General features: G+C 71.7%; 211 protein-coding genes, 4 tRNA genes, 2 pseudogenes and 2 riboswitches (2 of these 219 running past the window's edge). Of the genes and pseudogenes, 157 read left to right on the top strand and 60 right to left on the bottom strand.

The window, feature by feature from the left end; translation table 11 throughout:
- The 5 genes from ACIRG6_RS13205 to ACIRG6_RS13185 all read left to right on the top strand — a co-directional run.
- Positions 1-1,951, top strand: partial view of an NADH-quinone oxidoreductase subunit 5 family protein gene (locus tag ACIRG6_RS13205; RefSeq protein WP_365023877.1) — the 3' portion only. 44 nt of this gene lie to the left of the window's left edge; 1,951 of the gene's 1,995 nt are visible here — the last part of the coding sequence; its start codon lies off the left edge, out of view; it ends in the stop codon at positions 1,949-1,951.
- A gap of 6 nt (positions 1,952-1,957) precedes the next feature.
- Positions 1,958-3,532 carry a complex I subunit 4 family protein gene (locus tag ACIRG6_RS13200; RefSeq protein ID WP_403322468.1) on the top strand — a complete coding sequence of 525 codons (1,575 nt, stop codon included), beginning with the start codon at positions 1,958-1,960 and terminating at the stop codon, positions 3,530-3,532.
- A complete protein-coding gene (locus ACIRG6_RS13195) occupies positions 3,529-5,064 on the top strand; it encodes an NADH-quinone oxidoreductase subunit N (RefSeq protein WP_364818570.1) in 1,536 nt (511 codons plus the stop codon). Before ACIRG6_RS13200 ends, ACIRG6_RS13195 begins: the two co-directional genes overlap by 4 nt.
- Positions 5,065-5,327: 263 nt before the next feature.
- Positions 5,328-6,191 (top strand): zinc metalloprotease HtpX, encoded by an 864-nt coding sequence (gene htpX, locus ACIRG6_RS13190; protein WP_364676238.1) that lies wholly within the window; start codon positions 5,328-5,330, stop codon positions 6,189-6,191.
- Entirely contained in the window at positions 6,188-6,604 is a 417-nt protein-coding gene (locus tag ACIRG6_RS13185; protein ID WP_318213971.1) for a YccF domain-containing protein, read from the top strand. Before htpX ends, ACIRG6_RS13185 begins: the two co-directional genes overlap by 4 nt.
- Before the next feature lie 288 nt (positions 6,605-6,892).
- On the opposite strand, the gene ACIRG6_RS13180 is transcribed toward ACIRG6_RS13185, so the two are convergent.
- Entirely contained in the window at positions 6,893-8,140 is a 1,248-nt protein-coding gene (locus ACIRG6_RS13180; protein WP_364676241.1) for an APC family permease, read from the bottom strand.
- Positions 8,141-8,280: 140 nt separating this feature from the next.
- On the opposite strand from ACIRG6_RS13180, the gene ACIRG6_RS13175 reads away from it, so the two are divergent.
- Positions 8,281-8,547, top strand: coding sequence for a GlsB/YeaQ/YmgE family stress response membrane protein (locus ACIRG6_RS13175; protein WP_225636269.1), 267 nt, complete (start codon positions 8,281-8,283; stop codon positions 8,545-8,547).
- A 117-nt stretch (positions 8,548-8,664) separates the two neighbouring features.
- Here ACIRG6_RS13175 and ACIRG6_RS13170 read toward each other — a convergent pair whose 3' ends face one another.
- Positions 8,665-9,153 (bottom strand): YajQ family cyclic di-GMP-binding protein, encoded by a 489-nt coding sequence (locus ACIRG6_RS13170; protein WP_189229184.1) that lies wholly within the window; start codon positions 9,151-9,153, stop codon positions 8,665-8,667.
- 236 nt (positions 9,154-9,389) lie between these two features.
- Here ACIRG6_RS13170 and ACIRG6_RS13165 point away from each other — a divergent pair.
- A tRNA-Tyr gene (locus tag ACIRG6_RS13165) sits at positions 9,390-9,471 on the top strand.
- Between the two features lie 81 nt (positions 9,472-9,552).
- Here the strand turns inward: ACIRG6_RS13165 and ACIRG6_RS13160 are convergent.
- Positions 9,553-9,987, bottom strand: coding sequence for an ester cyclase (locus ACIRG6_RS13160; protein WP_350722112.1), 435 nt, complete (start codon positions 9,985-9,987; stop codon positions 9,553-9,555).
- Positions 9,988-10,342: 355 nt separating this feature from the next.
- Here ACIRG6_RS13160 and ACIRG6_RS13155 point away from each other — a divergent pair, with 355 nt between their 5' ends.
- A complete protein-coding gene (locus tag ACIRG6_RS13155) occupies positions 10,343-10,555 on the top strand; it encodes a hypothetical protein (RefSeq protein WP_239765432.1) in 213 nt (70 codons plus the stop codon).
- 7 nt (positions 10,556-10,562) lie between these two features.
- Here the strand turns inward: ACIRG6_RS13155 and ACIRG6_RS13150 are convergent, their stop codons facing one another.
- A complete protein-coding gene (locus tag ACIRG6_RS13150) occupies positions 10,563-11,219 on the bottom strand; it encodes an NAD(P)H-binding protein (RefSeq protein ID WP_364818578.1) in 657 nt (218 codons plus the stop codon).
- 159 nt (positions 11,220-11,378) lie between these two features.
- Complete coding sequence (locus ACIRG6_RS13145; protein WP_403322464.1) at positions 11,379-12,671, bottom strand: amidohydrolase family protein; 1,293 nt, start codon at positions 12,669-12,671, stop codon at positions 11,379-11,381.
- Positions 12,672-12,953: 282 nt separating this feature from the next.
- On the opposite strand from ACIRG6_RS13145, the gene ACIRG6_RS13140 reads away from it, so the two are divergent.
- The 8 genes from ACIRG6_RS13140 to ACIRG6_RS13105 all read left to right on the top strand — a co-directional run bounded on the left by ACIRG6_RS13140 (position 12,954) and on the right by ACIRG6_RS13105 (position 17,889).
- Positions 12,954-13,026 (top strand) — tRNA-Thr (locus tag ACIRG6_RS13140).
- Positions 13,027-13,072: 46 nt separating this feature from the next.
- Positions 13,073-13,145 (top strand) — tRNA-Met (locus ACIRG6_RS13135).
- Positions 13,146-13,234: 89 nt separating this feature from the next.
- Positions 13,235-13,399 carry a 50S ribosomal protein L33 gene (gene rpmG, locus ACIRG6_RS13130; RefSeq protein WP_003948671.1) on the top strand — a complete coding sequence of 55 codons (165 nt, stop codon included), beginning with the start codon at positions 13,235-13,237 and terminating at the stop codon, positions 13,397-13,399.
- Between the two features lie 118 nt (positions 13,400-13,517).
- Positions 13,518-13,970, top strand: a complete 453-nt coding sequence (locus ACIRG6_RS13125; RefSeq protein ID WP_364676304.1) for a MaoC family dehydratase N-terminal domain-containing protein — start codon at positions 13,518-13,520, stop codon at positions 13,968-13,970.
- A gap of 8 nt (positions 13,971-13,978) precedes the next feature.
- On the top strand, positions 13,979-14,431 hold the full coding sequence (locus tag ACIRG6_RS13120) for a MaoC family dehydratase (RefSeq protein WP_350722121.1): 453 nt from the start codon (positions 13,979-13,981) through the stop codon (positions 14,429-14,431).
- Positions 14,432-14,556: 125 nt separating this feature from the next.
- Positions 14,557-15,144 carry a TetR/AcrR family transcriptional regulator gene (locus ACIRG6_RS13115; protein WP_364676307.1) on the top strand — a complete coding sequence of 196 codons (588 nt, stop codon included), beginning with the start codon at positions 14,557-14,559 and terminating at the stop codon, positions 15,142-15,144.
- 104 nt (positions 15,145-15,248) lie between these two features.
- Positions 15,249-16,718: an MFS transporter gene (locus tag ACIRG6_RS13110; protein ID WP_365023883.1), complete on the top strand. Its 1,470-nt coding sequence runs from the start codon at positions 15,249-15,251 to the stop codon at positions 16,716-16,718.
- Between the two features lie 115 nt (positions 16,719-16,833).
- Positions 16,834-17,889 carry a UDP-N-acetylmuramate dehydrogenase gene (locus ACIRG6_RS13105; protein WP_364818588.1) on the top strand — a complete coding sequence of 352 codons (1,056 nt, stop codon included), beginning with the start codon at positions 16,834-16,836 and terminating at the stop codon, positions 17,887-17,889.
- Positions 17,890-18,190: 301 nt separating this feature from the next.
- On the opposite strand, the gene ACIRG6_RS13100 is transcribed toward ACIRG6_RS13105, so the two are convergent.
- Complete coding sequence (locus ACIRG6_RS13100; protein WP_364818592.1) at positions 18,191-18,823, bottom strand: NAD(P)-dependent oxidoreductase; 633 nt, start codon at positions 18,821-18,823, stop codon at positions 18,191-18,193.
- Positions 18,824-18,928: 105 nt separating this feature from the next.
- Between ACIRG6_RS13100 and ACIRG6_RS13095 the strand changes: the two genes are divergently transcribed.
- Entirely contained in the window at positions 18,929-19,543 is a 615-nt protein-coding gene (locus tag ACIRG6_RS13095; protein WP_364676318.1) for a TetR/AcrR family transcriptional regulator, read from the top strand.
- A 30-nt stretch (positions 19,544-19,573) separates the two neighbouring features.
- Complete coding sequence (locus tag ACIRG6_RS13090; protein WP_365020454.1) at positions 19,574-20,242, top strand: hypothetical protein; 669 nt, start codon at positions 19,574-19,576, stop codon at positions 20,240-20,242.
- Here ACIRG6_RS13090 and ACIRG6_RS13085 read toward each other — a convergent pair.
- Both ACIRG6_RS13085 and ACIRG6_RS13080 read right to left on the bottom strand, forming a co-directional pair.
- A complete protein-coding gene (locus ACIRG6_RS13085) occupies positions 20,223-21,263 on the bottom strand; it encodes an adenosine deaminase (protein WP_239765442.1) in 1,041 nt (346 codons plus the stop codon). The genes ACIRG6_RS13090 and ACIRG6_RS13085 overlap by 20 nt on opposite strands.
- A gap of 128 nt (positions 21,264-21,391) precedes the next feature.
- A complete protein-coding gene (locus tag ACIRG6_RS13080) occupies positions 21,392-22,618 on the bottom strand; it encodes a pyridoxal phosphate-dependent aminotransferase (protein WP_239765443.1) in 1,227 nt (408 codons plus the stop codon).
- A gap of 270 nt (positions 22,619-22,888) precedes the next feature.
- On the opposite strand from ACIRG6_RS13080, the gene ACIRG6_RS13075 reads away from it, so the two are divergent.
- From ACIRG6_RS13075 to ACIRG6_RS13025, 11 genes are all read left to right on the top strand, one after another.
- Positions 22,889-22,961: transfer RNA gene (locus ACIRG6_RS13075), tRNA-Trp, on the top strand.
- Between the two features lie 108 nt (positions 22,962-23,069).
- Positions 23,070-23,357 carry a preprotein translocase subunit SecE gene (gene secE, locus ACIRG6_RS13070; protein ID WP_189229172.1) on the top strand — a complete coding sequence of 96 codons (288 nt, stop codon included), beginning with the start codon at positions 23,070-23,072 and terminating at the stop codon, positions 23,355-23,357.
- A 78-nt stretch (positions 23,358-23,435) separates the two neighbouring features.
- Complete coding sequence (nusG, locus tag ACIRG6_RS13065) at positions 23,436-24,311, top strand: transcription termination/antitermination protein NusG (protein ID WP_403322459.1); 876 nt, start codon at positions 23,436-23,438, stop codon at positions 24,309-24,311.
- Positions 24,312-24,481: 170 nt separating this feature from the next.
- On the top strand, positions 24,482-24,916 hold the full coding sequence (gene rplK, locus ACIRG6_RS13060) for a 50S ribosomal protein L11 (RefSeq protein WP_006130605.1): 435 nt from the start codon (positions 24,482-24,484) through the stop codon (positions 24,914-24,916).
- A gap of 108 nt (positions 24,917-25,024) precedes the next feature.
- Positions 25,025-25,750, top strand: a complete 726-nt coding sequence (gene rplA, locus ACIRG6_RS13055) for a 50S ribosomal protein L1 (protein ID WP_062664059.1) — start codon at positions 25,025-25,027, stop codon at positions 25,748-25,750.
- Positions 25,751-25,894: 144 nt separating this feature from the next.
- Positions 25,895-26,683 (top strand): hypothetical protein, encoded by a 789-nt coding sequence (locus tag ACIRG6_RS13050; RefSeq protein WP_403322457.1) that lies wholly within the window; start codon positions 25,895-25,897, stop codon positions 26,681-26,683.
- A 98-nt stretch (positions 26,684-26,781) separates the two neighbouring features.
- Positions 26,782-27,630: a LolA-like protein gene (locus tag ACIRG6_RS13045; protein WP_403322506.1), complete on the top strand. Its 849-nt coding sequence runs from the start codon at positions 26,782-26,784 to the stop codon at positions 27,628-27,630.
- Positions 27,631-27,931: 301 nt separating this feature from the next.
- Positions 27,932-28,462: a 50S ribosomal protein L10 gene (rplJ, locus tag ACIRG6_RS13040; protein ID WP_003974311.1), complete on the top strand. Its 531-nt coding sequence runs from the start codon at positions 27,932-27,934 to the stop codon at positions 28,460-28,462.
- Between the two features lie 114 nt (positions 28,463-28,576).
- Positions 28,577-28,960 carry a 50S ribosomal protein L7/L12 gene (gene rplL, locus ACIRG6_RS13035; RefSeq protein ID WP_189229168.1) on the top strand — a complete coding sequence of 128 codons (384 nt, stop codon included), beginning with the start codon at positions 28,577-28,579 and terminating at the stop codon, positions 28,958-28,960.
- 580 nt (positions 28,961-29,540) lie between these two features.
- Positions 29,541-33,026, top strand: coding sequence for a DNA-directed RNA polymerase subunit beta (rpoB, locus tag ACIRG6_RS13030; protein ID WP_239765447.1), 3,486 nt, complete (start codon positions 29,541-29,543; stop codon positions 33,024-33,026).
- A gap of 97 nt (positions 33,027-33,123) precedes the next feature.
- Positions 33,124-37,023, top strand: a complete 3,900-nt coding sequence (locus tag ACIRG6_RS13025; protein WP_189229166.1) for a DNA-directed RNA polymerase subunit beta' — start codon at positions 33,124-33,126, stop codon at positions 37,021-37,023.
- A 102-nt stretch (positions 37,024-37,125) separates the two neighbouring features.
- On the opposite strand, the gene ACIRG6_RS13020 is transcribed toward ACIRG6_RS13025, so the two are convergent.
- Positions 37,126-38,478 (bottom strand): glycosyltransferase family 39 protein, encoded by a 1,353-nt coding sequence (locus ACIRG6_RS13020; protein ID WP_403322454.1) that lies wholly within the window; start codon positions 38,476-38,478, stop codon positions 37,126-37,128.
- A gap of 150 nt (positions 38,479-38,628) precedes the next feature.
- On the opposite strand from ACIRG6_RS13020, the gene ACIRG6_RS13015 reads away from it, so the two are divergent.
- The 6 genes from ACIRG6_RS13015 to ACIRG6_RS12990 all read left to right on the top strand — a co-directional run bounded on the left by ACIRG6_RS13015 (position 38,629) and on the right by ACIRG6_RS12990 (position 45,734).
- Positions 38,629-39,621 (top strand): glycosyltransferase family 2 protein, encoded by a 993-nt coding sequence (locus tag ACIRG6_RS13015; protein ID WP_403322504.1) that lies wholly within the window; start codon positions 38,629-38,631, stop codon positions 39,619-39,621.
- A 320-nt stretch (positions 39,622-39,941) separates the two neighbouring features.
- Positions 39,942-40,313, top strand: coding sequence for a 30S ribosomal protein S12 (gene rpsL / locus ACIRG6_RS13010; protein ID WP_003948652.1), 372 nt, complete (start codon positions 39,942-39,944; stop codon positions 40,311-40,313).
- 2 nt (positions 40,314-40,315) lie between these two features.
- A complete protein-coding gene (gene rpsG / locus ACIRG6_RS13005) occupies positions 40,316-40,786 on the top strand; it encodes a 30S ribosomal protein S7 (protein WP_003992340.1) in 471 nt (156 codons plus the stop codon).
- A gap of 39 nt (positions 40,787-40,825) precedes the next feature.
- Complete coding sequence (fusA, locus tag ACIRG6_RS13000; protein WP_225636253.1) at positions 40,826-42,952, top strand: elongation factor G; 2,127 nt, start codon at positions 40,826-40,828, stop codon at positions 42,950-42,952.
- A gap of 172 nt (positions 42,953-43,124) precedes the next feature.
- Positions 43,125-44,318 carry an elongation factor Tu gene (gene tuf, locus ACIRG6_RS12995; RefSeq protein WP_161166423.1) on the top strand — a complete coding sequence of 398 codons (1,194 nt, stop codon included), beginning with the start codon at positions 43,125-43,127 and terminating at the stop codon, positions 44,316-44,318.
- Positions 44,319-44,531: 213 nt separating this feature from the next.
- Positions 44,532-45,734 (top strand): hypothetical protein, encoded by a 1,203-nt coding sequence (locus ACIRG6_RS12990; RefSeq protein ID WP_403322451.1) that lies wholly within the window; start codon positions 44,532-44,534, stop codon positions 45,732-45,734.
- Between the two features lie 76 nt (positions 45,735-45,810).
- Here ACIRG6_RS12990 and ACIRG6_RS12985 read toward each other — a convergent pair whose 3' ends face one another.
- From ACIRG6_RS12985 to ACIRG6_RS12970, 4 genes are all read right to left on the bottom strand, one after another.
- On the bottom strand, positions 45,811-47,205 hold the full coding sequence (locus ACIRG6_RS12985; protein WP_364676343.1) for an alpha-lytic protease prodomain-containing protein: 1,395 nt from the start codon (positions 47,203-47,205) through the stop codon (positions 45,811-45,813).
- A 120-nt stretch (positions 47,206-47,325) separates the two neighbouring features.
- A complete protein-coding gene (locus ACIRG6_RS12980; protein WP_364676345.1) occupies positions 47,326-48,288 on the bottom strand; it encodes a LysR family transcriptional regulator in 963 nt (320 codons plus the stop codon).
- Between the two features lie 134 nt (positions 48,289-48,422).
- Positions 48,423-50,201 (bottom strand): NlpC/P60 family protein, encoded by a 1,779-nt coding sequence (locus tag ACIRG6_RS12975; RefSeq protein ID WP_403322449.1) that lies wholly within the window; start codon positions 50,199-50,201, stop codon positions 48,423-48,425.
- Between the two features lie 60 nt (positions 50,202-50,261).
- Positions 50,262-51,236, bottom strand: a complete 975-nt coding sequence (locus tag ACIRG6_RS12970; protein ID WP_403322448.1) for a helix-turn-helix transcriptional regulator — start codon at positions 51,234-51,236, stop codon at positions 50,262-50,264.
- Between the two features lie 74 nt (positions 51,237-51,310).
- On the opposite strand from ACIRG6_RS12970, the gene ACIRG6_RS12965 reads away from it, so the two are divergent.
- Positions 51,311-51,700: a VOC family protein gene (locus ACIRG6_RS12965; RefSeq protein ID WP_364676353.1), complete on the top strand. Its 390-nt coding sequence runs from the start codon at positions 51,311-51,313 to the stop codon at positions 51,698-51,700.
- Positions 51,701-51,724: 24 nt separating this feature from the next.
- Here ACIRG6_RS12965 and ACIRG6_RS12960 read toward each other — a convergent pair whose 3' ends face one another.
- A complete protein-coding gene (locus ACIRG6_RS12960; protein WP_364676355.1) occupies positions 51,725-52,156 on the bottom strand; it encodes an ATP-binding protein in 432 nt (143 codons plus the stop codon).
- Between the two features lie 156 nt (positions 52,157-52,312).
- Between ACIRG6_RS12960 and ACIRG6_RS12955 the strand changes: the two genes are divergently transcribed.
- Both ACIRG6_RS12955 and ACIRG6_RS12950 read left to right on the top strand, forming a co-directional pair.
- The gene (locus tag ACIRG6_RS12955) at positions 52,313-53,161 is read left to right on the top strand and encodes a helix-turn-helix domain-containing protein (protein ID WP_364676358.1); all 849 of its coding nucleotides are present in this window, start codon (positions 52,313-52,315) and stop codon (positions 53,159-53,161) included.
- A complete protein-coding gene (locus ACIRG6_RS12950; protein WP_364676360.1) occupies positions 53,158-53,367 on the top strand; it encodes a DUF397 domain-containing protein in 210 nt (69 codons plus the stop codon). Before ACIRG6_RS12955 ends, ACIRG6_RS12950 begins: the two co-directional genes overlap by 4 nt.
- Here ACIRG6_RS12950 and ACIRG6_RS12945 read toward each other — a convergent pair.
- Positions 53,318-54,220 (bottom strand): helix-turn-helix transcriptional regulator, encoded by a 903-nt coding sequence (locus tag ACIRG6_RS12945; RefSeq protein WP_364676363.1) that lies wholly within the window; start codon positions 54,218-54,220, stop codon positions 53,318-53,320. The genes ACIRG6_RS12950 and ACIRG6_RS12945 overlap by 50 nt on opposite strands.
- A gap of 77 nt (positions 54,221-54,297) precedes the next feature.
- Between ACIRG6_RS12945 and ACIRG6_RS12940 the strand changes: the two genes are divergently transcribed.
- Both ACIRG6_RS12940 and ACIRG6_RS12935 read left to right on the top strand, forming a co-directional pair.
- Positions 54,298-55,062 carry an SDR family oxidoreductase gene (locus ACIRG6_RS12940; protein ID WP_364818620.1) on the top strand — a complete coding sequence of 255 codons (765 nt, stop codon included), beginning with the start codon at positions 54,298-54,300 and terminating at the stop codon, positions 55,060-55,062.
- A 1-nt stretch (position 55,063) separates the two neighbouring features.
- Positions 55,064-55,273: a 4-oxalocrotonate tautomerase family protein gene (locus ACIRG6_RS12935; RefSeq protein WP_318214025.1), complete on the top strand. Its 210-nt coding sequence runs from the start codon at positions 55,064-55,066 to the stop codon at positions 55,271-55,273.
- A 15-nt stretch (positions 55,274-55,288) separates the two neighbouring features.
- On the opposite strand, the gene ACIRG6_RS12930 is transcribed toward ACIRG6_RS12935, so the two are convergent.
- Genes ACIRG6_RS12930 through ACIRG6_RS12920 form a run of 3 tightly spaced genes read right to left on the bottom strand, consistent with a single transcriptional unit; the run spans position 55,289 to position 58,376 of the window.
- Positions 55,289-55,861 (bottom strand): hypothetical protein, encoded by a 573-nt coding sequence (locus tag ACIRG6_RS12930; protein WP_403322443.1) that lies wholly within the window; start codon positions 55,859-55,861, stop codon positions 55,289-55,291.
- Positions 55,858-57,924, bottom strand: a complete 2,067-nt coding sequence (locus ACIRG6_RS12925; protein WP_403322442.1) for a hypothetical protein — start codon at positions 57,922-57,924, stop codon at positions 55,858-55,860. Before ACIRG6_RS12925 ends, ACIRG6_RS12930 begins: the two co-directional genes overlap by 4 nt.
- Positions 57,924-58,376, bottom strand: coding sequence for a hypothetical protein (locus ACIRG6_RS12920; protein ID WP_391983336.1), 453 nt, complete (start codon positions 58,374-58,376; stop codon positions 57,924-57,926). Before ACIRG6_RS12920 ends, ACIRG6_RS12925 begins: the two co-directional genes overlap by 1 nt.
- Before the next feature lie 447 nt (positions 58,377-58,823).
- Between ACIRG6_RS12920 and gdhA the strand changes: the two genes are divergently transcribed.
- The 37 genes from gdhA to truA all read left to right on the top strand — a co-directional run bounded on the left by gdhA (position 58,824) and on the right by truA (position 84,198).
- Positions 58,824-60,182 (top strand): NADP-specific glutamate dehydrogenase, encoded by a 1,359-nt coding sequence (gene gdhA, locus ACIRG6_RS12915; protein WP_225636241.1) that lies wholly within the window; start codon positions 58,824-58,826, stop codon positions 60,180-60,182.
- Positions 60,183-60,332: 150 nt separating this feature from the next.
- Positions 60,333-61,508: an acyltransferase family protein gene (locus ACIRG6_RS12910; RefSeq protein WP_403322440.1), complete on the top strand. Its 1,176-nt coding sequence runs from the start codon at positions 60,333-60,335 to the stop codon at positions 61,506-61,508.
- Positions 61,509-61,768: 260 nt separating this feature from the next.
- Entirely contained in the window at positions 61,769-62,149 is a 381-nt protein-coding gene (locus ACIRG6_RS12905) for a hypothetical protein (RefSeq protein WP_403322438.1), read from the top strand.
- 25 nt (positions 62,150-62,174) lie between these two features.
- Positions 62,175-64,244, top strand: a complete 2,070-nt coding sequence (locus ACIRG6_RS12900) for a hypothetical protein (protein ID WP_403322435.1) — start codon at positions 62,175-62,177, stop codon at positions 64,242-64,244.
- A complete protein-coding gene (locus tag ACIRG6_RS12895; protein WP_403322433.1) occupies positions 64,241-64,789 on the top strand; it encodes a hypothetical protein in 549 nt (182 codons plus the stop codon). The genes ACIRG6_RS12900 and ACIRG6_RS12895 overlap by 4 nt, the downstream gene beginning before the upstream one ends.
- Positions 64,790-65,220: 431 nt before the next feature.
- On the top strand, positions 65,221-65,529 hold the full coding sequence (gene rpsJ, locus ACIRG6_RS12890; RefSeq protein WP_003948644.1) for a 30S ribosomal protein S10: 309 nt from the start codon (positions 65,221-65,223) through the stop codon (positions 65,527-65,529).
- A gap of 16 nt (positions 65,530-65,545) precedes the next feature.
- On the top strand, positions 65,546-66,190 hold the full coding sequence (rplC, locus tag ACIRG6_RS12885) for a 50S ribosomal protein L3 (RefSeq protein WP_037858413.1): 645 nt from the start codon (positions 65,546-65,548) through the stop codon (positions 66,188-66,190).
- Positions 66,191-66,198: 8 nt separating this feature from the next.
- Complete coding sequence (gene rplD / locus ACIRG6_RS12880; protein ID WP_189229141.1) at positions 66,199-66,855, top strand: 50S ribosomal protein L4; 657 nt, start codon at positions 66,199-66,201, stop codon at positions 66,853-66,855.
- Positions 66,855-67,274 (top strand): 50S ribosomal protein L23, encoded by a 420-nt coding sequence (rplW, locus tag ACIRG6_RS12875; RefSeq protein ID WP_007443985.1) that lies wholly within the window; start codon positions 66,855-66,857, stop codon positions 67,272-67,274. The genes rplD and rplW overlap by 1 nt, the downstream gene beginning before the upstream one ends.
- A 40-nt stretch (positions 67,275-67,314) precedes the next feature.
- Positions 67,315-68,151: a 50S ribosomal protein L2 gene (gene rplB / locus ACIRG6_RS12870; protein WP_003974264.1), complete on the top strand. Its 837-nt coding sequence runs from the start codon at positions 67,315-67,317 to the stop codon at positions 68,149-68,151.
- A gap of 12 nt (positions 68,152-68,163) precedes the next feature.
- Positions 68,164-68,445: a 30S ribosomal protein S19 gene (gene rpsS, locus ACIRG6_RS12865; RefSeq protein ID WP_003948639.1), complete on the top strand. Its 282-nt coding sequence runs from the start codon at positions 68,164-68,166 to the stop codon at positions 68,443-68,445.
- A gap of 44 nt (positions 68,446-68,489) precedes the next feature.
- A complete protein-coding gene (gene rplV / locus ACIRG6_RS12860) occupies positions 68,490-68,837 on the top strand; it encodes a 50S ribosomal protein L22 (protein ID WP_019329637.1) in 348 nt (115 codons plus the stop codon).
- On the top strand, positions 68,837-69,670 hold the full coding sequence (gene rpsC / locus ACIRG6_RS12855; RefSeq protein ID WP_189229140.1) for a 30S ribosomal protein S3: 834 nt from the start codon (positions 68,837-68,839) through the stop codon (positions 69,668-69,670). The genes rplV and rpsC overlap by 1 nt, the downstream gene beginning before the upstream one ends.
- Positions 69,671-69,675: 5 nt before the next feature.
- A complete protein-coding gene (rplP, locus tag ACIRG6_RS12850) occupies positions 69,676-70,095 on the top strand; it encodes a 50S ribosomal protein L16 (protein ID WP_009190136.1) in 420 nt (139 codons plus the stop codon).
- Positions 70,095-70,319, top strand: a complete 225-nt coding sequence (rpmC, locus tag ACIRG6_RS12845) for a 50S ribosomal protein L29 (RefSeq protein WP_005481220.1) — start codon at positions 70,095-70,097, stop codon at positions 70,317-70,319. The genes rplP and rpmC overlap by 1 nt, the downstream gene beginning before the upstream one ends.
- A complete protein-coding gene (rpsQ, locus tag ACIRG6_RS12840; protein ID WP_161163021.1) occupies positions 70,319-70,603 on the top strand; it encodes a 30S ribosomal protein S17 in 285 nt (94 codons plus the stop codon). The genes rpmC and rpsQ overlap by 1 nt, the downstream gene beginning before the upstream one ends.
- Positions 70,604-70,698: 95 nt before the next feature.
- Positions 70,699-71,067, top strand: coding sequence for a 50S ribosomal protein L14 (rplN, locus tag ACIRG6_RS12835; RefSeq protein ID WP_030831680.1), 369 nt, complete (start codon positions 70,699-70,701; stop codon positions 71,065-71,067).
- Positions 71,068-71,069: 2 nt separating this feature from the next.
- A complete protein-coding gene (rplX, locus tag ACIRG6_RS12830) occupies positions 71,070-71,393 on the top strand; it encodes a 50S ribosomal protein L24 (protein WP_003992365.1) in 324 nt (107 codons plus the stop codon).
- Positions 71,393-71,950, top strand: coding sequence for a 50S ribosomal protein L5 (gene rplE / locus ACIRG6_RS12825; RefSeq protein WP_019329632.1), 558 nt, complete (start codon positions 71,393-71,395; stop codon positions 71,948-71,950). Before rplX ends, rplE begins: the two co-directional genes overlap by 1 nt.
- Before the next feature lie 5 nt (positions 71,951-71,955).
- Positions 71,956-72,141: a type Z 30S ribosomal protein S14 gene (locus ACIRG6_RS12820; RefSeq protein WP_003948630.1), complete on the top strand. Its 186-nt coding sequence runs from the start codon at positions 71,956-71,958 to the stop codon at positions 72,139-72,141.
- A 209-nt stretch (positions 72,142-72,350) separates the two neighbouring features.
- Positions 72,351-72,749, top strand: a complete 399-nt coding sequence (gene rpsH / locus ACIRG6_RS12815; protein ID WP_007384075.1) for a 30S ribosomal protein S8 — start codon at positions 72,351-72,353, stop codon at positions 72,747-72,749.
- Between the two features lie 24 nt (positions 72,750-72,773).
- Entirely contained in the window at positions 72,774-73,313 is a 540-nt protein-coding gene (gene rplF, locus ACIRG6_RS12810; protein ID WP_189229138.1) for a 50S ribosomal protein L6, read from the top strand.
- A 3-nt stretch (positions 73,314-73,316) separates the two neighbouring features.
- A complete protein-coding gene (rplR, locus tag ACIRG6_RS12805) occupies positions 73,317-73,700 on the top strand; it encodes a 50S ribosomal protein L18 (RefSeq protein WP_121748663.1) in 384 nt (127 codons plus the stop codon).
- A gap of 41 nt (positions 73,701-73,741) precedes the next feature.
- Entirely contained in the window at positions 73,742-74,347 is a 606-nt protein-coding gene (rpsE, locus tag ACIRG6_RS12800; protein WP_019753099.1) for a 30S ribosomal protein S5, read from the top strand.
- 2 nt (positions 74,348-74,349) lie between these two features.
- Positions 74,350-74,532: a 50S ribosomal protein L30 gene (gene rpmD, locus ACIRG6_RS12795; protein WP_003974250.1), complete on the top strand. Its 183-nt coding sequence runs from the start codon at positions 74,350-74,352 to the stop codon at positions 74,530-74,532.
- A 2-nt stretch (positions 74,533-74,534) separates the two neighbouring features.
- Complete coding sequence (gene rplO / locus ACIRG6_RS12790; RefSeq protein WP_023547373.1) at positions 74,535-74,990, top strand: 50S ribosomal protein L15; 456 nt, start codon at positions 74,535-74,537, stop codon at positions 74,988-74,990.
- Positions 74,991-75,229: 239 nt separating this feature from the next.
- The gene (gene secY / locus ACIRG6_RS12785; protein ID WP_239765473.1) at positions 75,230-76,543 is read left to right on the top strand and encodes a preprotein translocase subunit SecY; all 1,314 of its coding nucleotides are present in this window, start codon (positions 75,230-75,232) and stop codon (positions 76,541-76,543) included.
- A complete protein-coding gene (locus tag ACIRG6_RS12780) occupies positions 76,543-77,196 on the top strand; it encodes an adenylate kinase (RefSeq protein WP_225636228.1) in 654 nt (217 codons plus the stop codon). Before secY ends, ACIRG6_RS12780 begins: the two co-directional genes overlap by 1 nt.
- A 172-nt stretch (positions 77,197-77,368) precedes the next feature.
- On the top strand, positions 77,369-78,205 hold the full coding sequence (gene map, locus ACIRG6_RS12775) for a type I methionyl aminopeptidase (protein ID WP_318214033.1): 837 nt from the start codon (positions 77,369-77,371) through the stop codon (positions 78,203-78,205).
- 149 nt (positions 78,206-78,354) lie between these two features.
- Positions 78,355-78,576, top strand: a complete 222-nt coding sequence (infA, locus tag ACIRG6_RS12770) for a translation initiation factor IF-1 (RefSeq protein WP_003948620.1) — start codon at positions 78,355-78,357, stop codon at positions 78,574-78,576.
- Positions 78,577-78,643: 67 nt separating this feature from the next.
- Complete coding sequence (rpmJ, locus tag ACIRG6_RS12765; RefSeq protein WP_003974245.1) at positions 78,644-78,757, top strand: 50S ribosomal protein L36; 114 nt, start codon at positions 78,644-78,646, stop codon at positions 78,755-78,757.
- Positions 78,758-78,945: 188 nt separating this feature from the next.
- Entirely contained in the window at positions 78,946-79,326 is a 381-nt protein-coding gene (rpsM, locus tag ACIRG6_RS12760; RefSeq protein ID WP_004984507.1) for a 30S ribosomal protein S13, read from the top strand.
- A gap of 66 nt (positions 79,327-79,392) precedes the next feature.
- Entirely contained in the window at positions 79,393-79,797 is a 405-nt protein-coding gene (gene rpsK / locus ACIRG6_RS12755) for a 30S ribosomal protein S11 (RefSeq protein WP_003956432.1), read from the top strand.
- A 217-nt stretch (positions 79,798-80,014) separates the two neighbouring features.
- Positions 80,015-81,037 (top strand): DNA-directed RNA polymerase subunit alpha, encoded by a 1,023-nt coding sequence (locus ACIRG6_RS12750; RefSeq protein WP_003966937.1) that lies wholly within the window; start codon positions 80,015-80,017, stop codon positions 81,035-81,037.
- Positions 81,038-81,230: 193 nt separating this feature from the next.
- Positions 81,231-81,725, top strand: coding sequence for a 50S ribosomal protein L17 (gene rplQ / locus ACIRG6_RS12745; protein WP_403322425.1), 495 nt, complete (start codon positions 81,231-81,233; stop codon positions 81,723-81,725).
- Positions 81,726-81,863: 138 nt separating this feature from the next.
- Complete coding sequence (locus ACIRG6_RS12740) at positions 81,864-83,273, top strand: hypothetical protein (protein ID WP_403322424.1); 1,410 nt, start codon at positions 81,864-81,866, stop codon at positions 83,271-83,273.
- Between the two features lie 70 nt (positions 83,274-83,343).
- Complete coding sequence (gene truA / locus ACIRG6_RS12735) at positions 83,344-84,198, top strand: tRNA pseudouridine(38-40) synthase TruA (RefSeq protein ID WP_403322421.1); 855 nt, start codon at positions 83,344-83,346, stop codon at positions 84,196-84,198.
- Between the two features lie 4 nt (positions 84,199-84,202).
- Here the strand turns inward: truA and ACIRG6_RS12730 are convergent, their stop codons facing one another.
- Positions 84,203-85,087, bottom strand: coding sequence for a hypothetical protein (locus ACIRG6_RS12730; RefSeq protein WP_403322419.1), 885 nt, complete (start codon positions 85,085-85,087; stop codon positions 84,203-84,205).
- Between the two features lie 74 nt (positions 85,088-85,161).
- On the opposite strand from ACIRG6_RS12730, the gene ACIRG6_RS12725 reads away from it, so the two are divergent.
- From ACIRG6_RS12725 to glmM, 4 genes are all read left to right on the top strand, one after another.
- Positions 85,162-86,367 (top strand): glycosyltransferase family 87 protein, encoded by a 1,206-nt coding sequence (locus ACIRG6_RS12725; protein ID WP_403322417.1) that lies wholly within the window; start codon positions 85,162-85,164, stop codon positions 86,365-86,367.
- Positions 86,368-86,574: 207 nt separating this feature from the next.
- On the top strand, positions 86,575-87,018 hold the full coding sequence (rplM, locus tag ACIRG6_RS12720; protein WP_055632362.1) for a 50S ribosomal protein L13: 444 nt from the start codon (positions 86,575-86,577) through the stop codon (positions 87,016-87,018).
- A gap of 42 nt (positions 87,019-87,060) precedes the next feature.
- Positions 87,061-87,573: a 30S ribosomal protein S9 gene (rpsI, locus tag ACIRG6_RS12715; RefSeq protein WP_077796742.1), complete on the top strand. Its 513-nt coding sequence runs from the start codon at positions 87,061-87,063 to the stop codon at positions 87,571-87,573.
- A gap of 247 nt (positions 87,574-87,820) precedes the next feature.
- Complete coding sequence (glmM, locus tag ACIRG6_RS12710) at positions 87,821-89,179, top strand: phosphoglucosamine mutase (protein WP_239765480.1); 1,359 nt, start codon at positions 87,821-87,823, stop codon at positions 89,177-89,179.
- 124 nt (positions 89,180-89,303) lie between these two features.
- Here glmM and ACIRG6_RS12705 read toward each other — a convergent pair whose 3' ends face one another.
- Positions 89,304-90,254, bottom strand: a complete 951-nt coding sequence (locus tag ACIRG6_RS12705; protein WP_364676413.1) for a DUF389 domain-containing protein — start codon at positions 90,252-90,254, stop codon at positions 89,304-89,306.
- A 32-nt stretch (positions 90,255-90,286) separates the two neighbouring features.
- Entirely contained in the window at positions 90,287-91,255 is a 969-nt protein-coding gene (coaA, locus tag ACIRG6_RS12700; protein WP_318214039.1) for a type I pantothenate kinase, read from the bottom strand.
- 232 nt (positions 91,256-91,487) lie between these two features.
- Here coaA and ACIRG6_RS12695 point away from each other — a divergent pair, with 232 nt between their 5' ends.
- The 11 genes and pseudogenes from ACIRG6_RS12695 to ACIRG6_RS12645 all read left to right on the top strand — a co-directional run bounded on the left by ACIRG6_RS12695 (position 91,488) and on the right by ACIRG6_RS12645 (position 102,304).
- Positions 91,488-92,267: a hypothetical protein gene (locus tag ACIRG6_RS12695; protein ID WP_318214040.1), complete on the top strand. Its 780-nt coding sequence runs from the start codon at positions 91,488-91,490 to the stop codon at positions 92,265-92,267.
- Between the two features lie 110 nt (positions 92,268-92,377).
- On the top strand, positions 92,378-94,225 hold the full coding sequence (gene glmS / locus ACIRG6_RS12690) for a glutamine--fructose-6-phosphate transaminase (isomerizing) (RefSeq protein WP_364676416.1): 1,848 nt from the start codon (positions 92,378-92,380) through the stop codon (positions 94,223-94,225).
- Between the two features lie 169 nt (positions 94,226-94,394).
- On the top strand, positions 94,395-95,591 hold the full coding sequence (locus ACIRG6_RS12685) for an acyltransferase family protein (protein WP_318214042.1): 1,197 nt from the start codon (positions 94,395-94,397) through the stop codon (positions 95,589-95,591).
- A 34-nt stretch (positions 95,592-95,625) separates the two neighbouring features.
- On the top strand, positions 95,626-95,997 hold the full coding sequence (locus tag ACIRG6_RS12680; RefSeq protein WP_364676418.1) for a holo-ACP synthase: 372 nt from the start codon (positions 95,626-95,628) through the stop codon (positions 95,995-95,997).
- A 43-nt stretch (positions 95,998-96,040) separates the two neighbouring features.
- Positions 96,041-96,757, top strand: coding sequence for a formylglycine-generating enzyme family protein (locus ACIRG6_RS12675; RefSeq protein WP_403322413.1), 717 nt, complete (start codon positions 96,041-96,043; stop codon positions 96,755-96,757).
- Positions 96,758-96,789: 32 nt separating this feature from the next.
- Positions 96,790-97,104: pseudogene (locus tag ACIRG6_RS12670) on the top strand (MarR family transcriptional regulator); the annotation flags it as partial.
- Between the two features lie 31 nt (positions 97,105-97,135).
- Positions 97,136-98,602 (top strand): NAD(P)H-hydrate dehydratase, encoded by a 1,467-nt coding sequence (locus ACIRG6_RS12665; protein WP_364676424.1) that lies wholly within the window; start codon positions 97,136-97,138, stop codon positions 98,600-98,602.
- Between the two features lie 297 nt (positions 98,603-98,899).
- Positions 98,900-100,066 (top strand): alanine racemase, encoded by a 1,167-nt coding sequence (gene alr, locus ACIRG6_RS12660; protein WP_318214045.1) that lies wholly within the window; start codon positions 98,900-98,902, stop codon positions 100,064-100,066.
- Between the two features lie 136 nt (positions 100,067-100,202).
- Positions 100,203-101,520 (top strand): annotated as a pseudogene (locus tag ACIRG6_RS12655) (alpha/beta fold hydrolase); the annotation flags it as partial.
- The gene (tsaE, locus tag ACIRG6_RS12650) at positions 101,489-102,013 is read left to right on the top strand and encodes a tRNA (adenosine(37)-N6)-threonylcarbamoyltransferase complex ATPase subunit type 1 TsaE (protein WP_189229119.1); all 525 of its coding nucleotides are present in this window, start codon (positions 101,489-101,491) and stop codon (positions 102,011-102,013) included. The pseudogene ACIRG6_RS12655 and the gene tsaE, both read left to right, overlap by 32 nt.
- Positions 102,014-102,148: 135 nt before the next feature.
- Positions 102,149-102,304, top strand: coding sequence for a hypothetical protein (locus ACIRG6_RS12645; RefSeq protein WP_350714738.1), 156 nt, complete (start codon positions 102,149-102,151; stop codon positions 102,302-102,304).
- A gap of 76 nt (positions 102,305-102,380) precedes the next feature.
- On the opposite strand, the gene ACIRG6_RS12640 is transcribed toward ACIRG6_RS12645, so the two are convergent.
- A complete protein-coding gene (locus ACIRG6_RS12640) occupies positions 102,381-102,935 on the bottom strand; it encodes a hypothetical protein (RefSeq protein ID WP_364676428.1) in 555 nt (184 codons plus the stop codon).
- Positions 102,936-103,089: 154 nt separating this feature from the next.
- Between ACIRG6_RS12640 and tsaB the strand changes: the two genes are divergently transcribed.
- Genes tsaB through ACIRG6_RS12620 form a run of 4 tightly spaced genes read left to right on the top strand, consistent with a single transcriptional unit; the run spans position 103,090 to position 105,614 of the window.
- The gene (gene tsaB, locus ACIRG6_RS12635; RefSeq protein WP_189229116.1) at positions 103,090-103,743 is read left to right on the top strand and encodes a tRNA (adenosine(37)-N6)-threonylcarbamoyltransferase complex dimerization subunit type 1 TsaB; all 654 of its coding nucleotides are present in this window, start codon (positions 103,090-103,092) and stop codon (positions 103,741-103,743) included.
- A gap of 41 nt (positions 103,744-103,784) precedes the next feature.
- Positions 103,785-104,270, top strand: coding sequence for a ribosomal protein S18-alanine N-acetyltransferase (gene rimI / locus ACIRG6_RS12630; RefSeq protein ID WP_364676687.1), 486 nt, complete (start codon positions 103,785-103,787; stop codon positions 104,268-104,270).
- Positions 104,263-105,360, top strand: a complete 1,098-nt coding sequence (tsaD, locus tag ACIRG6_RS12625) for a tRNA (adenosine(37)-N6)-threonylcarbamoyltransferase complex transferase subunit TsaD (RefSeq protein ID WP_318214049.1) — start codon at positions 104,263-104,265, stop codon at positions 105,358-105,360. Before rimI ends, tsaD begins: the two co-directional genes overlap by 8 nt.
- The gene (locus ACIRG6_RS12620; protein WP_364676432.1) at positions 105,357-105,614 is read left to right on the top strand and encodes a hypothetical protein; all 258 of its coding nucleotides are present in this window, start codon (positions 105,357-105,359) and stop codon (positions 105,612-105,614) included. Before tsaD ends, ACIRG6_RS12620 begins: the two co-directional genes overlap by 4 nt.
- 18 nt (positions 105,615-105,632) lie before the next feature.
- Here the strand turns inward: ACIRG6_RS12620 and ACIRG6_RS12615 are convergent, their stop codons facing one another.
- Positions 105,633-107,954 (bottom strand): beta-xylosidase/alpha-l-arabinosidase, encoded by a 2,322-nt coding sequence (locus ACIRG6_RS12615; RefSeq protein ID WP_403322408.1) that lies wholly within the window; start codon positions 107,952-107,954, stop codon positions 105,633-105,635.
- Positions 107,955-108,110: 156 nt separating this feature from the next.
- On the opposite strand from ACIRG6_RS12615, the gene ACIRG6_RS12610 reads away from it, so the two are divergent.
- From ACIRG6_RS12610 to ACIRG6_RS12595, 4 genes are all read left to right on the top strand, one after another.
- A complete protein-coding gene (locus ACIRG6_RS12610) occupies positions 108,111-109,163 on the top strand; it encodes a LacI family DNA-binding transcriptional regulator (RefSeq protein ID WP_364676438.1) in 1,053 nt (350 codons plus the stop codon).
- 173 nt (positions 109,164-109,336) lie between these two features.
- Positions 109,337-110,365 (top strand): LCP family protein, encoded by a 1,029-nt coding sequence (locus tag ACIRG6_RS12605; protein WP_403322405.1) that lies wholly within the window; start codon positions 109,337-109,339, stop codon positions 110,363-110,365.
- A gap of 167 nt (positions 110,366-110,532) precedes the next feature.
- On the top strand, positions 110,533-110,889 hold the full coding sequence (locus ACIRG6_RS12600) for a YciI family protein (protein WP_239765496.1): 357 nt from the start codon (positions 110,533-110,535) through the stop codon (positions 110,887-110,889).
- Between the two features lie 34 nt (positions 110,890-110,923).
- Entirely contained in the window at positions 110,924-112,219 is a 1,296-nt protein-coding gene (locus ACIRG6_RS12595; protein ID WP_403322403.1) for an RNA polymerase sigma factor, read from the top strand.
- A gap of 88 nt (positions 112,220-112,307) precedes the next feature.
- Here ACIRG6_RS12595 and ACIRG6_RS12590 read toward each other — a convergent pair whose 3' ends face one another.
- Positions 112,308-113,567 (bottom strand): THUMP-like domain-containing protein, encoded by a 1,260-nt coding sequence (locus tag ACIRG6_RS12590; RefSeq protein WP_450152405.1) that lies wholly within the window; start codon positions 113,565-113,567, stop codon positions 112,308-112,310.
- Positions 113,568-113,657: 90 nt separating this feature from the next.
- Here ACIRG6_RS12590 and ACIRG6_RS12585 point away from each other — a divergent pair, with 90 nt between their 5' ends.
- The 4 genes from ACIRG6_RS12585 to groL all read left to right on the top strand — a co-directional run bounded on the left by ACIRG6_RS12585 (position 113,658) and on the right by groL (position 117,710).
- Positions 113,658-114,608, top strand: a complete 951-nt coding sequence (locus ACIRG6_RS12585; RefSeq protein ID WP_403322401.1) for a polysaccharide deacetylase family protein — start codon at positions 113,658-113,660, stop codon at positions 114,606-114,608.
- Positions 114,605-115,339 (top strand): polysaccharide deacetylase family protein, encoded by a 735-nt coding sequence (locus ACIRG6_RS12580; protein ID WP_365020432.1) that lies wholly within the window; start codon positions 114,605-114,607, stop codon positions 115,337-115,339. The genes ACIRG6_RS12585 and ACIRG6_RS12580 overlap by 4 nt, the downstream gene beginning before the upstream one ends.
- Positions 115,340-115,657: 318 nt before the next feature.
- Positions 115,658-115,966: a co-chaperone GroES gene (gene groES, locus ACIRG6_RS12575; protein WP_010986397.1), complete on the top strand. Its 309-nt coding sequence runs from the start codon at positions 115,658-115,660 to the stop codon at positions 115,964-115,966.
- 118 nt (positions 115,967-116,084) lie between these two features.
- On the top strand, positions 116,085-117,710 hold the full coding sequence (groL, locus tag ACIRG6_RS12570) for a chaperonin GroEL (RefSeq protein WP_364676452.1): 1,626 nt from the start codon (positions 116,085-116,087) through the stop codon (positions 117,708-117,710).
- A gap of 165 nt (positions 117,711-117,875) precedes the next feature.
- Here groL and ACIRG6_RS12565 read toward each other — a convergent pair whose 3' ends face one another.
- Together ACIRG6_RS12565 and ACIRG6_RS12560 are read right to left on the bottom strand one after the other, a co-directional pair.
- The gene (locus ACIRG6_RS12565) at positions 117,876-118,649 is read right to left on the bottom strand and encodes an SDR family NAD(P)-dependent oxidoreductase (RefSeq protein ID WP_364676455.1); all 774 of its coding nucleotides are present in this window, start codon (positions 118,647-118,649) and stop codon (positions 117,876-117,878) included.
- Between the two features lie 96 nt (positions 118,650-118,745).
- On the bottom strand, positions 118,746-119,414 hold the full coding sequence (locus tag ACIRG6_RS12560; protein ID WP_364818689.1) for an MOSC domain-containing protein: 669 nt from the start codon (positions 119,412-119,414) through the stop codon (positions 118,746-118,748).
- Between the two features lie 80 nt (positions 119,415-119,494).
- Here ACIRG6_RS12560 and ACIRG6_RS12555 point away from each other — a divergent pair, with 80 nt between their 5' ends.
- On the top strand, positions 119,495-120,415 hold the full coding sequence (locus ACIRG6_RS12555; RefSeq protein ID WP_239765501.1) for a LysR family transcriptional regulator: 921 nt from the start codon (positions 119,495-119,497) through the stop codon (positions 120,413-120,415).
- A gap of 116 nt (positions 120,416-120,531) precedes the next feature.
- Here the strand turns inward: ACIRG6_RS12555 and ACIRG6_RS12550 are convergent, their stop codons facing one another.
- Positions 120,532-120,876, bottom strand: a complete 345-nt coding sequence (locus ACIRG6_RS12550; protein ID WP_161163903.1) for a WhiB family transcriptional regulator — start codon at positions 120,874-120,876, stop codon at positions 120,532-120,534.
- A gap of 380 nt (positions 120,877-121,256) precedes the next feature.
- On the opposite strand from ACIRG6_RS12550, the gene ACIRG6_RS12545 reads away from it, so the two are divergent.
- From ACIRG6_RS12545 to ACIRG6_RS12530, 4 genes are all read left to right on the top strand, one after another.
- Positions 121,257-121,868 (top strand): response regulator transcription factor, encoded by a 612-nt coding sequence (locus ACIRG6_RS12545; RefSeq protein WP_003948568.1) that lies wholly within the window; start codon positions 121,257-121,259, stop codon positions 121,866-121,868.
- 280 nt (positions 121,869-122,148) lie between these two features.
- Positions 122,149-122,736, top strand: coding sequence for a sigma-70 family RNA polymerase sigma factor (locus ACIRG6_RS12540; protein WP_019329587.1), 588 nt, complete (start codon positions 122,149-122,151; stop codon positions 122,734-122,736).
- 139 nt (positions 122,737-122,875) lie between these two features.
- Positions 122,876-124,381, top strand: a complete 1,506-nt coding sequence (gene guaB, locus ACIRG6_RS12535) for an IMP dehydrogenase (protein WP_364818690.1) — start codon at positions 122,876-122,878, stop codon at positions 124,379-124,381.
- 118 nt (positions 124,382-124,499) lie between these two features.
- Positions 124,500-125,624 carry a GuaB3 family IMP dehydrogenase-related protein gene (locus tag ACIRG6_RS12530; RefSeq protein ID WP_318214081.1) on the top strand — a complete coding sequence of 375 codons (1,125 nt, stop codon included), beginning with the start codon at positions 124,500-124,502 and terminating at the stop codon, positions 125,622-125,624.
- Positions 125,625-125,693: 69 nt separating this feature from the next.
- Here the strand turns inward: ACIRG6_RS12530 and ACIRG6_RS12525 are convergent, their stop codons facing one another.
- Positions 125,694-126,902, bottom strand: a complete 1,209-nt coding sequence (locus tag ACIRG6_RS12525; RefSeq protein ID WP_364676467.1) for a nucleotide sugar dehydrogenase — start codon at positions 126,900-126,902, stop codon at positions 125,694-125,696.
- Positions 126,903-127,186: 284 nt separating this feature from the next.
- Between ACIRG6_RS12525 and ACIRG6_RS12520 the strand changes: the two genes are divergently transcribed.
- From ACIRG6_RS12520 to ACIRG6_RS12485, 8 genes are all read left to right on the top strand, one after another.
- Positions 127,187-128,893, top strand: coding sequence for a glycerol-3-phosphate dehydrogenase/oxidase (locus ACIRG6_RS12520; RefSeq protein WP_239765504.1), 1,707 nt, complete (start codon positions 127,187-127,189; stop codon positions 128,891-128,893).
- Between the two features lie 205 nt (positions 128,894-129,098).
- Complete coding sequence (locus ACIRG6_RS12515) at positions 129,099-131,105, top strand: serine/threonine-protein kinase (protein WP_403322502.1); 2,007 nt, start codon at positions 129,099-129,101, stop codon at positions 131,103-131,105.
- Positions 131,106-131,272: 167 nt separating this feature from the next.
- Complete coding sequence (locus tag ACIRG6_RS12510) at positions 131,273-134,023, top strand: protein kinase (protein WP_403322396.1); 2,751 nt, start codon at positions 131,273-131,275, stop codon at positions 134,021-134,023.
- 158 nt (positions 134,024-134,181) lie between these two features.
- Positions 134,182-135,876 (top strand): serine/threonine-protein kinase, encoded by a 1,695-nt coding sequence (locus ACIRG6_RS12505; RefSeq protein WP_403322394.1) that lies wholly within the window; start codon positions 134,182-134,184, stop codon positions 135,874-135,876.
- A 108-nt stretch (positions 135,877-135,984) separates the two neighbouring features.
- Positions 135,985-137,148 carry a serine/threonine-protein kinase gene (locus ACIRG6_RS12500; protein ID WP_403322500.1) on the top strand — a complete coding sequence of 388 codons (1,164 nt, stop codon included), beginning with the start codon at positions 135,985-135,987 and terminating at the stop codon, positions 137,146-137,148.
- 87 nt (positions 137,149-137,235) lie between these two features.
- Positions 137,236-138,897, top strand: a complete 1,662-nt coding sequence (locus ACIRG6_RS12495; RefSeq protein WP_403322392.1) for a serine/threonine-protein kinase — start codon at positions 137,236-137,238, stop codon at positions 138,895-138,897.
- 129 nt (positions 138,898-139,026) lie between these two features.
- On the top strand, positions 139,027-140,640 hold the full coding sequence (locus ACIRG6_RS12490; protein WP_403322389.1) for a succinic semialdehyde dehydrogenase: 1,614 nt from the start codon (positions 139,027-139,029) through the stop codon (positions 140,638-140,640).
- 99 nt (positions 140,641-140,739) lie between these two features.
- Positions 140,740-142,530, top strand: a complete 1,791-nt coding sequence (locus tag ACIRG6_RS12485) for a GMC oxidoreductase (protein ID WP_403322387.1) — start codon at positions 140,740-140,742, stop codon at positions 142,528-142,530.
- Positions 142,531-142,618: 88 nt separating this feature from the next.
- Here ACIRG6_RS12485 and ACIRG6_RS12480 read toward each other — a convergent pair whose 3' ends face one another.
- A complete protein-coding gene (locus ACIRG6_RS12480) occupies positions 142,619-143,587 on the bottom strand; it encodes an LAETG motif-containing sortase-dependent surface protein (protein ID WP_403322386.1) in 969 nt (322 codons plus the stop codon).
- A 611-nt stretch (positions 143,588-144,198) separates the two neighbouring features.
- The gene (locus tag ACIRG6_RS12475; protein ID WP_189229089.1) at positions 144,199-144,486 is read right to left on the bottom strand and encodes a chorismate mutase; all 288 of its coding nucleotides are present in this window, start codon (positions 144,484-144,486) and stop codon (positions 144,199-144,201) included.
- 347 nt (positions 144,487-144,833) lie between these two features.
- On the opposite strand from ACIRG6_RS12475, the gene guaA reads away from it, so the two are divergent.
- Positions 144,834-146,414, top strand: coding sequence for a glutamine-hydrolyzing GMP synthase (guaA, locus tag ACIRG6_RS12470; RefSeq protein WP_318214089.1), 1,581 nt, complete (start codon positions 144,834-144,836; stop codon positions 146,412-146,414).
- A 10-nt stretch (positions 146,415-146,424) separates the two neighbouring features.
- On the opposite strand, the gene ACIRG6_RS12465 is transcribed toward guaA, so the two are convergent.
- Positions 146,425-146,913 carry a pyridoxamine 5'-phosphate oxidase family protein gene (locus ACIRG6_RS12465; protein WP_365020413.1) on the bottom strand — a complete coding sequence of 163 codons (489 nt, stop codon included), beginning with the start codon at positions 146,911-146,913 and terminating at the stop codon, positions 146,425-146,427.
- An 85-nt stretch (positions 146,914-146,998) separates the two neighbouring features.
- On the bottom strand, positions 146,999-147,934 hold the full coding sequence (locus ACIRG6_RS12460) for a DUF4429 domain-containing protein (RefSeq protein ID WP_403322383.1): 936 nt from the start codon (positions 147,932-147,934) through the stop codon (positions 146,999-147,001).
- A gap of 193 nt (positions 147,935-148,127) precedes the next feature.
- On the opposite strand from ACIRG6_RS12460, the gene ACIRG6_RS12455 reads away from it, so the two are divergent.
- Together ACIRG6_RS12455 and ACIRG6_RS12450 are read left to right on the top strand one after the other, a co-directional pair.
- Positions 148,128-149,423, top strand: coding sequence for a hypothetical protein (locus ACIRG6_RS12455; RefSeq protein ID WP_318214092.1), 1,296 nt, complete (start codon positions 148,128-148,130; stop codon positions 149,421-149,423).
- Positions 149,424-149,578: 155 nt separating this feature from the next.
- The gene (locus ACIRG6_RS12450; protein WP_364676491.1) at positions 149,579-150,109 is read left to right on the top strand and encodes a DoxX family membrane protein; all 531 of its coding nucleotides are present in this window, start codon (positions 149,579-149,581) and stop codon (positions 150,107-150,109) included.
- Between the two features lie 63 nt (positions 150,110-150,172).
- Here the strand turns inward: ACIRG6_RS12450 and ACIRG6_RS12445 are convergent, their stop codons facing one another.
- Positions 150,173-150,364 (bottom strand): hypothetical protein, encoded by a 192-nt coding sequence (locus ACIRG6_RS12445; protein WP_239765514.1) that lies wholly within the window; start codon positions 150,362-150,364, stop codon positions 150,173-150,175.
- Positions 150,351-151,766 (bottom strand): PspC domain-containing protein, encoded by a 1,416-nt coding sequence (locus ACIRG6_RS12440; protein ID WP_403322380.1) that lies wholly within the window; start codon positions 151,764-151,766, stop codon positions 150,351-150,353. Before ACIRG6_RS12440 ends, ACIRG6_RS12445 begins: the two co-directional genes overlap by 14 nt.
- Positions 151,767-151,946: 180 nt before the next feature.
- Here ACIRG6_RS12440 and ACIRG6_RS12435 point away from each other — a divergent pair, with 180 nt between their 5' ends.
- Positions 151,947-153,239: a PspC domain-containing protein gene (locus tag ACIRG6_RS12435; protein WP_239765516.1), complete on the top strand. Its 1,293-nt coding sequence runs from the start codon at positions 151,947-151,949 to the stop codon at positions 153,237-153,239.
- Positions 153,236-153,955 (top strand): LuxR C-terminal-related transcriptional regulator, encoded by a 720-nt coding sequence (locus tag ACIRG6_RS12430; protein WP_225637711.1) that lies wholly within the window; start codon positions 153,236-153,238, stop codon positions 153,953-153,955. Before ACIRG6_RS12435 ends, ACIRG6_RS12430 begins: the two co-directional genes overlap by 4 nt.
- Before the next feature lie 31 nt (positions 153,956-153,986).
- Here ACIRG6_RS12430 and ACIRG6_RS12425 read toward each other — a convergent pair whose 3' ends face one another.
- On the bottom strand, positions 153,987-155,528 hold the full coding sequence (locus ACIRG6_RS12425) for a pectate lyase family protein (protein ID WP_403322377.1): 1,542 nt from the start codon (positions 155,526-155,528) through the stop codon (positions 153,987-153,989).
- Positions 155,529-155,838: 310 nt separating this feature from the next.
- The gene (locus tag ACIRG6_RS12420; protein ID WP_403322374.1) at positions 155,839-156,888 is read right to left on the bottom strand and encodes a C40 family peptidase; all 1,050 of its coding nucleotides are present in this window, start codon (positions 156,886-156,888) and stop codon (positions 155,839-155,841) included.
- Positions 156,889-157,203: 315 nt separating this feature from the next.
- Between ACIRG6_RS12420 and ACIRG6_RS12415 the strand changes: the two genes are divergently transcribed.
- Positions 157,204-157,557, top strand: coding sequence for a hypothetical protein (locus tag ACIRG6_RS12415; protein WP_318214098.1), 354 nt, complete (start codon positions 157,204-157,206; stop codon positions 157,555-157,557).
- Here the strand turns inward: ACIRG6_RS12415 and ACIRG6_RS12410 are convergent.
- Positions 157,535-158,545, bottom strand: a complete 1,011-nt coding sequence (locus ACIRG6_RS12410) for a tellurite resistance/C4-dicarboxylate transporter family protein (protein ID WP_364676506.1) — start codon at positions 158,543-158,545, stop codon at positions 157,535-157,537. The two genes, ACIRG6_RS12415 and ACIRG6_RS12410, sit on opposite strands and share 23 nt — an antisense overlap.
- 26 nt (positions 158,546-158,571) lie before the next feature.
- Positions 158,572-159,768, bottom strand: coding sequence for a C40 family peptidase (locus ACIRG6_RS12405; protein WP_403322371.1), 1,197 nt, complete (start codon positions 159,766-159,768; stop codon positions 158,572-158,574).
- A gap of 8 nt (positions 159,769-159,776) precedes the next feature.
- A riboswitch (cyclic di-AMP (ydaO/yuaA leader) is annotated at positions 159,777-159,949 on the bottom strand.
- A gap of 230 nt (positions 159,950-160,179) precedes the next feature.
- Here ACIRG6_RS12405 and pcrA point away from each other — a divergent pair.
- On the top strand, positions 160,180-162,669 hold the full coding sequence (gene pcrA, locus ACIRG6_RS12400) for a DNA helicase PcrA (protein ID WP_403322368.1): 2,490 nt from the start codon (positions 160,180-160,182) through the stop codon (positions 162,667-162,669).
- A 77-nt stretch (positions 162,670-162,746) separates the two neighbouring features.
- Here the strand turns inward: pcrA and ACIRG6_RS12395 are convergent, their stop codons facing one another.
- Both ACIRG6_RS12395 and ACIRG6_RS12390 read right to left on the bottom strand, forming a co-directional pair.
- Positions 162,747-164,360 (bottom strand): peptidoglycan DD-metalloendopeptidase family protein, encoded by a 1,614-nt coding sequence (locus tag ACIRG6_RS12395; protein WP_403322366.1) that lies wholly within the window; start codon positions 164,358-164,360, stop codon positions 162,747-162,749.
- A gap of 272 nt (positions 164,361-164,632) precedes the next feature.
- On the bottom strand, positions 164,633-165,637 hold the full coding sequence (locus ACIRG6_RS12390) for an esterase/lipase family protein (RefSeq protein WP_434092333.1): 1,005 nt from the start codon (positions 165,635-165,637) through the stop codon (positions 164,633-164,635).
- Positions 165,638-166,133: 496 nt separating this feature from the next.
- Between ACIRG6_RS12390 and ACIRG6_RS12385 the strand changes: the two genes are divergently transcribed.
- Entirely contained in the window at positions 166,134-166,550 is a 417-nt protein-coding gene (locus ACIRG6_RS12385) for a cobalamin B12-binding domain-containing protein (RefSeq protein ID WP_189229072.1), read from the top strand.
- Positions 166,551-167,057: 507 nt separating this feature from the next.
- Here the strand turns inward: ACIRG6_RS12385 and ACIRG6_RS12380 are convergent.
- Together ACIRG6_RS12380 and ACIRG6_RS12375 are read right to left on the bottom strand one after the other, a co-directional pair.
- Positions 167,058-168,677 (bottom strand): DUF5691 domain-containing protein, encoded by a 1,620-nt coding sequence (locus ACIRG6_RS12380; protein WP_364676519.1) that lies wholly within the window; start codon positions 168,675-168,677, stop codon positions 167,058-167,060.
- Positions 168,678-168,700: 23 nt separating this feature from the next.
- Complete coding sequence (locus ACIRG6_RS12375; protein WP_403322362.1) at positions 168,701-170,056, bottom strand: SWIM zinc finger family protein; 1,356 nt, start codon at positions 170,054-170,056, stop codon at positions 168,701-168,703.
- Between the two features lie 143 nt (positions 170,057-170,199).
- Here ACIRG6_RS12375 and ACIRG6_RS12370 point away from each other — a divergent pair, with 143 nt between their 5' ends.
- From ACIRG6_RS12370 to sucD, 7 genes are all read left to right on the top strand, one after another.
- Positions 170,200-171,333 (top strand): ATP-binding protein, encoded by a 1,134-nt coding sequence (locus ACIRG6_RS12370; protein ID WP_403322361.1) that lies wholly within the window; start codon positions 170,200-170,202, stop codon positions 171,331-171,333.
- A gap of 96 nt (positions 171,334-171,429) precedes the next feature.
- On the top strand, positions 171,430-173,841 hold the full coding sequence (locus ACIRG6_RS12365) for a DUF5682 family protein (protein WP_364676528.1): 2,412 nt from the start codon (positions 171,430-171,432) through the stop codon (positions 173,839-173,841).
- Positions 173,838-175,007, top strand: a complete 1,170-nt coding sequence (locus ACIRG6_RS12360; protein ID WP_403322358.1) for a vWA domain-containing protein — start codon at positions 173,838-173,840, stop codon at positions 175,005-175,007. The genes ACIRG6_RS12365 and ACIRG6_RS12360 overlap by 4 nt, the downstream gene beginning before the upstream one ends.
- A 142-nt stretch (positions 175,008-175,149) precedes the next feature.
- A complete protein-coding gene (locus ACIRG6_RS12355) occupies positions 175,150-176,124 on the top strand; it encodes a hypothetical protein (protein WP_403322355.1) in 975 nt (324 codons plus the stop codon).
- 229 nt (positions 176,125-176,353) lie between these two features.
- Complete coding sequence (locus tag ACIRG6_RS12350) at positions 176,354-177,436, top strand: hypothetical protein (protein ID WP_403322353.1); 1,083 nt, start codon at positions 176,354-176,356, stop codon at positions 177,434-177,436.
- Positions 177,437-177,997: 561 nt separating this feature from the next.
- Positions 177,998-179,179: an ADP-forming succinate--CoA ligase subunit beta gene (sucC, locus tag ACIRG6_RS12345; RefSeq protein ID WP_189229064.1), complete on the top strand. Its 1,182-nt coding sequence runs from the start codon at positions 177,998-178,000 to the stop codon at positions 179,177-179,179.
- Positions 179,180-179,207: 28 nt separating this feature from the next.
- A complete protein-coding gene (sucD, locus tag ACIRG6_RS12340) occupies positions 179,208-180,092 on the top strand; it encodes a succinate--CoA ligase subunit alpha (protein ID WP_225637734.1) in 885 nt (294 codons plus the stop codon).
- Positions 180,093-180,167: 75 nt separating this feature from the next.
- Here sucD and ACIRG6_RS12335 read toward each other — a convergent pair whose 3' ends face one another.
- Positions 180,168-181,274, bottom strand: coding sequence for a helix-turn-helix domain-containing protein (locus tag ACIRG6_RS12335; protein WP_403322350.1), 1,107 nt, complete (start codon positions 181,272-181,274; stop codon positions 180,168-180,170).
- A gap of 96 nt (positions 181,275-181,370) precedes the next feature.
- Between ACIRG6_RS12335 and ACIRG6_RS12330 the strand changes: the two genes are divergently transcribed.
- Positions 181,371-183,014 carry a cell division protein PerM gene (locus tag ACIRG6_RS12330; protein WP_403322348.1) on the top strand — a complete coding sequence of 548 codons (1,644 nt, stop codon included), beginning with the start codon at positions 181,371-181,373 and terminating at the stop codon, positions 183,012-183,014.
- 145 nt (positions 183,015-183,159) lie between these two features.
- Here the strand turns inward: ACIRG6_RS12330 and ACIRG6_RS12325 are convergent, their stop codons facing one another.
- Positions 183,160-183,948, bottom strand: a complete 789-nt coding sequence (locus ACIRG6_RS12325; protein ID WP_403322346.1) for a hypothetical protein — start codon at positions 183,946-183,948, stop codon at positions 183,160-183,162.
- A gap of 307 nt (positions 183,949-184,255) precedes the next feature.
- On the opposite strand from ACIRG6_RS12325, the gene purN reads away from it, so the two are divergent.
- Both purN and purH read left to right on the top strand, forming a co-directional pair.
- A complete protein-coding gene (purN, locus tag ACIRG6_RS12320; RefSeq protein ID WP_318214113.1) occupies positions 184,256-184,894 on the top strand; it encodes a phosphoribosylglycinamide formyltransferase in 639 nt (212 codons plus the stop codon).
- Positions 184,891-186,462, top strand: a complete 1,572-nt coding sequence (gene purH, locus ACIRG6_RS12315; protein ID WP_350714036.1) for a bifunctional phosphoribosylaminoimidazolecarboxamide formyltransferase/IMP cyclohydrolase — start codon at positions 184,891-184,893, stop codon at positions 186,460-186,462. Before purN ends, purH begins: the two co-directional genes overlap by 4 nt.
- A 120-nt stretch (positions 186,463-186,582) precedes the next feature.
- Here purH and ACIRG6_RS12310 read toward each other — a convergent pair whose 3' ends face one another.
- From ACIRG6_RS12310 to ACIRG6_RS12300, 3 genes are all read right to left on the bottom strand, one after another.
- A complete protein-coding gene (locus ACIRG6_RS12310; protein ID WP_403322342.1) occupies positions 186,583-188,163 on the bottom strand; it encodes a protein kinase domain-containing protein in 1,581 nt (526 codons plus the stop codon).
- Positions 188,160-188,912 (bottom strand): FHA domain-containing protein, encoded by a 753-nt coding sequence (locus ACIRG6_RS12305; RefSeq protein WP_403322340.1) that lies wholly within the window; start codon positions 188,910-188,912, stop codon positions 188,160-188,162. The genes ACIRG6_RS12310 and ACIRG6_RS12305 overlap by 4 nt, the downstream gene beginning before the upstream one ends.
- A 130-nt stretch (positions 188,913-189,042) precedes the next feature.
- Entirely contained in the window at positions 189,043-189,630 is a 588-nt protein-coding gene (locus tag ACIRG6_RS12300) for a single stranded DNA-binding domain-containing protein (RefSeq protein WP_318214117.1), read from the bottom strand.
- 292 nt (positions 189,631-189,922) lie between these two features.
- Here ACIRG6_RS12300 and ACIRG6_RS12295 point away from each other — a divergent pair, with 292 nt between their 5' ends.
- The 10 genes from ACIRG6_RS12295 (at position 189,923) to ACIRG6_RS12250 (ending at position 203,633) form a co-directional block, all read left to right on the top strand.
- On the top strand, positions 189,923-190,777 hold the full coding sequence (locus ACIRG6_RS12295) for a bifunctional methylenetetrahydrofolate dehydrogenase/methenyltetrahydrofolate cyclohydrolase (protein ID WP_403322338.1): 855 nt from the start codon (positions 189,923-189,925) through the stop codon (positions 190,775-190,777).
- 13 nt (positions 190,778-190,790) lie between these two features.
- Positions 190,791-191,288 carry a DUF3017 domain-containing protein gene (locus tag ACIRG6_RS12290; RefSeq protein WP_364676551.1) on the top strand — a complete coding sequence of 166 codons (498 nt, stop codon included), beginning with the start codon at positions 190,791-190,793 and terminating at the stop codon, positions 191,286-191,288.
- 561 nt (positions 191,289-191,849) lie between these two features.
- The gene (locus ACIRG6_RS12285; protein WP_403322336.1) at positions 191,850-193,133 is read left to right on the top strand and encodes an XRE family transcriptional regulator; all 1,284 of its coding nucleotides are present in this window, start codon (positions 191,850-191,852) and stop codon (positions 193,131-193,133) included.
- Between the two features lie 507 nt (positions 193,134-193,640).
- Positions 193,641-194,630 carry a malate dehydrogenase gene (locus ACIRG6_RS12280; protein ID WP_403322334.1) on the top strand — a complete coding sequence of 330 codons (990 nt, stop codon included), beginning with the start codon at positions 193,641-193,643 and terminating at the stop codon, positions 194,628-194,630.
- 742 nt (positions 194,631-195,372) lie between these two features.
- The gene (locus ACIRG6_RS12275) at positions 195,373-196,227 is read left to right on the top strand and encodes a hypothetical protein (protein ID WP_403322332.1); all 855 of its coding nucleotides are present in this window, start codon (positions 195,373-195,375) and stop codon (positions 196,225-196,227) included.
- A gap of 177 nt (positions 196,228-196,404) precedes the next feature.
- The gene (locus tag ACIRG6_RS12270; RefSeq protein WP_403322330.1) at positions 196,405-197,934 is read left to right on the top strand and encodes an aldehyde dehydrogenase family protein; all 1,530 of its coding nucleotides are present in this window, start codon (positions 196,405-196,407) and stop codon (positions 197,932-197,934) included.
- Positions 197,935-197,982: 48 nt separating this feature from the next.
- Positions 197,983-199,515: a GMC family oxidoreductase gene (locus tag ACIRG6_RS12265; RefSeq protein WP_364676563.1), complete on the top strand. Its 1,533-nt coding sequence runs from the start codon at positions 197,983-197,985 to the stop codon at positions 199,513-199,515.
- Positions 199,512-200,738: a quaternary amine ABC transporter ATP-binding protein gene (locus ACIRG6_RS12260; protein ID WP_403322328.1), complete on the top strand. Its 1,227-nt coding sequence runs from the start codon at positions 199,512-199,514 to the stop codon at positions 200,736-200,738. Before ACIRG6_RS12265 ends, ACIRG6_RS12260 begins: the two co-directional genes overlap by 4 nt.
- On the top strand, positions 200,738-202,681 hold the full coding sequence (locus tag ACIRG6_RS12255) for an ABC transporter permease (RefSeq protein ID WP_403322325.1): 1,944 nt from the start codon (positions 200,738-200,740) through the stop codon (positions 202,679-202,681). Before ACIRG6_RS12260 ends, ACIRG6_RS12255 begins: the two co-directional genes overlap by 1 nt.
- 1 nt (position 202,682) lies before the next feature.
- The gene (locus tag ACIRG6_RS12250) at positions 202,683-203,633 is read left to right on the top strand and encodes an ABC transporter substrate-binding protein (protein ID WP_403322322.1); all 951 of its coding nucleotides are present in this window, start codon (positions 202,683-202,685) and stop codon (positions 203,631-203,633) included.
- Positions 203,634-203,636: 3 nt separating this feature from the next.
- Here ACIRG6_RS12250 and ACIRG6_RS12245 read toward each other — a convergent pair whose 3' ends face one another.
- Genes ACIRG6_RS12245 through ACIRG6_RS12235 form a run of 3 tightly spaced genes read right to left on the bottom strand, consistent with a single transcriptional unit; the run spans position 203,637 to position 205,305 of the window.
- Complete coding sequence (locus ACIRG6_RS12245; protein ID WP_364676570.1) at positions 203,637-204,356, bottom strand: isocitrate lyase/PEP mutase family protein; 720 nt, start codon at positions 204,354-204,356, stop codon at positions 203,637-203,639.
- Positions 204,353-204,799 (bottom strand): carboxymuconolactone decarboxylase family protein, encoded by a 447-nt coding sequence (locus ACIRG6_RS12240; RefSeq protein WP_364676572.1) that lies wholly within the window; start codon positions 204,797-204,799, stop codon positions 204,353-204,355. The genes ACIRG6_RS12245 and ACIRG6_RS12240 overlap by 4 nt, the downstream gene beginning before the upstream one ends.
- Positions 204,796-205,305, bottom strand: coding sequence for a carboxymuconolactone decarboxylase family protein (locus ACIRG6_RS12235; RefSeq protein WP_403322318.1), 510 nt, complete (start codon positions 205,303-205,305; stop codon positions 204,796-204,798). Before ACIRG6_RS12235 ends, ACIRG6_RS12240 begins: the two co-directional genes overlap by 4 nt.
- A gap of 46 nt (positions 205,306-205,351) precedes the next feature.
- On the opposite strand from ACIRG6_RS12235, the gene pdxR reads away from it, so the two are divergent.
- From pdxR to ACIRG6_RS12205, 6 genes are all read left to right on the top strand, one after another.
- Positions 205,352-206,737, top strand: a complete 1,386-nt coding sequence (gene pdxR, locus ACIRG6_RS12230) for a MocR-like pyridoxine biosynthesis transcription factor PdxR (protein ID WP_403322316.1) — start codon at positions 205,352-205,354, stop codon at positions 206,735-206,737.
- A 78-nt stretch (positions 206,738-206,815) separates the two neighbouring features.
- Entirely contained in the window at positions 206,816-207,166 is a 351-nt protein-coding gene (locus ACIRG6_RS12225; RefSeq protein ID WP_239765551.1) for a hypothetical protein, read from the top strand.
- 6 nt (positions 207,167-207,172) lie between these two features.
- Complete coding sequence (locus ACIRG6_RS12220; RefSeq protein ID WP_364676579.1) at positions 207,173-208,357, top strand: glutathionylspermidine synthase family protein; 1,185 nt, start codon at positions 207,173-207,175, stop codon at positions 208,355-208,357.
- Between the two features lie 146 nt (positions 208,358-208,503).
- Positions 208,504-208,590: riboswitch (ZMP/ZTP riboswitch) on the top strand.
- A 29-nt stretch (positions 208,591-208,619) separates the two neighbouring features.
- Complete coding sequence (locus tag ACIRG6_RS12215) at positions 208,620-210,071, top strand: glycine hydroxymethyltransferase (RefSeq protein ID WP_364676581.1); 1,452 nt, start codon at positions 208,620-208,622, stop codon at positions 210,069-210,071.
- Between the two features lie 158 nt (positions 210,072-210,229).
- Entirely contained in the window at positions 210,230-211,240 is a 1,011-nt protein-coding gene (trpS, locus tag ACIRG6_RS12210; RefSeq protein WP_239765554.1) for a tryptophan--tRNA ligase, read from the top strand.
- 174 nt (positions 211,241-211,414) lie between these two features.
- Positions 211,415-211,993, top strand: coding sequence for a 2'-5' RNA ligase family protein (locus ACIRG6_RS12205; protein WP_364676584.1), 579 nt, complete (start codon positions 211,415-211,417; stop codon positions 211,991-211,993).
- 11 nt (positions 211,994-212,004) lie between these two features.
- Here the strand turns inward: ACIRG6_RS12205 and ACIRG6_RS12200 are convergent, their stop codons facing one another.
- Positions 212,005-212,760, bottom strand: a complete 756-nt coding sequence (locus ACIRG6_RS12200; RefSeq protein ID WP_318214133.1) for a decaprenylphospho-beta-D-erythro-pentofuranosid-2-ulose 2-reductase — start codon at positions 212,758-212,760, stop codon at positions 212,005-212,007.
- A 17-nt stretch (positions 212,761-212,777) separates the two neighbouring features.
- Positions 212,778-214,145 carry an FAD-binding protein gene (locus tag ACIRG6_RS12195; RefSeq protein ID WP_365020046.1) on the bottom strand — a complete coding sequence of 456 codons (1,368 nt, stop codon included), beginning with the start codon at positions 214,143-214,145 and terminating at the stop codon, positions 212,778-212,780.
- Between the two features lie 133 nt (positions 214,146-214,278).
- Between ACIRG6_RS12195 and ACIRG6_RS12190 the strand changes: the two genes are divergently transcribed.
- From ACIRG6_RS12190 to ACIRG6_RS12175, 4 genes are read left to right on the top strand one after another with little or no spacing between them, the layout of a single operon-like run.
- Positions 214,279-214,785: a phosphatase PAP2 family protein gene (locus tag ACIRG6_RS12190; RefSeq protein WP_364676589.1), complete on the top strand. Its 507-nt coding sequence runs from the start codon at positions 214,279-214,281 to the stop codon at positions 214,783-214,785.
- Positions 214,782-215,732, top strand: a complete 951-nt coding sequence (locus tag ACIRG6_RS12185; RefSeq protein ID WP_403322311.1) for a decaprenyl-phosphate phosphoribosyltransferase — start codon at positions 214,782-214,784, stop codon at positions 215,730-215,732. The genes ACIRG6_RS12190 and ACIRG6_RS12185 overlap by 4 nt, the downstream gene beginning before the upstream one ends.
- Entirely contained in the window at positions 215,726-216,196 is a 471-nt protein-coding gene (locus ACIRG6_RS12180) for a GtrA family protein (protein WP_364676592.1), read from the top strand. Before ACIRG6_RS12185 ends, ACIRG6_RS12180 begins: the two co-directional genes overlap by 7 nt.
- Positions 216,184-217,092, top strand: coding sequence for a YihY/virulence factor BrkB family protein (locus ACIRG6_RS12175; protein ID WP_364676594.1), 909 nt, complete (start codon positions 216,184-216,186; stop codon positions 217,090-217,092). Before ACIRG6_RS12180 ends, ACIRG6_RS12175 begins: the two co-directional genes overlap by 13 nt.
- Here ACIRG6_RS12175 and ACIRG6_RS12170 read toward each other — a convergent pair.
- Entirely contained in the window at positions 217,040-218,326 is a 1,287-nt protein-coding gene (locus ACIRG6_RS12170) for a D-alanyl-D-alanine carboxypeptidase family protein (RefSeq protein ID WP_365020053.1), read from the bottom strand. The two genes, ACIRG6_RS12175 and ACIRG6_RS12170, sit on opposite strands and share 53 nt — an antisense overlap.
- A 91-nt stretch (positions 218,327-218,417) precedes the next feature.
- On the opposite strand from ACIRG6_RS12170, the gene ACIRG6_RS12165 reads away from it, so the two are divergent.
- A complete protein-coding gene (locus tag ACIRG6_RS12165) occupies positions 218,418-218,657 on the top strand; it encodes an SCO4848 family membrane protein (RefSeq protein ID WP_239765563.1) in 240 nt (79 codons plus the stop codon).
- 35 nt (positions 218,658-218,692) lie between these two features.
- Positions 218,693-219,991, top strand: a complete 1,299-nt coding sequence (locus tag ACIRG6_RS12160; protein ID WP_364676597.1) for a metallophosphoesterase — start codon at positions 218,693-218,695, stop codon at positions 219,989-219,991.
- On the opposite strand, the gene ACIRG6_RS12155 is transcribed toward ACIRG6_RS12160, so the two are convergent.
- The 7 genes from ACIRG6_RS12155 to sdhA form a co-directional block, all read right to left on the bottom strand.
- A complete protein-coding gene (locus ACIRG6_RS12155) occupies positions 219,982-220,728 on the bottom strand; it encodes a TetR/AcrR family transcriptional regulator (protein WP_239765565.1) in 747 nt (248 codons plus the stop codon). The genes ACIRG6_RS12160 and ACIRG6_RS12155 overlap by 10 nt on opposite strands.
- An 11-nt stretch (positions 220,729-220,739) precedes the next feature.
- Positions 220,740-221,225, bottom strand: coding sequence for a thiol-disulfide oxidoreductase DCC family protein (locus ACIRG6_RS12150; RefSeq protein ID WP_350714097.1), 486 nt, complete (start codon positions 221,223-221,225; stop codon positions 220,740-220,742).
- Positions 221,226-221,229: 4 nt separating this feature from the next.
- On the bottom strand, positions 221,230-221,637 hold the full coding sequence (locus ACIRG6_RS12145) for a hypothetical protein (RefSeq protein ID WP_403322307.1): 408 nt from the start codon (positions 221,635-221,637) through the stop codon (positions 221,230-221,232).
- A 109-nt stretch (positions 221,638-221,746) separates the two neighbouring features.
- A complete protein-coding gene (locus ACIRG6_RS12140) occupies positions 221,747-222,157 on the bottom strand; it encodes a VOC family protein (RefSeq protein ID WP_364676599.1) in 411 nt (136 codons plus the stop codon).
- 41 nt (positions 222,158-222,198) lie between these two features.
- Positions 222,199-222,819, bottom strand: a complete 621-nt coding sequence (locus ACIRG6_RS12135; protein ID WP_364818758.1) for a Uma2 family endonuclease — start codon at positions 222,817-222,819, stop codon at positions 222,199-222,201.
- Positions 222,820-222,982: 163 nt separating this feature from the next.
- Complete coding sequence (locus ACIRG6_RS12130; protein ID WP_239765570.1) at positions 222,983-223,756, bottom strand: succinate dehydrogenase iron-sulfur subunit; 774 nt, start codon at positions 223,754-223,756, stop codon at positions 222,983-222,985.
- A protein-coding gene (gene sdhA, locus ACIRG6_RS12125) for a succinate dehydrogenase flavoprotein subunit (protein ID WP_364818760.1) crosses the window boundary here: on the bottom strand, positions 223,756-225,247 show its 3' portion. It continues 263 nt past the right edge of the window; only the last 1,492 of its 1,755 coding nucleotides appear in the window; its start codon lies beyond the right edge, outside the window; it ends in the stop codon at positions 223,756-223,758. The genes ACIRG6_RS12130 and sdhA overlap by 1 nt, the downstream gene beginning before the upstream one ends.

Raw genomic sequence — 225,247 nt, 5'->3', positions numbered from 1 at the left:
CCTGGGGGCGGCCGCCGGCCTGCTCCTCGGCCGCACCGCACCCGGCTTCGTCCGCCCGCTCGCCGTCCTGCCCACGCTGGCGGCCCTGGTCCTCGCCGTCCTGGTCGCCGCGCGCCAGGGCGGCGGCCAGGCCCTCGACGCCGCCACGGAACTGACGCCCACCGGCTCGGTCCCCATCGACCTCGCCCTGCACATCGACGGCTTCGCCGCCCTCGTGGCCGTCCTGGTCGGCTGCGTCGCCACCTGCGTACAGCTCTACTCGACGGGCTACCTGCGCGACGACCCGCGCTACCCCTCGTACGCCGCGCTCGTCTCCCTGTTCACCTCCGCCATGTTCCTCGTCGTCTACTCCGGCGACCTGATGGTGCTGCTGGTCGGCTGGGAGGTCATGGGCATCTGCTCGTACTTCCTGGTCGGCCACTACTGGGAGACCCCGGAGGCGCGTGCCGCTTCCCTCAAGGCCTTCCTGGTGACCAAGCTCGGTGACGTCCCCTTCCTCATCGGCCTGCTCGCGCTGGCCACCGAGACCGGCTCCTTCCGCATCACCAAGATCCTCGGTGCGGTGGCCGGCGGCTCGATCGACCATCCGACCCTGATCGCCCTGCTGCTCCTGGCCGGTGTGGCGGGCAAGTCGGCGCAGTTCCCGCTGCACACCTGGCTCCCCGACGCGATGGCGGGCCCCACCCCCGTCTCCGCCCTCATCCACGCCGCGACGATGGTCGCCGCCGGTGTCTACTTCATCGCCCGGCTCCTTCCGCTCTTCGAGGCCTCTCAGGCCGCGATGGTCGTCCTCGCCGTCATGGCCGCCGTCACGATGGTCGGCTCGGCGCTCGCCGCGCTCGCCCAGGACGACATCAAGCGCGTCCTCGCCTACTCGACCATCGGCCAGCTCGGCTACATGACCGGCGCGCTCGCCGCCGGCGACCGCGGCGCCGCCGTCTTCCACCTGCTCACGCACGGCGCCTTCAAGGCGCTGCTGTTCCTCGCCGCCGGCGTGATCATCCACGCCGCCGGCACCAACTCGCTGGCCGCCATGTCCCGCATGCGCGACCTGCGCGCCCGCGTCCCGGACGCCTACTGGACGATGACCGTGGCGCTGCTCGCGCTCGCCGCGATCCCCCCGTTCAGCGGATTCTTCTCCAAGGAGTCCGTCCTCGTCGCCGCCGAGCACGTCGCCACCGGCCACACCGAGCACGCACCCGGCGCCGCGGGCTGGACCGTGCTGATCGCCGGCCTGATCACGGCCCTGCTCACCGCCGCCTACGCGACACGCCTGTGGCTGCTGGCCTTCCGCGGCCGGGGCGCCGAAGCCCCCGACCACGGCAGGCAACCGTTGGTCATGAACGCCGTGCTCTGGGTGCTCGCCATCCCCTCCCTCGCCCTCGGCGGGCTCGCCTTCCGCCTGCTGCCCGACTGGTTCGACGGCACCGGCCTGACCCCGACCCTCACCACGTCCGTGCTCGGCACCGGTGTGGCCCTGGTCGGCGGCATCGTCACCTACGCGGCCTGGCGGCACACCACCGCGCTCGCCGCCCCCGTCCCGCTGGGCGCGGTCGCGGCCCACCCCGATGCCGACGCCGGCCAGGTCGAGGCCGAGGCCATCGCCAGCCACACGCCCGCCTACGGCAACGTGGCCTCCGCACCCGACCCGTCCGACCCCGGACGGCTGCTGCTCGGTCCGCTGCACCGCCACGCGGCCGTCGGCTTCCACCTGGACGCCGTGTACACGGCCCTCTTCGTCCGCCCGGTCCAGGCCGGCGCCAGCCTCGTCCGGTTCCTCGACCGCGAGGTCGTCGACACCTACGTACGCGGGGCGGGCACCCTGCCCCGCTGGCTCGGGGCCGCCGTACGCCGTGCCCAGACCGGCAATGTGCAGACCTATGTGAGCGCGCTGCTCGCCGGCACCGTCGTCCTCGCGGTCGCCGCCGTCCTCGTCGCCACGGGAGCGTGAGCAGGCGTGATCGATATCAACGAGTCCGTGATGCAGTTCCTTCTGGCGTTCGTCGTCGTCGGCCCGCTCCTGGGCGCCGCCGCGGCTCTCCTGCCGGCCCCGCCCGGACTGAAGGGGAAGTCACCCGAGCAGGCGGTCCTGCGGCACGGCGTCACCGTGACCGGCGCCGTCCTCCTCGCCGCGATCGTCCTCGTGCTCGGCTTCGACCACGGCCATCCGTCGAAGATGCAGGCCAGTACGGACATCAGCTGGATCCCCGCACTCGACGTGCGCATCCACCTGGGCATCGACGGCATTTCCCTCCCCCTGCTGGTCCTGACCGCGCTGCTGACCTTCCTGTGCGCGCTCTACTCGTACTTCAACCTGCCCGCGGGCCCGAGCCCGAAGGCCTTCGTCGCGCTGCTGCTCGTCCTCGAGTCCGGCACCCTCGCCACCTTCGCCGTCCTCGACCTGATCCTTTTCTTCCTCGCCTTCGAGATGGTCCTCGTCCCCATGTACTTCCTCATCGCCCGCTGGGGCGGCGAGGGACGGGCCCAGGCCGCCTGGAAGTTCATCCTCTACACGCTGCTCGGCTCCGTCGTCATGCTGCTCGGCCTGCTCCTGATCGGACTCAGGGCGGGCACCTTCGACATGGTGGCACTCGCCACTGACAACGGCCGGTCGCTGACCACATCCGTGCAGGTCACCGCCGTTCTGGCGATCGGGATCGGGCTCGCGGTGAAGACGCCGATGTGGCCGCTGCACAGCTGGCTGCCCGACGCCCACACCGCCGCCCCGACCGTCGGCTCGGTGCTGCTGGCCGGCGTCCTGCTGAAGATGGGCACGTACGGCTTCGTCCGCATCCTCCTCCCGGTCGCCCCGGACGGTTTCCGTACCTTCGCGCCCTACCTCGCCGCCTTCGCCGTCGTCGGGATCATCTACGGCTCCCTGGCCTGTCTGGCCCTCGCCAAGCGGGGCGCGAAGGGCGACCTCAAGCGCCTCATCGCCTACTCCTCCGTCGGCCACATGGGCTTCGTGCTGCTCGGCATCGCGACCATGACCCCGACCGGCGTCAACGGCGCCCTGTTCGCCAACATCGCCCACGGCCTCATCACCGGCCTGCTCTTCTTCTTGGTCGGCGCCCTGAAGGACCGCACCAGCACCACCGACCTCGACACCCTCGCCGAGGAGTCCGGCGCCGCCCTGTACGGCAAGGCGCCCCGCCTCGGCGGCCTGCTCGCCTTCGCCGCGGTCGCCTCGCTCGGCCTGCCGGGCCTGGCCGGGTTCTGGGGAGAGATGCTGGCCCTGTTCGGTGCCTTCGACCCCCACGCCGACCTCAGCCGCCCCGCCTTCCTCACCTTCATGGCGATCGCCGCGTTCGGCACCCTGCTGACCGCCGCGTACATGCTGATCGTGGTCCGCCGCGTCTGCATGGGCGCCGTCCCGCAGGAATCCCCGAAGCTCACCGACGTACGCACGTACGAGTTCGCCGCCTGGACCCCGCTCGTCGCCCTCACCGTCGTCGCCGGACTGTGGCCCAAGACCCTGCTCGGTCTGACCGACCCGGCCGTGCAGCAGCTCCTCTCAGGAGGCACCCGATGAGCTCCCTGGCCCAGCCACTGGCCGAGCCCCTGGCGCAGAACCTCGTCCAGTCCGTGGACTGGCTCGCCATCGCGCCGCCCACCATCGCGGCAGTCGTCGGGCTCGCCGTCCTCGTCGCCGACCTGTTCGTCGCGGACGCCCGCAAGGCGCTGCTCGGCTGGGTCGCGGTCGCCGGACTCGCCGCCTCCGCGCTCATGCTGCTGCCCCTCACGGGCGACGACCGCTCCACGTTCTGCCTCACCGGCGACGCGGACGTGTGCAGCTACACCGCGGACACCTTCACCCTCGCCATCCAGTTCCTGGTCCTCGGCGGCGCACTCCTGGCCGCCCTGCTCTCGGTCACCGCCGTGAAGGACGCCGACCGGGGACTGCCCGAGGGCGAGTTCTGGTTCCTGCTGCTCTCCTCGGCGGCCGGCGCCGCCCTCCTGCCCGCCTCCCGCGACCTCGCGACCCTCGTCGTCGCCCTGGAGGTCGCCTCCCTGCCCGCCTTCGCCCTGGTCGGCCTCCGGCACGGCGACCGGCGCTCCTCCGAGGCCGCGCTGAAGTTCTTCCTGTCCTCGGTCACCGCGACCGCGGTCAGCCTCATGGGCATCAGCTTCGTGTACGCCTCCACCGGCACCCTGTACCTCACCCAGGTGGCCGACCGCGTCCAGCACGTCGACGGGCAGCTCACCACGCTCACCCAGACCGGCGTCGTCCTCACCCTCGTCGGCTTCGCCTTCAAGACGGCCGCCGTGCCCTTCCACTTCTGGGTGCCCGACACCTACGTGGGCGCGCCGCTCCCGATCGCCGCCTACCTGTCCGTCGTCGGCAAGGCGGTCGGCTTCTCCGGCCTGATCCTCGTCACGGTCGTCGCCCTCCCGTCCTACGCCGACGCCTGGGGTCCGGCCCTCGCGGTCCTGGCCGCGCTCACCATGACCGTCGGCAACGTCGGAGCCCTGCGCCAGCAGGCCACGCGCGCGTACAGCGCGGTACGCCTGCTCGCCTGGTCGTCCGTCGGTCAGGCCGGCTACCTCCTGGTGCCGATCGCCGCCGCCGGGTACTCCGACGACCCCGAACGGTCGATCGGATCCACCGTCGCCTACGCCCTCATGTACGCCGCCGTGAACCTCGGCGCCTTCGCGGTGGCCGCACTGGTGGGCCGTACCAGGGCCCTCAACCGCGTCGCCGACTACCGCGGCCTGTACGCGACCAATCCGCTGACCGCCCTGCTCCTGGCGTTCTTCCTGCTCTGCCTCGCCGGGCTGCCCCCCGGCATCATCGGCCTCTTCGCCAAGGTCACCGTCTTCTCCGCGGCCGTCGACGCGGGCCTCGGCTGGCTGGCCGTCGTCATGGCCGCCAACGTCGTCATCGCGCTGTTCTACTACCTCCAGTGGACGGCCCTGCTGTTCCGCGCGCCCGAGGGCGAGGCCGTGCGGCACCGCCTCCCCGCCCCGCTCACGGCCGCGATCACCGCCACCGCCGTCCTCGCCGTCGCCCTGTCCGGAGCGCCCCAGCTGATCCTCCGCTTCGCCGGTACCGGGCTCTTCTGAGCGGCAGCCGCGTATCGGCACGCGCGCGTGGGGCACTCGACTCCCACGCGCGCGTGCCGCATGCCGGGCCGTCACCCGTACGGACCACGCGCGTAGCCGTGCCCGCCGGGGAACTGGCGGCCGTCGCCTGGCGTTGACCAGTACGGAAGGGTCCACTGGACGTGACATCACGACACCAGGGGCATCGGAGACCAGGAAGCAACCACAGCGAGCGAGACCAGCAAGCAAAGGGTTCCCCTGCTGCACGACTTGGAGGGCGTACCGTGCACCGCCGGCACAACGGGCTCAGGACCGCAGTACTCCTCGGGGGACTGTCCGCGCTCATCATCCTCATCGGCAGCTTCTTCGGCCGAGCGGGTCTCGTCGTCGCCGTCCTCGTCGCCCTGGGCACGAACGCGTACGCCTACTGGAACAGCGACAAACTGGCCCTGCGTGCCATGCGCGCCCGCCCGGTGAGCGAGTTCGAGGCCCCGGCGCTGTACCGCATGGTCCGGGACCTCTCCACCCAGGCCCGCCAGCCCATGCCCCGGCTGTACATCTCCCCGACGGAGGCCCCGAACGCCTTCGCGACCGGCCGCAATCCGCGCAACGCCGCCGTGTGCTGCACGGAGGGCATCCTGCGCCTGCTCGACGAGCGCGAGCTGCGCGGGGTGATCGGCCACGAGCTCAGTCACGTCTACAACCGCGACATCCTGATCTCGTCGGTCGCCGGCGCCCTGGCCTCCGTGATCATGTTCCTGGTCAACTTCGCCTGGCTGATCCCGGTCGGGCGGTCGAACGACGACGACGGTCCCGGCCTCCTGGGCATGCTGCTCATCATGATCCTCGGCCCGCTCGCCGCCAGCGTCATCCAACTGGCGATCAGCCGTTCCAGGGAGTACGAGGCCGACGCGTCCGGGGCCCAGCTCACCGGCGATCCGCTGGCCCTCGCGGGGGCGCTGCGCAAGCTCGACGCCGGTACCAAACAACTGCCGCTGCCGCCGGAGCCCCGGATCGAGACGGCCAGCCACATGATGATCGCCAACCCGTTCCGCCCGGGACAGGGGCTGTCGAAGATGTTCTCCACCCACCCGCCGATGGCGGAGCGAATCGCCCGGCTCGAGAAGATGGCAGGTGGTCAGCAATGAAGACCATCCTCAACGTCATATGGCTCGTCCTCAGCGGCTTCTGGCTGTTTCTCGGCTACCTGGCCGCGGGCGTGCTGCTCTGCATCACCATCATCGGCATCCCGTTCGGTATCGCGGCGTTCCGCATCGGCGTCTACGCCCTGTGGCCCTTCGGGTACACGGCGGTCGAACGCCGCGACGCGGGAGCGGCCTCCTGCATCGGCAATGTGCTGTGGCTGGTCCTCGCCGGCTGGTGGCTGGCCATCGGCCACATCGTCACCGGCATCGCCCTGTGCGTCACGATCATCGGTATCCCGCTCGGCATCGCCAACTTCAAGCTGATCCCGGTCTCGCTGCTCCCGCTGGGACGCGAGATCGTGCGCACGGACCAGCCGTTCACGGCCACCGCCGGCACCCAGAGGAACGGCTGGTAGACCCGGAAACGGCCGGGTGACGCCGCCGTTTCTCCACAACCACGAGGTTGTCCACAGGTCCGAGCGAAGGCCGGCTGCGGCTCGCATCATGAACCCATGACCGAGAACGAGCAGTTGCCGGCCCGAGCGAGGGTAAAGGCCCGCAACACCCACCCGCTGGACCGGAATTCCCTTCCCCGAGCCCGCCGACAGGGCGACGCCGAGGCGAACCAAGGGCGGGACACGGACCCGTATGCCCACACCCCCGCGCCTACGGCGAGAAGGTCCATGCCGGACCGCGACGACGGCTCACCGCGGAGCCGGCCGCCCCCGCACCGCGTACGCCACCACACCCACGGCCAGCACCCCCACACCCACGATCACCGAGACCACCGGCAGGGAGAACGCCAGCACCACGCACCCGACCAACCCCAGCGCCGGCACGAGGCGCGCCGCCGGCGGCACCGAGTCCAGCGTCCAGGCCGACGCGTTGGCCACCGCGTAGTACGCCAGTACGCCGAACGAGGAGAACCCGATCGCACCCCGCACGTCCACCGTGGCGGCCAGGACGGCGACCGCCGCGCCCACAGCCAGCTCGGCCCGGTGCGGTACCTGGTACCGCGGGTGCACAGCGGATAGCGCCCCGGGCAGGTGACGGTCCCGGGCCATGGCCAGGGTCGTCCGCGAAACGCCCAGGATCAGGGCGAGCAGCGAGCCCAGCGCGGCGACGGCGGCCCCCGCCCGCACGACCGGGGCCAGTTCCGGCACACCGGCCGCCCGGACCGCGTCGGCCAGCGGCGCGGTCGCCCCGCCGAGGCCCGCCGGACCCAGCACGGAAAGGACCGCCAGCGCGACACACCCGTACACGGCCAGCGTGATGCCCAGAGCCAGCGGAATCGCGCGGGGAATGGTCCGCGCCGGATCCCGCACCTCCTCGCCGAGGGTGGCGATCCGGGCGTACCCCGCGAAGGCGAAGAACAACAGCCCGGCCGCCTGCAGTACCCCGCCGGCACCACCCGACAGTCCGACGTCCAGGCGCCCGGCGTCGGACCGCCCCGACCCCAGGCACACCACCACCACGCAAGCGAGGACCGCCAGGACCACCGCCACGATCACCCGCGTCAGCCAGGCGGACTTCTGCATGCCGCCGTAGTTCACCGCGGTCAGCGCCACCACGGCCGCGACCGCCACCGCGTGCGCCTGCCCCGGCCGGACATACGCGCCCACGGTGAGTGCCATGGCGGCACAGGAGGCCGTCTTGCCGACGACGAACGACCAGCCGGCGAGATACCCCCAGAACTCCCCGAGCCGCTCGCGTCCGTACACGTACGTGCCGCCCGAGGCCGGATACCGGGCGGCCAGCCGTGCCGACGACGTGGCGTTGCAGTAGGCCACCACGGCGGCCACGGCGAGGGCGGGCAGCAGCCCCGAACCGGCGGCGTGCGCCGCCGGTGCCAGGGCGGCGAAGATCCCGGCACCGATCATGGAACCGAGCCCCACGACCACCGCGTCGCCCAGGCCCAGGGTGCGCCGCAGTTCCGAACCCGCAGGTGTCATGGGCCGCACCCTACTGATCGACGCAACCACCGGGAGCGGCCGGAACGTCCTCCTCACCAAGAAGACATGAACACACGCGGAGGTACGAGCCCACAGCGCTCGGACAGCGCGGGCACAGCGAGAAAGGGCAGGGTCACGGCATGACTGTCATCAGCTGGATCATCCTGGGACTGTTGGCCGGAGCCATCGCCAAGTTCCTGCTGCCGGGCCGCGACCCGGGCGGCTTCATCGGCACGACCGTCATCGGCATCGCGGGCGCGTTCATCGGCGGCTGGATATCGGCCCGCTGGCTGGACCACCCGATCAGCAAGGACTTCTACGACGGCGCCACCTGGGCGGCGGCGATCGGCGGCTCGCTGGTCCTCCTGATCGCCTACCGCATCCTGTTCGGCAACTCGCGCGACTGAGCGAGGCCCGGACCGGGCGGGCAGCGGAAAGGGTGGGCACCCCGGGGCGCCCACCCTTCGTCGTGCGCGGCTGTCGTACGGGGCCGGCTCAGCGGAACGCCGGTGGCGTCCGGCAGGTCACCGGTAGTTGACGAACTGCAGCGCGAAGTCGAAGTCCTTGCCCTTGAGCAGCGCGATCACGGTCTGCAGGTCGTCACGGCTCTTGGAGCTGACCCGCAGCTCGTCGCCCTGCACCTGGGCCTTCACGCCCTTGGGGCCCTCGTCGCGGATGATCTTCGCCACCTTCTTCGCGTTGTCCTGGGAGATGCCCTCCTCGATCGACGCGAAGATCTTGTACTCCTTGCCGGAGAGCTGGGGCTCACCCGCGTCCAGAGCCTTCAGCGAGATGCCGCGCTTGATCAGCTTGGACTGGAAGACGTCGAGGACAGCGCTCACCCGGTCCTCGGAGTTGGCCTCCATGAGGATCTTGTCCCCGGACCACGAGATCGAGGCGCCCACGCCCTTGAAGTCGTAGCGCTGGGAGATCTCCTTGGCGGCCTGGTTGAGGGCGTTGTCGACCTCCTGCCGCTCGACCTTCGAGACGATGTCGAAACTGGAGTCGGCCATGTCCTGTGGCTCCTTGTATCTGGGTGCGTGTCGGGCCGCGTATCGGGTCCGTACCGGCATACGTGGGCGGCCGCCGAGCCCGGCAGGGGTTCTCGGCCGCATCCGGACAAGCCTAGCCACCCCCCGCGCCCGGGGTGGAGATCAATCGGGTGGCGAAGCACCCCTCCCCATCGGGTATTGTTTACGTCGTTGCCACGGAGCACCGCCGCAAGACGGTGCGAGGGGCGGCAAAACTTGGCGGTGTGCCCGAGCGGCCAAAGGGAGCAGACTGTAAATCTGCCGGCTCAGCCTTCCCAGGTTCGAATCCTGGCGCCGCCACACGACCGAAAGGGTCTGTGACCAGCAGCAATGCTGATCACAGACCCTTTCGTCGTTGACGCGGCCGTGAGCCGCTGCGGGCTATTCCGGCGTGCCGCCGGGAGTCGGGACGACGCCGAGCTGCTGGAGGAAGCCGAGCAGGTCCTTGTCCGACCATTTCTCGGCGAGCCTGCCGTTCTCGATACGGTGCGTCACCGTCGCCGTCATCGTGAGCTGGTTGCCGGTGGCGGGGATGCCGGGAAGGTCCCCCTCATGGACGCCGCGGGCCGTCAGGCGGGTCACCACCTTGTCGCCCTCGGCGATCTGATCCTCGATCTCGTGGATCCCGGGGGTGGCCTCCCAGAAGAGGCGGAACGCCTGCTTGAGCCCCTCACGACCGGAACCGAGCCCCGGGAACGGTGGCGGTGAGTGGTCCCGGTAGTCCTCGGCCACGAGATCGTCCATGGCGTCGATGTTGCCCTTGTCGATCTCCGCGTAGAAGCGGCGAACCAGCCTCTTGTTCTCTTCGGTCGACACGGGACTCCCTCTGCGCGCGCTCTGCGCCGCCGGGACCGGCGCACCCGACCGGAAGCATCACCCCCGGCCGCCGGGGCGTCACCGCCGCCGCGCTGAGCTTCCGGGCGCGATCACCCGGAAGCAGCCATGCCCGTAGCCGGCGGCGGCGCGAGCGCCGTGCGACGTGACGTGCCGACGCAACGGGCCAGGCGCCGGACCGGAACGACGGCAGTCGCGAGGCGGCAACCGTGCGACCGCCCCCAGGAGTTGATCGTCCCGGCGCGGCTGAGCGTCAGGGGGCCTGGCGCGGTCCGCCGGTCAGGTATCGCCCGGTCGTCCCAACGGCCCTCGGGCCCGCACGTCCTACGCTGGGACCATGTCGTCGCGTCGCAGGACCTGCCCCGAGTGCCGCCGGGAGATCGCCGTCGTCGCCGGGCGTTTCGCACGGCACGATCCGCCCGGGGCGCGGGCCGCCGGGGAACTCGTGTCCTGCCCCGGCTCCCGGCGGTTCGCCGAGGCGGACGCCGCCCAGCCCACGCTGGACGGTTACGTCGTCCCGGAGTTCCCCGGGCAACTGCCTCTGTTCTGAGGGGCGCTCAGTTCCCGGCCACCGACTTCACCGCGACCGACACCGGCGCCGAGCCGCTGATCAGCTCAAGGGTCAGCCCGGTCGTAGCCGGGGTGTCGACGAGTTCCGCCAGTACGGCGGCCACGTCGTCCCGCGGGACAGGGCCGCGGCCGGTGTGTGCCTCCAGGCGCACGAGGCCGGTGCCGGCGTCGTCCGTCAGTTGGCCGGGGCGCAGGATCGTCCAGTCCAGGGCGTCCTGAGCGCGCACGTACGCGTCGGCCTCGCCCTTGGCGCGCAGGTACACGTCGAAGATCTCGTCTCCCTTGTGTGCCGGGTCGGCGCCCATCGACGACACGATCACGTAGCGCCGCACGCCCGCCCGGACGGCCGCGTCCGCGAAGAGGACCGCCGCCGCCTTGTCCACCGTTTCCTTGCGGGCCGCCCCGCTGCCCGGCCCCGCGCCCGCCGCGAAGACCGCCGCGTCCGCGCCCCGGAGCCGCTCCGCGACCTCCTCGACCGAGGCCGACTCCAGGTCGAGCACGACCGGTTCGGCGCCGGCCGCGCGGAGATCGTCGGCCTGCTCGGCCTTGCGGATGATGCCCGCCACCTCGTCGCCGCGCGCGGCGAGCAAGCGCTCCAGCCGCAGCGCGATCTGACCATGACCACCAGCGATGACAATGCGCATGTCTTCGACCGTACGCCCCGACGGCCGCCCGCGCCGCACGACTTCGGCCGCCCCGGCGCGCCCCACGGACCTCACGCCGGCGCCCACCCGGCTCCCGACCGCCCGGCCCCTCGCGGCGCCCCTCCGCAGAGAACCCCGCTGCTCAGCCGGCCCGCCCCCTCAGGCCGGCCCCCACCCCTCGGGCCGCTCCCCGCGTCCCTGCCGCGGCAGCCCCAGCTCCGTCGAGGTCGTCGAGTCGCCGTACTCCCGCACCGCGCTCGTCCGGGCCACCACCCGGCCCCGGTGCACCACGATCCGGCCGTAGGCCAGCGACAGCGCGCCCGCGAGCCGGTCACCGCGCACCGCGAGGAGCTCGGCCGGGAAGCCCGCCTCCACCCGCACCTCGGGCAGCCCCAGCGTGGCCCGTGCCGCGCCGCTCACCGCGTCATAGGCGTCCTCGGGCCGCAGCCCGTGGCGGGAGGCCAGCAGGTACGCCGCCTCCAGCGGGTCGCCGCGCCCGACCGGGTTGGACACGTCCCGCAACGCCCCGCTCCCGGCGGCGACCCGTACCCCCGCGGCCCGCAGCAGCCGTACCGGAGCGGTGCCTTCGCGGTGATCGGCGCCCCCGTCACCGCCCTGGGCGCAGGGCCCCTGCGGCAGGCACAGCACGGCGACCCCGGCCGCCGCCAGCCGGTCCGCGGCCCGGGAGGCCACGTCGGCGGGCAGCCGGCCCAGGCCGTCGCAGGGCCCGACGGTCACTCCGGGACGCAGTCCGCCCGCCATCGCCGCCAGCCGGGCCAGCCGTGCCGGATCGGCGGCGTCCGTGTGCAGGTCGACGGGGCAGCCGTGCTCGGCGGCGACCTCCAGGACCGCCTCCACGTACCCCGTCGGATCGGGGTCCAGGTCCGGGCACCCGCCCACCACGTCCGCGCCCATCTTGACCGCGTCCCGCAGCATCGCCAGCCCGTCGGCCCCGGCCACCCCGGTCAGAACCCTCGGCATGGCCACCGTCGTCAGCTCGGCCAGTCCGCGCAGCGTGCGCCGCGCCCGCAGTACGGCGATCAGGCCGCCCAGCCCCGGAACGTCGCCGACCCGCACATGGGCCCGCAGCGCGGTCGCCCCGTGCCCCAGCTGGAGCAGAGCGGCCTCCGTCACCCGGCGCTGGACGTCCGCGGGCTCGTGGGAGACCGGGCCGGGGACGTCGGCCGTGAGCGCCGTGTCGCCGTGGGCGTGGGGTTCGGCGGGGGCGGGCAGGAGCAGGTACCCGGTGAGGTCGATCCGGGTGCTGGGCCCGGACGGGCGGGTCGCCGTCAGGCTGCCGGCCGTGCCGACCGCCTCGATGCGTCCGCCGTACAGCCGTACGTCCACGGTCCGGCCGTCGGTGAGCCGGGCCCCCGACAGCAGCAGTGAACCGTGGCCGGCCGGGCCCGAGGGGAAGGGCGAGTGGGGTGGCTGCGGCTGGCTGTCGGGCATCGCACTCCTCTGGGCTCGGGACTGCGCAGTGGGGAACGCAAGATCACGCAGAGTGCGGTCGAGCCTAGGGCGGTGATCAGCCCGGGGCGCGGAGGAGCGCAATAGTCGTACCGGTGCGGGCCGCGCCGCACGGGGCGGTGGACGCGGTGGCCGAATCCGTGTCCGCGGCCCCTTCGGGACGGTGCGCGTGGGACCTCAGGGTGCCCCGGGGACGGGACGGGGCAGGGTCGGCGAAACGGATTTGGGCGAACGGCGGGCGACCGTGTAATGTCTTCATCGCTCGCCCCAATAGCTCAGTCGGCAGAGCGTCTCCATGGTAAGGAGAAGGTCAACGGTTCGATTCCGTTTTGGGGCTCTGGTGTGAGAGGTTCCCGCCGCAAGGCGGGGTCCGATCGCATCACAGCGGTGTAGCTCAGTCGGTAGAGCAAGCGGCTCATAATCGCTGTGTCACCGGTTCAAGTCCGGTCACCGCTACTTCTGGTAGCCGATTGCGGGGTCGGTCCTTCAATCGGCTACTCTTTCCTGCGTTAATACCATCAATCCGTTCGTCAAGGAGCACTCACGTGGCTGCCACCGACGTCCGCCCGAAGATCACGCTGGCCTGCGTGGAGTGCAAGGAGCGGAACTACATCACCAAGAAGAACCGGCGTAACAACCCGGACCGACTGGAGATGAAGAAGCACTGCCCGCGTTGCAACGCGCACACCGCGCACCGCGAAACGCGATAAATCAGGCTCGTACGCGAGGCCGTCCCCGTAGTTTGGGGACGGCCTCGCGTCGTTGTGTCCGGCGGTAGCCGCGAGACACCAGCAGTAGTCGCAGACAGCAGCAGGAGGTTGCGAGCCCATGGCGCTCGACCAGTCGTTCGTGGGGCGGACCTATCCGCCCACCGCGCCCTACGAGGTGGGCCGGGAGAAGATCCGCGAGTTCGCGGAAGCGGTGGGGGACGCCAATCCGGCCTACACGGACGCGGAGGCGGCGAAGGCGCTCGGCCATCCGGATGTGATCGCTCCGCCGACCTTCGTGTTCTCCATCACGTTCAGGGCGGCGGGCCAGGTCATAGAGGACCCGCAGCTCGGCCTGGACTACAGCCGGGTGGTGCACGGAGACCAGAAGTTCTCCTACGTCCGCCCGGTGCGGGCCGGTGACCGGCTCACGGTCACCTCCACCATCGAGGCGATCAAGTCGATGGCCGGCAACGACATACTGGACATCCGCGGCGAGGTCCACGACGAGGCCGGGGAGCACGTCGTGACCGCCTGGACCAAGCTCGTGGCCCGCGCGGCCGAGGAGGCGTGAGCAACCCCATGACGCAGCCCCAGACGCACCCCGCGACGGCGAAGGTCGCGTACAGCGAGGTCGAGGTCGGCACCGAGCTGCCCGCGCAGAGCTTCCCCGTGACCCGCGACACGCTCGTGCGCTACGCGGGTGCCTCCGGTGACTTCAACCCGATCCACTGGAACGAGAAGTTCGCCAAGGAGGTCGGTCTGCCGGACGTCATCGCGCACGGCATGTTCACCATGGCCGAGGCGATCCGTGTGGTGACCGACTGGACCGGCGACCCGGGCTCGGTCGTCGAGTACGGCGTCCGCTTCACCCGGCCCGTCGTCGTCCCGAACGACGACCGGGGCGCCGTCATCGAGGTCAGCGGCAAGGTCGCGGCCAAGCTCGACGACAACACCGTCCGCGTCGACCTCACGGCCACCAGCGCCGGCCAGAAGGTCCTCGGCATGTCCCGCGCGGTCGTACGACTCGCCTGACGGCTCGCGCGGCGGCCCGCCGCATGCCCGGTGAGGGGGCGTCCTCCCTGGAGGGCGCCCCTTGCCGTTGACGGCGCCGCGCGGGGCCTTGACGAAGTTAGTGATTGAGTACTAACTTACGTCCCATGGTCAGGATGAGCGCAGAGGAAAGGCGCGAGAGCGTCATCCGCGCGGCGATGAGCGAGTTCGCCCGGGGCGGCTACTACGGCACGTCCACGGAAGCCATCGCCAAGCGGGTGGGCGTCTCCCAGCCGTACCTCTTCCGGCTCTTCCCGAGCAAGAAGGCGATCTTCCTGGCGGTGGCCGAACGCTGCCTCCAGGACATGCGCCGGGTCTTCGAGTCGGCGTCCGAGGGTCTGCACGGCGAAGAGGCCCTCGCGTCCATGGCCGAGGCCTACACCCGCCTGATCAGCGAGCAGCCCGAGAGGCTCCAGATGCAGTTGCAGGTGTACGTCACGGTCGCGGCGGCCGAGGCGGAGGGCGACCACGAGTTCGGCGAGATGGTCCGCAACGGCTGGATGGAGCTCTGGGACGCCGTTCACCTGCCCCTCGGCGGCGACATCGAGGAGACGGCGAACTTCATGGCGTACGGCATGCTCATCAACACCCTGGCCGGCATGGGCTTCCCGCCGGAGCACCGGGTCTGGGGCGGCTTCCACACCAAGCCGCACCGCACCGGCGCGCAGGGCCGGCAGGCGCAGGAGACCGTGTAGGGGCTTGTGGCGGTACCGCAACGGGCCCTTCAGTGCGGCCTCAGAAGTTAGTCAGCAATCACTAATCGAACTACTGCAAGCAGTGAACACCCTCTGGGGGAGAGATGTCACAGCAGAACGCACGCCGCGGGGGAGCGGGCTGGGCCCTCGTCATCACCAGCGTCGCCGGTTTCATGGCGGCCCTGGACAATCTCGTCGTCACCACCGCCCTGCCCTCCATCCGCGAGGACCTGGGCGGGGCGCTGCACGACCTGGAATGGACCGTCAGCGCCTACACGCTCACCTTCGCGGTGCTGCTGATGTTCGGCGCGGCCCTCGGCGACCGCTTCGGCCGCCGCAGGCTCTTCGTGATCGGGCTCGCCGTCTTCACCGGCGCCTCCGCCGCCGCGGCCATGGCGCCCGGAATCGACTCCCTCATCGCCGCCCGAGCGGTTCAGGGCGTCGGGGCGGCGATCATGATGCCGCTGACACTGACCCTGCTGACGGCCGCCGTGCCCGCCGAACGGCGCGGGATGGCGTACGGCATCTGGGGAGCCGTGAACGGGCTCGCCGTGGCCTCCGGACCGCTGGTCGGCGGCAGCCTCACCGAGCACATCTCGTGGCAGTGGATCTTCTGGCTGAACGTCCCTCTGGGCCTGGCCCTGCTGCCGCTCGCCCGTCTCCGCCTCGCCGAGTCGCACGGCACCGGCGCACCGCTCGACCTCCCCGGCACGCTGCTCGCCAGCGGCGGACTCTTCGGCATCGTCTACGGCCTGGTCCGCGGTCCGGTGGACGGCTGGACCGGCACCGTGGTGCTGACCGCCCTGATCGCCGGAGCCGCGCTGCTGGCCGGCTTCGTCCTCTACAGCACCCGCGCCAAGAACCCGATGCTCCCGATGCGGCTGTTCCGCTCCCGGGCCTTCGCGGGCATCAACGCGGCGAGCCTGCTGATGTTCCTGGGGATGTTCGGCTCGATCTTCCTGCTCAGCCAGTACATGCAGGGCGTGCTCGGCTACTCGCCCACCGAGGCCGGCCTGCGCATGCTGCCCTGGACCGGCATGCCCATGCTGGTCGCGCCGATCGCCGGCATCCTCTCGGACCGGATCGGCGGGCGCCCGGTCGTCGCCACCGGACTCTTCCTCCAGGCGGCCGGCCTCGGCTACCTCGCCTCCGTGATCACGGCCGACGCCACCTACGCCGCTCAGCTGCCCGGTCTGATCATCAGCGGAATCGGCATGGCCCTGTTCTTCGCCCCCGCCTCCGCCCTGGTGATGTCCAGCGTCCTCCTGAAGGAGCAGGGCATCGCCTCCGGTGCCAACAACGCCCTGCGCGAGGTGGGCGGCGCGCTCGGCATCGCGGTCATGGCCTCGATCTTCGCGGCCATGGGCGGTTACGAGTCCGGGCAGTCCTTCGTGGACGGGCTGCGGCCCGCGGTCGCGGTGGGCGCCGGAGTGGTGGCCCTCGGCGGCGTCGCCGCCCTGCTGATCCCGGCCCGCCGCCGGCACGACCAGGCGCCCGCGGGCGGTCCCGCGTCGGAGCCGGCCCCCTCCGCCGAGACGTCGCTCGCCGCGACGGGGGAACTGGCGGCACGCTGACCGGCCCGCACACCGGGGTCCGTTCCCGGTGAATCCGTGAGAAGCGCCCCGACCGACCGGTCGGGGCGCTTCCCGTTGCACCGAGCCGTCAGTGCCGTCTCGTAGTCTTGAGCGCGTGCAGGAACTCCACGACGCCCCCCTCGCCCCGCTGACCACCTTCCGGCTGGGAGGCCCCGCGACCCGGCTGATCACGGCCACCACCGACGCCGAGGTGATCGCCGCCGTCCGCGAGGCCGACGACACCGGCACCCCGCTGCTGCTCATCGGCGGCGGATCCAACCTGGTCATCGGCGACAAGGGCTTCGACGGCACCGCCCTGCACATCGCCACGCGCGGCCTCTCGCTCGACGGCACGACGCTGGAGCTCGCGGCCGGCGAGGTGTGGACCGACGCCGTCGCCCGCACCGTCGAGGCCGGGCTCGCCGGTATCGAGTGCCTGGCCGGCATCCCCGGCTCGGCGGGCGCCACCCCCATCCAGAACGTGGGGGCGTACGGCCAGGAGGTCTCCGCCACGATCACCGAAGTGATCGCCTACGACCGCAGGAACCGCGAGACGGTCGCCCTCGCCAACGCCGACTGCGCCTTCGCCTACCGTCACAGCCGCTTCAAGGCGGAACCGGACCGGTACGTCGTCCTGCGCGTCCGCTTCGTGCTGGAGGACGCCGGGGGGCTCTCGGCCCCTCTGCGCTACGCCGAGACGGCCCGCGCCCTCGGTGTCGAACCCGGCGGCCGGGTGCCGCTGGCCGCCGCCCGCTCGACCGTGTTGAAGCTGCGCGCCGGCAAGGGCATGGTCCTGGATCCGGAGGACCACGACACCTGGTCGGCCGGGTCGTTCTTCACCAACCCGATCCTCACCGACGAGGAGTTCGCGGCTTTCCGTGCCCGTGTGGACGAGCGGCTCGGGGGTGGCGTCGAGCCGCCCGCCTTTCCGGCGGGGGAGGGGCGCGTGAAGACGTCCGCGGCCTGGCTGATCGACAAGGCGGGCTTCACCAAGGGGTACGGCAGCGGGCCCGCGCGCATCTCCACCAAGCACACGCTCGCCCTCACCAATCGCGGCGAGGCGACCACGGAGGATCTGCTCGCCCTGGCCCGCGAGGTCGTGGCCGGCGTGCATGAGGCCTTCGGCGTCACGCTGGTCAACGAGCCCGTGACGGTGGGCGTCAGCCTCTAGCGGGCCACGTCGGGGCGCGGGGCCGGGTCGCGTGGTCCGGCGCTGCCGGGGTGCCTCCCCCACTCTCGGCCGCGCTCGCGCGGGGGACCGCCACCGCCCACCCGTGCCGCCCCTGGCGGTACCTCCCGGGCCGTTCAGGCACTGGGGGAGGCACGACTGCCCGCAGCGGCGGCGACCGACTGCAGGGCCTACGGCGACTGGTCGTCCGCCCCCCGGCCACCGCACCCCGCCCCAGCGGCACGGCCGCCCGCCGCGGCGGCGGGCGGCCGCCCGCCGCGGCGGCGGGGTGGGTCGCAGTGGCTCAGTAGGCCACCCCCACGCCCTGCTTCACCGTCCCCGCGTCGCCGATCAGGGTCAGCATCGCGTGGGCCACGTCGGCGCGGCCGATGAAACGGCCCTTGTCGGGGAAGCCGCCCACGACCGTCCGGTACCGGCCGGTGACCGGTTTGTTCTGGAGGCGCGGTGGCCGTACGGCCGTCCAGTCCGTGGCGCTGCGGGCCAGTTCGGCCTCCATCTCCCGCAGGTCGGCGTAGACGTCCTTGAGGACCATCGACACGGCGCCCCGCACCCCGCGGTCCAGCAGCCCCGCGCCCTCCGGCTCCGGCCCGACCGGACCGGCGCTCACCACCAGCAGCCGGCGCACGCCCTCCGCCTCCATGGCGCCGAGCACCGTGCGGGTCAGCCGGGCGGCGACGCCCGCGTCCTTCCGGCTGCGCGCGCCGAGCCCGGACAGCACGGCGTCCCGGCCGGCCACCGCGGGCCGTACCGCCGCCGGATCGGCCAGGTCGGCGCGGAACACCTCCAGGCCCTCGCCGGCGACCGACAGCCGCGCAGGGTCCCGGACGACGGCAGTGACCTGGTGCCCGGCGTCCAGCGCCTGCCGGACCACCTCCTGTCCGATCCCGCCCGTGGCTCCGAAAACCGTCAACCTCATGACGTACCCCGTTCTCCGCGAGGGTGGGTGAGTACTTACTCACCCCCGACCTTCCTCTAGGGTGAGTAAGTACTCACCCATTCGTCAAGCCTGGTGGGAGCCGCCATGCCGTCCGGCACGCCGACTCGCGAGCGCATCCTGGACGCCGCGCACGAGCTGATGCTCACCATCGGTCTGGCCCGCGCGACCACCAAGGAGATCGCCAGGGCGGCCGACTGCTCCGAGGCCGCGCTCTACAAGCACTTCTCCGGCAAGGAGGAGCTCTTCATCCGGGTCCTCACCGAGCGGCTGCCCCGGCTCACCCCGCTGCTCGGCGCCCTCGCCGCCGAGCCCGGCCGCGGCACTCTTCGCGAGAACCTCACCGAGATCGCCCGCCAGGCCGCCCTGTTCTACGAGCAGAGCTTCCCGATCGCCGCCTCCCTGTACGCGGAGACGCAGCTCAAGCGGCGGCACGACGACGCGATGCGGCAGATGGGATCCGGGGCGCACATGCCGATCCAGGGCCTCGACGCCTACCTCCGCGCCGAACAGGACGCCGGCCGGATCCGCGCCGACGCCGACACCTTCGCCGCCGCCTCCCTCCTCCTCGGCGCCTGTGCGCAGCGCGCCTTCGCCTACGACGCCGCCCCGGACGGCGGACGGCCCCCGGCGGACGAGTTCGCGCGTCGGCTCGTCGCCACGCTGCTGGGCGGAATCTCCGTTGCCGACGGGCCCTCCTGACCGGCACGCTCGGACCATGAGGCGTCCTCCATGCGGCTGAGACTCACCGAGTTCCGCCCCCGCACCGGCCCGCACACCCACCGTGTCGTCCAGCCGCGCACACCCCTGCGCCACACCTCGCTCCGCGACCCGGAGAACGCCTACGGCATGCTCATGGGCGACCACGACGGACTGAACCGGCTCGCCGGACTGTTCTCCTTCGCCGCCTGCTCACGCCACACGATCGTGCACGTCCCGCTGCGCGACGGCGTACCGCCCGACGAAGGGCAGGGCGAGCTGGTCGACCTGGTGCTGGCGCACCCGGAGGCGGGCCTGCGCCCCACCAAGTGGCCCGAGCTGCGCCGCAGGCTGGGACAGGGCGCACCGCTCACCGTCCGGACCGACGAGGCGCGCACGGCCCGCGACGCCCGGGCCTGGCTCGACCGCCCGTACGCCCGCGACACGCTGCGGCACACCACGCACGCGCGCACCCACGTCCTCATCGGCGAGCGGCGCGTCTTCGCCTCCGCCGCGACCGCCCTCGCCGAGGCGGCCGGCCGGGGACCGCGGCAGAAGGGCGTCACCCAGGGGCGCGCGGCATTCGTCACCTGCCTGCACGGCGAACTGGCCCCGGACCCCGACCGGTGGCGGCACCCCGAGATCGTGATCGCCTTCAAGCCGTATCCGCCGTACGCCCACTTCAGGCGGCCGGGGAGCTGAGCCAGGCGTCGATCCCGGCCAGCAGCCCGGCCTGCACGTCCTGCGGCGCCGCCGAGCCCCGTACGGACTGCCGGGCCAGCTCCGCCAGCTCCGCGTCCGTGAAACCGTGGGAATGCCGGGCGATCTCGTACTGCGCCGCCAGCCGCGAGCCGAACAGCAAGGGGTCGTCCGCGCCGAGCGCCATCGGCACCCCCGCCTCGAACAGCCTCCGCAGCGGCACGTCCTCCGGCTTCTCGTACACGCCCAGCGCGACGTTCGACGCCGGGCACACCTCGCAGGTCACCTGTCGGTCCGCGAGCCGCTTCAGCAGCCGCGGGTCCTCCGCCGCCCGCACGCCGTGCCCGATCCGGTCCGCCTCCAGGTCGTCAAGGCAGTCGCGCACCGACGCCGGCCCGGTCAGCTCTCCGCCGTGCGGCGCCGACAGCAGCCCGCCCTCACGCGCGATCGCGAACGCCCGGTCGAAGTCCCGGGCCATGCCGCGCCGTTCGTCGTTCGACAGCCCGAAGCCGACCACCCCCCGGTCCGCGTACCGCACCGCCAGCCGGGCCAGCGTGCGCGCGTCCAGGGGATGCTTCATGCGGTTCGCGGCGACCAGCACCCGCATCCCGATCCCGGTGTCCCGCACGGTCGTCTCCACCGCGTCCAGGATGATCTCCAGCGCCGGGATCAGCCCGCCCAGCCGCGGCGCGTACGAGGTCGGGTCCACCTGGATCTCCAGCCACCCCGAGCCGTCCCGCACATCCTCCTCCGCGGCCTCCCGCACCAGCCGCTGGATGTCCTCCGGTGTCTGCAGGCACGACCGTGCCGCGTCGTACAGCCGCTGGAAGCGGAACCAGCCCCGCTCGTCCGTCGCCCGCAGCTTCGGCGACTCCCCCTGGCTCAGCGCCTCGGTCAGCGTCTCGGGCAGGCGCACCCCGTGCTTGTCGGCGAGCTCCAGCAGGGTGCCGGGCCGCATGGACCCGGTGAAGTGCAGGTGCAGATGGGCCTTCGGCAGGTCGGACAGATCACGTACACGCTCCATTCCGTGATCCTGCCGCACGACACGCCCGGCCCGACAGCACTTTCCCCGTACGTGGTCTTGCTCGCACAAACAAACAACAAGGGCCACACCTCGACGTCGAGGTGTGGCCCCTGCCGGAAGAGCGACCGTCAGTCCCTGGCCTCCGCCAGCAGCTTCTGGATCCGGCTCACGCCCTCGACGAGGTCCTCGTCGCCGAGCGCGTACGACAGCCGCAGGTAACCGGGCGTGCCGAAGGCCTCGCCGGGCACCACCGCGACCTCGGCCTCCTCCAGGATCAGCGCGGCCAGCTCCACGGTGTCCTGCGGACGCTTGCCGCGGATCTCCTTGCCGAGCAGCTCCTTCACCGACGGGTAGGCGTAGAACGCGCCCTCCGGCTCCGGGCACAGCACGCCGTCGATCTCGTTGAGCATCCGCACGATGGTCTTGCGGCGCCGGTCGAAGGCCTCCCGCATCTTCGCCACGGCCTCCAGGTCACCGGAGACCGCGGCCAGCGCCGCCGCCTGGGCGACGTTGGACACGTTGGACGTGGCGTGCGACTGGAGGTTCGTCGCGGCCTTGACGACGTCCTTCGGGCCGATGACCCAGCCGACCCGCCAGCCGGTCATCGCGTACGTCTTCGCGACACCGTTGACGACGATGCACTTGTCGCGCAGCTCGGGCAGCAGGGCCGGCATGGAGACGGAGAAGGCGTCGCCGTAGACGAGGTGCTCGTAGATCTCGTCGGTCAGCACCCACAGGCCGTGGTCGACGGCCCACTGGCCGATCGCCTCGGTCTCGGCCTCGCTGTACACGGCACCCGTCGGGTTCGACGGCGAGACGAAGAGGACGACCTTGGTCTTCTCCGTGCGCGCGGCCTCCAGCTGCTCCACGCTCACCCGGTAGCCGGTCGTCTCGTCGGCGACGACCTCGACCGGCACACCGCCGGCCAGCCGGATCGACTCCGGATACGTCGTCCAGTACGGCGCCGGGACGATGACCTCGTCGCCCGGGTCGAGGATCGCGGCGAACGCCTCGTAGATGGCCTGCTTGCCGCCGTTGGTGACCAGGATCTGCGACGGGTCGACCTCGTAGCCCGAGTCGCGCAGGGTCTTCGCGGCGATGGCGGCCTTCAGCTCGGGCAGTCCGCCGGCCGGCGTGTAGCGGTGGAACTTCGGGTTCTTGCAGGCCTCGATCGCGGCCTCGACGATGTAGTCGGGCGTCGGGAAGTCGGGTTCACCGGCGCCGAAGCCGATCACCGGTCGCCCGGCGGCCTTGAGGGCCTTGGCCTTGGCGTCCACGGCGAGGGTGGCGGACTCGGAGATCGCGCCGACTCGGGCGGAGACCCGGCGCTCGGTGGGAGGGGTTGCAGCGCTCATGGGGCCCATCGTTCCAGACCGGAAACCTCCCCGGCACACGGGTTTCACGGACTGAACATGACCGGGCAAAAGCCTGAACAACAGTCCGGATCCACCGCACGGCCTGGGCGATCTTCGGCCAACGATCGCCGTCGGGGCGCCCGACGGGCCCTTTCTGTTCGACGCCCGGCCCGCGAGCACGTACACTCTCACCTCGTTGGCCTTCAGCGGCCCGCACACACTCGGTGCCCACAGGTATCCGGGCGGATGCGGTACGTTGGGGACACACAAAGGGTCGTAGCTCAATTGGTAGAGCACTGGTCTCCAAAACCAGCGGTTGGGGGTTCAAGTCCCTCCGGCCCTGCTACACACACCTTCGCCAGGATGTGTGCGCATGTACGTACAGCAATGCAACGCCGTGCGGCTCAGACCGGGCGCGGCACGGCCACGACCCGGAATCAGGTGAGGACGAGTGACGGACGCCGTGGGCTCCATCGACATGCCTGATGCCCAGGACGAGGCGCCGGACTCCAAGAAGAAGCCCCGCAAGGGCGGCAAGCGGGCCAAGAAGGGTCCGCTGAAGCGCCTCGCGCTCTTCTACCGCCAGATCGTCGCGGAGCTCCGCAAGGTCGTCTGGCCCAGTCGCAACCAGCTGACGACGTACACCACGGTCGTGATCATCTTCGTGGTCATCATGATCGGCCTGGTGACTCTGATTGACTATGGCTTCAGCCACGCCGCCAAGTACGTCTTCGGCTGAGTCGAGCGAAGGGCGCCGAGGTACCCGGCGCCCCTTTCGCGTGTTCCACCCCTATGTATCCAGGAAGAAGCAGCCACCGTGTCTGACCCGAACGTGAACGACGCCGTTGAGCCTCGCGGGGAGGCTGTCGAGTCCGTCGAGGACGAGCTCGGCATTGTCGAGGGCGCGGACAACGAAGACACCGAGACCTCCACCGAGGTCGAGGCTGCCGACGCCGTCGTCGAGGACGAGGACGAGGCCGCAGAGGTCCAGGACGCGGACGAGACCGCAGAGGACGAGGCCGCCGAGGCCGAGATCGAGGACGCCGACGCGGAGACCGCGGAGCCCGAGCCCGAGCTCGACCCGATCGAGAAGCTCCGCCAGGAGCTGCGCGTCCTGCCCGGCGAGTGGTACGTGATCCACACCTACGCCGGTTACGAGAACCGCGTGAAGACCAACCTCGAGCAGCGCGCCGTCTCGCTCAACGTCGAGGACTACATCTTCCAGGCCGAGGTGCCGCAGGAAGAGGTCGTCCAGATCAAGAACGGCGACCGCAAGACGATCCGCCAGAACAAGCTGCCGGGTTACGTCCTGGTCCGCATGGACCTGACCAACGAGTCCTGGGGCGTCGTCCGCAACACCCCCGGCGTCACCGGCTTCGTGGGCAACGCCTACGACCCGTACCCGCTGACGCTGGACGAGATCGTCAAGATGCTCGCCCCCGAGGCCGAGGAGAAGGCCGCCCGCGAGGCCGCCGAGGCCGAGGGCAAGCCGGCTCCGCAGCGCAAGGTCGAGGTCCAGGTGCTGGACTTCGAGGTCGGCGACTCGGTCACCGTCACGGACGGCCCGTTCGCCACGCTGCAGGCCACGATCAACGAGATCAACGCCGACTCGAAGAAGGTCAAGGGCCTCGTCGAGATCTTCGGCCGCGAGACCCCGGTCGAGCTCAGCTTCGACCAGATCCAGAAGAACTAGCACTTCTTCGGACGTACCGCTTCCGAGCAGGTCAGACGAACGCTCGCGCGTCGTCTGACCTGCTCGGTTTTTGGCCGCGCATCCATACCCGTTATCGTTGTGCGGTATGCCTGTGTCCGGGTGGTTCCCCGGATGCGGGCAGGACCCGAATCGAAAGGACCCGGAGAGCTATGCCTCCCAAGAAGAAGAAGGTCACGGGGCTCATCAAGCTCCAGATCCAGGCCGGTGCGGCCAACCCGGCTCCGCCGGTCGGCCCCGCGCTGGGTCAGCACGGCGTCAACATCATGGAGTTCTGCAAGGCCTACAACGCCGCGACCGAGTCGCAGCGCGGTTGGGTCATCCCGGTGGAGATCACGGTCTACGAGGACCGCTCCTTCACCTTCATCACCAAGACGCCGCCGGCCGCCAAGATGATCCTCAAGGCCGCGGGCGTGGAGAAGGGCTCCGGCGAGCCGCACAAGACCAAGGTCGCGAAGATCACGCGTGACCAGGTCCGTGAGATCGCCACCACGAAGATGCCCGACCTCAACGCCAACGACCTGGACGCCGCCGAGAAGATCATCGCCGGCACCGCGCGTTCCATGGGCGTCACGGTCGAGGGCTGACCTCCACCCCCGTAAGCAAGCCACGCGGCGGTAGCCGTGGGGTCAGGACAGTGTGGCAGGGCCTGCTCGGCCCGGACCACGACTCCTAAGAAGCCAACAGGAGCAGTAGTGAGCAAGCGCAGCAAGTCTCTCCGCGCTGCGGACGCCAAGATCGACCGGGAGAAGCTCTACGCCCCGCTCGAGGCCGTCCGTCTCGCCAAGGAGACCTCCACGACCAAGTTCGACGGAACCGTCGAGGTCGCCTTCCGCCTGGGTGTCGACCCGCGCAAGGCCGACCAGATGGTCCGTGGCACCGTGAACCTCCCGCACGGCACCGGTAAGACCGCCCGGGTCCTGGTCTTCGCGACCGGCGACCGTGCCGAGGCCGCGCGTGCCGCGGGCGCCGACATCGTCGGCGCCGACGAACTGATCGACGAGGTGTCGAAGGGCCGTCTGGACTTCGACGCCGTCGTCGCCACCCCGGACCTCATGGGCAAGGTCGGCCGCCTCGGCCGCGTGCTCGGTCCCCGTGGTCTCATGCCGAACCCCAAGACCGGCACCGTGACCCCGGACGTCGCCAAGGCTGTCAACGACATCAAGGGCGGCAAGATCGAGTTCCGCGTCGACAAGCACTCGAACCTGCACTTCATCATCGGCAAGACGTCGTTCGACGACACCAAGCTGGTGGAGAACTACGGCGCGGCGCTGGAGGAGATCCTCCGTCTGAAGCCGTCCGCCGCCAAGGGCCGTTACATCAAGAAGGCCGCCATCAGCACCACGATGGGCCCCGGCATTCCGGTCGACTCCAACCGCACCCGCAACCTCCTCGTCGAGGAGGACCCGGCCGCGGTCTGAGCCAACGGCTCGCCCAACCGGTTCACGGGCCCCGCACCTTCCGAGGTGCGGGGCCCGTCCCCTTTTCCGGGCCCGGGTTTCCCGGTACGGGAGCCGGGAGCCTGGGCTAGCGTGCGGGCAGGTGACGCGCACAGGGGTGGGGACATGACGAGCACGACGGCACACCGTACGGCCCTCTCGATCGCGGTGACGGCCGTGCTGGCGTGCCTGACCGCCTGCATCCCCTCCGGCCCCACCGAAGACGACCCCGTCCCCTGGGCGGAGCCGCTGCGTGCCGTGGAACGCGCCACGAGCCGGGCCGGCTCGGCGTGGGTCCGTTCCACGACCGTCGTGGGCGACGAGCTGTCCCTCGAGGCCGAAGGCGTCCTCCGCTGGGGCGACGGCCTCACCGGCACCCTGACGCTCACGTACACCGGCGGGACGACCGCCGACGCGATGCGTCGGCTCGGCGCCACCTCCATGGAGGCCCGCTACCTGCCCGACGCCTACTACGCGAAGATGGGCGACGCCTTCGCCGCCCGGGTGGGCGGCAGGCACTGGATCAAGTACGTGTACGCCGACCTGGAGGACCTCGGCGACGGCGCGGGCGCCGGCTTCGCGGACCGGATGCGCGACACCGCCCCGGACGAGGCGGTGGAACTGCTGCTCACCTCCGACGACGTGCACGAGGTCGGCGAGGAGACGACGAGCGGGCGGCGCACCACGCACTGGTCCGGCACGGTGGCGGGCGACACCGGACGGACCGTCGACATCTGGGTCGACGCCCAGGACCTGCTGGTGAAGAAGACCGAGCGGGGACGCACGGAGACGGGCGAGCTGTCCCAGACCGCCTACTACAGCGACTACGGCGTCCCCGTGTCCGTCGAGCTGCCCCCGGCCGCCGACACGGCGGACTTCAAGGAGCTGCTGAAGACACCGGCCGACGGCTCCTGACCCGGAAATCACAAGATCGCAAGAACCGTCTCGGATACGCTCGCGTCCTGGCTGTGTGACGGCCGTTCATTTCCTGTGTCCCGTGGGGGGAATCCATGCTGAAGACTTCTGTGCGCGTGCCCGTGGGCGCCGGGCTGGCCGCCCTGCTGCTCGCCGCGGGCGCGGTGGGCTGTTCGAAGGACGAGGGGGCGGACAAGTCCCCCGAGATGACGCCGGCGGCGGCCGTGGCCAAGGCGGCGAAGAACACGGAGGACATCAGCTCCCTCCACTACCGCATGAAGGGCCGGGCCCCCGAGGAGGGCCGGGTCGAGGCCGAGGCCGAGATGCAGCTCAAGCCGACGGTCGCGATGGCCATGAAGATGAAGGCGCCCGACCAGGGCGTCGACGCGACCGCCGAGATCCGGCTCGTCGACAAGGCCCTCTACCTCAACGGCGGCGCCGAGGCGGCCAAGGAGATGGACGGCAAGAGCTGGATCAAGTTCGACCTCGCCGCGACGGGCGCCGACAAGGAGCTGGGCGAACTCGGCAGCGCCTCCCAGGCCGACAAGAACCCGGCGGCCGAGTCCACCTTCCTCACCGGCGCCAAGGACGTGGAGAAGGTCGGCACCGAGACCGTCGACGGCGTGCAGACCACGCACTACAAGGGCACCGTCACCCTCGACGCCCTGGAGAAGTCCCTCGCGGACGAGGACAAGGCCACCCAGGACCAGCGCCGCAAGAGCCTCGAACAGTACGAGAAGATGGGCGTCGACAAGCTCACGATGGACATGTGGATCGACGGCGACGACCAGGCCAAGCAGTTCCGCATGCGCGGCGACGCCGACAAGGGCCCGCTGGACATGACCGTCACCTTCCTCGGCTTCAACGAGCCCGTGAAGGTCACCGCCCCGCCGGCCGGGGAGACCGTGGACCTGGCCGAGATGATGCAGGAGGGCCGGACCGGCTGAGGCCGGCCGGGTCGCCGTACGGGCGGATTTGCTTGAGACTGCCCCGTTCCCGTACTCTCCTACCGAAGCCAAAGACCGCTGGTCGTTGCCGTGTGCTCGCGAGAGGGCACGGTGGCCGAAGGATCCGCTGAACTGCGGACGACCCGCGCAGGTGACAGTGGATGAACTCCCGGAGTCCGCGCCCCGAGCGCGTATGACCGGTCGAGTCACGCCCCGTGCGCCTGCGCCGGGGCGTTTCGTTTTCCCCAGACCTCCTTCGGGTCCGCGCGGTCCGAATCACCCGGAAGGAGGCCGAGGCTCTATGGCGACGCCCGAAAAGGCTGCCGCGGTTGCCGAGCTGACGGACAAGTTCCGCAGCTCCAACGCCGCCGTGCTGACCGAGTACCGCGGTCTCACCGTGGCGCAGCTCAAGACGCTGCGCCGGTCGCTCGGTGAGAACGCCCAGTACGCCGTGGTGAAGAACACGCTGACCAAGATTGCGGCCAACGAGGCCGGGATCACGCTCGACGACCAGCTCTTCGCTGGTCCGACGGCCGTCGCCTTCGTCACCGGTGACCCGGTGGAGTCGGCGAAGGGTCTGCGCGACTTCGCCAAGGACAACCCCAATCTCGTCATCAAGGGCGGTGTCCTTGACGGCAAGGCGATGTCCGCCGACGAGATCAAGAAGCTTGCGGACCTCGAGTCCCGCGAGGTTCTGCTCTCCAAGCTGGCGGGTGCCTTCAAGGGCAAGCAGTCCCAGACTGCTCAGCTCTTCCAGGCGCTTCCCTCGAAGCTCGTCCGCACCGTGGACGCGCTCCGTGCCAAGCAGGACGAGCAGGGCGGTGCCGAGTAATTCGGCTCGCTTTCCGGCTCTCGCCGCCTGAGGCGAGGGCCGATGCGGGCCCGACGTACGCCCGCCTCACCCCGTACATCCGGCACCTGCCGAATTAGTGGAAGGACCGCCATCATGGCGAAGCTCAGCCAGGAAGACCTGCTCGCCCAGTTCGAGGAGATGACCCTCATCGAGCTCTCCGAGTTCGTGAAGGCCTTCGAGGAGAAGTTCGACGTCACCGCCGCCGCCGCCGTGGCCGTCGCGGGCCCGGCCGGCCCGGCCGCCGCTGCCCCGGCCGAGGAGGAGAAGGACGAGTTCGACGTCATCCTCACCGGCGCCGGCGACAAGAAGATCCAGGTCATCAAGGTCGTGCGTGAGCTGACCTCCCTGGGTCTGAAGGAGGCCAAGGACCTCGTCGACGGCACCCCGAAGCCGGTCCTCGAGAAGGTCAACAAGGAGCAGGCCGAGAAGGCCGCCGAGTCCCTCAAGGGCGCCGGCGCCTCGGTCGAGGTCAAGTAACACCTCACAGGTCCGTCAGGGCCTGTAACGCCCAAGCGCCGAAGAGCGATCATCCATCCGGGTGGTCGCTCTTCGGCGTTCCGGGGGTCGGGCGGCGGCTGCCTTGCACGGGTGACGGCGAAGAGTATGGTGATCTTCGTCGTGCCGTCTCCGGGACCCTGAGAGTCCCTGGACGGCAGCCGGTTTGGACAAGGGGGGCCTTGACGAACCGCACGCAGCGCGCAATTCTCAGGACGCGTCGTCACACGGATCCGAATCCGAGGCATGGATCCACGGCGAAGAGGGCAGTATCACGGTGCGTTGAGGGCGAGGCCTTGCCGCAGGTGGTGAGTACAACGAGGAGCGGACACGGTTCGGGAAACCTTCACTGGACATCAGTGTGCCAAGTGGCTACACTGACCCTTTGCGCTGCCTGTTAGCTGCCCCCTGCCCGTCACCAGGGGTCTGCCCTCGCCCGAGCACTGACGACCAGAGCATGTCTGACCTGGCTCTCGAGCCACATCAGGCACTCCCTGTCTCCGTGTGAGGAAGAGGGGCCGGTACGCGCGTAGTGAGTCCGAGCCCTCGGAAGGACCCCCTCTTGGCCGCCTCGCGCAATGCCTCGACCGCGAATACGAACAACGCTGCCAGCACCGCCCCGCTGCGCATCTCCTTTGCAAAGATCCAGGAGCCCCTCGAGGTTCCGAACCTTCTCGCGCTGCAGACCGAGAGCTTCGACTGGCTGCTCGGCAACGACGCGTGGAAGGCTCGCGTCGAGTCGGCTCTGGAGTCCGGTCACGACGTCCCCACCAAGTCCGGTCTGGAAGAGATCTTCGAGGAGATCTCGCCGATCGAAGACTTCTCCGGGTCGATGTCGCTGACGTTCCGCGACCACCGTTTCGAGCCTCCGAAGAACAGCATCGACGAGTGCAAGGACCGTGACTTCACGTACGCGGCCCCGCTCTTCGTCACCGCCGAGTTCACCAACAACGAGACCGGCGAGATCAAGTCCCAGACCGTCTTCATGGGCGACTTCCCGCTCATGACGAACAAGGGCACCTTCGTCATCAACGGCACCGAGCGTGTCGTGGTGTCGCAGCTGGTCCGTTCGCCGGGTGTCTACTTCGACTCCTCCATCGACAAGACGTCCGACAAGGACATCTTCTCCGCCAAGATCATCCCGTCCCGGGGTGCCTGGCTGGAGATGGAGATCGACAAGCGCGACATGGTCGGTGTCCGCATCGACCGCAAGCGCAAGCAGTCCGTGACCGTCCTCCTCAAGGCTCTCGGCTGGACCACCGAGCAGATCCTCGAGGAGTTCGGCGAGTACGAGTCCATGCGCGCCACCCTGGAGAAGGACCACACCCAGGGCCAGGACGACGCGCTGCTCGACATCTACCGCAAGCTGCGTCCGGGCGAGCCGCCGACCCGTGAGGCCGCGCAGACGCTGCTCGAGAACCTCTACTTCAACCCGAAGCGCTACGACCTCGCGAAGGTCGGCCGCTACAAGGTGAACAAGAAGCTCGGCGCGGACGAGCCGCTGGACGCCGGCGTGCTCACCACCGACGACATCATCGCCACCATCAAGTACCTGGTGAAGCTGCACGCCGGTGAGACCGAGACGGTCGGCGAGTCGGGCCGGTCGATCATCGTCGAGACGGACGACATCGACCACTTCGGCAACCGCCGCATCCGCAACGTCGGCGAGCTGATCCAGAACCAGGTCCGTACGGGTCTCGCCCGTATGGAGCGGGTCGTGCGCGAGCGCATGACCACCCAGGACGTCGAGGCGATCACGCCGCAGACCCTGATCAACATCCGGCCGGTCGTCGCCTCCATCAAGGAGTTCTTCGGCACCAGCCAGCTGTCCCAGTTCATGGACCAGAACAACCCGCTGTCGGGTCTGACGCACAAGCGTCGTCTCAACGCGCTCGGCCCGGGTGGTCTCTCCCGTGAGCGGGCCGGCTTCGAGGTCCGTGACGTTCACCCGTCGCACTACGGCCGCATGTGCCCGATCGAGACGCCGGAAGGCCCGAACATCGGTCTGATCGGCTCGCTCGCCTCGTACGGACGGATCAACCCGTTCGGCTTCATCGAGACGCCGTACCGCAAGGTCGTCGAGGGCCAGGTCACCGACGAGGTGGACTACCTGACCGCCGACGAGGAGGACCGCTTCGTCATCGCGCAGGCCAACGCGCCGCTGACCGACGAGTTCCGCTTCGCCGAGAACCGCGTGCTGGTCCGTCGCCGTGGCGGCGAGGTCGACTACGTCCCCGGTGACGACGTCGACTACATGGATGTCTCGCCGCGCCAGATGGTGTCGGTCGCGACCGCCATGATCCCGTTCCTCGAGCACGACGACGCCAACCGTGCCCTCATGGGCGCGAACATGATGCGTCAGGCCGTCCCGCTCATCAAGAGCGAGTCGCCGCTCGTCGGCACCGGCATGGAGTACCGCTCCGCGGTCGACGCCGGCGACGTGGTCAAGGCCGAGAAGGCGGGTGTGGTCCAGGAGGTCTCCGCGGACTACATCACCACCACCAACGACGACGGCACGTACATCACGTACCGCCTGGCCAAGTTCTCCCGGTCCAACCAGGGAACCTCGGTCAACCAGAAGGTCATCGTCAGCGAGGGCGACCGGATCATCGAGGGCCAGGTCCTGGCCGACGGTCCGGCCACCGAGAACGGCGAGATGGCGCTCGGCAAGAACCTGCTGGTCGCCTTCATGCCGTGGGAGGGTCACAACTACGAGGACGCGATCATCCTGTCGCAGCGCCTCGTGCAGGACGACGTCCTCTCCTCGATCCACATCGAGGAGCACGAGGTCGACGCCCGTGACACCAAGCTGGGCCCCGAGGAGATCACCCGGGACATCCCGAACGTCTCCGAGGAGGTCCTCGCCGACCTCGACGAGCGCGGCATCATCCGCATCGGTGCCGAGGTCGTCGCCGGTGACATCCTCGTCGGCAAGGTCACGCCCAAGGGTGAGACCGAGCTGACCCCGGAGGAGCGCCTGCTCCGTGCGATCTTCGGTGAGAAGGCCCGTGAGGTCCGTGACACCTCGCTGAAGGTCCCGCACGGCGAGATCGGCAAGGTCATCGGCGTCCGCGTCTTCGACCGCGAGGAGGGCGACGAGCTTCCCCCCGGTGTCAACCAGCTCGTGCGCGTCTACGTCGCGCAGAAGCGCAAGATCACCGACGGTGACAAGCTCGCCGGCCGTCACGGCAACAAGGGCGTCATCTCGAAGATCCTGCCGATCGAGGACATGCCGTTCCTGGAGGACGGCACCCCGGTCGACATCATCCTCAACCCGCTGGGTGTGCCGTCCCGAATGAACCCGGGACAGGTCCTGGAGATCCACCTCGGCTGGCTCGCCAGCCGTGGCTGGGACGTCTCCGGCCTCGCGGACGAGTGGGCGCAGCGTCTCCAGGTCATCGGCGCCGACAAGGTCGAGCCCGGTACCAACGTCGCCACCCCGGTCTTCGACGGTGCGCGCGAGGACGAGCTCGCGGGTCTGCTGCAGCACACCATCCCGAACCGCGACGGCGAGCGCATGGTGCTCCCGTCCGGCAAGGCGCGGCTGTTCGACGGCCGCAGCGGTGAGCCGTTCCCGGACCCGATCTCGGTCGGCTACATGTACATCCTCAAGCTGCACCACCTGGTCGACGACAAGCTGCACGCCCGTTCGACCGGTCCGTACTCGATGATCACCCAGCAGCCGCTGGGTGGTAAGGCCCAGTTCGGTGGCCAGCGCTTCGGTGAGATGGAGGTGTGGGCGCTGGAGGCATACGGCGCCGCGTACGCCCTCCAGGAGCTGCTGACCATCAAGTCCGACGACGTCACCGGCCGCGTGAAGGTCTACGAGGCCATCGTCAAGGGCGAGAACATCCCTGAGCCCGGCATCCCCGAGTCCTTCAAGGTGCTCATCAAGGAGATGCAGTCCCTGTGCCTCAACGTGGAGGTGCTGTCCTCGGACGGCATGTCCATCGAGATGCGCGACACCGACGAGGACGTCTTCCGCGCTGCGGAGGAGCTCGGCATCGACCTGTCCCGGCGCGAGCCGAGCAGCGTCGAAGAGGTCTGACGGGAGTCCGGCGGGCCTTGAGCGATCAAGGCCCGCCGGCCCCAGGACCCCCGTTTCAGACCCCAAGACTTACAACCCTGAGAGGGATTGACGCATAGTGCTCGACGTCAACTTCTTCGACGAGCTCCGGATCGGTCTGGCCACCGCTGACGACATCCGTCAGTGGAGCCACGGCGAGGTCAAGAAGCCCGAGACCATCAACTACCGCACGCTCAAGCCCGAGAAGGACGGACTCTTCTGCGAGAAGATCTTCGGTCCGACCCGGGACTGGGAGTGCTACTGCGGCAAGTACAAGCGCGTCCGCTTCAAGGGCATCATCTGTGAGCGCTGTGGCGTGGAGGTCACGCGCGCCAAGGTGCGCCGTGAGCGGATGGGCCACATCGAGCTCGCCGCCCCCGTCACCCACATCTGGTACTTCAAGGGCGTCCCGTCGCGCCTGGGCTACCTGCTGGACCTGGCGCCGAAGGACCTCGAGAAGGTCATCTACTTCGCCGCGTACATGATCACGTTCGTGGACGAGGAGCGCCGCACCCGCGACCTGCCCTCGCTGGAGGCCCACGTCTCCGTCGAGCGTCAGCAGATCGAGAACCGCCGCGACGCCGACCTCGAGGCCCGCGCCAAGAAGCTCGAGACCGACCTGGCCGAGCTGGAGGCCGAGGGCGCCAAGGCCGACGTGCGCCGCAAGGTGCGCGAGGGTGCCGAGCGTGAGATGAAGCAGCTGCGCGACCGTGCGCAGCGCGAGATCGACCGCCTCGACGAGGTGTGGAACCGGTTCAAGAACCTCAAGGTCCAGGACCTCGAGGGCGACGAGCTGCTCTACCGCGAGCTGCGCGACCGCTTCGGCACCTACTTCGACGGCTCGATGGGCGCCGCCGCGCTGCAGAAGCGCCTGGAGTCCTTCGACCTCGACGAGGAGGCCGAGAAGCTCCGCGAGATCATCCGCACCGGCAAGGGCCAGAAGAAGACCCGCGCGCTCAAGCGCCTCAAGGTCGTCTCCGCGTTCCTGCAGACCAGCAACAGCCCCAAGGGCATGGTGCTGGACTGCGTGCCGGTCATCCCGCCGGACCTGCGTCCGATGGTGCAGCTGGACGGTGGCCGCTTCGCGACCTCCGACCTGAACGACCTGTACCGCCGCGTCATCAACCGCAACAACCGCCTGAAGCGGCTTCTCGACCTCGGTGCGCCCGAGATCATCGTGAACAACGAGAAACGCATGCTCCAGGAGGCCGTGGACGCCCTCTTCGACAACGGTCGTCGTGGTCGCCCGGTCACCGGTCCCGGTAACCGCCCGCTGAAGTCCCTCAGCGACATGCTGAAGGGCAAGCAGGGTCGATTCCGTCAGAACCTGCTCGGTAAGCGAGTCGACTACTCGGCGCGTTCCGTCATCGTCGTCGGCCCGCAGCTCAAGCTGCACCAGTGCGGTCTGCCCAAGGCCATGGCGCTGGAGCTCTTCAAGCCGTTCGTGATGAAGCGCCTGGTCGACCTGAACCACGCGCAGAACATCAAGAGCGCCAAGCGCATGGTCGAGCGCGGCCGCACGGTCGTGTACGACGTGCTGGAAGAGGTCATCGCGGAGCACCCGGTTCTGCTGAACCGTGCGCCCACGCTGCACCGCCTCGGCATCCAGGCCTTCGAGCCGCAGCTGGTCGAGGGCAAGGCCATCCAGATCCACCCGCTCGTCTGTACCGCGTTCAACGCGGACTTCGACGGTGACCAGATGGCCGTGCACCTGCCGCTGTCCGCGGAGGCGCAGGCCGAGGCCCGCATCCTGATGCTGTCCTCGAACAACATCCTCAAGCCGGCCGACGGCCGTCCGGTGACGATGCCGACCCAGGACATGGTCCTCGGTCTGTTCTTCCTCACCACCGACGGCGAGGGCCGCGACCTCAAGGGCGAGGGCCGTGCCTTCGGTTCCGCCGCCGAGGCGATCATGGCGTTCGACGCGGGCGACCTGTCGCTCCAGTCGAAGGTCGACATCCGCTTCCCGGTGGGCACCATCCCGCCCCGCGGCTGGGAGCCCCCGGCGCGCGAGGAGGGTGAGCCGGAGTGGCAGCAGGGTGACACCTTCACCCTGAAGACCACGCTGGGCCGCGCGCTCTTCAACGAGCTGCTGCCCGAGGACTACCCGTTCGTCGACTACGAGGTCGGCAAGAAGCAGCTCTCCGAGATCGTCAACGACCTCGCCGAGCGATACCCGAAGGTCATCGTGGCGGCGACGCTCGACAACCTGAAGGCGGCCGGCTTCTTCTGGGCGACCCGTTCCGGCGTCACCGTGGCCATCTCCGACGTCGTCGTTCCCGAGGCGAAGAAGGAGATCGTCAAGGGCTACGAGGCGCAGGACGAGAAGGTCCAGAAGCAGTACGAGCGCGGTCTGATCACCAAGGACGAGCGCACGCAGGAGCTCATCGCGATCTGGACCAAGGCGACCAACGAGGTCGCCGAGGCGATGAACGACAACTTCCCGAAGACCAACCCGATCTTCATGATGGTGAACTCGGGTGCACGAGGCAACATGATGCAGATGCGTCAGATCGCCGGTATGCGTGGTCTGGTGTCGAACGCGAAGAACGAGACGATCCCGCGTCCGATCAAGGCGTCGTTCCGTGAGGGTCTGTCCGTGCTGGAGTACTTCATCTCCACGCACGGTGCCCGTAAGGGTCTGGCGGACACCGCTCTGCGTACCGCCGACTCGGGTTACCTCACGCGTCGTCTGGTCGACGTCTCCCAGGACGTCATCATCCGCGAGGAGGACTGCGGCACCGAGCGCGGTCTGAAGCTGCGGATCGCCGAGCGCGGCGAGGACGGTGTGCTGCGCAAGGCCGACGACGTCGAGACCAGCGTGTACGCCCGCATGCTCGCCGAGGACGTCGTCATCGACGGCAAGGTGATCGCGCCGGCCAACGTCGACCTCGGTGACGTGCTCATCGACCAGCTGGTGCACCACGGTGTCGAGGAGGTCAAGACCCGCTCGATCCTGACCTGTGAGTCCCAGGTCGGCACCTGCGCCATGTGCTACGGCCGCTCCCTGGCCACCGGCAAGCTGGTCGACATCGGTGAGGCGGTCGGCATCATCGCCGCCCAGTCCATCGGTGAGCCCGGTACCCAGCTGACGATGCGTACCTTCCACACCGGTGGTGTGGCCGGTGACGACATCACCCAGGGTCTGCCCCGTGTGGTCGAGCTCTTCGAGGCCCGTACCCCGAAGGGTGTCGCCCCGATCTCCGAGGCCTCCGGCCGCGTGCGGATCGAGGAGACCGAGAAGACCAAGAAGATCGTCGTCACCCCCGACGACGGCAGCGACGAGACGGCCTACCCGATCTCGAAGCGTGCCCGTCTGCTGGTGGGCGAGGGCGACCACGTCGAGGTGGGCCAGAAGCTCACCGTGGGTGCCACCAACCCGCACGACGTGCTGCGCATCCTGGGTCAGCGTGCCGTCCAGGTCCACCTGGTCGGCGAGGTCCAGAAGGTCTACAACTCGCAGGGCGTGTCGATCCACGACAAGCACATCGAGATCATCATCCGGCAGATGCTGCGCCGCGTGACGATCATCGAGTCCGGCGACGCCGAGCTGCTGCCCGGCGAGCTGGTCGAGCGGTCGAAGTTCGAGACCGAGAACCGTCGTGTGGTCCAGGAGGGCGGTCACCCGGCCTCCGGTCGTCCGCAGCTGATGGGTATCACCAAGGCCTCGCTGGCGACGGAATCCTGGCTGTCGGCCGCCTCCTTCCAGGAGACGACCCGAGTCCTGACGGACGCGGCGATCAACGCCAAGTCCGACAGCCTCATCGGCCTCAAGGAGAACGTCATCATCGGTAAGCTCATCCCGGCCGGTACGGGCCTGTCCCGCTACCGCAACATCCGGGTCGAGCCGACCGAGGAGGCCAAGGCCGCGATGTACTCGGCCGTCGGCTACGACGACATCGACTACTCGCCGTTCGGCACCGGCTCCGGCCAGGCCGTCCCGCTGGAGGACTACGACTACGGTCCGTACAACCAGTAAGCGAGTGCTCGCTTGACCGACCGAAGGGCGGTCACCCCGCGAGGGGTGGCCGCCCTTCGGCGTGTCCGGGGCCCGGCGTGCCGGGCCCCGGCGACCGCCGGCCTACGGCACGCCCAGTTCGAAGATCACGTAGTGCGCGTACCACCCCGACGCGATCGCCGCCGTCGTGAAGAACACCGCCAGGCTCGGCAGTTTCAGGCGGCTCAGGGCCGCTGCCGGGGCGAGGAGGAGGGGGAAGACGGGGAGCAGGTAGCGCATCGTGTTGCCGAACATCTGCTGGGTGCCCAGGACCGTGATGACCGACGCCAGGGTGTAGGCGACGAGCACCAGCGGGGGCTTCTTGCGCAGCATCAGGGCGATGAGGAAGGGCAGCGCCAGGACCAGCTGGAGGGAGAGCAGGTCCGGGGTGGAGAAGGCGAAGACGTAGTCGTTGCGGCCCACCGCCAGGTTGCGCAGCACGTCCAGGGTGTAGGCGCCGTAGTCGAAGAAGTGCGCCCAGCCCTCGCGCTGGAGGATGAAGTACGCCGAGGGCTCGCCGGTGCTGTAGCCGACCCAGGCGACGTAGAACAGCAGGCCCAGCGGGGCGACGATCATGGCGTACAGCGGGCCCCACACGCCGTGTTCGCGTCGACTCGCGGGGCGGGCCAGGGTCACCAGCGCGGCGAGTCCCACGGCGCCTATGAGCACCGCGGACGTGGGCCGGTTCAAGCCGGCGACACAGGCCAGCAGACCGGCCGCGACCCAGCGCCGGGTCATCACGGCGTAGCAGGTCCAGGCGGCGATGGCGACGAACACGGACTCGGAGTACACCGCCCACTCGACGCCCGCGCCGGGCGCCACGGCCCACAGTCCCGCGGCGATGGTGCCCGCCCGTGCTCCGGCGACCAGGCGGACGACGGCGTAGATACCGGCGGCGGCGACGAACGAGGCCAGGACGGAGACCAGGATGCCGGAGCCGTACAGGCCGATTCCGGTGGCTTCCGAGACCATGCGGATCAGCGCCGGGTAGAGCGGGAAGAACGCCACCGAGTTCTGCTGGACGGTGAACAGGCCGTCGGAGTCGAGTCGTATCAGTGAGGGGTGGTAGCCGTGCTCGGCGACCTGGAGGTACCACCAGCCGTCCCAGGTGGCCAGGACGTCCCACCAGTGGGCGCCGCCGCCGAAGCGCGGCTTCTTGTCGTGGTAGTCCCCGGCGTACTCCAGCAGGGAGGCGAAGACGGTGAGGCCCACGAGTTTGGTGACGCCGTACAGGGCGAGCGCGGGCAGGTACGGGCGCGCGCCGGCCGGCAGGGTGAGGCGCCGGGTCCACGCGGGCCGTCGGCCCTCCCAGGCCGCCCGGGCCCGGTCCAGGGTCCCGGTCCCCGTCCGCTGCCCGGCCGAATCGTGTGCGGCGGACAGTTGGTCCCGTGCGCCGAGGGACGCGTCGGTCGCCGTGTCGTCGGCAGCCGTGTCCATGCCTGTCATCCCCCTCGGTCCGCCCTCAACGAGCAATCGCTGCCATAAGATCGCACCAGAGTCGCACATCTGTGCTCTGCTTCAGGGGTGAGGGGAGGGCCGGTGCCCGAGGAACGGGACGAGGCGATCGTGCTGTCGGTCGTCATACCCATGTACAACGAGGAAGAGGCCCTGCCCGCGCTGGTCAGCAGGCTGCGGCCGGTGCTGACGGAGCTGGACGTCGCCCACGAGGTCGTCGCGGTGGACGACGGCAGCGCCGACCGCACCGCGGAGCTGCTCGCCGCCTTCCGGCTCGGCTGGCCGGAACTGCGCGTGATCGCGCTGCGGCGCAACTCCGGCCACCAGGCCGCCCTCACCGCCGGCCTGGACCGGGCGGCCGGGGCCTACGTGGTGAGTCTGGACGCGGACCTCCAGGACCCGCCGGAGAAGATTCCCGACATGCTGGCGCTGGCCCGCGCCGAGGGCCTCGACATCGTCTACGGCGTCCGGGCGGACCGCAGCAGCGACACCGGGTTCAAGCGCAGGACCGCGGGCGTCTACTACCGGCTCATGCGCCGCCTGGCCGGCCCCTCGGTCCCCGCGCAGGCGGGTGACTTCCGGCTGCTCAGCCGGGCCGCGGTGGAGGCGCTGAAGGCCCTGCCGGACCAGCAGCGGGTCTACCGCCTCCTGGTGCCCTGGCTGGGTTTCCCGAGCGGCCAGGTCACCTACCAGCGCGCGCCGCGCACCGCGGGCCGGACCAAGTACCCGCTCGGCCGGATGATCCGCCTCGCGGTCGACAGCGTCACGGGCTTCTCCGCGGCCCCGCTGCGCATCGCCACCTGGCTGGGCGCCGGTGCCTTCCTGGTCTGCCTGGGGCTGCTGGTCTACACGCTGACCGCCTTCGCCCTGGGCCACACGGTGCCCGGCTGGACCTCGCTCTTCACGGGGATCGTGTTCATCGGGGCCGTGCAGCTGGTCTGCGTGGGCCTGCTCGGCGAGTACGTCGGCCGGATCTACACGGCGGTGCAGAACAGGCCCACGTACTTCGTCCGGTACGACACGGCGGCCGCGGAGCCCGAGCCCGGGGCCGAGCGCGCCGGCACCCCGGGCTCCGGGACCCCCGCCGGCCGGGGCGGGGCGCGGATTCCGGAGCCGCGGGCCTGAGCCGGTGCGCGGCCCCCGCGCGCCTTGCCGAGCGGCGGGAGCGGACCGGGCGAAAATGGTGCGAGCCGGGCGCCGGCGTCGGTCTCGCCCATTTGTTTTGACCGCAGCGAATGCGATAGGTACGCTCAGACCTTGTGCCTGGGGTGTGCCCTGGCCTTCGTGCGTGCCTTCAACCGCACCGGGGGCCGTGAGCGGCCACCGCAATCCGCGCCTCTTTCCGTCCTCGCGGCGAGAGTCCGCGGGTTCGACACACCCGACCGCGTGGGTCGGCGACGTACCAGGTTAGCTTCACCATTCGGCACACAGAAACCGGAGAAGTAGTGCCTACGATCCAGCAGCTGGTCCGCAAGGGCCGGCAGGACAAGGTCGAGAAGAACAAGACGCCCGCGCTCGAGGGTTCGCCCCAGCGTCGTGGCGTCTGCACGCGTGTGTTCACGACCACCCCGAAGAAGCCGAACTCGGCCCTGCGTAAGGTCGCGCGTGTGCGTCTGACCAGCGGGATCGAGGTCACTGCTTACATTCCGGGTGAGGGACACAACCTGCAGGAGCACTCCATCGTGCTCGTGCGCGGCGGCCGTGTGAAGGACCTGCCGGGTGTTCGCTACAAGATCATCCGCGGCTCGCTCGACACCCAGGGTGTCAAGAACCGCAAGCAGGCCCGCAGCCGCTACGGCGCCAAGAAGGAGAAGTAAGAATGCCTCGTAAGGGCCCCGCCCCGAAGCGCCCGGTCATCATCGACCCGGTCTACGGTTCTCCTCTGGTGACCTCCCTGATCAACAAGGTGCTGCTGAACGGCAAGCGCTCCACCGCCGAGCGCATCGTCTACGGCGCCATGGAGGGTCTGCGTGAGAAGACGGGCAACGACCCGATCATCACGCTGAAGCGCGCGCTCGAGAACATCAAGCCGACCCTCGAGGTCAAGTCCCGCCGTGTCGGTGGCGCCACCTACCAGGTGCCGATCGAGGTCAAGCCCGGTCGCGCCAACACCCTCGCGCTGCGCTGGCTCGTCGGTTACTCCCGCGCCCGTCGCGAGAAGACCATGACCGAGCGTCTGCTCAACGAGCTCCTCGACGCCTCCAACGGCCTCGGTGCCGCTGTGAAGAAGCGCGAGGACACGCACAAGATGGCCGAGTCCAACAAGGCCTTCGCGCACTACCGCTGGTAGTCGCTACCCACATCGAGACCGAGAGAAGACTGAAGCCTTATGGCTACCACTTCACTTGACCTGGCCAAGGTCCGCAACATCGGGATCATGGCCCACATCGACGCGGGCAAGACGACCACCACCGAGCGGATTCTGTTCTACACCGGTGTGTCGTACAAGATCGGTGAGGTCCACGACGGCGCTGCCACCATGGACTGGATGGAGCAGGAGCAGGAGCGTGGCATCACGATCACGTCTGCTGCGACCACCTGTCACTGGCCGCTCGAGGACAACGACTACACGATCAACATCATCGACACCCCGGGGCACGTCGACTTCACCGTCGAGGTGGAGCGTTCCCTGCGTGTGCTCGACGGTGCCGTGACCGTGTTCGACGGTGTCGCCGGTGTCGAGCCGCAGTCCGAGACGGTGTGGCGTCAGGCCGACCGTTACGGCGTGCCCCGCATCTGCTTCGTCAACAAGCTGGACCGTACCGGCGCCGAGTTCCACCGCTGCGTGGACATGATCTCGGACCGCCTGGGCGCCCAGCCGCTCGTCATGCAGCTCCCGATCGGCGCCGAGGCCGACTTCAAGGGCGTCGTGGACCTGGTCCGCATGAAGGCGCTCGTGTGGTCCGCCGAGGCCGCCAAGGGCGAGATGTACGACGTCGTCGACATCCCCGACACGCACACCGAGGCCGCCGAGGAGTGGCGCGGCAAGCTGGTCGAGGCCGTCGCCGAGAACGACGAAGAGATCATGGAGCTGTTCCTGGAGGGCCAGGAGCCCACCGAGGAGCAGCTGTACGCCGCGATCCGTCGCATCACCATCGCCTCCGGCAAGTCCAGCGACACCACGGTCACCCCGGTGTTCTGCGGCACCGCGTTCAAGAACAAGGGCGTTCAGCCCCTGCTCGACGCGGTCGTGCGCTACCTGCCGACCCCCCTCGACGTCGAGGCCATCGAGGGCCACGACGTCAAGGACCCCGAGGTCGTCGTCAAGCGCAAGCCGTCCGAGGACGAGCCGCTCGCCGCGCTCGCCTTCAAGATCATGAGCGACCCGCACCTCGGCAAGCTCACCTTCGTCCGGGTCTACTCGGGCCGCCTGCAGTCCGGCACCGCGGTGCTGAACTCGGTCAAGGGCAAGAAGGAGCGCATCGGCAAGATCTACCGCATGCACGCCAACAAGCGTGAGGAGATCGAGTCGGTGGGCGCCGGCGACATCGTCGCCGTCATGGGCCTGAAGCAGACCACCACCGGTGAGACGCTGTCCGACGACAAGAGCCCGGTGATCCTGGAGTCCATGGACTTCCCGGCGCCGGTCATCCAGGTCGCCATCGAGCCCAAGTCGAAGGGCGACCAGGAGAAGCTCGGCGTCGCGATCCAGCGTCTGGCCGAGGAGGACCCGTCCTTCCAGGTTCACACGAACGAGGAGACGGGCCAGACCATCATCGGTGGTATGGGCGAGCTGCACCTCGAGGTGCTGGTCGACCGTATGCGCCGTGAGTTCAAGGTCGAGGCCAACGTCGGTAAGCCGCAGGTCGCCTACCGTGAGACGATCCGCAAGGCCGTCGAGCGCGTGGACTACACCCACAAGAAGCAGACCGGTGGTACCGGTCAGTTCGCCAAGGTGCAGATCGCGATCGAGCCGATCGAGGGCGGCGACGCCTCGTACGAGTTCGTGAACAAGGTGACCGGTGGCCGCATCCCGAAGGAGTACATCCCTTCGGTGGACGCCGGTGCTCAGGAGGCCATGCAGTTCGGCATCCTGGCCGGCTACGAGATGACGGGCGTCCGCGTCACGCTCATCGACGGTGGCTACCACGAGGTCGACTCCTCCGAGCTCGCGTTCAAGATCGCCGGTTCGCAGGCCTTCAAGGAGGCCGCACGCAAGGCTTCGCCCGTGCTCCTGGAGCCGATGATGGCCGTCGAGGTCACCACGCCCGAGGACTACATGGGTGAGGTCATCGGCGACATCAACTCCCGCCGTGGCCAGATTCAGGCCATGGAGGAGCGGGCGGGTGCCCGCGTCGTGAAGGGCCTCGTGCCCCTGTCGGAGATGTTCGGCTACGTCGGCGACCTCCGCAGCAAGACGTCGGGTCGCGCAAGCTACTCGATGCAGTTCGACTCCTACGCCGAGGTTCCCCGGAACGTCGCCGAGGAGATCATCGCGAAGGCCAAGGGCGAGTAACGGACTACTCCGTTTAACGGACCCCGTTCACACGCTTTAGGCTTGACCCCGGAGCCTGCAAGGGGCATTCCACCGCCAACCCGGCGGAATGCCCCCTGGCCCGGGTTTCCCAGCAAAGATCACCTGGCGCCGATGAGTAAGGCGTACAGAACCACTCCACAGGAGGACCCCAGTGGCGAAGGCGAAGTTCGAGCGGACTAAGCCGCACGTCAACATCGGCACCATCGGTCACATCGACCACGGTAAGACGACCCTCACGGCCGCCATTACCAAGGTGCTGCACGACGCGTACCCGGACCTGAACGAGGCCTCGGCCTTCGACCAGATCGACAAGGCTCCCGAAGAGCGCCAGCGCGGTATCACCATCTCCATCGCGCACGTCGAGTACCAGACGGAGACGCGTCACTACGCCCACGTCGACTGCCCCGGTCACGCGGACTACATCAAGAACATGATCACGGGTGCGGCGCAGATGGACGGCGCCATCCTCGTGGTCGCCGCCACCGACGGCCCGATGCCGCAGACCAAGGAGCACGTGCTCCTGGCCCGCCAGGTCGGCGTTCCGTACATCGTCGTCGCGCTGAACAAGGCCGACATGGTGGACGACGAGGAGATCCTGGAGCTCGTCGAGCTCGAGGTGCGTGAGCTCCTCTCCGAGTACGAGTTCCCGGGCGACGACGTTCCCGTCGTCAAGGTCTCCGCTCTGAAGGCCCTCGAGGGCGACAAGGAGTGGGGCAACTCGGTCCTCGAGCTCATGAAGGCCGTGGACGAGGCCATCCCGGAGCCCGAGCGTGACGTCGACAAGCCGTTCCTGATGCCGATCGAGGACGTCTTCACCATCACCGGTCGCGGTACGGTCGTCACCGGCCGCATCGAGCGTGGTGTCCTCAAGGTCAACGAGACCGTCGACATCATCGGCATCAAGACCGAGAAGACCACCACCACGGTCACCGGCATCGAGATGTTCCGGAAGCTCCTCGACGAGGGCCAGGCCGGTGAGAACGTCGGTCTGCTGCTTCGCGGCATCAAGCGCGAGGACGTCGAGCGCGGCCAGGTCATCATCAAGCCGGGCTCGGTCACCCCGCACACCGAGTTCGAGGCGCAGGCCTACATCCTGTCCAAGGACGAGGGTGGCCGCCACACGCCGTTCTTCAACAACTACCGTCCGCAGTTCTACTTCCGTACGACGGACGTGACCGGCGTCGTGACCCTCCCCGAGGGCACCGAGATGGTCATGCCGGGTGACAACACCGAGATGAAGGTGGAGCTCATCCAGCCCGTCGCCATGGAAGAGGGCCTGAAGTTCGCCATCCGTGAGGGTGGCCGGACCGTGGGCGCCGGCCAGGTCACCAAGATCAACAAGTAAGCTCCGCTTGCTTGTTGGGTCTGACGACCTGACCTGGGCTTGATGCCTGAGAGGACCCGTACGACTTCGGTCGTGCGGGTCCTTTCGCGTTGTCCCTCGGTACCGGTTGGATCACGGCTCGTGCCTGGGTCTGTGGGCACCCTGTGAAGATCGGGAACACTGGTTCGATCACTGACCGGCGAGAATGCCGCACCGGACCACGAGAGCGAGCCCGTGAGCACTGTCCCGTCCCCCGAGCGTCCCGACGACCGGGAACCGTCGCCGTCCCTCTCCGACGAGCAGTTGGACGCGTTCCTGCGGGAGTCCGCCGAGGGCGGCGGCGCCGCGGCGCCCAAGGAGCCGTCCGCGCGGGCGCGGATGGTGACGGAGCGGCTGCGGGCGCAGGACGAGGCGGCGGCCTCGGCCTCCGGCGGCCGGCGGTGGGGGCGGGAGAAGGCCGCGCCGCCCTCGACGCCGCCGGGGTGGCGGACGGGTCCGGCGTGGCAGGGGACGAACGGCGGCCGGAGCCGCCGGCGTCGGATCAAGTCGGCCGTCGGGGTGCTGGTGGCCGTCGCGGTCGCCGTGCTCGTCGTGAAGCCCTCACTGGTGTTCGACGGGATACCCGAGGAGCCGACGGGAGCCGCGGCGTCGCCGCTGCCCGCGGAGACGGCACTGCCCAGCACCGCGCCCGGCGGCGCGGCCCTGTCCGAGGAGCCCACCCACGAGCGGCCGTTCCTCGGCTCACCGGCGGAGCGGTGGGCGGAGGGCGCGGATGCCATCGTGCTGCCGCAGGCGAAGGCGGCCGGCGGGATGAGCAAGGCCGAGGTGGAACTGGCGCTGCGCCGCACGAAGGACTTCCTGGTCGCGAGCAACATCGATCCCGCCGTGCTGCGCGGGGCGCGGCCCACCGCCGCGTTCGACGTGCTGGACCCGTTGGACTCGGAGATGCGGTCGCGGATGGAACGGGCGCTGACCGGTCCCACGCGGGACGACGACCCCACCATGTTCTTCAGCCGCTTCGACCCGGCCGAGGTGCGTGTGCTGGGCGACACGGTCAAGGTCCGGGGCCACATGAGCTTCACCGCCGGCGATCCCGGCCAGGTGAAGGTGCACGCGGACTACACCTTCGTCTATCCCCTCGTACGCGCCGGGCAGGACTTCAGTCCCGTGACCCGGACCATCGTGCGCCGCCAGGTCACCATGCTGCTGTCGGACCCCGGGCAGTGGCAGGCCACGGCGGGCAAACTGAGGCTCTTCGAGTACAGCGCCGACCGGTCCAACGACTCGTGCGAGGACGAGGGCGGCTATCTGGAGCCCACCTTCCCCGACGACGTCTACACCGGTGAGCAGGGCGGCGGCCCGACCGTCGACCCGTACGACCGCAGCCGGCCGATCGACCAGGGACAGACGGAGTGCGGCACCGTCAGCCGTACCTGAACACGGACGGGCCCGGGCGCTCTCCCGCTGCGCACCCGGGCCCTGCCCCCGTGTCCCCCGTGGGGCGGTCAGTGGGTCACACGCGCTGCCACAGGGCGGGGACGTTCGACGGCTCCCAGCCCGGCTGGGCCTGGTGGCCCTGGAGGCAGCGGTAGGTCGCACCGCCGTACGTCACCGTGTCGCCCGGCTGGTAGACCTTGCCGGCGGCCCAGGTGCCGCCGCCGGGCGGGGGTTCCTCGGGGCCGCCGCCGTCACCGGACGTCTTCAGGGTGAGCCCGTAGTTCGTCAGCAGCGGGTTGATCGGCTGGAAGAAGGTCTCGCCGCCGCTGCTGCAGTTGCCCGAGCCGCCCGAGGTGACGCCCTGGGCCTGGCTGCCGGAGATGTACGAGCCGCCGGAGTCGCCGGGCTCGGCGCACACCGTGGTGCGGGTGACGCCGGAGACGGTGCCCTCCTGGTAGGTGACGCTGGTGTTCAGCTGCTGGACGGTGCCGCAGTGCCAGCCGGTCGTCGAACCGGAGCGGCACACGGAGGCGCCGACCGTCGCCTGCGTGGACCCGGCGACCTGGACGCTCTGCCCGCCGGCGCCGTTGACGTACGGGGTCGCCGTCCAGCTGGAGTTGGCCGCCACCCACGCCATGTCGCGGCCCGGGAAGACCGAGCCCTGGAAGGTGCCCTGGGCGACCCGGTTGGCGCCGCTCGTGCCGGCGCCGGCCTGGCCGCAGTGACCGGCGGTGGCGAAGCCCTGCTGGGTGCCCTTGGTGACCGGGAAGCCGATCGAGCAGCGTCCGCTGTTGTTGATGTAGTACGCCTCGCCGCCCCGCAGGTCGTAGAAGGTGCGGGGACGTTCGGTGCGCGTCTCGACTCGGGCGAGGGACCGGTCGACCCCGGCGGCCGCCAGCAGCGCGCGGGCCGCGGCCGGGCGTACCGCCTCCACGACGAGGGTGTTGGTGCGCGTGTCGACGTACCAGACGGGCGCGTCGGCGGTGGTGCGGCCGGTCGCCGACCGGTCCAGGCGGGCCTTGGCCGCGTCCAGGTCGGCCAGCGAGTGGCGTACGACCTTCGCCTCGGCTCCCTGCGCCTCGATCGTGCCGACGTCGCCCGCGTCGGTCGTCGCCACGGTGAGCGTGCCGGACTCGGCGCCCCGCACCCAGGCGCCCGCGAAGTCGCCGCCGAGCGCTGCCCGCAGGCGCCCCGCCACGGCGCCCGCCTCGGCCTCGTTCACCAGGCGCACCTCGGCCTGGTGCCGGTCCAGGCCGAGGTCGCGCTGCATGGCCTGGAGCAGGGCGGCCGGGGCGGCGTCGGTGCGGAGGGTCTGCGCCGCGGAGGGCGCCGACGGCTGCGCGGCCTCGGCCGCCCCCGCGCTCGCGGAGCCGCTGAGCCCGGCCACGAGCAGGGCGGCCGTCGCCGCGAGGGCGGCGCCCGCGGCTCTGGCCCTGGTGTGTCGCTGGGACACGGAGGACAGGGAGGACATGGGGAACTCCTCGGTCTCGGTGGGGAGGTGCCGAAACCGTAGGGAGGGCCGGCCGGTGGGCATAAGACCCCGGTCGGCCCCCTCCCCGGCGTTATGGAACCCCGCCGGGCGCCCCCGGGCTCAGCCCACGGCCGCCGTGTCCCCGTGCGTCGAGAGCCACGCGGTGTAGCTGTCGCTGCCCGCGGCCACGCCCGCGTGGGCGAGGCGGGCCTGCGCGAGGACGGTGGCGGCGGTGTCCTGCCGCTGGGTCCCCGCGTGCCAGCCGAGCAGGTGCCGCCAGGCCAGGGGCGTGCCGGTGAGCGGCCGGGTGACGATGCCGGGCGTGGTCGGGAACGTCGCCCGGCACAGGCCGACCGCCCGGCCCACCTGCACGAGGTGCACCAGGGAGGCGGTGTCCGTCTCGTACATGCGGTGCGGAGTGAACCCGGCGCGGGCGCAGGACGCGGTGAAGCAGTCCCCGAAGCAGCCGTCACCGGGCACACAGGCCCACTCCTCGCCGGCCAGCTCGGTCAGGTCCACCTCGGGACGGTGGGCGAGCGGGTGACCGTCGGCCACCATGACGAACACCGGGTCGACGGCGACCTCCCGCCAGACCAGGCCCTCCGCGCCGGGCGGGGACGCCGACCCGCAGGTCCCGGCGAGGGCGAAGTCCAGCCGCCCTTCGACGAGCTGCTCGGCCAGCTCCCGTTCCGACCAGGACGTACAGGTCGTCATCCGGGCGTCCGGCGCCACGCCCGCCAGCCGGTCCACCAGGGCGCCCAGCAGGGGGCCGTGGGTGCCGCCCAGCCGGAGCCGCTCGGCGGTGCGCGGGGCCGCGCGGGCGAACCTGGCCGCCTCCTGCTGGAGTTCGGTGACCGCGGGCAGCACGATCCGGCTGCGCTCCAGCACCAGTTCCCCCAGCGCGGTGGCCCGCACGCCGTGCCGGCCACGCTCGAACAGGGCACCGCCCAGGGCGCGTTCGATCCGCTTGAGCTGTGCGCTCAACGCGGGCTGCGCGAGCCCGAGCGCCGTCGCCGCCCTGGTGAGGCTGCCGGCGTCGGCGATGGCCCGGACCGTCTTGAGATGCCGCAACTCCAGCTCCATGAAGGGAGCTTGCGACGAAGGCAGGGCGGGGGCAAGGGGTTGGTACAGACCAGTACGGCCGATGCGGTGGTGTGCCGAAGGTACGGCGGCGACCTGCCGAGGAGGGCGCCGCCGTACCGAGCTCGGTGGGTGCCTCAGATCCGGTGGACCGTGTGCAGGGTCTTCGCGTAGGTGCCGGTACCGTCGAGGAGCGACTTGCCGCCCAGGTCGGACATGGTCGGGCCGTTGACCGTCTTGCGACTCGACAGGAAGCGGCGCAGGCCCCCCGCGTCAGCGCCGAGGTAGATGCCGACGTGGTCCACCGTGGCCGTCCGGACGTCGTCGCCGGAGTCCGCGTTGAACAGGACGAGGTCGCCGGGCTGGAGCTGCGCGGCGGCGGGCGGCTTCGTGCCGTCGGTGCGGTCGATGCGGACGCCGGGCGCGTACTCGGCCATGTCCCGGGACTTGCGCGGGAGCCGGGTGCCCGAGGTGTCCTCACCCGCGGCCAGCGGTACGCCCATGTGGTAGCCGTAGACCATGCGGGTGTAGCCGGAGCAGTCGAGGTTGCCGGCCTGCTTGCCGGCCGGGCCGGTGTAGGCGCCGTCGGGGAAGGTCCAGCCGGTGTTCATGTATTCGTGGAAGTCGGCGCCCTCGTAGCGGTAGCCCCGCGGATCCAGGTAGCCGTACCCCGCCTCGCCCAGGACCGGTCTGCCCTCGGCCGGGCCGGCACCGGCGACCACGGTGGGCGCCCCGGCGAGGAACATGGCGGCGTGGGCGAGGACGTCCGGGGCGGTGGAGCCGTACCAGCCGCGGACGGTGTTCTCCAGTTCCTGGGTCCAGACGCCGTCGAAGGGTGCGGGCAGCACGCGCACCCAGTCGGAGTGGGTGACGACCGGCGGTGCCGCCCAGTTCGCCGCGTCCACCCGGAACCGGCTGACGAGCAGCCGGAGCGGCAGATTCGTGCTGCCCTGGTTGGCGAGTGCGCGCAGGCCGACGCGGCCCTTGCCGAAGGTGGAATCGGTGACGTCGACGGTCCACGCGGACGGCTCGGTGTCGGCGGAGCGCCACGCCTTGGCCCGGATACGGGTGCTCTCGCGGCGGACCCGTATCGTCCAGTCGGTGCCCGCGGCCACGCCGGTGGCGAGGGTCACCGCCGCGGCCAGCTGGGTGACCGCGTCGGCGACCTCCTTCTCCACCCGGAGCTGTACCGAGCCGGACGTGGTGAAGGACAGTCGGGCCCGGTAGCTGTTGTGCGTGTCCTGGTAGCCGAAGGACAGGGCGTACGAGCACGCATCACCGGTCGGCACCTTGTCGAACCGCGCGACGCAGCTCACGTCCACGTCGGTGATCTCGTCGTCCCGCAGGGTGGCGTGGCGGCTGGCGTAGTCGGTGGTGAGGGCGATGATCCCGGTGCCCGGCGTCACCGAGTAGTCGGAGTCCGCCGGCCCGAGGGTGGACCAGCTGCCGCCGCCCGGAGAGGTGCCCCAGTAAGCGCGGTCGTCCACGGGCAGCGAGGTGTCGGGCAGCGTGCGCGCGAAGTCGTCCACGAAGGGTTTCTTGTTCTCGGTGAACGTCCGCTCCGGTCCGGGCAGCAGGACGGTGCGCGCCCCGTGGGTCAGCAGTGCGACCCGTCTGCCGGCAGAGGTGATCTCGGTGCGGGCCGGGGTGCCCGGGAGCACGGTGGCGGTGAGCCGGGACGCCAGGGTGAGGCCGCCGAAGTAGGCGGGGTTCAGTGGTGGCATCGTCACGGCAGAGCCTGCCGCGGCCGGACCGGCCGACTGGGCCAGAGGGGCCACCGACGAGGCCGACGTGACCGGCGAGGCCGCCGGGGCGGTGGCCGGGGCGGGCGAGGCGGAGGCCCTGCCACCGAGCTGGATCGTGGCGGCCGATGCCGCGAGGGCGGTGAGAACGCTGCGCCGTGAGGTCTTGGTCATGGTCGACATCATCGGGCCGGACAGCGGCGCTCCCGGCGCCGGACCGTCGACGATTGATCGTCAAGAGTGGTTATCAGCCTGATCGTTCGTGTTGTCCTCGATGAGCTGCCGCGCACGCCGTACCAGTGCCTCCCGTACGGAGTCCGGGGCGAGGACGTGCAGTGGTGTGCCCAGGCCGAGCAGGTAGGTGGCCAGGCCCTCGGGGGTGGGGCCGCCGACCTCGACGATCGTGGTGTCGGGGTCCTCGGCGCGGTGGGTGCCGACGGTGGACGGGATGAGACGCAGCGCCTGGTCGAGCGGGATGGGGAGGCGGATCGTCGCCCGTAGCGGGTAGGGGCCGGTGGCGGTGGAGCGGGAGACGAGCAGCGCCGGGTCGGGCGGGTCGGTGATCTCCACCGGGCGTCCGGTGGGCTGGAGCCGCTGGACGCGGTCGGCCCGGAAGGTCCGCCACCGGTCCCGCTCCACGTCGCGGGCCACGAAGTACCAGCGGCGTCCGGTGTGGACGAGGCGGTACGGGTCGACGTCCCGGACCGTGGCCCGCCCCCCCCAGTCGCGGTACGACAGCCGGGCGCGCTCGGCCCGGCGGCAGGCGGCGGCCAGCTCCAGCAGCATGCCGGGCGCGATCTGCGGTTCGTCGGCCCTCGGGGTGTGGACGAAGGCGGCGTCCATGTCGCCCAGCCGGTCCGCGACCCGCCGGGGCAGCACCTGCCGCAGTTTCAGCAGCGCCGACAGGGCCGCCTGATCGCCACCGAGCGCCCCGCTCAGCGCGGCCTCCCGCAGCCCGACGGCCACGGCGAGCGCCTCCTCGTCGTCCAGGATCAGCGGCGGCGTACGCGTCCCGGGGCGCAGGCGGTAGCCGCCCCAAGGGCCGGGGTCGGACTCGACGGCGTAGCCGAGCTCGCGCAGCCGGGCGATGTCCCGGCGCACCGTCCGCTCGGTGACGTCGATACGGGCGGCCAGTTCACCGCAGGTCCAGGTGGGCCGGACGGCCAGCAGGGAGACCAGCCGCAGCAGACGGGCGGACGTACTCAGCATGTCGGCGAAGTTTTCCACACGGCGCCGCATGACCAGGACCGAACCTGTCCTGGTCGGGTCCTACCGTTCCCTCCATGACCACCACGGAAAACACCGCGCCCGCGCTCCGCTACTCGGCCGTCACCTTCGACTGCCCCGACCCCGCGGACATGGCCCGCTTCTACGGCGAGGCCCTCGGCCTGTCCGTCGTCTTCTCCACCGACGACTTCGTCCTGCTCGGCCAGAAGGACGGCGCGGCCGGCCTCGGCTTCAACCGCCTGGCCGACTACCGCCGGCCGACCTGGCCGGACCCCGCGCAGGAGAAGCAGGCCCACATCGACCTCGGGACCGACGACCTGGACGCGGCCGAGGCCCGGCTGCTGGCCCTCGGTGCCACGAAGCCCGACTTCCAGCCGGACCCGGACCGGTGGCGGGTGCTGCTGGACCCGGCGGGGCATCCGTTCTGCGTGTCGACGGTGGCGTGAACGGGGCACCGGCCGCACCCAGCCTCAGAACGGGGGTTCCGTCGGCGTGAAGCGCAACTCGGCCCACACGGTCTTGCGCGGGAAGCGGCCCTCCGTCACTCCCCAGCGGTGGGCGAACGCCTCCACCAGCAGCAGGCCGCGGCCCGATTCCGCGTCGGGGGCGGGTGCTCGGAGCTCGGGCAGCCGTTCGGCCCGGGTGTCCGTGACCTCGATGCGCAGGGTGTCGCCGACGACGTACAGCGTGAGCCGGAAATCGCGGCCGGGGACGCGTCCGTGGTCCGCCGCGTTGGCGGCCAGCTCGGCGACGACGTGCCGTGCCGGGTCCAGCGGCACTCCCCAGGAACGGAGCTGTTCGGCCGCGAGCAGGCGGGCCAGGCGGGCACCGCGTGGCGTGGGGGAGAGCTGCAGGCTGAAGTTGCGTACGGATGTCGCGAGTTCGGCGGATTCCTGATTCACGTCACTCAGCGTGGCGGCGTCTGCGTACCGTGAGAAGTGACTCAGCGGGTACGTACGGTGACTGTCCGGTTGTTGTCCGGTGGTGTCGGTGCTGTCGGGAGGGGCCTGCGGGTAGGGCGCTGGGGCAACGCTGCGAGGACGACGAAGGGGCGCGGGATGGCGGTCGAGGTGGACGAGCCGGGGTGGGAGGTGGACCCTGACGACGAGTGGGGCGTCGCGGTCATCGCCACGGTGGGACGGCAGTTGAAACTCCGCCGCGAGGCGGTGGGGATGCGGGCTGCCGACTTCGGAGTGGCAGTCGGGTACGGGGAGGACCTCGTCTACAAGGTCGAGGGCGGTAAGCGGATTCCCCGGCAGGAGTATCTGGACAGAGCCGACGAGGTGTTGGGCGCGGGCGGGCTCATCGCGGCGACGTGGGAGGACGTGAAGAGGGTCCGGTACCCGAAGAAGGTCCGGGAGCTGGGGAAGTTGGAGGCCAAGGCGGTTGAGATCGGCATCTACGAGTGCAACAGCGTCCACGGGCTGTTGCAGACGCCCGAGCACGCCCGTGCGCTGATGGAGGCTGCACAGCCGCCGTACTCGCCGGACGACGTGGAGCGCATGGTGGCCGCCCGCATTGCTCGGCAGGCGGTGTTCGATCGCGACCCGGCGCCGTCGATCCATTTCGTCCTGGAGGAGGCACCGTTGCGGCGGCCGATTGGCGGCACAATGGTGTGGCAGCGCCAGCTCGAACGCCTGCTGGAAGTAGGGAGGTTGAATCCCGTCACGCTTCAGGTGATGCCGACGGACACCGATGCCCACCCGGGTGTGGACGGCAAGATCGAGTTGCTGAAGTTCCCGGACGGTACGGCGGTGGGGCGTTCCGACGGCGCGTTCAACGGACGGCCGATCGCCGACCCGAAAGACCTGCGCATTCTTGAGCTGCGGTATGGCACCATCCGGGCGCAGGCTCTCCCGCCGAGGGAGTCGCTGGCCTTTGTCGAACGATTGCTGGGAGAGACATGATCCGCAAGGCCTCCGCCAGGGACGCCTCCGAGCTGGCGTGGTTCAAGAGCAGTTACAGCAGCGGCACCGACGGCAACTCTTGCGTCGAACTGGCCCTCACCCCCGGCACCGTCCACGTCCGTGACTCGAAGCACGCCGACGGCCCCCGCCTGGCCCTCACCCCCGCCGCCTGGACGCACTTCCTTCCGTACGCGTCGGAGCGCTGACGACCTCCTGCGTCCCGACGACCGCCAGCAGCTCCAGCAGCCCCGCGCTGTCCGTCCCGACGGCCGGGGTGAACCAGAGCAGTCGCTGGCGTCCGTCCTCGCTGAACAGGTTGAGGCAGTTGACCTCGATGACGCCGAGCGTGGGGTGCACGATGCGCTTGCGGTCGTCGCGCCGGAAGGCCACGTCGTGGTCGGCCCACAGCGCGGCGAACTCGGGAGAGACGTCGAGCAGCGTGCGGATCATCGAGCCGGCCTCCGGGTCCTTCGCGTCCCTGCGCGCGGCGGCGGCCCGCAGGTCGGCGACGAAGGCGCGGGACTGGCTCTCGTGGTCGGCCTCGGGATGCAGGAGCCGGGCGTCGGGCTCGGTGAACCACCGGTGGACGAAGCTGGCCCGGGGCCCCCGGAAACCGGACTGGTCCCCGACCAGCGCCACGGCCAGCGGATTCTGTACGAGGGTGACGTGCAGGTCGGTGATCACCTGCGCCGGGGTCGAGGCCAGCCGGCCGAGCAGGTCGAGCATGCCGGGGTGCACGTGCGAGGCGGCCCCGCCCGGCACGGGCACCGGCCGGTCCGCGAGCCGGTACAGGTAGTCCCGTTCGTCGGCGGACAGCCGCAGCGCCCGCGCCAGCGCGGCGATCATCTGCTCGGACGGCTGGGATCCGGCCCCGCGCTCCAGCTCGTTGTAGTAGTCCACCGACGCCCCGGCGAGCTGGGCGACCTCCTCGCGGCGCAGCCCCGGCACCCGGCGCCGCGGCCCGGCCGGGAGCCCGACGTCGGCCGGGCGGATGCGCTCCCGCCGCGACCGCAGGAACGCTCCCAGCTCGGCGTACTTCACAGCGCTCATGCCGTCCATTCTGCGCCGGGCCGGGCCGCCGACCCAGGGGATGACATCCCCTGGCTGCGCGGTCCACCGCCGCGCATGGTGGAGTCATGACCACGAACACGAAGCAGAACTCGACCCCCGCGGCCGTACGCGTCGCCGTCGTCACCGGCGGATCCCGCGGTATCGGCCGGGCGGTCTCCGAGAAGCTCGCCCAGGACGGCCTGGCCGTCGTCGTGAACTACGCCCACGGCGCGGGGGCCGCCGAGGAGGCGGTGGCCGCGATCACCGCCGCCGGCGGGCGGGCGATCGCCGTACAGGCCGATGTGGCGGAGGAGAAGGAGGTCGCCGCGCTGTTCGACCGGGCGGAGGAGGAGTTCGGCGGCGTCGACGTGGTGGTGAACTCGGCCGGGCGGATGATCCTGTCGACCATCGCCGACCTGGACCTGGCGGCACTGGACGCCATGCACCGCACCAACATCCGCGGCACCTTCGTCGTCGCCCAGCAGGCGGCCCGGCGGCTGCGGGCGGGCGGCTCCTTCGTGGGGTTCTCGACCTCCGTGGTCGGAGCGCAGTTCCCGACCTACGGGGCGTACACGGCGAGCAAGGGCGCCGTGGAGGCGATGATCCTGATCATGGCGCGGGAGCTGCGCGGCCGGGACATCACGGTGAACGCCGTGGCCCCGGGGCCCACGGCCACGGACTTGTTCCTCGCGGACAAGACGCCCGAGCGGATCGAGCAGCTCGCCAAGACCCCGCCCCTGGAGCGGCTGGGCACCCCGGAGGATATCGCCGCCGTGGTCGCCTTCCTGAGCAGCCCCGCCGGACACTGGGTGAACGGCCAGATCCTGCGCGCCAACGGAGGGCTGGTCTGACATGCCCTTCGCCCACTTCAAGGTCCCCGCGGGCACTGTCACCGCCGAGGACAAGCGGAAGATCGTCGAGCGCACCACCGACCTGTACGCGGAGATCTACGGCGAGCGGGCCCGCGCCACCACCGTCGTCCTCGTCGACGAGGTCGCCGACGGCGGCTGGGGCGTCGCCGGGAACGTCCTCACGGCGGCGATGCTCAACGGGGAGACGTGACACAGAGGTGCCCGCCTACGTCGGTGCGCACCCCGCACCGGCCACGGCCTTGGGGAAGTAGGCGCGGAGGAGATCGGTGAGCGCGGTTCTGCGCTGCTCGGTGTCCTCCGGCGTCCGCTGTTCGAGCTGGATCAGTGTGACGAACCGCTTGTCGTCACCGTCACGGGTGCATCCCGCGACCGCCGTCGCCCCGCGATCCGCGACGCGGGCGGCCTCGCCCACATCCACCGCGGCGGGGTTACCGAGGCGCAGGAGTGCCCGGTCCTGCACCTCGAGCGGATCGGTGTCCGGCGGCACCAGGTCGTCGGCGACGTAGAGGACCAGCCGGTCGTCGACGGTGACGCGGCAGCGCGGACTGGTGTCCCCGGCGTCGTACGCGCGCTGGGTGAGCTTCTCGCCGTCCGGCAGGAACGGCTCGAGCTGTTCGGAGCCGACCCTGACGCCGCACAGGTCCTCGGGGACCGAGTAGTCCCTGCCCCCGTCCGAACATCCGGTGGCGACGGAGAGCAGGACGGCCACGGCGGCGCCCAGACGAACACCAGGGCGGCGCAGCCGCGGCTTCGAGGCGGTGATGACGTGGCTGTTCACTGATCTCCCGCCAGTCCCCGCGCGCGGGCGTTCCCGTCGAACGCGGCTCCGTTGATCTCCGACGTGAGGGTGTAGCGGTTGTTGCCCCCGTGATCGGGGTTCGCGTCCATCCAGATGTCGGCGAGTTTCTGCAATTGGTTCTCGCGGGCGGTGAAGACCTCCCCGTTCTGACGGACGTTCTCCTGATCGATGCGGGCCTGCTCGTCGAGCTGCCACTGGTAGGCGAGCGCGTCGACGCCGCGCTGCACGGCGTCGCCGGCGACGGGGATGAAGTTCGCGGCGCCGCCGAAGCCGTGGTAAAGCCACTTCGCGTCCCAGGACGGGTCGTCCTTGTCCGTGTCCAGGGCCTGGTAGCGGGCCTCCTCCAGGAATCCGGTGGTGTGCCCGGCCCGCAGCAGGGTCTCCTTCGGATCGCTGGGGTGGTCGTTGTAGATGTCGCGGACCATCTCCTGGTTGAGGCCGTCGTTGAGGACGCCGTAGGCGTTCTGGTCGCGGGAGACCTGCTTGGTCACCTCCATGAGCTGGTGCCGGTCGAGCTGACGCGGGTCGCCCTTGTCGTCGGCGAGCGAACTGGCGGTGTGGTGGACCTCGTCGCCGTAGTTGACCAGCACGGTCGCCATGTCGTCCCGGAACTCGCCGGGCATGTCGTCGCCCGCCTCCGAGAGGTACTTCAGCGACCGGTCGAGCACCCGGCGGTTCTCCGCGGTGTGCTCCACCGGGACGGCGTGGGAGTCGTTGGGGTTGACGCCGGTGGCCGCGGCCACCAGTGCCTTGCCGGTCGCCTCACGGGACGAGTTGCCGTCGCCGTCGTCCAGGGGGGTGTCGTCGAAGACGGGACGGTCCTTCAGCACCCACTGGGCGTTGTCCTGCGGTTTCGTGGTGTTGAAGAACTCCGTCGCCGCCTCGGGGCTGTCGGACAGCGCGGTCATGTAGCCGGTCATCGGGTCGCGGCCGAAGTCGTCGCCGATGAAGTTCATCTTGGGCGTCGGCGGCAGACCGCCGTTCCAGGTGTTGCCCGGGATCTTCATCTTCTTCTCGGTCTCGACCAGGGCATTGCCGTACTTGTTCAGGAACGAGTCGTCGTAGTCCCCGACGCGCATGAGGTTGCTCATGAGCTGGAAGCCGTAGACCTGCGTTCCGCGGGTCTGGATGCGGTCGTCGCCGAGCTGGACCATCCGGTCCTCCCACTGGCGCATGGCGGGGGAGTCGGAGCGAGTGGCGCCGGCGAGGGTGAGGCCGATGTTCTTCTGCAGGTCGCCCAGCTGGTCATGGCGTGAACGCTGCAGGTCACCGCCGTCGGAGGGGTCCGCGAGGTCGGCCCAGAAGTCGAGGGTCCCCTTCGGGCCGAGGGTGGTGGCGAACTTCTCCTGGAAGAGCGGATCGTTCCGGTGGGCGGCGAGCGCGCGATTGAGCTGGTCGAACTCCTCGGGGGACATGGAGTCCCCCTTCTTCTTGATCAGGTCCGCATACTTCTCGGCCTCGTCCAGGGCCTCGGCGGCGGAGTCCCGGTCCTTGTAGGAGGCGCCGGAGAAGCCGTACGTCGTCTGGTCCACCAGAACGCGCAGGGCTTCGGCGGCCGAGTCGTCGCTCTTGGTGGCCGCCTTCAGGATGCGTTCCACCTCGTCCCGCAGGTTGTCCACATCCTGCTGGCCGTGGTCGGGAACGGACGTGCCCTCGGCCGCCCGGTCCGGGTGGATGTTCATGGTCACGGTGAACGACCCGTTGCCGGTGTCCGACACGGTGAGATTCTTCTTCAGCCCTCGGTCGATCGCCTCGTTGAGCTGCTGGTGGTAACCGACCAGTTCCCCGTGCGTGTCCAGCAGGATGTTGAAGATGCTGGACGCCTCGGTGTGCGCGTCGGCGAACTCGCCGGCGGTCTTCGTGATGAACTCGCGGGAGACCGTGGCGTTCACACCCGCCCAGTTGGCCTTCATGGCAGCCGCCTGAAGGCCTTCGCGGGCGTCCTTCTCGAGCGTCTCCAGGTGCTTGACGACCTTCGACCAGTCGTCGGTGGCGGTCTTCAGCTTGGTGAAGTTGCCGAAGCGGAGCGTTTCCAGGTCCATCAGCCGCCCGCCTCCTCACGGAAGCCCTTGTCCAGGGTGGCGATGCTGCTCAGCCGGCCACTGATGAAGTGCTCGTTCCCTCGGTGCACCTTCTTCGTGAACTCCAGGTGGTTGGAGATGTGGGCACAGGCGTCGAGGAGGGACGTGAGCTGCTTCTCCCACCGCTCCTGCACATGGTCCAGCGCACCCCCCACGGCGAAACCCTGCGTCTTGAGGTCGGAGGCGGCGGACTGACTGCTGGACCAGGCGTCACGGCCGTGGTTCCCCAAGGAGTCCCACAGGTCGAACGCCTTGTTGCCGATGGCCGCCAGATCCTGTTGGTCGACCGTCAGCACGCCCTGCGGCGTGCCGCCCCCACCCCCACCGTCCGCCGGCACCTGGTTGAGCTGCATGTGGGTGGCCTGGCGCTGCGCCACCTCCTGCTTCAGCTGCTCCCATTCGTCCCACGCCACGCCTGCGATCCCTTCCCTCGCTCATCCGGCTGCTCTGGTGAGGCTTTCCGCCCCTCGGTTTCGCCTGCGCAGACGAGCCGGACCACCGGTCTGGACGAGTCGATCTTGTCTCCCCGCGACAGCATGAGCAAGATCGCTTTCGTTCGAGGTTCGTATACGAGCCACGAGAGGCCTGGTGCGGTGGCTGTCACGGACTGCGCGAATGGCGGGACGAAAAAACGGGAGATACCGGGATGACTGCGCCAATGCATGGCCGATGCGTCTTACCTGGTGGACGGCCGGAGGGGCGGATGGTGGCCAGGGAGTTTACGCAAGGGTCACACTGAAGAGTCCCTGCGCGCGGCAACGGCGCCGAGCGCCCCTCACCGGACGGACAGGAGCAACGCCGGCCGCCCCTCCCGGCCGCCCCTCCCGGTCCCGGTGTCAGCCGTGCCAGAAAGGGCTTCTGTGACGACGCGATCCGAGTCGAAGACCACGCTCGACCACCTGCTCACCGAGATCGAACACCGCAACCCGGCCCAGCCGGAGTTCCACCAGGCCGTCCACGAGGTGCTGGAGACGCTGGCCCCCGTGGTCGCGGCCAGGCCCGAGTACGCGGAGCCGGGTCTCATCGAGCGGCTGGTCGAGCCGGAGCGGCAGGTCATCTTCCGGGTGCCGTGGCAGGACGACCAGGGGCGCGTCCAGGTCAACCGCGGCTTCCGGGTGGAGTTCAACAGCGCGCTCGGCCCGTACAAGGGCGGTCTGCGCTTCCACCCCTCCGTCAACCTGGGCGTCATCAAGTTCCTGGGCTTCGAGCAGATCTTCAAGAACGCGCTGACCGGCCTCGGCATCGGCGGCGGCAAGGGCGGCAGCGACTTCGACCCGCACGGGCGCAGCGACGCGGAGGTCATGCGGTTCTGCCAGTCGTTCATGACGGAGCTGTACCGGCACATCGGCGAGCACACGGACGTCCCGGCGGGTGACATCGGCGTCGGCGGCCGGGAGATCGGCTACCTCTTCGGCCAGTACCGGCGGATCACCAACCGCTGGGAGGCCGGCGTCCTCACCGGCAAGGGCGCGGGCTGGGGCGGCTCGCTGATCCGCCCCGAGGCGACCGGGTACGGCAACGTCCTCTTCGCGGCGGCGATGCTGCGCGAGCGCGGTGAGGACCTGGAGGGCCAGACCGCGGTCGTGTCCGGCTCCGGGAACGTGGCGATCTACACGATCGAGAAGCTGACCGCCCTCGGCGCGAACGCCGTCACCTGCTCGGACTCGTCCGGCTACGTGGTCGACGAGAAGGGGATCGACCTGGAGCTGCTCAAGCAGATCAAGGAGGTCGAGCGCGGCCGGGTCGACGCGTACGCCGAGCGGCGCGGCTCCTCGGCGCGCTTCGTGCCCGGCGGGCGGGTCTGGGAGGTCCCGGCCGACATCGCGCTGCCGTCGGCCACACAGAACGAACTCGACGAGAACGACGCCGCCGCGCTGATCCGCAACGGCGTCAAGGCGGTCTCCGAGGGCGCCAACATGCCGACCACCCCCGAGGCCGTCCACCTCCTCCAGCGCTCCGGCGTCGCCTTCGGCCCCGGCAAGGCGGCCAACGCGGGCGGAGTCGCGGTCAGCGCCCTGGAGATGGCCCAGAACCACGCCCGTACGTCGTGGTCGGCGGAGCGCGTCGAGGACGAGCTGACGCAGATCATGAACGACATCCACACCACCTGCCACGAGACCGCCGAGCGCTACGGCGCCCCCGGCGACTACGTGACGGGCGCCAACATCGCCGGCTTCGAGCGCGTCGCCGACGCGATGCTCGCCCAGGGCGTCATCTGACGTACGGGTGAACTCGCCGCCAACGCCGAACGGGGCGTTGGCGGCGAGTCGTTGAAAGCACTACCGCTGTCGTGAAGGGTGTTCTTGGCTGGACGGATGGTGCGTGCGGCGGACAGTGGAACACCGATACCCGAGCGGGTCGCGGGACGGATGACGGGGCGAGTGGCGGGGCGGTCGAAGCAACCGCTGCCGCCGCTCGCCGTGACCGTGCCGAGCGACCCGGCCGCGCCCGCCGGACGGCCGTCGCCGCGCGCCCGGTCGGGCGGGCGCCTGTACGTCATCGACGGCGTCCGGCTGCTCGCCGCGCTGATGGTGGCCGTGCACCACTACGCCGGGACCTGGCGGGCCGACCGACCCGGCAACCCGATCTGGGGCCGGCCGGTCTCCGAGATCATGCCGACGGTGTTCCGGTTCGCCTCCTACGGCTGGATCGGCGTCGAGATCTTCTTCGTGATCAGCGGCTTCGTGATCTGCATGTCGTGCTGGGGGCGCACCCCGCGCCAGTTCTTCGTGTCCCGGGTGATCCGGCTCTACCCGGCGTACTGGTTCGCGGTCGTCTTCACCACGGCCGTCCTGATCGCCGTACCGGGAGTGTGGGAACGCCTCCGTCTGCGCGAGGTACTGCTCAACCTGACCATGCTCCAGTCCGGCTCGGCCGTGCCCAACGTCGACGGCGTCTACTGGACCCTCTGGTCGGAGCTGCGCTTCTACCTGCTCTTCCTCGTCGTGGTCGCCATGGGGCTGACGTACCGCAGGGTGGTCCTGTTCTGCTGCCTGTGGGGCGCGGTGGCGATGCTCGCGCCCATCGCCCGCCTGCCCCTGCTGGAGCTGATCGCCAACCCGGACGGAGCCTGGTACTTCATCGCGGGCCTCGCCCTCTACCTCATGCACCGCTTCGGCCAGGACCTCCTGCTGTGGGGCATCCTCGCCATGGCGTGGCTCATGGGCCAGCTGGAGCTCGGCAACCGCATCGCGGAGATCGAGCACGTCTCGGGCTGGCGGGGGAGCGTGCTGATCTTCACTGCCTTCCTGCTCTTCATGGTCGCCGTGGCGCTCGGGTACACGGACCGCATCCGCTGGAAGTGGCTGGTCACGGCGGGCGCCATGACGTACCCCCTCTACCTCGTCCACTACGCGGCCGGCACTGCGCTCATCAACCGCCTCCACGACACGATGGACGCCCGCCTCCTGGTCGCCGCGGTCATCGCCGGCTTCCTGGTACTGAGCTACCTCGTCCACCGGTGCGTGGAACGCCCCGTGTCCCGGCTTCTGAAGAAGGGCCTGGACACGTCCTTCGCCCGCCTGCGCAACGCGGGGGGCCACTGACAGGTGGTTGATCCGATGGGCCTTCTCGCCGGACGGGCGGGCCGACCTGGTGGCGGAGTGCCGGGTCGAGCGGGTCGTCGGAACGGGTGACGTTCGGCAGCCGGTCCGTGAGGTCTCCTGTCGTCCGGCGTGCCTGGTGCCTGCGGTACAGCCCCCCGTTTTGAGCGATCACCCCGTCACGCTCGGTGATCGTTGGGGTATCGTGACCCTGGGTGACCAACGGAACTCGGAGCGCTCGTCGCTGGGGGAGGCGGTTCGTTGTGAGTGGTGCTGTCGTGCCGGGGGCGGTGGGAGGTGGGCGGAAGGACCTGGCCTCCTCGCCCGCCGAGAAGGCGGCCGCCGTGAAGGCGATCGAGGAGCACATCCAGCCCGACACCGCCAAGGCCGGGGCGTGGGCGGACGAGGACACGGGGAGTGCGGTCAAGGCCTTCGCCGCCAAGGACGGGGACGGGTGGGTCACCTCCGCGGCGCTGAAGAAGGCCCACGAGACCTGGAGCGGGCAGGTGAAGAACCTGATGGACCGGCTCGACGCGGAGAAGGGCGCGCTGCGCGGCGCCGGCACGGTCCTCCAGGGCACGGACCACGGCGTGGGGGCCCAGACCGCGAAGATCCGGCCACCGTCCCCGCTGGACCGACTCTGAGGCGTGAGACAGGGGGAACGGGCCGATGCCCACGTACCACGAGATCATGACCACCGACCTGGGTGCGCTCACCACCGCCGCCGACCGGTGGGACGGCATGGCGGGCGAGTTCGCCAAGCAGGAGAAGGCCTACCGGCGGGATGTGCACGGCATCTCCATGGGTACCGGCTGGATCGGCCTGAGCGCCGACGCCGCCAACCGGCGTTTCGACATCACGCTCAAGGAGTTCGAGTACGCGCAGACGGAGGCCAAGGCGGTGGCCGGCCTTCTGCGTGACGCGCACGCACAGTTCGTGGAGCTGCGGGGCCGGCTGAAGACGGCCCGGCAGGAAGCCGTCGACGCGGGCATGAAGGTTTCCGAGCAGGGCCACGTGAGCCTGGACATCGAGCGGCTGACGGACGCCGAACGCAGAACGCTGCGCCACGACCCCGGATGGCAAGAGGCCGTCCAGTCGTGGCAGGACCACGTCAACAAGGCAGTGCGGGACGTCACGGACGCGGACGCCGGTGTGCAGATTGCGCTTCAGGCCGTCGTGATCGACTCCAGCGTCATCGCCGGGGGCAAGGGCTTCAACGGTGAGGCGCAGAGCGACATCGAGAAGTACGAGGGCGAAGCGGCCGAGAAGGCGCTGGACAAGCTCCGGGCGGGCAGCCGCCTGTCCGACAAGGAGATCGCGGAGCTGGAGCGCACCTTCCGTGACAACAGCGACGACCCGGCGTTCTCACGGACCCTCCTGGACGGCCTGGGCGCCGAGGGCACGCTCACGCTGACGAACGAGCTGAACGACCTCATCCATGTGCGGGGCGGCGACCGCGCGGCCCACTACTCGACCATCGAGACGGGCCTGGCCAACGCGCTCGCCTCGGCGACGAAGGACACCAAGTCGTCGTGGTACGAGGGCTGGAGAGAGGACATGCGCGAGGCCGGGGTGGAGCGGCACGGCACGGACGCGCAGGGTGCGCGGCTGGACAAGGCCGTGGGGTACCAGTCGCTCGTCACGCTGATGCAGAAGGGGCACGGGTACTCGCCGGAGATGCTGGGGGATCTCACCGACGACATGATCGCGGCGGAGAAGAAGGACTCGGGCATCTGGCAGCTCAAACACGAGTACGCCGGCAAGCGGGACGGTTGGTTCGCCAACGACCCCGTGGACGGCATGCTCGGCATCATGAGCCACGACCCCGACGCGGCGGCGGCGTATCTCGGTTCCGACGAGAAGATGAAGTACCTCATGAAGGACCGGGACTGGGACGTCACCCTGCACGAGCATGAGGGCGCGAAGGTCAGCACCTACACGCCCGGGGTGGACGGCGACAACCGGGCCGGCTTCGGCGCCGCGCTCCAGGCGGCGGCGACGGGCATCGACCCGTCGGACCCGAACGCGCGGTACGTCGAACACACGAAGCAGAACGACGCGGTATTCAAGTCGGCCCTCACGTCCCTGGCCGACAGCGGCGACGACTTCCCCTCATCCCTGCGTCGGCCTATGGCCAACATCCTGGTCAACCACGGGGATACGGTCCACACGGCGATGAGCGATGTCGAGATCGCGGCTTCGTCCCTGGACCAGGGCGACCTCTTCGAAGTCACCAAACAGGTCTCGAAGGACCAGGACGCCTACAACACCCTGAACGCGGGGCTGAACCAGGCGATGGTCGCCGACATCCACGACGACCCGCAGTCCAAGTCGACGGAGTCCCTCGTCCGGGCCGGCCGCACGGTCGGTTTTCTGGAGGAGGCGCGCATCCAGGCACAGGGGGACCCCAAGGTCGCGGAATTCACCTGGAAGCCCCTTGTGGACGAGGCCATCGGCTACATCCCGGTCGCCAGCGACAAGGTGCAGCAAGGGGTTGACTACGTCACCGACAGGTGGCTGGCGGACGAGCAGAAGCGGCTGGACCAGCAGGCGACCGACGGCAGTGTCGAGGCCTACAAGAAGCGGAACGGACAGCTTGCCGCTCTCTCGGATGAATGGGGCAAGAGCCACGGCGCCAGCGCTGACAGCGCGTACAGCAATATGGATGAGATCGAAGAAGCAGCTCAGTCGGGCGTAAGTCATGCGCAGGGGATTTCGGGCGCTGGAGCCACGAAATGAGGCGCGTCTGGCGGGTGGTCCTGCCCGTTGTCACAGCCATGTGCCTCATCGCCTTGGTAGCTCTATGGCTGGAAGGGCGGAACGAGACGCGCACGCTACCCCAGTCGCTGTGCGGCACGCGCGTGTCCGCGGGGGACCTGAAACCTCTGATTCCCGCCGAAGGTGAGATCACCGAGCGGAACGATGTCGACCGAAGGGACCCGCAGCCCGCGTCCTGGTGCAGCCTGAACGTGAACGGAAAGACCGCTCTCGATCTGCGGTTCGCTTGGCACGATGACGAGGTGGATCCCGTGAAGGTGGCCGGGTCGGTGAAATCCGTCTCGTACCTTGAGCTGCCGGAACGAGCGACCACGTATCCCCGCACGGCCGTGGGCAACAATGGAGCCATCGCGACCGCCCCCTGCCGGACTAAGGGTGGTGCTTACTTCACCTTGTCGGTGCTGCTGAAAGGGACCAACCTCACAGACACCGGCTATCGGAACGACATCGAGAAGTTCATGCGCGCCTACTTCCCCGCGACCGTCAAGACCCTTCACTGCCGGTGAGCCTGTCCCCGGAGGGGGCGCTCGGGCGTCCGTGTGTAGGACTTCGTGACGTGGGGTACAGTCATCCGCTTCGATTGGCCAGGCCCCTGCCCCGTATGGCAGACTAGCCGAGTTGCTCGGTCGAGTGCCGATGCTGCGCGCCTCCCGCCGGGGGGACCGGAAGCGAGTCCCACAGTACTCGTCGCCCCTGATCAGGGGCGGAAGTACGGGAATCTTCCGGGAAGTGTCAGCGGGGTGCAGACCAGGCGCCCGGTGGGCCTCTCGCCCCCGCCCGCGGTTCCGGAAGGGCCCGCACTCCCCATGCAGGGAAGTCCCGAAGAGGGACATCCGTGTCAGCGGGAGCGCGACACGCCCGACCGCGTGGGTCGGAGGTGAGGGTGAGGAACACCGGGTTCCAGAGCGTTTTCGAGAGACAGGACTACTGAGTAGCCATGGCGGGACAGAAGATCCGCATCCGGCTCAAGGCCTACGACCACGAGGTCATCGACTCCTCGGCGAAGAAGATCGTCGAGACGGTGACGCGTACTGGTGCGTCGGTCGCGGGCCCGGTGCCGCTGCCCACTGAGAAGAACGTGTACTGCGTCATCAAGTCGCCGCACAAGTACAAGGACTCGCGCGAGCACTTCGAGATGCGCACGCACAAGCGCCTGATCGACATCCTCGACCCGACCCCCAAGACCGTTGACTCTCTGATGCGACTCGACCTCCCGGCCGGTGTCGACATCGAGATCAAGCTCTGAGGGCGGTGATCTGAAGATGACCAAGCAGATCAAGGGCATCCTGGGCGAGAAGCTCGGCATGACGCAGGTGTGGGACGAGAACAACCGTGTTGTTCCGGTCACCGTCGTCAAGGCCGGCCCCAACGTCGTCACCCAGGTCCGCACGAACGATGTCGACGGCTACGAGTCCGTCCAGATCGCCTTCGGCGAGATCGACCCGCGCAAGGTGAACAAGCCCCTCAAGGGCCACTTCGCCAAGGCCGACGTCACTCCCCGCCGCCACCTTGTCGAGATCCGCACCGCGGACGCCGCCGAGTACACCCTGGGCCAGGAGATCACCGCTGAGGTGTTCGAGTCCGGTGTCAAGGTCGACGTGACCGGCAAGAGCAAGGGCAAGGGCTTCGCCGGTGTCATGAAGCGTCACAACTTCAAGGGCCTCGGCGCCGGTCACGGCACCCAGCGCAAGCACCGCTCTCCCGGTTCCATCGGTGGCTGCGCCACCCCGGGCCGCGTGTTCAAGGGCCTCCGCATGGCCGGCCGTATGGGCAACGAGCGGGTCACCACCCAGAACCTGACCGTCCACGCCGTTGACGCGGAGAAGGGTCTGCTGCTCATCAAGGGCGCGGTTCCCGGTCCGAACGGCGGCCTCGTCCTGGTCCGCACCGCGGCCAAGGGGGCCTGAGGTAACCGATGAGCACTGTTGACATCCTTTCGCCTGCCGGCGAGAAGACCGGTAGCGTCGAGCTCCCCGCGGAGATCTTCGGCGTGGAGAAGATCAGCATTCCGCTGATCCACCAGGTCGTCGTCGCGCAGAACGCCGCTGCCCGCCAGGGCACGCACAAGACCAAGCGTCGCGGCGAAGTCCGTGGTGGCGGCAAGAAGCCGTACCGCCAGAAGGGCACCGGCCGCGCCCGCCAGGGTTCGACCCGTGCGCCGCAGTTCGCCGGTGGTGGCGTCGTGCACGGTCCCGTGCCGCGCGACTACTCGCAGCGGACCCCGAAGAAGATGAAGGCCGCGGCCCTGCGCCACGCCCTCACCGACCGGGCCCGCCACAACCGCATCCACGTCGTCTCCGGCGTGATCGAGGGCGAGACCCCGTCCACCAAGGCCGCGAAGAGCCTGTTCGGCAAGATCAGCGAGCGTAAGAACCTCCTGCTCGTCGCCGACCGCTCCGACGAGGCCGCGTGGCTGTCCGCCCGCAACCTGCCCCAGATCCACATTCTGGAGCCGGGCCAGCTGAACACGTACGACGTTCTCGTCTCGGACGACGTGGTCTTCACCCAGGCCGCTTTCGAGTCCTTCGTGTCTGGCCCCAAGGCCGCTGACACCGAAGGGAGCGAGGCCTGATGGCTACGCGTCACCCGAGCATCGCCTCGAAGGCCGCCAAGGCGGCCAAGGCCGCGCGCGTCGCCAAGGCGCGTCGCCACGAGGCCGAGGGCAAGAACACCGTCGTCACCCCGGCGAGCAAGGCGTTCACGGACCCCCGTGACGTGCTGCTCAAGCCGGTCGTGTCCGAGAAGAGCTACGCGCTGCTCGACGAGAACAAGTACACGTTCATCGTCGCGCCGGGCTCCAACAAGACCCAGATCAAGGAGGCCGTCCAGGCGGTCTTCTCGGTCAAGGTCACCGGGGTCAACACGATCAACCGCCAGGGCAAGCGCAAGCGGACCCGCACGGGCTTCGGCAAGCGTGCCGACAGCAAGCGCGCGATCGTGACCCTCGCCGAGGGCGACCGTATCGACATCTTCGGCGGTCCGACCTCCTGACGGAGGTCCGGATCGTCCGATATCGGACGAGGACTGAGAAATGGGTATCCGCAAGTACAAGCCGACGACTCCGGGCCGTCGTGGCTCCAGCGTCGCCGACTTCGTCGAGGTCACGCGGTCCACGCCGGAGAAGTCGCTGGTCCGCCCGCTGCACAGCAAGGGCGGCCGTAACAACGCCGGTCGTGTGACCGTTCGCCACCAGGGTGGCGGACACAAGCGCGCCTACCGCGTGATCGACTTCCGTCGTCACGACAAGGACGGCGTGCCGGCGAAGGTCGCGCACATCGAGTACGACCCCAACCGCACCGCGCGCATCGCGCTGCTGCACTACGCCGACGGCGAGAAGCGCTACATCCTCGCCCCGCGCAACCTGCAGCAGGGGGACCGCGTCGAGAACGGTCCCGGGGCCGACATCAAGCCGGGCAACAACCTGGCCCTCCGCAACATCCCGGTCGGTACCACGATCCACGCGATCGAGCTCCGTCCCGGTGGCGGTGCCAAGTTCGCCCGTTCCGCCGGCGCCTCCGTGCAGCTGCTCGCGAAGGAGGGCACGATGGCCCACCTCCGCATGCCCTCCGGTGAGATCCGCCTGGTCGACCAGCGCTGCCGCGCCACGGTCGGCGAGGTCGGCAACGCCGAGCAGAGCAACATCAACTGGGGCAAGGCAGGCCGCAAGCGGTGGCTGGGCGTTCGCCCGACCGTCCGTGGTGTGGTCATGAACCCGGTGGACCACCCGCACGGTGGTGGTGAGGGCCGGACCTCCGGTGGTCGTCACCCCGTGTCCCCGTGGGGCAAGAAGGAAGGCCGTACTCGTTCGCCCAAGAAGGCGTCGAACAAGTACATCGTCCGCCGCCGCAAGACGAACAAGAAGCGCTAAGGACGGGTTGAGATGCCTCGTAGCTTGAAGAAGGGACCCTTCGTCGACGACCACCTGATCAAGAAGGTGGATGTCCAGAACGAAGCCGGTACCAAGAACGTCATCAAGACCTGGTCCCGTCGCTCGATGATCGTCCCGGCGATGCTCGGCCACACGATCGCGGTGCACAACGGCAAGACCCACATCCCGGTGTTTGTCACCGAGTCCATGGTCGGCCACAAGCTCGGCGAGTTCTCGCCGACGCGCACCTTCCGGGGTCACGTCAAGGACGACCGGAAGTCGAAGCGCCGCTAGTCAGCGGGGTGTGAAAGACCATGACAAACACTGAAGGGACAACCATGGAAGCCAGGGCCCAGGCGCGGTACATCCGCGTCACGCCCATGAAGGCCCGCCGCGTGGTGGACCTCATCCGTGGCATGGATGCCACGGAGGCTCAGGCGGTCCTGCGTTTCGCCCCGCAGGCCGCGAGCGTGCCGGTGGGCAAGGTGCTGGACAGCGCCATTGCCAACGCCGCGCACAACTACGACCACACCGACGCCGACAGCCTCTACATCTCCGAGGCGTACGTCGACGAGGGCCCGACCCTGAAGCGGTTCCGTCCGCGCGCCCAGGGCCGCGCCTACCGGATCCGCAAGCGGACCAGCCACATCACCGTGGTCGTCAGCAGCAAGGAAGGAACCCGGTAATGGGCCAGAAGGTTAACCCGCATGGGTTCCGGCTCGGTGTCACGACCGACTTCAAGTCGCGTTGGTACGCCGACAAGCTGTACAAGGACTACGTCAAGGAAGACGTCGCCATCCGTCGGATGATGACGTCCGGCATGGAGCGCGCCGGCATCTCCAAGGTCGAGATCGAGCGCACCCGTGACCGCGTGCGTGTGGACATCCACACCGCTCGTCCGGGCATCGTCATCGGCCGCCGTGGCGCCGAGGCCGACCGCATCCGCGGTGACCTCGAGAAGCTCACGGGCAAGCAGGTCCAGCTGAACATCCTCGAGGTCAAGAACCCCGAGACGGACGCTCAGCTGGTTGCCCAGGCCGTTGCCGAGCAGCTCTCCTCCCGCGTCTCCTTCCGCCGCGCCATGCGTAAGAGCATGCAGTCGGCGATGAAGGCCGGCGCCAAGGGCATCAAGATCCAGTGCGGTGGCCGCCTCGGTGGCGCCGAGATGTCCCGCTCGGAGTTCTACCGCGAGGGCCGCGTGCCCCTGCACACGCTCCGCGCGAACGTGGACTACGGCTTCTTCGAGGCCAAGACGACCTTCGGCCGCATCGGTGTGAAGGTCTGGATCTACAAGGGCGACGTCAAGAACATCGCCGAGGTCCGCGCCGAGAACGCTGCCGCCCGTGCGGGTAACCGCCCGGCTCGCGGTGGCGGTGCCGACCGCCCGGCCCGTGGTGGCCGTGGTGGCGAGCGGCGCGGTCGCAAGCCGCAGCAGCAGTCGGCTCCGGCCGCCGAGGCCCCCAAGGCCGAGGCGCCCGCCGCTGCCGCTCCGGCTGAGAGCACCGGAACGGAGGCCTGACCGAAATGCTGATCCCCCGTAGGGTCAAGCACCGCAAGCAGCACCACCCGAAGCGCAACGGTATGTCCAAGGGTGGAACGCAGGTTGCGTTCGGCGAGTACGGCATCCAGGCGCTGACCCCGGCCTACGTCACGAACCGCCAGATCGAGGCGGCTCGTATCGCGATGACCCGTCACATCAAGCGTGGCGGCAAGGTCTGGATCAACATCTACCCGGACCGTCCGCTCACCAAGAAGCCGGCCGAGACCCGCATGGGTTCCGGTAAGGGTTCGCCGGAGTGGTGGATCGCCAACGTCAAGCCCGGACGCGTCATGTTCGAGCTGTCGTACCCCAACGAGAAGATCGCCCGTGAGGCGCTGACCCGTGCGGCCCACAAGCTGCCGATGAAGTGCCGGATCGTCAAGCGCGAGGCAGGTGAAGCGTGATGTCGGCCGGTACCAAGGCGTCCGAGCTGCGCGAACTGGGTGACGAGGAGCTGCTGAACAAGCTCCGCGAAGCCAAGGAAGAGCTGTTCAACCTCCGCTTCCAGGCGGCGACGGGTCAGCTCGAGAACCACGGTCGGCTCAAGGCCGTCCGTAAGGACATCGCGCGGATCTACACCCTGATGCGTGAGCGCGAGCTGGGCATCGAGACGGTGGAGAGCGCCTGATGAGCGAGAGCAACGTGACTGAGAACACCGAGGCACGCGGATTCCGCAAGACGCGCGAGGGTCTGGTCGTCAGCGACAAGATGGACAAGACCGTCGTCGTCGCCGTCGAGGACCGCGTCAAGCACGCGCTGTACGGCAAGGTCATCCGCCGTACCAACAAGCTCAAGGCTCACGACGAGCAGAACGCCGCGGGTGTCGGCGACCGCGTCCTCCTCATGGAGACCCGGCCGCTGTCCGCGACGAAGCGCTGGCGCGTCGTCGAGGTCCTCGAGAAGGCCAAGTAATTCCTGCGGCAATCCCCGCAGGTCAGTTCCGCCAGGCTCCGGGAGCCGCTCGCTGAGCGGCTCCCGGGGAACCGGCAGACAAACAGGAGATAGACGTGATCCAGCAGGAGTCGCGGCTTCGTGTCGCCGACAACACGGGTGCGAAGGAAGTCCTCTGCATCCGTGTGCTCGGTGGCTCGGGCCGCCGCTACGCGGGTATCGGTGACGTCATCGTCGCCACCGTCAAGGACGCGATCCCCGGTGGCAACGTGAAGAAGGGTGACGTCGTCAAGGCGGTCATCGTTCGCACCGTCAAGGAGCGCCGCCGTCCGGACGGCTCGTACATCCGCTTCGACGAGAACGCCGCCGTCATTCTGAAGAACGACGGCGACCCTCGCGGCACCCGTATCTTCGGCCCGGTGGGCCGTGAGCTGCGCGAGAAGAAGTTCATGAAGATCATCTCCCTCGCGCCGGAGGTGCTGTGAGCATGAAGATCAAGAAGGGCGACCTGGTCCAGGTCATCACCGGTAAGGACAAGGGCAAGCAGGGCAAGGTCATCGCGGCCTTCCCCCGCGAGGACCGTGTCCTGGTCGAGGGTGTCAACCGGGTCAAGAAGCACACCAAGGCCGGGCCGACCGCTCGCGGTTCGCAGGCCGGCGGCATCGTGACCACCGAGGCCCCGATCCACGTCTCCAACGTCCAGCTGGTCGTGGAGAAGGACGGCAACAAGGTCGTCACGCGCGTCGGTTACCGCTTCGACGACGAGGGCAACAAGATCCGCGTTGCCAAGCGGACGGGTGAGGACATCTGATGGCGACCACCACCACTCCGCGTCTGAAGACGAAGTACCGCGAGGAGATCGCGGGCAAGCTGCGTGAGGAGTTCTCCTACGAGAACGTCATGCAGGTTCCCGGCCTCGTCAAGATCGTGGTCAACATGGGTGTGGGCGACGCCGCCCGCGACTCCAAGCTGATCGAGGGCGCCATCCGCGACCTCACCACGATCACCGGTCAGAAGCCGGCCGTCACCAAGGCCCGCAAGTCCATCGCGCAGTTCAAGCTGCGTGAGGGCCAGCCGATCGGTGCCCACGTCACGCTCCGTGGCGACCGCATGTGGGAGTTCCTGGACCGCACCCTGTCGCTCGCGCTGCCGCGCATCCGCGACTTCCGCGGCCTGTCCCCCAAGCAGTTCGACGGCCGTGGCAACTACACCTTCGGTCTCACGGAGCAGGTCATGTTCCACGAGATCGACCAGGACAAGATCGACCGTGTCCGGGGTATGGACATCACCGTGGTCACCACGGCGACCAACGACGCTGAGGGCCGCGCGCTCCTTCGTCACCTCGGCTTCCCGTTCAAGGAGGCGTGAGCGAGATGGCGAAGAAGGCTCTGATCGCTAAGGCTGCTCGCAAGCCCAAGTTCGGTGTGCGTGGCTACACCCGCTGCCAGCGCTGTGGCCGCCCGCACTCCGTCTACCGCAAGTTCGGCCTGTGCCGCGTGTGCCTTCGTGAGATGGCTCACCGTGGCGAGCTGCCGGGCGTGACCAAGAGCTCCTGGTAATCCGGTAATTCCGGGTTATTCAGACTCTCGGTAAGCATCTGGGTCGGCAGGGGCCCACCTCCGCATGCCTTAGGCTTGTGGGGTTGGGCGTCTGCCGCCCGTACGACTTACTACGCCGTAGGTCCACCGCGCCGCACCCGTCCCGTCTCGGATCGGGGAGAGGGATGGCGCACCAGGAAACCCCGGCGAGAGAGGCCGAAGGCCAATTCATGACCATGACTGATCCGATCGCAGACATGCTTACGCGTCTGCGGAACGCGAACTCGGCGTACCACGACTCCGTGACGATGCCGGCGTCCAAGATCAAGTCTCACATCGCGGAGATCCTCCAGCAGGAGGGCTTCATCACGGGCTGGAAGGTCGAGGACGCCGAGGTCGGCAAGAACCTCGTTCTCGAGCTGAAGTTCGGCCCGAACCGTGAGCGCTCCATCGCGGGCATCAAGCGGATCTCCAAGCCCGGTCTCCGGGTGTACGCGAAGTCCACCAACCTGCCCAAGGTGCTGGGTGGCCTCGGCGTGGCGATCATCTCCACGTCGCACGGGCTCCTCACCGACAAGCAGGCCGGCAAGAAGGGCGTGGGTGGGGAAGTCCTCGCCTACGTCTGGTAGCGGAAGGGAACGGAGGAAACAGCTATGTCGCGCATCGGCAAGCTCCCCATCGCGGTTCCCGCCGGCGTGGACGTCACCATCGACGGCCGTACGGTCTCGGTCAAGGGCCCGAAGGGCTCGCTGACTCACACCGTCGTGGCGCCGATCGACATCGCCAAGGGTGAGGACGGCGTTCTGAACGTCACCCGCCCCAACGACGAGCGTCAGAGCAAGGCCCTGCACGGCCTGTCCCGCACGCTGGTGGCGAACATGATCACCGGCGTGACCCAGGGTTACGTGAAGAAGCTCGAGATCAGCGGTGTCGGTTACCGCGTGCTCGCCAAGGGTTCGAACCTGGAGTTCTCCCTCGGCTACAGCCACCCGATCACCGTCGAGGCCCCCGAGGGCATCACCTTCAAGGTGGAGTCCCCGACCCGCTTCTCGGTCGAGGGCATCGACAAGCAGAAGGTCGGCGAGGTTGCGGCCAACATCCGCAAGCTGCGCAAGCCCGACCCGTACAAGGCCAAGGGCGTCAAGTACGAGGGCGAAGTCATCCGCCGCAAGGTCGGAAAGGCGGGTAAGTAAGCCATGGCATACGGACAGAAGATCCTCAAGGGCGACGCCTACAAGCGCGCCGCGATCAAGCGCCGTCACATCCGGATTCGCAAGAATCTCTCGGGTACGGCGGAGCGTCCCCGTCTGGTCGTTACTCGCTCGAACCGCCACATCGTGGCCCAGGTGATCGACGACCTCAAGGGTCACACCCTTGCGTCGGCGTCCACCTTGGACACCTCGATCCGTGGTGGCGAGGCCGACAAGTCCGCGCAGGCCAAGCAGGTCGGTGCCCTGGTCGCCGAGCGCGCCAAGGCCGCCGGTGTCGAGGCCGTCGTGTTCGACCGTGGTGGCAACCAGTACGCCGGGCGCATCGCCGCTCTGGCGGACGCCGCCCGCGAAGCCGGACTGAAGTTCTGAGCCGGTTCCGTAGCTAGCGGAAAAAGAGAGAGGTAATTCCAATGGCTGGACCCCAGCGCCGCGGAAGCGGTGCCGGTGGCGGCGAGCGGCGGGACCGGAAGGGCCGTGACGGCGGCGCAGCTGCCGCCGAGAAGACCGCTTACGTTGAGCGCGTCGTCGCGATCAACCGCGTCGCCAAGGTTGTGAAGGGTGGTCGTCGCTTCAGCTTCACCGCGCTGGTCGTGGTGGGCGACGGTGACGGCACCGTGGGCGTCGGATACGGCAAGGCCAAGGAGGTGCCGGCCGCCATCGCCAAGGGCGTTGAGGAGGCCAAGAAGCACTTCTTCAAGGTCCCCCGCATCCAGGGCACCATCCCGCACCCCATCCAGGGTGAGAAGGCTGCCGGCGTCGTGCTGCTCAAGCCCGCGTCCCCGGGTACCGGTGTTATCGCCGGTGGTCCGGTGCGTGCCGTGCTCGAGTGCGCCGGTATTCACGACGTGCTGTCGAAGTCGCTCGGCTCCGACAACGCCATCAACATCGTGCACGCGACCGTGGAGGCCCTCAAGGGCCTGCAGCGTCCCGAGGAGATCGCGGCCCGCCGTGGTCTGCCGCTCGAGGACGTCGCCCCCGCGGCTCTTCTCCGTGCGCGTGCCGGGGCGGGTGCGTAATCATGGCGCAGCTCAAGATTACGCAGGTCAAGTCCTACATCGGCAGCAAGCAGAACCACCGTGACACCCTGCGCTCCCTTGGTCTCAAGGGCATCAACACGCAGGTCGTCAAGGAGGACCGCCCCGAGTTCCGCGGCATGGTGCACACCGTCCGCCACCTCGTGACGGTCGAGGAGGTCGACTGATCATGGCGGAGCAGAACCCGCTCAAGATCCACAACCTCCGTCCCGCCCCGGGCGCCAAGACCGCGAAGACCCGTGTCGGTCGTGGTGAGGCGTCGAAGGGTAAGACGGCCGGTCGTGGTACCAAGGGTACGAAGGCCCGTTACCAGGTTCCGGAGCGCTTCGAGGGTGGCCAGATGCCCCTCCACATGCGTCTTCCGAAGCTGAAGGGCTTCAAGAACCCGTTCAAGACCGAGTTCCAGGTCGTGAACCTCGACAAGCTGGCCGCGCTGTACCCCGAGGGTGGCGAAGTCACCGTCGAGGGCCTCGTGGCCAAGGGTGCCGTTCGCAAGAACAGCCTCGTCAAGGTCCTCGGCCAGGGCGAGATCTCCGTGGCGCTGCAGGTGACGGTCGACGCCGTCTCCGGCTCCGCCAAGGAGAAGATCACCGCCGCCGGCGGTACCGTCACCGAGCTCGTCTGAGCCATTCAGGCGTCTCGATGACCTGAACGATCCCACCGGGGATACTCCACAAAAGGGGTATCCCCGGTTGGTCGTTCCAAGGAAAGTGGTCCCGCCGGTAAGGTGGCCTGCGCTGCCCTCTTTCACGGGTGCCACACATGGGGCACCCTGAGCGGCAGTTGACCGTTATCCCTAAGTCGTCAGTCGAACCTCAAGACCGTCACCCTTGACGCAGAAGCGCGGGGGTCGCAGGAGGCACCGTGCTCACCGCGTTCGCCCGGGCGTTCAAGACGCCCGACCTGCGCAAGAAGCTGCTCTTCACGCTCGGCATCATCGTGGTGTACCGGCTCGGTACCCACATCCCGATCCCCGGCGTCGACTACAAGAGCGTCCAGGAGTGTGTGGACCAGGCGTCCGGCAACCAGGGCCTCTTCGGTCTGGTCAACATGTTCAGCGGTGGCGCCCTGCTGCAGATCACGGTCTTCGCGCTCGGCATCATGCCGTACATCACGGCGAGCATCATTCTGCAGCTGCTGACCGTGGTGATCCCGCGCCTGGAAGCCCTGAAGAAGGAGGGCCAGGCGGGTACGGCGAAGATCACGCAGTACACCCGCTACCTGACCATGGCGCTCGCCATCCTGCAGGGCACCGGCCTGGTGGCCACCGCCCGCAGCGGCGCCCTGTTCTCCGGCTGCACCGTCGCCGGCCAGATCGTGCCGGACCGGTCGATCTTCACCACCGTCGTCATGGTGATCTGCATGACCGCCGGTACGGCCGTCGTGATGTGGCTCGGCGAGCTCGTCACCGACCGCGGCATCGGCAACGGCATGTCGATCCTGATGTTCATCTCGATCGCCGCGACCTTCCCGTCCGCCCTGTGGGCCATCAAGAAGCAGGGCGACCTGGCGGGCGGCTGGATCGAGTTCGGCACGGTCATCCTGGTCGGCCTGGTGATGGTCGGTCTCGTGGTCTTCGTGGAGCAGGCCCAGCGCCGTATTCCGGTCCAGTACGCGAAGCGCATGATCGGTCGCCGTTCCTACGGCGGCACGTCGACGTACATCCCGCTCAAGGTGAACCAGGCGGGTGTGATCCCCGTCATCTTCGCCTCGTCGCTGCTCTACATTCCGGCGCTGATCGTCCAGTTCTCCAACTCGCAGGCCGGCTGGGCCACCTGGATCACGAAGAACCTCGCGGACACGGCGGCCACGCCGCACATCGTCCTGTACTTCTTCCTGATCGTGTTCTTCGCCTTCTTCTACGTGGCTATCTCGTTCAACCCCGAGGAAGTCGCCGACAACATGAAGAAGTATGGTGGCTTCATCCCGGGCATCCGGGCTGGCCGACCGACCGCTGAGTATCTGAGCTACGTACTCAACCGGATCACCTGGCCGGGTTCGCTGTACCTGGGTCTGATCGCTCTCGTCCCGACAATGGCGTTGGCTGGTTTCGGGGCAAACCAGAACTTCCCGTTCGGCGGCACCAGCATCCTGATCATCGTGGGTGTGGGTCTCGAGACGGTGAAGCAGATCGAGAGCCAGCTCCAGCAGCGCAATTACGAAGGGTTCCTCCGCTGATGCGAATCGTCCTCGTCGGGCCGCCGGGTGCCGGAAAGGGAACGCAGGCGACCCGCCTTGCCGAGACGCTGCACATTCCGCACATCTCCACGGGTGACCTGTTCCGCGCGAACATCAGCCGGCAGACCGAGCTGGGCAAGCTCGCCAAGTCCTACATGGACGCCGGCAACCTCGTACCGGACGAGGTCACCATCGCCATGGCGAAGGACCGGATGGAGCAGCCCGACGCCGAGGGCGGCTTCCTGCTGGACGGTTTCCCGCGCAACGTCTCGCAGGCCGAGGCGCTGGACGAGCTCCTCGAGACCGAGGACATGAAGCTCGACGCGGTGCTGGACCTCGAGGCCCCCGAGGACGAGGTCGTGAAGCGGATCGCCGGGCGGCGTGTCTGCCGCAACGACTCGGCGCACGTCTTCCACGTGACGTACACGCCGCCGAAGAAGGAAGGCGTCTGCGACGTCTGCGGCGGCGAGCTGTACCAGCGGGACGACGACTCCGAGGAGACGGTCCGCAAGCGGCTCGAGGTCTACCACACGCAGACCGAGCCGATCATCGACTACTACAAGGCGCAGGGGCTGGTCGTCACCATCTCCGCGATGGGGCCCGTGGCCGAGGTCACCGGTCGGGCGCTGGAGGCGCTGAAGCGGGACAAGTAGTTCTTGCGTTGCGTGGTCACAGCCGCGGTTTCCTTTCGGGAGGCCGCGGCTGTGGCGTGGGTGGGCGCGACCACGGCGACCGGTCCGTGGCTGCCCGCGGAATGGTGCGGGGCCCGGCCCCGTATCGTTGAGTGCGTCCGTTCTCTTCCGGTCCAGAAAGGCCGCAGCCCCCATGGTGCAGATCAAGAGCCCCGAGCAGATCGCCAAGATGCGTGAGGCGGGGTTGGTCGTCGCCGCCATCCACGCGGCCACGCGCGAGGCCGCCGTGCCCGGCGCCACCACCAAGGACCTGGACCAGGTCGCCCGCAAGGTGCTCGCGGAGCACGACGCCAAGCCGAACTTCCTCGGCTACGGCGGGTTTCCGGCGACGATCTGCACGTCCGTGAACGAGGTCGTCGTCCACGGCATCCCGTCCGACGACGTGGTCCTCAAGGACGGGGACATCATCTCCATCGACTGCGGTGCGATCATCGACGGCTGGCACGGCGACGCCGCCTACACGGCCTTCGTGGGGTCCGGTCACGCCCCGGAGCTGGTCGAGCTCTCCCGGGTGACCGAGGAGTCGATGTGGGCCGGCATCGCGGCGATGAAGCAGGGCAACCGGCTCGTGGACATCTCGCGGGCCGTCGAGACGTACATCCGCCGCCAGCCCAAGCCGGGCGGCGGCAAGTACGGGATCATCGAGGACTACGGCGGCCACGGCATCGGCACCGAGATGCACATGGACCCGCACCTGCTGAACTACGTCGACCGGCGCCGCGGCAAGGGCCCGAAGCTGGTGCCCGGCTTCTGCCTGGCCATCGAGCCGATGGTGTCCCTCGGCACCCCGAGGACCGAGGTCCTCAAGGACGACTGGACGGTCATCACGACGGACGGCACCTGGTCCTCCCACTGGGAGCACTCCGTCGCCCTGACGGAGCAGGGCCCCCTGGTCCTCACGGCCCCCGACGGCGGCAAGGCCAAGCTGGCGGAGCTGGGAATCACGGCGGCGCCGGACCCGCTTGCATGAGGATCTTCTCCTTGGGGCAGACTTCCTCGTTTCGCCTTTCCGGGGGTGCTGACGTAGACTGACTCGTCGGCTCCAGTGCACCCGTATGCCTGCATCTGCTCGCAGGGTGTAGCGGAGTCGATCAAGGTAGTCGATTCGAAGGGCGAAGCGTGGCCAAGAAGCAAGGTGCCATCGAGATCGAGGGCACTGTCGTCGAGTCTCTTCCGAACGCCATGTTCAAGGTCGAGCTCCAGAACGGCCACCAGGTCCTGGCACACATCAGCGGCAAGATGCGCATGCACTACATCCGCATCCTCCCTGACGACCGGGTCGTGGTGGAGCTGTCTCCGTACGACCTGACGCGTGGCCGGATCGTCTACCGGTACAAGTAGATCTTGCCCACGTCCCGCGGCGCTGTGCCGCGGGTGCGCCGGCAACTGACCCGGAGAACCTCACCCCATGAAGGTCAAGCCGAGCGTCAAGAAGATCTGCGACAAGTGCAGGGTGATCCGCCGTCACGGTCGGGTCATGGTCATCTGCGACAACCCGCGCCACAAGCAGCGCCAGGGCTGACGCACGACCGTTCCCTCCGCGATTCGCATGACTTCGCGCGACGCGAGCTGAACATGTTCATACGCAGGACCCGGGCACCCAGGTGCCCGACACCCCCGGTTCGGAGGCCGGGGACCCGGTTCGTACCTGATACGGCGGCCGGGGACCGGTTCTGTGGAAGACCTCCGACAATCAACTGGAGCCATTGAATGGCACGCGTTTCCGGTGTTGACATCCCGCGCGAAAAGCGCGTGGAGATCGCCCTCACCTACGTGTTCGGCATCGGCCGGACCCTTTCGCAGCAGACGCTGGCCGCCACCGGCGTCGACCCGAACACCCGCGTTCGCGACCTCTCCGAGGAGCAGCTCGTCGCGATCCGCGAGTACGTCGACAACAACATCAAGACCGAGGGTGACCTCCGTCGCGAGATCCAGGCCGACATCCGCCGCAAGGTCGAGATCGGTACGTACCAGGGTCTGCGTCACCGCCGCGGCCTGCCCGTCCGCGGTCAGCGCACCAGCACCAACGCCCGCACCCGCAAGGGCCCGCGTCGCGCCATCGCCGGTAAGAAGAAGCCGGGCAAGAAGTAGTCCGCAGCGGACTCGCCGTCCAGCGGTCTTCGCTGTAGGACCGACCACCTCCCGTAGGAGAACGACATGCCCCCCAAGGGACGTCAGGGCGCTGCCAAGAAGGTGCGCCGCAAGGAAAAGAAGAACGTCGCTCACGGCCACGCGCACATCAAGAGCACGTTCAACAACACCATCGTTTCGATCACGGACCCGTCCGGCAACGTGATCTCCTGGGCCTCCGCCGGCCACGTCGGCTTCAAGGGCTCCCGGAAGTCCACGCCGTTCGCCGCGCAGATGGCCGCCGAGTCGGCTGCCCGCCGCGCTCAGGAGCACGGCATGCGCAAGGTCGACGTGTTCGTCAAGGGCCCGGGTTCCGGTCGTGAGACCGCCATCCGCTCCCTGCAGGCGACCGGCCTCGAGGTCGGCTCCATCCAGGACGTCACGCCCACCCCGCACAACGGCTGCCGTCCGCCGAAGCGTCGTCGCGTCTGACGCTCGACACGCGGCGGACCGGCGTCCGGCTGGGGGTGTGGGGGTCGTCCCCCACATGTCGCAGTACGGCTGCCGTCCGCCGAAGCGTCGTCGCGTCTGACCTCGCTTCGTCAGGGATTTCCGGGCGGTACGGCTCTTTCGGGCCGTACCGCCCGTACCCTTGCAGTACAGAGTCGGGCGTCAAATAGCGGGCGCCCCTGACTGAAGGATTCACTTCATGCTGATCGCTCAGCGTCCCTCGTTGACCGAAGAGGTCGTCGACGAGTTCCGCTCCCGGTTCGTCATCGAGCCGCTGGAGCCGGGCTTCGGCTACACCCTCGGCAACTCCCTCCGCCGCACGCTCCTCTCGTCGATCCCCGGCGCTGCTGTCACCAGCATCCGCATCGACGGTGTCCTGCACGAGTTCACCACCGTGCCGGGCGTCAAGGAGGACGTCACCGACCTGATCCTCAACATCAAGCAGCTGGTCGTCTCCTCGGAGCACGACGAGCCGGTCGTGATGTACCTGCGCAAGCAGGGCCCGGGTCTGGTCACCGCCGCCGACATCGCGCCCCCGGCCGGTGTCGAGGTGCACAACCCCGACCTCGTCCTCGCCACGCTCAACGGCAAGGGCAAGCTGGAGATGGAGCTGACCGTCGAGCGCGGTCGCGGCTACGTCTCCGCCGTGCAGAACAAGCAGGTGGGCCAGGAGATCGGCCGTATCCCGGTCGACTCCATCTACTCGCCGGTTCTCAAGGTCACGTACAAGGTCGAGGCCACGCGTGTCGAGCAGCGCACCGACTTCGACAAGCTGATCGTCGACGTCGAGACCAAGCAGGCGATGCGTCCGCGTGACGCCATGGCCTCCGCCGGTAAGACCCTGGTCGAGCTGTTCGGTCTCGCCCGCGAGCTGAACATCGACGCCGAGGGCATCGACATGGGTCCGTCCCCGACGGACGCCGCGCTCGCCGCCGACCTGGCGCTGCCGATCGAGGAGCTCGAGCTCACCGTTCGGTCGTACAACTGCCTCAAGCGCGAGGGCATCCACTCCGTGGGTGAGCTCGTGGCGCGTTCCGAGGCCGACCTGCTCGACATCCGCAACTTCGGTGCGAAGTCGATCGACGAGGTCAAGGCGAAGCTGGCCGGCATGGGCCTCGCGCTCAAGGACTCGCCTCCCGGGTTCGACCCGACCGCCGCCGCCGACGCCTTCGGCGCCGACGACGACGCGGACGCCGGTTTCGTGGAGACCGAGCAGTACTGAGCGCTCCGCAAGGAGGGCCGTACCGCGGCTGCCGGTCGGTCGTGGCCGGTCGCGCAGTTCCCCGCGCCCCTTACGGGGCGCGGACCCTCCGGGGCGCTCGAAAAGGCGCCCCGGATCTCCGACAGGCGACCGCCTGCTCGGATACTGACTCCGGTACCTGATACGGCCGGGGCAGACACCTAGGAGAAACACCATGCCGAAGCCCACCAAGGGTGCCCGTCTGGGCGGCAGCGCCGCGCACGAGAAGCTGCTCCTCGCGAACCTCGCGAAGTCGCTGTTCGAGCACGGCCGCATCACCACGACCGAGGCGAAGGCGCGCAAGCTGCGTCCGTACGCCGAGCGTCTGGTCACCAAGGCGAAGAAGGGCGACCTTCACAACCGCCGTCAGGTGCTCCAGGTCATCACGGACAAGAGCATCGTCCACACGCTCTTCACCGAGATCGGCCCCCGGTACGAGAACCGTCCCGGTGGCTACACCCGGATCACCAAGATCGGCAACCGCCGTGGCGACAACGCGCCCATGGCCGTCATCGAGCTGGTCGAGGCGCTGACCGTGGCGCAGGAGGCCACCGGTGAGGCCGAGGCCGCGACGAAGCGTGCCGCCAAGGACGCCGAGGCCGCTCCGGCTGCCGAGGAGACCAAGGCCGAGACCACCGAGGCTTCGGCCGAGGAGTCCAAGGAGGCCTGAGGCTTCCGGCTCGCGACGGGCCCGTCCCCTTTCGGGGGCGGGCCCGTCCGCATTGCGGGGCAACCATTCAGGCAGGTCGGTGGTCATGTATGCGTCACCGAATCCCGGTGCGTCCGGTCCCTGAGTCACGGGGGTTTCATGCCTTCTCCCGCCGCCGTGCGGCGTCGTGCCGCCGCCTTCGTGCTGGCCGCTCTGGCCGCCACGGCGCTCGCCAGTCCCGCCCGTGCCGTCGAGCAGCCGTTGCCGGTCGCCGTCACCGGTCCCGACAGTGTGAACCTCTCCCTGCACCCGGAGGCCGGCGAGTCGGCCGAGCCGCAGATCGAGCTGGGGCTGCGGGCGCCCGGTGAGCCGATACCGGACCAGGACGGCGTCATCAGCCCGATCCACACCGGCGACTACACGGTCACCGTGGACGCCCGCTCCCTGGCCGGGGTGGCCGCGGTGGACTTCTCCGGCCTCGGGGGCTGGCAGGGGTGCGCCGTCGACGGACTCGTCGCCACCTGTAACGGCTACGAGATCTACGCCGGCCAGGACTACAACCGTCTCGGCGGTATCCGCCTGGACGTGACCGACGAGAGCGCCGCCGGCGACGCCGGCAGCATCGAGATCACGGCCCAGGGCGAAGGCCTGGCCTTCACCGGGCACTCGGTGGACGTGCTGGTCGGCGGCCCGGAGCTGCGGATGAAGCAGTTGACCGAGCCCGCGGACCTGAGGGCCGGCGACACCTTCCAGGCGCCGCTGGGCTTCCGCAACGTCGGTGGGCTGGGCGGCGAGGGCGTCCTGCTGCGTATCTCCGGCACCCGGGGTCTGTCCTTCCCCCGTACCTTCGACAACTGCTGGTACGACCCGCGTGATCCCGACGACCTGCTCGGGCGTTCCGAGGCACTGTGCGTCTTCGACGGCGAGTTCGCCGGGGACGCGGCCTACGGGTTGAACACGCCGTTCCCGGTGCGGACGGCCGACTTCGCGCTGTACGACGCGCTGTCCTACTCCTTCAGCGCGGTGCCCGCCGCACAGGCGCGGGAGCTGCTGGCCCAGGGCGACTACCAGGCCGGGGACGGTGCGGCGCTGGAGTTGGCCCGCGTGCCGGAGGCGGAGCCGGCCGGCTATACGCGCTGGGCGGAGCTGGACCTGCCGACCAGGAACACCTTCGACCTCGACCTGACCGGTGAGCGGCTGCGGGCCCGCAAGGGCAGCACCGTGTCGGTGGACGTCGGCTTCGCCAACCACGGCCCCGCCTGGCTGGCCCTGCTGCGTTCCGGCGGCGAGCCGATCTCCTTCCAGGTCGACCTGCCGCCGGGGACCACGGCCACCACCGTTCCCGAGGACTGCCGGCCCACCTGGGAAGGAGCCGAGGGCGACTACGCCTGCTTCGTCTCCACGCCGGTCCTGGAGAACGACTCCCGCACCTTCACCTTCGGCCTCCGCATCGACGAGGTGACCAAGAACGCCACCGGCCGGGCGTTCTTCGCGTACACGATGCCGAACGAGGGCAACCCGGCGAACGACTCCGGGCAGATCGTGCTGAACCCCACCGGCAGGGGCTGACCGCCCGTCGGTCCGGCAGCGGGTCCGCCCTCCGGGCGGGCCCGTTCGCCGTTCCTGAGAAGATGCAGGGGTGAGTGACGAAGTAGAGGCCGGGTTCGTACGGGTGCGGCTGGACCTTTCCTACGACGGGTCCGAGTTCTCCGGGTGGGCCAAGCAGGCCGGTGGGCGGCGGACCGTGCAGGGGGAGATCGAGGACGCGCTGCGGACGGTCACGCGGTCCCGGGAGACCCACGAGCTGACCGTGGCGGGGCGGACCGACGCCGGCGTGCACGCCCGGGGCCAGGTCGCCCACGTCGACCTGCCGCGCGAGGTCTGGGCCGAGCACCACGGGAAGCTGCTCAAGCGGCTCGCCGGGCGGCTGTCCCGGGACGTGCGGGTGTGGGCCCTCAGGGAGGCGCCCAGCGGCTTCAACGCCCGGTTCTCCGCGATCTGGCGGCGCTACGCCTACCGGGTCACCGACAACCCCGGCGGTGTGGACCCGCTGCTGCGCGGACACGTCCTGTGGCACGACTGGCCCCTCGACGTCGACGCCATGAACGAGGCCGCCCGGGGGCTGCTCGGGGAGCACGACTTCGCCGCCTACTGCAAGAAGCGGGAGGGGGCCACGACCATCCGGACGCTGCAGGAGCTGAGCCTGGTGCGCGGCGACGACGGGATCGTCACCGCCACGGTCCGGGCCGACGCCTTCTGCCACAACATGGTCCGCTCCCTGATCGGGGCGCTGCTGTTCGTCGGCGACGGTCACCGTCCGCCCGACTGGCCCGCCAAGGTGCTCGCCGCCGGTGTCCGGGACTCCGCCGTGCACGTCGTACGGCCGCACGGGCTGACCCTGGAGGAGGTCGGCTACCCGGCGGACGAGCTGCTGGCGGCGCGGAACAAGGAGGCGCGCAACCGGCGGTCCCTGCCGGGGGCCGGCTGCTGCTGAGCCGCTACTCGGCCGTGGCCGCCGCCGACGCCTGCGCCTCGCCGCGTCGGCGGATCTGCCGGAAGGCGAACTCGGCGAGGTCGTCGCCCGTGCGGAACACGGCCGTGTCCTTCTGCGTCACGCTCTTGCCGTCGGTGAAGCCGGCGATCGTGAAGTAGGCGTAGCGGCCGTAGGAGTTGATGGTGGAGCGGCAGACCGCGCCCGTGCAGAACGACTTCACGCCGCCGCCGGACAGTGAGCGCACGATGCTCTTCTTGTCGGTCTGGCCCTTGGCCTTGACCGCCTGCGCCTCGTTGTCGAAGACGGCCACCCCGACCGTCACCGCGATGTCGCCCTTGGTGTAGGTGACGCGGAGCAGCCGGGTGCAGCCGTTGGCGGTGAGGGCCTTCGGCAGGGTGCCCTGGGCGGCGGAGGCGCAGGTGCGGGTGTCCGCGGTCGGCCCCTTCTTGTACACGATGTCGCCCATGGTCAGCTGCGTGCCCGGGAAGAGGATGCCCGGGCTCAGCGGGGCCGTGTCCTTCTTGCTGCTGGACACGAAGTCCTTCGGGTCCAGCGGCGGCGGGGCACTGGTCGGCGCGAACGAGGGGGGCGCGGCCGACTGGCTGGGGATGTCCGCGGTCGACGGGAGCTGGGAGGAGGGCGTGTCCGACGCCTGGCCGGAGCCGTTCGCCGAGACCACGGCCACGGCGACGGCACTGGCGATCGCCACGGTGGCCAGCGCGCCGCCGCCGATGAACAGCAGCCGGCGCCGCTTGTTGCGGGCCTCCGAGGCCTCGGCGAGAGCGGCCCAGTCCGGGGAGTCGCCGCCGCCGCTGTTCCAGGGCTGCTGCTGCGATTGCGGTTTCCAGGGATCCCACTGCGACTGAGGTCCCCCCTGCCCAAAGCTCATGGGCGGCATCTTAGACGGGCCGAGAGGCGCGCTGGTGCGCCTCCGGAGGGGCCGCAGCGCCTAGCGTTCCCCTCATGCGGACGGGCAAAAACGACATCTCCGGGTGGTTGGTGCGACCTGCGGGCGGGCCCGCGTGGGCGGCGCTCGTGGCGGTGCTGGGGGCGTCGGCGCTGAGTGCGGCCCGGGCGGCTCCGGACGGGGGGATGGACAACGCGATCGTCGTGCGGGCCGCCCGCACCTGGCTGGCCGGCGGCTCCCCGTACGACGATCCGCACTTCCTCTATCTGCCGAGCGCGGTGCTGGCCGCCGTCCCGCAGGCGCTGCTGCCCGGGGCCGTGCTGCGCGTGCTGGCGCCGTTGGCGGTGACGGGGCTGCTGGTGCTGGCCTGGGGCTGCGCGCTGCGCCTGCACCGGGTGCCGTACGGCAGCCGCCTCGGCGTCCTCGGGCCGATCGGGCTCGCGGTGGGCTTCGCGCCGTTCGGGCACCTGGTGCGGCTCGGCAACTGGACGGTGACGGCGGCGGTGGGTCTGCCGCTGTGCCTGCTGCTGGCGAGCCGGGGGCGGTGGACGGCGGCGGGGGCCGTCATCGGGACGTCCGTGGCGCTCAAGCCGCTGCTGGCGCCCGTGGTGCTGCTGTTCGTGTTCGCCGGACGGTGGCGGGCCCTGGTGGCGGCCGTCCTGCTGCCCGCGCTGGCTTCCGGCGCGGCGGCGCTGCTGATGCCCGACCCGGCCGGCTTCCTCACCCGCACCCTGCCGTTCCTGCTCCACGACGACGACGGGTTCCTGCGGCTGTACGAGGCCTCCCCGGCGGCCGTGCTGCCCCGGCTGGGCGTGGCGGGGCCGCTCGCGCAGGGGGTCGCGGCGGCGGCGGCCGGGGCCGGGGTGCTGTGCGCGTACCTGCGCTGGCGCCGCGCGGACGCCGGGCCGCTGCGGTACGCGGAGACCGGGGCGGGCCTGATGCTGTCGGCGTTCCTGGTCTCCAGGCCGTCGTACGACCACTACCTCCTCGTCGCGGTGCCGCTGCTGCTCGCCGGGCTGCCGTACGCCGGGGCGGTGGCCCGGGGGCCCTGGTTCTGGATCGCCCTGGTGCCCCAGGCGCCCGGGGTGAGCTGGCCCTGGCTGGAGTCGGCGCGGCAGCGGGCCTTCAAGGACGCGTTCACGCTGTGCGGGCTGGGGTGGGCGGTGGCGCGGCACGCCCGGGGCGGTGCGGCTCCCGCCGGCGATCACCGCGGCGGCGGGCGCGCGCCGGAGCCGGAGCGGGTGTCGGCGGCTCCGTTTTGACCCGGCTATGGCACCCCGGGTACTCTGCACAGTCGTATGTGTATTGGCTTGCTCATTCTCACGTGAGGGGCCCTTACACCGGTCCACCGGGACCGATGACCAGCGACCAGCACGCGGTTTGCGTCACCGCTGTGCGGTCAAGGCTGTCGTGATCGTCTTCGGTGACCTTGTCAGGACCATTCACTGAAGAAGCGAAGGCTACGAACCGTGCGTACGTACAGCCCCAAGCCCGGCGATGTGACGCGCCAGTGGCACGTCATCGACGCTCAGGACGTCGTCCTGGGTCGTCTGGCCTCCACCGCGGCCTCCATCCTCCGTGGCAAGCACAAGCCCATCTACGCGCCCCACGTCGACACCGGTGACTTCGTCATCATCATCAACGCCGACAAGGTGCACCTCTCCGGCAACAAGCGGACCCAGAAGATGGCGTACCGCCACTCCGGCTACCCGGGCGGTCTGCGCTCGGTGCGCTACGACGAGCTGCTGGACAAGAACCCCGAGAAGGCCATCGAGAAGGCCGTCAAGGGCATGCTCCCCAAGAACACGCTGGGCCGTCAGATGCTCTCGAAGCTGAAGGTCTACAAGGGTGACCAGCACCCGCACGGCGCGCAGCAGCCGCAGCCGTTCGAGATCACCCAGGTCGCGCAGTAAGTCCGGCCACCCCCTAAGACTGAAGAGAATCTGAGGAGCATCGTGGCCGAGACCACTGCCGAGCAGCCGCTCGAAGAGATCGACATCGACAGCTACACCACCGAGTCCGAGGTCCCCGTCGAGGGCGAGTACACCTCGGAGTCCATGGCGTCCCGCTTCGGCGAGCCCCAGCCGGCCGCCGGCCTGGGCCGTCGCAAGAACGCCATCGCCCGCGTCCGGATCGTCCCGGGCACCGGCAAGTGGAAGATCAACGGTCGCACCCTCGAGGACTACTTCCCGAACAAGGTGCACCAGCAGGAAGTCAACGAGCCCTTCAAGGTGCTCGAGCTCGAGGGCCGTTACGACGTCATCGCCCGCATCGCGGGTGGCGGTGTCTCCGGTCAGGCCGGTGCGCTCCGTCTCGGCGTCGCCCGTGCGCTGAACGAGGCCGACGTGGACAACAACCGCGGCCCGCTGAAGAAGGCCGGCTTCCTCAAGCGCGACGACCGTGCGGTCGAGCGCAAGAAGGCCGGTCTCAAGAAGGCCCGCAAGGCTCCGCAGTACAGCAAGCGCTAAGCCTCGCTGCCTGTACTCCGAACGCCCCGGCGGCACGCCACTGTGCTGCCGGGGCGTTCGTTTATCTCCGTCGTTGGGCGTATAACGGCACAAGACGTTGAGACGTTGAGACGCTGAGGCGTTCAAAGACTTGTGTGATCGGATGGCCGGGCAGCGCGGTGCGCCGCGTGACCGGTAACCACGGGAGCCGACTGCGTGGGCCGCACCGGCAGCCGCTCCCGGAATTGACGTTTCCTCAGGAGGACAAGTGGGACGACTCTTCGGCACGGACGGCGTGCGCGGTGTCGCCAACGCGGATCTGACGGCCGAGCTGGCGCTCGGTCTCTCCGTCGCCGCGGCGCACGTACTGGCCGAGGCGGGCACCTTCGCCGGACACCGCCCGACCGCGGTGGTCGGCCGGGACCCGCGCGCCTCCGGGGAGTTCCTGGAGGCCGCCGTGGTCGCGGGTCTGGCCAGCGCCGGCGTGGACGTGCTGCGGGTCGGCGTGCTGCCGACGCCCGCGGTGGCCCACCTCACCGGCGCGCTCGGCGCCGACCTCGGCGTGATGCTCTCCGCGAGCCACAACGCCATGCCCGACAACGGCATCAAGTTCTTCGCCCGCGGCGGCCACAAGCTCGCCGACGAGCTGGAGGACCGCATCGAGTCCGTCTACGAGGAGCACCGCACCGGCGCCCCGTGGGACCGCCCGACCGGTGCCGGCGTGGGCCGCGTCCGCGACTACGACGAGGGACTCGACCAGTACGTCGCCCACCTCGTCGGTGTCCTCCCGAACCGCCTCGACGGGCTGAAGATCGTCCTCGACGAGGCGCACGGCGCGGCCTCCCGGGTCTCGCCGGAGGCGTTCGCGCGGGCCGGCGCGGAGCTCGTCACCATCGGCGCGGTGCCGGACGGCCTCAACATCAACGACGGCTGCGGCTCCACCCACCTCGACCTGCTCAAGGCCGCCGTCGTCGAGCACGGCGCCGACCTCGGCATCGCCCACGACGGCGACGCCGACCGCTGCCTGGCCGTGGACCACACCGGCGCGGAGGTCGACGGCGACCAGATCCTCGCCGTGCTCGCGCTCGCGATGCGGGAGCGGGACGCGCTGCGCTCCGACACGGTCGTGGCGACCGTGATGTCCAACCTGGGCTTCAAGCTGGCCATGGAGCGCGAGGGCATCCAGTTCGTGCAGACCGGGGTCGGCGACCGGTACGTGCTGGAGGAGATGAAGGCCAACGGGTACGCCCTCGGTGGCGAGCAGTCCGGCCACGTCATCATCCTCGACCACGCCACCACCGGTGACGGCACGCTGACCGGCCTGATGCTGGCGGCGCGGGTCGCGCAGACCGGCCGTACGCTGCGGGACCTCGCGTCCGTGATGGAGCGGCTGCCGCAGGTGCTGATCAATGTGCCCGACGTGGACAAGGCGCGGGTCACGACGTCCGCGGAGCTGGCGACCGCCGTCGGAGAGGCGGAGCGGGAGCTGGGCAGCACGGGGCGGGTGCTGTTGCGGTCCTCGGGGACCGAGCCGTTGGTGCGGGTGATGGTCGAGGCGGCGGACATCGAGCAGGCTCGGTCTGTCGCGGGGCGGTTGGCCGATGCGGTGAAGTCGGCGCTGGGGTAGTTCTGCGGCGCCGGGTTCGGGGTGGGGGTGCTGTGCGTTGCCGGCCGCGGCGTCGTCGTGGCTGGTCGCCCACGCGGCGGAGCCGCATATCGGCACAGCCCCGCGCCCCCGGAGGCGCCGACCCTCAACCGGCGTTGTCAGGCTTCGTGAGGCGGCCGCGCTGGGTCGCCCACAGGGCCTTCTGGGCGAGAAGCGTCAGAGTGCCGGCCACGACGATGCCGAAGAGGTTGAGCACGAGCTGTTCGCTGGACCCCACGGTCTGCCCCATGTCCCCGAAGCTCAGGGCGACGGCCGCGTTCGCGGCGGCCGGGACCGTGGTGACCGAAATGGCGACGCCCACCAGGGCGCCGGACTTCGCCGAGGTCAGCGACAGCGTGCCGGCGATTCCGGCGAGGACCGCCACCACGAAGGAGAAGGCGTCCGGGGCGTAGACGAAGCCCGTGTTGGGGCGATCTCCCTCCAGCTTGCCCTCGCTGAACAGGTCGAAGCCGGACATGATCCAGCTGAAGCCCACCGTCACCGCCATCGCCACCGCGAAGCCCACCAGCAGGGCGATCGCCGAGCGCAGCGCCAGGCGCGGCGCGCGCTGGACGATGGCGGTGCAGATGCCCGCCAGCGGGCCGAACTCCGGACCGACCGCCATCGCGCCCACGATCAGGATGGCGTTGTCGAGCACCACACCGCAGGCCGCGATCATCGTGGCGAGCGTGATGAAGGCGACGTAGGTGACGGAGAGGGTCGACTCCTCGTGGGTCGCCTCCTCCAGCTGCTCCCACAGCACGGCGTCCGCGGGCTCGCCGGGGGCGTCCCGCTCCGCCTTGTCGGCGCGCCTGGACAGCGACAGGTCGATGTTCTCGGCGGTGATGGCACCGCAGTCGTCGATGCCCAGCGCCCGGAGCCGGCTGATGATCTCGTCGGCCGCCTCGCGGGCCACGTCGCACATGACGACGTCGCCCTTCGGGTCGCGGGCGGCGCCGGCCAGGACGACGAGGTGGGTGGTGCCGACCGTCCGGTCGATCAGACGGACCACCTCGTCGGTCCGGTCGGCCGGAGTGATCAGACGCAGATGCAGCATCCGGTATTTCTACAGGCAGCGGGCGGTCGTCGTCACAGCTTCCGCAGGCTCAGGCGCTGCACCTTGTGGTCCGGTCCCTTGCGCAGGATCAGGGTGGCCCGCCCCCGGGTCGGGGCCACGTTCTCCAGGAGGTTCGGCTTGTTGATGGTGCGCCAGGTGGTGCGGGCGTAGTCGAGGGCCTCCTCCTCCGAGACCTGGGTGTACTTGCGGAAGTACGAGGACGGGTTCTGGAAGGCGGTCGCGCGCAGCTTGCGGAAGCGGCTGAGGTACCAGTGCTCGATGTCCTCGGTGCGGGCGTCGACGTACACGCTGAAGTCGAAGTAGTCGGCGAGGCCGACCCTGGTGCGGCCGTCCTTGCCGGGCAGTGCGGGCTGGAGCACGTTCAGGCCCTCGACGATCAGGATGTCGGGGCGGCGCACGACGAGCTTCTCGTCCGGGACGATGTCGTAGATGAGGTGCGAGTAGACGGGGGCGGTCACCTCGGCCTTGCCCGCCTTGATGTCGGCGACGAACCGGGTGAGCGCCCGGCGGTCGTACGACTCGGGGAAACCTTTCCGCGACATCAGGCCGCGGGCCTCCAGCTCCTTCGTCGGCAGCAGGAACCCGTCGGTCGTGACCAGCTCGACGCGCGGATGCTCGGGCCAGCGGGACAGCAGCGCCTGGAGGAGGCGGGCGACGGTGGACTTGCCGACCGCGACCGAGCCGGCGACCCCTATGACGAAGGGCGTGCCGGACTGGGAGCCCTGCTCGCCGAGGAAGGTGTTCAGCGCGCCGCGCAGTCCGTCGGTGGCGCCGACGTAGAGGTTGAGGAGCCGGGACAGCGGCAGGTAGATGTCCCGCACCTCGTCGAGGTCGATGACGTCGCCGAGGCCGCGCAGCTTCTCCACCTCCTCGGCGGTCAGCGGCAGCGGCGTCTTGTCGCGCAGCGCGCTCCACTCGGGGCGGGTGAGGTCGACGTAGGGAGTCGCCTCCGGCCGGGACCGGTGGGCGCTCCGGGGCATCGAGGGGACCGGAGAGATCACAGTCCATTGTTAACGGAGTTTGAACAGGACGGCGGGTGGGCTGCGTCACGCCCGGCCGCGCTCCGCCGGGCAAGATCACGTGGGCGTCACGGTCGGGTACCGGGTGGTCATGGAGTGGTCGTCGGGTGATCGGCTGTGACATCGCTGTGAGTACAGTGCGCGCGATACATGCGGAGCTCCTCCGCTGTCCTGGCAGAAAGAGTCACCTCACGTGAGATCGACCGCTGTTCGCCGTACCGCCCTGGCGGCCTCGGCTGCCGCCCTGGCCCTTCTCGTCACCGCCTGCGGCGGGTCCTCCGACGACGGCGACAAGACCGGTGACGGCAAGGCCGACGCAGGCAAGAACGCCCCGGCCGGTGCCAAGGCGCTGACCGCCGCCGAGCTGGAGAAGGCGGCGCTGGCCCAGTCCGACGTCAAGAACGGCAAGGTCACCAAGGCCGCCGCGACGGACGACATCGCGCAGGACCAGGTGAAGGCGGAGAAGGCCGAGTGCCAGCCGCTCGTCTTCGGGCAGACCGGCGTCGCCGCGGGCGAGCCGGCTGCCACGGTGAAGCGGTCCTGGACGGAGGAGGCGAAGAAGCCGTCCGGGGACGACCTGTCCGAGGAGGCGCTCAACAGCGCGTTCGACCTGGACAAGGTCCTGGTGACGCTGGCCTCCTACGAGGACGGCGGAGCCGAGAAGGTCCTCAAGGACGTGAACGCGGCCGTGAGCGCGTGCTCGGGCGGGTTCGCCTACACCGCGGCCGGCGTCAAGAACCAGATCGACAAGGTGGTCACGGACAAGGCGCCCGCCGGCGCCGACGAGGCGGTCGCGATGACCATGACGATGGCCGCCGAGGGCGGCGACACGTTCCCGGTCAAGGTCACCGTCACCCGTAAGGGCTCCACCGTGGCGTCGTTCACCGTGCTCAACCTGGGCTCCGCCGCCACGGGCGAGGACTTCCCCTTCCCCACGGAGATCAGCGACGCCCAGCTCGCCAAGCTGGGCTGACCGCAACCGGCTGAAAATTCCCACCGGGGTGTTCGTACCCCGGTGGGAATTTCCGAATTCGGGCACGCGACGACAGGTTCGTGACGGAACCTGACCGTAGGCTGCCGGTCATGTGCGGAATCGTGGGATACGTGGGATCGCAGTCGGCACTGGATGTGGTGGTGGCCGGACTGAAGCGACTGGAGTACCGGGGGTACGACTCGGCGGGCGTCGCCGTGCTCGCCGACGGCGGGCTCGCCACCGCCAAGCGGGCCGGCAAGCTCGTCAACCTGGACAAGGAACTGTCCGAACACCCGCTGCCGTCCGCCGCGACCGGCATCGGCCACACCCGCTGGGCCACGCACGGCGGCCCCACAGACGCCAACGCGCACCCGCACCTCGACAACGCGGGCCGGGTGGCCGTGGTCCACAACGGCATCATCGAGAACTTCGCCGCGCTCCAGGCCGAACTGGCGGAGCGCGGCCACGAGTTGGTCTCCGAGACCGATACCGAGGTCGTCGCCCACCTGCTCGCCGAGGAGTACTCCGCCTGCGCCGACCTGGCCGAGTCGATGCGGCTGGTGTGCCGCCGGCTGGAGGGCGCGTTCACGCTGGTCGCGGTGCACGCGGACGAGCCGGACGTGGTCGTCGGGGCGCGGCGCAACTCGCCGCTCGTGGTGGGTGTGGGGGAGGGCGAGTACTTCCTCGCCTCCGACGTGGCCGCGTTCATCGCCCACACCCGGGACGCCCTCGAACTGGGCCAGGACCAGGTGGTGGAGCTGCGCCGGGACGGCGTGACGGTCACCGGCTTCGACGGCAGTCCCGCGGACGTGCGCTCGTACCACGTCGACTGGGACGCCTCGGCCGCCGAGAAGGGCGGCCACGACTACTTCATGCTCAAGGAGATCGCGGAGCAGCCCAAGGCGGTCGCCGACACGCTCCTCGGCCGCATCGACGGCTCCGGCTCCCTCACCCTCGACGAACTGCGGATCCCCGCGGGAGTGCTCCGGGAGGTCGACAAGGTCGTCATCGTCGCCTGCGGCACGGCCTTCCACGCCGGCCTGATCGCCAAGTACGCCATCGAACACTGGACGCGCATCCCCTGCGAAGTGGAGCTGGCCAGCGAGTTCCGCTACCGCGACCCCATCCTCGACCAGCAGACCCTGGTCGTCGCCATCTCCCAGTCCGGCGAGACCATGGACACGCTCATGGCACTGCGCCACGCCCGCGAGCAGGGCGCCAAGGTGCTGGCCATCTGCAACACCAACGGCTCGACCATCCCGCGCGAGTCCGACGCGGTGCTCTACACGCACGCCGGTCCCGAGGTCGCCGTCGCCTCGACGAAGGCCTTCCTGACCCAGCTCGTGGCCTGTTACCTGGTCGCCCTCTACCTCGGCCAGGTCCGCGGCACGAAGTACGCCGACGAGATCCGCGACGTCGTCCGCGACCTCTCCCGCGTCTCCGGCGCCGTCGACCGGGTCCTGGAGACCATGCAGCCGGTGCGGGAACTGGCACGCTCGCTCGCCCACAAGGACACGGTGCTGTTCCTGGGCCGGCACGTGGGGTATCCGGTCGCGCTGGAAGGCGCCCTGAAGCTCAAGGAGCTGGCCTACATGCACGCCGAGGGCTTCGCGGCGGGCGAGCTGAAGCACGGGCCCATCGCCCTGATCGAGGAGGACCTGCCGGTCGTCGTGGTCGTGCCGTCCCCGCGCGGCCGCTCCGTGCTCCACGACAAGATCGTGTCCAACATCCAGGAGATCCGGGCCCGGGGCGCGCGGACCGTCGTCATCGCCGAGGAGGGCGACGAGGCGGTCGTCCCCTACGCCGACCACCTCGTCCGGATCCCCGCCACCCCGACGCTGCTCCAGCCCCTGGTGGCGACGGTGCCCTTGCAGGTCTTCGCCTGCGAGCTGGCCACGGCCCGGGGCAACGACGTGGACCAGCCGAGGAACCTGGCCAAGTCGGTGACGGTGGAGTAGCCGTGCGGGTTCCTGGTGGTTCCCGCGCCGGATGGGACGAAGGTCACCGGACACCCCCCTGTGCCGGTGCGGCGCTGATCGCTAAGGTACGGGGGTTTGCGGTTGGTGCTGCAGTGACTACCCCTGCCCGCCGGCCGCCACCACACGCGGATACGACTGGTGGACCGTTATGACCACAGCCCCCCCGGCACCCACGACTCCGGCCACGGAGCGGCCAGGGCTCGCGGATCGGGCCGGTACCCTGCCCACGCGTCTGGCGTCGCTGACCAGCCTGCGCTTCTTCGCGGCCTTCGCGGTCTTCGTGCATCACTTCAACGGAGTGAGCGCGGGCGGCGGAGTGTGGCGGGTGCCCGACCTCTTCCCGTACTCGAAGATCGGCGCGCACGGCGTGACGTTCTTCTTCGTCCTCTCCGGCTTCCTGCTCACCTGGAGCCACAAGCCGACCAACGGCAAGGGGACGTTCTACTGGCGGCGCTTCGGCCGTATCTACCCCGCCCACCTGGTCGCGGCCGTCGCCGCCATCGCCGTCTTCTACGGCATGGGCAACGACCACACGGACGCGGTCAGCCTCATCTCCTCCCTGCTGCTGGTGCAGGCGTGGCTGCCGAACGCGATGCCCACCCTGCCGGGCAACCCCGTCACCTGGACGCTCAGCGTCGAGCTGCTCTTCTACGCGCTCTTCCCGCTGCTCATCGGCCGTCTGCGCGCCTGGCGGACCAGGACCCTGGCGGTGGTCACCGTCGCCGGCCTGGTCGCGATGTGGGGCGTGCACGTGGCGGCCGACCACTACCTGAACGCGCACGACGCGTCCTGGGTGATGCGGCACCCGGTGGTCTACCTGCCGCAGTTCCTCGTCGGGGTCACCTTCGCCATCGCCCTGCGCCGCGGCCACCGCGTCCCCCTGCGTCCCACCGCGGTGGTGGCGCTGCTCTTCGTGTACGCCGTGGCCTTCACCCGCGCACCCGACTGGGGCAGCCCCTTCGTCGCCCACCAGATGGAGTGCACCGTGCGCCCCGTCATCGCGGTGCTGTCCGTGCTGCTGATCGCCGCCTGTGTGCAGAACGAGGCCGCGGGCCGCGCCCGTCTGCTGACCAACCGCTCGCTGATCATGCTCGGGGCCAGCTCGTACGCCTTCTACCTGGTCCACCAGACCGTCAACCAGTTCATCCGCGAGTACTGGCCGCACCGGATGGCACCCAGCAACGAGGCGATCGTCTTCCTGCTGGGCACCTTCCTGGTCTCCCAGGCCCTCGCCTGGCTGCTGTACCGGTGGGTCGAGGAACCGGCCCAGCAGTGGTGGTCCAAGCGCGGTCCGAAGTCCCGCGCCCCCCGCGCCGACAAGGCCCCGGCGCCGATCGTCCCCTAGGGACGGGTCGGCACGGCCTCGTAAGGTGCTCGGCATGAGCATCATCGGGGTCGGGATCGACGTGGCCGAGATCGACCGTTTCGGGGCGTCGCTGGCGCGCACGCCGGCCATGGCGCGGCGGCTCTTCCTGGAGAGCGAGCTGCTGCTGCCGAGCGGGGAGCGCCGGGGTGTGGCCTCGCTCGCCGCCCGGTTCGCGGCGAAGGAGGCGGTGGCCAAGGCGCTCGGTGCGCCGGGGGGGCTGCACTGGACGGACGCCGAGGTGTACGTCGAGGACAGCGGACGCCCACGGCTGCGGGTCACCGGGACGGTGGCGGCGCGGGCGGCGGAGCTGGGGGTGAGGTCGTGGCACGTGTCGCTCAGCCATGACGCGGGGGTGGCGTCGGCCGTGGTGGTCGCGGAGGGGTAGGCGGCGCGGGGCCCCTCGCGGGGGCGAGTAGGGTCCTCTGATCATGGACGTGAGCGCGGGCATCGAGACGGTCCCGCTTCCGCCGGGACGGGTGACCCTGTCGGACCGGAGGACGCGGCGCAGCTGGACGGTCGAGGTCGCGGCCTGTCGGCTGGCCGCCTTCCCTGTCACCCGGGAGCAGTACGCGCGGATCACCGGCCGGCCGCAGCCCCCGGCGGGGGAGGAGCGGCGCCCCGTCGAGGGAGTCTCCTGGAGGGACGCGATCCGGTTCTGCAACGCCCTCTCGCACCGTGAGGGCCTGCGGCTCGCCTACCGGATCGCCGCCGACGGCGAGGGTGACGGCGAGGCTGACGGCCCCGGCGCGGACGGGGTCGCGTGGGACGCGTCCGCCGACGGGTACCGGCTGCCGACCGAGGCCGAGTGGGAGCACGCCTGCCGCGCCGGGACGCAGGGGCCGCGCTACGGCCCCCTCGACGACATCGCCTGGTACCGCGGCAACTCCGGCGAACGCCCCCACGCCGTGGGCGGCCGGCTGCCCAACCCGTGGGGCCTGTACGACATGCTCGGCAACGTCTGGGAGTGGTGCTGGGACCTGTACGACCCGGAGGTCTACGGCACCTACCGGGTGCTGCGCGGCGGCGGCTGGTTCGACGAGCACTGGAGCTGCCGGGCCTCCGTACGGCGTCGCAGCCACCCGACCTTCCGGGTCGACGACGTCGGCTTCCGCGTCGCCCGGTCGGTCCGGCCCCTCGGCGACTGAACCCGGAACGCCGACGGGTGGGGTGCGGACCTGCCTCTTCACCGCCGACGCGCGCAGCGGTCAGCCCGGCGTCCGTCTCCGAGGCCGTGGCGTTCCTCGAGAGCCAGGGCCTCGTCCGCCGCGAACGCGACGACCGCCCGGTCCGACGCCCGGCTCGCCGAGTCCGCGCGGCAGGGCGTCGGTGTCCTCGGTCCCGGCACCCCGTCCGCCTGGTGAACGTCGCCGCCCGCTTCATGGACTTCGTCGGCGAGCGCATCGCCCGCGCCGCCGAGCAGGCCCGCGAGACCCTCTCCACGAAGCCCGCGCCGACCGCGGGCGGGAGCGAACCGGACCGGCCCGACCCGTGACGTTCGCGGTGTACCGGGAAGACTCGACGGCATGCGGACTGCGTACAGCGTGGAGACGGTCAGGACGGCCGAACGGGAGTTGATGGCGAGGCTGCCGGAGGGGGCCCTGATGCAACGGGCGGCGGCCGGGCTCGCCGCCGCCTGCGCGGAGCTGCTCGGCCGCGTCGCCGGGCGGGTCTACGGCAGCAGGGTCGTGCTGCTGGTCGGCAGCGGCGACAACGGCGGCGACGCCCTGTACGCCGGGGCGCGGCTCGCCCGGCGCGGGGCCGGCGTGACGGCCGTCCTGCTCACGCCCGAGCGCGCGCACGCCGGCGGGCTCGCGGCGTTCCGGCGGGCCGGCGGCCGGGTCGCCGCCGACGGCGACGGGGAGCGGCTGGTCGAGCGGGCCGACCTGGTCGTGGACGGCATCGTCGGGATCGGCGGCCGGGGCGGGCTGCGGGCGGAGGCGGTGCCGCTGGCCGCCGCGGCCGGGCGGTCGCGGGCCGCCGTCGTCGCGGTCGACCTGCCGAGCGGGGTCGACGCCGACACGGGCGAGGTGCGCGGGGAGGCGGTCCGGGCCGACCTGACGGTGACCTTCGGGACGCACAAGCCGGGGCTGCTGGTCGACCCGGCGCGGGAGTACGCCGGGTCGGTGCGGCTGGTCGACATCGGGCTGCCGCTGCCGCACGACGCGGCCGAGCTGGAGGCGTTGCAGCACGCGGACGTGGCGCGGCTGCTGCCGGTGCCGGGCGCGGAGAGCGACAAGTACCGGCGCGGGGTGGTGGGCATCGCCGCCGGGTCGGCGCGCTATCCGGGGGCCGCCGTGCTCGCCGTCTCCGGCGCGCTGCGGGGCGGGGCCGGGGCGGTGCGGTACGTCGGGCCGGCCGGGGACGCGGTGATCGCGCGCTTCCCGGAGACGCTCGTGTCGGACCGGGGACCGAAGCGGGCGGGGCGGGTGCAGGCGTGGGTCGTCGGACCGGGGGCCGGGGACGACGCCGGGACCGTGGCGGAGGTGCTGGGCGCGGAGGTGCCGGTGCTGATCGACGCGGACGGGCTGCGGCTGGCCGACGCGGAGGCGGTGCGGGGACGTGCGGCGCCGACGCTGATGACGCCGCACGCCGGGGAGGCGGCGGCGCTGCTCGGGGTGAGCCGGGAGGAGGTCGAGAGGGCGCGGCTGGCCTCGGCGCGGGAGCTGGCGGGGCGGTACGGGGCGACGGTGCTGCTGAAGGGGTCGACGACGGTGGTGGCCGCGGCGGGCGGGAAGGGGCCCGTGCGGGTCAATGCGACGGGGACGTCGTGGCTGGCCACGGCGGGGAGCGGGGACGTGCTGTCGGGGCTGGCGGGGTCGTTGCTGGCGGCGGGGCTGTCGGCGGTGGACGCGGGGAGTGCGGGGGCGTATCTGCACGGGCTGGCCGGGCGGCTCTCGGCGGCGGGGGCGCCGGTGGGGGCGCATGACGTGGCGGAGGCGGTGCCGGTGGCTTGGCGGGACGTGCGGGGGGTTGTCGGCGGGCGGGGGTGACGTGCCGGCCGTCGGACCGGTTCTATGCGGGCGGCGTTGCGGGGGTGGGGGCGTCGGTGCGGGGGGTGGGTCGCGTGGCCCGGCGCTGCCGGGGTGCCTCCCCCACGCTCGGCTGCGCTCGCGCGGGGAGACCCCCACCGCCCACCCGTGCCGCCCTGGGGGTCCTCCCAGGCCGTTCAGGCACTGGGGGAGGCACGACTGCCCGCAGCTGGGGCGGCCACGGCGGCCGCGGCGGCTTTGCCCGCTGTGGTGGCTACGGCCGGGGGTGATCGGGGGCTCTGAGAGACTGGGGGCACGATGAGTGAGACTTCCGTCCAGTGGGCCGCGTCCCTGCGGGGCCGTGCCGAGATCGATCTGGCCGCACTGCGGGCCAACGTGCGCGCGCTGCGTGAACGGGCGCCCGGTGCGGCCCTCATGGCCGTCGTCAAGGCCGACGCCTACGGCCACGGCGCGATCCCCTGCGCCCGCGCGGCCGTCGCGGCCGGCGCGACCTGGCTCGGTACCGCCACACCCCAGGAGGCGCTCGCGCTGCGCGCGGAGGCCGGACTGCCGGACGACCTGCGGATCATGTGCTGGCTGTGGACGCCGGGCGGTCCCTGGCGCGAGGCCGTCGAGGCCCGTCTCGACGTCTCCGTCAGCGGGATGTGGGCCCTGGAGGAGGTCACCGCCGCGGCCCGCCTGGCCGGGCGCCCCGCGCGGGTGCAGCTCAAGGCCGACACCGGGCTCGGCCGGGGCGGCTGCCAGCCGGGCGGCGACTGGGAGGAACTCGTCCGGGAGGCCCTGCGCGCCGAGGCCGAGGGGCTGATCCGCGTCACCGGGCTCTGGTCGCACTTCGCCTGCGCCGACGAGCCCGGCCACCCCTCCATCGCCGCCCAGCTCACCCGCTTCCGGGAGATGACGGCGTACGCCGAACAGCAGGGCGTGCGCCCCGAGGTCCGGCACATCGCCAACTCGCCGGCCACGCTCACGCTCCCCGAGGCCCACTTCGACCTCGTACGCCCCGGCATCGCGATGTACGGCGTCTCGCCCAGCCCCGAGATCGGCACCCCCGCCGACTTCGGGCTGCGCCCCGTGATGACGCTGTCCGCCGCCCTGGCCCTGGTCAAGCAGGTCCCCGGCGGCCACGGCGTCAGCTACGGCCACCACTACACCACCCCCGGCGAGACCACCCTCGGCCTCGTCCCTCTCGGGTACGCGGACGGCATCCCCCGCCACGCCTCCTCCACCGGCCCCGTCCTGGTCGACGGCAAGTGGCGCACGATCGCGGGGCGGGTCGCGATGGACCAGTTCGTCGTCGACCTGGGTGGGGACCGGCCCCCGCCCGGCGCCGAGGCGGTGCTGTTCGGGCCCGGCGACCGCGGCGAGCCCACCGCCGAGGACTGGGCGCAGGCCGCGGGCACCATCGCGTACGAGATCGTCACCCGGATCGGCGCGCGCGTGCCCCGCGTCTATGTGAACGAGTGACGATCGCGGGCCCGCCTGACCAGTGACACGTGACGTGTGCCCGGCCCGGCGTGTATGACGTGCATGCCGCACGCGTTCGGGTGAATGAGGAACAAGAGGGGAATCCGCCCCGCGGCCCGGTGAAGAGGAGCGGTACGTGAGCGAGAGCAGCGCGGAGGGTGTCGCGGACGTCGCCGCGGCGGCCGTCGCCTCCGCCGCGGAGGCCGCCACCGACGTGGCCGCCGGAGGCTGGCGCCGGGCGACCGGCATCGCCGGTGTCGCGATAGGCGTGGTCGCCGCGGGTGCGGCGGCCGGCGTGGCGATAGAACGGCTCACCGTCGGCCGCGGGATACGCCAGAAGGCGCGGCTCGCCCTCGACTCGGCAGGGCCGTACGGCGGACTGCGCGGCACCCCCGGCAAGGCGTACGCCGACGACGGCACCGAGCTGTACTACGAGGTCGACGACGTCGAGCCGGACACCGAGTCCGCGCTCACCCGGCGCCGCCGGCGGCTCTTCGGCCGCAAGGCGCCCGCTCCCGTCACCGTCGTCTTCTGCCACGGCTACTGCCTCAACCAGGACTCCTGGCACTTCCAGCGGGCGGCGCTCAGGGGCGTCGTGCGCACCGTGCACTGGGACCAGCGCAGCCACGGACGGTCCGGGCGGGGCGTGGCCCAGGTGCGCGACGGCGAGCCGGTCACCATCGACGAGCTGGGCCGGGACCTCAAGGCCGTCATCGACGCGGCCGTGCCCGAGGGCCCCCTCGTGCTGGTCGGGCACTCCATGGGCGGCATGACGGTGATGGCCCTGGCCGACCGTTTCCCCGCCCTGATACGCGAGCGCGTCGTCGGCGTCGCCCTCGTCGGCACGTCGTCCGGGCGGCTCGGCGAGGTCAACTTCGGACTGCCCGTGGCCGGCGTCAACGCGGTGCGGCGGGTGCTGCCCGGGATACTGAAGGCCCTGGGGCAGCGGGCCGAGCTGGTGGAGAAGGGGCGGCGGGCGACGGCGGACCTGTTCGCCGGGATCATCAAGCGGTACTCGTTCGCGTCCCGGGACGTCGACCCGGCCGTGGCCCGGTTCGCCGAGCGGATGATCGAGTCGACGCCGATCGACGTCGTCGCCGAGTACTACCCGGCGTTCAACGACCACGACAAGACCGAGGCCCTCGCGTACTTCCGCGACCTCCCGGTGCTGGTGCTGGCCGGGGTGCAGGACCTGGTGACGCCCAGCGAGCACAGCGAGGCGATCGCCGGCCTGCTGCCCGACGCCGAGCTGGTCCTCGTCCCCGACGCGGGGCACCTGGTGATGCTGGAGCACCCGGAGCTGGTCACCGACCGCCTCGCCGACCTGCTCGCCCGCGCCCACGAGAAGGCGCGCAGCGCGGCCGTGTGAGCCTGGCGGTGGGAGACGGGCCGGTGCGCCGGCAGCGGCTACCGTTGATGGCTATGGAAGCACCAGCCACACCGCAGGGCCCGGCCGAGCCCGCCCCCGCCGTCGAGATCACCGTCACCTCCCCGGAGCAGATGCGGGAACTGGGCCGCAGGCTCGCCAAACTGCTCCGCGCCGGTGACCTGGTCATGCTGAGCGGGGAGCTGGGCGCGGGCAAGACGACGCTGACCCGGGGGCTCGGCGAGGGCCTCGGCGTGCGCGGCGCCGTCACCTCCCCGACCTTCGTGATCGCCCGTGTGCACCCCTCGCTCGGCGACGGTCCGCCGCTCGTCCACGTCGACGCCTACCGGCTGTCCGGCGGCCTCGACGAGATGGAGGACCTCGACCTGGACGTCTCCCTGTCCGACTCGGTGATAGTGGTCGAGTGGGGCGAGGGCAAGGTGGAGGAGCTCACCGAGGACCGGTTGCAGCTCCTGATCCACCGGGCCGTGGGGGACACCACCGACGAGGTGCGGCAGGTGACGCTGACGGGTGTCGGCGAGCGCTGGTCGGCGGTCGACCTGAGCGTCCTCGCCGCCTGATCCGCTCCTCGCGGCCGGGTTCCGACAACACGTCGGCAAGATGTTGCCAACGGGGTGCCGCCCGTGGTCACATGGTATCCAGCTCGTAGTTAGGCATGCCTTACTACGCCCGCCCCCGACCTTCAGGAGGCGTCCGTGCCGGAGCCCGTGACCCAGCCGCCCGCGCCCGCCGGGGTGTCCATGCAGGACCTGCTCGCGGCCTGTGCCGCGGCGGCCGCCGTCTCCACGCCGCCACGCGCGCCGGAACCGGAGGAGCGCCGCCCCGTCCGGGAGCACCGCGAGGCCGCCTGACCCGCCGGGCGGCCTCGGGTGACGTACCGGGGGATGCGTCAGGGGATGCTCAGGGGGCGCGCGCGACGCGGGGGATTCAGGGGATGACGACGACCTGCTGGCCGATCGTCGCGAACCGCCACATCGCGTCGCCGTCCGCGCGGGACTCCCGGATGCCGCCGGTCCGCAGGCCCGGATCGGGGTTCGGCGGCGAGTCGTCCACGGCCGCGCTGAAACCGACGACCACGCCCTCGACGCTGGTGAAGCGCACGACGTGCTCGACCGGGATGCCGTCCGATCCGGTGACCCTCTTCGAGCGCGAGGTGACCGCGTAGGTGCCCGGCACCGGGTCGACCTTGCCCGGCGTGACCGCGAAGGTGGTCTGCACCTTGTTGTCCGGGCCGACCAGCCACACCCGGTCGTCGTCCAGCGAGTACACCACCCGTTCGCCCCTGCCCGAACCCATCGGCAGGGCTTCCGGGTGCCGGGCGTCGCGGGGCGCCTTGGAGGCGCCGGGGGCGGGGGTGCTGGTCGCGTGCACCCTGCTCAGTTCGGCCGGCAGGCGGTCCGACGCCTGGTGGGCGAGGAAACCGACCGTGCCGAGGGCCGCCGCGGTGAGCGCGGCCACCAAACCGGCGCTGCTGCTTGCCACTGGGACCACCTAGGCGTCGGGCGTCGTACTCACGGCCACCGCGTCACGCACCGTATGTCTCGCGTCACGCGTCGTGCTCCCGGCGACGGTAGCAGCAGGTGGCCGTCCGACCCGGTCGTCCGACACGGGCCCGCGGGCGCCGTAGGCTGTTTGCGTGCTCTTGCTCGCTCTGGATACCGCCACGCCCGCCGTGACCGTCGCGCTGCACGACGGTACGGACGTCATCGCCTCGTCCAGCCAGGTGGACGCACGCCGGCACGGTGAGCTGCTGCTCCCCGCCGTCGACCGGGTGCTCGCCGAGGCCGGACTGCGGCTCGACGCCGTCACCGGCGTCGTCGCCGGCATCGGTCCCGGCCCGTACACCGGGCTGCGCGTCGGCCTGATGACCGCGGACACCTTCGGACTCGCGCTCGGTGTGCCCGTGCACGGCGTGTGCACGCTGGACGGACTGGCGTACGCCACCGACCTGGAGGGCCCCTTCGTGGTGGCGACGGACGCCCGCCGCAAGGAGGTCTACTGGGCGCGCTACGCCGACTCCCGCACCCGCCTCACCGACCCGGCGGTCGACCGCCCCGCCGACATCGCGGAGCAGGTCGCCGGGCTCCCGGCCGTCGGCGCGGGCGCGCTGCTCTACCCGGACACCTTCCCGCGCGCGCACGAGCCCGAGCACGTGTCCGCCGCCGCCCTGGCGTGCCTGGCCGCGGAGAAGCTGGCGGCGGGCGAGGAACTGCCCGCGCCCCGGCCGCTGTACCTGCGCCGGCCGGACGCGCAGGTCCCGAAGAACTACAAGGTGGTCACCCCCAAGTGACCGAGCCCGTGACTTCGCCCGTGGACGCCACGCTGCGCGAGATGCGCTGGTGGGACATCGACTCCGTGCTCCGGCTGGAGCGGGAGCTGTTCCCGGAGGACGCCTGGTCGCGGGGGATGTTCTGGTCCGAGCTGGCCCATGCGCGCGGGCCCGGGGCCACCCGGCGTTACCTGGTCGCCGAGCAGGACGCCGAGGTGGTCGGCTACGCGGGTCTGGTCACCTCCGGGGAGCAGGCGGACGTGCAGACCATCGCCGTCGCCCGCGACCACTGGGGCACCGGCCTCGGTGCGCGGCTGCTGACCGAACTGCTGCGGGCGGCGACCGCTTTCGAATGCACCGAGGTGCTCCTGGAGTGCCGGGTGGACAACACCCGCGCCCAGCGGCTGTACGAGCGCTTCGGCTTCGAGCCCATCGGCTTCAGACGCGGCTACTACCAGCCGGGGAACGTGGACGCCCTGGTGATGCGCCTGACCGACCCTTCCACCTCCGTACCGGGAACCGAGCGAGGAACCGACAACCATGGCTGACGAACCCCTGGTCCTGGGGATCGAGACCTCCTGCGACGAGACCGGCGTCGGTGTCGTGCGCGGCACCACCCTGCTGGCCGACGCCGTCGCCTCCAGCGTCGATGAGCACGCCCGCTTCGGCGGCGTCGTCCCGGAGGTGGCGAGCCGCGCCCACCTGGAGGCGATGGTCCCCACCATCGACCGCGCGCTGAAGGAGGCGGGCGTCAGCGCCCGCGACCTCGACGGCATCGCCGTCACCGCCGGCCCCGGCCTGGCCGGCGCCCTGCTGGTCGGCGTCTCGGCGGCCAAGGCGTACGCCTACGCGCTCGGCAAGCCCCTGTACGGCGTCAACCACCTCGCCTCGCACATCTGCGTCGACCAGCTGGAGCACGGGCCGCTGCCCGAGCCGACCATGGCGCTGCTGGTCTCCGGCGGGCACTCCTCGCTGCTGCTGTCGACGGACATCACCTCCGACGTCCGCCCGATGGGCGCCACCATCGACGACGCGGCCGGCGAGGCCTTCGACAAGATCGCCCGCGTGCTGAACCTGGGCTTCCCCGGCGGCCCGGTCATCGACCGGTACGCGCGCGAGGGCGACCCGAAGGCGATCGCGTTCCCGCGCGGGCTGACCGGGCCGCGCGACCCCGAGTACGACTTCTCCTTCTCCGGGCTGAAGACGGCCGTGGCCCGCTGGATCGAGGCCAAGCGGGCGGCGGGCGAGGAGGTGCCGGTGCGGGACGTGGCGGCCTCCTTCCAGGAGGCGGTCGTGGACGTGCTGACCCGCAAGGCCGTCCGGGCCTGCAAGGACCAGGGCGTCGACCACCTGATGATCGGCGGCGGTGTGGCCGCCAACTCCCGGCTGCGGGTCCTGGCCCAGGAGCGCTGCGAGGCGGCCGGCATCCGGCTGCGCGTGCCGCGGCCCAAGCTGTGCACGGACAACGGCGCGATGGTCGCCGCGCTCGGCGCCGAGATGGTCGCCCGCGACCGGGCCGCCTCCGACTGGGACCTGTCGGCGGACTCCTCGCTGCCGGTGACCGACCCGCACGTCCCGGGGCAGGGTCACACGCACGACCACGTCCACGAGGTCAGCAAGGAGAACCTGTACCCGTGACCGTCGCGCTGATGTGGGAGGCACGGGCCGTGCCCGGCCGGGGCGAGGACCTCTTGGCCTGGGCACGGGCGCAGCCGCTCGACGGCGAGCCGCTGCGCCGGGAGACGCTGCGCGCCCCGCAGGACCGGGTCCTCGTCATCACCTGGTGGGACGCCGCCTACGACGCCGACCTCCCCGAACTGCCGGAGCCGGACGGGGAACTGGTCATGCGGACGGTGCACCGGTGGCGGTTCGAGTCGGTGGCCGCGGACTGACCGGAGAGGCCGCGGGCGTCACGCCGGTGACACCTCCGTCCCGCAGCGCAGCCGCCGGTCCGGTCCGAGCACCCGTGCGGGCCCCGTGAGGGTCAGCCGTGCCGTGTGGCGGACGTCGGCGCTGGACGCCGCCAACCGCAGTTCCAGGGCGCCCGGTTCGACCGTGCGGCGGCCCGCGCGGTCGGTGAACGCCGAGAGGTCGGCGTGGAACCGGAACGTCACCCGGCGGGCCTCGCCGGGCGCCAGCTCCAGCCGCCGGTAGCCGATCAGGCGGACGTCCGGGCGGGTCACCGACGCCACCGGGTCGTGCAGGTACAACTGCACCACCTCGGCGCCGGCCCGGTCGCCGGTGTTGCGGACGGTCACCGACACGTCGTACGTGCCGTCCGTGCCGATCTCCGCGCCGTCCTCGGGGCCGCCGGTGCCGTCCTCCCACGCGAACGTCGTGTACGAGCGGCCGTGGCCGAAGGCGTACAGCGGGGTCGGGTCGAGGTTGCTGACCTCGCCGGCCAGGCCCAGCGGGGGCTGGAGGTAGGTCCACGGCTGGCCGCCGGGCAGGTGCGGAACGCTCACCGGAAGGCGCCCGGAGGGAGAGACCCGGCCCGACAGCACGCCCGCCACCGCGGGGCCGCCCTCCTCGCCGGGGAAGAACGCCTGCACGGCCGCGCCGAGCCGCCCGTGCCAGCGGCCGAGCGCGTACGGACGCCCGGTCAGCAGCACCAGGACCACGGGTACGCCCGTCGCGACCAGCGCGTCGAGCAGCGCCCCCTGGACGCCGGGCAGCCCCAGGTCGCTCACGTCGCAGCCCTCGCCGGAGGTGCCCCGCCCGAAGAGTCCGGCCCGGTCGCCCAGGACCGCGACGCACACGTCGGCCTCGGCGGCCCGTGCCACCGCCTCCTCGAAGCCCGAGGTGTCCGGGCCGGAGGTGTCGCAGCCCTCGGCGAACGTCACCTTGGCGTCGGGCAGTTCGGCGCGCAGGGCGTCCAGCACGGTCGGGATGTCGATGCCCGCCGGCACCTCGGGGTGGTGGGGCAGGACGTGGGACGGGAAGGAGTAGCAGCCCAGCATGGCCAGGGCGTCGGCGGCCCGCGGGCCGACCACCGCGATCCGGGTGTCGGGGGCGAGCGGCAGGACGCCGTCGGGATTGTCCAGGAGCACCACCGACTCCTCGGCCAGACGGCGGGCCAGGGCGCGGTTGGCGGGGGAGTCCAGGTCGACCGCGGCGGGGTCGCCGGCCGGCTCGGGCGTCCAGTCCTCGTCCAGCAGGCCCAGTTCGCACTTCTGGAGCAGCACGCGGCGGGCGGACAGCTCGATCAGTTCCTCGGGGACCTCGCCCGCGCGGACCGCCTCCAGCAGCGGCTTGCCGTAGCACCGCACTGTCGGCAGCTCCACGTCGATGCCGGCCGCGAGGGCCAGGTGCGCCGCCTCGGCGGGGGTGCCGGCGACCCGGTGCAGGGACTCCAGGAAACCGACGCCGAAGTAGTCGGCGACCACCGTGCCGGTGAAGCCCCACTCGTCCCGCAGCAGCGTGGTCAGCAGTGCCGGGTCGGCCGAGGCGGGGACGCCGTCGGTCTCCGTGTACGCCGCCATCACCGAGCGGGCGCCGCCCTCGCGCAGAGCCAGCTCGAACGGCGGGAGCGTCACGTCGGCGAACTCCCGCACGCCCGCCCGCACGGGGGCCAGATTGCGGGCACCGGCCGAGGAGGCGTACCCGGCGAAGTGCTTGAGCGTGGCGACGACCCCGGCCGACTCCAGGCCCCGCACATACGCCGTGCCGATCGTCCCGACCAGATACGGGTCCTCGCCGATCGTCTCCTCCACCCGGCCCCAGCGGGCGTCCCGTACGACGTCCAGGACGGGCGCGAGGCCCTGGTGGACGCCGACCGAGCGCAGGTCGTGGCCGATGCGCCGGGCCATCTCCTCGACCAGGTCCGGGTCGAAGGTGGCGCCCCAGGCCAGCGGCACCGGGTAGGCGGTGGCCCGCCAGGCGGTGAAGCCGGCCAGGCACTCCTCGTGGGCGAGCGCCGGGATGCCGAAGCGGCCGGCCTCGCGGATGCGGTGCTGGGCGCGGGCGAGGGCCTGCGCGCCCAGGGCCGGGTCGACGGGGGCGGTGCCGAAGGGGCGGGTGAGCTGGCCGAGGCCGTGGGTGATCAGCTCGTCCCAGTCGTAGTCGGCGGTCATCTGGTTCTGGAGCGGGGCGACGCCGTCGCCGTCCGTGGCGGCGCCCACCCACACGCCGTACAGCTGTGCGGTCTTCTCCTCCAGGGTCATCCGGGCCAGGAGGTCGTCGACGCGGGCGGCGGCGGGCAGGGCGGGGTCACGCCAGGGCGCGGTGGTCATGGAACTCCTGTCGGGTGGACGGGACGGCTGCCCTCTCACGAACGCTTCTTCGCGGACGAAGACCGCGAATGTTTCGACGTATCAATCGAATGTTCCGGAAACCTATGGCCACCCGAAGTCTTCGTCAAGGGGGTCAGCGGGGATACGATCGCCGCCATGACATCCCCGCAGCCCGCTGAAACCCGGTCGCAAAGGCGGTCCGCGCAGACCGCGACCCTCGCCGAGATCGCCCGCGAGGCCGGTGTGTCGGCACCGACTGTTTCGAAGGTCCTCAACGGCCGCGCCGACGTCGCCCCCGCCACCCGGGCGCGTGTGGAGGAGCTGCTGCGGGCCCACGGCTACCGGCGCAGGCGGGCCGAGGCGACCCGCTCACCCCTGATCGACCTGGTCTTCCACGAGCTGGAGAGCGCCTGGGCGATGGAGGTCATCCGGGGGGTGGAGAACGTGGCGCGGGACGCGGGGCTCAGCGTCGTGCTCTCCGAGAGCGCGGGCCGCCTCACACCCGGCAGGACGTGGGCCGACCAGGTCGCCGCCCGCCGCCCGCACGGCGTCGTCCTCGTGCTGTCCGGCCTCGACGAGTCCCAGCGGGCCCTGCTGACCAGCCGCTCCATCCCGTTCGTGGTGATGGACCCGGCCGGCGACCCGGGCGCCGACGTGCCGTCCATCGGTGCCACCAACTGGCAGGGCGGACTCGCCGCCACCCGCCACCTGATCGACCTGGGGCACACCCGTATCGGCGCGATCAGCGGCCCCACCCGGATGATGTGCAGCCGCGCCCGCGTCGACGGCTACCGGGCCGCCCTGGAGACGGCCGGGCTGCCGGTCGACGCCGGTCTGATCGTGACCGGCGACTTCCATCACGAGGCCGGCTACCGGCAGGGCCTGGAGCTGCTGCGCCGCCCCGACCGGCCGACCGCGGTCTTCGCCGGCAACGACCTCCAGGCGCTCGGGCTCTACGAGGCCGCGCGCGAACTGGGGCTGCGCATCCCGCACGACCTGAGCGTGGTCGGGTTCGACGACCTGCCGGTGGCGCGCTGGGTGGGGCCGCCGCTGACGACCGTACGGCAGCCGCTCACGGAGATGGCCGAGGCCGCCGCGCGCCTGGTGCTGGACCTCGGCCGCGACGACGGCTCGGCCGCGGCCACCCGGGTCGAGCTGGCCACCAGCCTGGAGGTCCGCAGCAGCACGGCAGCGCCTCCGTCCGCCTAGTCCTCGAAACTTTCGGGAAAGCTTTCGGTTCCGTCCGCCGCCCGCGTGGCGAGAAGTCTGAGAATTTCCGCAGAATGCCGTCCGCGGCTACCCGTTCCCAATAATTCGGACTTATGTTCCTCCCGGTGGGGCATCCGGGCGGGGACGCGAGCGGGACGGGCGGGGGCTGACGCATGGCTGCGCGGGCGGGGCGGAACGGACGTTCGGCGATGCTGAGGACCGCCGGCCTCGCCCTGGCGGGCGCCCTGCTGCTGGGCATCGCCGCGGCGGGCTGGGCGTACTGGCATCTGAGCGGCAACATCAGGAGCGTCGACATCGACGGCGCGCTCGGCGACGACCGCCCCGCCCGGCCCCTCACGGCCCCCTCCGCCTCCGCCTCCGAGCCCGCGCCGCCCACCGGAGCCCTGAACCTCCTGGTCCTCGGCTCGGACTCGCGCGGCGGCGAGGAGAACCAGGAGCTGGGCGGCGGCGACAGCGAGGGCGCCCGCTCCGACACGGCGATGGTCGTCCACCTCGACGCCGGCCGGACCTCCGCCACCGTCGTCAGCATCCCGCGCGACACGCTCGTCACCCGCCCCTCCTGCCCGCTGCCGTCCGGCGGCACGACCCGGGAGGCCGAGGGCGCGATGTTCAACACCGCGTACGCCCTGGGCGGGCCGGTCTGCGCGGTCAAGACCGTCGAGTCGCTCACCGGCGTCCGCATGGACCACTACATCGAGATCGACTTCTCCGGCTTCGCCGAGCTGGTCGACGCGCTCGGCGGCGTCACCGTCACCACGGACGTGGACATCGACGACGACAAGAGCCACCTCCACCTGGACGCCGGCACCCACCACCTCGACGGCACCCAGGCCCTCGGACTGGCCCGCACCCGGTACGGACTGGCCGGCGGCAGCGACCTCGCCCGCATAGAGCTCCAGCAGAAGCTGGTCAAGGCGCTGCTGGAGCAGATCTCCGACGCCGGCCTGCTCACCGACCCCGCCCGGCTGTACCGGGTCGCCGACGCGGTCACCGGCAGCCTCACCACCGACACCGGCCTGGACTCGCTGGGCGAGCTGACGAACCTCGGCCGCAGCATCGGGGGCCTGTCGGCGGACGCCGTACGGACGGTGACGATGCCGGTCGTACCGGCCCCGTGGGACACCAACCGGGTGGTGGCCCGGGAACCGGACGCCCGGAAGCTGTGGGAATCCCTGCGCTGAACACCGCCTGACCTGCGCATATGTGCGCGGGGATGCGGACCCGGTGGCGGGCCGGAAAAAATCCTCGGGAAAAGTCGGGGCCCCTGTCGATCCACGGCCCTCCCGTTCGACGTACGGGTGAGAGGCCGGGAGCGACCCGGTCCCGGTCACCGACCCGAGGAGTCACCATGCCCCGTTACCTGTCGCTCGTCCGCATCGACGAGAACAACGCCCCCGCCGAAGGCCCCAGCCCCGAGCTGATGCGTCGCATGGGGGAGCTGATGGAGGAGATGACGAAGGCCGGCGTCCTGCTGGACACCGCCGGGCTGACCCCCACCGCCCAGGGCACCCGGGTCCACTACGAGGCCGGACAGCTGTCCGTCACCGACGGCCCCTTCACCGAGTCCAAGGAGGTCGTCGGCGGCTACGCGCTGATCCAGGCCAAGGACATGGCCGAGGCGATCGAGTGGACCAAGCGCTTCCTGAAGGTCCACGAGGAGCACTGGACGGTGACCTGCGAGGTGCGCGAGATCATGGAGGGCTGACTTCCGCTTTGTCCCGGGTGCGCGAGGGTGTTGCATGTGGGCTGTGAAGCCACAGCCCACCGCCGCCCCGCGCGACACCGCCGCCTCCGCCCGGACCGCGGAGGCGATCGAGACGGTCTTCCGGCTGGAGTCCCCCCGCGTGATCGCCGGCGTCGCCCGCGTCGTCCGGGACGTCGGCATAGCCGAGGAGATCGCGCAGGACGCACTGGTCGCGGCCCTGGAGCAGTGGCCCCGCGACGGGGTGCCCGACAACCCGGGCGCCTGGCTGACGACCACCGCCCGGCGCCGCGCCGTCGACCTGGTCCGGCGCCGGGAGACCTATGCCCGCAAGCTGGCGGAGATCGGCCGGGACCTGCCCGTCGCCGCGCCGCCCGAGGAGCCCGCCGACCCGGACGGCATCGACGACGACCTGCTGCGGCTCGTCTTCACGGCCTGCCACCCGGTGCTGTCCGCCGAGGCCCGCATCGCGCTGACCCTGCGCCTGCTCGGCGGCCTGACCACCGCCGAGATCGCCCGCGCCGTCCTGGCACCGGAACCGACGGTCGCGCAGCGCATCGTGCGGGCCAAACGGACGCTGGCGGCACGCAACGTCGCCTTCGAGGTGCCGTACGGGCCGGAGCGGGCGGCCCGGCTCGGCTCGGTCCTGGAGGTCATCTACCTGATCTTCAACGAGGGCTACGCGGCCACCGCCGGCGACGACTGGCTGCGGCCCGGCCTGTGCGAGGACGCGCTGCGCCTGGCCCGTGTGCTGTCCGCCCTGATGCCGAAGGAACCCGAGGTCCACGGGCTGACCGCCCTGCTCGAGTTCCAGGCGTCCCGCACCGCCGCCCGCACCGGCCCCGACGGCGCGCCCGTCCTGCTGAAGGACCAGAACCGCCGCCGCTGGAACCGCATGCTCATCGCCCGCGGCATCACCGCCCTCGACCGGGCGAACGCCCACGCCGCCGGCGCCCCGGGCCCGTACGCCCTCCAGGCCGCCATCGCCGCGTGCCACGCCCACGCGTACACCTACGAGGAGACCGACTGGGCGCGCATCGCCACGCTGTACGGCCTGCTCGCGGCCCGCGCCCCGTCCCCGGTCGTCGAACTCAACCGCGCGGTCGCCGTGTCGATGGCCGAGGGCCCGGCCCCGGCGCTCGCCCTCGTGGACGCCCTCGCCGCCGAGCCCGCGCTGCGCGGCTACCACCTGCTGCCCAGCGTCCGCGGCGACCTCCTGCTGCGTCTGGGCCGTACGGCCGAGGCCCGGGCGGAGTTCGAACGGGCCGCGTCCCTGGCCCGCAACGAACGCGAACGCGAACTGCTGACGCGCCGTGCGGGGGAGTGCGGCTGAGACGCGGTGGCCCGGCGGACCCGCCGCAGGCGCGGGCCCGGCACGGGGGCGTCCCCGCTCCGGCGGACCCGCGCTGATCAGGTGCCGTTCACGTCGCGCGGCCTGCTCCGCCGGAGGCCGTACGCACCGGATGCCCGATCAGCATCGTCGGCGCCCCCGCGACCCGGGTCAGGAACACCGTGGCGGCGTTCGGCCCCTGGGGTTTGACCTTGCGCCGCAGCTCTTCCGGCTCGACCGCCGAGCCGCGCTTCTTCACCGTCAGCGTGCCGACCCGACGCTCCCGCAGCAGCGCCTTCAGCTTCTTGACGTTGAACGGCATCCGGTCGGTGATCTCGTACGCCGTGGCGTACGGCGTCGGCACCAGCTCGTCCGCGGTGACGTAGGCGATGGTCGCGTCGAGCAGCCCGCCGCCGACCTGTTCGGCGACCTCGGCGACCAGATGGGCCCGGATGACGGCGCCGTCGGGCTCGTACAGGTACCGGCCGGGCGTGCGGACCTCCGGGTCGGGCAGGCCGGTGCCGAGCAGGGTGCGGGGCCCCGGCAGCAGCGTCGCCCGGACCGCCCCCGGCGCGGTGCCGAACCACAGCACCGCCTCCTTCACGTCCCCGCCGTCCGAGATCCACTCGGCCTCGGCGTCGTCCGGCACCGCCTCGTGCGGAATGCCGGGCGCCACCTTCAGCGCGGCGGCGCGGGACGCCCCACGGGCGGCCTCCACGGCCCAGGACAGCGGCGGCGAGTACGCCTCGGGGTCGAAGATCCGCCCGCCCGTCGCCCGGCCACCACCCCTCACCGACGTGCTTCGCGCGGCTCCTCCCGATCGCCCGCCGCGCCGCGCCGGGTCGGCGAACACGGCGTCGTACCCGGCCGTGTCCACCTCGGTGACGTCCGCCTCGCGGACCTCGATCAGTTCGCCCAGCCCCAGCGCCTCGGCGTTGGCGCGGGCCGCCCCGGCCGTCGCCGGGTCGCGGTCGACGGCCAGGACCCGGATGCCCGCGCGGGCCAGCGCGATCGCGTCGCCGCCGATCCCGCAGCACAGGTCGGCGACGGAGGTGATGCCCAGCTCCTTGAAGCGTCCTGCCCGGTACGCCGCCACGCTCGCCCGGGTCGACTGCTCGACGCCGTTCGGGGTGAAGAACATCTGCCCGGCGTCCTCGGCCCCGAACTTCGCCACCGCCCGCTGCCGCAGCCGCGCCTGACCGAGCGCCGCCGACACCAGGTCGGCCGGGTGGTCGCGGCGCAGCCGGGTGGCGACGGCCAACTCCCGCGCGGGGTCGGTGTCGCGGACCTCGTCGAGCAGGGCGCGGCCTTCGGGGGTGAGCAGGGAGAGGAGGGCATCGAGGTCGTTCACCGGCCCATTGTGGGCCAGTCGGTGGATGGTGCGCCTCCGGCGCGGTGTCGGGCGCGGGCGAAGGGCCCGGGGCTGCGAGGATCCGGCACCATGCGAGTAGTAGTACAAAATGACAAAAGCCGGGCACGCGGAGTGGTCCGGGCGGCCTCCAGGACGCCTTCGGGTGCCCGGGTGCGCGGCGGCCTCGCCGTGCTCCTCGCCGCCGCCCTCGCCTCCGCCTGCGCGCAGCACACCCCCGAGGTGCGGGGCGCCCCCGGCCAGCAGCCCGTCGAGGCGCCCCCGGCTCCCGCGCGCGACGGCCTCGCGCCCGAGCTGCGCGCGGCACAGGCCGCCCGGGTCGCCGCCGCCAAGCGCTGGAACCTGAAGGAGGTCCCGCTGACGGCCCCGCCGCCCCCGGTGAGGAAACCGGAGATCACGGCGCGCGAGGGCTTCGAGGTGCACGGGCAGGAGGACCTCCCGCCGGTCTTCACCACCGTCCCCACCGAGGAGAGGATCCTCTTCCTCACCATCGACGACGGCACCGAGAAGGACCCGGCGTTCCTGCGCATGATGAGCGAGCTGAAGATCCCGTACACGGTCTTCCTCACCGACGACGAGATCAAGGACGACTACGGCTACTTCGAGAAGATGCAGGCCCGCGGCGTCACCATCAACAGCCACACCCTGAGCCACCCGTACCTCCCGGGGCTCTCCTACGCGCAGCAGGAGCACGAGATCTGCGGCATGCAGGAGGTGATCGAGAAGCGCTACGGCAAGCGCCCCGCCCTCTTCCGCCCGCCCTTCGGCAACTACAACCGGGACACCCTGCGCGCCGCGAAGTCCTGCGGCATCAAGTACGCCCCGATCTGGAACGAGGAGGTCTACGTCGACCACTGGGAGTACCGCGAGGGGGACCAGGACCTCCACCCGGGCGACATCGTCCTCACCCACTTCCGGGGCCCCGAGGAGTGGGGCGGCACGATGACGGACCTGGCCCGCCGCTTCCTGGACCGGGTCACCGCCGAGGGATACGCGGTGGCCCGGCTGGAGGACTACCTGTGAGGCGGGGGCGGTTCCGGACGGCCGGGGCCGCCCTGGCCGCCGTACTGCTCACCGGCTGCGCCCAGTTCGCCGGCCCCGCCGGACACCCCACGGCCGGCCAGCCGGCCCGCGCGGGCGGGCGGGCCGCCCCCGCACCCCCGGTCCTGGACCACGTCCGCACCACCGACAGGGTCGTCTTCCTCACCTACGACGACGGCGCCGACCGGGACCCCCGCCTCACCGCCCTGATCCGCGAACGGCGGCTCCCGGTCACCCTGTTCCTGACCGACACCGTGGCCGGACCGGCTTACGGCCACTTCGCCCGGCTGCGCTCGGTCGGCGCGAGCCTGCAGAACCACACCCTCGACCACCGCTCCCTGCGCGGCCTGCCCTACGCGGGCCAGCGCGCCGAGATCTGCGGCCAGCAGGCCAAGCTCCACTCCCGCTTCGGCGTCCACCCGCGTCTCTTCCGCCCGCCCTACGGCCGGTACGACCCGACGACCCTGCGCGCCGCCGCCGACTGCGGCGTCACGGCCGTGGTCCTGTGGCGGGCCACGCTGACCCCCGACGGCCCCCTGACCTACACCCGCGGTGATCCCCGCCTGCACCCGGGCGACATCGTCTCGGTCACGGCCCCGGCCCGCACGGAGGAACTGCTCCAGCAGATCGAGGAACGGGACCTGCGGGTGGGCCGCCTGGAGGACTACCTCGGCCGATCCGGCCCGTCCGGCCGATCCGGCGCGGTCGGCTGATCCGGCCCGTCCGGCGTCTGAGGACGAGGCCGTCCAGGCCGAAGCGGGGGTCTGGGGGCGGCAGCCCCAGGACCGCCCACACCCACGCCGGGTGCGCCACAAGACCGGCGTTCGGCCGGGAAATTCCGCCGACGCGCCGCAGGCATTGGCACTCCGCTTGACCGAGTGCTAATCGCGGTCATAGTCTCAGGTCTGGCACTCCCCCCTGGAGAGTGCCAACAAAGCGACGGGCAGGTCCGGCACCCGCGACGACGGATCGACCTGGTCGCCACCTCAGACAGTTAACCCCGTGAGATCTCCGAAGGGGGAGGTCGGATCGTGACGACCGCCAGCTCCAAGGTTGCCATCAAGCCGCTCGAGGACCGCATTGTGGTCCAGCCGCTCGACGCCGAGCAGACCACGGCTTCGGGCCTGGTCATTCCGGACACCGCCAAGGAGAAGCCCCAGGAGGGCGTCGTCCTGGCCGTGGGCCCGGGCCGCTTCGAGGACGGCAACCGTCTTCCGCTCGACGTCACCGTCGGCGACGTCGTGCTCTACAGCAAGTACGGCGGCACCGAGGTGAAGTACAACGGCGAGGAGTACCTCGTCCTCTCGGCTCGCGACGTGCTCGCGATCGTCGAGAAGTAATTCACCGAAGCACCTTGCTTTCCAGCTGCGCCCCTGGCTCCCGCGACCATAAAAAGCCGGGCGTCGGGGGCGCAGTGCCGTATAACCCCAAGATTTCCGGAAGAGGGCTCACGCTCCCATGGCGAAGATCCTGAAGTTCGACGAGGACGCCCGTCGCGCCCTCGAGCGCGGCGTCAACAAGCTTGCCGACACGGTGAAGGTGACGATCGGCCCCAAGGGCCGCAACGTCGTCATCGACAAGAAGTTCGGCGCTCCGACCATCACCAACGACGGTGTCACGATCGCCCGCGAGGTCGAGATCGAGGACCCGTACGAGAACCTCGGCGCCCAGCTGGTGAAGGAGGTGGCGACCAAGACCAACGACATCGCGGGTGACGGCACCACCACCGCCACCGTCCTGGCCCAGGCCCTGGTCCGCGAGGGTCTGAAGAACGTCGCCGCGGGTGCCTCCCCGGCGCTGCTGAAGAAGGGCATCGACGCGGCCGTCAAGGCCGTCTCCGAGGACCTCCTCGCGACCGCCCGCCCGATCGACGAGAAGTCCGACATCGCCGCCGTGGCCGCGCTGTCCGCCCAGGACCAGCAGGTCGGCGAGCTCATCGCCGAGGCCATGGACAAGGTCGGCAAGGACGGTGTCATCACCGTCGAGGAGTCCAACACCTTCGGTCTGGAGCTGGACTTCACCGAGGGCATGGCCTTCGACAAGGGCTACCTGTCGCCGTACTTCGTGACGGACCAGGAGCGCATGGAGGCGGTTTTGGAGGACCCCTACATCCTCATCAACCAGGGCAAGATCTCCTCCATCGCGGACCTGCTGCCGCTGCTGGAGAAGGTCATCCAGGCGGGTGCCTCCAAGCCGCTGCTGATCATCGCCGAGGACCTCGAGGGCGAGGCGCTCTCCACCCTCGTCGTGAACAAGATCCGCGGCACCTTCAACGCCGTCGCGGTGAAGGCCCCGGGCTTCGGCGACCGCCGCAAGGCGATGCTCCAGGACATGGCCGTCCTCACCGGCGCCACCGTCATCTCCGAGGAGGTCGGCCTCAAGCTCGACCAGGTCGGCCTGGACGTGCTCGGCACCGCCCGCCGCATCACGGTCACCAAGGACGACACCACGATCGTCGACGGTGCCGGCAAGCGTGACGAGGTCGAGGGCCGCATCGCCCAGATCAAGGCCGAGATCGAGAACACGGACTCCGACTGGGACCGCGAGAAGCTCCAGGAGCGCCTCGCGAAGCTGGCCGGCGGCGTGTGCGTGATCAAGGTCGGCGCCGCCACCGAGGTGGAGCTGAAGGAGCGCAAGCACCGTCTGGAGGACGCCATCTCCGCGACCCGCGCCGCGGTCGAGGAGGGCATCGTCTCCGGTGGTGGCTCCGCCCTGGTCCACGCCGTCAAGGTCCTCGAGGGCAACCTCGGCAAGACCGGCGACGAGGCCACCGGTGTGTCGGTCGTCCGCAAGGCCGCCGTCGAGCCGCTGCGCTGGATCGCCGAGAACGCCGGCCTCGAGGGCTACGTCATCGTCTCCAAGGTGGCGGAGCTCGAGAAGGGCAACGGCTACAACGCCGCGACCGGCGAGTACGGCGACCTGGTCAAGGCCGGCGTCATCGACCCGGTCAAGGTCACCCGCTCCGCCCTGGAGAACGCCGCCTCCATCGCCTCCCTCCTCCTGACGACCGAGACCCTGGTCGTCGAGAAGAAGGAAGAGGAAGAGCCGGCCGCCGCGGGCCACGGCCACGGCCACGCCCACTGAGCGCTGCGCTGAGCTGAACGGTGCCCAGTCCCCTGCGGGGGGCTGGGCACCGTTTCGTCGGCGGCGGTGCCGGACACGCGTCTGCCCCGTCGGGTTCTGTGCCGGGTGCGGCGCCGTTGCGGCTGATCGCGCAGTTCCCCGCGCCCCTTCGGGCGCTTCGCTCCGCTACTGCGGCCCGTACTTCCGTCCCGTCCGGGACGAGATCCCGCCCAGCATCCCCCGCGGCACCAGCTTCGCCGCGCCCATCAGGGCCTTGTAGCGCGGGTCGGGGATCGACAGGGACTTGCCGCGGGAGAGGTCGGCGAGCGCCGCCGCGACCAGTTTGTCGGCGTCCAGCCACATCCAGTTCGGGATGTTGTCCGTGCCCATGCCGGCCCGCTCGTGGAACTCCGTGCGCACGAAGCCGGGGCACAGCGCCATCAGGCGCACGCCGCTGCCGGCCAGGTCCTTCGCCACGCCCTGCGTGAACTGCACGACCCACGCCTTGGACGCGCCGTAGGTGCCGCGCGGGACGAAGGCCGCGACCGAGGCCACGTTGACGACGCCGCCGCGGCCCCGCGCCCGCATCGCCTCCGTGGCCGCCGCGGTCAGCCGCAGCACCGCCTCGCAGTGCACCTTGAGCATCGTCAGCTCGTCGGCCATGGAGACCTCGAGGAAACGGCCCTTGTTGCCGAAGCCGGCGTTGTTGATCAGCAGGTCGACGGCGTTCCTGCGGTCGTCCAGCCGGGCGGCCACCGCCTCGATGCCCGCGTCCGTCGCCAGGTCGGCCGTCAGTACCTCGGCCTCGATGCCGTGCCGGTCGTGCAGTTCCGTCGCCTGCTCGCGCAGCCGCTTGGTGTCGCGGGCCACCAGCACCAGGTCGTGCCCGTCGGCCGCCAGCCGTCGCGCGAACGCGGCGCCGATGCCCGCCGTCGATCCCGTAATCAATGCCGTTGTCATGGCGCAAGGTTATGGGTCCGGACCGCGCAGGTCCGTTTCGCTCACCAGGACTGCGGTTCGTGAAGGACGAGTGAAGGCAGTCCTGGTGAGGCCCGGTCAGGCCCGCTGCGCGGCCAGGTACTTCCGCGCCGCCGCCAGAGCCTCCGAGTGCAGGGCGTCGCCGGCCGCGAGCAGCCGGGGCAGCAGCTCCCGCTCCGTCGTCACCGCACGGAACTGGAGCGCCACCGTCACCTCGTGGGCGGGGCGGTGCACGATCGCCACCGGGTCGCCCGCCCGTATCTCACCGGGCTCGATCACCCGCAGGTACGCACCCGGCGCTCCCTTGGCCGTGAAGCGCTTCACCCACCGTTCCTCACCCAGATGGCCCTGGAAGGTCCGGCAGGGGATGCGGCCGCTGGTGACCTCCAGGAGCAGATCGGGGCCGACGCGCCAGCGCTCGCCGATCAGAGCGCCGGAGACGTCCACGCCCGCCGTGGTGAGGTTCTCGCCGAACACGCCGTGCGGCAGCGGGCGGCCCAGCTCGCGCTCCCAGTCGTCCATGTCCTCGCGCGCCACGGCGTAGACGGCCTGGTCCACGCCTCCGTGATGGCGGGTGTCGCACACCGCGTCCCCGGCGAGCCCGCTCGCGCCGGTCCCCTTCGGCCCGGGCGCCGTCACCCGGACGGGCCCGTCGGCCGGCTGCTTGTCGATGCCGGTGACGCCGTCGGGCTGGTCGGTGTACGGCACGGCCTTCGGACGGCCCAGGTTGACTGACAGAAGCTTCATGACGGCACGGTAGGACAGCCCGTTCAAAGCGTCGACGCATTATTCGGCGTTCGGTCAAAGGGTCGCTTATCCTCGGCGGTGTGATCGAGGCCCGTCATCTCCGCGTGCTGCGCGCCGTGGCATCCACCGGTTCCTTCTCCGCCGCGGGGCGGGAGCTGGGCTGCACCCAGCCCGCCGTCAGCCAGCAGATGAAGGCCCTGGAGGCCTCCGTCGGCACGCCCCTGCTCGTCCGCACCGGCCGCGAGATGCGCCTGACCCAGGCCGGTGAGGCGCTGGTGCGGCACGCCGCCGGGATCCTCGCCGGGCTGACCGCGGCCGAGGAGGAGGTCGCCGCCATCGCGGGTCTGCGGGCCGGGCGGGTCCGCCTCGTCTCCTTCCCGAGCGGCAGCTCCACCCTCGTCCCCACGGCCCTGGCCGCACTGCGCGCCGCCCACCCCGGCACCCGGGTCTTCCTGGAGGAGGCCGAGCCGCCCAGGTCGGTGGAGCTGCTGCGCGAGGGAGACTGCGACGTGGCGCTCGCCTTCCGCTACGAGGGCGCTGCGGGTGTCGAGGAGTGGGACGACCTGGTCGTACGGCCGTTGCTGACCGACCGCCTCGTGGCCCTGGTGCCCGAACGGCACCGGCTCGCGCGCACCGGGGCCGACGGCAGCGTGGCCATCGGGGAGCTGGCCCGGGAGCCGTGGATCGCCGGCTGCCCGCGCTGCCGCGGTCAGCTCGTCGAGGTCTGCGAGGGCGCCGGCTTCACTCCCCGTATCGACTTCGCGACCGACGACTACCCGGCGGTGGTGGGCCTCGTCGGGGCCGGTCTCGGGGTGGCCGTCCTGCCGCAGCTCGCCGTCGAGTCGGTACGGCCCCGGGGCGTGCGCACGGTGGCGCTGGAGCCCGAGGTGCGGCGGGAGATCGTCGCGCTGACGCTGCCCGACCTGGCGCAGGTCCCCGCGGTGACGGCGACGCTGGACGAGCTGGCACGGGCCGCCTCCGGCCAGAACGCCCTGCACTGAGCGGCGCCCCGGCAGGAGCACGGCGCCCAGGGGATCACGACGCCGAAAAGAGAGGGCACGCGTGTGCGTGCCCTGGTCATCGTCGGTTGTCGGCGCGTTCTCGAAAAAACGTTCCTTCAGTGGTGTGCGGCGGCGTCTCCGCCGACCGACGCCGATGCCGGCGCGGATGCCGCCACCAGGCGGTTGCGCGCCCGTCCCATGAGTTCCTCGCGCTCGTCCTCGGTCAGTCCGCCCCACACGCCGTACGGCTCGCGCACCGCCAGTGCGTGCGCCGCGCACTCCGCGCGGACCGGGCACCTCATACAGACCTCCTTGGCCGAGTTCTCGCGAGCGCTCCGGGCCGCACCGCGTTCGCCCTCCGGATGGAAGAAGAGCGAGCTGTCCACCCCGCGGCAGGCAGCAAGGAGCTGCCAGTCCCACAGGTCCGCGTTCGGTCCGGGAAGGCGGGAGAAATCTGCCATTGCGTGACCCCTTGTAGCCGATCTGGGTGGATCCGGTGTCCACGACCGTACAACTACGATCTAAGGAGATGAAAATATGACTCATTACGAATCTAGCCGCAGACACCAGCTAAGTGGGAGAAAAACGGCTAAATGGGGCACTGCTTGTGATGAAAGAGCGTGGGTCGGCCGCGCATGTCTGCACCGTGAACGCCCCCTCACGTAGAGTGCCGAAGACGACACACAGCCCCGTAACTCTTTCGAGTGACCGTCGTTGAGAGTGCGGAGGCGGTTGAAGGAACAGGTGCTCGGGCGGGCGTCCGGGACGGTCGACCGCACAGGTGAGATTTCGTACCAGCCTGGAGGCTCAACGTGACGCGCATCAGCTGCGGAGGACGGCCATGACTTCCGTCCTCGTCTGCGACGACTCCCCGCTTGCCCGAGAGGCGCTCCGCCGCGCGGTCGCGACCGTGCCCGGCGTCGAGCGCGTGACGACGGCGGCCAACGGCGAGGAAGTCCTCCGCCGCTGGGGCGCCGACCGCTCGGACCTGATTCTGATGGACGTGCGCATGCCCGGCCTGGGCGGCGTCGAGACCGTGCGGCGCCTGCTGTCCGCCGACCCCGGTGCGCGCATCATCATGCTCACCGTCGCCGAGGACCTGGACGGCGTGGCCCTGGCGGTCGCCGCCGGTGCCCGTGGGTATCTGCACAAGGACGCCTCGCGCGCCGAGCTGCGCGCCACCGTCACGCAGGCCCTCGCCGACCCGACCTGGCGGCTCGCCCCGCGCCGGCTGCGCTCGGCCGAGATGGGCGCCGCCCCCACGCTCACCGCGCGGGAGATCCAGGTCCTGGAGGGCATGAGCCACGGCCGGTCCAACGCGGAGATCGGACGCGAGCTGTTCCTTTCCGAGGACACCGTCAAGACGCACGCCCGGCGGCTCTTCAAGAAGCTCGGCGCCTCGGACCGGGCACACGCGGTGGCGCTCGGTTTCCGCTGGGGCCTCGTCCGATAGGGCACCCCCGTGTCGTGGAGGCCCACAGGGCCCGACGGGGGCGCCCGGTTCCCCGCTTACCGCGAGGTGGGCGGGGGTGACAAGCCGACCCGCCGGGTGCCCGCTGCTCGTTTCGCCGCGGATGACGCATCCTTGAGGTGTGGAGTTCCTCGGGGACGAGTCGGTCGAGCGGAAGGGGAGGGCGCAGGGGATGAGTTCCGGCGCACCTGCTCATAACGCTTCGGTGCACAACAACGGGCACGGAGCCACGGATCGGACGGCCGCAAGGCACCATGGACCGATGCGTGACGACGAGGCGGCCCCCGACCAAGGGACGGTCGGTGGGCTCGTGCACCGCGCCGTCGACGGGGACGAGCAGGCCACGCACGACCTGCTCGCCCATGTTCACCCCTTGGCGCTGCGCTACTGCCGGACACGGCTGTCCCGGCTGCCCGGCGACGCCCGGCACTTCGTCGAGGACCTCGCCCAGGAGGTCTGCGTCGCGGTACTCCTCGCGCTGCCGCGCTACAAGGACACCGGGCGCCCCTTCGAGGCGTTCGTCTTCGCCATCGCCGCCCACAAGGTCGCCGACCTCCAGCGCGCCGCGATGCGGCACCCGGGCTCGACGGCGGTCCCGTCCGACGAGATGCCCGAGCGGCCGGACGACTCGCTCGGCCCGGAGGAGCGGGCGCTGCTCAACAGCGACGCCGCCTGGGCCAAGAAACTGCTGGCCAACCTGCCCGAGAACCAGCGGGAGCTGCTGCTGCTGCGCATCGCCGTGGGGCTCACGGCCGAGGAGACCGGGCAGATGTTGGGAATGTCACCCGGGGCCGTCCGCGTCGCCCAGCACCGGGCGCTGAGCCGCCTGCGGGCGCTCGCGGAGCAGTAGTCCGCCGCGTGAACGGGCGGCACGGCCGCTTCGTACAAAACCACGAACGTCGCAGGCTATCTTGATCGTGGAATGAGCCACGTCCACTTCCCGTTAGCATGGACATCCGCACCGATCAAGGCCATTTGGGGAAGGTGTCATGACTGCCAACGTCGACGGAGTGCCCGAGAAATTCGCGACACTCGGGCTGACCTACGACGACGTGCTGCTGCTGCCGGGCCCGTCGGACATGGCACCCGACGAGATCGACACCGCCTCGTACGTCTCCAAGAACGTGCGGGTGAACATCCCGCTGCTGTCCGCCGCCATGGACAAGGTCACCGAGTCGCGCATGGCGATCGCGATGGCCCGCCAGGGCGGCGTCGGTGTTCTGCACCGCAACCTGTCCATCGAGGACCAGGCCAACCAGGTCGACCTGGTCAAGCGCTCCGAGTCGGGCATGGTGGCCAACCCGATCACCATCCACCCGGACGCCACCCTCGCCGAGGCCGACGCGCTGTGCGCCAAGTTCCGCATCAGCGGCGTGCCGGTCACCGACGGCGCCGGCAAGCTGCTCGGCATCGTCACCAACCGCGACATGGCCTTCGAGAGCGACCGCACCCGCGGCGTGCGCGAGGTCATGACCCCGATGCCGCTGGTCACCGGCAAGGTCGGCATCTCCGGCGTGGACGCCATGGAGCTGCTGCGCCGCCACAAGATCGAGAAGCTGCCGCTGGTCGACGACAACGGCGTGCTCAAGGGCCTGATCACGGTCAAGGACTTCGTCAAGGCCGAGAAGTACCCGAACGCGGCCAAGGACGGCAAGGGCCGGCTGCTGGTCGGCGCCGCGGTCGGCGTCGCCGGTGACGCCTTCGAGCGCGCCCAGGCGCTGATCGAGGCGGGCGTCGACTTCATCGTCGTCGACACCGCGCACGGCCACTCCCGCCTGGTCGGCGACATGGTCGCCAAGATCAAGTCGAACTCCACCGGTGTGGACGTCATCGGTGGCAACATCGCCACCCGCGACGGCGCCAAGGCCCTCATCGACGCCGGCGTGGACGGCATCAAGGTCGGGGTCGGCCCCGGCTCCATCTGCACCACCCGCGTCGTCGCCGGCATCGGTGTCCCGCAGGTCACGGCCATCTACGAGGCGTCGCTCGCCGCCAAGGAGGCCGGGGTCCCGGTCATCGGCGACGGTGGCCTGCAGTACTCCGGCGACATCGCCAAGGCCCTGGTCGCGGGCGCCGACACGGTGATGCTGGGCTCGCTGCTCGCGGGCTGCGAGGAGTCGCCGGGCGAGCTGCTGTTCATCAACGGCAAGCAGTTCAAGTCGTACCGCGGCATGGGCTCGCTGGGCGCCATGCAGACCCGCGGCGACCGCAAGTCCTTCTCCAAGGACCGCTACTTCCAGGAGGGCGTCGCCTCCGACGAGCAGCTGGTCCCCGAGGGCATCGAGGGCCAGGTGCCCTACCGCGGCCCGCTGTCCTCGGTCGTCCACCAGCTGGTCGGCGGCCTGCGCCAGTCGATGTTCTACGTCGGCGGCCGGACCGTGCCCGACCTCCAGGCGAACGGCCGGTTCGTGCGGATCACCTCCGCCGGTCTCAAGGAGAGCCACCCGCACGACATCCAGATGACGGTCGAGGCACCGAACTACAGCCGCAAGTAGGCACAACGCCTTCCGAGGGCGGTCCCGGACGCGTTCCGGGACCGCCCTCGCGCCGTGTCCGAAGGGGACATCGGCGATACTGGAAGGCGCTGCAACGCATCAGGGAAAGGCCACAGACGTGACTGAGATCGAGATCGGGCGCGGCAAGCGCGGCCGCCGGGCGTACGCCTTCGACGACATCGCCGTCGTCCCCAGCCGCCGTACGCGGGACCCGAAGGAGGTCTCGATCGCCTGGCAGATCGACGCCTACCGCTTCGAGCTGCCGTTCCTGGCCGCTCCCATGGACTCGGTCGTCTCCCCGGCCACCGCCATCCGCATCGGCGAGCTGGGCGGCCTCGGCGTCCTGAACCTCGAGGGCCTGTGGACGCGGTACGAGGACCCGCAGCCGCTGCTCGACGAGATCGCCGAGCTGGACGCGGACACCGCGACCCGGCGCCTCCAGGAGATCTACGCCGCTCCCATCAAGGAGGAGCTGATCGGGCAGCGCATCAAGGAGGTCCGCGACTCCGGCGTCGTCACCGCCGCCGCGCTCTCCCCGCAGCGCACCGCCCAGTTCTCCAAGGCGGTCGTGGACGCCGGCGTCGACATCTTCGTCATCCGCGGCACCACGGTCTCGGCGGAGCACGTCTCCGGTTCGCACGAGCCGCTGAACCTGAAGCAGTTCATCTACGAGCTGGACGTCCCGGTGATCGTCGGCGGCTGCGCCACCTACACCGCGGCCCTGCACCTGATGCGCACCGGCGCCGCGGGTGTCCTCGTCGGCTTCGGCGGCGGTGCCGCGCACACCACGCGCAACGTGCTGGGCATCCAGGTCCCCATGGCCACGGCCGTCGCCGACGTGGCCGCCGCCCGCCGCGACTACATGGACGAGTCCGGCGGCCGGTACGTCCACGTCATCGCCGACGGCGGTGTCGGCTGGTCCGGCGACCTGCCCAAGGCCATCGCCTGCGGCGCCGACTCCGTGATGATGGGCTCGCCGCTGGCCCGCGCGACCGACGCGCCGGGCAAGGGCAACCACTGGGGCATGGAGGCCGTCAACGAGGAGCTGCCGCGCGGCAAGAAGGTCGACCTCGGCACGGTCGGCACCATCGAGGAGGTCCTCACCGGCCCGTCCCACACCCCGGACGGCTCGATGAACTTCTTCGGCGCCCTGCGCCGCGCGATGGCCACGACGGGCTACAGCGAGCTGAAGGAGTTCCAGCGCGTGGAGGTCACCGTCGCGGACTCGCAGCACCGGCGGTAATCACCCGGACGGCCTACCGAAGGGGCCCGGAGCGACCGCTCCGGGCCCCTTCGCGCGTCCGGGCGCCGCTCAGAGGCGGTGCGCCGCCCCCGTGGGCGTCGCCCCCCGGGTGTCCAGCAGCAGCTGGGCCTTCACCGACAGGCCCTGGAGGTCGTACGTGCGGTGCTGCTGGAGGAGGATCGTCAGGTCGGCGTCGGCGGCGGCCTCGTAGAGGGAGTCGACGCGGGGGACCGGGCGGTCCAGGACGTTCCAGGACGGGATGTGCGGGTCGTGGTAGCTGACCGCGGCGCCCATCGACATGAGCCGGGTCGCGATCTCCTCGGCCGGGGTGGCCTGCTGGTCGGCGAGGTCGGCCTTGTAGGTGACGCCGAGGAGCAGGACGCGGGCGCCGCGCGCCGACTTGCCGTGCTCGTTGAGGAGGGCGGCGGCGCGCTGGACCACGTAGCGGGGCATCTGCTCGTTGACCTGCTGGGCCAGTTCCACCATGCGCAGGCTGCGGGGGGCCCGGCCGGTCAGGTCCTGGGGGACGGAGTGGCCGCCGACGCCGGGGCCGGGGCGGAAGGCCTGGAAGCCGAACGGCTTGGTCTCCGCGCAGCGCAGGACGTCCCACAGGTCGACGCCCAGGTCGTTGCAGAGGACGGCCATCTCGTTGACCAGGGCGATGTTGACGTGCCGGAAATTGGTCTCCAGGAGCTGGACCGTCTCCGCCTCGCGGGGGCCGCGTGCGCGGACCACCTTGTCGGTGAGGCGGCCGTAGAAGGCGGCGGCCGACTCGGTGCAGGCGGGGGTGAGGCCGCCGATGACCTTCGGGGTGTTGGCCGGGGTGAAGTCGCGGTTGCCCGGGTCGACGCGGCTGGGGGAGTAGGCGAGGTGGAAGTCGCGGCCGGCGCGCAGTCCGGAGCCCTCTTCGAGCAGGGGGCGCAGGAATTCCTCCGTCGTGCCCGGCTGCACGGGCGATTCCAGGATCACCGTGGTGTGGGGGCGCATGTGGGCGGCCAGGGTGCGGGCCGCGGCCTCCACCTGGCCGAGGTCGAGGCCGCCGTCCGGGCCCGGCGGGGTCGGCGCGCAGATGACCGCGGTACGCACCCGGCCCAGCTCGGCGGGGCCCGCCGGGGTCCGGAAGCCCCCCGAGAGCATCCGGCGCAGTTCGGCGGGGCTGAGGGGCCCGGGCTCGGGTCCGGTCTTGTAGCCGAGCGTGGAGACACCGGCGGCGACGGCGGCCTGGGCCAGGGGCAGGCCGTACGGTCCGAGTCCGATGACGGCGAGATCTGCGGGCATGGCGTGGGCCGTCCTTCCCAGTAGCCGAAGCGGGACAGGTGCGCAAGCCCGGTGGACAGGATGGGCGAGCACAACGTCAGACTAGGAGTAAATATGACCGATTTGCGGGATTGATCGGCCGAGTCTCGGCGAGTGTCGACGGTGACCGGCGGGGAAGTTGTCCACAGGCTGGGGGCGCGTGGTGGCTGAAGTCGGGCAACACGGTCAGAATCTGGGCAGGGGGTACACGGAACCGGGCTTCGCCCGACGGGTGCGGCCGACGCGACCGAGAGCGGGAGGCAGCAGTGAGGACAGCGACACTGGGGCCGGCGCAGCGCGCCGAGGCGCTCGCGGCCATGGCCGAGCGTGAACTGGACGTGCTGGTGGTCGGCGCGGGCGTGGTCGGTGCGGGCACCGCCCTGGATGCCGTGACGCGCGGCCTGTCCACCGGCCTGGTCGAGGCCCGCGACTGGGCGTCGGGTACCTCCAGCAGGTCCAGCAAGCTGATCCACGGCGGCCTGCGCTATCTGGAGATGCTCGACTTCGCGCTCGTACGGGAGGCGCTGAAGGAACGCGGACTGCTGCTGGAGCGGCTCGCGCCGCACCTCGTGAAGCCGGTGCCGTTCCTGTACCCGCTGCAGCACAAGGGCTGGGAGCGGCTGTACGCCGGCTCGGGCGTGGCGCTGTACGACGCGATGTCGATGGCCCGCGGACACGGCCGGGGCCTGCCCCTGCACCGGCACCTGAGCCGCCGTCACGCGCTGCGGGTCGCGCCCGCGCTGAAGAAGGACGCGCTGGTCGGCGCGCTCCAGTACTACGACGCCCAGATGGACGACGCCCGGTTCGTGGCCACGCTGGTGCGCACGGCCGCGGCGTACGGCGCCCCGGTCGCCAACCGGGCCCGGGTGACGGGCTTCCTGCGCGAGGGCGAGCGCGTGGTCGGCGCGCGCGTGCAGGACGTCGAAGGGGGCGGCGAGTACGAGATCCGCGCCAAGCAGGTGGTGAACGCGACCGGCGTGTGGACCGACGACACCCAGTCGATGGTCGGCGAGCGCGGCCAGTTCCACGTCCGGGCCTCCAAGGGCATCCACCTGGTCGTGCCCAAGGACCGCATCCACTCCACCACCGGGCTGATCCTGCGCACCGAGAAGTCCGTGCTGTTCGTCATTCCCTGGGGGCGGCACTGGATCATCGGGACCACGGACACCGACTGGGACCTCGACAAGGCCCACCCGGCCGCCTCCAGTGCCGACATCGACTACCTGCTGGAACACGTCAACTCGGTGCTGTCGGTGCCGCTCACCCGCGACGACGTCGAGGGCGTGTACGCGGGGCTGCGCCCGCTGCTGGCCGGCGAGTCGGACGCCACCAGCAAGCTGTCGCGCGAGCACACCGTCGCCCACCCGGTGCCGGGGCTGGTCGTCGTGGCGGGCGGCAAGTACACGACGTACCGGGTGATGGCCAAGGACGCCGTGGACGAGGCGGTGCACGGACTCGACATGCGGGTCGCCGACTGCGTCACCGAGGAGACGCCGCTGCTCGGCGCCGAGGGCTACCAGGCGCTGTGGAACGCGCGGGCGCGGATCGCCGCGCGCACCGGCCTGCACGTGGTCCGCGTGGAGCACCTGCTCAACCGGTACGGCGCCCTGGCGGAGGAGCTGCTGGCGCTGATAACCGCCGACCCCTCGCTCGGCGAGCCGCTGCACGCCGCCGACGACTACCTGCGCGCCGAGATCGTCTACGCCGCCTCGCACGAGGGCGCGCGGCACCTGGACGACGTACTGACCCGGCGCACCCGCATCTCCATCGAGACCTTCGACCGGGGCACCCGCAGCGCCCGCGAGGCCGCCGAGCTGATGGCGCCGGTCCTGGGCTGGGACAAGGACCAGATCGAACGCGAGGTCCAGCACTACGAGAAGCGCGTGGAGGCCGAGCGGGAGTCGCAGCGCCAGCCGGACGACCTGACGGCCGACGCGGCCCGGCTGGGGGCACCGGACATCGGACCCAGGTAGGTGGGCACCCGGTCCCGGTGACGCGGGGTCAGTACGCCACGCGGCGCGTTTCCGTGGCTGCCGTGCGGGCCCGCGGAACGCGCCGTTCCCCGGGCCCCGGGCCGTGCCGGGCCGGGACGCGGCGCGAGAGGCACCCTGGGCGTCGAGCACTTGTCGGGTGAGAGACAATGAAGGCTCTGTCAGGGCGGGTTGCATGAGGGGACGCATGTCGGAGGCGGAGCGGGCGGGGACATCCCGTACGGACAAGAGCGCACGTCTCCTCGCCGGGCGGTACCGGCTGGGAGATGTGCTCGGCCGCGGCGGCATGGGGACGGTGTGGCGGGCCGAGGACGAGACCCTCGGGCGCACGGTCGCCGTCAAGGAGCTGCGGTTCCCGGGGAACATCGACGAGGAGGAGAAGCGCCGCCTGATCACGCGCACGCTGCGTGAGGCCAAGGCGATCGCGCGGATCCGCAACAACAGCGCCGTGACGGTCTACGACGTGGTCGAGGAGGACGACCGGCCCTGGATCGTGATGGAACTCGTCGAGGGCAAGTCGCTCGCCGAGGTCATCCGGGAGGACGGCCTGCTGGAGCCGAAGCGCGCCGCCGAGGTGGGCCTCGCCGTCCTCGACGTGCTGCGCTCCGCGCACCGCGAGGGCATCCTGCACCGTGACGTGAAGCCGTCCAACGTCCTGATCGCCGAGGACGGCCGGGTCGTGCTCACCGACTTCGGCATCGCCCAGGTCGAGGGCGACCCGTCCATCACCTCCACCGGCATGCTCGTCGGCGCCCCCTCCTACATCTCCCCGGAGCGCGCCCGCGGCCACAAGCCCGGCCCGGCCGCCGACCTCTGGTCCCTCGGCGGCCTGCTGTACGCGGCGGTCGAGGGCACCCCGCCCTACGACAAGGGTTCCGCGATCGCCACGCTCACCGCGGTGATGACGGAGAACCTGGAGGAGCCGAAGAACGCCGGACCGCTGCGGGACGTCATCTACGGGCTGCTCACCAAGGACCCCGCCCAGCGGCTCGACGACGCGGGCGCCCGCGCGATGCTCAACAAGGTCATCCACGCGCCCGCGGTCCGCGCGGACGAGCCGATGGACGCCACCAAGGTCGTTCCGCTGCCCGCGCAGCCGGACGAGCGCACGCGGCGCGGCGGTCCGGCGGGCGGCGCCGGCAAGCGGGAAGAGGCCGGGGAGCGGCTGCGCGGGGCACTGCGTTCCGTGCGGAAGGCGGCCGGCGCGGGCGCGGCGGGTGCCGCGGCCACGTCCCGCGCCGAGCCGGGCGGTGGCGACCGGACCCGGCCGGGCTCCGCCGCGTCGGGTCCCGCCGGGGCCGCATCCGCGCCGGCCCGCGCTACCGCGTCCGGCACCGGGACGGCCGGGGGAGCCGGTGCACCGAACGCCGGCGCGGGCGTCCGGAGTTCCGGCTGGCCCGTCGTGCCGCCGCCGGACCTGCCGCACCGGCCCGCGCCCCGCGCACCGCTCACCGACGTGGTGCCGAAGCGCACGCTCGTGATCATCGCGGTGATCGTCGCCCTCGCCGTCCTCGGCACCGTGCTCGCCCTCACCCTCGGCGGTGACGACGACAACGCGGCCAAGGGCGCGGCCGGCGGCGACACCACCGCCGCCACCTCCTCCGCGAGCGGCGACACCCAGCAGGACGGGACCGACGGTCCCGGCACCGACGGCTCCGCCTCCGGGCCGGCGACGGGCACCTCCTCGGACGCCGCGGGCACCCCCGCCGCGAGCGCTTCCGGCGACGCCGGGAGCGGCGCGGACGACGGGGGCAAGGACGACGGCGCGGCCACCACCCACCGGGGCGGCCAGGGTTACTCCATCGGGCTCCCCAAGGGGTGGAAGTTCCAGTCCTCGGGCACCGCCGGCGACCGGTTCACCGGGCCCGGCGGGCAGAAGCTGCTGATCGCCTGGACGACCACGCCCAAGGACGACCCGGTCGCGGACTGGAAGAACCAGGAGCGGTACATGGTCCGCTCCCAGTACAAGAAGATCCGCATCGAGAAGGTGGGCTACCGCGGCTGGAACGCCGCCGACTGGGAGTTCACCTACAAGGACGGCGGCACCGGGTACCGGACCGTCGACCGGGGATTCGTCGTCAACGACCACCAGGGTTACGCGCTCATGTACACGGCGAAGGCCGCCGACTGGGACAGTGACCGGCGCCGGGACAGCTGGCGGACGCTGACGAACACGTTCACGCCCAAGCCCTAGGTCCGGCGGGCCCGGGTTTGAGCGGTCCGAGATCTGGCATCCCCTCTTTGTGGGTTGCCTCCGGCACGTATCGTGAGTGCTTGCGGACCGTACGCAGCCGGAACGGCCCGCGAGGCGAACGGAATTGACCGACCGGTACCGACGACCGGGCTGCCGGGGGAGGCAACGTGGACGACTATGCGGGACGGGTACTCGCCGACCGCTACCGCCTGCCGCTGCCGCCCTCCGACGAGTACGAACTGACCGAGAGCCGGGCCTTCGACACCTACAGCGGCCAGGAAGTCCTGGTCCGGCAGGTGCCGCTGCCAGAGGTCGTCGAGGCGGAGGTCCTCGACGCGGACGGCCTGCCCGACGGTTTCACGGCCCGTGACCGCGGCGCCCGGCGCACCGCCCCGCGGCCCCAGGCGCCCCGGGGCGGCCCGAGGCGGCCGGCCGACCCGGTGGTGCGGCGTGCCGTCGAGGCCGCGCAGGCCGCGGCCGCCGTTCCCGATCATCCGCGTCTTGACCAGGTCTTCGACGTCTTCGCCGAGGGCGGCTCGCTGTGGATCGTCAGCGAGCTGGTGGCCGCGAGGCCCCTGGCCGCGCTGCTCGCCGAGCAGCCGCTGACCCCGTACCGGGCGGCAGAGGTCGCCTCCGACGTCCTCATGGCGCTGCGGGTGCTGCACGGGTACGGCTGGGTCCACCGGAACATCACCGCCCGCACGGTGCTGGTCTGCGACGACGGGCGCGTGATGCTGACCGGCCTGGCGGTCGGGGCGGCGGAGGAAGCGCTGTGCGGCTACGACCCGGTCCCCGCCCCGGAGGGCGAGGCGGGCCCCCCTGGGCGGGGAGGCCAGGCGGGGACGCCGGGTCCCGGCGGGGCCGGTCCCGCGGGCGGTGCGCCGAGGATCGCCGGGCGGACCGGCGTGCCGGAGGCACCGGGGGCGCCGGGGTCCGGTCCGACGGGACATGAGGCCGGGGCGCGGGGGCCTCGGGGGACCCGCGCCGGGGCCCTGGGGCCGGGCGGTGCGGACACGGGGGCCGGTGCCGACGCAGGCGGCTTCGGTCCTGGCACGGCAGCCGGTCCTGAGACCGGGGCGTTCGGTCCCGGTGGTGCCGGTCCTGAGACCGGGGCGTTCGGTCCCGGCGGTTCCGGTCCCGTGACCGGTGTGTTCGGCCCCGGCGGGGCCGATCCCGAGGCCGCTCGGCGGGCCGCCATCGAGGCGCGCAGCGAGCGCGGGCTGCCGGCGACCGGCCCGGAGGGCCCCCGCGGACTCCCCGCCGGCTTCACCCCCGCGTCGCTCGACACCGGCGGCGACATCCGCGCCGCCCGCGCCGGGGCCATCGCCGCCTACCGCGCCGGCGCCCGTGCCGCGGCCCGCGTGCAGGAGGCGCAGAACGGCCGCGCGGCCCTGCCCGGCGCCCGCCCCGCCCCCGACGACGGCACCGGCACGCACGGCAGCGCGCCCGCGCCGCCCGGACAGATCGCCGACCCCTACGGCGTCCGCACCACCCCGTGGCACGGCGCCACGCCCCGCACGACCGGCGACCCCGCGGACACCACCGCACCCGCATCGGCCGACGACCGCGCCGCCCTGCCCCCCGCCCCGCGCCAGGAGAGCACCCCCGCCCCGGCCACCGCCGGCTGGGACGACCCGGTCGCCCCCGCCCCCGCGCGGCGCGGACCGGGCACCGCACTCGCCGCCGAACGGGCACGGCAGGCCCGGATGGCCGTGGTCGGCCCCGTGACCGAGCGCTGGGCCCCGGAGCAGGCCGGGCCGGTGCACGAGAACTGGCAGCTCGCCGCGCCCATCGGCCCCGCCACCGACCTCTGGGCACTGGGCGCGCTGCTCTTCCGCGCCGTCCAGGGGCACGCGCCCTACCCGGAGGAGTCGACCGCCGAGCTGGTGCAGATCGTGTGCGCGGAGCCGCCCGCGTTCGCCGAGGAGTGCGGACCGCTGCGGCCGGTCGTGGAGTCGCTGCTGCGTCAGGACCCCACCGAGCGCATCGACTTCGAGGAACTGAGCGGCTGGATCCGCTCCCTGGTGCGTTCGGCACCCGAGCCGGAGGCCGGACTGCACGTCGTCGCCGCCCCGCCCGCCGACACCAGCCGGCTGCCCATCGTGCGTCGCCGGGGCGAGCTGGTGCGCAGGCGGCGCGCCGGGCTGCCCGCCCACCACGGACGGCACAAGAGGTCCCGGCAGGAACCCGACCGTTCGCCGCGCAGCCTCGGCCGGACCCTGCTCCTGCTGATACTGCTCGCCCTGGCCGGGGCGGTCGCGTACGCCATGTTCTTCATGCCGAAGAGCGACACCGACGGGGCCGGCGCCCCCGGCCGGACGGACGCCGCCGCCGAGACGAGCCGGGCGCCGTCCGAGCGGTCACCCCAGGTCAGCAGCGAGCCCAGGCCCGAGCAGTCGTCCCCCGAGGCCGAGCCCTCGGAGTCGGCCGGCTCCGCCGAGACGCAGACCACCGGGCCCGACGTCGCCGACGGGTTCGCGCTGCGCAAGGATCCGGAGGGCTTCCGGGTCGCCGTCGCCGAGGGCTGGACCCGCACCCCGCGCAACGGCAGCGGCCAGGTCGTCTACGCCAAGGGCGACTTCGAGCTCGTCGTCGTACCCGGCCGGGACGGCTCGGGCGAGTTCGGCACCGACCCGATGGCCTACCAGCGCGACAAGGAACGCGAGTTGGAGCCCTACCGCGCCTCCAGCTGGGCCACCTCCAGCGGGCTGAAGACCATCGAGGTGGGCGGACGGACCATGGCCGAGGGGCAGTTCACCTGGACCGGTACCAACGGAGGCGAGCTGTACGTGCGCAACGTCGCGATGCTGATCGACGGGCGCTACCACGTGCTGCAGGTGCGCGGACCCGAGGCGGAGCGCGACGAGGTGACCCGGCTGTACGAACAGGCGTCGGCGACCTACCAGTACACGGGCTGACGGCACTTGGGGCGGACGGGGGTCGCCGATGGTTGCCTCCCGGCGCGGGAAGCGACAACTGTCACAGAGCGGTCTTCGTGCCACCCCACCCGTTCCCCGAAGGGGTCCCGGTCCCTAGTCTGACCCTGACAAGACCATTGCGGGGCAACGTGAATCAGATGCAGGGCGGGCTCGTCGCGGGCCGTTACCGGCTCGGCGAGTCCATCGGCAGCGGCGGCATGGGCCGGGTGTGGCGCGCTCACGACGAAGTACTCCACCGAGTCGTCGCCATCAAGGAGTTGACCGCCGCGCACTACGTCTCCGAGAGCGACCGGGCCATCCTGCTGGCGCGGACCCGGGGCGAGGCGCGCGCGGCCGCGCGGATCAACCACTCGGCCGTCGTCACCGTGCACGACGTGCTCGAACACGACGGCCGGCCCTGGATCGTGATGGAGCTGGTCGAGGGCCGCTCGCTGGCCGACGCGGTCAAGGAGGACGAGCGCGTCGCCCCGCGGGAGGCGGCCCGCATCGGACTGTGGGTGCTGCGTGCCCTGCGCGCCGCCCACACCGCCGGGGTCCTGCACCGCGACGTCAAGCCCGGCAACGTCCTGCTCGCCGACGACGGCCGGGTGCTGCTCACCGACTTCGGCATCGCGCAGATCGAGGGCGACAGCACCATCACCCGTACCGGTGAGGTCGTCGGCTCCGTGGACTACCTGGCGCCCGAGCGGGTGCGGGGCCACGATCCCGGCCCCGCGTCCGACCTGTGGGCGCTGGGCGCGACGCTGTACACGGCGGTGGAGGGCAGGTCGCCCTTCCGCCGTACCTCGCCGCTGTCCACGATGCAGGCGGTCGTCGAGGAGGAGGTCTCCGAGCCCCGGCACGCCGGCCCGCTCGCGCCCGTCATCAGCGCCCTGCTGCGCAAGGACCCGGCCGGCCGGCCCGACGCGACCGAGACGGAACAGCTTCTCGCCGAGGCGGCCGAGGGGCGGCGGCCCCACGCGGCCCAGGCGTACGTGCCGACGCAGTACTCGGGCACCGGGCACGCGCCGGCTCCGGCCCACCCGGGTCCGCCGGGCACGGGTGGGCAGACGCCCTGTCCGCCGGTGACCGGACCGACGGCCGTGGGACACCCGACGGCGGGCGGCGGTACGGCACCCCTGGGATATCCACCCGCCCCTCCCGCACGGCCCCGGCGCCGCCTGTGGACGGTCGCGCTGGTGGTCGCGGTCGCCGCCCTGGTCGGCGGCGGCACCGCCGTGCTGCTCCAGGCGTCGGACAAGGGCCGGGACACGGACCGGGGAGCGGCCGTCACCTCGTCGCCCCTCCCGTCCGCCTCCGGGTCTCCCTCCGCATCCGGCTCCCCCTCCGCCTCCGCGGAGGGGCAGCCCACGGGGTCCGTCCCGGCCGACTGGGTCCGGTACGACGACCCGCTGGGTTTCAGCCTCTCCCTTCCCCCGGGCTGGGAGCGGGAGGAGCTCCCGGGCAGCGGTGATCTGCGGCAGGTCGACTACAGCCCCGACGGCGGCGAGCACTTCGTGCGCATCGCCGTCGACACCGCGCCCGACTTCAACGACCCCTATGCCCACCAGCTCGACCTGGAGCAGCAGCTCCAACGCCTCGTCGACTACCGGCGCGTGACGCTGGAGCACTCCACGTACCGCGACCGCGACAGCGCCCGGTGGGAGTACACCTGGACGGCGCTGGCCAAGGACATCGCCTTCCCCGGCCCGCGGCACGCCGCCGAGGAGATGTACATGTCCCGGGACGGCGTCGAGTACGCCCTCTACATCTCCTCGCCCGCCGAGGACTGGGCGGACACGAGCGAGCAGTTCACGTATCTGCTGCGGAGCTGGCAGGAGAAATCGGCCTGACCGGCGGCCCGCGCGGGCCGGGGGGCCGGCCGGTGGTGCCGGGATGCCCGTCGGTTGTCGGCCACCCGCGGTCCGGCGGTCCGGAGCCGACGCGTCCGGTGCGGCATGATGGGACGCATGGTGACCCAGGGGTCGGGTGGGCGTGTCATCGCCGGCCGTTACCGTCTCCATGAGCGGCTCGGCCGCGGCGGCATGGGCATCGTGTGGCGGGCGACCGACCAACTGCTCGGCCGTCAGGTGGCCGTCAAAGCGCTCCCGCGCGACGAGACCCTCTCCGCGGCGGAGGCCCGGCGGCGCCGTGGACGCACCCTGCGGGAGGCCCGCGCGGTCGCTCAGCTGCGGCATCCGCACGTCATCGTCGTCCACGACGTCGTCGAGGACGACGAACGGGCGTACATGGTCATGGAGTTCGTCGAGGGAGGCTCGCTCGCCGACCGTGTCCGCGACCACGGACCGGTCGACGCCGCCGAGGCCGCCCGGATCGGCGTCGCCCTGCTCGGCGCCCTGCGCACCGCGCACGCGGCCGGGATCCTGCACCGGGACGTGAAGCCGTCCAACGTGCTGGTCGCCGAGGACGGCCGGGTCGTCCTCACCGACTTCGGCGTCGCCCAGGTCGCGGGCGCCACCACGCTCACCGAGACCGGCTCCTTCGTCGGCTCGCCCGAGTACACCGCCCCCGAGCGGATGTCCGGTGCCGGGACCGGACCGGAGTCCGACCTGTGGTCGCTGGGCGTGCTGCTGTGCGCGGTCCTCAGCGGCGCGTCGCCCTTCCACCGCGACTCGCTGGGCGGCGTCCTGCACGCCGTGGTCTCCGAGGAGATCCGCCCGCCCGCACAGGCCGCGCCGATCCTGCCCGTCGTACGGGGCCTGCTGGAACGCGACCCGGGGCGCCGCCTGGACGCCGCCGAGGCGGAACGGATGCTGAGCGCCTACCTGGACACCGGCCGCACGCCCGCGCCGCCCCGCACCGGTGAGCCGCGGTACTCCACACGCGGCGTCCTCATGGCGGTGCTCCTCGTCGCCGCCGCGGCCGGGGCGGGCATCTCGGCGGCGGCGCTGCTCGCGGACGGCGGCGACGACGGCGGCGGAGGCGGCACGCCCACGACGTCCGTGCCCGGGACACCGCCGTCGGCGTCCCCGCCCGTCTCGTCGCCGGGGTCCGGCCCCGTGCCCTCCTCCGATGCCCCCGGCGGGCCCCCCAGGGAGCCGACTGCCACGGTCACCGTTACCCGCCAGGCGTCCGCGCCGGCGTCCGCGGACACTCCTGAATAGGCGATAAGTGCCAGCACGCGTCACGGGTTTGTGACCGCGGTCCACGGGCGGTGGATATCGGTGTGTCCGGCGCGATATGGATGGTCCATGAGCCACAACGGGGGAACCGGAAGAGGGTCGGACGAGCCGACGAGCTACGCCCTGCAACCACCGAATCCGCACGCCGCCGTACCGCATCCCGGCAACCCGTACGCGACGCCCGCCCACGTCGTGCCGCCGCGGTCGCCGGCCCCTGCCGGGCCGGAGCCGGCGCGGCCGTCCGCCCAGGAGCCGGGTGCGGGGCGGCTGATCGCGGGCCGCTACCGGCTGGTCGCCAAGCTCGGGCACGGCGGCATGGGCACCGTGTGGCGGGCGCAGGACGAGACCGTGGACCGCGAGGTCGCCGTCAAGGAGCCCCGCGTCCCCGATCACCTCCCCGAACGCGAACGGGCCAACGCCTACGAGCGGATGCGCCGCGAGGCGCGCGCCGCGGCCCGGCTCGACCACCCGGCCGTGGTCGACGTGCACGACGTCGCGGTGGTCGACGGCCGGCCGTGGATCGTGATGGAGCTGGTGCGGGGCCGCTCACTGGGCGACGCGCTGCAGGAGGGCACGCTGGGCGCGCGCGAGGCGGCCCGGATCGGCCTGGAGGTCCTCGGCGCGCTGGAGGCCGCGCACGCGGCGGGCATCCTGCACCGGGACGTGAAGCCCGACAACGTGCTGCTCGGCCGCTACGACCGGGTCGTCCTCACCGACTTCGGCATCGCCCGGATCGAGGGCGAGACCAACCTGACCGACACCGGCGGCTTCGTCGGCTCGCCCGAGTACATCGCCCCCGAGCGGGTGCTGGGCCAGCGTCCCGGCCCGGCGAGCGACCTGTGGTCGCTGGGCGTGGTGCTGTACGCGGCGACGGAGGGCGTCTCCCCGTTCCGCCGCAGCAACACCCCCGCCACGCTCCAGTCGGTGCTCAACGCCGTGCCGGCGCCGCCCGCCTCCGCGCAGGGCCCGCTGGCCGAGGTGATCACGGGTCTGCTGGACAAGGACCCGGCGCGCCGTCCGGACGCCGCCCGGGTGCGTGCGCTGCTGGAGGCCGCCGCGAACCCGCCCGCGCCGGGGCCCACCCAGGCCGTGCGGGTGCCCGTGCCGGGCGGCCGTGGCTTCCGGCCGGGCCGCAAGGTGTGGGCCGCCCTCGCCGCGGCCGTCGTCGCCGCGGCGGTGGCGGGGTACCTGGTGGTCGCGGACCCGTTCGCGGGGCCGTTGCCCGAGGGCTGGAAGACCCCGCACGAGAAGCAGCTCGCCGCCACCCTGGCGGTGCCCGAGGGTTACCAGCGGACCGTGTCCGAAGACGCCGGAGAGCACTGGGTCACGTACACCGACTGGAGCGGCGGCATCTGGATCGGCCTGAACCTGGACAGGAAGGCGGAGGACACCGGCGGCAACATCGCGGGTTCCGCCGCGGCCGAGATGTACGACGACGACGGGAAGTTCAAGGAGAGCGGCGAGTACGAGCTCTCCATGCCCGAGAACCCGAGGACCGACCCCAGGGAGACGACGTACAAGGGCGGGAAGTCCGCCGAGAACACGGTCGTCTACACCACCAACGACAGCCAGGACCCCCGCCCGCGTGAGGTGCGGATCTTCTACTACAGGACCACCGCCGGCGACATGTACAAGCTCACCGTCAGCTATCCGGGCAAGGGCGACTTCACCGAGCGGGGACGCGAGGTGGCCAGGACGGCCGTCGCCAATCTGGACATCGACGGCACCTGAGCGCCCCGCCCGTACAACGCCCTGATCAGCACGTTTGTTGCCAGTGATCGCTGGCGGTGTGTGAGCACCCGGTGAATCCCCGTTACCGACGGGTACACAAAGCCCGCCCGGCGTCATACCCTGCGGCTCATGACGGACGCGCAGGCCCCGGAAATCACCGGCACCAACCCCCTCGCCCCCGCCCCCGCGGGCGCCCGCACCGCGGCCGACGTGGTGACCCCCGAGCTGGTCGCCCAGCTCACCAAGGGCGTCGCCGGCTCCGGCCGGACCGCCAACCACACGCCGTTCACCGGCGAGAAACTGGCCGACCTGCCGGAGTCGACGCCTCAGGACGTGGCGGGGGCGTTCGAGCAGGCCCGCGCCGCCCAGGCCGTGTGGGCGCGGACGCCGGTGCGGCAGCGAGCCGCCGTCCTGCTGCGCTTCCACGACCTGGTCCTGGAACGGCAGGCCGAGGTCCTCGACCTCATCCAGCTGGAGACCGGCAAGGCCCGCCTGCACGCCCACGAGGAGGTCCAGGCCGTCGCCGTCGCCGCCCGGCACTACGGCCGCCGCGCCGCCGCGTACCTCAAGGCCAAGCGGCACACCGGCGCCATCCCGGCCCTGACGAAGGTCACCGAACTGCGCCACCCGCGCGGGGTCGTCGGCCAGATCGCCCCCTGGAACTACCCGCTGGAGCTGTCCGTCGGCGACGCGCTCCCCGCGTTCGTCGCGGGCAACGCGGTCGTCATGAAGCCCGACACCGAGACCTGCCTGACCGCCCTGTGGGCCCGTGACCTCCTCATCGAGGCCGGGCTGCCGGCGGAGGTCTTCCAGGTCGTCCTGGGCGAGGGCCCGGTCGTCGGCCCCGAGGTCGTCAAGCACGCCGACTACGTCTCCTTCACCGGCTCCACCCGCACCGGCCGCGAGGTCGCCCAGGGCGCCGCCGCCCGCCTGGTCGGCGTCTCCCTCGAACTCGGCGGCAAGAACGCCATGCTGGTCCTCGAGGACTCCGACATCGAGAAGGCCGCCGCGGGCGCCGTCCGCGCCTGCTTCTCCTCCGCCGGCCAGCTGTGCATCTCCATCGAGCGGCTCTACGTCCACGAGTCGGTCGCCGACGCCTTCCTGGAGCGCTTCGCCGCCCGCACCCGGGCGATGCGGCTCGGCACCTCCCTCGCCTACGGCGCCGACATGGGCTCGCTGGTGGGCGAGCGGCAGCTGGAGACCGTCGTGCGGCACGTGGAGGACGCCCTCGCGCACGGCGCGAAGCTGGTCGCCGGCGGCGTCGCCCGCCCGGACATCGGCCCGTACTTCTACGAGCCGACCATCCTCGACGGGGTCGCCGCCCCCATGACCGTCTGCACCGAGGAGACCTTCGGCCCGGTCGTCTCCGTCTACCGCTTCACGACCGAGGACGAGGCGGTCGAGCACGCCAACTCCACGCCGTACGGCCTGAACTCCTCGGTCTGGACGAAGGACGCCCGGCGCGGCCGCGACGTCGCCGCCCGGCTGCGCACCGGCACCGTCAACATCAACGACGGGTACGCGCCCGCCTACGGCAGCGTCCAGTCGCCGATGGGCGGCATGAAGGACTCCGGCCTCGGCCGCCGGCACGGCTCCGAGGGCATCCTCAAGTACACCGAGGCACAGACCGTGGCCCACCAGCGCCTGGTGCCGATGGCACCGTCCCTCGGCATGGACGACGAGAAGTACGCGGCGTTCATGAGCCGCAGTCTCCGGCTCATGAAGGCATTCCGGTTCAGGTAACCCACTCAGGGGCGCGGAGCCGTATCGACATGCGGCTCCGCCGCCGGAGCGCGACCAGCCACACACGACCCGCACGCGACACTCGAAGAGGAGACACCCGTGCCTCAGGACGACTACGACTACGACGTCCTCATAGTGGGTTCAGGCTTCGGCGGTTCGGTCTCCGCCCTCCGCCTGACCGAGAAGGGCTACCGCGTCGGCGTCCTCGAAGCCGGCCGCCGCTTCACCCGCGAGTCGCTGCCCAAGAACTCCTGGGACCTCAAGAACTACCTCTGGGCGCCGAAGCTCGGCATGTTCGGCATCCAGCGCATCCATCTGCTCGGCAATGTCATGGTCCTGGCAGGCGCCGGGGTCGGCGGCGGCTCCCTCAACTACGCCAACACCCTCTACGTGCCGCCGAAGCCCTTCTTCGACGACCCCCAGTGGCGGGACATCACCGACTGGCACGAGGAACTGACGCCCTATTACGACCAGGCCCGCCGCATGCTCGGCGTCCGCCTCAACCCGACGATGACCCCCTCCGACGTGCACCTGAAGGCCGCCGCCGAACGGATGGGCGTCGGCGACACCTTCCACATGGCGCCCGTCGGTGTCTTCTTCGGCGACGGCGAGGACGCCGACGGGACGGCGAAGGCCAAGCCGGGCGAGCAGGTGCCCGACCCCTACTTCGGCGGCGCGGGCCCGGACCGCAAGGCCTGCAACGAGTGCGGCGAGTGCATGACCGGCTGCCGGCACGGCGCGAAGAACACCCTCAACGAGAACTACCTGTACCTCGCCGAGAAGGCGGGCGCGGTCGTCCACCCGATGACCACGGTCGTGTCGGTCACCGAGGACTCACGCGGCGGCTTCGCCGTCGCCACGCTCCCCACCGACCGGAAGAAGAAAGGCGCCGGCCACACCTTCACGGCCCGCCGCGTCGTCCTCGCCGCCGGAACCTACGGCACCCAGACGCTGCTGCACCGCATGAAGGCGAACCGCCAGCTGCCCTACCTCTCCGACAAGCTCGGCGAGCTGACCCGCACCAACTCCGAGGCCCTGGTCGGCGCCCAGACCGACGACCGGCGCTACCGCAGGGCCACCGGCGAGCCCCGGGCCGACTTCACGCGCGGCGTCGCCATCACGTCGTCCATCCACCCGGACGCCAACACCCACATCGAGCCCGTCCGTTACGGCAAGGGCTCCAACTCGATGGGCAGCCTGTCCATCCTCCAGGTCCCGTACGCCGGTGCCACCGCCTCGGGCGCCTCGCGCGTCCTGGGCTTCCTGGGCCATGCGGCGAGGCACCCGAGCCGCGTCCTGCGGTCCCTGTCCAACCGCAAGTGGTCGGAGCGGACCATCATCGGCCTGGTGATGCAGTCGCTGGACAACTCCCTGACGACGTACCTGAAACCGGCGGGCGTCGGCAAGGGCCTGCTCACCGCCCGCGAGGGCCACGGCTCGCCCAACCCCAAGCAGATCAAGGCCGCGACGGACGGCGCCTCGGCCCTCGCGGCGGAGATCAACGGCTTCGCCGGTTCCAACGTCGGCGAGCTGATGGGCACGCCGCTCACCGCCCACTTCCTCGGCGGCTGCCCGATCGGCGCCTCCCGCGAGACCGGCGTCATCGACCCCTACCACCGGCTGTACGGCCACCCCGGCATCTCCGTCGTCGACGGCGCCGCGGTCTCCGCCAACCTGGGCGTCAACCCGTCCCTGACCATCACGGCACAGGCCGAGCGGGCGATGTCGTACTGGCCCAACAAGGGCGAGGAGGACCCGCGCCCGGCGCAGGGCGCGCCCTACCAACGCCTGGCCCCCGTCGAGCCCAAGTCCCCGGCGGTGCCGGCGGAGGCCTTCGGCGCGCTGCGGCTGCCGTTCCTCGGGATGCCGGCGGTGCCGCCGAAGAAGTAGCGGCCGCGTACCGCACAACGAGAAGGACCTGCGCCCCCCTCCGAGCGCAGGTCCTTCTTGTCTTGCGTCAAGCCGTGTGGTTCAGCGCTTACGCCTCGGCACCGGCCTTGCGGCGCCGGACGACGAACACCGCACCGCCACCGGCGAGGACGGCGAGCCCGCCGGCCAGACCGATCATCGGCAGCGCGGAGCTGGAACCGGTCTCGGCGAGGCTGCCGGTGACCTCCGGCGTGGTGGCGGCAGGCTTCTGGTCGGTGACGGGAGCCTTGCCGCCTTCCTGCGGCTTGGTGCCGTCCGTGTCCGTGCCGGCGGCGACGATCTGGAACTTGTAGGCGGCCTCGCCGGCGCCCAGGCACTGGCCGTCGGCGTCGCTGTAGAGGGTCGCGCCCAGGGTGAAGCCGGCACCGACCGGGGCACTGGCCTTCACGTTGATGCGCAGCGGGACGTCGACCTCGTAGTCGGGCTTCAGCTCGTCGGTGTAACCCGCCCAGCCGAAGGCGTAGCCGTACTCGTCCAGGTCGTCCCAGGCGTTGGTGTCGGGGTTCCAGGCCTGCAGGCTGACCTGCTTGCTCTCGAAGAGGTCGTAGCCGTCCTCGTCGGGGGACGCGCCGGTCAGGTAAGCCAGGTCCTGGAGGGTGGAGTCCGAGTTGTTGACCACGTTGAGCGAGAACTTGTGCCAGCCGCTGCCCGCCGCGATCTTGCCGGGCAGGCCCGAGAAGCTGACGTCGACCTTGGCGTCCGTGCACTCGGACGGCTCGGGCTCAGGGCTCTCCGACTCCTCGGGAGCGGAGGTGCTCGGCGCCGGAGACGTGGGAGTGGAGGTGCTGGTCGCCGACGCGCTGGGGGAGGCGGGGGCGGTTTCGGTCGCCGTGGTGCTCGGCTCGGCGGTGGTGGAGCCGCTCGGCGCGGGCGTGGTCTCGGTCTCGGACGCCGAGGCGCTCGGGGCCGTCGTCTCGGTCTGCTCGCCCGCGGGCGCGCTGGCGGAGGCGGACGGGTCCGGCGACTCGCCGGTCGCGTAGGCGGCCGGGGCCGCGAGCAGCGCCAAGGGGGCTATCACTGCCGTAGCAGCAGCGGCTGCCATGGCGCGACGAAGCTTCATGAAGACCTCAGAGAGTCCGGCGTACCGCGTGGTGCGGTACGGGGGCGAGTCATGGGAGGCCTCCGCGTGTGAGGCGCGGGTCGGCCCTTGGTTCATCTGTTCGGCGTGTTTGATCAGTGAGGGCTGTGAATGGTTGTCCCCGGACTCACAGAATTTTTATGTGTCCTGCGCCACACGTGCGAAAAGGGCCTCGCGGGCTGGAGCCGCGAGGCCCTCTCTCGGCCGGCACCGGCGCCGGTGCCTCGGAGCGGCGCCGGGGGAGGGGGCGCCGCTGGGCCGGTGAGTATGCGGATGCAGGAGGGGAGGCCCTGGGCGGGGCGGTTCCCGCCGGCCGGCCCCGGGCGTCCCCGGAGCCGGCCGTTCTCTTGGGTGACCGGGCTGCTGTCCCCTGCCGTCCGGTCACTTCCTGGAGCGAGGTCCCACGACGTACGGCACGATCCGTTCGTCTCATCGCCCCAGCGAGCCACGCGTGGTTCTTTCGGGCCCGCCCCTGGCTGGCACGGACACCGGGACCAACGAAGCGCCCCGCGCGACGGTCACGCGCCGTACGGGTGAGAGCGTGCCCGAACTCAGATGCGACCCCGGCACAGCTCCAGCAGCGTCATCGCCAGCGCCGTGCCCGGCTTGCCCAGCGCGTCCCTGTAGTGGCCGAGGACGTCCATCTCGCGGGAGAGGTTCACGCGCCGGCCGCCGGAGGTGATCCGCGCCTCCTGGATGACGGCGGAGACGGCCATCCGTTCCTGGATCAGCCCGATGATCCGGTCGTCGAGCGCGTCGATGCGCTCACGGGCGCCGGTGATCACGTCGGCGGCCTCGGTCGTGCGGGCGCCGGTCTTGTCTGCGGTGGTGACGGTCATCTCGGGGGCTCCTCGCCGGAGAGTCGGTGGCGGTGCCCCGAGTCGGCACGACCCGGAAACGGCAGGCGCCCCGGGCCTTGTCGGCCCGGGGCGCCTGGGAAGTCGCTTGTCAGTTGCTCAAGCAGCACGACCATGGCAGCCGGTGGGCCGGTTGCCATAGGTAAAGACGAAGGTCTGGTGCGTGAGCATGGGCCCAGTATGCCCCGGGGGCGGACCGTGTCCAAGCGGGTCTGCATGGTGAGACGTGGGGGCGGGTGCGGGCGGGGCACCGCGGCGGGACGTTCCACCTGCCCACCTCGGTAGAATCGGGAGCACAAGACCCCCGCCCGACCGCCGGAAGGCACCCCGTGTCATCAGCGACTCCCGCTGCCGCCGCCCCCGACACCGTCCTGGTCGTCGACTTCGGTGCGCAGTACGCCCAGCTCATCGCCCGTCGTGTCCGCGAGGCGCGGGTCTACAGCGAGATCGTGCCGAGCTCCATGCCGGTCGAGGAGATGCTCGCCAAGAACCCGGCGGCCATCATCCTCTCCGGCGGACCCTCGTCGGTGTACGAGCCGGGCGCCCCGACCGTCGACCGTTCCCTGTTCGAGGCGGGCGTCCCCGTCTTCGGCATGTGCTACGGCTTCCAGCTGATGGCGCAGGCCCTCGGCGGCACCGTCGATAACTCCGGTGCCCGCGAGTACGGGCGAACGGAGCTGACGGTCTCCAAGCCGTCCTCCACCCTCTTCGAGGGCACCCCGGCCGAGCAGTCCGTGTGGATGTCGCACGGCGACGCCTGTTCCGCCGCTCCCGAGGGCTTCACCGTCACCGGCTCCACGCACGTCGTCCCGGTCGCCGCGTTCGAGAACGACGTCAAGAAGCTCTACGGCGTCCAGTACCACCCCGAGGTCATGCACTCCACGCACGGGCAGCAGGTGCTGGAGCACTTCCTGTACCGGGGCGCGGGCCTGACCCCCGACTGGACCACGGGCAACGTGATCGAGGAGCAGGTCGCGGCCATCCGCGAGCAGGTCGGCGACAAGCGCGCCATCTGCGGCCTGTCCGGCGGCGTGGACTCCGCCGTCGCCGCCGCCCTCGTCCAGAAGGCCATCGGCTCCCAGCTGACCTGCGTCTACGTCGACCACGGCCTGATGCGCAAGGGCGAGACCGAGCAGGTCGAGAAGGACTTCGTCGCCGCGACCGGCGTGCAGCTCAAGGTCGTGGACGCTCAGGAGCGCTTCCTGAACGCGCTCGCCGGGGTCACCGACCCCGAGGAGAAGCGGAAGATCATCGGCCGCGAGTTCATCCGCGTCTTCGAGCAGGCCCAGGCCGAGATCATCGCCGACGAGGGCCCGGCCGTGGAGTTCCTGGTCCAGGGCACCCTCTACCCGGACGTGGTCGAGTCCGGCGGCGGCACCGGCGCCGCCAACATCAAGTCCCACCACAACGTGGGCGGCCTCCCCGAGGACCTCGAGTTCCAGCTCATCGAGCCGCTGCGCAAGCTGTTCAAGGACGAGGTCCGCATGGTCGGCCAGGAGCTGGGCCTGCCCGAGGAGATCGTGCAGCGCCAGCCGTTCCCCGGTCCGGGTCTCGGCATCCGCATCGTCGGCGAGGTCACCAAGGAGCGGCTCGACCTGCTCCGCGAGGCCGACGCCATCGCCCGCGAGGAGCTGACCGCGGCCGGCCTCGACCGCGACATCTGGCAGTGCCCCGTGGTGCTGCTCGCCGATGTCCGCTCGGTCGGCGTCCAGGGCGACGGCCGCACCTACGGCCACCCGATCGTGCTGCGGCCGGTCTCCTCCGAGGACGCGATGACGGCCGACTGGTCGCGCCTGCCCTACGACGTCCTCGGCAAGATCTCCACCCGCATCACCAACGAGGTCAAGGACGTCAACCGCGTCGTCCTCGACGTCACCTCGAAGCCGCCGGGCACCATCGAGTGGGAGTAGTCTCGGGCGGTCACGTCCGCTTGAGAGTGCGCACCGGCTCTCCGGGCTTCCAGACCTGTGTGACGAGATACGTGTCGTCCTCGACGTAGGTCCGTACGACCTCCGTCAGCTCGGTGCGGAAGAGGTGGAACGGCTCCGGCGGTTCCACCTCTTTCACGTATCCGCCCTTGGTCTCCGGGTCGTCGACCTCGACGGCCCGTCCGCAGATCCGCACGTCGCCGCCGTCCATGCCGGTGCCCTCCCCGGGGTTCGCCTGGAGCGCGAAGCGCGGGTCGCGGCGCAGGTCGAGCGCCTTGAGCGAGCCGGGCATCATGCCGAGCCACAGCTCGCCGCCGAGGAAACGCACCTCCAGGCCCGTGGTGCGGGGCGAGCCGTCCCGGCGCAGGGTCGCGAGCGTGTGATGCCGGTACGCGCCGAAGCGGGCCTCGGCCGGCGCGGCGAGTCCGGGTTCGGCGGACGTGAAGAAGGCCCAGTCGGGGCCCTTGGTGCTCGGTGTCATACGGGGAGTGTGACGCCGATACCCGACATCTCCTGTCGTCTTCCCTCCGGCCTCACCCGCGTGAGCCGGCCGGCCGGGCAGACGGTCAGCCGGTCCTGTCGTCGCCGGGCCCGAAACCCCGGAGCACGGCCGCCTTCGTCAGCGCGAACTCGTCGTCCGTGAGGACGCCACCGCGGTGCAGCTCACCCAGCTCGCGCAGCCGGCGCAGCAGTACGTCGTGATGCCCGGCCGGGGGCCCCACGGCGGCCTCCGAGCGGGGCCGGACCACCGCCGCCGGGGCGGCCGCTCCGTCCTCTCCGGGGGTGGCGGCGCGGGTCGACGGGTGCGGGAGGCGGGCCGTGACCGCGGTGGCGATCAGCGCGGTGAGCAGGTCGCGGCGGGTGTTGCCCCACAGGTCCAGGGCGTAGGGGTCCTTCTCCGGCGGCAGCTTGGAGAACGCCGTCTCCCGGGTCACGAACCGCAGGAAGCCGTCCTCGTACCCGGAGTTGGGCAGCCACTCGACCCGCACCAGGTCGTCGACGGCGATGATCCGCGGGCCGGTGGCGCGCTTGACGCGGTCCGAGATGTCGGCCCAGTCGATGCGCACCTGGCGGCCGTCGAAGGAGACGGTGCCGTCCGAGGAGCGGACCGAGACCGGCACCGGCGGCCCGGGCAACAGGTAGGCCCGGACGGGCTCCTTGGGGATCTGGTCGAGCAGCAGCGCGCGGCGGACCTCCTCGGCGACGTACTCGGCCACCCCGTAGCGGTCGGCGTCCACCGCCAGCCGGTACGGGTCCGCAGCGTCGGGCAGCCGCCCGCCGGTCGCCTGGAGCAGGGGGTCGGCGCCCTCGCGCAGCCGCAGTCGCAGGCGTCCGCGTCTGCGCTCGGGTTCGAGGACGATGCCCGAGACCGCCTCCAGCGGTACGGAGATCTCCCCGTACGTCTGCCGGAACAGCGGCACCGAGCGGTGGAGGCCCGGCGTGATCCGGACCGTGCTGCCGTCGAACGCCCAGGTCCCGTCGCGCTGGATGATCTCGGCCATGGGGGAATTCTCCCAGCCGGGTCAACACGGCGGCCCGCGCGTCACCCGCGCCGAGCAGAGGGGGACCGGGGGCGCCGGGCGCGCGGGGCGTGGTGTACGGCACAATTCGCTGTCGTCCCAAGGGATTTACGGGTGTCGGCACCTGTGTGTGCCGCGGGTGTTTCGGCAGGCTTCGGGAAGGCGGGCGTCGGGCGTGGCGGTACAGGAGGCGAGACGCGGGAGCGGCTCGGACAAGGGCGCGTACGAGGCGCCGCACGGAGGCGGCTGCACGTGCGGGGACTGTCCGCACGGAGCCCGTGAGGGGCACCGCCGGGCGGTCGCCGCGTTCCTGCTCAAGCGGGACGAGTTCGCCGCCGGGCAGGGTCTGCCGGCCGCGGTGGCCCACTCGGCCTCGGCCTCCCGGCAGTGGGTCTCCGAGGAGCTGACCCAGTCCGCGGACGTCGTCGCCGAACGCGGCCGGGCCGAGGGCGAGGCGTGGCTCGCGGGCCTGGGGCGTCGCACGGCGGTTGCCGTGTGGGCCGCGGTCGTGGTGCTGCTGCTCGCCCAGTCGCTCACCGCGATCGGCGCGGGCTGGTCGGCGGCGCGCACCGCCGGGCTGGCGGCGGCCGTGGTCGTGGCCGGCGCGCTGACGGCGGCGTCCTGGTTCCACCGGGCACGGGGCGGGGCGCTGGCCCCGGTCATCGGTGAGGACAACCGCCTCTCCACGTCCCGGGCCGTGGCCGCGGTCTGGGTGCTCTTCGTCGCCTACGCGGTGCTCGTCCTGGCCGGTCAGCTCGCGGTGGCCGCCGGGCACGCGCGGCGGGACGCGCTGATCTCCGGACTCGAACTCGCCCGCGGCGCCGGAGTGGTGACCGTGCTCGCGGTGGTGTGCGGCATCGCGGTGCTGGTGCGCCGGGTGGTCGGGCTGCGCGTGCTGGGGCAACGGCTACAGAAGGTGCGCGCCGACCGGCCGCGCGCGGCCGACCTGCTGACGGACGACGCGGGCCGCGGGACGTTCGCCGACATCCAGTACGTCGTGATCAGCGCGGTCGCCCTGGTGTTCGCGGCGGTACGGCTGGCCCGGCGGCCGGAGCAGCTGCCCGACCTGCCGTGGGGGCTAGCCGTGGTGGTGCTGGTGTCGGCGGCGACCTACGTGGCCGGCAAGTACGCGGAGGGCGGCCGGCCGGTCATCCTGTCCGTGGTCCGGGCGCGCGAGGCCGGTGACCTGGACGCCCCGATCCGCACCGGCGACGACATCGAGATCCGCGGCGCCGGCTTTGTGCCGCCGGGCGCCCAGCGCGCGGACCGCCTGTCGCGCATGGTCGTCCGCATCGGCGCCGTCAACGTCCACGTGCCCCTGGTCCCCGTGGCGGGAGGCTTCAGCAACCCGACGGACGCCCTGCTGACCGTGCCGGTACCGGCGGACGTGGAACCGGGCCGGGTGGAGGTCCAGGTCGTCACGGGCGCGGGCGTGGAGACGAACCGGTACGCGATCGACGTGACGGACTGACGGGCCGACCGCCGCCCCGCCCGGGGCCCGGTGTACGGCCACCTGTCGGAACCGACAGGAAGAAATCGGGCGTCAAGGATTGAGCGCGGCCCGTACGTCGTACGTATGGTCTGTCGAGGGGTTCGGCACGCATGGGCGAAAGGCGGCTGGCAGTGATGACTCACGGCATGCGGACGGACCCGCACACGTCCGGTCTCCAGGGTGGCCAGGACTGGCGTGACAACGCCACTCGATACGCCCTGCTGCCCCTGCGGATCTTCCTGGGCATCACCTTCGTCTACGCGGGCCTGGACAAGCTCACCGACAGTGCCTTCCTGAAGGACTCGGGAGCCGGGTCCATCGGCGACATGATGCGCGCCGTCCGCGACTCCTCGGCCATCCCCGCCCTGGTCGACCTGGCCCTGAAGAACCCGCCCGGCTTCGGCTGCGCCATCGCCCTGGGCGAGCTGGCCGTCGGCATCGGCACGCTGCTCGGGCTGCTGGCCCGCCTGGCGGCGCTCGGCGGCGCGCTGATCTCGCTCAGCCTGTGGCTGACCGTCAGCTGGGCCTCCGACCCGTACTACTACGGCAACGACCTCGCCTACCTCATGGCCTGGCTCCCCCTCGTCCTCGCGGGTGCCCCGCTGCTCTCGCTGGACGCGGCACTGCGCAGCAGGCGCCGCCGACGGACCGGCGGGTACCGGTAGGCGCCGCCAGCCCCTGAGGTCCGCCCGGGGCCCGTCCGCGTCCGCGTTCGTGCGCTGCGCCCGTCAGCGCCGGCGTACCGCCCGGGTCAGCACCCCGACCGCGCCGGCCAGGCAGAGGCCGCCGGTGACGACCGGGATGATCACGAACCACGGTGTGTCCCAGAGACCTCCCGCGTCACCGGCGTAGATCACGCCCGCCAGGGTCAGGAAGGCGCCGGCGACCAGGCGACCGGGCTGGAAGTCATGACGCAGCACGGGACACCTCCGCCTGTCCGAGGCCGACCTGAAGGTCGAGGTCGAGCGTGCCGGTGCCCTTGACGCCCTTGGCCGGGGGCAGCGTGACCTCCTTGTGCTTGCCGGGCGCCACGTCCACGTCCTTCGCGTCCTCGCCGGGGAGCTGGATGTCGCCCACGCCCACCTCGGCGCTCAGCCGCACGGTCACGTCCCGCGGCACGATCACCCGTATTCGCCCCACGCCCACATCGGCCCGGGCGGTCACCGTCTGTCCCTTCGCCAGGTCCAGGCGGGACAGGTCGAGGGTGCCGGTGCCGGTGCCCACGTCGTACTGCTCGTGGACGTCGGCGACGGTCGTGGGCGTCCAGGTGCTCCGCGTCCAGTCGGTTCCGGCGTCCTTCGGCAGGGCGGCCGACCCGGCGAGCAGGCCCGCCGTGATGATCGCCAGGAAGACCGAACCGGCTCCCGTACGGCCGAGGAACGCACTGACGGCGATCCCCACGCCGAAGACCGCCAGCGCACAGGCGAGCCCTGTCTGCAGGCTGGTGCCGAGCGGATGCTCGTCCCAGGTCAGGCGGGTGCCGAGGAAGCCCGCGAGCAGGGCGAGCAGGAAGATCCAGCCGCCGATGCCGTGGGCGCCGCGGGGCTGCGGGCGCCGGGAGGACGGGTCGGCCGGGGTGTCCCGGTCGCGGTACGCGCCGCGCCCGATGTTGACGGCCGCAGCGATGTCCCGGTCGCGGGAGTCCCGGGGGCCCCACAGGTATCCCGTGCCGCCGACGTGGGTGCCGTCCTTGACTATGGGATCGCGCCACCAGGACGGGTAGGTGACGGCGACCGGCGGTGCCTTGGCCTCGGGCGGGGCGTCGGCGACGGCCTGGGCGGCGAGCGGGTCGGGGCCCGGAGCGCCGCGGTGCCGCGACCAGTAGCCCGCCCCCGCGAGGAGGAGGGAAAGTATCACGGCGAAGGAGAGCACCCCGCCGTTGTTCAGCATGGTCAGGAACACTCCGCAGCCGACCAGCGCGAACAGCACGGCCGCCAGGGCCTGGCCGTCGACCCGGCCGGTCAGCAGCTTGCGCACCTCGTTCTCGTCCTCGTCGTCGTACGGGACGAAGAGCCAGGCGAAGCCGTAGAAGAGGAGGCCGAGGCCCCCGGTCGCGGCCAGCACCACGAGCGTGATGCGGAAGATCACCGGATCCATGTCGCACTGCCGCCCGAGCCCGGCGCACACCCCGGCGAGCGTCTTGTGCCGCCGGTCGCGGCGGAACCTGCGGGGAGGCTCCGAAGCGTCCGTGCCCACCGTGCCGGCGCCCGCGGACCCCCTGGCATCCCCGGCATCCGCGGCGTCCCGCGTGCCCGCGCCGCGCGGCGGGCGCGGTCCGGAGCCGGGTCCCGGGCCCGTCGCGGGGTGCTCGTGATCTGTCATGGCTCCATGGTGACGGGCGCGACGCCGTGGCGGCAGCCGGTACGACCCTGGTCGGACCCTGATATCGGCCCCGACACGGCGCCCGGGGAGCGTTCGAAGGGGCCGCGGCGCGAAGATCAGGGGAGTCTCCGGGGCCGACCCTGATGCTCCCCCTCGGCCGGCCGTGTGACCATCGGTGGCATGCCGGACGCCGCAGCACCACCCCTTCTCGAACCGCGGCCGCCGCGCAAGCTCTACCGCAGCAGCGACGGACGCTGGCTCGGTGGCGTGGCGCGGGGGCTCGCCGGGCACCTCGGGCTGCCCGTCATCTGGGTACGGCTGGTCTTCGTCGGCCTGTTCATGGCCGACGGCCTCGGTGCGCTGCTCTACGCGGCCTTCTGGTTCTTCGTACCGCTCGGTGTCGGCGGCGTCGACGCGCAGAAGCCGCCGTCCCTGGTCACGGCCGAGACCTCGCCGGACGGCCGCCGCAGACTCGTCGCCCGCAAGCCGGACAAGGGGCAGATCGTCGCCCTGCTCCTCATGGTCGTCGTGGCCATGGTCTTCGTGGGCAACGTGAATCTCGGCAACGGCGCCAAGGCCTACCTGTGGCCGGTCGTGCTCGTCGGCGCGGGCGTCGCCCTCGTCTGGCGCCAGGCGGACAACGCCCGCCGGGCCCGCTGGGCCGAGGTCGGCCGCGACCGGCGCACCGTCACGCTGCTGCGCTCGGTCGGCGGTGTCCTGCTGGTGACGGCCGGCGTCTCCGGCATCTTCGTCCTGCAGGGGTCGGCCGCCCACCTGGGCTCCGTACTGCAGGCCGCGCTCGCCGTCCTCGTCGGCATCACGCTCCTCGCCGGCCCCTACCTGGTGCGCATGACGCAGGACCTCTCCGAGGAGCGGCTGATGCGCATCCGCGCCCAGGAGCGCGCGGAGGTCGCCGCTCATGTGCACGACTCGGTGCTGCACACCCTCACCCTGATCCAGCGCAACGCGGAGAACGCGGGCGAGGTGCGCCGCCTGGCCCGCGCCCAGGAACGCGACCTGCGCGCCTGGCTCTACAAGCCCGAGGGCAACGGCAAGGACGAGGACGACGAGCCCACCACCCTCGCCGAGGCGGTCAGGCGCAATGCCGCGGAGGTCGAGGACAAGCACGGTGTGCCCATAGAGGTCGTCGTCGTCGGCGACTGCCCGCTCGACGAGAGGATCGGCGCACAGATGCAGGCCGCACGCGAGGCTATGGTGAACGCCGCCAAGTACGGTGGCGAGGGCGGCGCGGTTCAGGTCTACGCCGAGGTCGAGGGCAGGACGGTCTTCGTGTCCGTGCGGGACCGCGGCCCCGGCTTCGACCTCGACTCGATACCCGCCGACCGCATGGGCGTCAGGGAATCGATCATCGGCCGCATGGAGCGCAACGGGGGCACGGCGCGGCTGCGCGCGGTGCCGGACGGCGGCACGGAGGTCGAGCTGGAGATGGAGAGGGCGGAGAAGACGTCATGAGCGACGCGACCGAGGGCAACGCAGGGGCGGGACCGGCGGACGGAGGTGCGGGGGAGCGCCGGGTGCGCGTGGTCCTCGTCGACGACCACCGCATGTTCCGCACCGGCGTCCAGGCCGAGATCGGCCAGACCGCGCAGACCGGCGTCGAGGTCGTCGGAGAGGCCGCCGACGTGGACCAGGCCGTCACCGTCATCACCGCGACCCGGCCCGAGGTGGTCCTTCTCGACGTCCACCTCCCGGGCGGCGGCGGTGTCGAGGTCCTGCGCCGCTGCGCCCCCTTGATGGCGGACGCCGAGCGGCCCGTCCGCTTCCTCGCCCTGTCCGTCTCGGACGCGGCGGAGGACGTGATCGGCGTGATCCGCGGCGGCGCGCGCGGCTACGTCACCAAGACGATCACCGGCTCCGACCTGATCGACTCCGTCTTCCGCGTCCAGGAGGGCGACGCGGTCTTCTCCCCGCGCCTGGCCGGCTTCGTCCTGGACGCCTTCGCCTCCACCGACGCCCCGCCGGTCGACGAGGACCTCGACCGCCTCACCCAGCGGGAGCGCGAGGTCCTGCGCCTGATCGCCCGCGGCTACGCGTACAAGGAGATCGCCAAGCAGCTGTACATCTCCGTCAAGACGGTCGAGTCCCACGTCTCCGCCGTGCTCCGCAAGCTCCAGCTCTCCAACCGCCACGAGCTGACCCGCTGGGCGACGGCCCGCCGGCTGGTGTGACGGCCGGCGGGCGTCCTCGTGGGCGGTCCGGCTATCCGGCGTAGGTCTCGAACTCGGCGACCTTCGGGGTGCCCGACGCGCTGGTGATCGTGAAGGTGACCTTCTTCAGCGAGGTCGCGGGGAAGGTGATGACCCCCGCGCCGCTGCCCGAGGTCAGGGTGGCGCCGGTGTCACCGTTGACGACCTTCCAGGAGCCGATGGCGCCCGAGCTGCCCGCCGCCTCCTTGATGGCGACCTTCGACACGCTGGTCGCGGAGCCCCACTTGACGGAGATCGAGCCCGTCGAGCCGGCCGGTGACCAGTAGGTGCTCAGGTCGCCGTCGCGCACGTTGCCGTAGCTCGTGCCGCTGGCCTTGGAGGAGCCGTCGGCGCCGGCCCCGAGGCTGAGGTTGGTGCCGCTGGGCTGGCTCGGGCCGGGGGTGGGGTCGGTCGGGTCCGGTCCCGGGTCGGTGGGGCCCGGGGACTGGACGGAGCAGCTGCCGTCCGACACCGCGAGACCCTTGTTCGCGCCCGCCGTCCGGCTCACGATGCCGGGCACGCAGGACGCGTCGTCCAGGCTGTACGCGTACGGGATGGAGACGCTGGTGTTGGACTGCGGGTTCGGGCCGGCCGGGTTGTTGTCCTCGCCGCGCTCGGACCAGGTCACGTTGTCGAAGATGTTGCCGTTGACCTGCCAGGAGCCGGCCGCGTCGGTGTAGAAGGTGCCGAGGACGTCCTTGGAGTCCTCGAAGTAGTTGTTGTCGACCCTGGCCTTCGCCCCGGCCCGGGAGTTGATGCCGGACTCGTTCAGGTGCACGTAGTGGTTGTTGTAGATGTGGGCGATGCCGCCGCGCAGGAGGGGCGCGCGGGAGTCGAGGTTCTCGTACAGGTTGTGGTGGAAGGTGACGTAGCCGTTGGAGACGTCGCTCTCGCTGGAGCCGATGAGGCCGCCGCGCCCGGAGTTGCGCAGGACGCTGTAGGACAGCGTCACGTACTGGGTGTTGTCCTTCATGTCGAAGAGGCCGTCGTAGCCCTCCGCCTCCCCGCCGGACGCCTCCAGGGTGGCGTGGTCGACCCACACGTTGCGGACGTCGCTCTCCATGCCGATGGCGTCACCGCCGTTGGAGAGGGGCGAGCCGGACTTCTTGACGTTCCGGACGGTCACGTTCTGGATGATGATGTTGCTGGACTCCCGGATGTGGATGCCCAGTTGGTCGAAGACGGCGCCGCTGCCGACGCCGACGATCGTGACGTTGCTGATCTTCTTCAGCTCGATCTTGTCCGCGGCGGTGCTGCAACTGCCGCCCGAGACCTGGCTGGTGTTGCCGTGGTTGATGGTGCCCTCGACCTGGATGACGATCGGGGTGCTGCTGGAGGCCCGGTTGCACAGGGCCTGGTGGATCGCGGTGCCCGTGGTGGCACGGACGGTCTGCCCGCCCGCGCCGCCGGTGGTCCCGCCGTTCTGGGTCGCGTAGCCGGTGGCGCCGCCGGCCGCGGCCGATGCCTCGGGCGCCGACAGGACCGCGGTGGTCGCGGCCGCCAGGGCCAGCGTGCCCACTGCGGCCGAGAGCCGTATGGCGACTGGTCGTCTCATTCTCGCCTCGCCTTTCGTCTTCGCGCGGCGGCGGTCGCCGCTCGCTGTTGTGGTGGTTCGGCGGGGCCTGGAAGTTGCCGCCTGTCGCGCATTAAGCGGTTTCTCCAGGCCCCAGGTGCCTGGTGCCGTGGTGCGGTGACGTGCCCGGGTGGCAGCGGCTCGTATGCGGGCTCAGCTCGGGAGAGGCGTCGACAGGCCCAGAATGTTCTGAGCATGACAAATGAGAAAGCGCTTTCACCGATCGTGAGAGTAGGCCTGGACCTTTGGCGTGGCAAGGGTCCGCGCACGCATCGGTTCCCGCCGGCCTGCCTCACACCACCCGCGCGGCCCCCGCGAACGGCATCGCGTCGACGGGCGCGAGGCGGACCGGCGCCGAGGGGTTCGGGGCGTGGATCATCTGCCCGTTGCCGACGTAGATGCCGACGTGGCTGATGCCGGAGTAGAAGAAGACCAGGTCCCCGGGGACGAGTTCCGCGCGGGAGACGCGGCGGCCCGCACCGATCTGGGCGTAGGTCGTGCGGGGGAGGGAGACCCCGGCGGCCCGGTAGGCGGCCTGGGTCAGGCCCGAGCAGTCGAAGGCGTTCGGACCGGTCGCGCCCCACACATAGGGGCTGCCGAGCTTCTGGTAGGCGTACGCGACGGCCGCGGCGGCGCGGGAGTTCGGCGCCTCGGCGGCAGCCGACAGGCCTTCGCGGGCGCCCGCCGTGCGGGTGGCGCGGTCCGTGCCGGGGGTGAGGCCGGCGCGTTCCCCGGCCGTCAGCCGGGACAGCAGACGGCGTGCCGTCTCCAGCTTGTCGGTGATGGTGGTGCGGTGCCGTTTCAGCTCGTCCTGCCGCGACGACAGCGAGGCCAGCTCGATCCGGGCGGCCCCGCGCAGCTGCTCGACGTCCCGCAGTTCCTTGCGCGCCCGGCCGACGGCGGCCGTCTGCCGGCTGCCCACCCGCTCGACGAACTCGGCGCCCTCCAGAAACCGGTCGGGGTCGGCGGAGAGCGCGAGCTGCAGGGCGGGATCGAGGCCGCCGCTGCGGTACTGCGCCGCCGCGACCGAGCCCAGCGTCTCCCGCGTCGCGTTCAGCCGGTCCTCCTTGCGGGCCACCTCGTCCCGCAGTTCCTCCAGGCGCCGCTCGGCGGCGTCGGCCTTCTCCTTCGCGCCGTTGTACTTCTCGGTGGCGACCTCCGCCTCCTGGTACAGCTTGGCGACCTCGGCCCTGACCTGCGCCGGCGTCGGCTCGGGATCGGCGTGCCCGGTCCCGGCCAGCCCGGCCGCGGTGGCGGCGCCCGCGAGGGTGACCGTGACGGCGGTGCGGGCGGCCGTGCCGCTGCCCGCGGGGCGCCTCCGTGGCCTGCGATGCGCTGCCACCAGGGATCCACGTCCTTCCGTGCCCGTGCGCCGGCCGCTGCTCGGACCGGTCGTCTGCGGAGGGACGCTAGGCCGGTGGGTAACGAGCCGGTGACGGATTGCGCGGAACTGGCGGTACCGGACCGGCGGGCGACCGTAGGTGACCGCGGGCCGGACAGGAGGCCGTCCTCTTCACGCAGGGTGATGACCGAAGTGCCGGATCGGAGTCATGTGGGGACGAGGAGCTGCTATGGGGCGCATATATGCGACCGGGCCCCCTCGGGCCGGGCGGGCCGGTGTCGGAGCGTGTCCGGCCGCTGATTAGGCTCCGGCCTCATGGACGTACTCATCCACCTCTTCGTCGGTCTGCACATCGTCGGCATCGGAGCGCTGCTCGGCGGCTTCCTGACCCAGATGAAGGCGATGGGCCAGGGCACCGCCCGCTTCACCCCGGCCATGCTGCACGGCGCGCTGACGATGCTGGTCACCGGAGCGGTCCTGGTCGGCCTCAACCAGGCCCAGGACCACGCGGTCGACAACGTCAAGATCGGCGTGAAGCTGGCGGTGCTGATCGTGATCCTCGGCCTCGTCTACGTGAAGCGCGACGACGAGAAGGTGGACAAGCCGCTGTTCGGCCTCGTCGGCCTGCTGACCCTGGTGAACATCTTCATCGCCGTGCTGTGGACCTGACGCCCGCGGCCCCCGCCGAAGCGGACCGCAGCCCGGACCGGGCCGAGGCGACCGCCCCGACGGCGACCGCCAGCCACGCGGCCACCGCGATCCACACCAGGGCCTGACCGGGCCCCTCCAGCCACGGGACGTCCACGGCGGCGGCGACGGACAGCGTCGCCGCCGCCGTCATGCCGAGGGGGAAGACGGTCGACCACCGGCGCACGTCGTAGCGGAGGCGGGGCCACACGAGCTCGCCGACGAGCAGGACGACGTACCAGGCGAGGTCGAGCGCCAGCAGGGCGACCGTCGCGTCGTGCAGCACGGCACCGTCGTCGTCGTTCCACAGGTACGTTCCGGTGCCTGCCGCGGCGAGCAGCTTGGCCCCCGCGAGCGCCGAGATGGCGAGCGCGCCGCCCGCGACCCAGTGGTCCCCGGCGCCGCGGGCCACCTGCCGCGGGTCGAAACGGAACAGCGCGATGACGTAGAGCACGAGCCCCAGCCAGAACGGCACCAGCGCCACGTGCGCGAGCCAGGCCGTCGAGGTGGCCGCGGCCAGCGTGGCCCCCAGCACGGCGAGGCCCTCCGTCGCCACGCAGCCCAGGAAGACCGCCCCGGGCATCCGCCGCTCCCAGTGCTGCACGACCACCAGCAGCAGCCCCGGCCACAGCAGAGCGGCCAGTGCCAGCAGCGCCGCCGCCAGGGCCGTCCAGCCGAGCAGCGAGAAACGGGTGCCGAGCACCGTCGTCGCGGCGACGGCCGTCAGCGCGCCCGGCGTCCCCGCCTGCGTCACCCACTTCCCCCGGTCGGACAGCAGCAGGGAGACGAAGTTCACCGCGAGCGCCAGCCACGCGGCGCAGGCGAGCACCAGCGCGATGCGGGACAGCAACTCGTGGTGCGTCAGGTGCAGGCCGACCGACAGGATGCCGGTCGCCATCACCGCGGCCCCGGCCGCCGGCGGACGCTGCGCCCACCAGGCGCGCAGAGGGTGACGAGTGCCGGATGACATGGGTCGATGCTAGAGAGCGCCGCGCGTCAGGCCGGGCGCACCACGCTGTGGATCGACGACTCGCCGTCGTAGTAGACCGACTCCTCGCGGACGTACGCGCCCGGCTTCGGGGCGTGGATCATCATGCCGTTGCCGATGTAGATGCCGACGTGGCTGATGTCGTCGTAGAAGAAGACCAGGTCACCGGGTTGCGCCTGGGAGACGGAGACCGTCGTGCCGGACTCGACCTGGTCGTAGGTGGTGCGCGGGAGCGTCACGCCCGCGGCCTTCCAGGCGGCCTGGGTGAGACCGGAGCAGTCGTAGGAGCCGGGACCCGTGGCGCCCCAGACGTACGGCTTGCCGATCTGGGCGCGGGCGAAGGCGAGCGCCTTCCCGGCCTTGGTACCGTACGAGGGGTCCGGCGCGGAGGAGCCGCTTCCCGTGCCGTCCGAGGCCGAACCGGAGGTGCCGGCGGAGCCGGAGGAACCTGTCGAGGTGTCGTTCTCCTGCTGGGCGGCCTGCTCCTGCCGCTCCCGCTCCCGCGCCTGCTGCCGGGCCAGCTCGGCGGCCTTGCGGGCGGCCTCCTCCTGCTTCTTCTTCTCGATCGCCGCGAGCCGGGCCTTCTCCTCGGCGGTCAGCGTCGACAGCAGCTCGCGCGCGGTGGTGAGCTTCTTCTGGACCGTGGCCTTGGCCTGCTTCAGGTCGTTCTGCGAGTCGGTGAGCGTCTCGAGGCTCTCGGTGGCCTCCCGGCGCTTCTTCATCGTCTCGGACTGCTGGGTGACGTAGTCGTCGACCGCGTCTTTCTGGCGCCCGGTGAGCCGGTTCATCAGCTGGCTCTGGTCGACGTAGTCCTGCGGCGAGTCCGCGAGCAGGAAGGTCGCGGTCGACGGGACCAGGCCGCCCGTGCGGTACTGCGCGGAGGCGTAGGAGCCCAGCTCGTCGCGGGCCTCGTTGAGCTTCTGGGTGCGCTTGGCGACGTCGTCGAGGAGGGTGTCGACGCGCTCGCGCTGCTTCGCGGTCCTCTCCTTCGCCGCGTTGTACTTCTCGGTCGCCGACCCGGCCTGGCGGTAGAGGTCGTCGACCTTCTTCTCGACCTCTTCGAGGGTGGGCCTGTCGTCCGACGGTACGGCGTCGGCCGTCTGGGACAGCAGGGCGACGGAGGTGAGGGCCGCCGTGGCGAGGGCGGGGGTCCGTATGCCTGCTACGCGCGTACCGGTGGGGCGCGACTTGCGGTGCGACGCCAAGGGAGGCGACTCCTTCCGTGCTCCGCCTACCGGGTTAGCTGTCGGGTTCGGGCGGTGGTTCGGAAGGATTGCCCTACGGCGCCGCCCTCGTCGAGGGCGGGTGGCCGATTCACCCCAGGAATTCGGTCGGGTCCCCGGCTCCGGGCGCCGTACGGCACGCCGGACTCGGCGGAGGCCGCGCGGCCCGGCGACGTTCGCCGGAGGGGACGTGCGACCTGTCCGGCACCGTAGCCAACTCGTGCGGTGCCTGGGAAGGTTGCCGGGTGATATGCCCGATACATTTTCGTGACCTTCGGCGCGAGGGTCACTCCGTGTGATAGCGCCTGATCCGAGAGTCCCGATCTCCGCGATGCGGGCCATTTTCCGGGGTGGCAGCCGGTTGTCGGTGGGGCGCCCTAGACTCGGAGAGCGATGAGCAGCCTCTTTGACGACAGCTTCCTGGCGAGCCTCCAGACCCCGCGCGGTCACGAGGAGGAACCTCCGCCGCCGCCCGAGGACGATCACGTGACGGAGCCGGTTCCGCACGATCTGTTCGGCGGGAAGTTCGACGCGCCGCCGGAGCGGGACCCGTACTACCGGGACGGCGCCCCGCGCCCCGTCGTGGACCCGGCCGCGCTCCTGGAGGGGCTCAACGACAACCAGCGCGCCGCCGTCGTGCACTCCGGCTCCCCGCTGCTCATCGTGGCCGGCGCCGGCTCCGGCAAGACCCGGGTGCTCACCCACCGCATCGCCCACCTGCTGGGCGAGCGGGGCGTCCACCCCGGGCAGATCCTCGCGATCACCTTCACCAACAAGGCCGCGGGCGAGATGAAGGAGCGCGTCGAGCAGCTCGTCGGCCCGCGCGCGAACGCGATGTGGGTGATGACCTTCCACAGCGCGTGCGTCCGCATCCTGCGCCGCGAGTCCAAGAGGCTCGGCTTCACGTCGTCGTTCTCGATCTACGACGCCGCCGACTCCAAGCGCCTGATGGCGCTGGTCTGCCGCGACCTGGACCTCGACCCCAAGCGCTTCCCGCCCAAGTCCTTCAGCGCCAAGATCAGCAACCTCAAGAACGAGCTGATCGACGAGGAGGACTTCGCCGCCCAGGCCGCCGACGGCTTCGAGAAGACCCTCGCCCAGGCCTACGCCCTCTACCAGTCGCGGCTGCGCGAGGCCAACGCCCTCGACTTCGACGACCTGATCATGACCACGGTCAACCTGCTCCGCGCCTTCCCGGACGTCGCCGAGCACTACCGCCGCCGCTTCCGGCACGTCCTGGTCGACGAGTACCAGGACACCAACCACGCCCAGTACGCCCTCGTGCGCGAGCTCGTCGGCACCTCGGAGCACCCCGTCGACGTGCCGCCCGAGGCCGAGGTCCCGCCCGCCGAGCTGTGCGTCGTGGGCGACGCCGACCAGTCGATCTACGCCTTCCGCGGCGCCACCATCCGCAACATCCTCCAGTTCGAGGAGGACTACCCGGACGCGACGACGATCCTGCTGGAGCAGAACTACCGCTCCACCCAGACGATCCTGAGCGCGGCCAACGCGGTCATCGAGCGCAACGAGTCCCGCCGCCCCAAGAACCTGTGGACCAACCAGGGCGCGGGTTCGCAGATCACCGGGTACGTCGCCGACACCGAGCACGACGAGGCCCAGTTCGTCGCCGACGAGATAGACCGCCTCACGGACGCGGGCGAGGCCCGGGCCGGTGACGTCGCCGTGTTCTACCGCACCAACGCCCAGTCCCGTGTCTTCGAGGAAGTGTTCATCCGCGTCGGCCTGCCCTACAAGGTCGTCGGCGGCGTCCGCTTCTACGAGCGCAAGGAGGTCCGGGACGTCCTGGCCTACCTGCGCGTGCTGGCCAACCCCGAGGACTCGGTGCCGCTGCGCCGCATCCTCAACGTCCCCAAGCGCGGCATCGGCGACCGCGCCGAGGCGATGATCGACGCGCTCGCCCAGCGGGAGAAGATCAGCTTCCCGCAGGCGCTGCGCCGCGTGGACGAGGCGTACGGCATGGCCGCGCGCTCCGCGAACGCCGTCAAGCGGTTCAACGCGCTCATGGAGGACCTCCGCACGATCGTCGAGTCCGGCGCCGGACCGGCGACCGTGCTGGAGGCCATCCTCGAACGCACCGGCTACCTCGCCGAGTTGCAGTCCTCCACCGACCCGCAGGACGAGACCCGCATCGAGAACCTCCAGGAACTCGCCGCCGTCGCCCTGGAGTTCGAGCAGGAGCGGGCCGAGGCCGAGGGGGAGAGCGCCGGCACGCTGGCCGACTTCCTGGAGCGGGTCGCGCTGGTCGCCGACTCCGACCAGATCCCCGACGAGGAGGACGGCGACGGCGTCGTCACCCTGATGACCCTGCACACCGCCAAGGGCCTGGAGTTCCCGGTCGTCTTCCTCACCGGCATGGAGGACGGCGTCTTCCCGCACATGCGCGCCCTCGGCCAGGCCAAGGAGCTGGAGGAGGAGCGCCGCCTGGCCTACGTCGGCATCACGCGTGCGCGGGAGCGGCTCTACCTGACCCGGTCCACGCTGCGCAGCGCCTGGGGGCAGCCGTCGTACAACCCGCCCTCGCGCTTCCTCGAGGAGATCCCGGCACCCCACCTGGAGTGGAAGCGCACCGGTGCCAACGGGCCCGCGCCCTCCGCGCCGGTCTCGGGAGTGGCGGCCTCGCTGTCGTCGTCCCGGTCCCGCTCCTCGGCGTCGGGTGCTTCCGGCTTCGCCACGCGCCGGTCCGCCTCCGAGAAGCCGACGGTCTCGCTCGCGGTCGGCGACCGTGTCACGCACGACCAGTTCGGGCTCGGCACGGTGGTCGGGGTCAAGGGCACCGGGGGGAACGCGGAGGCGACGATCGACTTCGGGGACACCAAGCCGAAGCGGCTGCTGCTGCGGTACGCGCCGGTGGAGAAGCTCTGAGCAGGTGCCGAGAGCGCTCAGCGGGTGAGCCCCGTCGGTGGACGGGGCTCACGGCGGGCTACTGAGACGTTACTCCGTCACTGCGGGTCGAGACCGTGGCTGCGCAGCCACGGGAGCGGGTCGATCGCCCCTCCACCGGACGGCCGCACCTCGAAGTGCAGGTGTGGTCCGGTCGAGTTCCCCGTGTCGCCGGAGAGCGCGATCGGGTCGCCGGCCTTGACCTTCGCGCCGTAGGGAACCTGGTAACTGGAGAGGTGGCAGTACCAGGTCTCCGTGCCGTCCTTCGCGGTCAGGATCAGCATGTTCCCGTACGCGACGTTGTACTGCGTACGCACCGTGCCGTCGGTCACCGCCATCACCTTCGTGCCGTACGTCACGGGGAAGTCGATGCCGGTGTGGGCGGACATCCAGTTGATGCCGGCCTGGCCGTAGTAGGCGCTGAGCCCGTGCTGTTCGACCGGGAGCGCGAACTTGGGGCGCAGCCGCTCCTTGCGGGCCGCTTCCTGCGCCGCCCGCTTCTTCTCCGCCGCCTGCTCGGCCTTGAGGTCGATGCGCTCCTGCGTCCGGCTGGCCCGGTCGGCGAAGTCGTCGGCGCCGGCGGAGAGGCTCGCGAGCTGCGTGTCCAGCTTGTTGTTGGCGGTGGACGGCTTCACCGGCGCGGCGCCCGTGTCGGCCGCGTCCGCCGCCGTGGTCTCCTTGCCGTCCTCGCCGCTCAGACCGCCGACGGAGGCCGCGGCGATGCCGGCGACGCTCATCACGCAGGCCGAGGGGACGGCGATGGTCATCAGTGCCGAGCGCTTGGCCGGCTGGCGCCGGCGGGAACGCGACCCGCCCCGCGAGGCGGTGCGCGCGGCCGGGATCCGGGGGGCCGGGACGACCTCTTCCTGCTCCTCCAGCAGAGGGGCCACGGCGGGGAGTTCGCCGGTGGCGGTCAACCCGTCGTCGCGCGGGGCGGGTTCCTCGGCCGGGGCCGGAGGGGTGTCGGTCGCGGAGTCCTGCGCCGCGGTGTCCTGCGCCGAGCCGTCCGAGTTCCACTGCGTGGCGTCGTAGGCGCCGGTGTCGAAGGTGCCGGTGCCGAAGGCCACGGCTTCGAAGGCCCCTGTATCGAAGGTGCCGGTCTCGAAGGCCGCTGGTGCGAACGTCCCCGTGGTGAAGGTCTGGGTGCCCCAGTCCCACTGCTGGGTCCCGTCGGCGGGATCGCCGGACTGGTCGGGCTGGGCCCAGGCGGCCGTGTCCCACTGGCCCGTCGCTTCGACGCTCGTCGCCTGCGCCGGCACCATGACGGGCTGCTGACCGGCTGCCGTCCACGTGGTCGTGTCATAGGCGCCGGTGTCGTAGGCGGCGTGGTGCTGGGCCGCGTAGGCGTCGTGGTGCAGCGTCTGGTGGCTGCCGGTGGCCCACTGGGTGGAGTCGTACGTTCCGGTGGCGGCGTAGGCGCCCGTGGTGTCGTACGAGCCGGTGGTGTCGTAGCCGCCCGTGTTCTGGTCCGGGAGGCTGCCGAAGAGCGGATCCGCGGCGAAGGTCGCCGTGGCGTGGGGTCCGGTGGCAAAACCGGTGGCGTCGTAGCCGCCGTACGTGGTGAGGTCGCCGTACTGGGCTTCACCGGTGCCGTACGGCGCGTAGTGCGCCGGGTCGGCGTCGGAAGCCGAGGCCGGGGTGGTCATGCCCCCCGACGGGTGACGGTCGTTCACCAACTTCTCTTTCGCCTCGACAACAGGGCTGCCAGAGCAGTGCGGCGACTGTACCCGGCGGTATGCGGGCGCGACAATCTTCTGCAGGTTTCGCTCCCGCAGGAAACGGGCAATCGGCCGTGTTTTGGGGGACGGCGGGCGCGAGTTTGGCTTTGTGTTCGACGTTTGTTCGACTTTGACCTGGGTGTGTCGCGGTGATCGCGGCCGTGGTGAGCGCCTCGGCGGGGGCTTCGGAGGCCGTTTCGGCGGCCGATCGGGTGAGTGTTCCGCCCTCAGGCGACGGTGAGTCCGCCCGAACGGCTGTCGGCCGCCGTGCCCGCATCCGGCCCGGGCGTGTCGAGCGCCTGCCGGATCCCGGTGGCCACGGCGGGGTGCACGGGCAGGGCCAGGTGGCCGATGCCGCTCACCCGGACGTTCTGGACGGTCAGGTCGGGGTGGTCGAGACAGGCCGTCTCCAGCGGGTCCATCACGCGGTCCAGGTCGCTCCAGAAGCTGACGAACTGGGTGCGGCAGCCGGGCGCAGGCAGCGCCAGCTCCTCGATCACCGCCGAACCGGGGCGCATCTGGCGCACGATCGGGTGGGCGTTCGCCAGGGGTACCACCCGGGTGCCCGCGTGCGGGGTACCGAGCGTCACGAGCGTCCGGACGCGCAGATCACCGCCGAGGCGCTGCACGTAGTACCGGGCGATCAGCCCGCCGAGGCTGTGCCCGACGACGTCCACGCGGTCACTGCCCGTGCGCTCGCAGATCTCCTCGATGTGCCGGCCGAGCAGCTCGGCGGCACAGCGGATGTCGCAGGTCAGCGGTGAGTAGTTCAGCGACTCGATCTGTTGCCTGCCGTGCTGGGCCAGGCTGCGGCGCAGGAGGAGGAAGACCGAGCGGTTGTCGATGAAACCGTGCAGCAGGACGACCGGGGGGCTGGTGGGGCCCGGCAGCTGTGCGGTGGGCGCGGTGGAGGACTTCGGGTCCCGGGAGACCGCACGGGACGGCCCGGGGACGCACCGGCGCTCCTGGACGATGCCGGAGGGGTAGAGGAGGAGATGCCCGGCGAGGATCGCGGCCTCCAGGACCGTCGCCTTCAGGAGGGCCGTGGAGAGCCCCGTCACCCTGCCGGGAAGCCCGGCAAGGCCGGAGAGGCCCGAAAAGCCGGTCAGCGCAGACATTCCCGGGAGTCCTGGGAGCCCCGGCAGGGCGGTGAGCGCCGGGATCGCCGGGAGTGCGGGCAGAAATCGCTGACAGAACGGGGGAAGGGGCAGTGCTGCCGTCGTGACCTTCATGGGCCGACCTCCTGTCGGCACGCGGAGGAACGCCTCTGTCCCCGTGTGCCCTCGTGGAGAGCCGTGACACCAGTGATGGGTGGTGTTTGCGAGGTTTACGTAACCAGTGTGCCAGTGCGGTGGGCTCTGTGCCCTCCGGTGCCGTTGGATACGGCGACGAGGCCTGCGGCTGCCCCGTCCCGTCCTGCCCTCGCTGCGGCTCTCCGTGCGCGTGTTCACTCCGCGGTCCCTGCGGCGGTGCGCGGCGAACATGTCCCACCGTGTGATTTCCCCCTCTGTCTCCACCACGAAACTGCCGGTTGCGGGATGCTGGCGATAACGTTCGTTCACTTCCCCCGGACGGCATGGTGCGGGGTGTCTGTACCGCAATGGCGCACTTCGCGCACTTGGTGCGGAAATGTGCGACCCCTGCGCACCGTGCTCCTGTGTACGGGCACGGGTGATGTGTGCGGTACTTGTCGGTACGGATGGATGTAGTCGCTTCATGGAGGCAGTGATGGGTGTGGCAGCCGGTCCGATCCGCGTGGTGGTGGCCAAGCCGGGGCTCGACGGCCACGATCGCGGGGCCAAGGTGATCGCGCGGGCCCTGCGCGACGCCGGTATGGAGGTCATCTACACCGGCCTCCACCAGACACCCGAGCAGATCGTGGACACCGCGATCCAGGAGGACGCCGACGCGATCGGGTTGTCCATCCTCTCCGGTGCGCACAACACGCTCTTCGCCGCCGTGATCGACCTGCTCCGGGAGCGGGACGCGGCGGACATCCTGGTCTTCGGCGGCGGGATCATCCCCGAGGCGGACATCGCCCCGCTGAAGGAGAAGGGCGTCGCGGAGATCTTCACCCCCGGCGCGACGACGGCGTCGATCGTGGACTGGGTACGGGCGAACGTGCGGGAACCGGCGGAGGCGTAACCGCTCCGCTCGGCCGGCCGGGTACGGTCCCCGGCGCACGTCCCCCGAGAGTGGCGCACAGGGGCGTGCGGCGTGCGCCGGAGTGACGGCACGTCGGGTGACGGGACCGAGCGTCTGCGTCCCCCCCTCGGGCCGTAGTGCCGCACGCCCCGCCTCCGACCGTGGCGCCGTCAGGTGCGCCGGGCCGTGCTCCTGGCTCGCGGGCCGCGTGGTGCGGGCGGAGGTGCCGGGCCGCGCGCCCCATTTCGGGCTTCGGTGCCGTCGGGTGTGCCGGACGGCGCGAGCCCCGGCTTGCGGGCCGCGGCGTCGGTCGACGCACCTGACTGCGCACATCGCCCCGGGCGGGGCGCCCGCGTACGTCTTCGGCGCCGCCTGCGTCGCCGGGCCGAGGCGGACGGACGCCCGCCGTCGGGCCGTGTGCTGTCCTCTGCGCCCGTGGCACCGTCGGGTATGCCCGACCGTGTGTCCCGTGCGGCTGTACCGGCCCGGCTTCAGTGCCGCGCTCCCCTAGACCGCCCCCAACTCCTCGGTCATCGCCGCGCGCAGCCGCAGCGTCGTGACCAGGCGCTGGAATGCCTCCGCCCAGTACCCGCCCGCCCCCGGCGACGCGTCCTCCGGTTCGTCCGGTATCGCCAGCAGTCCGTCCAGCCGGCCCGCCTCACAGGGGTCGAGGCAGCGCTCGGCCAGGCCCATGACGCCGCTGAAGCTCCAGGGGTAACTCCCGGCGTCCCGAGCGATGTTCAGCGCGTCGACCACCGCGCGTCCGAGCGGCGGAGCCCACGGCACCCCGCACATGCCGAGCAGCTGGAACGCCTCGGACAGACCGTGCGTCGCGATGAACCCGGCGACCCACTCGGCCCGTTCGCCCCCGCTGAGCGTGCCGAGCAGCTTGGCCCGCTCGGCCAGCGACACCGCGCCGGGGCCGCCGGCCTCCGGCGCCGTAGGCGCTCCCAGCAGCGCCCGCGCCCACGCGGCGTCCCGCTGCCGTACCGCCGCCCGGCACCACGCCGCGTGCAGTTCGCCCTGCCAGTCGTCCGTCACGGGCAGCGCGACGATCTCCTCCGGTGTACGCCCGCCCAGCCGGGCCGGCCAGGCCCCGAGCGGTGCCGCCTCCACCAACTGGCCGAACCACCAGGACCGTTCACCCCGCCCCGCGGGCGGCTTGGGCACGACCCCGTCCCGCTCCATGCCCGCGTCGCACTCGTGCGGCGCCTCCACGGTGATCGCCGGCCGGTCCGTGGTGCGGTCCAGCGACACGCACGTCAGGGCGCGCGCCGCCATCCGCGCGGCCAGTGCCGATTCCGGCAGCGCCGACAGCAGCTCCGCCGCCGTCGCCCGCACGTTGCGGCTGCGGTCGGCCAGCGCCTGCTCCAGGAACGGCTCGTCCGCCGGCGCCAGCCCCGTCCGCAGGGAGTCGAGGAACATCAGCCGGTCCTCGGCCCGCTCCGTCGCCCAGGTGGACACCAGCAGGTCGCGGGCGGCGGCCGGATCGCGGGAGCGCAGGGACGCGAGCAGGGCGACGCGCTCGGCGAACAGGCCCTCCTGCCACAGCTGCCGGATCCGCTCCGTCGCCTCGGGGCCGGGCAGCGCGGTGCCGCCGCCCGGCGTCGCGCGCAGGGCGAACCGCCAGTCCGGATTCAGCCGGGCCAGCCACAGGGCGCGCGGCCCCGCGAAGGCCAGCGCCGCCGGGCGCAGGTCCGTGCGCCCCCGGGCCGCGTCCAGCAGGGCCGGAAGCGCCTCGGGCGGCGCCGCGAAACCGCGGGCGTTCGCCGTCGCCAGCCACTGGGGCAGCAGCTCCATCAGATCGGGTGCCGTGCCTCTGCGCCCGCCGCCCGCCGTTCCGGGGCGGTCGGTGAGGAGCATCGTGAGCCGGCGGGCGGCCGCGGCCGGCAGCGGCGGACGGTCGTCGTCGGGGGCCGGCTCCGGACGCCGGGCCGCACGGGCCGGGGAAAGTCCGGCGCGTCTGCGGACGGTTTCCACGGCCGCGGCGTCCAGCAGCGCCGCCGGTGCGTCCCGGCCGGGCTCACTGCCCCGGGGGGTGCGCCGCTGCGTGCCGAGCAGCGCCGAGGTGACGAGGTCCTCCCAGGCGCCCGGCAGGGGCGCCTCCGGAGCGGGCGTCCGGGTCATGCGGTTCCCTTCCGTGGGGTGCGTCAGCACAGCGTCACCGCCGGGCCCGGTCCGCCGGGCCAGGCCGTCAGCGGGGTGAAGCCCCGGTGGCCGCACTCGCCGAAGACCGTGACCGGCCTGCCGCCCGCCAGGGCGACCAGGCGCCACAGGCCGGGGCGGTTGCTGGCCGCGGGGGTGAGGGGCAGCGCCGTGTCCTCGTCGGCGTCCGCCAGCTGCCAGGAGTCGCCGTCCGGTACGGGCACGACCCGGCCCAGGGTCACCGGGACCGACTCCAGCCACGGGTCGGCGCCGAGGGCCTCGCCGTAGCGGACGGCCGCCTGGGAGGTCGTCATTCCCGGTGGGCGGGTCTCCGTCCACGCCGGAGCGGCGAACCGTGTGCCGAGGGCGACCCGTTGCCCGACCGCGCCCGGGTAGTAGGACACCTCCGCCTCCAGCGTCAGACCCACCGGAAGGGCGAGCTCCGGGGACCGGCCGGCGGCCCCGTAGGAGAGGAGCAGCGCCGTGCGCTCCGACTCGGCGCCGTACAGCCAGATACGCCGGGTCGTCAGCCGCGCGTCCGCCGTGTCGTACTGGGCGAGGACCAGCCAGCGGTCCCGCAGCGGCGGACCGTCCGCCGACGCCGGCAGGCCGACCCGGGAACGGACCGTCGCCGCCAGCGGGTCCGGGAGCCCCTCGCGGCGCAGCCAGCCCTGGTCGAGGAGGTGGAGCAGGGCGCACTCCTCCAGCAGCCGGACCGGCCAGCCGGGACCCGACGACGGCAGGGCGCCCAACTCGCGTGCCCGGGCCGCCAGTCCCGGCGCCTGGGCGTCGACCATGCGGGCCGCGGTCTCCTCCCACAGCGCGTACCCCGCCTGTTCGGCGCCGGCCAGGCCGTCGCGCAGCAGGTCCGCCAGGCGCTGCTCCAGCTCCGTCGCGCCCGCGGTGATCCGCTCGGCGCGGCGCTCCGCCCGGCGCCGCGCCGCCTCGCGGTCCCCGGTCCCGCCCGCGGCATCGGGAGAACCCCCCGCCTCCTTCTCCTTCGCGCGCTCGCGTCTGCCCGTGATCCACCCCTGAGCCCAGTCCGGTGCCTCGGCCCGCGGCACCGCGCCGGGGTCGCCCGCCCACAGAAGCAGCAGCCCGAGCGCGTGCTTGCACGGGAACTTCCGGCTGGGACAACTGCACGTGTACGCCGCCCCGGACACGTCCGAGACGTCGACGGCCGTCTGGTACGGCTTGCTCCCGCTGCCCTTGCACCACCCCCACAACGTCCCGTCGTCGGAACTCCCCGTGTCGGACCACGGCCCGGCCGCGCCGAGTTTGCTGCCCGCTTTGCGCGACGCGGCGTCAGGTGCCAGTGCCAGCACCTGGTCCGCGGTCCAGCGCACCCCCTGCTGAGTCATGTCCTCGAAGGTAGATCGTGCCACTGACAATCGACTCCGGGAGAGCGCCCGACGGGTCGTTTGTGCAGGTCAGAGCGATTGTCAGTGGTGTGGTGCACGGTTGGTGCCAGACCGAACCGGCCGAGCTGGAGGGGGACTCCGCCATGTCTGTGTCCGCAGAACCGACGTCCGTCGATCCGACCCGGAACGGGGCCGCCGCGGAGGCGTTGCGGCCGCACGCCGAGCACACCTTCGCGACCGAACTCGCCGCGCTGGCCGCGCAGGACGACCGCCCGCGCCCGGCCCGCTGGAAGATGTCGCCGTGGGCCGTCGCCACCTATCTGCTCGGCGGCACACTGCCCGACGGCACGGTGATCACCCCGAAGTACGTGGGACCGCGCCGCATCGTCGAGGTCGCCGTCACCACCCTGGCCACCGACCGCGCGCTGCTCCTGCTCGGCGTGCCCGGGACCGCGAAGACGTGGGTGTCCGAGCACCTCGCCGCCGCCGTCAGCGGCGACTCGACCCTGCTGGTGCAGGGCACGGCCGGCACCCCCGAAGAAGCCATCCGCTACGGCTGGAACTACGCGCGGCTGCTCGCCCACGGCCCCAGCCGCGACGCCCTGGTGCCCAGTCCGGTCATGCGGGCCATGGCGGAGGGCATGACCGCCCGGGTCGAGGAGCTGACCCGTATTCCGGCCGATGTGCAGGACACGCTCATCACCATCCTGTCGGAGAAGACGCTGCCGATACCGGAGCTGGGCCAGGAGGTGCAGGCGGTCCGCGGCTTCAACCTGATCGCCACCGCCAACGACCGCGACCGGGGGGTGAACGACCTGTCCAGCGCCCTGCGCCGCCGCTTCAACACCGTGGTGCTGCCGCTGCCGGAGAGCGCCGGGGCGGAGGTCGACATCGTCACGCGCCGTGTCGACCAGATCGGCCGGTCCCTCGACCTGCCGGCCGCGCCCGACGGCATCGACGAGATCCGGCGGGTCGTCACCGTCTTCCGCGAGCTGCGCGACGGGGTGACGGCCGACGGGCGCACCAAGCTGAAGTCGCCCAGCGGCACCCTGTCGACGGCCGAGGCCATCTCCGTCGTCACCAGCGGCCTCGCGCTGGCCGCCCACTTCGGCGACGGAGTGCTGCGCTCCGGTGACGTCGCCGCCGGCATCCTCGGCGCCGTCGTCCGCGACCCGGCGGCCGACCGCGTCATCTGGCAGGAGTACCTGGAGACCGTCGTCCGCGAGCGGGACGGCTGGAAGGACTTCTACCGGGCCTGCCGGGAGGTGAGCGCGTGAACGGCGTGCGGACGCGGTCGCGGGCGGCCCTCGCGGTCACCGGCCCGACGGGGGACGACGGGGATTCGTCCCGGTCCAGGAGGCGAGGGGGACGGCGTGACGGGCACTGACAGGGCAGCCGGGTGGGAGCCCGGGGACGGGCCGCTGCTGCTCGGCGTGCGCCATCACGGGCCGGGATCGGCACGGGCGGTCCGGGCGGCCCTGGAGGCGGCCCGGCCGGGGGTCGTGCTGATCGAGGGCCCGCCCGAGGCCGACGCCCTCATTCCGCTGGCCGCCGACGAGGACATGCGGCCGCCGGTCGCCCTGCTCGCCCATGCCGTGGACGAACCCGGCCGCTCGGTGTTCTGGCCGCTCGCCGAGTTCTCCCCGGAATGGGTGGCCGTCCGCTGGGCCCTGGAACACGACGTACCGGCCCGCTTCATCGACCTCCCGGCCACCCACACGCTGGCGTGGGACGCCCCCGGGAGCGAGCGGCCGGACACGAGCCCGGAGGAGGGGGAGCAGCGCCCCGAGGCAGGGGCCACGGGGGAGACCGGCCCGGGGGAGGGGCGCGAGCCGGACGCCGGCGCCGACGTCCGGGTCGATCCGCTGGCCGTGCTCGCGGAGGCCGCCGGCTACGACGACCCGGAGCGCTGGTGGGAGGACGTCGTCGAGCACCGGGGCGCCGGAGAGGGGGACGCGTTCGCGCCGTTCACCGCACTGGAAGAGGCCATGGGGGCGCTGCGGGAGACGGAGCGGGACGGCGGGCGCGACCGGGATCTCGTCCGGGAGGCGTACATGCGGCTCCAGGTGCGGGCCGCGCGGCGCGAGTTCGAGGCGGGCGTGGCCGTGGTGTGCGGGGCCTGGCACGTGCCCGCGCTGCGCCGCAGGACCACCGTCGCCGCCGACCGGGCCCTGCTGAAGGGGCTGCCCAAGGCCAGGACCGACATGACCTGGGTGCCCTGGACCCACCGCAGGCTGTCCCGGGCCAGTGGATACGGGGCGGGCATCGACTCGCCCGGCTGGTACGGGCATCTGTTCAGTGCCCCGGACCGGCCCGTCGAACGCTGGCTGACCAAGGTGGCCGGACTGCTGCGGGAGGAGGGCCGGATCGTCTCCTCGGCCCACGTCATCGAGGCGGTACGGCTGGCCGGGACCCTCGCGGTGATGCGGGGCCGTCCGCTGCCCGGGCTGAGCGAGACGACGGACGCCGTACGGGCGGTGATGTGCGAGGGCTCGGACGTGCCGCTGGCCCTGGTGCACGACCGGCTGGTCGTCGGGGACGTGCTGGGAGAGGTGCCGGCGGGGGCGCCCGCGGTGCCGTTGCAGCGCGACCTCGCGGGGATCCAGCGACGGCTGCGGCTCAGACCGGAGGCGCGGGAGCGGGAGCTGGAGCTCGACCTGCGCAAGGAGACCGACGCCGGACGCAGCAGACTGCTGCACCGGCTGCGGCTGCTCGGCATCGGATGGGGCGAGCCGGCCGGCTCGCGGGGCAGCACGGGCACGTTCCGGGAGACCTGGCGGCTGCGGTGGGAGCCCGAGCTGTCCGTGCGGGTGGCCGAGGCCGGGGTGTGGGGCACGACCGTGCTCGCCGCCGCGACCGCCAAGGCCGAGGCGGACGCCGTCACCGCCCAAGGGCTCGCCGAGGTCACCGCGCTCGCCGAGCGCTGCCTGCCGGCCGGACTGCCGGACGCGCTCCCCACGGTGATGCGGGTCCTCACCGACCGGGCCGCGCTCGACACCGACGTCGGCCACCTCGCCCAGGCCCTGCCCGCCCTCGTCCGCGCGCTGCGCTACGGCGACGTCCGCGGCACCGACACCGGCGCGCTGGCCGAGGTCGCCGCGGGGCTCGCCGAGCGGGTCTTCGTCGGCCTCCCCGCGGCCTGTGCCGCGCTGGACGCCGACGCCGCCGAGGAGATGCGGCGTCACGTGGACGCCGTGCACGCAGCGGTGGGCCTGCTCGGCGACGACCCCGCGCCCGGCCACGGCGATCTGCGGCCCCGCTGGCAGGCGGTGCTGCGGGCGCTGTCCGCGCGGGACACCGTGGCGGGCGTCGTCCGGGGCCGCGCCGTGCGGCTCCTGCTGGACGACGGCGCGCTGGCGCCGGACGAGACGGCTCGGCACATGGCGCTCGTGCTCTCACCGGGGACACCGCCGGCGGACGCGGCGGCATGGATCGAGGGCTTCGTCGGAGGCGGCTCCGGGGGAGGGATGCTCCTCGTGCACGACGAGCGGCTGCTCGCCCTGGTCGATGCCTGGCTGACCGGCGTACCGGCGGACGCGTTCACGGACGTGCTGCCGCTGCTGCGACGCACCTTCTCGGCCTACGAACCGGGGGTGCGCCGCACCCTCGGTGAGCTGGTCCGGCGCGGACCGGAGGGGCGGGGTGCCGTGACGACGGCCGGCTCGTCCGTACCCGGCTTCGCCGCCGTGCTCGACACCGCACGCGCGGACGCCGTGCTGCCGGTGGTCCGCCTCCTGCTCGGCCTGGACGCGAAGGACAACGATCTCGTGGGGGTGGACGCATGACGACCGAGCGTGCCGGGACGGACCCGGCGGGGGAGCGGCTGCGGCGGTGGCGGCTCGTCCTCGGCGGCGACACGGCCGACGGCACCGGATGCGCGCTGTCCGGACGGGACGCCGCGATGGACGGGGCACTCACCGCGCTCTACGGGAACAGCGGCAGACCGGGGACGCGACGGGACCGTTCGGCGGGGCTCGGGGCCTCCGCCCCGTCCGTGGCGCGCTGGCTGGGGGACATACGGACCTACTTCCCGTCCTCCGTGGTGCAGGTCATGCAGCGGGACGCCATCGACCGGCTGGGCCTCGCCTCCCTGCTGCTGGAGCCGGAGATGCTCGAGGCCGTGGAGGCAGACGTCCACCTCGTCGGCACGCTGCTGTCCCTCAACAAGGCGATGCCGGAGGAGACGAAGGAGACGGCCCGGGCCGTCGTCCGCAAGGTCGTCGAGGACCTGGAGAAGCGGCTCGCCACCCGCACCCGGGCCACCCTCACCGGCGCACTCGACCGCAGCGCACGGATCGGCCGGCCACGCCACCACGACATCGACTGGAACCGCACGATCGCCGCCAACCTCAAGCACTACCTGCCCGAGTACCGGACGGTGGTGCCGGAGCGGCTCGTCGGCTACGGGCGGGCGTCGCGGTCGGTGAAGAAGGAGGTCATCCTCTGCATCGACCAGTCGGGGTCGATGGCGGCGTCCGTCGTCCACGCCTCGGTGTTCGGGGCGGTACTGGCCTCCATGCCGTCGATCGACACCCGGCTGGTCGTCTTCGACACCGCGGTCGTCGACCTCACCGATCAGCTCGACGATCCGGTGGACGTGCTCTTCGGCGTGCAGCTGGGCGGCGGCACGGACATCAACCGGGCGCTGGCCTACTGCCAGTCGCAGATCACCCGGCCCTCGGAGACGGTGGTCGTGCTGATCAGCGACCTGTACGAGGGAGGCATACGCAACGAGATGCTCAAGCGGGTCGCGGCGATGAAGGCGGCGGGGGTGCAGTTCGTGACGCTGCTGGCCCTGTCCGACGAGGGGGCGCCCGCGTACGACCGGGAGCACGCGGCGGCGCTCGCCGCGCTGGACACGCCGGCCTTCGCCTGCACGCCGGATCTCTTCCCGGAGGTGATGGCGGCGGCGATCGAGAGACGGCCCCTGCCGGTACCGGACGCCGGGTGACGACATGTCGATGTACGGTGGCCCGTTTCCGTGCGGCAAAACGGACATGACTACCCATCGGTAACGGGGAGCTTGCGCAACCTCCGGAGTCCCGTGCGAGGATCGCGCGTCCGTTCGCCGCACCGGAGGAAACTCCCCCTTGATGCCGTCAGCAGCCCTGCCCGGAGCCGCTCTGCGCGTGATGCGCACGGCGGCCGGGTGGCGTGCGCTGCGCCTGGCGCTGCTGGTGGGCGGGTTGTTCCTGCTCGGTGTGGTCTGCGGGGAGCGGGCGCAGGCGGCCGAGGGCGGGCCGTCGGTGCCGGATGCCGTGGGCAGGGTGCTGGACGTCGTTCCGGTGGAGCTCGCGCAGGCGTCCCCCGCTGCCGAGGCGCCCCCCGCCGCACCGGACTCCCGGCCCGGCCGTACCGCCGGTCCGGCGGTACGGGACGTCCTCCGCCCGGTGACCGGTCACGTCGTCCGCACCGTGACGGACGAGGTCGTGCGGCCGGTCGGTGACGTGGTGGGAGCGGTGACCGAGGAGCTCGGGGCGGCCGTGCCGGCCGAGGTGCCGCCGCTGGAGGCGTTGCCGCAGCCGTCGCCCTCCCTGCCCCCGGTCCCCTCGTCGCCGCCGCTGTCGACGCTGCCGGACGTCTCCGGCCTGCCCGACGGATCCGACCTGCCCGAACTGCCTGTGCGGCCGGTCCCGGGTGACCAGCAACCGGACCCCGCGACCGCGCCGCCGACCGCTCCGGACGCCGGCGCCGGCGCCACCGAAGCCGACAGCACCGACAGCCGCTCTGCCTCCGACGCTCCGGCAGACGCGGCGACCGTCGCGGTCGCGTACGGGCCGAGGCTCGACGGGGACGGCGAGACGCGCTTCACGGCGCACGACGACCCCCGTGGCGTCACCTCGGGGCCCACCGTCCACACCCCCGCCCGCCAGGCGCCCGCCGGGGACGCCGACGGTGCGCTCGGGACCGGCGCGGGCGCCGACGGTGCCGCGCCGCGCCACGGTGACGCCCACGCGATCGCCCCGCACCACCAGGTACCGGTCCGGCTCGTGCCCGGCGCCGTCGCACACGCCGACGCGCCCGAGCCCCGGGAGCGGTACCGGGACATTCCCGTCTCTCCGGCCTAGGACAGGCGCCCTCCCTCCCGCCGCGGATCTGCCGCGCGGGTGTGGAGAGCCCGCCCGCCCGTCCGGGACGCCTTCCCCTGTCCCGGGACGGAAGCCGCCGGAGCCGTACGTACCCCAAGCCGTGGGTCGCCGGTCGTGAGCCGCCCGTGCTCGACGACGCGACCGCGATGGAGCGTCACCGGCCCGGCACCGGACATGTCCCCCGTCTTTCGAAGGACCTGACGTACCCATGAACAAGAACATCCGCCGTTCCCTCGTCATCGCCGCCGGTGTCTCCGGCGCCTGGGCACTGGGCTCGGCCGTGGCCGGCGCGCAGGAGCTGCCCGCCGCCCCCGTGTCCGTACCGGACGTGCCGCAGACCGCCGCGGACACGACCGCCGCGGACACGACCGCCGACGCCACGGAGGCCGTGGCCGGCACGGCCGACGACATCGCCACGGTCCGGGAGGACGCCGCCGCCCCGGCCGCCGGCGTCACCGCCGGGCCGGACCGCACGGTCCAGGGCGACGACGACGTCGACTACCTCTTCGGCCCGCTCTCCGCCTTCGCGCCCGAGCTGGAGCAGGCCCGGGCGCAGGCCCCGGCCGCCGCGCGGGAGACGGTCGACGCGGTCGCCCCGCCGGTCGCCGAGCGGGCCGTGACGGGCGCGGTGCCGGTCGCCGACCGTGCGGTGGCCGGGGTCGTCCCGGTCGCCGAAGGCGTCGTCGCGGACGTGCCGCCGTACGCCACCGGCCTGCTCGGCCAGGCCGCCGGCGACACCAGGGACGCCGTGCTGCCGCCGGTCGTGAACACCGCCGTGGACGGGGTCGTGCCCGTCGCCGGTCAGGCCGTGCGGGACGCCGGCGGGCTGGCGTACGGCGTCGTGGGCGACGTGCGGCCCCTCGCGGGCGGGGTCGTCGAGGAGGTGCCGCCGTTCGCGTACGGGACGACGGGGCAGGCCGGCCGGCTCGCCGAGGGCGTCGTGGGCGAGGTGCCGCCGTTCACGGCGGGCGTCACCGGCGCGGTGCGGCCCGTGGTCGAGGCCGTCACGGACACCGTCCGGCCTCTCGTGCGGGGCGTCGGCGGCAGCGCCGCGGAGCTGGCGTACGGGGCCGGGGGCCAGGCGGCGCCCTTCGCCGAGGGGGTGGCCGGTGAGGTCGCCCCGTTCGCCGACGGTGTCGCCGGGCGGACCGCGCCCGTCGGCTACGGCGCGGCGGGCGAGGCCGGTGCGCTGACCGGCCATGCCGTCACCGGCGCCGGCGGGCTCGCCGAGTCGATCACCCCGGGCTACGCGCAGGGCGCGTACCGGGTGGCCGCCCCGCACCGCCTCTGACCGACCCCGGCCCGCCCCCGCGCCCCGACCGGCGAACGGACGCCCGCACGCGCCCAGCGGCGTGGCGGCGAAGGGCGTCGGGGCGGGCAAGAGACTCCGCGAGGGCCTCACGGCCCCGGACGGGCGGCCGAAAGCCGTCGGCACCCGTCCGGCCGAAACCCCGCGGACGGTGCCGGTCGGTCCCCATTGGGGTGGGGATCGGCCGGCCCGCCCTCCGCAGAAACCGCACCCGTGCGGCCCGTGCGGAGGAGCACCACGGACCTCACCGGGTCAACCCCAGCCCGGTGAGGTCCCTCATCCGCCGGATGTCCGGCCCCCTCCCCACCCCTCACATCCGGCACCGCGTGCCAGTGAGGGCGGCATCATGTGACAGGTATCACCGCTCAGGTGTGACCCTCGATTTAGGGACCCCCCGCATGCGGCGATAACCTGCGAGACGGACATGCCGCGCGCTCGGTCACCGTGTGCGCCCCCCTTGTGACACAGCGGACGTCACGTTGCCCTTCGCGGCACGCCCACGCATCCAACGAACCGCGAGATCACTGATAGGGACGGAAGCGCGTGGACCTGTTCGAGTACCAGGCGAGGGACCTCTTCGCCAAGCACGATGTACCGGTGCTGGCCGGTGAAGTCATCGACACGCCTGAGGCGGCGCGCGAGATCACCGAGCGTCTGGGCGGCAAGTCCGTCGTCAAGGCTCAGGTGAAGGTCGGTGGCCGCGGCAAGGCCGGTGGCGTGAAGCTCGCCGCCACCCCGGACGAGGCCGTCGCCCGCGCGACGGACATCCTCGGCATGGACATCAAGGGCCACACGGTCCACAAGGTGATGATCGCCGAGACCGCTCCGGAGATCGTCGAGGAGTACTACGTCTCCTTCCTCCTCGACCGTGCCAACCGCACGTTCCTCTCCATCGCCTCCGTCGAGGGCGGCATGGAGATCGAGGAGGTGGCCGCCACCCGTCCGGAGGCCGTCGCCAAGACCCCGATCGACGCCATCGACGGTGTGACGCCGGAGAAGGCGCGCGAGATCGTCGAGGCCGCGAAGTTCCCGGCCGAGGTCGCCGACAAGGTCGTCAACGTCCTGGTCAAGCTGTGGGACACCTTCATCAAGGAGGACGCCCTCCTGGTCGAGGTCAACCCGCTGGCCAAGGTCGCCTCGGGCGAGGTCCTCGCCCTGGACGGCAAGGTGTCGCTCGACGACAACGCCGAGTTCCGTCACCCCGACTTCGAGGCCCTCCACGACAAGGCCGCGGCCAACCCGCTCGAGGCCGCTGCCAAGGAGAAGAACCTCAACTACGTCAAGCTCGACGGTGAGGTCGGCATCATCGGCAACGGCGCGGGTCTCGTCATGAGCACCCTGGACGTCGTCGCGTACGCCGGTGAGAAGCACGGCAATGTGAAGCCCGCCAACTTCCTGGACATCGGTGGCGGTGCCTCCGCCCAGGTCATGGCGAACGGCCTGGAGATCATCCTCGGCGACCCGGACGTCAAGTCCGTCTTCGTCAACGTCTTCGGCGGCATCACCGCCTGCGACGAGGTCGCCAACGGCATCGTCCAGGCGCTGAAGCTCCTGGAGGACCGCGGCGAGAAGGTCGAAAAGCCGCTCGTCGTCCGCCTCGACGGCAACAACGCCGAGCTGGGCCGCAAGATCCTCACCGACGCCAACCACCCGCTGGTCCAGCGCGTCGACACCATGGACGGCGCGGCCGACAAGGCCGCCGAGCTGGCCCACGCCGCCAAGTAAGCACTCAGGACGAGGACACCAACACACCATGGCTATCTGGCTCAACAAGGACAGCAAGGTCATCGTCCAGGGCATGACCGGCGCCACCGGCATGAAGCACACCAAGCTCATGCTCGGCGACGGCACCAACGTCGTGGGCGGCGTCAACCCGCGCAAGGCGGGTCAGTCCGTGGACTTCGACGGCACCGAGGTACCGGTCTTCGGCACCGTCAAGGAGGCCATCGAGAAGACCGGCGCCGACGTCTCCGTCATCTTCGTGCCGGAGAAGTTCACGAAGGACGCGGTCGTCGAGGCCATCGACGCCGAGATCCCGCTGGCCGTCGTGATCACCGAGGGCATCGCCGTGCACGACTCGGCGTCGTTCTGGGCGTACGCCGGCAAGAAGGGCAACAAGACCCGGATCATCGGCCCGAACTGCCCCGGCATCATCACCCCGGGCCAGTCGAACGTCGGCATCATCCCGGGCGACATCACGAAGCCGGGCCGCATCGGCCTGGTCTCGAAGTCCGGCACGCTGACGTACCAGATGATGTACGAGCTGCGTGACATCGGCTTCTCGACCGCCGTCGGCATCGGTGGCGACCCGATCATCGGCACCACGCACATCGACGCGCTCGCCGCGTTCGAGGCCGACCCCGAGACCGACCTGATCGTCATGATCGGCGAGATCGGTGGCGACGCCGAGGAGCGGGCCGCGGACTTCATCGCGAAGAACGTGACCAAGCCGGTCGTCGGCTACGTCGCGGGCTTCACCGCGCCCGAGGGCAAGACCATGGGCCACGCCGGCGCCATCGTCTCCGGTTCTTCTGGCACCGCACAGGCCAAGAAGGAGGCCCTGGAGGCCGCCGGCGTCAAGGTCGGCAAGACGCCGACCGAGACGGCGAAGCTCGCCCGCGAGATCCTCGCCGGCTGAGCGACCCGCACCACACGAGTGGGCCCGCTCCCCGCACGGGGGGCGGGCCCACTCGCGTTCCGGCGGCCCTCCCGCTCACCCGGGTCTCGGCACCAGCCTCTCCGGCCCGTCCTGCAGCTCGCCGCGCAGCTTCCGGCGCAGCTTCAGCTCCTTGTCCGACAGCGCGCCCGGCGCCACCCTGGCCGGTACGCCGTTCACCGCCTCGCCCGGGGGCACGGGCGGCTCGTAGTGGGTCGGAGCCGTGTGCAGCGTCAGGGCCGTGGTCCCGATCACGGTGACCGTGAAGGCGATCGCGGCCCGTGTCCAGAACCGCGCCCGGCGTTCGCTGCCCGCGCGCACCGTCGGCGGCCGGGACGCCCGCAGACGCGCGGTGGACGCCAGCTCGGCGAGCCGCCGGTGCAGCACCTCGGGGTCGCCCAGCTCGGGCAGCCGGTCGGCGACGGCCTCACGGGCGCGCATCAGCCGGCCGGCCGCCGCCGGGGTGCTCGCCTCCGTCTCCGCGGCCGTCTCGGGCAGGTCGAGGCCGACGCCGTCGTACAGCAGGAGCGTGCGGCGGTGCGGCGAAGGGAGCTTCAGCAGGGCCTTCAGCAGGGCGCGGTCGGCGGCATCGGCGGGCGGCGGTTCGGGCTGCCGGTGGCGCCGCCGGAACCGGTGCCACGGGGAGAGGGCGTACTCGTACGCCGCTGCGCGCACCCAGCCCACCGGGTCCCGGTCACGGGCCACCTCGGGCCAGTGCTCCCAGGCGAGTTGGAAGGCCCGCTCCACCGACTCGCACGCCAGCTCGCGGCGCCCCGTCAGCAGGTACGTCTGGCGTACGAGGGCGGGGGCGCCGAACTCGTACAGCGCGTCGAAGGCCTGAGCGGGCGTCAGCGCGGGCGGCTGCGCCCTCTTCGCCGGTCCGCCACCGACGGTCACGACCACGGGCACGGACTTCGGCGCCGGCTCGGGTACGGGCTGCGGCTGCCGCCGGGCCGGCGCCGCGCCGGCCAGGGTGCCCAGCAGCTTCGCGTACGCGTCCCGTTTCCGGCCGCGCGGAGCCTCGCGGCCGGACTCCCACGCGGCGACCGTCTCGCGGGTGACGCCCACCCGCTCGGCGAGCTGATCCTGCGTCATCGTGGCGGTCTCACGCACGCGTCGGCGCACCTCGGGAGGAGGGAGCGGGGATGCGGGGATCCGCTTCACAGAACACCCCTCCGTACGAAAAGGTACATAAGCGTATATTGAGCGACACAACGGTGCTTCGCTCGTTACGCCGCGAAAGCGCGTGTCGTTGGGAGCATGGCGGGCGTGATCCAGACAACCGCTCGCCGAGCCCCGCTGTCCCTGCTCCGCACCCTGTGGCACGACCGGGCGCCCGGAATGGCCGCCGGCCTCCTGGGCGGCGCGTTCGCCGCGGGCCTGGGGCTGGCCTCGGTCGCCGTGCTCGTGACGGTGCTGTGGATCACGTCGCCGTACCCCGTCCGCGGCCCCGGCGACGCCCTGCACGTCGCCGCCGCGCTGTGGGTGCTGGCGCACGGCGCCGAGCTGATCCGCACCGACACGCTCTCCGGCGTCCCCGCGCCCATGGGCGTCACGCCTCTGCTGCTGCTCGCGCCCCCCGTGTGGCTGGTGCACCGGGTGGCCCGGGACGCCACGGACCCTCGGGACGGCGTGGGGGTGGCCGTGGGCGCGGGCGCGAAGGCGGGTGTCGGAGTGCGCGTGGGCGGCGCCGGGGGGCGGGGCGACGGGCCGCACCCCCTCTCGGCGCGCCTCGCCTGGGCCGGGGTCGTCGTCGGCTATCTCGGCGTCGCCATGCCCGTCGTGCTGTACGCGGCGGGCGGCGAACTGCGGCCCTCCCTGGGCTGGACCGCGGTGTGCCTGCCGCTGGTCACCATGGTGGCGGCGGGCGCGGGGGCATGGACGGCGTTCGGCCGCCCCGGCGGTCCGGTGGGGCGGGCGCTGCGCGTGCTGCCCCGGCACCTGCGGGAGCTGCTCGTGCTGCCGGACGCGCGCCTGGGCGCCGCGACGCGCGCCGCGGCCGCGGGGGTGGCGGTGCTCGTCGGGGGCGGGGCGCTGCTGCTCGTGACCTCGCTGGTGTGGCACGGCGGCGCCGCGCGCGGTGCCTTCCTGCGGCTGAGCGAGGGGTGGTCGGGGCAGTTCGCCGTGCTGCTGCTCTGTCTGACGCTGGTGCCGAACGCGGCCGTCTGGGCGGCGGTGTACGGCCTCGGGCCGGGCTTCGTGCTCGGCGCCGGGCATGTGGTGGGGCCGCTGTCCTCCTCCGCCGCTCCGCTGCTGCCCCCGTTCCCGCTGCTGGCGGCGGTGCCGGAGGCGGGGCCCGGTACGCCGCTGCACTGGGCGGCGGGAGTGGTGCCGTTGGCGGCGGGGGCGGCGGTGGGGTGGTTCACGGCGCGGGTCGCCGCGGTGGGGGGCGGGGCGGTGGGGTTCGCCACGACGCAGTTCGTCACGGTGGGATCCGCCGCGACGGGGGTGCGGCGGGAGGCGGCCGGGGAGCGGGGTGGCGGTGCGGCCGAGCCGTGGGGCGTACGGCGGACCGTCGGCGCGGTGTGGGTGGCCGCGCTGTTGTGCGGGGGGCTGGTCGCGCTGCTGGCCGCGTGGGCCGGTGGGCCGCTCGGGGGCGCGGGGCTGGCGCGGTTCGGGCCGGTGTGGTGGCAGGCCGGGGGTGCGATGGTGGGGTGGGTGGCGGTGGTGGGGGCGCCGGTGGCCGTGGTGGGGCGGTGGTGGTTGCGGCGGGGGGACCGGGGCAGTGCCGGTGTCCGTGCCGGTGCCGGTGCCGGTGCCGGCGGGGGGCGGTGGGGGTGGGTGCGGATGCCCTCTGTGGGGGACTGGTGGGGGCGTGGTGGTGGGGGGCGGTCGTCGGAGGGTGGGGAGGCGTACGATCTGCTGCCTGTCGACGCTCCGGGGGAGCCGCCCCGGGCGCCCTGAGCGGAGAGCGGCCCGCGGTGTCCGTCCGCAGGGCTTTTTCGCCCCCGCCGCCCCTTCCCTCCCCGTCCCTGGGGGCTGCGCCCCCAGACCCCCCTTCGGCCTGGACGGCCTCGTCCTCAAGCGCCGGACGGGCTGGGGATGCGGGTCAGTCTTCCGGGCCCAGGACTCCGCGCAGGTGTTCCGGGAGCAGCTTGCTGCAGGTTTGCTTGGCTTCGTGGGTCAAGGCGTCGTTCTGGCAGGTGTAGTAGTCGCTGTAGACCAGTTGCGCGGTGAAGGACGCGGCGACGAAGAGGATGGCCAGGGAGGACGTGACCAGGCCGCTGATCGCGGCGGTCCGCTGGGGGCGGGTGTCCTGGGGGGTGGCCGGGGCCGGGTTGTCCGGGTCGGTGGCGGTGCGGGGCTTGGCGCGCAGGGAGCTGATGCCCCAGTACAGGGCGAGGGCGCCGAGCAGCAGGGCCACGTACGACCAGCTGAAGAGTGCGAAGAACAGGGCCCACATGCCGCACAGCAGGGCATAGCGGGCGCGCCGCTGGGCGGGGTCCGTCGGGTCCCAGCGCGGGCCCCCGCCGCCGCCCGGGCCCTCGGGGCCGGAACCGCCGGGCCGCTCGCCGAAGCCGCCGGAGGAACGGCCGGGCTGGCGGTCGCTCCACTGGCGGCCCCACGGGGAGCGCCCGCCGTCGCCCTGCGGGCCCTGCGAGCCGTCGTCGCCCGACGGGTGCCGCGGCTGCCAGGGGCGGTCCGGGGAGCCCTCCGGGGGCGGGGCGAACGGGTTGTCGTCCTGGGGGGTGCCGCCGCCCTGCTCGTCGCCGTTCTTCCGGTCCGAGGAGGAGTCGGGCGGCGTGGAGGGACGTTCCCGCAGCAACACGGCGCTGCGCTGGTCTGGCTGCGCCGACTGCTGGGGGAGCGTGAGCAGTCGCAGGCTGCGGTCCGGCATCAAGTGAGCGTCTTCCCCTTGGCGATAACGAACTGGCGACAACGGAGTGGAGGGTACGAGCGGGGCGGCACGACTGGTGAACGCGTGGCACGCGGGTCCCGTTCCCGGTCCGGCTCCACGCAGACGCTACCTGTCGGCCGCGCCCCCGTCCCGAGGGGGCCGTCCCGTGTGCCGGTATCGTTGCTGACGGTCGGCCGCTTCGTAGACTTCCCCGTATCCCGGGGCGCGAAGCATTCGTAGGACCGTACAAACCGGCGAATGCGGGGGCCGACCGCACAGACCCGCTCCCCCGAGAAAGGCCCCCACCGTGGCCGCCAAGCCCGTGGCCCAGCGAGCCAAGCGCCTCGTCGTGCTGGTCTCCGGATCCGGCACCAATCTGCAGGCGCTCCTCGACGAGATCGCCGCCACCGGCGTCGAGGCCTATGGAGCCGGGATCGTCGCGGTCGGCGCCGACCGCGACGGCATCGAGGGCCTCGCGCGCGCCGAGCGCGCCGGGCTGCCGACCTTCGTGCGGAAGGTCAAGGACTACGGGACGCGGGAGGAGTGGGACGCGGCGCTCGCCGAGGCCGTCGCCGCCCACGAGCCCGACCTCGTCGTCTCGGCCGGGTTCATGAAGATCGTGGGGAAGGAGTTCCTCGCGCGGTTCGGCGGGCGGTTCGTCAACACCCACCCCGCCCTCCTCCCCAGCTTCCCGGGAGCCCACGGTGTGCGGGACGCGCTCGCGTACGGCGCCAGGGTCACCGGCTGCACCGTCCACTTCGTCGACGACGGCGTCGACACCGGGCCGATCATCGCGCAGGGCGTGGTGGAGATCCGGGACGAGGACGACGAGAGCGCTCTGCACGAGCGCATCAAGGAAGTCGAGCGAAGGCTGCTCGTCGATGTCGTGGGGCGGCTCGCCCGCAACGGCTATCGCATTGAGGGACGAAAGGTAGTTATCCAGTGACCGCCACCGCCGAGAGCAACAAGCGGGCCATCCGTCGCGCGCTCGTCAGCGTCTACGACAAGACCGGGCTCGAGGAACTCGCCCGCGGGCTCCACGAGGCCGGCGTCGAACTCGTCTCCACCGGGTCCACCGCCGGCCGCATCTCCGCCGCCGGCGTCCCCGTCACCAAGGTCGAGGACCTGACCGGCTTCCCCGAGTGCCTGGACGGCCGGGTCAAGACGCTGCACCCGAAGGTGCACGCCGGCATCCTCGCCGACCTGCGCCTGGAGAGCCACCGGCAGCAGCTCGGCGAGCTGGGCGTGGAGCCGTTCGACCTGGTCGTGGTGAACCTGTACCCGTTCCGCGAGACCGTCGCCTCGGGCGCCACCGCCGACGAGTGCGTCGAGCAGATCGACATCGGCGGCCCGTCGATGGTGCGCGCCGCCGCCAAGAACCACCCGTCCGTCGCGGTCGTCACCAGCCCCGCCCGGTACGCCGACGTGCTCTCCGCGGTGAAGGACGGCGGCTTCGACCTCGCCGCCCGCAAGCGCCTGGCCGCCGAGGCGTTCCAGCACACCGCCGCCTACGACGTGGCCGTCGCCTCCTGGTTCGCCGCGGAGTACGCCCCCGTCGACGAGTCCGGGTTCCCCGACTTCCTCGGCGCCACCTACGAGCGCGCCCACACCCTGCGCTACGGCGAGAACCCGCACCAGCCGGCCGCGCTCTACGCCTCCCCCGAGGGCGGCGGCCTCGCGCAGGCCGAACAGCTGCACGGCAAGGAGATGTCGTACAACAACTACACGGACACGGACGCCGCCCGCCGTGCCGCGTACGACCACGACGAGCCCTGCGTCGCGATCATCAAGCACGCCAACCCGTGCGGCATCGCCGTCGGCGCGGACGTCGCCGAGGCGCACCGCAAGGCGCACGCCTGTGACCCGCTGTCCGCCTTCGGCGGCGTGATCGCGGTCAACCGTCCGGTGTCCCGGGAGATGGCCGAGCAGGTCGCCGAGATCTTCACCGAGGTCATCGTCGCGCCGGACTACGAGGACGGCGCGCTCGAAGCCCTCACCAAGAAGAAGAACATCCGCGTGCTGCGCGCCCCCGCGGCCCCCGCCGCCCCGGTCGAGGTCAAGCCCATCGACGGCGGCGCCCTCCTCCAGGTCACCGACCGCCTGCAGGCCGAGGGCGACGACCCGGCCACCTGGACCCTCGCGACCGGCGAGGCGCTCTCCGGGACGGAGCTGGCCGAGCTGGCCTTCGCCTGGAAGGCGTGCCGGGCGGTCAAGTCCAACGCGATCCTCCTCGCCAAGGACGGCGCCTCGGTGGGCGTCGGCATGGGCCAGGTCAACCGCGTCGACTCCGCGAAGCTCGCGGTCGAGCGCGCGGGCGCCGAGCGCGCGCAGGGGGCGTACGCCGCCTCCGACGCCTTCTTCCCCTTCCCGGACGGCCTGGAGATCCTCACCGCGGCCGGCGTGAAGGCCGTGGTCCAGCCCGGCGGCTCGGTCCGCGACGAACTGGTCGTCGAGGCCGCGAAGAAGGCCGGCGTGACGATGTACTTCACCGGGACGCGGCACTTCTTCCACTGATACGGCGGTACCGCGGATCCGGAGCGGGCCTCCGGCTCTCCCCCGAGGGAGCCGGAGGCCCGCTCCGCGCGTTCACCGTGCCGGGCGCCGGGTGACCGGGCCACCTCGGACCTCACAGGGTCACCTCGCGCCGGAAGGCGTGTACTCCTCGAGGTAGTGGGCGACGCGGTCGGCGTAGGCGCGGTACTGCGGGGGAACCCCGCCCGCGTCGTTCACCTTGTCGTACGACGTGCGGTAGGCGGCGGCGACCAGCACCCGGCGGTCGCCCGGCAGACCGGTGTTCAGCCGGGGCGAGATCCAGCACAGGTACCTGCCCATCGCCGGGATCGACTCGGCGGGCGGGAAGGGCGGCTCGGGCACGGTCTCGCCGGGCGTGCCGTCGGCGTTCATCCACCAGCGCAGCACCCGCGGGGTCCAGCGGGCGATGCCGTACTCGTCCTTCGCGGGGTCGGAGAGGGCGGGGTCGAAGTCGCTCTCGACCTTGAGCATCGCCGCGATGAGGCCCGGGGTGACCTCGTCGCGGTCGCAGTCGTGGGCCGTCTCGACGATCAGCAGGCGGTAGGCGGGCGGCACACCCCGGTCGGTGCGGAGCTCGGCCGCGCCGTAGGAGGCGGCGGCGACGGTGGTGGTGCCCCCGTGGCCCGGGGCGCCGGAGCCCCGGCCGGACGGGCCGGGGCCGCCGTCGGCGAGGGTGCCGACGGCGGAGCCGAGCGCGGCGAGCGCGACGACCCCCGCGGCCGACGCGGCGAGCAGCGCCCGCCGGGGACGCGCACGGAACCGGCGTACGGCCCCCGCCGCACCGCCCGCCCCGCCAGTGGCCGCCGCCACGCGGCGCAGCAGCGTGTCCGTGCCGACGCGTCCGGCGTGCGTACGGGTCAGGCAGTCCCGCACGATGTCCCGCCAGGCGTCCGGCAGCCCGGGCGACAGGCGCAGCTCGTCCGTACCGCGGGCGTAGGCGACGGCGGCGTCGCGGCGGGCGGTCGGGGTGCCGCCGGGCAGCGGGAAGGTGCCGGTGAGGACCAGGTGGGCCAGGACGCCGAAGGCCCACACGTCGGCGGACGGGCGGATCCGGCGGCCCCGTTCGCCGATCTCGGACCACAGCAGCTCGGGCGGCGTGTAGTCGGGCGTGGAGAAGGCGGGCGTGTAGGCGTGGGTGCCCTCCAGCTCGGCGGCCATGTTGAAGTCGGCGAGCCGGACCGAACCGTCGGCCATCAGCAGCACGTTGGCCGGTTTCAGGTCCCCGTGCACCCAGCCCGCCCGGTGCAGCTGGGCCAGCCCCGCGCACACCTGCGCCAGCACCGCGGGCCCGTCCGGCGGGCGGGGCGTCGCGGCCAGCCGGGCCGCGAGGGACCCCTCGGCCCGCTCCAGCACCAGCACGGTGGCGCCGTCGAGCCGGGGGTGGACCGGGTCGTCGACGGTGAGGGTCTCGTACATCCGGATCAGCCGGGGCTGCCGCAGTCGCCGCAGCAACTGGATCTCGCGCTCGATCAGTTCGCGCAGGTGGGCGAGCTGGCGCGGGGTGCCCGTGCCGGTGGGCAGGAACTTCAGGGCGGCCGTGCGGGGCAGGCCGCCGCCGTCGTCGTCGCCGGTGCGGCGGGCGGCGTACACGCTGCCGAAGGCCCCCGTCGCGATCGGCTCTCGCACCTCCCAGACGCCCACCCGGTACCCCCTGGGCACGGGCACGGCGTACGGCTCGGTCACCGCAGCGGCCGTTCGGACGGTGCCGCGAGGACCACCAGGTCGTCCTCGCGGACCAGGTCGAAGCGGAGCGCCAGCGAGACCAGCGACTCCTTCTTGCCGTTCAGCCGCGGCCCCGGCTCGGCCGTCTCCGGGCCCGGCTTGAGGCGCAGCTTCACGGCCAGGTAGTCGATGTTCCACTGCACCGACGTCCGGGAGGCGGCCGGCCAGGCCGGGCGCAGCCGCTCGACGACCTGGTCCATGGTGGGCAGCGGCGCGTGCGGCGTGCCTCGCAGCCGGGGCTCGCACAGGGCGGCCAGGACCGCGAAGTACCGCTTGGTGCGGTCCACGGAGAAGGCCGGGGCGGTCGGCTCGCCGTCGGCGCCGCCCCCGTCGCGCAGATAGTCGTGGCGCGGCGCCCACACCTCCAGGGGCAGCAGATCGCCCGCGGCGGGCAGCACGATCCGCGAGAACTCGAAGGGCACCGGCGCGTCCAGCCGCCCCGGCGCCACCTTGATGTGCTCGCCCGCGCCCTCCGGGTTCTCCACCACGTACGTCTGGTGGGACGACAGGTTGCTCAGCGTCCAGAAGGTGCCGTGGGCGGTGATCTCACCCGCTCTGCGGGACACCCCGTCGTGCCCGATCAGCAGGCCGCCCTCGGGCACGGACCGCCCGAAGGCGAGCCGTTCGCCGGGGGCGAGCCGGAACTGGGTGCGGCCGCGGTCGCGTTCGTCCTCCGTGGTCGGCGGAGGTACCACGATGATGCTGTACAAGGTGCGTCTCCCCGTGCCTGACGGCTACCCAGGCCAGATTAGGGCGACGCACCAGGGCCGTGTCTGCCCTCGTACGGGTGAGACACGGCCCTGGGAAGTGTTTGGCGCGAAGTGTTCAGTCGCCGCGTGTTCAGTAGCGCGGGCGCCTGAACCACTCGGCGCTGGCCCGCTTGGCGGCGAAGACGATCAGCAGGATGGAGACGATGATGACGAGCAGGCCGAGACCGTAGACGGCGAGCGTGAAGATGCCGGTGACGATCGCGAACGACCCGTAGACGATCGAGCAGACCCGGACCCCGTTGCCGCCCCTCGCATACTGCAGCAGCAGGGCGAGGCCGAGGAGCGCGAAGACGGCGGCCAGGGCGAGGAAGAAGACGACGACGCCCTTGCCCAGGTCGGCGTACCGCTCCGCCTCGGTGTCCCCGGTGATGCCCGCTTCCAGCATCGTCTCGTCCCAGCGCGACAGCGCGTAGCCGTAGACACCGGCGACGATCAGGTGGGCGAGGACGATCACGCCGAGCATGATCTGCGCCGCGCGCGTGATGCCCGGCATCTGCACCGGCCCGGGCGCGTAGCCGCCGCCGTACGGCTGCTGCACCGGAGGGGCCGCGGGGTAGCCGTAGCCGGGCTGGCCCTGGGGCTGCTGGGGATAGCCGTAGTTCGGCTGCTGGCCGCCCTGGGGCGGGCCGTAGGGGTTGTTCGGGTCGCCGAAACTCATGGCGGTCCTTCCTCCGATGTGCTCCTGTGCGGGGACGCGCGGCATGGTGCGGAGGAAGTTCTACAGATGCGGTTCGTCCCCCCGGTACAGTCCGCGGCACTGTGCCGCCCCATCGTTCTTGACCCAGCCGTTACTTGTCCAGCCGCGGTCACCAGGTGTTGTGCAAGTGCAACATCGCTGATCACGACCGGATACGGCGGGACCCGTCCCGGCCTGCCCGGGGCGCCCCCCGTCGGCGCCCGCACGGCGGCCGGATTGGAACAGGGGGCCGGTCATCCGCGAGGATGGGGGCATGACCGCCCAGATTCTCGATGGCAAGGCCACCGCAGCCGCGATCAAGTCCGAACTGGCCGCCCGCGTGGCGGCGCTGAAGGAGAAGGGCGTCACGCCCGGCCTCGGCACCGTCCTGGTCGGTGACGACCCCGGCAGCCAGAAGTACGTCGCGGGCAAGCACCGCGACTGCGCCCAGGTCGGCATCGCCTCCATCCAGCGTGAACTGCCCGGCACGGCGACGCAGGAGGAGATCGAGACGGTCGTCCGTGAACTGAACGAGGACCCGGCCTGCACCGGCTACATCGTCCAGCTGCCGCTGCCCAAGGGCATCGACGAGAACCGCATCCTCGAACTGATGGACCCGGACAAGGACGCCGACGGCCTCCACCCGATGAACCTCGGCCGCCTCGTGCTGAACGAGCCGGCGCCGCTGCCCTGCACCCCCAACGGCATCCTCACCCTCCTGCGCCGCTACGGCGTGGAGATCAAGGGCGCCGAGGTCGTGGTCGTCGGCCGCGGCGTCACCATCGGCCGCCCGATGCCGCTGCTGCTCACCCGCCGCAGCGAGAACGCCACCGTGACCCAGTGCCACACCGGCACCCGTGACCTGTCCGCCCACCTCAAGCGCGCGGACATCATCGTCGCCGCGGCCGGCTCCCCGCACCTGGTCCGCCCCGAGGACGTCAAGCCCGGCGCGGCCGTCCTCGACGTCGGTGTCTCGCGCAACGCCGAGGGCAAGATCCTCGGCGACGTCCACCCGGACGTGGCCGAGGTGGCCGCCTGGATCTCCCCGAACCCCGGCGGCGTCGGCCCGATGACCAGGGCCCAGCTGCTCGTCAACGTGGTCGAGGCGGCGGAGCGCAGTGCCGGCTGAGGGGCGGAGCACGGTGCCGGCCGAGGGGAAGAAGGGGACCGAGGGCGACGACGAGCGCCCGGAGGACGAGCTCACCGTCCGGGATCCCGTCAGCGCGCCCGACGCCGAGGGCAGACCGCGGCGCGCCACCCGGCGCTTCCCGCTCTTCACGCGCGACACCGCGCGCCCCGAGGGCGGCGGCCGGGCCGCGCCCCGTGACGCCCCGGCGCCCGCCCGGCAGTGGCCGGTGCTCACGGTGGTGACCCTCGTCGGGATCGGTCTGCTGCTGACCGCGCTGGACGTCTTCCGCTGGGGCACGCTGCTGATCGGCGTGGCGCTGCTGGTCGGCGCCGCGCTGCGCTGGGCGGTGCCCGACGTCGGCATGCTCGCGGTGCGTTCGCGCTTCACGGACATCACCACGTACGCCCTCCTGGGGCTCTGCATCTCCCTGCTGGCGCTGATGGCGCAGCCGAAGCCGGTGCTGCAGATCCCGTTCCTCAAGGACACCCTGCACTTCACGGTCAGCCAGTAACCGGCCCGCGTACGGCGGCCCGTCCTCCACCCCCGTGGGAGAACGGGCCGCCGCCGCGACCAACCCTCCTGCACGCGGAACGCCCTGTTCAACGCCTGACGGGGCGCTGTGGCACGGAAGTGACCGTTCCGCTACGGAGTCCGTGAATGGCGGGGTCGGTGTGCCGGGCGTGACCGCACATGTGCGTTCCGTGTGCCGAAGTGCCGACAAGTTCGCGGATGTGCCCCCAAGTCGCCCAACGGCGGGGCTAGCGTGGTCGATCGGGACGGTCCGGGACGTCCCGTACGGCGGTCGGGGGTCGTTCCGTACGACGGCAGGGGTTCCGTTCGATGCACGGGAACGCCGGTGGGAGACTGGACCACGGACCAGCGGGCGTGCGACGGTGCATGCTCGCGGCCTGTGTGCTCCTGTGCGCCCCCACCCCGGGAACTGAGATCCTGACCGGGCGCATCCCTGTGGGTAGCCAGAACGGGGACTCGGCGCGGGACGCCGCGCGCGAGGACCGCGGGGGAACGAGCGGGGAAAGAAACAGCACGTCACCGGGGGGAAGAGGGGGAAGCAATGCCTCGTTGGAAGGCCTTGCCGGAGGAACTCGATCCGCAGATCAGAGAGTTCGCCAGTCAGTTGCGCCGGCTCGTGGACCGCAGCGAGCTGAGCATCGCGTCGCTGGCCGATGCCACGGGCTACAGCAAGACGTCCTGGGAGCGCTATCTGAACGGCCGGCTGCTCGCGCCCAAGGGCGCGATCGTGGCCCTGGCCGAGGTGACGGGGACCAATCCCGTCCACCTGACCACCATGTGGGAGCTGGCCGAGCGGGCCTGGAGCCGCTCGGAGATGCGCCACGACATGACCATGGAGGCCATCCGGATCTCGCAGGCGCGTGCCGCGCTCGGTGAACTGGGCACGCCCGCGGCCGGCTCCCGGAACGGCCGGAGCGGCAAGGCGGGCCGGCACGGGGGCGGTGCGGCGGCGAAGCCGGGGATCGCCGGGCCTGCCGGTGTGGCGCCCACGCTGCCGCCGACGACGGTCCCCGCGCAGCCGACGGCCGCCGACAGCCCCGACTCGGCCGTCGGTCCGGTTCGGGGCGGCGGTGCGCCCGGCGGGCTCCCGGGCACGTCCTCCGGCGGTCCCTCCGACGGCAACTCGTGGGGGATCGCGGGATACCGGGGGCCGGCACCGACCGGCGAGCGCGCGCCGCGCAACGGGACCCGGGCCGGTTCCGTCTCCGGTTCGGGGGCGTACGCGGGCGGTCCGGCCGCCGCCGCGCCGGTGCCGGGCGGCCACGGGGCCCCGGGCACCCACGGCCGGCCCCCGCAGGGCGGCTCCGGGGCGCGGAACGGTGCCTCGGGGGGCGGCAAGCGGATGGGGACGTTCGTCGCGGGTGTCGTCGGCGTGCTCGTCGTGGTCGCCGGCGCCTTCCTCCTCCTCAACGGCGGCGGCGACAAGAAGAACGAGGGCACCAAGCCGTCCCCGTCGCCCACCGTGAGCACCAACCCCCAGCTGCCGCCCGGGGTGAAGTGCAGCGGCGACCAGTGCACCGGCAAGGACCCCGAGACCATGGGCTGCGGCGGCGAGCTGGTGACCACCGCCGCGACGGCCACCGTCGGCACGGCGTCCGTCGAGGTCCGCTACAGCAAGACCTGCGGCGCCGCGTGGGCCCGCGTCACCCAGGCCGGCCAGGGCGACGAGGTCCGGGTCAGCGCGGGCGGCAAGAACGAGCAGACGGGCAGCGTCGCCGGCGCCGGTGACACGGTCGCTTACACCCCGATGGTGGCGGTGAAGACCGCGGCCGACGCCAAGGCGTGCGTGACCCTGGCCGCGGGCGGCAAGGGCTGCACGGACTGAGCCCCCCAGTCCCACCCGGCCCGGGCCTCGTGCCCGGGCCGTCCCGGGCCGCATCTCGGACGGCGATGCGAGGGGCCGTTCGGGGGAACCGCGGGCGTCCGGAAGAAAATCTTCCTGTCATAGGCATGGGCGGCGGAGTCGCGGGCACGCGACAGGTATCCCCCCACGGGAGTCCGGCAACGGTCCCCGAACGGCGGTCGCCTCAGTCCCTCCCTCTCCCGGACCAGGCGGCCGCCTCTTCCTGTCCGCGGCCGGCGCACCGCATGGCCCCTCCGGGTGACCGGAAGCGGTGCTGTGGGGTGGGCCACACCGACCCCGACGTCCCGGACAGCGCGGGCGCGATAGCCTGACCGCTGGATCTCTCTTGACGCCAAGAGATCGATCATCCGTCGGTGATCCATCCGCACCGGTGATCGATCATCACGGCGGGCCGGTCACGAGCCGGAGCGGGATCCCGCACCCCGGGGCAGGGACCGCCCCACCGCCAGCTGTCATACGGAGAACGCCATGACCCGCACTCCCGTGAACGTCACCGTCACCGGCGCGGCCGGCCAGATCGGTTACGCCCTGCTCTTCCGCATCGCCTCCGGCCAGCTGCTCGGCGCGGACGTGCCGGTCAAGCTGCGCCTCCTGGAGATCACTCCGGCGCTCAAGGCCGCCGAGGGCACCGCGATGGAGCTGGACGACTGCGCGTTCCCGCTCCTGCAGGGCATCGAGATCACCGACGACCCGAACGTGGCCTTCGACGGCGCCAACGTCGCCCTCCTCGTCGGCGCCCGCCCCCGCACCAAGGGCATGGAGCGCGGTGACCTCCTCGAGGCCAACGGCGGCATCTTCAAGCCGCAGGGCAAGGCCATCAACGACCACGCCGCGGACGACATCAAGGTCCTCGTCGTCGGCAACCCGGCCAACACCAACGCCCTGATCGCCCAGGCCGCCGCCCCGGACGTACCGGCCGAGCGCTTCACCGCGATGACCCGCCTCGACCACAACCGCGCGCTGACCCAGCTCGCGAAGAAGACGGGCTCGACGGTCGCCGACATCAAGCGCCTGACCATCTGGGGCAACCACTCCGCCACCCAGTACCCGGACATCTTCCACGCCACGGTCGCCGGCAAGAACGCCGCCGAGGTCGTCAACGACGAGAAGTGGCTGGCCGACGACTTCATCCCGACCGTCGCCAAGCGCGGCGCGGCCATCATCGAGGCCCGTGGCGCGTCCTCGGCCGCCTCCGCCGCCAACGCCGCCATCGACCACGTGTACACGTGGGTCAACGGCACCGTCGAGGGCGACTGGACCTCCATGGGCATCCCGTCCGACGGCTCCTACGGCGTCCCGGAGGGCCTGATCTCCTCCTTCCCGGTCACCACCAAGGACGGGAAGTACGAGATCGTCCAGGGCCTGGACATCAACGAGTTCTCCCGCGCCCGCATCGACGCCTCCGTCAAGGAGCTGTCGGACGAGCGCGAGGCGGTTCGCGGTCTCGGCCTCCTCTGAGCCGATCCGCTCCGCGGGCCGTACGTCACGACCCCGCACGGGCTCCGTTCCGGTTTCGGCCGGAACGGAGCCCGTTGCCGTTTTCGCCGCTACCTTCGGAACACCGGGTTCGACGTGTTCGGGGGTACGGATGAACGGCTGGCAGCGCGACGGTGCGGAGTCGGAGCCGGAGCCGGAGCCGGAGTCGCGAGCGGGGGCGCAGGCGGAGCCGGAATCGGGCTCGGGCCACGGGCCGAGTGAGGAGAGAGGCCGGGCGGCCTGGACCCCGGACGGCGGGGACGGCGCGGACGGGCCGGTCGAACCGCCCGCCTGGGCCTCCGCCCAGACCCGCACGAGCCTCACGCCGCCGCCCCCGCTGCCGTCCCGATGGACCCCCGCCCCGGCACCGCCGCCCGGCACGCCCGACGCCGGAGGCGCGACGCCCGCCGCGCCCGCCGCCACGGCCCCGGCACCCGCCGGCCCCGCGCCCGCGGCCCCGTGGATCTCGGCCCCCGCCGGTTCCGTGCCCGTGACCCCGTGGGCCCGGGACCCCGCCGGTTCCGCGCCCGCGGCCCCTTGGGTACCGGACTCCGCCGGTTCCCCGCCCGCGGTCCCTTGGGTACCGGACTCCGCCGGTTCCGCACCCGCGGTCCCGTGGGCCCGGGCCCCCGCCGGTTCCGCGTCCGCGGCCCCTTGGGTACCGGACTCCGCCGGTTCCCCGCCCGCGGTCCCGTGGGCCCGGGACTCCGGCGACTCCGCGCCCGTGACCCCCTGGGGCCCCGGCCCCGCCAGCCCGTCGCCCACCGCGCCGGGGGCGCCCCCGGCCCCCTGGACGTACGGACCTCAGCCCGCCCCCGCCGCGCCCCCGTACCAGCCGCCGCCCCCCGGACCGGGCACCGGCTCCGGGCTCGGGCTGCGCCGGGTGCTGGTCGCCCTGACCGCGACGGCCGTCCTCGGCGCGGGCGTCGGCGCCGGGGCCTGGGCGCTCACCCGCGACGACGGCACCGACCGGGCGGGCGACAACCGGGCCACGGGCGTCACCGTCACCGATGCCCCGACGGCCCCGGCCTCGGACACCGCGCCGGCCTCCGCCGCACCGGTGACCTCACCGGCCACCTCCTCCTCCTCCGCCACCACCGCATCCGTATCCCCGCCCGCCGCCCCCGGCTACCGCCGCGCCCAGGACCCCGTCGGCTACGCGATCACCGTCCCGGAGGGCTGGCGGCGCCACGAGAAGCAGGGCGAGTCCGCCGCCGTCGTGACCTACGACTCCCCGGACGGCGGCCGCCAGCTGCAGATCTTCGCGCTGGTGGAGGAGACCCCGGCCGCCTCCCTGGACCTGGCCGAGAACGCCACCGGCTACGGATTCGCCCGACAGCCCGGCTACCGCGCCCTCACCCGCAGCTCGGGCGGCGACGCGTTCTCCGAGCTCGTCTACCGCTACGACGACGAGGACCGCGGCCCCCGCCAGGTGATCGACCACCGCTTCCGGGCCGCCGACGGCACCCTCTACGCCATCCGTTCCAGCGGTCCCGAGACGCTCGACGGCGCGCTGCTGCGCGAGCCGCTCACCACGGCGGTGGACTCCTTCTGTCCGGCCGGCGGGGAGTGCGCCTGACGGCGGCGAAGACATGTCCGTGTTTCGCCGCTTTCGCCCTTCTTCCTCGTGACCCACCCCACGTTCGGGCATCGATCCTGCATGCAACAGGGGGAAGGGGGCAGGGGCTCCCGGTCCCGAGAGTGACATGCGTGTGACGCAGGGACACGGAACAGGAACGGAAGGCAGTACCGGATCATGGCGAACAGAACGGAAACCCGGGCGGCGCGGGCGCACCGGACCATTCACGCGGGCGGCGAGTGGCGGGAAGCGTCCTCCGGCGCGACGCGCGAGATCCTCGACCCCGCGGACGCCCTGCCCTTCGCCGTGGTCGCGGAGGGCGACGAGAAGGACACCGACCTCGCGGTGGCCGCCGCCCGGCGCGCCTTCGACGCCGGCGACTGGCCGCGTACCCCGGTCGCCGAACGCGCCGCCCTGCTGCGCCGCGTCGCCGACCTGCTCGTCCGCGACCGCGAGGAGCTCGGCCTGCTGGAGAGCCGCGACGCGGGCAAGACCGTCGAAGAGGGCCGGGTCGACATCGACTGCGTCGCCGACGCCTTCCGCTACTTCGCGGACCTGGTCGCCGGCGAGGCCCCCGGCCGGGTCGTCGACGCGGGCTCGCCCGACGTCCACAGCGTCGTCGTGCACGAGCCGGTCGGCGTCTGCGCGATGATCACCCCCTGGAACTACCCGCTGCTCCAGGCCAGTTGGAAGATCGCGCCCGCGCTCGCCGCCGGCAACACGTTCGTGATCAAGCCCAGCGAGATCACCCCGCTCACCACCGTCGCCCTGATCGACCTGCTGGTCGAGGCCGGACTCCCCACCGGCGTCGCCAACATCGTCACCGGCCCCGGCCACTCGGTCGGCGCCCGGCTCGCCGAGCACCCCGACGTCGACCTGGTCTCCTTCACCGGCGGCCTGGTCAGCGGCACCAAGGTCGCGCAGGCCGCCGCCGTCACCGTCAAGAAGGTCGCCCTCGAACTCGGCGGCAAGAACCCCAACGTCGTCTTCGCCGACGCCTGCGAGACCGAGGGGGGCTTCGACACCGCCGTCGACCAGGCCCTCAACGCCGCCTTCATCCACAGCGGCCAGGTCTGCTCCGCGGGTGGCCGCCTCATCGTGGAGGAGTCGGTCCGCGAACGCTTCGTCGCCGAACTCGCCCGCCGCGCCGGGAGGATCCGCCTCGGCCGCGGCACCGAGGACGGCGTCGAGTGCGGCCCGCTCGTCTCCGAGCAGCAGCGCGCCAGGACCGAGGACTACGTCGCCTCCGCCCTCGCCGAGGGCGCCGTCCTGCGCTGCGGCGGCAAGCGCCCCGAGCCGTCCCCCGAGCGGCCCGAGAGCGGCTACTTCTACGAGCCGACCGTCCTCGACCAGTGCCACCGCGAGATGCGGGTCGTCCGCGAGGAGGTCTTCGGACCGGTCCTGACCGTGGAGACCTTCCGCACCGAGGACGAGGCCGTCGCCCTCGCCAACGACACCGAGTACGGACTCGCCGGCGCCGTCTGGACCGCCGACGCGGGCCGCGCCCGCCGGGTCGCCGGCCGGCTGCGGCACGGCACCGTCTGGATCAACGACTTCCACCCCTACCTGCCGCAGGCGGAGTGGGGCGGCTTCGGCAAGAGCGGCGTCGGCCGTGAGCTGGGCCCCGCGGGCCTGGCCGAGTACCGCGAGACCAAGCACGTCTACCAGAACCTCGCGCCGCGGCCCGTCCGCTGGTTCGCCGGCTGACCTCCCCGCTCACCTCTCCCCGTCCCCACGCCCTTCTGGAGTACCCCCATGCCCGAGACCCCCCAGGTCTACGACTACGTCGTCATCGGCGGTGGCACCGCAGGCTCCGTCGTCGCCGCCCGCCTCACCGAGAACCCGGACGTCACCGTCGCCGTCATCGAGGGCGGCCCTAGCGACGTCGGCCGCGACGACGTGCTGACCCTGCGCCGCTGGATGGGCCTGCTCGGCGGCGAGCTCGACTACGACTACCCCACCACCGAGCAGCCTCGCGGCAACTCCCACATCCGGCACAGCCGCGCCCGCGTCCTCGGCGGCTGCTCCTCCCACAACACCCTCATCGCCTTCAAGCCGCTGCCGTCCGACTGGGACGAGTGGGAGGCCGCGGGCGCCAAGGGCTGGGGCGCGGTGCAGATGGAGGCGTACTTCGCCCGGCTGGAGAACAACATCGTCGCGGTCGACGAGAAGGACCGGAACGCCATCGCCCGCGACTTCGTCGACGCGGCGCAGAAGGCGCTCGAGGTGCCCCGCGTCGAGGGCTTCAACAAGAAGCCGTTCACCGAGGGCGTCGGCTTCTTCGACCTGGCCTACCACCCGGAGAACAACAAGCGTTCGTCGGCCTCGGTGGCGTACCTGCACCCGGTGATGGACGAGCGGGCCAACCTCACCGTCATGCTGGAGACCTGGGCGTACAAGCTGGAGCTGGACGGCACCCGCGCCGAGGGCGTCCACGTCCGCACCAAGGACGGCGAGGAGATCCTGGTCAAGGCACGCAACGAGGTCGTGCTCTGTGCCGGAGCCGTCGACTCGCCGCGTCTGCTGCTGCACTCCGGCATCGGGCCCCGCGAGGACCTCGAGGCGCTCGGCATACCCGTGGCGCTCGACCTGCCCGGCGTCGGCGAGAACCTGCTCGACCACCCCGAGTCGGTGATCGTGTGGGAGACGAACGGCCCCATCCCGGAGAACTCCGCGATGGACTCCGACGCCGGTCTGTTCGTGCGCCGCGACCCCGAACACGCGGGCCCCGACCTGATGTTCCACTTCTACCAGATCCCGTTCACGGACAACCCGGAGCGACTGGGCTACGAGCGACCGGAGTTCGGCGTCTCCATGACCCCGAACATCCCCAAGCCGAAGAGTCGCGGCCGCCTCTACCTCACCAGCGCCGACCCGGAGGTCAAGCCCGCCCTCGACTTCCGCTACTTCACCGACGAGGACGACTACGACGGCCGCACCCTGGTCGACGGCATCCGCATCGCCCGTGAGATCGCCACGACCGAGCCGCTCGCGCACTGGCTCAAGCGCGAGGTCTGCCCCGGTCCGGACATCACCGGCGACGAGGAGCTGAGCGAGTACGCGCGCAAGGTCGCGCACACCGTCTACCACCCGGCGGGCACCTGCCGGATGGGCGCCGCCGACGACGAGCAGGCCGTCGTCGACCCCGAACTGCGCATCCGCGGCCTGGACGGCATCCGCGTCGCCGACGCCTCCGTCTTCCCGACCATGCCCGCCGTGAACCCGATGATCGGCGTCCTCATGGTCGGGGAACGTGCCGTCGAGCTGATCGGTGGTGATGCCCGATGACCGCCACCGTCAACGGCACCACGCAGGTGCGGCCGCCGGTCTTCTCCGTGGACGGCCTGTGGAAGGTCTTCGGCCCGAAGGCCGCCAGTGTCCCCGGCGACCCGGAGCTGACCGCCCTGACCCCGGCCGAGCTGCGCTCCCGCACCGGCTGCACGGCCGCTGTCCGCGACGTCTCCTTCGACGTCCGCAAGGGCGAGGTCTTCGTCGTCATGGGCCTGTCCGGCTCCGGCAAGTCCACGCTGGTGCGCTGCCTGACCCGGCTGATCGAGCCGACCGCGGGCACCATCGCCATCGACGGCGAGGACGTCCGCGCCATGGACCGGTCCCGGCTGCGCGAACTGCGCCGGCACCGCGCCGCGATGGTCTTCCAGCACTTCGGCCTGCTCCCGCACCGCACGGTCCTCGACAACGTGGCGTACGGCCTGGAGGTCCAGGGCATGGGCCGCGCGGAGCGCCGCGAACGCGCCGCCGCGATCGTCGCCAAGGTCGGCCTGGAGGGTCTGGAGCACCGCCGCCCCGGCCAGCTCTCCGGCGGCCAGCGCCAGCGCGTCGGCCTCGCCCGCGCCCTCGCCGTCGACCCCGAGGTGCTGCTCTTCGACGAGCCGTTCAGCGCGCTCGACCCGCTGATCCGGCGGGAGATGCAGGAGGAGGTCGTCCGGCTGCACCGCGAGGAGGGCCGCACGATGGTCTTCATCACCCACGACCTCCAGGAAGCCCTGAAGCTGGGCGACCGCATCGCCCTGATGCGCGACGGCCGCGTCGTGCAGCTCGGCACCCCGGAAGAGATCGTCGGCTCGCCCGCCGACGACTACGTCCGTGAGTTCGTCCGTGACGTCCCGCGCGAGCAGGTCCTGACGGTCCGTACGGCCATGCGCCCCGCCTCCTCCTCCGACGAGGCCGGCACCGGACCCGCGCTGCGCCCCGAGGCCACGGTCACGGAGGCCATCGAGGCGGTGGCCCGCGCCGGCTCCCCGGCCCGTGTGATGTCCGACGGCCGCTGCCTGGGCGTGATCGACGCGGACGCCCTGCTGTCGGTGGTGGCGGGCACATCGGACACCCCCGCCGCCGCAGGCGCCGCACCCGCCCCCGCCCCCGCAGCGGACGCGGCAGCGGCACCGGCACCGGCCCGGCGCCGTGAGCCGACCGTCCCCGCCCCCGGCGGCGGCGCCCTCGCACAGCCCGAGCGCCGCGAGCCGGCCGCCCCCAGCGAGGAGCCGGTCTGATGGCAACGATCACCGCAACGTCCCAGAAGGTGTCGCCGCCGGGTGTCCTCACCCACCCCGCCGCTCGCAAGCTCCTCACGCTCGCCGTGGCCGCCGCCGTCCTCGTCCCCCTCGCCGTCACCCAGTGGCCCGGCGCCACCTGGCCCGCCGCCCTCACCGTCGACGTCTCCGCCCCGCTCGGCAGCGCCAGCGACTGGATCATCGACAACCGCGACAGCCACCCTCTCTTCCTCTACTTCTTCGGCCACGTCAGCAACGCCGTCACCATCGCCGTACGCGCCGTCTACCTCGCCCTCCTCGCCGTCGGCTGGGCCGGGGTCACCGCGATCGGCGCCCTGGCCGCCTGGCGCGCGGCCGGCGTGAAGCTGGCGCTGGGCACCGCCGCCGCGTTCCTGGCCTGCGGCCTGCTCGGCATGTGGGTGCCGACCATGCAGACCCTCGCCCTGATGGTCGTCGCCGTCCTCGCGTCGGTCGCCGTGGGCGCCCTGCTGGGCCTCGCCGCCGGCCTGTCCGACCGGATGGACCGCGTCCTGCGTCCCGTGCTCGACACCATGCAGGTGCTGCCCGCCTTCGCCTACCTCCTCCCCGTCGTCCTGGTCTTCGGCATCGGCGTCCCCGCCGCCGTCCTGGCCACCGTCGTCTACGCCGCCCCGCCCATGGCCCGGCTCACCGCCCTCGGCCTGCGCGGCGCCGACAAGGAGGTCCTGGAGGCCGTCGAGTCCCTCGGCACCACCGCCCGCCAGCGGCTGCTGACCGCGCGCCTCCCGCTGGCCCGCAAGGAACTCCTCCTCGGCCTCAACCAGACGATCATGATGGCGCTGTCCATGGCCGTCATCGCCTCCGTCATCGGCGCCGGCGGCCTCGGCGACCGCGTCTACCAGGCGCTCGCCTCCGTCGACGTCGGAGCCGCCCTCGCGGCCGGCATCCCGATCGTGCTGCTCGCCGTCGTCCTGGACCGCGTCACCGGCGCGGCGGGGGAGCGGCTGACAGAGACCCGCAAGTCCCCGGTGACCTGGCTCTACGCCCTCGTCGCCGCCGTCGTCGTGGCGGTCGCCGGACGTCTCGCCGGCCTCCTCGACTGGCCCGAGGCGTGGGAGGTGGACATCGCCGAGCCCGTCAACCGGGCCGTCGACTGGATGACCGCGCACCTCTACTCCGGCGTCCCCGTCGTCGGCGGCACCGCGGACTGGGCCGCCCACTTCACGAGCTGGGTCCTCAACCCGCTGCGGGACGGCCTCCAGTGGCTGCCCTGGTGGTCCGTGCTGCTGATCGTCGCCGCCCTGGCCTGGCTGATCGGCACCTGGCGCACGGCCCTCACCGCCGTCCTCGCCATGGCCGCGATCGGCGTGCTCGGCGTGTGGAACCCGTCCCTGGACACGCTCTCCCAGGTGCTGGCCGCCGTAGCCGTGACCCTGGTCATCGGCTTCGCCACCGGCATCGCCGCCGCCCGCAGCGACCGCTTCGAACGCCTGCTGCGGCCCGTCCTGGACGTCTTCCAGACGATGCCGCAGTTCGTGTACCTGATCCCGGTCGTCGCCCTGTTCGGCGTGGGCCGCGCCCCGGCCGTCGCCGCCGCGGTCGTCTACGCCCTCCCGGCCGTCGTCCGCATCACCACCCAGGGGCTGCGCCAGGTCGACCCGGCCGCGATGGAGTCGGCGCGCTCGCTCGGCGCGACCAGCGGACAGCAACTGCGCCAGGTCCAGCTCCCGCTGGCCCGCCGGTCCCTGCTGCTCGCCGTCAACCAGGGTGTCGTCCTCGTCCTCGCCGTCGTCATCATCGGCGGCCTGGTCGGCGGTGGCGCGCTCGGCTACCAGGTCGTCTTCGGCCTGGCCCAGGGCGACCTGGCGACCGGCCTGGTGGCCGGAGCGGCGATCGTCTGCCTCGGCCTGATGCTCGACCGGGTCACCCAGCCCACCGGACGCCGTACGAAGAAGGGAGCCTGAGATGTCCCGCAAGCGGATCACGGCGGCCGCCGCCGTGCTGGTGCTGGCCACCGGCTGCGGCGCCGCCGACATGACCAAGCAGGCCTCCCCGTTCGCGAACGCCCAGGGCGCGAAGACCGTCACCCTGTCCGTGCAGTCCTGGGTCGGCGCCCAGGCCAACGTGGCCGTCGCCCAGTACCTGCTGGAGCACGAGCTCGGCTACCGCGTCGACACCGTCCAGGTCGACGAGGTCCCCGCCTGGGACGCGCTCAGCCAGGGCCGGGTCGACGCCATCCTGGAGGACTGGGGACACCCCGAGCAGGAACAGCGCTACGTCGCGGACAAGAAGACCATCGCCGCCGGCGGCGACCTCGGCGTCACCGGGCACATCGGCTGGTTCGTCCCCACGTACTTCGCGAAGAAGCACCCGGACGTCACCGACTGGAAGAACCTGGACAAGTACGCCGAGCTGCTGCGCACCGCCGAGAGCGGCGGCAAGGGCCAGCTGATGGACGGCTCCCCGTCCTACGTCACCAACGACAAGGCGCTGGTGAAGAACCTGGGCCTGGACTACCAGGTCGTCTTCGCCGGCTCCGAGGCCGCCCAGATCACCCAGATGAAGCAGTTCGCCAAGGAGAAGAAGCCCTTCCTGACCTACTGGTACACGCCCCAGTGGCTGTTCGAGAAGGTCCCGATGACCGAGGTGAAGCTGCCGCCGTACAAGGAGGGCTGCGACGCCGACCCGGAGAAGGTCGACTGCGCCTATCCGGTCACGCCGCTGCAGAAGTACCTCAACGCCGGCTTCGCCAAGAACGGCGGCAAGGCGGCGGAGTTCCTCAGGAACTTCCGGTGGACGACCGAGGATCAGAACCAGGTCTCCCTGATGATCGCCGAGCAGAAGATGCGGCCCGAGGAGGCGGCGAAGAAGTGGGTGGACAGCCACGAGTCCGTCTGGCGGAAGTGGCTGCCCTGACCCTCACTTCGTCAGCTCGGCCGCGATCTCCCGCACCGCCCGCTCCGCGCGCCGCTGGAGACCCGGCCCGAACGTGACCCGGGTGGCCCCGAGTTCGCCGAGCTCGGCGGGCGAGGGGCCCTCCCCGGGCCGTGCGACGACGTTCACCGGCCCCTGGACACCGGCCCGCAGCAGCGGCACCACGTCGACGGGGGCGCCGATCGGGTACACGCAGTCGGCGCCCGCGGCGACGTACAGCGCGGCCCGCTCGATGGCCCGGTCCGGGTCGGCGATGCCCCGGACGAACGTGTCGATGCGGGCGTTGACGAACAGCCGGTCCCCGGCCGCCGCCCGCACCTCGGCCAGCCACCCGGCGTGCTCGCGCGGGTCCTTGAGCACCCCGCCCGTGGAGTCCTCCAGGTTGCAGCCCACGGCACCCGCCGCCAGCAGCCGCTCCACCAGCTCCCCGGGCGCCAGCCCGTACCCGTCCTCCACGTCCGCCGACACCGGTACGTCGACGGCCCGGGCGATCCGTGCGACCGCCGCGAACATCTCGTCGGCCGGGGTTCGCCCGTCCTCGTACCCGAGACAGGCGGCGACCCCGGCACTGGGCGTCGCCAGCGCCGGGAACCCGGCCTCCGCGAAAACCCGGGCGCTCGCCGCGTCCCAGGGGCCGGGCAGGACGAGGGGGTCTCCCGGAGCCCGGCCGTGGTGCAGGGCGCGGAAGATGCCGACCTTGCTCATGGTGTGTAACCCCCCGGCGGGACACGGCGGCCGACCATCACCCGGTTCCAGCTGTTGATGGCGGCGATCAGCCCGACGAGGTGGGCCAGCTCGCCGTCCGGGAAGTGCGCGGCGGCCCGCTCGTACACGGCGTCGGGCACGAAGCCCTCCGTCAGGACCGTCACCGCCTCGGTCAGCGCGAGCGCGGCCCGTTCCCGCTCGCTGTAGAGCTCCTCGGCCTCCTCCCAGGCGTCGAGCAGACCGAGCCGCTGCTCGCTCTCCCCGTTCTTCCGGGCGAGGGTGAGGTGCATGTCCAGGCAGAACGCGCAGTGGTTGATCTGCGAGGCCCGGATCATCACCAGCTCGGCCAGCGCCAGGTCGCCGAGCCCCTTCTTCGCCGCCGCGCTGAGCGCGGACATGGCCTGCGCGACCTCCCCGTCCAGGAGCCGCGTGCGGGCCGTCATCCGTGCTGTCCCGGCCGGTAGTGCCCCGGGGTCATGCGGCAGGTCACGCCGAAGCGGTTCCAGGCGTTGATCACCGTGATGACGGCGATCAGCTGCGCCAGCTCCGACTCGTCGAAGTGCTTCGCGACCCTCTCGTAGACGTCGTCGGGGACGAAACCGTCCGTCAGCACGGTCACGGCCTCCGTCAGCTCCAGCGCCGCCAGCTCCTTCTCGGTGTAGAAGTGCCGCGACTCCTCCCAGGCGCTGAGCTGGATGATCCGCTCCACGCTCTCCCCGGCCGCGAGGGCGTCCTTGCTGTGCATGTCGACGCACAGGGCGCAGCGGTTGATCTGGGAGGCGCGGATCTTCACCAGCTCGTACAGCGTCGGGTCCACCCCCCGCCGGGCGGCCGTGTCCAGCCGGATCATCGCCTTGTACACATCGGGGGCGTGCTTGGCCCATTCCAGCCGTACGGGCAGTTCGGAGGCATACTCCGCGGTCGTCGTGTCATCGGTGTGCGTCGTCATGCCTCGACCCTAGGAACGAAGCAGCCCAGGAGTATGGTCCATTTCCATGGCGAAACCCTGGGCCACTCTCGGCGTGGACCTGCACCTGGAACCGGCCGGGCCGGGCCTGCGCCGCGGGCTGACCGACGCCCTGCGCGAGGCCGTCCGCACCGGCCGCCTGGCCGCCGGCACCCGCCTGCCCTCCTCCCGCACCCTCGCCGCCGACCTCGGCATCGCCCGCAACACCGTCGCCGACGCCTACGCCGACCTCGTCGCCGAGGGCTGGCTCACCGCCCGCCAGGGCTCCGGCACCCGCGTCGCGGACCGCGCCGTCGTCCCGCCCGCCGGGCAGGCCCCGCGCCCCCGCACCCGCACCCGCCCCGCCTACGACCTCCGTCCCGGCACGCCCGACCTGGCCTCCTTCCCGCGCGCGGAGTGGCTCCGGGCGGCCCGCCGCGCCCTCACCGCCGCCCCGCACGACGCCCTCGGCTACGGCGACCCCCGCGGGCGCCCGGAGCTGCGCACCGCGCTGGCCGGCTACCTCGCCCGGGCCCGTGGCGTGCGCGCCGACCCCGAACGCCTGCTGGTCCTCGGCGGGTTCGCGCACGGCCTGACCCTGCTCGCCGCCCTACTGAAGGCGCGCGGCGTGCACACCGTCGCCGTCGAGTCGTACGGCCTCCATGTGCACCGCGACCTGCTGACCGCCGCCGGGCTGCGCACCGTCCCGCTGCCCTTCGACGCGAGCGGCACCGACCCCGTCGGACCGGCCGACGCGGGCGCCGTGCTGCTCACCCCCGCCCACCAGTTCCCGATGGGCGTGCCCCTGCACCCCGACCGGCGGGCCGCCGTCGTGGACTGGGCGCGGCGCACCGGCGGCCTGGTCCTGGAGGACGACTACGACGGCGAGTTCCGCTACGACCGCCAGCCCGTCGGCGCCCTCCAGGGCCTGGACCCCGACCGCGTCGTCTATCTCGGCACCGCGAGCAAGTCCCTCGCCCCGGGCCTGCGGCTGGCCTGGGCCGTGCTCCCGCCGGGCCTCGCCGACGACCTCACGGCGTCCCGCGGGGGCCTCGACACCTGCGGCGTGCTGGACCAGCTGACCCTGGCCGAGTTCCTCACCTCCGGCGCCTACGACCGCCACGTCCGCTCCGCCCGCCTGCGCTACCGGCGCCGCCGGGACGCCCTGGTCGCGGCGCTCGCCGACCGCGCCCCCGAGGTGCGGGTCACCGGGATCGCGGCCGGTCTGCACGCCGTCCTCGGGCTGCCGCCCGGCACCGAGCAGCAGGTGGTCCGCGCGGCGGCCTGGCAGGGCCTCGGCCTGTACGGCCTGTCCGTCTTCCGGCACCCCGAGGCGGTGACGGAACCGCGGGACGCCGTGGTCGTCGGCTACGGCACCCCGCCCGACCATGCCTGGGCGGGGGCCCTGGACGCGCTGTGCCGGGCGCTGCCGTAGAGTCCACCCGCGGCGGGCGCCGTACACTCGATCGGCCCAACTGTCGTACAGGTGCTTGGACAACGGGGAGACAAGGACATGGCAGAGACCCGGCGACGGCTGCGTTCGAGCACCGTGGTGCTCGGCGGCATGGGAGTGCTCGCGGCGGCCCTCAGCGCGTGCGGCTCGGACCCCGACCGCCGCTGCGTGGACCGCGACAGCTACGACTACCTCAACGGCTACAAGGTCGTCGCCGACAAGAACTGCAAGTCGGGCTCGTCGGGCAGCTCCTCCGGCAAGGGCCGCAAGACCTCGCGCGTCACGGACGCCGACTGGTACTACGACGCCGACGTCAGCAAGGGCTGGGCCGACTCCGGCACCTTCAGCCGCGACGAGGCCGTCGACCGCGGCGGCTTCGGCTGCTCGGGCTCCGGCAGCGGCGGCGGCTGAGCCTCCGTGGAGCGCCGCACCGTCGCCCCCCGCCCCGGCTGGCAGCAGACCGTCGAGGAACAGGGGCTCATCTACCCCCTCACCCGCTACCCCGACGACTCCCTGCGTCCCTACTGGGACGAGAGCGCCTACTACGTCTTCCCCCTGGACGAGGTCGAGGCGCTGGAGGAGGTCGTCGAGGAACTGCACCGCATGTGCCTCGCGGCGGCCGAGCACATCGTGACCGACGGCCGCTTCACCGACCTCGGCATCACCGACCCGCGCGTCGTCCAAGCGGTCACCGAGGCCTGGCGGCGGCGCGCCGAACTCCCCTCCGTGTACGCCCGCTTCGACCTGCGCTACGACGGAACGGGTCCGGCCAAGCTCCTGGAGTACAACGCCGACACTCCGACCTCGCTGGTCGAGGCGGCCTCCCCGCAGTGGTTCTGGATGGAGGAGCGCTTCCCCGGCGCCGACCAGTGGAACTCGCTCCACGAGCGCCTCGTCGACGCCTGGAAGAAGCAGGCCGCCCTCCTCCCGCCGGGCAGCCCCCTGTACTTCGCGCACTCCTCGGACGACGAGCTCGGCGAGGACCTGATGACGGTCGCCTACCTCAAGGAGACCGCCGAGCAGGCCGGCCTGGCCACCGACTGGATCTCGATGGAGGAGATCGGCTGGGACCGCCTCTCCGGCCGCTTCGTCGACAACAGGCTCCGCTTCATCCGCAGCATCTTCAAGCTCTACCCGTGGGAGTGGCTCACCACCGACCGCTTCGCCGACCACGTCCTGGACACCCTGGACAACGGCGGCGGCACCGGCACCACCCTGTGGATCGAACCCGCCTGGAAGATGCTGCTCAGCAACAAGGCCCTGCTGGCGATCCTGTGGGAGCTGTACCCGGGTCACCCCAACCTCCTCCCGGCCTACCTGGACGGCCCGCGCGAGCTGGCCGGCAGCACGGGCTGGGTCGCCAAGCCCCTCCTCGGCCGCGAGGGCGCCGGCGTCACGATCCACGCCCCCGGCACCGACCCGACGCCCCGCGACGAACCCTGCTGCTACCAGGAGCTGGCCCCTCTGCCCGCCTTCGACGGCAACCACGTCGTCCTGGGCGCGTGGGTGGTCGAGAACGAGTCGGCGGGCCTGGGCATCAGAGAGTCCTCGGGCTTGGTGACGGACGAGTACGCGAGGTTCCTGCCCCACGTGATCCTTTGAGGGGCCTAGGGTGAGCGCCCCTCAAGGGGCCCGGGGAACCGCGCGATCAGCCACAACGCACCGGCACCCCGCGATGCAGGAAAACCACGCAGACGCTCCCGCATCCCGGACACCTCCCGCACCCCTCCGCGGGCCCGGGTAGGCTGACCACGGGCCGTGACTGGCGCGCTGGGATGGGACCAACCATCGGGGAGCGGCCCGAGCAACGAGAGCCGTGCGCCTGGGCCGACCCGAACGCCGACCACTACGTCCGGAGGTCCCCATGTCCGCCGAGCAGCAGCTCACCCCCGAGTCCGTCGCCTACCGAGCCGCGCTCGACGTCATCCGCACGGTGGAACCCCGCGTAGCGGACGCCATCGGCCAGGAGGTCGCCGACCAGCGCGAGATGCTCAAGCTGATCGCCTCCGAGAACTACGCCTCCCCGGCCACCCTGCTGACCATGGGCAACTGGTTCAGCGACAAGTACGCCGAGGGCACCGTCGGCCGCCGCTTCTACGCCGGCTGCCGCAACGTCGACACCGTCGAGTCCCTGGCCGCCGAACACGCGCGCGAGCTCTTCGGCGCCCGCCACGCCTACGTCCAGCCGCACTCCGGCATCGACGCCAACCTGGTCGCCTTCTGGGCCGTGCTCGCCGACCGCGTGGAGGCGCCGTTCCTCCAGAAGACCGGCGTCCGCCAGATCAACGACCTCTCCGAGGCCGACTGGGCCGAGCTGCGCCAGGCCTTCGGCAACCAGCGCATGCTCGGCATGTCCCTCGACGCGGGCGGCCACCTCACCCACGGCTTCCGCCCGAACATCTCCGGCAAGATGTTCGACCAGCGCTCCTACGGCACGGACCCCGTGACCGGCCTCATCGACTACGAGGCCCTGCGCGCCCAGGCCCGCGAGTTCAAGCCGCTGATCCTCGTCGCCGGCTACTCCGCGTACCCCCGCCTGGTGAACTTCCGCATCATGCGCGAGATCGCCGACGAGGTCGGCGCGACCCTCATGGTCGACATGGCGCACTTCGCCGGCCTGGTCGCGGGCAAGGTCCTCACCGGCGACTTCGACCCGGTCCCGCACGCCCAGATCGTCACGACGACCACCCACAAGTCGCTGCGCGGCCCGCGCGGCGGCATGGTGCTGTGCGACGACTCCCTCAAGGACCAGGTCGACCGCGGCTGCCCGATGGTCCTCGGCGGCCCGCTCCCGCACGTCATGGCCGCCAAGGCCGTCGCCCTCGCCGAGGCCCGGCAGCCCGCGTTCCAGGACTACGCCCAGCGCATCGTCGACAACTCCCGCGCTCTCGCCGAGGGCCTGACGCGCCGCGGCGCCACCCTGGTGACGGGCGGCACGGACAACCACCTGAACCTGATCGACGTCGCATCCTCCTACGGCCTCACCGGCCGCCAGGCCGAGCAGGCGCTGCTGGACTCCGGCATCGTCACCAACCGCAACGCCATCCCGGCCGACCCGAACGGCGCCTGGTACACCTCCGGCATCCGCATCGGCACGCCGGCGCTGACCACGCGGGGCCTCGGCACCGCCGAGATGGACGAGGTCGCGGGCCTCATCGACCGCGTCCTGACGGCCGCCGAGCCGGGCACCACCAAGTCGGGGGCCCCCTCCAAGGCGTCCCACGTCCTGGACGAGAAGGTCTCCGACGAGATCTCCCGCCGCGCGACGGACCTGGTGGCGGGCTTCCCGCTCTACCCGGAGATCGACCTGGGCTGACCACGCCCGAAAGGGGCGCGGGGAACTGCGTGCCCGGCCACGGACGGCCCGCAGTTCCCCACCCCGGGAGCCACCCTCCCGGCTCTGAGAGAATGACGGACATGGCCTCTGAACGCCCTCCCGTCTCCCACCCCCACCCTCAGGGGAATGGCTCCGCCATGCGGCATCGTCCCCGCGTGCTCTCCGGTATCCAGCCGACCTCCGGCTCGTTCCACCTCGGCAACTACCTCGGCGCCGTCCGCCAGTGGGTCGACATGCAGAACACCCACGACGCGTTCTACATGGTCGTCGACCTGCACGCGATCACGGTCCCGCAGGACCCGAAGGTGCTCCGGGAGAACACCCGCGTCGCCGCCGCCCAGCTCCTCGCGGCCGGACTCGACCCGGAGCACTGCACGCTGTTCGTGCAGAGCCACGTGCCCGAGCACGCCCAGCTCGGCTGGCTGATGAACTGCATCACCGGCTTCGGCGAGGCCTCCCGGATGACCCAGTTCAAGGACAAGTCCGCCAAGCAGGGCAGCGACCGCACCACCGTCGGCCTGTTCACGTACCCGATGCTGATGGTCGCCGACATCCTGCTCTACCAGGCCGACCAGGTCCCCGTCGGCGAGGACCAGCGCCAGCACCTCGAGCTGACCCGCGACCTCGCCGACCGGTTCAACCAGACCTACGGCGACACCTTCACCATGCCGAGCGCCTACATCCTCAAGGAGACGGCGAAGATCTACGACCTTCAGGACCCGACCGCCAAGATGAGCAAGTCGGCGGCCACCCCGAAGGGCCTGATCAACCTGCTCGACGAGCCGAAGGCCACCGCGAAGAAGGTCAAGAGCGCGGTCACGGACACCGACACGGTGATCCGCTTCGACCGTGAGCACAAGCCCGGCGTGAGCAACCTGCTGACGATCTACTCCACGCTCACCGGCACGACGATCCCCGAGTTGGAGCAGCAGTACGAGGGCAAGGGCTACGGCGCCCTGAAGACGGACCTCGCCGAGATCATGGTCGAGTTCGTGTCGCCCTTCCGGGAGCGCACCCAGCAGTACCTGGACGACCCGGAGACCCTCGACGCGGTACTCGCCAAGGGCGCGGAGAAGGCGCGCGCCGTCGCCGCCGAAACCCTCGCCCGGGCCTACGACGGCATGGGCTTCCTGCCCGCCAAGCACTGACCGGCGGTACCGCGCCGAGCGCCCCGGCACGCCGCCGTAGCGCTGCACATCACTCCGGTTGCGCCTGCCCGGGACAGGGTCGTGGCCGTACAGTCGATAACCGGGTGGCCGCATCGGCGGCCACCGCCGCGCGCCGGTGGGCGGGCGGCACCGACAGAACGACAGGGAGACGACGTGGGGACCGTAACGATCGGCGTGTCGATCGCGGTCCCGGAGCCTCACGGCAGCCGGCTTCAGCAGCTGCGCGCGGGCTTCGGCGACGCCGCGGCACACGGCATCCCCACGCACGTCACCCTGCTGCCGCCGACCGAGATCGACGGCGCGACGCTGCCCGCCGTCGAGTCGCACCTGGCGGAGGTGGCGGCCCGCGCCCGCCCCTTCCCGATGCGGCTGTCCGGCACCGGGACCTTCCGCCCGCTGTCGCCCGTGGTCTACGTCCAGGTCGTCGAGGGCGCCGCCGCCTGCTCCTGGCTCCAGAAGCGGGTCCGCGACTCCTCCGGGCCTGTCCCGCGCGAACTGCAGTTCCCGTACCACCCGCACGTCACGGTCGCGCACGGCATCGACGAGGCCGCGATGGACCGCGCCTACGAGGAGCTGGCCGACTACGAGGCCCAGTGGCCGTGCACCGGCTTCGCGCTCTACGAGCAGGGCGCCGACGGGGTGTGGCGCAAGCTGCGCGAGTTCCCCTTCGGCAGCGCGGTCGTGCCCCCGCAGGCCGAACGCGTGGAGACCGGCTCCCTGCCGACCCGCTAGCGCACGGCCCCCTACACCGGCAGCCGCCGGAACACCCCCCGCGGCAGGTGCCGCAGCGCAGACATCACCACCCGCAGCGCGCCCGGCACCCACACCGTCTCCGAGCGGCGCCGCAGCCCCAGCTCGATGGCCGACGCGACCGCCTCGGGCGTCGTGGCGAGCGGCGCCTCCTCCAGGCCGGCGGTCATCCGCGACCGCACGAACCCGGGGCGTACGACCATGACGTGCACGCCCGTGCCGTGCAGCGCGTCGCCGAGGCCCTGCGCGAAGGCGTCCAGGCCGGCCTTGCTGGAGCCGTAGATGAAGTTGGCCCGGCGGGCCCGCTCCCCGGCCACGGACGACAGCACCACCAGCGAGCCGTGCCCCTGCGCCTGCAGCGCGCGGGCGCTCACCAGACCGGCCGAGACCGCGCCGGTGTAGTTGGTCTGCGCGACCCGCACGGCGTTCAGCGGCTCGCGCTCGTCGTGCGCCTGGTCGCCGAGGATGCCGAACGCGAGCAGCACCAGGTCGATGTCGCCCTCGGCGAACACCTTGCCCAGCGCCTCCTCGTGGGATTCGGGGTCCAGCGCGTCGAAGGCGACGGTGCGCACCTGGGCGCCCAGCCCGCGCAGCTGCCCGGCCGCCGCGTCCAGCGCGGGGGAGGGGCGGCCGGCCAGCCACACGGTGCGGGTGCGGCGGGCGACCAGCCGGCGCGCGGTGGCCAGGGCGATCTCGGACGTACCGCCGAGGACGAGAAGGGACTGGGGGAGGCCGAAGGCGTCCTTCACGACAGCTCCAGAAGGGGTCACAGGGCGAGGCGCCGGGACAGGTCGGACATGAACACCCCGCGCGGGTCCAGCTCCGCGCGCAGTGCGCGGAAGTCGTCCAGGCGCGGGTACATCGCGGCGAGCAGCTCGGGCCGCAGCCGGGAGTCCTTGGCGAGGTAGACCCGGCCGCCGGCCGCGGCGACCTCCTCGTCGAGCTCGTCGAGGAAGGCCCCGAGCCCCGGCAGCCCGGCCGGGACGTCCAGCGCCAGCGTCCAGCCGGGCACCGGGAACGACAGCCAGCCCGGGTCGGCTACCCCGAAGCGCTTGAGGACGGCCAGGAAGGACGGGCAGCGGTGCGCGGAGATGCGCCGCACGATCCGGCGCAGGGTCTCCTCCCGGCCGTGACCGACGACGAACTGGTACTGCACGAAGCCGCCGCGGCCGTAGATCCGGTTCCAGTGGGGCACCCCGTCCAGGGGGTGGAAGAAGGTGGAGATCCGCTGGAGCTGCCCGCGGCGCGCACGGGGGGCCTTGCGGTACCAGAGCTCGTTGAACAGACCCACGCTCGTCCGGCTGAGCAGCCCCTCCGGCAGGAAACCGGGGGCGGCCGGCAGGCGCGAGGTGCGGAAGACCAGCGGCTCGCGCCGGGCCCGGGCGGGCAGCGCGTCCAGCGGGGCGTGGTCGCCGCGGGTGAGGACCGCGCGGCCGGTCGCCGCGCCGCGCGCGAGGAGGTCGATCCAGGCGACCGAGTAGCGGTAGCGGTGGTCGGTGGCCGTCAGGCGGGCCATCAGGTCGTCGAGGTCGGCGGCACGCTCGGTGTCGACCGACATCAGCGCGGTCTCGACCGGCTGGAGCCGCACGGTCGCGGTGAGGATCACCCCGGTCAGGCCCATGCCGCCGGCGGTGGCGTCGAACAGCGGCGTGCCCCGGTCCACGGTGCGGACCCCGCCGTCGGCGGTGAGCAGCTCCAGGGACAGCACGTGCCGGGCGAAGGAGCCGGACACGTGGTGGTTCTTGCCGTGGATGTCGGCGCCGATCGCCCCGCCGACCGTCACATAGCGGGTGCCGGGCGTGACCGGCACGAACCAGCCGAGCGGCAGCAGGACCTCCATCAGCCGGTGCAGGGAGACGCCCGCGTCGCACAGCACGGTGCCGCCGTCGACGTCGATGGCGTGGATCCGGTCCAGGCCCGTCATGTCGAGCACGGCACCGCCCGCGTTCTGCGCCGCGTCGCCGTACGCCCGGCCCAGGCCCCTCGGGATGCCGCCGCGGGCCCCGCAGTCCCGGACGGCCGCCGCGGCCTCCTCGTACGTCCGCGGACGGATCAGACGGGCCGCGGTGGGCGCGGTGCGGCCCCAGCCGGTGACGGGACCCCACTCGTCGACGGGAACGGTGTCGGCAGACATGCCGGTGACCGTATCCCCCTTGGGCGGACGATCAGATCCGGAACATTCCACCCCTCCCCGAAACGGGTGATTAATGGTATGTCGCCCGATAATGCCGGACTTACCGCAGCGTCGGCGTGAACAGTGAGTCCCCATGGACGACCTGGACGACATGGACCACCGGATCGTGACGGCGCTCAGAGCCTGCGGCACGGACCCGCGCGTGGCCGCTGCCGCGCGCACCCTGTCCTGGGCCGGGGAGCACGGAGCGCTGTGGCTCGCCGCGGGCCTCGCCTCGGCCGCCGTGGACGGCCCGCGACGGACGGCCTGGCTGCGGGGCACCGCGCTCACCGCGGGCGCGCACCTGGCCAGCATGGGGGTGAAGCGGGTCGTGCGCCGCCCCCGCCCCCCGCACGTCCAGCCCCTGGTGCGCACCGCGGGCCGGCACTCCTTCCCCAGCTCCCACGCCACCTCCGCCGCGGCCGCCGCCGTCGTCTTCGGCGCGCTCGGCGTGCGCGCGGCCTGGCCGCTGGCCGCCGCCGTGTGCGTGTCCCGGCTGGTCGTCGGCGTCCACTACCCGACCGACGTCGCGGCCGGCGCCGCGCTGGGCGCGCTCACCGCCCGGCTCGGTGCCGACTGGATGCGGGGAGGGACCCCATGACCGACACGGCCGTCCTGCGGCAGCGCGCCCCCGAACAGCCCCCGCAACCCGCCCCGCCCCGCCGCGGCGGCCTCGCGGGCGGCCTGCTCAGGACCGCGCGGCCCCGCCAGTGGATCAAGAACGTGCTGGTCGTCGCCGCCCCGGCCGCCGCCGGCGACCTGTTCTCCCGGCACGCCCTGGCACAGCTCGCCCTCGTCTTCGTCCTGTTCACCGCCTGCGCCGCCGCCGTCTACCTCGTCAACGACGCCCGCGACGCCGAGGCCGACCGCGCCCACCCGGTCAAACGCCACCGCCCGGTCGCCGCCGGCCAGGTCCCGGTGCCGGTCGCCTACGCCGTCGGGGCCACCCTGGGCGTCCTCGCGCCCCTCGTCGCGGCCCGGCTGTGCCCCCCGCCCGTCGTGGCCCTGCTGATCGCCTACCTCGCGATGCAGGTGGCGTACTGCGTCAGCCTCAAGCACGTCCTGGTCGTCGACCTCGCCGTCGTCACCACCGGTTTCCTGATGCGCGCCATGATCGGCGGGCTGGCGCTCGGCATCCCGCTGTCGCGCTGGTTCCTCATCACCACCGGCTTCGGCGCCCTGTTCATGGTCTCCGCCAAGCGCTACAGCGAGGCCGTGCAGATGGCCGGCAAGGCGGGCGCCACCCGCGCCCTGCTCACCGAGTACACCACCGGCTACCTCCGCTTCGTCTGGCAGCTCGCGGCCGGCGTCGCCGTCCTCGGCTACTGCCTGTGGGCCATGGAGGAGGGCGGAGTCCCGCACACCAGCGTGCTGCCCTGGCGCCAGCTCTCCATGGTCGCCTTCATCCTCGCCGTGCTGCGCTACGCCGTCTTCGCCGACCGCGGCACCGCGGGCGAACCCGAGGACGTCATCCTGCGCGACCGGGCCCTCGCGCTGATCGGCGTGGTGTGGGTGGCGATGTACGGCCTGGCGGTGGCCAATTGGTAGCCGGCCGGCGCGAACTGCTGGGCTTCGCCACCGCCGGACTGCTCGCCTACGCCGTCGACCTCGGTCTCTTCACCGTGCTGCGCGGCCCCGCCGGACTCGGCCCGCTCACCGCCAAGGCCCTGTCCTTCGTCGCCGCCTGCTCCGTGGCCTACGCGGGCAACGCGCTGGGCACCTACCGGCACACCCGCCCGCGGGGCCTGCGCCCGTACGCCGTGTTCTTCGCGGTGAACGCCGTTGGCGCCGCCGTGCAGCTGCTGTGCCTGGCCGTCAGCCACTACGGCCTCGGCCTCACCTCGCAGCGCGCCGACACCGTCTCGGGGGCGGGAATCGGCATGGCACTGGCCACCATCCTGCGTTTTTGGGGCACAAGGACACTGGTCTTCCGCTCCGGGGAGACGACCGGCCGCCGGCCGGGACCATGGACCGGGACGACCGGGGGCAGAGTCGGATCATGGACTGGCTGAAGAAGCTCCCCGTGGTGGGGCCGTGGATCGCACGGCTGATGACCACGCACGCGTGGCGGTCGTACGAGCGGCTGGACCGGGTCAAGTGGACGCGGCTGGCCGCCGCGATGACGTTCACCAGTTTCGTCGCGCTCTTCCCGCTGCTCAGCCTCGCCGCCGCCGTCGCCGCCGCCACGCTCAGCAAGGAGCAGCAGGACAAACTCCAGGACAAGATCGCCGAGCAGGTGCCGGGCATCTCCGACCAGCTGAACATCCAGGGCCTGGTCGACAACGCCGGCACCGTCGGCCTCATCGCCGGCCTCCTGCTGCTCTTCACCGGCATCGGCTGGGTCGACGCCACCCGGGGCTGTCTGCGCGCCGTCTGGGAGGTGCCGGACGAGGAGGAGAACCCGCTCCTGCACCGGGCCAAGGACGCGGGTGTCCTCGTCGGCCTCGGCGGCGCCCTCTTGGTCACCGTCGGCATCTCCACCGTCGCCTCGGCGCTCGTCGGCTGGATCATCCGCCAGCTGGGCATCGCCGAGGGCGGCTTCGGCAGCGTCCTGCTGTACCTGGCCGCCTTCGTCGTCGCCGTCCTCGCCGACTTCCTCCTGCTGCTGTACGTGCTGACCCTGCTCCCCGGCGTCCAGCCGTCCCGCCGCCGGCTGCTGGTGGCCGCCCTGATCGGCGCGGTCGGCTTCGAACTGCTCAAGCTGCTGCTGAGCGGCTACATGCAGGGCGTCGCCACGAAGAGCATGTACGGCGCCTTCGGCGTCCCCGTCGCCCTGCTGCTGTGGATCAACTTCACCTCGAAGCTGGTGCTCTTCTGCGCCGCCTGGACGGCCACGGGCAGCAAGGCCGAGGAACTCACGGACGGGACCGGCGACGCACCAGCTCCGGCAGCGGCCAGCGACGGTTGACCAGGAACGCGCCGCCCGCGAGCAGCACCAGCGCCCCGGCGGTGATGCCGGCCGCCATCCCGGCGCCGGTGGGGCCGTCCGCGGTCGGGGCCCCCGCCACCGGCTTCGTCCCCACGGCGGCCTTCCCGCTGACGCCCCCGGCCTGACCCGAGGCCTCGGGTCCCGGGCTCGCCTGCACCGCGCTCCTCGGCGGCACCAGCTCACCCACCGGCCTCACCTTGCCGGCCGCCTGGAAACCCCAGTCGAACAGCCGGGCGGTCTCCTTGTAGACCTCGTTGTGCTCGTTCTTCGCCGGGTTCATCACGGTGACGAGCAGCACCTTGCCGCCGCGCTCGGCGACACCGGTGAAGGTGGCGCCCGCGTTGGTGGTGTTGCCGTTCTTCACGCCGGCGATGCCGGGGTAGACCCCTATGTCCGAGTCGCCGGCCAGCAGCCGGTTGGTGTTCTGGATCTCGAAGGACTCACGGGACACCTTGCCCTTCTTGTCCTTGGCCGTCCTGCCCGGGAACTTCGCGCGGACCGTCGAGGCGTACTCGCGGAAGTCCTTCTTCTGCAGCCCCGAGCGGGCGAACAGCGTCAGGTCGTACGCGGAGGAGACCTGGCGCGGCGCGTCGTAGCCGTCGGGGCTGACCACCGTGGTGTCGAGGGCCTGCAGCTCCTCGGCGTGCGCGTTCATGTCCGCCACGGTCCTGTCGACGCCGCCGTTCATCGCCGACAGCACGTGCACGGCGTCGTTCCCGGAGCGCAGGAAGACACCGAGCCACAGGTCGTGGACGGTGTACGTCTCCTCCTCCTTGATGCCGACCAGGCTGGACCCGGCGCCGACGCCCGCGAGGTCGGACACCGCCACCTTGTGCCGCGTGGTCTTCGGCCACTTCGGCAGCAGCGTGTCGGCGAACAGCATCTTCAGGGTGCTCGCCGGGGCCAGCCGCCAGTGCGCGTTGTGCGCGGCGAGCACGTCGCCGGACTCGGCGTCGGCCACGATCCAGGAGCGGGCGGTGAGGTCCTTGGGCAGGACCGGGGCCCCGCCCGCGAGGTCGACCTGTGTCCCGGGCTGCCCGAGCCGCGTGCCGCCCACGGACGACATCGTCGCCGGGGGTGTGGCCGACGGACTCGCCGAGGGGCTCGTCGACGGACCGGGCGCCGCGTGTGCGGCCGGCATGAGGGACAGGGCGGTCAGGGCGGCGGAGGCGACCAGCAGGGATCGCCGGACGGTCTTCTCGGGTGCGGGCACGAGCGAGAACGTACCGCCCGGACGCGGCACGGGCCCAGCCACCTCCCCACCCCGGACACGGAACCGCACGGGCGGCGGAGATACTGAGGACATGAAGCTCAGCCGCCCCGTCTCCTGGTTCCTGCTCGCCTTCGGGGTGTGGAGCTGGATCATCTGGATCACTTTCGTCAAAAACCTGGTCAAGGACGGCAGCGGGCTGGCCTTCGAGGACGGCGACCCCACGGCGTACTTCTGGGTGCACCTGCTGCTCGCCGTCGTCTCCTTCGTATTGGGGACGGTCGTCGGGGTCATCGGGTTGCGCGGAGTGCGCGCACTGCGCCGAACGTCATAACGTCACGGACGTCACAACTGAGGGGATCCGACGGCATGGTGGTCGTCTTCGCGCTCGTCGCACTGGCCGTGGTGGGCGTCCTGGTGACGGCCAACTGGTACGTGTGGCGGCGCCTGTTCCGCGACACGACCCGCGGGCCCGGCACCGGGCGCCGCGTCGGCGCCGTCGTGATCGCCGGCGGCTGGGCGCTGGCCGTCGGCGCACTGGTCGCCGAGCGCACGGGCGCCCCGTTCTGGCTCCAGCGCGTCCTGGCCTGGCCGGGCTTCCTGTGGCTGGCCCTGTCGATCTACCTGCTGCTGGCGGTGCTCGCGGGCGAGGTCGTACGGCCGCTGCTGCGCCGCTTCCTGGAACGGCGGGCGGCCGCGCGGCCGGCGGACCCGGGTGAGCTGCGGGCGCCGGCCGCGGACCCGGAGCGGATACCGGCGGGGACCGCGCCGCCGAGGACACCCCCTGCCGGCCCCGAGCCGTCCGCCGCGTCCGGTGCCACGCCCGCGAGCCCCCTCGCCGTCCCCTCGCGCCGCCTGTTCGTCTCCCGTGTCGTCGCCGGTGCCGCGGCGGCTGCGGCCGTCGGGACGGTCGGGTACGGCACGTACGGCGTGCTGCGCGGCCCGAAGGTCAAGCGGGTCACCGTGCCCCTGGCCAAGCTGCCGCGCGCCGCGCACGGCTTCCGCATCGCCGTGGTCAGCGACATCCACCTCGGCCCGGTGCTCGGCCGGGGCTTCGCGCAGACGGTCGTCGACACGATCAACTCCACGCAACCCGACCTCGTCGCCGTCGTCGGCGACCTGGTGGACGGCAGCGTGAAGGACCTCGGCCCGGCGGCGGCCCCGCTCGCACGGTTGCGGGCCCGGCACGGCGCGTACTTCGTCACCGGCAACCACGAGTACTTCTCCGGCGCCGAACAGTGGGTCGCCGAGGTACGGCGCCTCGGCCTGATCCCGCTGGAGAACGCGCGCACCGAGCTGCCCCACTTCGACCTGGCCGGCGTCAACGACGTGGCGGGCGAGGACGAGGGCCAGGGCCCCGACTACGCCCGTGCCCTCGGCGACCGCGACCGGGCCCGCGCCTGCGTGCTGCTCGCCCACCAGCCGGTGCAGATCCACGACGCCGTCGACCACGGCGTCGACCTCCAGCTCTCCGGCCACACCCACGGCGGGCAGCTCTGGCCCGGCAACCTCGTCGCGGGCGCCGCGAACCCGACGCTGGCGGGCCTGGAGCGCTACGGCGACACCCAGCTGTACGTCAGCCGGGGCGCGGGCGCCTGGGGCCCGCCCACCCGGGTGGGGGCGCCGTCGGACATCACGGTGATCGAGCTGGCGTCCCGTCAGGCCTGACCGGTGGCCTTCCTGGCCGCCGGGTCGGGCAGCGCGCCGGTCATGCCGGGCAGGAAGTCCGTGAACAGCTCGTGCACCTCGCGCACCAGCGGGCGCAGCACCCGGAAGCGGGCCAGCGCGACACCCCGCGCGGTGAGCCGGGCGCCGCGCTCGGCGAGCCGGTAGCTGCGTTCGCGCCCCGGGGTGCGGTCGAAGACCCAGTACAGGACCAGCCCCATCTGGGAGAGCCACATCAGCTCGGGGAGGATGTCCCGCAGTTCCTCGGGCACCTTGGTCTTCGCGCCGGCCAGCACCGCGCGGTGGACGCTGATGGCCTCCACGCGCGCGTGCTCCGACTCCGGGGAGAAGGGGCTGAGCGGGCTGTCCGGGTCGGCGGCGTTCTTGAAGAACTGCACCGCGAACTCGTGGTACGGCGTCGCGATGTCCAGCCACACCTTCAGCACGCCCGCCAGCCGCGCCTCCAGGTCGGTCTCTCGCGCCAGGACCTCACGGACCGCCGCCTGGTGCTCGGCGGCGATCCGGTCGTAGAAGCCCTGGATCAGGTGTTCCTTGCCCGCGAAGTAGTAGTAGGCGTTGCCGACGGAGACGCCGGCCTCCTGGGCGATGGCCCGCATGGTCGTCCGGTCGTAGCCGCGTTCCTGGAACAGCCGCATGGCCGTCTCCAGGATCAGCGCGCGGGTCTGCTCGGACTTGCTGAGGGGGGCTCCGTCGTCGGGGCCGTCGTTCTTGGCAGGCACAGGAAGAGAGCCTAACGATTGACGCAGGCGCCGTCGTCGCAGCCCGGTCCGGTGTACAGCCAGCCGAGCCCCGGCTCGTACACCCACCCGTCGGCGCGGCGGTACCCGTTGCCGCCCCACCGCTTCTGCCCGTCCCGCCACTTGGCGGCGGCCAGGACGGCTCCGCGGGCCAGCCGGGCCCCGGCGGGTGTGCTGAGCCGGTGGGCGAGCCTGCGGTACCTGCGCAGCGCCCACAGCACGACGATCCAGGCGGCGGCGCCCCGGTAGACCTGCCCGGCGTCGCCGACGGCGGTGACCTCGTCGAGGGAGGCGCCGTGGTCGAGGCCGGGGAACCGCCGCCGGGCCTCGTCCGACCCGGCCGGGACCAGGTCCAGCGGCACCAGCCGGGGCTGGCGCAGCAGCCAGTCCCGTACATGGGCGCACAGGGAGCATTCGGCGTCGTAGAGGACGGTGAGCCGGCGCACGGGGGCGCCGGCCGTCCCGGGAGCGGGAGCCATCGGCTCAGGCCCCGGCCGTCGGGGCCGCCCAGCCCTGCGGCGGGACCGGCGGCACCTGCTCCCGCTCCATCATGCCGCGCCGCCGGATCTTGTTGAGCACGTACACGTTGCCCAGGTGCATCACGCCGAGCACCAGCAGCACCACGCCGATCTTGGTCGACAGCGCCTCGAAGATCCCCCGGGTGTCGGTGATCGTCTCGTCGCCGCTCAGGTACAGGGCGACGAAGCCGAGGTTGACGAGGTAGAAGCCGACCACCAGGAGGTGGTTGACGGCGTCGGCGAGCTTCTCGTTGCCGTGCAGGACGTCGGCGAGGAAGACCCGGCCGTTGCGGCTGAGCGTGCGGGCCACCCAGACGGTCAGACCGATGCTGACGACCAGGTAGATGACGTAGGCGATGACGGTGCGATCCATGCCCCACCCCTTCTTGAACGCGTTCAAAACGCTGACAGGGCTGACTGTAGACCTGCTTTTGAACGTGTTCAACTCAAAGAGGGGGTGGTCCGCGTCACGCGGCCGGCGGCTACGGCCGGCGGCCGAGCTCGGGGCGCTTGGAGTAGTCCGTGAGGCCGACGACGTTGCCCCAGGGGTCGGCGAACTCAACGGTCCAGCCGGTGGCTACGGGGAACGGTTCGTCGAGCGGCGTGACACCCGCCTCGCGCAGCGCCGTGGCGGCCCGGCGGGCGTCGGGAACCTCCAGCCACACCCGCGCGGAGGGCCACAGCGGCGGGCGCCGCCCGAACTCGTCCTCGGCCCGCAGCAGGACGCCCGGCGCCTCTCCGCCGACCTTCAGCAGCGCGATCCCGGCCTCGTCGAGCCGGAAGGCCACCGGGAAGCCGGCCCGCTCGTAGAACCCGACGGCCTCACCGAGGTCACCGACGGGCAGCAGCACGTTGTCGAACCCGAGCAGTTCGTACGACTCGTCATCTGACATGGCGTCAGGCTAGGACGGTCGTCGCCCGGAACGGCTGATTGTCAGCCCTCGTCGGGTGCGGGCTTAGGCCGTCCGGCGGCAAGGATCTCGGCGACGTCCAGGGTGACCTCGGCACCGAGGGAGTCGGGCAGGGTGACGGTCTCACCGGGGGAGTGGACGCGGTGGGTGGAGTAGTCGGCGCAGTCGGGGTCGGTGAGGACGTGGAGGCGCTGGTGCTTGCGGTCGACGATCACGTACACGGGGACCATGGCGGCGGCGTAGGCGGTGACCTTGGTCTTCAGGTCGTTCTTCCAGTTGCTGGAGGTGACCTCCAGGACGAGGCGGAAGCAGACCGGGTCGTAGCAGTTGTTCTCGACGAGGTGATCGTCGACATCGGCGTCCACGATCGCCAGATCCGGAATCGCGTAGTCCTCGGCGTCGGTGGGCAACCAGAGACCGATGCCCTGGACCACCTTCGAATGCGCGCCATGAAGGCCTGCGGCTGCGAAGGGCAGGATGAGGTCGGTCAGGACTACGGCGTGCGGGCCGTCCGGTGGCGGGGTCACGACGAGCTGGCCTCCGATGATCTCGACGCGGTAGCCCGGGAGCCGGTCCATGATGCGGTTCGCCTCCGCGATCAGCGGGAGTTCGCCGTGGGGCAGCTCGACGGATGCTGCGGACATCGCGTGCCTCCTGGGGGCTGGTGCCGAGGCCATCATCGTAGGCCGGACCGGGCCCGCGAGGCCCTTCATCGCCCCATCACCCGATCGTGTGGCATATGCCAGAGGGCCCCGCTTCCAGGGGAAACGGGGCCCTCACCGGCCTACGGCGGCGAACCGACGGACGTCAGAAGCGGCGCGTGATCAGCGCCCGCTTCACCTCCGCGATCGCCTTGGTGACCTCGATGCCGCGCGGGCAGGCGTCCGTGCAGTTGAAGGTCGTGCGGCAGCGCCAGACGCCGTCGCGGTCGTTGAGGATCTCCAGCCGCTGCTCCCCGGCCTCGTCACGCGAGTCGAAGATGAAGCGGTGGGCGTTCACGATCGCGGCCGGGCCGAAGTACTGGCCGTCGTTCCAGAACACCGGGCACGAGGACGTGCAGGCGGCGCACAGGATGCACTTCGTCGTGTCGTCGAAGCGCTCGCGGTCCTCGGCGGACTGCAGGCGCTCACGCGTCGGCTCGTTGGTGTCCTTCGTGATCAGGAAGGGCATCACGTCCCGGTACGCCTGGAAGAACGGCTCCATGTCGACGACCAGGTCCTTGAGGACCGTCAGGCCCTTGATGGGCTCGACCGTGATCGGCTTCTCGGGGCTGATGTCCTTGATCAGCGTCTTGCAGGCCAGCCGGTTCTTGCCGTTGATCCGCATGGCGTCGGACCCGCAGATGCCGTGGGCGCAGGAACGGCGGAAGGTCAGCGTGCCGTCCAGGTCCCACTTGATCTTGTGAAGGGCGTCGAGGACGCGCTCCTTCGGGTCGATCTCCAGCTGGAAGTCCTGCCAGGTCGCCTCCGCCGAGACCTCCGGGTTGAACCGGCGGACCCGCATGGTGACGGTGATGTAGGGGGAGTCGGCGAAACCGGGCTCGGGGGCCTTGTCGCTCTTCTCCATGACAGGGGTAGCCATCAGTACTTACGCTCCATCGGCTGGTAGCGGGTCTGGACGACCGGCTTGTAGTCCAGACGGATGGACTCGGTGCCGTCGTCGCCCACCTCGCGGTACGCCATGGTGTGGCGCATGAAGTTGACGTCGTCGCGGTTGGGGTAGTCCTCGCGGTAGTGACCGCCGCGGGACTCCTTGCGGGCGAGCGCGGAGACCGCCATGACCTCGGCCAGGTCGAGCAGGTTGCCCAGCTCGACGGCCTCCAGCAGGTCGGTGTTGAACCGCTTGCCCTTGTCCTGGATGGCCACGTTCTTGTAGCGCGCGCGCAGCTCGGCGATCTTCTCGACGGCCGTCTTGATCGTCTGCTCGGTGCGGAACACCATGACGTTGGCGTCCATGGTCTCCTGCAGCTCGCGGCGCAGCTCGGCCACCCGCTCGTTGCCGGTGGAGGTACGCAGCCGCTCGATCTGCTCGACGACCAGGGACTCCGGGTTCTCCGGCAGCTCGACGAAGTCCGCCTTCTGCGCGTACTCCGCGGCGGCGATGCCGGCCCGCTTGCCGAAGACGTTGATGTCCAGCAGCGAGTTGGTGCCCAGGCGGTTGGCGCCGTGCACCGACACGCAGGCGACCTCGCCGGCCGCGTACAGGCCCGGCACGACGGTGGTGTTGTCCGCGAGGACCTCACCCTCGACGTTGGTCGGGATGCCGCCCATGGCGTAGTGCGCGGTGGGCTGGATCGGGATCGGGTCCGTGTAGGGCTCGATGCCGAGGTAGGTCCGCGCGAACTCCGTGATGTCGGGCAGCTTGGCGTCCAGCTGCTCCGGCGGGAGGTGGGTGAGGTCCAGGTAGACGTGGTCACCCTCGGGACCGCAGCCGCGGCCCTCGCGGATCTCGGTGTAGATCGAGCGGGAGACGACGTCACGGGACGCGAGGTCCTTCATGACCGGCGCGTACTTCTCCATGAACCGCTCGCCGTCCTTGTTGCGGAGGATGCCGCCCTCACCGCGGGCGCCCTCCGTCAGCAGGATGCCCATGCGCCAGATGCCGGTCGGGTGGAACTGGAAGAACTCCATGTCCTCCAGCGGCAGCCCGCGCCGGTACACGGCCGCCTGGCCGTCACCGGTCAGCGTGTGCGCGTTCGACGTCACCTTGAAGAACTTGCCGGTGCCGCCGGAGGCGTAGATCACGGACTTCGCCTGGAAGATGTGGATCTCGCCGGTCGCCAGCTCGTAGGCCACCACGCCGGCCGACTTCTTGACGCCGTCGACCTCGGTGATGAGCTGGTCCAGGACGTAGAACTCGTTGAAGAACTCCACGCCCTCCTTGACGCAGTTCTGGTACAGCGTCTGGAGGATCATGTGGCCGGTGCGGTCGGCCGCGTAGCAGGAGCGGCGGACCGGGGCCTCGCCGTGGTTGCGGCTGTGACCGCCGAAGCGGCGCTGGTCGATGGTGCCGTTCGGGGTCCGGTTGAACGGCAGGCCCATCTTCTCCAGGTCGAGGACCGAGTCGATGGCC

Origin of the sequence: Streptomyces flaveolus (genome assembly GCF_044765825.1) — a bacterium.
Classification (GTDB): Bacteria; Actinomycetota; Actinomycetes; order Streptomycetales; family Streptomycetaceae; genus Streptomyces; species Streptomyces flaveolus.
Note: the sequence above shows the minus strand (reverse complement) of the source record. Positions and strands in the feature narration are given on the sequence as shown.

Bases quoted from the DNA above. Each gene is read 5' to 3' on its own strand.
- ACIRG6_RS13195 (WP_364818570.1), top strand. From the start codon at position 3,529: ATGAGCTCCCTGGCCCAGCCACTGGCCGAGCCCCTGGCGCAGAACCTC.
- ACIRG6_RS13185 (WP_318213971.1), top strand. From the start codon at position 6,188: ATGAAGACCATCCTCAACGTCATATGGCTCGTCCTCAGCGGCTTCTGG.
- ACIRG6_RS13180 (WP_364676241.1), bottom strand. From the start codon at position 8,140: ATGACACCTGCGGGTTCGGAACTGCGGCGCACCCTGGGCCTGGGCGAC.
- ACIRG6_RS13175 (WP_225636269.1), top strand. From the start codon at position 8,281: ATGACTGTCATCAGCTGGATCATCCTGGGACTGTTGGCCGGAGCCATC.
- ACIRG6_RS13170 (WP_189229184.1), bottom strand. From the start codon at position 9,153: ATGGCCGACTCCAGTTTCGACATCGTCTCGAAGGTCGAGCGGCAGGAG.
- ACIRG6_RS13155 (WP_239765432.1), top strand. From the start codon at position 10,343: ATGTCGTCGCGTCGCAGGACCTGCCCCGAGTGCCGCCGGGAGATCGCC.
- ACIRG6_RS13150 (WP_364818578.1), bottom strand. From the start codon at position 11,219: ATGCGCATTGTCATCGCTGGTGGTCATGGTCAGATCGCGCTGCGGCTG.
- ACIRG6_RS13145 (WP_403322464.1), bottom strand. From the start codon at position 12,671: ATGCCCGACAGCCAGCCGCAGCCACCCCACTCGCCCTTCCCCTCGGGC.
- ACIRG6_RS13125 (WP_364676304.1), top strand. From the start codon at position 13,518: ATGGCGCTCGACCAGTCGTTCGTGGGGCGGACCTATCCGCCCACCGCG.
- ACIRG6_RS13120 (WP_350722121.1), top strand. From the start codon at position 13,979: ATGACGCAGCCCCAGACGCACCCCGCGACGGCGAAGGTCGCGTACAGC.
- ACIRG6_RS13115 (WP_364676307.1), top strand. From the start codon at position 14,557: ATGGTCAGGATGAGCGCAGAGGAAAGGCGCGAGAGCGTCATCCGCGCG.
- ACIRG6_RS13110 (WP_365023883.1), top strand. From the start codon at position 15,249: ATGTCACAGCAGAACGCACGCCGCGGGGGAGCGGGCTGGGCCCTCGTC.
- ACIRG6_RS13100 (WP_364818592.1), bottom strand. From the start codon at position 18,823: ATGAGGTTGACGGTTTTCGGAGCCACGGGCGGGATCGGACAGGAGGTG.
- ACIRG6_RS13095 (WP_364676318.1), top strand. From the start codon at position 18,929: ATGCCGTCCGGCACGCCGACTCGCGAGCGCATCCTGGACGCCGCGCAC.
- ACIRG6_RS13090 (WP_365020454.1), top strand. From the start codon at position 19,574: ATGCGGCTGAGACTCACCGAGTTCCGCCCCCGCACCGGCCCGCACACC.
- ACIRG6_RS13085 (WP_239765442.1), bottom strand. From the start codon at position 21,263: ATGGAGCGTGTACGTGATCTGTCCGACCTGCCGAAGGCCCATCTGCAC.
- ACIRG6_RS13080 (WP_239765443.1), bottom strand. From the start codon at position 22,618: ATGAGCGCTGCAACCCCTCCCACCGAGCGCCGGGTCTCCGCCCGAGTC.
- rplK (WP_006130605.1), top strand. From the start codon at position 24,482: ATGCCTCCCAAGAAGAAGAAGGTCACGGGGCTCATCAAGCTCCAGATC.
- ACIRG6_RS13050 (WP_403322457.1), top strand. From the start codon at position 25,895: ATGACGAGCACGACGGCACACCGTACGGCCCTCTCGATCGCGGTGACG.
- rplJ (WP_003974311.1), top strand. From the start codon at position 27,932: ATGGCGACGCCCGAAAAGGCTGCCGCGGTTGCCGAGCTGACGGACAAG.
- rplL (WP_189229168.1), top strand. From the start codon at position 28,577: ATGGCGAAGCTCAGCCAGGAAGACCTGCTCGCCCAGTTCGAGGAGATG.
- ACIRG6_RS13020 (WP_403322454.1), bottom strand. From the start codon at position 38,478: ATGGACACGGCTGCCGACGACACGGCGACCGACGCGTCCCTCGGCGCA.
- ACIRG6_RS13015 (WP_403322504.1), top strand. From the start codon at position 38,629: ATGTACAACGAGGAAGAGGCCCTGCCCGCGCTGGTCAGCAGGCTGCGG.
- rpsG (WP_003992340.1), top strand. From the start codon at position 40,316: ATGCCTCGTAAGGGCCCCGCCCCGAAGCGCCCGGTCATCATCGACCCG.
- fusA (WP_225636253.1), top strand. From the start codon at position 40,826: ATGGCTACCACTTCACTTGACCTGGCCAAGGTCCGCAACATCGGGATC.
- ACIRG6_RS12985 (WP_364676343.1), bottom strand. From the start codon at position 47,205: ATGTCCTCCCTGTCCTCCGTGTCCCAGCGACACACCAGGGCCAGAGCC.
- ACIRG6_RS12980 (WP_364676345.1), bottom strand. From the start codon at position 48,288: ATGGAGCTGGAGTTGCGGCATCTCAAGACGGTCCGGGCCATCGCCGAC.
- ACIRG6_RS12975 (WP_403322449.1), bottom strand. From the start codon at position 50,201: ATGACCAAGACCTCACGGCGCAGCGTTCTCACCGCCCTCGCGGCATCG.
- ACIRG6_RS12970 (WP_403322448.1), bottom strand. From the start codon at position 51,236: ATGCTGAGTACGTCCGCCCGTCTGCTGCGGCTGGTCTCCCTGCTGGCC.
- ACIRG6_RS12965 (WP_364676353.1), top strand. From the start codon at position 51,311: ATGACCACCACGGAAAACACCGCGCCCGCGCTCCGCTACTCGGCCGTC.
- ACIRG6_RS12955 (WP_364676358.1), top strand. From the start codon at position 52,313: ATGGCGGTCGAGGTGGACGAGCCGGGGTGGGAGGTGGACCCTGACGAC.
- ACIRG6_RS12950 (WP_364676360.1), top strand. From the start codon at position 53,158: ATGATCCGCAAGGCCTCCGCCAGGGACGCCTCCGAGCTGGCGTGGTTC.
- ACIRG6_RS12945 (WP_364676363.1), bottom strand. From the start codon at position 54,220: ATGGACGGCATGAGCGCTGTGAAGTACGCCGAGCTGGGAGCGTTCCTG.
- ACIRG6_RS12940 (WP_364818620.1), top strand. From the start codon at position 54,298: ATGACCACGAACACGAAGCAGAACTCGACCCCCGCGGCCGTACGCGTC.
- ACIRG6_RS12935 (WP_318214025.1), top strand. From the start codon at position 55,064: ATGCCCTTCGCCCACTTCAAGGTCCCCGCGGGCACTGTCACCGCCGAG.
- ACIRG6_RS12925 (WP_403322442.1), bottom strand. From the start codon at position 57,924: ATGGACCTGGAAACGCTCCGCTTCGGCAACTTCACCAAGCTGAAGACC.
- ACIRG6_RS12910 (WP_403322440.1), top strand. From the start codon at position 60,333: ATGACGGGGCGAGTGGCGGGGCGGTCGAAGCAACCGCTGCCGCCGCTC.
- ACIRG6_RS12900 (WP_403322435.1), top strand. From the start codon at position 62,175: ATGCCCACGTACCACGAGATCATGACCACCGACCTGGGTGCGCTCACC.
- ACIRG6_RS12895 (WP_403322433.1), top strand. From the start codon at position 64,241: ATGAGGCGCGTCTGGCGGGTGGTCCTGCCCGTTGTCACAGCCATGTGC.
- rpsJ (WP_003948644.1), top strand. From the start codon at position 65,221: ATGGCGGGACAGAAGATCCGCATCCGGCTCAAGGCCTACGACCACGAG.
- rplC (WP_037858413.1), top strand. From the start codon at position 65,546: ATGACCAAGCAGATCAAGGGCATCCTGGGCGAGAAGCTCGGCATGACG.
- rplD (WP_189229141.1), top strand. From the start codon at position 66,199: ATGAGCACTGTTGACATCCTTTCGCCTGCCGGCGAGAAGACCGGTAGC.
- rplW (WP_007443985.1), top strand. From the start codon at position 66,855: ATGGCTACGCGTCACCCGAGCATCGCCTCGAAGGCCGCCAAGGCGGCC.
- rplB (WP_003974264.1), top strand. From the start codon at position 67,315: ATGGGTATCCGCAAGTACAAGCCGACGACTCCGGGCCGTCGTGGCTCC.
- rpsS (WP_003948639.1), top strand. From the start codon at position 68,164: ATGCCTCGTAGCTTGAAGAAGGGACCCTTCGTCGACGACCACCTGATC.
- rplV (WP_019329637.1), top strand. From the start codon at position 68,490: ATGGAAGCCAGGGCCCAGGCGCGGTACATCCGCGTCACGCCCATGAAG.
- rpsC (WP_189229140.1), top strand. From the start codon at position 68,837: ATGGGCCAGAAGGTTAACCCGCATGGGTTCCGGCTCGGTGTCACGACC.
- rplP (WP_009190136.1), top strand. From the start codon at position 69,676: ATGCTGATCCCCCGTAGGGTCAAGCACCGCAAGCAGCACCACCCGAAG.
- rpmC (WP_005481220.1), top strand. From the start codon at position 70,095: ATGTCGGCCGGTACCAAGGCGTCCGAGCTGCGCGAACTGGGTGACGAG.
- rpsQ (WP_161163021.1), top strand. From the start codon at position 70,319: ATGAGCGAGAGCAACGTGACTGAGAACACCGAGGCACGCGGATTCCGC.
- rplX (WP_003992365.1), top strand. From the start codon at position 71,070: ATGAAGATCAAGAAGGGCGACCTGGTCCAGGTCATCACCGGTAAGGAC.
- rplE (WP_019329632.1), top strand. From the start codon at position 71,393: ATGGCGACCACCACCACTCCGCGTCTGAAGACGAAGTACCGCGAGGAG.
- ACIRG6_RS12820 (WP_003948630.1), top strand. From the start codon at position 71,956: ATGGCGAAGAAGGCTCTGATCGCTAAGGCTGCTCGCAAGCCCAAGTTC.
- rpsH (WP_007384075.1), top strand. From the start codon at position 72,351: ATGACCATGACTGATCCGATCGCAGACATGCTTACGCGTCTGCGGAAC.
- rplF (WP_189229138.1), top strand. From the start codon at position 72,774: ATGTCGCGCATCGGCAAGCTCCCCATCGCGGTTCCCGCCGGCGTGGAC.
- rplR (WP_121748663.1), top strand. From the start codon at position 73,317: ATGGCATACGGACAGAAGATCCTCAAGGGCGACGCCTACAAGCGCGCC.
- rpsE (WP_019753099.1), top strand. From the start codon at position 73,742: ATGGCTGGACCCCAGCGCCGCGGAAGCGGTGCCGGTGGCGGCGAGCGG.
- rpmD (WP_003974250.1), top strand. From the start codon at position 74,350: ATGGCGCAGCTCAAGATTACGCAGGTCAAGTCCTACATCGGCAGCAAG.
- rplO (WP_023547373.1), top strand. From the start codon at position 74,535: ATGGCGGAGCAGAACCCGCTCAAGATCCACAACCTCCGTCCCGCCCCG.
- ACIRG6_RS12780 (WP_225636228.1), top strand. From the start codon at position 76,543: ATGCGAATCGTCCTCGTCGGGCCGCCGGGTGCCGGAAAGGGAACGCAG.
- map (WP_318214033.1), top strand. From the start codon at position 77,369: ATGGTGCAGATCAAGAGCCCCGAGCAGATCGCCAAGATGCGTGAGGCG.
- rpmJ (WP_003974245.1), top strand. From the start codon at position 78,644: ATGAAGGTCAAGCCGAGCGTCAAGAAGATCTGCGACAAGTGCAGGGTG.
- rpsM (WP_004984507.1), top strand. From the start codon at position 78,946: ATGGCACGCGTTTCCGGTGTTGACATCCCGCGCGAAAAGCGCGTGGAG.
- rpsK (WP_003956432.1), top strand. From the start codon at position 79,393: ATGCCCCCCAAGGGACGTCAGGGCGCTGCCAAGAAGGTGCGCCGCAAG.
- ACIRG6_RS12750 (WP_003966937.1), top strand. From the start codon at position 80,015: ATGCTGATCGCTCAGCGTCCCTCGTTGACCGAAGAGGTCGTCGACGAG.
- rplQ (WP_403322425.1), top strand. From the start codon at position 81,231: ATGCCGAAGCCCACCAAGGGTGCCCGTCTGGGCGGCAGCGCCGCGCAC.
- ACIRG6_RS12740 (WP_403322424.1), top strand. From the start codon at position 81,864: ATGCCTTCTCCCGCCGCCGTGCGGCGTCGTGCCGCCGCCTTCGTGCTG.
- ACIRG6_RS12730 (WP_403322419.1), bottom strand. From the start codon at position 85,087: ATGAGCTTTGGGCAGGGGGGACCTCAGTCGCAGTGGGATCCCTGGAAA.
- ACIRG6_RS12725 (WP_403322417.1), top strand. From the start codon at position 85,162: ATGCGGACGGGCAAAAACGACATCTCCGGGTGGTTGGTGCGACCTGCG.
- ACIRG6_RS12705 (WP_364676413.1), bottom strand. From the start codon at position 90,254: ATGCTGCATCTGCGTCTGATCACTCCGGCCGACCGGACCGACGAGGTG.
- coaA (WP_318214039.1), bottom strand. From the start codon at position 91,255: ATGCCCCGGAGCGCCCACCGGTCCCGGCCGGAGGCGACTCCCTACGTC.
- glmS (WP_364676416.1), top strand. From the start codon at position 92,378: ATGTGCGGAATCGTGGGATACGTGGGATCGCAGTCGGCACTGGATGTG.
- ACIRG6_RS12685 (WP_318214042.1), top strand. From the start codon at position 94,395: ATGACCACAGCCCCCCCGGCACCCACGACTCCGGCCACGGAGCGGCCA.
- ACIRG6_RS12680 (WP_364676418.1), top strand. From the start codon at position 95,626: ATGAGCATCATCGGGGTCGGGATCGACGTGGCCGAGATCGACCGTTTC.
- ACIRG6_RS12675 (WP_403322413.1), top strand. From the start codon at position 96,041: ATGGACGTGAGCGCGGGCATCGAGACGGTCCCGCTTCCGCCGGGACGG.
- ACIRG6_RS12665 (WP_364676424.1), top strand. From the start codon at position 97,136: ATGCGGACTGCGTACAGCGTGGAGACGGTCAGGACGGCCGAACGGGAG.
- alr (WP_318214045.1), top strand. From the start codon at position 98,900: ATGAGTGAGACTTCCGTCCAGTGGGCCGCGTCCCTGCGGGGCCGTGCC.
- tsaE (WP_189229119.1), top strand. From the start codon at position 101,489: ATGGAAGCACCAGCCACACCGCAGGGCCCGGCCGAGCCCGCCCCCGCC.
- rimI (WP_364676687.1), top strand. From the start codon at position 103,785: ATGCGCTGGTGGGACATCGACTCCGTGCTCCGGCTGGAGCGGGAGCTG.
- tsaD (WP_318214049.1), top strand. From the start codon at position 104,263: ATGGCTGACGAACCCCTGGTCCTGGGGATCGAGACCTCCTGCGACGAG.
- ACIRG6_RS12615 (WP_403322408.1), bottom strand. From the start codon at position 107,954: ATGACCACCGCGCCCTGGCGTGACCCCGCCCTGCCCGCCGCCGCCCGC.
- ACIRG6_RS12610 (WP_364676438.1), top strand. From the start codon at position 108,111: ATGACATCCCCGCAGCCCGCTGAAACCCGGTCGCAAAGGCGGTCCGCG.
- ACIRG6_RS12605 (WP_403322405.1), top strand. From the start codon at position 109,337: ATGGCTGCGCGGGCGGGGCGGAACGGACGTTCGGCGATGCTGAGGACC.
- ACIRG6_RS12600 (WP_239765496.1), top strand. From the start codon at position 110,533: ATGCCCCGTTACCTGTCGCTCGTCCGCATCGACGAGAACAACGCCCCC.
- ACIRG6_RS12595 (WP_403322403.1), top strand. From the start codon at position 110,924: ATGTGGGCTGTGAAGCCACAGCCCACCGCCGCCCCGCGCGACACCGCC.
- ACIRG6_RS12585 (WP_403322401.1), top strand. From the start codon at position 113,658: ATGCGAGTAGTAGTACAAAATGACAAAAGCCGGGCACGCGGAGTGGTC.
- groL (WP_364676452.1), top strand. From the start codon at position 116,085: ATGGCGAAGATCCTGAAGTTCGACGAGGACGCCCGTCGCGCCCTCGAG.
- ACIRG6_RS12565 (WP_364676455.1), bottom strand. From the start codon at position 118,649: ATGACAACGGCATTGATTACGGGATCGACGGCGGGCATCGGCGCCGCG.
- ACIRG6_RS12560 (WP_364818689.1), bottom strand. From the start codon at position 119,414: ATGAAGCTTCTGTCAGTCAACCTGGGCCGTCCGAAGGCCGTGCCGTAC.
- ACIRG6_RS12550 (WP_161163903.1), bottom strand. From the start codon at position 120,876: ATGGCAGATTTCTCCCGCCTTCCCGGACCGAACGCGGACCTGTGGGAC.
- ACIRG6_RS12545 (WP_003948568.1), top strand. From the start codon at position 121,257: ATGACTTCCGTCCTCGTCTGCGACGACTCCCCGCTTGCCCGAGAGGCG.
- ACIRG6_RS12540 (WP_019329587.1), top strand. From the start codon at position 122,149: ATGCGTGACGACGAGGCGGCCCCCGACCAAGGGACGGTCGGTGGGCTC.
- guaB (WP_364818690.1), top strand. From the start codon at position 122,876: ATGACTGCCAACGTCGACGGAGTGCCCGAGAAATTCGCGACACTCGGG.
- ACIRG6_RS12525 (WP_364676467.1), bottom strand. From the start codon at position 126,902: ATGCCCGCAGATCTCGCCGTCATCGGACTCGGACCGTACGGCCTGCCC.
- ACIRG6_RS12515 (WP_403322502.1), top strand. From the start codon at position 129,099: ATGTCGGAGGCGGAGCGGGCGGGGACATCCCGTACGGACAAGAGCGCA.
- ACIRG6_RS12505 (WP_403322394.1), top strand. From the start codon at position 134,182: ATGCAGGGCGGGCTCGTCGCGGGCCGTTACCGGCTCGGCGAGTCCATC.
- ACIRG6_RS12500 (WP_403322500.1), top strand. From the start codon at position 135,985: ATGGGACGCATGGTGACCCAGGGGTCGGGTGGGCGTGTCATCGCCGGC.
- ACIRG6_RS12495 (WP_403322392.1), top strand. From the start codon at position 137,236: ATGAGCCACAACGGGGGAACCGGAAGAGGGTCGGACGAGCCGACGAGC.
- ACIRG6_RS12490 (WP_403322389.1), top strand. From the start codon at position 139,027: ATGACGGACGCGCAGGCCCCGGAAATCACCGGCACCAACCCCCTCGCC.
- ACIRG6_RS12475 (WP_189229089.1), bottom strand. From the start codon at position 144,486: ATGACCGTCACCACCGCAGACAAGACCGGCGCCCGCACGACCGAGGCC.
- ACIRG6_RS12465 (WP_365020413.1), bottom strand. From the start codon at position 146,913: ATGACACCGAGCACCAAGGGCCCCGACTGGGCCTTCTTCACGTCCGCC.
- ACIRG6_RS12460 (WP_403322383.1), bottom strand. From the start codon at position 147,934: ATGGCCGAGATCATCCAGCGCGACGGGACCTGGGCGTTCGACGGCAGC.
- ACIRG6_RS12450 (WP_364676491.1), top strand. From the start codon at position 149,579: ATGACTCACGGCATGCGGACGGACCCGCACACGTCCGGTCTCCAGGGT.
- ACIRG6_RS12440 (WP_403322380.1), bottom strand. From the start codon at position 151,766: ATGACAGATCACGAGCACCCCGCGACGGGCCCGGGACCCGGCTCCGGA.
- ACIRG6_RS12435 (WP_239765516.1), top strand. From the start codon at position 151,947: ATGCCGGACGCCGCAGCACCACCCCTTCTCGAACCGCGGCCGCCGCGC.
- ACIRG6_RS12430 (WP_225637711.1), top strand. From the start codon at position 153,236: ATGAGCGACGCGACCGAGGGCAACGCAGGGGCGGGACCGGCGGACGGA.
- ACIRG6_RS12425 (WP_403322377.1), bottom strand. From the start codon at position 155,528: ATGAGACGACCAGTCGCCATACGGCTCTCGGCCGCAGTGGGCACGCTG.
- ACIRG6_RS12415 (WP_318214098.1), top strand. From the start codon at position 157,204: ATGGACGTACTCATCCACCTCTTCGTCGGTCTGCACATCGTCGGCATC.
- ACIRG6_RS12410 (WP_364676506.1), bottom strand. From the start codon at position 158,545: ATGTCATCCGGCACTCGTCACCCTCTGCGCGCCTGGTGGGCGCAGCGT.
- pcrA (WP_403322368.1), top strand. From the start codon at position 160,180: ATGAGCAGCCTCTTTGACGACAGCTTCCTGGCGAGCCTCCAGACCCCG.
- ACIRG6_RS12390 (WP_434092333.1), bottom strand. From the start codon at position 165,637: ATGAAGGTCACGACGGCAGCACTGCCCCTTCCCCCGTTCTGTCAGCGA.
- ACIRG6_RS12385 (WP_189229072.1), top strand. From the start codon at position 166,134: ATGGGTGTGGCAGCCGGTCCGATCCGCGTGGTGGTGGCCAAGCCGGGG.
- ACIRG6_RS12380 (WP_364676519.1), bottom strand. From the start codon at position 168,677: ATGACCCGGACGCCCGCTCCGGAGGCGCCCCTGCCGGGCGCCTGGGAG.
- ACIRG6_RS12375 (WP_403322362.1), bottom strand. From the start codon at position 170,056: ATGACTCAGCAGGGGGTGCGCTGGACCGCGGACCAGGTGCTGGCACTG.
- ACIRG6_RS12370 (WP_403322361.1), top strand. From the start codon at position 170,200: ATGTCTGTGTCCGCAGAACCGACGTCCGTCGATCCGACCCGGAACGGG.
- ACIRG6_RS12360 (WP_403322358.1), top strand. From the start codon at position 173,838: ATGACGACCGAGCGTGCCGGGACGGACCCGGCGGGGGAGCGGCTGCGG.
- ACIRG6_RS12355 (WP_403322355.1), top strand. From the start codon at position 175,150: ATGCCGTCAGCAGCCCTGCCCGGAGCCGCTCTGCGCGTGATGCGCACG.
- ACIRG6_RS12350 (WP_403322353.1), top strand. From the start codon at position 176,354: ATGAACAAGAACATCCGCCGTTCCCTCGTCATCGCCGCCGGTGTCTCC.
- sucD (WP_225637734.1), top strand. From the start codon at position 179,208: ATGGCTATCTGGCTCAACAAGGACAGCAAGGTCATCGTCCAGGGCATG.
- ACIRG6_RS12330 (WP_403322348.1), top strand. From the start codon at position 181,371: ATGGCGGGCGTGATCCAGACAACCGCTCGCCGAGCCCCGCTGTCCCTG.
- ACIRG6_RS12325 (WP_403322346.1), bottom strand. From the start codon at position 183,948: ATGCCGGACCGCAGCCTGCGACTGCTCACGCTCCCCCAGCAGTCGGCG.
- ACIRG6_RS12300 (WP_318214117.1), bottom strand. From the start codon at position 189,630: ATGAGTTTCGGCGACCCGAACAACCCCTACGGCCCGCCCCAGGGCGGC.
- ACIRG6_RS12295 (WP_403322338.1), top strand. From the start codon at position 189,923: ATGACCGCCCAGATTCTCGATGGCAAGGCCACCGCAGCCGCGATCAAG.
- ACIRG6_RS12285 (WP_403322336.1), top strand. From the start codon at position 191,850: ATGCCTCGTTGGAAGGCCTTGCCGGAGGAACTCGATCCGCAGATCAGA.
- ACIRG6_RS12280 (WP_403322334.1), top strand. From the start codon at position 193,641: ATGACCCGCACTCCCGTGAACGTCACCGTCACCGGCGCGGCCGGCCAG.
- ACIRG6_RS12270 (WP_403322330.1), top strand. From the start codon at position 196,405: ATGGCGAACAGAACGGAAACCCGGGCGGCGCGGGCGCACCGGACCATT.
- ACIRG6_RS12265 (WP_364676563.1), top strand. From the start codon at position 197,983: ATGCCCGAGACCCCCCAGGTCTACGACTACGTCGTCATCGGCGGTGGC.
- ACIRG6_RS12260 (WP_403322328.1), top strand. From the start codon at position 199,512: ATGACCGCCACCGTCAACGGCACCACGCAGGTGCGGCCGCCGGTCTTC.
- ACIRG6_RS12255 (WP_403322325.1), top strand. From the start codon at position 200,738: ATGGCAACGATCACCGCAACGTCCCAGAAGGTGTCGCCGCCGGGTGTC.
- ACIRG6_RS12250 (WP_403322322.1), top strand. From the start codon at position 202,683: ATGTCCCGCAAGCGGATCACGGCGGCCGCCGCCGTGCTGGTGCTGGCC.
- ACIRG6_RS12245 (WP_364676570.1), bottom strand. From the start codon at position 204,356: ATGAGCAAGGTCGGCATCTTCCGCGCCCTGCACCACGGCCGGGCTCCG.
- ACIRG6_RS12240 (WP_364676572.1), bottom strand. From the start codon at position 204,799: ATGACGGCCCGCACGCGGCTCCTGGACGGGGAGGTCGCGCAGGCCATG.
- ACIRG6_RS12235 (WP_403322318.1), bottom strand. From the start codon at position 205,305: ATGACGACGCACACCGATGACACGACGACCGCGGAGTATGCCTCCGAA.
- pdxR (WP_403322316.1), top strand. From the start codon at position 205,352: ATGGCGAAACCCTGGGCCACTCTCGGCGTGGACCTGCACCTGGAACCG.
- ACIRG6_RS12225 (WP_239765551.1), top strand. From the start codon at position 206,816: ATGGCAGAGACCCGGCGACGGCTGCGTTCGAGCACCGTGGTGCTCGGC.
- ACIRG6_RS12215 (WP_364676581.1), top strand. From the start codon at position 208,620: ATGTCCGCCGAGCAGCAGCTCACCCCCGAGTCCGTCGCCTACCGAGCC.
- trpS (WP_239765554.1), top strand. From the start codon at position 210,230: ATGCGGCATCGTCCCCGCGTGCTCTCCGGTATCCAGCCGACCTCCGGC.
- ACIRG6_RS12195 (WP_365020046.1), bottom strand. From the start codon at position 214,145: ATGTCTGCCGACACCGTTCCCGTCGACGAGTGGGGTCCCGTCACCGGC.
- ACIRG6_RS12190 (WP_364676589.1), top strand. From the start codon at position 214,279: ATGGACGACCTGGACGACATGGACCACCGGATCGTGACGGCGCTCAGA.
- ACIRG6_RS12185 (WP_403322311.1), top strand. From the start codon at position 214,782: ATGACCGACACGGCCGTCCTGCGGCAGCGCGCCCCCGAACAGCCCCCG.
- ACIRG6_RS12175 (WP_364676594.1), top strand. From the start codon at position 216,184: ATGGACTGGCTGAAGAAGCTCCCCGTGGTGGGGCCGTGGATCGCACGG.
- ACIRG6_RS12165 (WP_239765563.1), top strand. From the start codon at position 218,418: ATGAAGCTCAGCCGCCCCGTCTCCTGGTTCCTGCTCGCCTTCGGGGTG.
- ACIRG6_RS12160 (WP_364676597.1), top strand. From the start codon at position 218,693: ATGGTGGTCGTCTTCGCGCTCGTCGCACTGGCCGTGGTGGGCGTCCTG.
- ACIRG6_RS12150 (WP_350714097.1), bottom strand. From the start codon at position 221,225: ATGGCTCCCGCTCCCGGGACGGCCGGCGCCCCCGTGCGCCGGCTCACC.
- ACIRG6_RS12145 (WP_403322307.1), bottom strand. From the start codon at position 221,637: ATGGATCGCACCGTCATCGCCTACGTCATCTACCTGGTCGTCAGCATC.
- ACIRG6_RS12140 (WP_364676599.1), bottom strand. From the start codon at position 222,157: ATGTCAGATGACGAGTCGTACGAACTGCTCGGGTTCGACAACGTGCTG.
- ACIRG6_RS12135 (WP_364818758.1), bottom strand. From the start codon at position 222,819: ATGTCCGCAGCATCCGTCGAGCTGCCCCACGGCGAACTCCCGCTGATC.
- ACIRG6_RS12130 (WP_239765570.1), bottom strand. From the start codon at position 223,756: ATGGCTACCCCTGTCATGGAGAAGAGCGACAAGGCCCCCGAGCCCGGT.